Source organism: Caballeronia sp. TF1N1 (assembly GCF_022878925.1).
GTDB lineage: Bacteria > Pseudomonadota > Gammaproteobacteria > Burkholderiales > Burkholderiaceae > Caballeronia.
The window spans coordinates 114,993-340,556 of sequence record NZ_CP084626.1; the positions used below are offsets into that span (position 1 = coordinate 114,993).

219 protein-coding genes, 1 tRNA gene, 1 other RNA gene and 1 pseudogene (2 of these 222 running past the window's edge) are annotated in these 225,564 nt (G+C 61.9%); 137 read left to right on the plus strand and 85 right to left on the minus strand.

The features are described from left to right. On the minus strand, positions 1-305 hold the start of the coding sequence (locus LDZ28_RS00535; RefSeq protein WP_244826805.1) for a DNA-3-methyladenine glycosylase I. It extends 307 nt beyond the left edge of the window; the window shows 305 of its 612 coding nt (coding positions 1-305); its start codon is at positions 303-305; its stop codon lies off the left edge, out of view. Positions 306-414: 109 nt separating this feature from the next. On the opposite strand from LDZ28_RS00535, the gene LDZ28_RS00540 reads away from it, so the two are divergent. Both LDZ28_RS00540 and LDZ28_RS00545 read left to right on the plus strand, forming a co-directional pair. Further along, positions 415-1,311 carry a BadF/BadG/BcrA/BcrD ATPase family protein gene (locus LDZ28_RS00540; RefSeq protein ID WP_244826806.1) on the plus strand — a complete coding sequence of 299 codons (897 nt, stop codon included), beginning with the start codon at positions 415-417 and terminating at the stop codon, positions 1,309-1,311. Between the two features lie 47 nt (positions 1,312-1,358). Beyond that, positions 1,359-2,183 carry a Cof-type HAD-IIB family hydrolase gene (locus LDZ28_RS00545; protein ID WP_244826807.1) on the plus strand — a complete coding sequence of 275 codons (825 nt, stop codon included), beginning with the start codon at positions 1,359-1,361 and terminating at the stop codon, positions 2,181-2,183. Positions 2,184-2,593: 410 nt separating this feature from the next. Here the strand turns inward: LDZ28_RS00545 and LDZ28_RS00550 are convergent, their stop codons facing one another. The 3 genes from LDZ28_RS00550 to LDZ28_RS00560 all read right to left on the minus strand — a co-directional run bounded on the left by LDZ28_RS00550 (position 2,594) and on the right by LDZ28_RS00560 (position 5,212). Continuing rightward, positions 2,594-2,878, minus strand: a complete 285-nt coding sequence (locus LDZ28_RS00550; protein WP_244826808.1) for a PXPV repeat protein — start codon at positions 2,876-2,878, stop codon at positions 2,594-2,596. Between the two features lie 298 nt (positions 2,879-3,176). Continuing rightward, positions 3,177-3,896, minus strand: coding sequence for an aquaporin Z (aqpZ, locus tag LDZ28_RS00555; protein ID WP_244826809.1), 720 nt, complete (start codon positions 3,894-3,896; stop codon positions 3,177-3,179). A 251-nt stretch (positions 3,897-4,147) separates the two neighbouring features. Then, entirely contained in the window at positions 4,148-5,212 is a 1,065-nt protein-coding gene (locus LDZ28_RS00560) for a glycosyltransferase family 4 protein (RefSeq protein ID WP_244826810.1), read from the minus strand. Positions 5,213-5,861: 649 nt separating this feature from the next. On the opposite strand from LDZ28_RS00560, the gene flhD reads away from it, so the two are divergent. From flhD to LDZ28_RS00630, 14 genes are all read left to right on the plus strand, one after another. Next, entirely contained in the window at positions 5,862-6,185 is a 324-nt protein-coding gene (gene flhD / locus LDZ28_RS00565) for a flagellar transcriptional regulator FlhD (RefSeq protein ID WP_244826811.1), read from the plus strand. Between the two features lie 449 nt (positions 6,186-6,634). Beyond that, positions 6,635-7,495, plus strand: coding sequence for a flagellar motor stator protein MotA (gene motA / locus LDZ28_RS00570; RefSeq protein WP_244826812.1), 861 nt, complete (start codon positions 6,635-6,637; stop codon positions 7,493-7,495). A 16-nt stretch (positions 7,496-7,511) separates the two neighbouring features. Next, the gene (motB, locus tag LDZ28_RS00575) at positions 7,512-8,495 is read left to right on the plus strand and encodes a flagellar motor protein MotB (RefSeq protein WP_244826813.1); all 984 of its coding nucleotides are present in this window, start codon (positions 7,512-7,514) and stop codon (positions 8,493-8,495) included. Between the two features lie 77 nt (positions 8,496-8,572). Beyond that, the gene (locus tag LDZ28_RS00580) at positions 8,573-8,953 is read left to right on the plus strand and encodes a response regulator (protein WP_244826814.1); all 381 of its coding nucleotides are present in this window, start codon (positions 8,573-8,575) and stop codon (positions 8,951-8,953) included. A 63-nt stretch (positions 8,954-9,016) separates the two neighbouring features. After that, positions 9,017-11,278 carry a chemotaxis protein CheA gene (gene cheA / locus LDZ28_RS00585; RefSeq protein ID WP_244826815.1) on the plus strand — a complete coding sequence of 754 codons (2,262 nt, stop codon included), beginning with the start codon at positions 9,017-9,019 and terminating at the stop codon, positions 11,276-11,278. A gap of 22 nt (positions 11,279-11,300) precedes the next feature. Further along, entirely contained in the window at positions 11,301-11,819 is a 519-nt protein-coding gene (gene cheW / locus LDZ28_RS00590) for a chemotaxis protein CheW (protein WP_244826816.1), read from the plus strand. A gap of 46 nt (positions 11,820-11,865) precedes the next feature. Further along, complete coding sequence (locus LDZ28_RS00595; protein WP_244826817.1) at positions 11,866-13,683, plus strand: methyl-accepting chemotaxis protein; 1,818 nt, start codon at positions 11,866-11,868, stop codon at positions 13,681-13,683. A 147-nt stretch (positions 13,684-13,830) separates the two neighbouring features. After that, positions 13,831-14,760: a CheR family methyltransferase gene (locus tag LDZ28_RS00600; protein ID WP_244826818.1), complete on the plus strand. Its 930-nt coding sequence runs from the start codon at positions 13,831-13,833 to the stop codon at positions 14,758-14,760. Continuing rightward, complete coding sequence (gene cheD / locus LDZ28_RS00605) at positions 14,757-15,524, plus strand: chemoreceptor glutamine deamidase CheD (protein ID WP_244826819.1); 768 nt, start codon at positions 14,757-14,759, stop codon at positions 15,522-15,524. The genes LDZ28_RS00600 and cheD overlap by 4 nt, the downstream gene beginning before the upstream one ends. Then, on the plus strand, positions 15,521-16,645 hold the full coding sequence (locus LDZ28_RS00610; protein WP_244826820.1) for a chemotaxis response regulator protein-glutamate methylesterase: 1,125 nt from the start codon (positions 15,521-15,523) through the stop codon (positions 16,643-16,645). Before cheD ends, LDZ28_RS00610 begins: the two co-directional genes overlap by 4 nt. Positions 16,646-16,699: 54 nt before the next feature. Continuing rightward, positions 16,700-17,095 (plus strand): chemotaxis response regulator CheY, encoded by a 396-nt coding sequence (gene cheY / locus LDZ28_RS00615; RefSeq protein WP_244826821.1) that lies wholly within the window; start codon positions 16,700-16,702, stop codon positions 17,093-17,095. Positions 17,096-17,133: 38 nt separating this feature from the next. After that, positions 17,134-17,805 (plus strand): protein phosphatase CheZ, encoded by a 672-nt coding sequence (cheZ, locus tag LDZ28_RS00620; RefSeq protein ID WP_244827944.1) that lies wholly within the window; start codon positions 17,134-17,136, stop codon positions 17,803-17,805. A gap of 320 nt (positions 17,806-18,125) precedes the next feature. After that, positions 18,126-18,635 (plus strand): DUF2844 domain-containing protein, encoded by a 510-nt coding sequence (locus LDZ28_RS00625; RefSeq protein WP_370652116.1) that lies wholly within the window; start codon positions 18,126-18,128, stop codon positions 18,633-18,635. Positions 18,636-18,653: 18 nt separating this feature from the next. Further along, on the plus strand, positions 18,654-19,961 hold the full coding sequence (locus LDZ28_RS00630) for a DUF3443 domain-containing protein (protein WP_244826823.1): 1,308 nt from the start codon (positions 18,654-18,656) through the stop codon (positions 19,959-19,961). Positions 19,962-20,019: 58 nt separating this feature from the next. Here LDZ28_RS00630 and LDZ28_RS00635 read toward each other — a convergent pair whose 3' ends face one another. The 4 genes from LDZ28_RS00635 to argS all read right to left on the minus strand — a co-directional run bounded on the left by LDZ28_RS00635 (position 20,020) and on the right by argS (position 24,221). Next, on the minus strand, positions 20,020-20,793 hold the full coding sequence (locus LDZ28_RS00635; RefSeq protein WP_244826824.1) for an SDR family oxidoreductase: 774 nt from the start codon (positions 20,791-20,793) through the stop codon (positions 20,020-20,022). A 15-nt stretch (positions 20,794-20,808) separates the two neighbouring features. Next, the gene (locus LDZ28_RS00640) at positions 20,809-21,456 is read right to left on the minus strand and encodes a thiol:disulfide interchange protein DsbA/DsbL (protein WP_244826825.1); all 648 of its coding nucleotides are present in this window, start codon (positions 21,454-21,456) and stop codon (positions 20,809-20,811) included. A 103-nt stretch (positions 21,457-21,559) separates the two neighbouring features. Beyond that, positions 21,560-22,303 carry an SPOR domain-containing protein gene (locus LDZ28_RS00645; protein ID WP_244826826.1) on the minus strand — a complete coding sequence of 248 codons (744 nt, stop codon included), beginning with the start codon at positions 22,301-22,303 and terminating at the stop codon, positions 21,560-21,562. Between the two features lie 133 nt (positions 22,304-22,436). Continuing rightward, positions 22,437-24,221, minus strand: coding sequence for an arginine--tRNA ligase (argS, locus tag LDZ28_RS00650; protein WP_244826827.1), 1,785 nt, complete (start codon positions 24,219-24,221; stop codon positions 22,437-22,439). A 254-nt stretch (positions 24,222-24,475) separates the two neighbouring features. Between argS and LDZ28_RS00655 the strand changes: the two genes are divergently transcribed. Next, the gene (locus LDZ28_RS00655; protein ID WP_244826828.1) at positions 24,476-24,802 is read left to right on the plus strand and encodes a DUF1840 domain-containing protein; all 327 of its coding nucleotides are present in this window, start codon (positions 24,476-24,478) and stop codon (positions 24,800-24,802) included. Positions 24,803-24,906: 104 nt separating this feature from the next. On the opposite strand, the gene LDZ28_RS00660 is transcribed toward LDZ28_RS00655, so the two are convergent. The 7 genes from LDZ28_RS00660 to LDZ28_RS00690 all read right to left on the minus strand — a co-directional run bounded on the left by LDZ28_RS00660 (position 24,907) and on the right by LDZ28_RS00690 (position 32,698). Further along, entirely contained in the window at positions 24,907-25,113 is a 207-nt protein-coding gene (locus tag LDZ28_RS00660; RefSeq protein WP_244826829.1) for a hypothetical protein, read from the minus strand. Positions 25,114-25,256: 143 nt separating this feature from the next. Next, complete coding sequence (gene metH / locus LDZ28_RS00665) at positions 25,257-27,974, minus strand: methionine synthase (RefSeq protein WP_244827945.1); 2,718 nt, start codon at positions 27,972-27,974, stop codon at positions 25,257-25,259. Between the two features lie 41 nt (positions 27,975-28,015). Continuing rightward, entirely contained in the window at positions 28,016-29,077 is a 1,062-nt protein-coding gene (locus LDZ28_RS00670) for a homocysteine S-methyltransferase family protein (protein WP_244826830.1), read from the minus strand. Positions 29,078-29,290: 213 nt separating this feature from the next. Continuing rightward, positions 29,291-29,548, minus strand: coding sequence for a DUF3567 domain-containing protein (locus LDZ28_RS00675; protein WP_244826831.1), 258 nt, complete (start codon positions 29,546-29,548; stop codon positions 29,291-29,293). 135 nt (positions 29,549-29,683) lie between these two features. Then, the gene (locus LDZ28_RS00680; protein WP_244826832.1) at positions 29,684-30,475 is read right to left on the minus strand and encodes an alpha/beta fold hydrolase; all 792 of its coding nucleotides are present in this window, start codon (positions 30,473-30,475) and stop codon (positions 29,684-29,686) included. Positions 30,476-30,613: 138 nt separating this feature from the next. Next, positions 30,614-31,774, minus strand: a complete 1,161-nt coding sequence (locus tag LDZ28_RS00685; RefSeq protein ID WP_244826833.1) for a DUF3108 domain-containing protein — start codon at positions 31,772-31,774, stop codon at positions 30,614-30,616. 114 nt (positions 31,775-31,888) lie between these two features. Further along, complete coding sequence (locus tag LDZ28_RS00690) at positions 31,889-32,698, minus strand: IclR family transcriptional regulator (protein ID WP_244826834.1); 810 nt, start codon at positions 32,696-32,698, stop codon at positions 31,889-31,891. Between the two features lie 106 nt (positions 32,699-32,804). Here LDZ28_RS00690 and LDZ28_RS00695 point away from each other — a divergent pair, with 106 nt between their 5' ends. The 7 genes from LDZ28_RS00695 (at position 32,805) to rfaE2 (ending at position 39,931) form a co-directional block, all read left to right on the plus strand. Continuing rightward, positions 32,805-33,791, plus strand: coding sequence for a fumarylacetoacetate hydrolase family protein (locus LDZ28_RS00695; RefSeq protein WP_244826835.1), 987 nt, complete (start codon positions 32,805-32,807; stop codon positions 33,789-33,791). 126 nt (positions 33,792-33,917) lie between these two features. Further along, positions 33,918-35,087, plus strand: a complete 1,170-nt coding sequence (locus LDZ28_RS00700; RefSeq protein ID WP_310394674.1) for an ABC transporter substrate-binding protein — start codon at positions 33,918-33,920, stop codon at positions 35,085-35,087. 18 nt (positions 35,088-35,105) lie between these two features. Beyond that, on the plus strand, positions 35,106-35,933 hold the full coding sequence (locus LDZ28_RS00705) for an enoyl-CoA hydratase/isomerase family protein (protein ID WP_244826836.1): 828 nt from the start codon (positions 35,106-35,108) through the stop codon (positions 35,931-35,933). Positions 35,934-35,969: 36 nt separating this feature from the next. Continuing rightward, complete coding sequence (locus tag LDZ28_RS00710; RefSeq protein ID WP_244826837.1) at positions 35,970-36,704, plus strand: PhaM family polyhydroxyalkanoate granule multifunctional regulatory protein; 735 nt, start codon at positions 35,970-35,972, stop codon at positions 36,702-36,704. A gap of 173 nt (positions 36,705-36,877) precedes the next feature. After that, positions 36,878-38,032 carry a MerR family transcriptional regulator gene (locus LDZ28_RS00715; protein ID WP_244826838.1) on the plus strand — a complete coding sequence of 385 codons (1,155 nt, stop codon included), beginning with the start codon at positions 36,878-36,880 and terminating at the stop codon, positions 38,030-38,032. 393 nt (positions 38,033-38,425) lie between these two features. Further along, positions 38,426-39,301 (plus strand): ferritin-like domain-containing protein, encoded by an 876-nt coding sequence (locus LDZ28_RS00720; protein WP_244826839.1) that lies wholly within the window; start codon positions 38,426-38,428, stop codon positions 39,299-39,301. 147 nt (positions 39,302-39,448) lie between these two features. Next, complete coding sequence (gene rfaE2 / locus LDZ28_RS00725; protein WP_244826840.1) at positions 39,449-39,931, plus strand: D-glycero-beta-D-manno-heptose 1-phosphate adenylyltransferase; 483 nt, start codon at positions 39,449-39,451, stop codon at positions 39,929-39,931. A 322-nt stretch (positions 39,932-40,253) separates the two neighbouring features. Here rfaE2 and LDZ28_RS00730 read toward each other — a convergent pair whose 3' ends face one another. The 6 genes and pseudogenes from LDZ28_RS00730 to LDZ28_RS00755 form a co-directional block, all read right to left on the minus strand. Next, the gene (locus tag LDZ28_RS00730; RefSeq protein ID WP_244826841.1) at positions 40,254-40,493 is read right to left on the minus strand and encodes a hypothetical protein; all 240 of its coding nucleotides are present in this window, start codon (positions 40,491-40,493) and stop codon (positions 40,254-40,256) included. Between the two features lie 16 nt (positions 40,494-40,509). Continuing rightward, positions 40,510-41,337: a type III pantothenate kinase gene (locus LDZ28_RS00735; RefSeq protein ID WP_244827947.1), complete on the minus strand. Its 828-nt coding sequence runs from the start codon at positions 41,335-41,337 to the stop codon at positions 40,510-40,512. Between the two features lie 153 nt (positions 41,338-41,490). Beyond that, positions 41,491-41,604: pseudogene (locus LDZ28_RS00740) on the minus strand (pantothenate kinase); the annotation flags it as partial. Then, positions 41,601-42,503, minus strand: a complete 903-nt coding sequence (locus LDZ28_RS00745) for a biotin--[acetyl-CoA-carboxylase] ligase (RefSeq protein ID WP_244826842.1) — start codon at positions 42,501-42,503, stop codon at positions 41,601-41,603. The pseudogene LDZ28_RS00740 and the gene LDZ28_RS00745, both read right to left, overlap by 4 nt. A gap of 49 nt (positions 42,504-42,552) precedes the next feature. After that, on the minus strand, positions 42,553-42,885 hold the full coding sequence (locus LDZ28_RS00750) for a helix-turn-helix domain-containing protein (RefSeq protein ID WP_244826843.1): 333 nt from the start codon (positions 42,883-42,885) through the stop codon (positions 42,553-42,555). After that, complete coding sequence (locus LDZ28_RS00755; RefSeq protein ID WP_244826844.1) at positions 42,878-43,225, minus strand: type II toxin-antitoxin system RelE/ParE family toxin; 348 nt, start codon at positions 43,223-43,225, stop codon at positions 42,878-42,880. Before LDZ28_RS00755 ends, LDZ28_RS00750 begins: the two co-directional genes overlap by 8 nt. 177 nt (positions 43,226-43,402) lie before the next feature. Here LDZ28_RS00755 and LDZ28_RS00760 point away from each other — a divergent pair, with 177 nt between their 5' ends. The 10 genes from LDZ28_RS00760 to LDZ28_RS00805 all read left to right on the plus strand — a co-directional run bounded on the left by LDZ28_RS00760 (position 43,403) and on the right by LDZ28_RS00805 (position 52,320). Next, the gene (locus LDZ28_RS00760) at positions 43,403-44,530 is read left to right on the plus strand and encodes an ABC transporter permease (RefSeq protein WP_244826845.1); all 1,128 of its coding nucleotides are present in this window, start codon (positions 43,403-43,405) and stop codon (positions 44,528-44,530) included. Positions 44,531-44,536: 6 nt separating this feature from the next. Beyond that, complete coding sequence (locus LDZ28_RS00765) at positions 44,537-45,415, plus strand: ABC transporter ATP-binding protein (protein WP_244826846.1); 879 nt, start codon at positions 44,537-44,539, stop codon at positions 45,413-45,415. A gap of 64 nt (positions 45,416-45,479) precedes the next feature. Next, on the plus strand, positions 45,480-46,448 hold the full coding sequence (locus LDZ28_RS00770) for an MlaD family protein (protein WP_244826847.1): 969 nt from the start codon (positions 45,480-45,482) through the stop codon (positions 46,446-46,448). Positions 46,449-46,467: 19 nt separating this feature from the next. Continuing rightward, entirely contained in the window at positions 46,468-47,115 is a 648-nt protein-coding gene (locus LDZ28_RS00775; RefSeq protein ID WP_244826848.1) for an ABC-type transport auxiliary lipoprotein family protein, read from the plus strand. A 16-nt stretch (positions 47,116-47,131) separates the two neighbouring features. After that, positions 47,132-48,292, plus strand: a complete 1,161-nt coding sequence (locus tag LDZ28_RS00780; protein ID WP_244826849.1) for a VanZ family protein — start codon at positions 47,132-47,134, stop codon at positions 48,290-48,292. Between the two features lie 52 nt (positions 48,293-48,344). Then, a complete protein-coding gene (locus tag LDZ28_RS00785) occupies positions 48,345-48,674 on the plus strand; it encodes a ferredoxin (RefSeq protein ID WP_244826850.1) in 330 nt (109 codons plus the stop codon). A 28-nt stretch (positions 48,675-48,702) separates the two neighbouring features. After that, the gene (locus LDZ28_RS00790; RefSeq protein ID WP_244826851.1) at positions 48,703-49,338 is read left to right on the plus strand and encodes an alpha/beta hydrolase; all 636 of its coding nucleotides are present in this window, start codon (positions 48,703-48,705) and stop codon (positions 49,336-49,338) included. A gap of 535 nt (positions 49,339-49,873) precedes the next feature. After that, complete coding sequence (locus LDZ28_RS00795; RefSeq protein ID WP_370652117.1) at positions 49,874-51,088, plus strand: D-alanyl-D-alanine carboxypeptidase family protein; 1,215 nt, start codon at positions 49,874-49,876, stop codon at positions 51,086-51,088. Positions 51,089-51,100: 12 nt separating this feature from the next. After that, on the plus strand, positions 51,101-51,994 hold the full coding sequence (locus tag LDZ28_RS00800) for a D-amino acid aminotransferase (RefSeq protein WP_244826852.1): 894 nt from the start codon (positions 51,101-51,103) through the stop codon (positions 51,992-51,994). A 29-nt stretch (positions 51,995-52,023) separates the two neighbouring features. Next, on the plus strand, positions 52,024-52,320 hold the full coding sequence (locus tag LDZ28_RS00805) for a DUF493 family protein (RefSeq protein ID WP_244826853.1): 297 nt from the start codon (positions 52,024-52,026) through the stop codon (positions 52,318-52,320). Here the strand turns inward: LDZ28_RS00805 and LDZ28_RS00810 are convergent. Beyond that, positions 52,304-53,263 carry a transcriptional regulator GcvA gene (locus LDZ28_RS00810; protein ID WP_244827949.1) on the minus strand — a complete coding sequence of 320 codons (960 nt, stop codon included), beginning with the start codon at positions 53,261-53,263 and terminating at the stop codon, positions 52,304-52,306. The genes LDZ28_RS00805 and LDZ28_RS00810 overlap by 17 nt on opposite strands. Before the next feature lie 117 nt (positions 53,264-53,380). Between LDZ28_RS00810 and LDZ28_RS00815 the strand changes: the two genes are divergently transcribed. The 6 genes from LDZ28_RS00815 (at position 53,381) to LDZ28_RS00840 (ending at position 60,720) form a co-directional block, all read left to right on the plus strand. Then, positions 53,381-53,707 carry a DUF2917 domain-containing protein gene (locus tag LDZ28_RS00815; RefSeq protein WP_244826854.1) on the plus strand — a complete coding sequence of 109 codons (327 nt, stop codon included), beginning with the start codon at positions 53,381-53,383 and terminating at the stop codon, positions 53,705-53,707. A 73-nt stretch (positions 53,708-53,780) separates the two neighbouring features. Further along, positions 53,781-54,599 carry a lipoyl(octanoyl) transferase LipB gene (lipB, locus tag LDZ28_RS00820; RefSeq protein WP_309841196.1) on the plus strand — a complete coding sequence of 273 codons (819 nt, stop codon included), beginning with the start codon at positions 53,781-53,783 and terminating at the stop codon, positions 54,597-54,599. Continuing rightward, entirely contained in the window at positions 54,596-55,600 is a 1,005-nt protein-coding gene (gene lipA, locus LDZ28_RS00825) for a lipoyl synthase (RefSeq protein ID WP_244826855.1), read from the plus strand. The genes lipB and lipA overlap by 4 nt, the downstream gene beginning before the upstream one ends. 478 nt (positions 55,601-56,078) lie before the next feature. Beyond that, positions 56,079-57,362, plus strand: a complete 1,284-nt coding sequence (locus LDZ28_RS00830) for a dicarboxylate/amino acid:cation symporter (protein WP_244826856.1) — start codon at positions 56,079-56,081, stop codon at positions 57,360-57,362. Between the two features lie 21 nt (positions 57,363-57,383). Continuing rightward, positions 57,384-59,354, plus strand: a complete 1,971-nt coding sequence (locus tag LDZ28_RS00835) for an ATP-binding protein (RefSeq protein WP_244826857.1) — start codon at positions 57,384-57,386, stop codon at positions 59,352-59,354. Positions 59,355-59,391: 37 nt separating this feature from the next. Beyond that, positions 59,392-60,720: a sigma-54 dependent transcriptional regulator gene (locus LDZ28_RS00840; protein ID WP_244826858.1), complete on the plus strand. Its 1,329-nt coding sequence runs from the start codon at positions 59,392-59,394 to the stop codon at positions 60,718-60,720. A 229-nt stretch (positions 60,721-60,949) separates the two neighbouring features. Here LDZ28_RS00840 and LDZ28_RS00845 read toward each other — a convergent pair whose 3' ends face one another. After that, positions 60,950-61,486 (minus strand): peroxiredoxin, encoded by a 537-nt coding sequence (locus LDZ28_RS00845; protein WP_244826859.1) that lies wholly within the window; start codon positions 61,484-61,486, stop codon positions 60,950-60,952. Positions 61,487-61,660: 174 nt separating this feature from the next. Here LDZ28_RS00845 and LDZ28_RS00850 point away from each other — a divergent pair, with 174 nt between their 5' ends. Continuing rightward, positions 61,661-62,275, plus strand: coding sequence for a hypothetical protein (locus tag LDZ28_RS00850; protein ID WP_370652063.1), 615 nt, complete (start codon positions 61,661-61,663; stop codon positions 62,273-62,275). A 362-nt stretch (positions 62,276-62,637) separates the two neighbouring features. On the opposite strand, the gene LDZ28_RS00855 is transcribed toward LDZ28_RS00850, so the two are convergent. Beyond that, the gene (locus LDZ28_RS00855) at positions 62,638-64,188 is read right to left on the minus strand and encodes a YifB family Mg chelatase-like AAA ATPase (protein WP_244826860.1); all 1,551 of its coding nucleotides are present in this window, start codon (positions 64,186-64,188) and stop codon (positions 62,638-62,640) included. Between the two features lie 95 nt (positions 64,189-64,283). Then, positions 64,284-64,544, minus strand: coding sequence for an accessory factor UbiK family protein (locus LDZ28_RS00860; protein ID WP_244826861.1), 261 nt, complete (start codon positions 64,542-64,544; stop codon positions 64,284-64,286). A 434-nt stretch (positions 64,545-64,978) separates the two neighbouring features. Between LDZ28_RS00860 and LDZ28_RS00865 the strand changes: the two genes are divergently transcribed. The 7 genes from LDZ28_RS00865 (at position 64,979) to ptsP (LDZ28_RS00895) (ending at position 72,558) form a co-directional block, all read left to right on the plus strand. Next, positions 64,979-65,317 (plus strand): P-II family nitrogen regulator, encoded by a 339-nt coding sequence (locus LDZ28_RS00865; protein ID WP_014190273.1) that lies wholly within the window; start codon positions 64,979-64,981, stop codon positions 65,315-65,317. A gap of 33 nt (positions 65,318-65,350) precedes the next feature. Next, positions 65,351-66,823, plus strand: a complete 1,473-nt coding sequence (locus LDZ28_RS00870) for an ammonium transporter (protein WP_244826862.1) — start codon at positions 65,351-65,353, stop codon at positions 66,821-66,823. A gap of 352 nt (positions 66,824-67,175) precedes the next feature. After that, positions 67,176-68,465 (plus strand): glutamate--cysteine ligase, encoded by a 1,290-nt coding sequence (gshA, locus tag LDZ28_RS00875; protein ID WP_244826863.1) that lies wholly within the window; start codon positions 67,176-67,178, stop codon positions 68,463-68,465. Between the two features lie 65 nt (positions 68,466-68,530). Beyond that, positions 68,531-69,487, plus strand: coding sequence for a glutathione synthase (gene gshB, locus LDZ28_RS00880; protein ID WP_244826864.1), 957 nt, complete (start codon positions 68,531-68,533; stop codon positions 69,485-69,487). A gap of 306 nt (positions 69,488-69,793) precedes the next feature. Then, positions 69,794-70,282, plus strand: coding sequence for a PTS sugar transporter subunit IIA (locus LDZ28_RS00885; RefSeq protein ID WP_244826865.1), 489 nt, complete (start codon positions 69,794-69,796; stop codon positions 70,280-70,282). Positions 70,283-70,317: 35 nt separating this feature from the next. Continuing rightward, positions 70,318-70,587, plus strand: a complete 270-nt coding sequence (locus LDZ28_RS00890) for an HPr family phosphocarrier protein (RefSeq protein ID WP_244826866.1) — start codon at positions 70,318-70,320, stop codon at positions 70,585-70,587. 210 nt (positions 70,588-70,797) lie between these two features. Further along, positions 70,798-72,558 (plus strand): phosphoenolpyruvate--protein phosphotransferase, encoded by a 1,761-nt coding sequence (gene ptsP, locus LDZ28_RS00895; protein ID WP_244826867.1) that lies wholly within the window; start codon positions 70,798-70,800, stop codon positions 72,556-72,558. A gap of 3 nt (positions 72,559-72,561) precedes the next feature. Here the strand turns inward: ptsP (LDZ28_RS00895) and LDZ28_RS00900 are convergent, their stop codons facing one another. The 3 genes from LDZ28_RS00900 to gpmA all read right to left on the minus strand — a co-directional run bounded on the left by LDZ28_RS00900 (position 72,562) and on the right by gpmA (position 76,024). Then, positions 72,562-73,326: a molybdopterin-synthase adenylyltransferase MoeB gene (locus LDZ28_RS00900; RefSeq protein ID WP_244826868.1), complete on the minus strand. Its 765-nt coding sequence runs from the start codon at positions 73,324-73,326 to the stop codon at positions 72,562-72,564. 148 nt (positions 73,327-73,474) lie between these two features. Then, positions 73,475-75,055 carry a S41 family peptidase gene (locus tag LDZ28_RS00905; protein WP_244826869.1) on the minus strand — a complete coding sequence of 527 codons (1,581 nt, stop codon included), beginning with the start codon at positions 75,053-75,055 and terminating at the stop codon, positions 73,475-73,477. Positions 75,056-75,277: 222 nt separating this feature from the next. Continuing rightward, complete coding sequence (gpmA, locus tag LDZ28_RS00910) at positions 75,278-76,024, minus strand: 2,3-diphosphoglycerate-dependent phosphoglycerate mutase (protein ID WP_244826870.1); 747 nt, start codon at positions 76,022-76,024, stop codon at positions 75,278-75,280. Positions 76,025-76,207: 183 nt separating this feature from the next. Here gpmA and LDZ28_RS00915 point away from each other — a divergent pair, with 183 nt between their 5' ends. The 4 genes from LDZ28_RS00915 (at position 76,208) to LDZ28_RS00930 (ending at position 78,506) form a co-directional block, all read left to right on the plus strand. Further along, positions 76,208-76,633 carry a rhodanese-like domain-containing protein gene (locus tag LDZ28_RS00915; protein WP_244826871.1) on the plus strand — a complete coding sequence of 142 codons (426 nt, stop codon included), beginning with the start codon at positions 76,208-76,210 and terminating at the stop codon, positions 76,631-76,633. Next, on the plus strand, positions 76,630-76,890 hold the full coding sequence (grxC, locus tag LDZ28_RS00920) for a glutaredoxin 3 (RefSeq protein ID WP_244826872.1): 261 nt from the start codon (positions 76,630-76,632) through the stop codon (positions 76,888-76,890). Before LDZ28_RS00915 ends, grxC begins: the two co-directional genes overlap by 4 nt. A gap of 95 nt (positions 76,891-76,985) precedes the next feature. Continuing rightward, positions 76,986-77,456: a protein-export chaperone SecB gene (secB, locus tag LDZ28_RS00925; RefSeq protein ID WP_244826873.1), complete on the plus strand. Its 471-nt coding sequence runs from the start codon at positions 76,986-76,988 to the stop codon at positions 77,454-77,456. A 51-nt stretch (positions 77,457-77,507) separates the two neighbouring features. Further along, complete coding sequence (locus LDZ28_RS00930) at positions 77,508-78,506, plus strand: NAD(P)H-dependent glycerol-3-phosphate dehydrogenase (protein ID WP_244826874.1); 999 nt, start codon at positions 77,508-77,510, stop codon at positions 78,504-78,506. A gap of 44 nt (positions 78,507-78,550) precedes the next feature. On the opposite strand, the gene trmL is transcribed toward LDZ28_RS00930, so the two are convergent. Continuing rightward, the gene (trmL, locus tag LDZ28_RS00935) at positions 78,551-79,021 is read right to left on the minus strand and encodes a tRNA (uridine(34)/cytosine(34)/5-carboxymethylaminomethyluridine(34)-2'-O)-methyltransferase TrmL (protein WP_244826875.1); all 471 of its coding nucleotides are present in this window, start codon (positions 79,019-79,021) and stop codon (positions 78,551-78,553) included. Between the two features lie 20 nt (positions 79,022-79,041). Continuing rightward, positions 79,042-79,818 (minus strand): phosphoribosyltransferase family protein, encoded by a 777-nt coding sequence (locus tag LDZ28_RS00940; protein ID WP_370652065.1) that lies wholly within the window; start codon positions 79,816-79,818, stop codon positions 79,042-79,044. A gap of 158 nt (positions 79,819-79,976) precedes the next feature. Between LDZ28_RS00940 and LDZ28_RS00945 the strand changes: the two genes are divergently transcribed. The 8 genes from LDZ28_RS00945 to LDZ28_RS00980 all read left to right on the plus strand — a co-directional run bounded on the left by LDZ28_RS00945 (position 79,977) and on the right by LDZ28_RS00980 (position 86,995). Then, complete coding sequence (locus LDZ28_RS00945; RefSeq protein WP_244826876.1) at positions 79,977-80,960, plus strand: methyltransferase domain-containing protein; 984 nt, start codon at positions 79,977-79,979, stop codon at positions 80,958-80,960. A 233-nt stretch (positions 80,961-81,193) separates the two neighbouring features. Beyond that, complete coding sequence (locus tag LDZ28_RS00950) at positions 81,194-81,670, plus strand: DUF2244 domain-containing protein (RefSeq protein WP_244827953.1); 477 nt, start codon at positions 81,194-81,196, stop codon at positions 81,668-81,670. Between the two features lie 56 nt (positions 81,671-81,726). After that, positions 81,727-83,325, plus strand: coding sequence for a cytochrome c oxidase subunit II (coxB, locus tag LDZ28_RS00955; protein ID WP_244826877.1), 1,599 nt, complete (start codon positions 81,727-81,729; stop codon positions 83,323-83,325). Between the two features lie 100 nt (positions 83,326-83,425). Next, the gene (gene ctaD, locus LDZ28_RS00960; protein ID WP_244826878.1) at positions 83,426-85,039 is read left to right on the plus strand and encodes a cytochrome c oxidase subunit I; all 1,614 of its coding nucleotides are present in this window, start codon (positions 83,426-83,428) and stop codon (positions 85,037-85,039) included. Between the two features lie 66 nt (positions 85,040-85,105). Continuing rightward, positions 85,106-85,246, plus strand: coding sequence for a cytochrome oxidase small assembly protein (locus LDZ28_RS00965; RefSeq protein WP_244826879.1), 141 nt, complete (start codon positions 85,106-85,108; stop codon positions 85,244-85,246). 9 nt (positions 85,247-85,255) lie between these two features. After that, positions 85,256-85,825, plus strand: a complete 570-nt coding sequence (locus tag LDZ28_RS00970) for a cytochrome c oxidase assembly protein (protein WP_244826880.1) — start codon at positions 85,256-85,258, stop codon at positions 85,823-85,825. 5 nt (positions 85,826-85,830) lie between these two features. Then, positions 85,831-86,061 (plus strand): DUF2970 domain-containing protein, encoded by a 231-nt coding sequence (locus tag LDZ28_RS00975; RefSeq protein WP_244826881.1) that lies wholly within the window; start codon positions 85,831-85,833, stop codon positions 86,059-86,061. A gap of 76 nt (positions 86,062-86,137) precedes the next feature. Continuing rightward, the gene (locus LDZ28_RS00980; protein ID WP_244826882.1) at positions 86,138-86,995 is read left to right on the plus strand and encodes a cytochrome c oxidase subunit 3; all 858 of its coding nucleotides are present in this window, start codon (positions 86,138-86,140) and stop codon (positions 86,993-86,995) included. Between the two features lie 170 nt (positions 86,996-87,165). On the opposite strand, the gene LDZ28_RS00985 is transcribed toward LDZ28_RS00980, so the two are convergent. Further along, positions 87,166-87,375: a twin transmembrane helix small protein gene (locus tag LDZ28_RS00985; protein ID WP_244826883.1), complete on the minus strand. Its 210-nt coding sequence runs from the start codon at positions 87,373-87,375 to the stop codon at positions 87,166-87,168. Between the two features lie 123 nt (positions 87,376-87,498). Here LDZ28_RS00985 and LDZ28_RS00990 point away from each other — a divergent pair, with 123 nt between their 5' ends. The 5 genes from LDZ28_RS00990 to LDZ28_RS01010 are packed head-to-tail and all read left to right on the plus strand — an operon-like array spanning position 87,499 to position 91,598. Further along, entirely contained in the window at positions 87,499-88,254 is a 756-nt protein-coding gene (locus LDZ28_RS00990) for an SURF1 family protein (protein ID WP_244826884.1), read from the plus strand. 50 nt (positions 88,255-88,304) lie between these two features. After that, a complete protein-coding gene (locus LDZ28_RS00995) occupies positions 88,305-88,937 on the plus strand; it encodes a cytochrome C oxidase subunit I (RefSeq protein ID WP_244826885.1) in 633 nt (210 codons plus the stop codon). A 37-nt stretch (positions 88,938-88,974) separates the two neighbouring features. Then, positions 88,975-90,084, plus strand: coding sequence for a heme A synthase (locus LDZ28_RS01000; RefSeq protein WP_244826886.1), 1,110 nt, complete (start codon positions 88,975-88,977; stop codon positions 90,082-90,084). A gap of 9 nt (positions 90,085-90,093) precedes the next feature. After that, a complete protein-coding gene (gene cyoE / locus LDZ28_RS01005) occupies positions 90,094-90,999 on the plus strand; it encodes a heme o synthase (RefSeq protein WP_244826887.1) in 906 nt (301 codons plus the stop codon). Further along, on the plus strand, positions 90,996-91,598 hold the full coding sequence (locus LDZ28_RS01010) for an SCO family protein (protein WP_244826888.1): 603 nt from the start codon (positions 90,996-90,998) through the stop codon (positions 91,596-91,598). Before cyoE ends, LDZ28_RS01010 begins: the two co-directional genes overlap by 4 nt. Before the next feature lie 48 nt (positions 91,599-91,646). Here the strand turns inward: LDZ28_RS01010 and LDZ28_RS01015 are convergent, their stop codons facing one another. Next, the gene (locus LDZ28_RS01015; protein WP_244826889.1) at positions 91,647-91,943 is read right to left on the minus strand and encodes a YciI family protein; all 297 of its coding nucleotides are present in this window, start codon (positions 91,941-91,943) and stop codon (positions 91,647-91,649) included. Between the two features lie 200 nt (positions 91,944-92,143). On the opposite strand from LDZ28_RS01015, the gene LDZ28_RS01020 reads away from it, so the two are divergent. Then, the gene (locus LDZ28_RS01020; RefSeq protein WP_244826890.1) at positions 92,144-92,956 is read left to right on the plus strand and encodes a MetQ/NlpA family ABC transporter substrate-binding protein; all 813 of its coding nucleotides are present in this window, start codon (positions 92,144-92,146) and stop codon (positions 92,954-92,956) included. Between the two features lie 224 nt (positions 92,957-93,180). Here the strand turns inward: LDZ28_RS01020 and LDZ28_RS01025 are convergent, their stop codons facing one another. Next, positions 93,181-93,990 carry a bifunctional helix-turn-helix transcriptional regulator/GNAT family N-acetyltransferase gene (locus LDZ28_RS01025; protein WP_244826891.1) on the minus strand — a complete coding sequence of 270 codons (810 nt, stop codon included), beginning with the start codon at positions 93,988-93,990 and terminating at the stop codon, positions 93,181-93,183. A gap of 450 nt (positions 93,991-94,440) precedes the next feature. Between LDZ28_RS01025 and LDZ28_RS01030 the strand changes: the two genes are divergently transcribed. The 5 genes from LDZ28_RS01030 (at position 94,441) to nagE (ending at position 101,879) form a co-directional block, all read left to right on the plus strand. Further along, on the plus strand, positions 94,441-95,175 hold the full coding sequence (locus LDZ28_RS01030) for a GntR family transcriptional regulator (protein WP_244826892.1): 735 nt from the start codon (positions 94,441-94,443) through the stop codon (positions 95,173-95,175). A 157-nt stretch (positions 95,176-95,332) separates the two neighbouring features. Then, complete coding sequence (gene nagA, locus LDZ28_RS01035; RefSeq protein WP_244826893.1) at positions 95,333-96,436, plus strand: N-acetylglucosamine-6-phosphate deacetylase; 1,104 nt, start codon at positions 95,333-95,335, stop codon at positions 96,434-96,436. Beyond that, positions 96,429-97,436, plus strand: coding sequence for an SIS domain-containing protein (locus LDZ28_RS01040; RefSeq protein ID WP_244827954.1), 1,008 nt, complete (start codon positions 96,429-96,431; stop codon positions 97,434-97,436). Before nagA ends, LDZ28_RS01040 begins: the two co-directional genes overlap by 8 nt. Before the next feature lie 12 nt (positions 97,437-97,448). Then, the gene (ptsP, locus tag LDZ28_RS01045) at positions 97,449-100,037 is read left to right on the plus strand and encodes a phosphoenolpyruvate--protein phosphotransferase (protein ID WP_244826894.1); all 2,589 of its coding nucleotides are present in this window, start codon (positions 97,449-97,451) and stop codon (positions 100,035-100,037) included. 57 nt (positions 100,038-100,094) lie between these two features. Further along, on the plus strand, positions 100,095-101,879 hold the full coding sequence (gene nagE / locus LDZ28_RS01050; protein WP_244826895.1) for an N-acetylglucosamine-specific PTS transporter subunit IIBC: 1,785 nt from the start codon (positions 100,095-100,097) through the stop codon (positions 101,877-101,879). A 415-nt stretch (positions 101,880-102,294) separates the two neighbouring features. On the opposite strand, the gene rpoH is transcribed toward nagE, so the two are convergent. Further along, the gene (rpoH, locus tag LDZ28_RS01055; RefSeq protein WP_244827955.1) at positions 102,295-103,230 is read right to left on the minus strand and encodes an RNA polymerase sigma factor RpoH; all 936 of its coding nucleotides are present in this window, start codon (positions 103,228-103,230) and stop codon (positions 102,295-102,297) included. A gap of 353 nt (positions 103,231-103,583) precedes the next feature. On the opposite strand from rpoH, the gene LDZ28_RS01060 reads away from it, so the two are divergent. Continuing rightward, on the plus strand, positions 103,584-104,150 hold the full coding sequence (locus LDZ28_RS01060; protein ID WP_284502949.1) for an acyloxyacyl hydrolase: 567 nt from the start codon (positions 103,584-103,586) through the stop codon (positions 104,148-104,150). Between the two features lie 45 nt (positions 104,151-104,195). Continuing rightward, positions 104,196-104,579, plus strand: coding sequence for a nuclear transport factor 2 family protein (locus LDZ28_RS01065; RefSeq protein WP_244826897.1), 384 nt, complete (start codon positions 104,196-104,198; stop codon positions 104,577-104,579). 23 nt (positions 104,580-104,602) lie between these two features. Here LDZ28_RS01065 and leuA read toward each other — a convergent pair whose 3' ends face one another. Further along, complete coding sequence (leuA, locus tag LDZ28_RS01070) at positions 104,603-106,258, minus strand: 2-isopropylmalate synthase (RefSeq protein WP_244826898.1); 1,656 nt, start codon at positions 106,256-106,258, stop codon at positions 104,603-104,605. A gap of 467 nt (positions 106,259-106,725) precedes the next feature. Next, complete coding sequence (gene ybiB / locus LDZ28_RS01075) at positions 106,726-107,703, minus strand: DNA-binding protein YbiB (protein WP_244826899.1); 978 nt, start codon at positions 107,701-107,703, stop codon at positions 106,726-106,728. A 297-nt stretch (positions 107,704-108,000) separates the two neighbouring features. On the opposite strand from ybiB, the gene LDZ28_RS01080 reads away from it, so the two are divergent. The 3 genes from LDZ28_RS01080 to LDZ28_RS01090 are packed head-to-tail and all read left to right on the plus strand — an operon-like array spanning position 108,001 to position 109,982. Next, on the plus strand, positions 108,001-108,699 hold the full coding sequence (locus LDZ28_RS01080) for a fumarylacetoacetate hydrolase family protein (protein WP_244826900.1): 699 nt from the start codon (positions 108,001-108,003) through the stop codon (positions 108,697-108,699). Between the two features lie 9 nt (positions 108,700-108,708). Beyond that, positions 108,709-109,353, plus strand: a complete 645-nt coding sequence (maiA, locus tag LDZ28_RS01085; RefSeq protein ID WP_244826901.1) for a maleylacetoacetate isomerase — start codon at positions 108,709-108,711, stop codon at positions 109,351-109,353. Continuing rightward, complete coding sequence (locus LDZ28_RS01090; RefSeq protein WP_244826902.1) at positions 109,350-109,982, plus strand: LysE/ArgO family amino acid transporter; 633 nt, start codon at positions 109,350-109,352, stop codon at positions 109,980-109,982. Before maiA ends, LDZ28_RS01090 begins: the two co-directional genes overlap by 4 nt. A 31-nt stretch (positions 109,983-110,013) precedes the next feature. On the opposite strand, the gene LDZ28_RS01095 is transcribed toward LDZ28_RS01090, so the two are convergent. Next, positions 110,014-111,381, minus strand: a complete 1,368-nt coding sequence (locus tag LDZ28_RS01095; protein ID WP_244826903.1) for a Fic family protein — start codon at positions 111,379-111,381, stop codon at positions 110,014-110,016. Positions 111,382-111,478: 97 nt separating this feature from the next. Next, positions 111,479-112,768 (minus strand): signal recognition particle-docking protein FtsY, encoded by a 1,290-nt coding sequence (gene ftsY / locus LDZ28_RS01100; protein WP_244826904.1) that lies wholly within the window; start codon positions 112,766-112,768, stop codon positions 111,479-111,481. 244 nt (positions 112,769-113,012) lie between these two features. Here ftsY and rsmD point away from each other — a divergent pair, with 244 nt between their 5' ends. The 3 genes from rsmD to LDZ28_RS01115 all read left to right on the plus strand — a co-directional run bounded on the left by rsmD (position 113,013) and on the right by LDZ28_RS01115 (position 114,608). Beyond that, positions 113,013-113,660, plus strand: coding sequence for a 16S rRNA (guanine(966)-N(2))-methyltransferase RsmD (gene rsmD, locus LDZ28_RS01105; RefSeq protein ID WP_244826905.1), 648 nt, complete (start codon positions 113,013-113,015; stop codon positions 113,658-113,660). A gap of 103 nt (positions 113,661-113,763) precedes the next feature. Further along, positions 113,764-114,270 carry a pantetheine-phosphate adenylyltransferase gene (gene coaD, locus LDZ28_RS01110; protein WP_244826906.1) on the plus strand — a complete coding sequence of 169 codons (507 nt, stop codon included), beginning with the start codon at positions 113,764-113,766 and terminating at the stop codon, positions 114,268-114,270. An 80-nt stretch (positions 114,271-114,350) separates the two neighbouring features. Further along, entirely contained in the window at positions 114,351-114,608 is a 258-nt protein-coding gene (locus tag LDZ28_RS01115; protein WP_244826907.1) for a YfhL family 4Fe-4S dicluster ferredoxin, read from the plus strand. 17 nt (positions 114,609-114,625) lie between these two features. Here LDZ28_RS01115 and hisC read toward each other — a convergent pair whose 3' ends face one another. The 8 genes from hisC to LDZ28_RS01155 all read right to left on the minus strand — a co-directional run bounded on the left by hisC (position 114,626) and on the right by LDZ28_RS01155 (position 121,771). Next, complete coding sequence (gene hisC / locus LDZ28_RS01120; protein ID WP_244826908.1) at positions 114,626-115,696, minus strand: histidinol-phosphate transaminase; 1,071 nt, start codon at positions 115,694-115,696, stop codon at positions 114,626-114,628. Positions 115,697-115,714: 18 nt separating this feature from the next. After that, positions 115,715-116,317, minus strand: a complete 603-nt coding sequence (pth, locus tag LDZ28_RS01125) for an aminoacyl-tRNA hydrolase (RefSeq protein WP_244826909.1) — start codon at positions 116,315-116,317, stop codon at positions 115,715-115,717. Positions 116,318-116,465: 148 nt separating this feature from the next. Then, positions 116,466-117,083 (minus strand): 50S ribosomal protein L25/general stress protein Ctc, encoded by a 618-nt coding sequence (locus LDZ28_RS01130; protein WP_244826910.1) that lies wholly within the window; start codon positions 117,081-117,083, stop codon positions 116,466-116,468. Positions 117,084-117,235: 152 nt separating this feature from the next. Next, positions 117,236-118,189: a ribose-phosphate pyrophosphokinase gene (locus LDZ28_RS01135; RefSeq protein ID WP_244826911.1), complete on the minus strand. Its 954-nt coding sequence runs from the start codon at positions 118,187-118,189 to the stop codon at positions 117,236-117,238. Between the two features lie 50 nt (positions 118,190-118,239). Further along, positions 118,240-118,316: transfer RNA gene (locus tag LDZ28_RS01140), tRNA-Gln, on the minus strand. Positions 118,317-118,369: 53 nt separating this feature from the next. Further along, on the minus strand, positions 118,370-119,251 hold the full coding sequence (ispE, locus tag LDZ28_RS01145; RefSeq protein WP_244826912.1) for a 4-(cytidine 5'-diphospho)-2-C-methyl-D-erythritol kinase: 882 nt from the start codon (positions 119,249-119,251) through the stop codon (positions 118,370-118,372). Positions 119,252-119,267: 16 nt separating this feature from the next. Continuing rightward, entirely contained in the window at positions 119,268-119,903 is a 636-nt protein-coding gene (gene lolB, locus LDZ28_RS01150; RefSeq protein WP_244826913.1) for a lipoprotein insertase outer membrane protein LolB, read from the minus strand. Beyond that, positions 119,903-121,771, minus strand: a complete 1,869-nt coding sequence (locus LDZ28_RS01155; RefSeq protein WP_244826914.1) for a tetratricopeptide repeat protein — start codon at positions 121,769-121,771, stop codon at positions 119,903-119,905. Before LDZ28_RS01155 ends, lolB begins: the two co-directional genes overlap by 1 nt. A gap of 86 nt (positions 121,772-121,857) precedes the next feature. Between LDZ28_RS01155 and mutM the strand changes: the two genes are divergently transcribed. After that, positions 121,858-122,688, plus strand: coding sequence for a bifunctional DNA-formamidopyrimidine glycosylase/DNA-(apurinic or apyrimidinic site) lyase (mutM, locus tag LDZ28_RS01160; RefSeq protein WP_244826915.1), 831 nt, complete (start codon positions 121,858-121,860; stop codon positions 122,686-122,688). Between the two features lie 5 nt (positions 122,689-122,693). Then, positions 122,694-123,755: an A/G-specific adenine glycosylase gene (gene mutY / locus LDZ28_RS01165; protein WP_244826916.1), complete on the plus strand. Its 1,062-nt coding sequence runs from the start codon at positions 122,694-122,696 to the stop codon at positions 123,753-123,755. A gap of 4 nt (positions 123,756-123,759) precedes the next feature. Here the strand turns inward: mutY and LDZ28_RS01170 are convergent, their stop codons facing one another. From LDZ28_RS01170 to kdsD, 12 genes are all read right to left on the minus strand, one after another. After that, complete coding sequence (locus LDZ28_RS01170) at positions 123,760-124,392, minus strand: LON peptidase substrate-binding domain-containing protein (RefSeq protein ID WP_244826917.1); 633 nt, start codon at positions 124,390-124,392, stop codon at positions 123,760-123,762. Positions 124,393-124,427: 35 nt separating this feature from the next. Further along, positions 124,428-125,324: an RNase adapter RapZ gene (rapZ, locus tag LDZ28_RS01175; protein ID WP_244826918.1), complete on the minus strand. Its 897-nt coding sequence runs from the start codon at positions 125,322-125,324 to the stop codon at positions 124,428-124,430. Positions 125,325-125,405: 81 nt separating this feature from the next. Continuing rightward, positions 125,406-126,374: an HPr(Ser) kinase/phosphatase gene (hprK, locus tag LDZ28_RS01180; protein ID WP_061172712.1), complete on the minus strand. Its 969-nt coding sequence runs from the start codon at positions 126,372-126,374 to the stop codon at positions 125,406-125,408. A gap of 222 nt (positions 126,375-126,596) precedes the next feature. After that, on the minus strand, positions 126,597-127,052 hold the full coding sequence (gene ptsN, locus LDZ28_RS01185) for a PTS IIA-like nitrogen regulatory protein PtsN (RefSeq protein ID WP_244826919.1): 456 nt from the start codon (positions 127,050-127,052) through the stop codon (positions 126,597-126,599). A gap of 41 nt (positions 127,053-127,093) precedes the next feature. Further along, positions 127,094-127,366, minus strand: a complete 273-nt coding sequence (locus LDZ28_RS01190) for a hypothetical protein (RefSeq protein ID WP_244826920.1) — start codon at positions 127,364-127,366, stop codon at positions 127,094-127,096. 83 nt (positions 127,367-127,449) lie between these two features. Continuing rightward, positions 127,450-127,809, minus strand: a complete 360-nt coding sequence (gene hpf, locus LDZ28_RS01195) for a ribosome hibernation-promoting factor, HPF/YfiA family (protein ID WP_244826921.1) — start codon at positions 127,807-127,809, stop codon at positions 127,450-127,452. Between the two features lie 179 nt (positions 127,810-127,988). Beyond that, the gene (locus LDZ28_RS01200) at positions 127,989-129,506 is read right to left on the minus strand and encodes an RNA polymerase factor sigma-54 (RefSeq protein WP_244826922.1); all 1,518 of its coding nucleotides are present in this window, start codon (positions 129,504-129,506) and stop codon (positions 127,989-127,991) included. 149 nt (positions 129,507-129,655) lie between these two features. Then, positions 129,656-130,423 (minus strand): LPS export ABC transporter ATP-binding protein, encoded by a 768-nt coding sequence (gene lptB, locus LDZ28_RS01205; RefSeq protein WP_244826923.1) that lies wholly within the window; start codon positions 130,421-130,423, stop codon positions 129,656-129,658. Positions 130,424-130,434: 11 nt separating this feature from the next. Beyond that, positions 130,435-131,136: a lipopolysaccharide transport periplasmic protein LptA gene (gene lptA / locus LDZ28_RS01210; protein WP_244826924.1), complete on the minus strand. Its 702-nt coding sequence runs from the start codon at positions 131,134-131,136 to the stop codon at positions 130,435-130,437. A 40-nt stretch (positions 131,137-131,176) separates the two neighbouring features. Then, positions 131,177-131,779 (minus strand): LPS export ABC transporter periplasmic protein LptC, encoded by a 603-nt coding sequence (lptC, locus tag LDZ28_RS01215; RefSeq protein ID WP_244826925.1) that lies wholly within the window; start codon positions 131,777-131,779, stop codon positions 131,177-131,179. Between the two features lie 4 nt (positions 131,780-131,783). Then, entirely contained in the window at positions 131,784-132,350 is a 567-nt protein-coding gene (locus tag LDZ28_RS01220; RefSeq protein ID WP_244826926.1) for an HAD family hydrolase, read from the minus strand. Next, the gene (gene kdsD, locus LDZ28_RS01225; RefSeq protein ID WP_244826927.1) at positions 132,350-133,333 is read right to left on the minus strand and encodes an arabinose 5-phosphate isomerase KdsD; all 984 of its coding nucleotides are present in this window, start codon (positions 133,331-133,333) and stop codon (positions 132,350-132,352) included. The genes LDZ28_RS01220 and kdsD overlap by 1 nt, the downstream gene beginning before the upstream one ends. A 161-nt stretch (positions 133,334-133,494) precedes the next feature. On the opposite strand from kdsD, the gene LDZ28_RS01230 reads away from it, so the two are divergent. From LDZ28_RS01230 to purU, 5 genes are all read left to right on the plus strand, one after another. After that, positions 133,495-135,489, plus strand: a complete 1,995-nt coding sequence (locus LDZ28_RS01230) for a monovalent cation:proton antiporter family protein (protein WP_244826928.1) — start codon at positions 133,495-133,497, stop codon at positions 135,487-135,489. Positions 135,490-135,546: 57 nt separating this feature from the next. After that, positions 135,547-136,113, plus strand: coding sequence for an adenine phosphoribosyltransferase (locus LDZ28_RS01235; RefSeq protein ID WP_244826929.1), 567 nt, complete (start codon positions 135,547-135,549; stop codon positions 136,111-136,113). Between the two features lies 1 nt (position 136,114). Beyond that, entirely contained in the window at positions 136,115-136,729 is a 615-nt protein-coding gene (locus LDZ28_RS01240; protein WP_244826930.1) for a LysE family translocator, read from the plus strand. Between the two features lie 192 nt (positions 136,730-136,921). Beyond that, positions 136,922-137,767, plus strand: coding sequence for an NUDIX hydrolase family protein (locus tag LDZ28_RS01245; RefSeq protein WP_244826931.1), 846 nt, complete (start codon positions 136,922-136,924; stop codon positions 137,765-137,767). Positions 137,768-137,791: 24 nt separating this feature from the next. Next, complete coding sequence (purU, locus tag LDZ28_RS01250) at positions 137,792-138,661, plus strand: formyltetrahydrofolate deformylase (RefSeq protein ID WP_244826932.1); 870 nt, start codon at positions 137,792-137,794, stop codon at positions 138,659-138,661. 72 nt (positions 138,662-138,733) lie between these two features. On the opposite strand, the gene LDZ28_RS01255 is transcribed toward purU, so the two are convergent. Both LDZ28_RS01255 and uvrA read right to left on the minus strand, forming a co-directional pair. Continuing rightward, entirely contained in the window at positions 138,734-139,822 is a 1,089-nt protein-coding gene (locus LDZ28_RS01255; protein ID WP_244826933.1) for an AI-2E family transporter, read from the minus strand. A gap of 103 nt (positions 139,823-139,925) precedes the next feature. Beyond that, positions 139,926-142,799: an excinuclease ABC subunit UvrA gene (gene uvrA / locus LDZ28_RS01260; protein WP_244826934.1), complete on the minus strand. Its 2,874-nt coding sequence runs from the start codon at positions 142,797-142,799 to the stop codon at positions 139,926-139,928. Positions 142,800-143,157: 358 nt separating this feature from the next. Between uvrA and LDZ28_RS01265 the strand changes: the two genes are divergently transcribed. From LDZ28_RS01265 to LDZ28_RS01290, 6 genes are all read left to right on the plus strand, one after another. Then, the gene (locus LDZ28_RS01265; protein ID WP_244826935.1) at positions 143,158-144,360 is read left to right on the plus strand and encodes an MFS transporter; all 1,203 of its coding nucleotides are present in this window, start codon (positions 143,158-143,160) and stop codon (positions 144,358-144,360) included. 117 nt (positions 144,361-144,477) lie between these two features. Next, a complete protein-coding gene (locus LDZ28_RS01270) occupies positions 144,478-145,005 on the plus strand; it encodes a single-stranded DNA-binding protein (protein ID WP_244826936.1) in 528 nt (175 codons plus the stop codon). A 375-nt stretch (positions 145,006-145,380) separates the two neighbouring features. Then, positions 145,381-146,079, plus strand: a complete 699-nt coding sequence (locus LDZ28_RS01275) for a response regulator transcription factor (protein ID WP_244826937.1) — start codon at positions 145,381-145,383, stop codon at positions 146,077-146,079. Positions 146,080-146,199: 120 nt separating this feature from the next. Beyond that, positions 146,200-146,880, plus strand: a complete 681-nt coding sequence (locus LDZ28_RS01280) for a response regulator transcription factor (protein ID WP_244826938.1) — start codon at positions 146,200-146,202, stop codon at positions 146,878-146,880. Between the two features lie 90 nt (positions 146,881-146,970). Continuing rightward, positions 146,971-147,621, plus strand: coding sequence for a response regulator transcription factor (locus LDZ28_RS01285; protein ID WP_244826939.1), 651 nt, complete (start codon positions 146,971-146,973; stop codon positions 147,619-147,621). 179 nt (positions 147,622-147,800) lie between these two features. Next, a complete protein-coding gene (locus tag LDZ28_RS01290; protein WP_370652068.1) occupies positions 147,801-150,857 on the plus strand; it encodes an ATP-binding protein in 3,057 nt (1,018 codons plus the stop codon). Between the two features lie 55 nt (positions 150,858-150,912). Here the strand turns inward: LDZ28_RS01290 and LDZ28_RS01295 are convergent, their stop codons facing one another. Continuing rightward, on the minus strand, positions 150,913-151,848 hold the full coding sequence (locus LDZ28_RS01295) for a LysR family transcriptional regulator (RefSeq protein WP_244826940.1): 936 nt from the start codon (positions 151,846-151,848) through the stop codon (positions 150,913-150,915). A 437-nt stretch (positions 151,849-152,285) separates the two neighbouring features. On the opposite strand from LDZ28_RS01295, the gene LDZ28_RS01300 reads away from it, so the two are divergent. The 3 genes from LDZ28_RS01300 to LDZ28_RS01310 all read left to right on the plus strand — a co-directional run bounded on the left by LDZ28_RS01300 (position 152,286) and on the right by LDZ28_RS01310 (position 155,072). Further along, positions 152,286-153,470, plus strand: coding sequence for a porin (locus tag LDZ28_RS01300; RefSeq protein ID WP_244826941.1), 1,185 nt, complete (start codon positions 152,286-152,288; stop codon positions 153,468-153,470). A 236-nt stretch (positions 153,471-153,706) separates the two neighbouring features. Beyond that, complete coding sequence (locus LDZ28_RS01305; RefSeq protein ID WP_244826942.1) at positions 153,707-154,111, plus strand: CHRD domain-containing protein; 405 nt, start codon at positions 153,707-153,709, stop codon at positions 154,109-154,111. A gap of 31 nt (positions 154,112-154,142) precedes the next feature. Then, positions 154,143-155,072, plus strand: a complete 930-nt coding sequence (locus LDZ28_RS01310; RefSeq protein ID WP_244826943.1) for an alpha/beta hydrolase — start codon at positions 154,143-154,145, stop codon at positions 155,070-155,072. Here the strand turns inward: LDZ28_RS01310 and LDZ28_RS01315 are convergent. Beyond that, entirely contained in the window at positions 155,042-155,890 is an 849-nt protein-coding gene (locus LDZ28_RS01315) for an EcsC family protein (RefSeq protein ID WP_244826944.1), read from the minus strand. The genes LDZ28_RS01310 and LDZ28_RS01315 overlap by 31 nt on opposite strands. 113 nt (positions 155,891-156,003) lie before the next feature. Here LDZ28_RS01315 and LDZ28_RS01320 point away from each other — a divergent pair, with 113 nt between their 5' ends. Beyond that, positions 156,004-157,599 (plus strand): MDR family MFS transporter, encoded by a 1,596-nt coding sequence (locus LDZ28_RS01320; RefSeq protein ID WP_244826945.1) that lies wholly within the window; start codon positions 156,004-156,006, stop codon positions 157,597-157,599. Between the two features lie 20 nt (positions 157,600-157,619). Further along, complete coding sequence (locus LDZ28_RS01325) at positions 157,620-158,099, plus strand: MarR family winged helix-turn-helix transcriptional regulator (protein ID WP_244826946.1); 480 nt, start codon at positions 157,620-157,622, stop codon at positions 158,097-158,099. A 4-nt stretch (positions 158,100-158,103) separates the two neighbouring features. On the opposite strand, the gene LDZ28_RS01330 is transcribed toward LDZ28_RS01325, so the two are convergent. After that, positions 158,104-159,378: an amino acid deaminase gene (locus tag LDZ28_RS01330; protein WP_244826947.1), complete on the minus strand. Its 1,275-nt coding sequence runs from the start codon at positions 159,376-159,378 to the stop codon at positions 158,104-158,106. Positions 159,379-159,522: 144 nt separating this feature from the next. On the opposite strand from LDZ28_RS01330, the gene LDZ28_RS01335 reads away from it, so the two are divergent. Genes LDZ28_RS01335 through LDZ28_RS01345 form a run of 3 tightly spaced genes read left to right on the plus strand, consistent with a single transcriptional unit; the run spans position 159,523 to position 162,323 of the window. Then, on the plus strand, positions 159,523-160,410 hold the full coding sequence (locus tag LDZ28_RS01335) for a MurR/RpiR family transcriptional regulator (RefSeq protein ID WP_244826948.1): 888 nt from the start codon (positions 159,523-159,525) through the stop codon (positions 160,408-160,410). 1 nt (position 160,411) lies between these two features. Beyond that, a complete protein-coding gene (locus LDZ28_RS01340; RefSeq protein ID WP_244826949.1) occupies positions 160,412-161,905 on the plus strand; it encodes an amidohydrolase family protein in 1,494 nt (497 codons plus the stop codon). Positions 161,906-161,936: 31 nt separating this feature from the next. Beyond that, positions 161,937-162,323 (plus strand): RidA family protein, encoded by a 387-nt coding sequence (locus tag LDZ28_RS01345; protein ID WP_244826950.1) that lies wholly within the window; start codon positions 161,937-161,939, stop codon positions 162,321-162,323. 53 nt (positions 162,324-162,376) lie between these two features. On the opposite strand, the gene LDZ28_RS01350 is transcribed toward LDZ28_RS01345, so the two are convergent. The 4 genes from LDZ28_RS01350 to ilvA form a co-directional block, all read right to left on the minus strand. Beyond that, a complete protein-coding gene (locus LDZ28_RS01350) occupies positions 162,377-162,877 on the minus strand; it encodes an NADAR family protein (RefSeq protein WP_244826951.1) in 501 nt (166 codons plus the stop codon). Positions 162,878-162,970: 93 nt separating this feature from the next. After that, positions 162,971-163,795: an NADPH-dependent 7-cyano-7-deazaguanine reductase QueF gene (queF, locus tag LDZ28_RS01355; RefSeq protein WP_244826952.1), complete on the minus strand. Its 825-nt coding sequence runs from the start codon at positions 163,793-163,795 to the stop codon at positions 162,971-162,973. Beyond that, on the minus strand, positions 163,792-164,709 hold the full coding sequence (locus tag LDZ28_RS01360; RefSeq protein ID WP_244826953.1) for a 5'-nucleotidase: 918 nt from the start codon (positions 164,707-164,709) through the stop codon (positions 163,792-163,794). Before LDZ28_RS01360 ends, queF begins: the two co-directional genes overlap by 4 nt. Positions 164,710-164,720: 11 nt before the next feature. Beyond that, complete coding sequence (gene ilvA, locus LDZ28_RS01365) at positions 164,721-166,244, minus strand: threonine ammonia-lyase, biosynthetic (protein WP_244826954.1); 1,524 nt, start codon at positions 166,242-166,244, stop codon at positions 164,721-164,723. 531 nt (positions 166,245-166,775) lie between these two features. On the opposite strand from ilvA, the gene LDZ28_RS01370 reads away from it, so the two are divergent. From LDZ28_RS01370 to LDZ28_RS01455, 18 genes are all read left to right on the plus strand, one after another. Next, on the plus strand, positions 166,776-170,873 hold the full coding sequence (locus LDZ28_RS01370) for an FAD/FMN-binding oxidoreductase (RefSeq protein ID WP_244826955.1): 4,098 nt from the start codon (positions 166,776-166,778) through the stop codon (positions 170,871-170,873). 36 nt (positions 170,874-170,909) lie between these two features. Then, a complete protein-coding gene (locus LDZ28_RS01375; protein WP_244826956.1) occupies positions 170,910-171,344 on the plus strand; it encodes an HIT family protein in 435 nt (144 codons plus the stop codon). Between the two features lie 29 nt (positions 171,345-171,373). Next, complete coding sequence (locus tag LDZ28_RS01380; RefSeq protein ID WP_244826957.1) at positions 171,374-171,784, plus strand: gamma-butyrobetaine hydroxylase-like domain-containing protein; 411 nt, start codon at positions 171,374-171,376, stop codon at positions 171,782-171,784. Between the two features lie 94 nt (positions 171,785-171,878). After that, positions 171,879-172,610 (plus strand): bifunctional demethylmenaquinone methyltransferase/2-methoxy-6-polyprenyl-1,4-benzoquinol methylase UbiE, encoded by a 732-nt coding sequence (gene ubiE / locus LDZ28_RS01385; protein ID WP_244826958.1) that lies wholly within the window; start codon positions 171,879-171,881, stop codon positions 172,608-172,610. Between the two features lie 25 nt (positions 172,611-172,635). After that, entirely contained in the window at positions 172,636-173,640 is a 1,005-nt protein-coding gene (locus tag LDZ28_RS01390) for a Tim44 domain-containing protein (protein ID WP_244826959.1), read from the plus strand. A 124-nt stretch (positions 173,641-173,764) separates the two neighbouring features. Further along, positions 173,765-174,457, plus strand: a complete 693-nt coding sequence (locus LDZ28_RS01395; protein WP_244826960.1) for an SCP2 domain-containing protein — start codon at positions 173,765-173,767, stop codon at positions 174,455-174,457. Between the two features lie 21 nt (positions 174,458-174,478). Then, a complete protein-coding gene (ubiB, locus tag LDZ28_RS01400) occupies positions 174,479-176,056 on the plus strand; it encodes a ubiquinone biosynthesis regulatory protein kinase UbiB (RefSeq protein ID WP_244826961.1) in 1,578 nt (525 codons plus the stop codon). After that, a complete protein-coding gene (locus LDZ28_RS01405) occupies positions 176,053-176,661 on the plus strand; it encodes a methyltransferase domain-containing protein (protein WP_244826962.1) in 609 nt (202 codons plus the stop codon). The genes ubiB and LDZ28_RS01405 overlap by 4 nt, the downstream gene beginning before the upstream one ends. Positions 176,662-176,795: 134 nt before the next feature. Beyond that, positions 176,796-177,185, plus strand: coding sequence for an FmdB family zinc ribbon protein (locus tag LDZ28_RS01410; protein ID WP_244826963.1), 390 nt, complete (start codon positions 176,796-176,798; stop codon positions 177,183-177,185). 153 nt (positions 177,186-177,338) lie between these two features. After that, on the plus strand, positions 177,339-178,001 hold the full coding sequence (locus LDZ28_RS01415) for a DUF502 domain-containing protein (RefSeq protein ID WP_244826964.1): 663 nt from the start codon (positions 177,339-177,341) through the stop codon (positions 177,999-178,001). A gap of 97 nt (positions 178,002-178,098) precedes the next feature. Further along, positions 178,099-179,901, plus strand: a complete 1,803-nt coding sequence (gene aspS, locus LDZ28_RS01420; protein WP_244826965.1) for an aspartate--tRNA ligase — start codon at positions 178,099-178,101, stop codon at positions 179,899-179,901. A 110-nt stretch (positions 179,902-180,011) separates the two neighbouring features. Beyond that, a complete protein-coding gene (gene nudB, locus LDZ28_RS01425) occupies positions 180,012-180,488 on the plus strand; it encodes a dihydroneopterin triphosphate diphosphatase (RefSeq protein ID WP_244826966.1) in 477 nt (158 codons plus the stop codon). Continuing rightward, a complete protein-coding gene (locus LDZ28_RS01430) occupies positions 180,488-181,765 on the plus strand; it encodes a phosphatidylserine/phosphatidylglycerophosphate/cardiolipin synthase family protein (RefSeq protein WP_244827956.1) in 1,278 nt (425 codons plus the stop codon). Before nudB ends, LDZ28_RS01430 begins: the two co-directional genes overlap by 1 nt. A 293-nt stretch (positions 181,766-182,058) precedes the next feature. Next, positions 182,059-182,736 (plus strand): TetR/AcrR family transcriptional regulator, encoded by a 678-nt coding sequence (locus LDZ28_RS01435; protein WP_244826967.1) that lies wholly within the window; start codon positions 182,059-182,061, stop codon positions 182,734-182,736. Between the two features lie 69 nt (positions 182,737-182,805). Then, on the plus strand, positions 182,806-184,593 hold the full coding sequence (locus LDZ28_RS01440; RefSeq protein WP_244826968.1) for an acyl-CoA dehydrogenase C-terminal domain-containing protein: 1,788 nt from the start codon (positions 182,806-182,808) through the stop codon (positions 184,591-184,593). A gap of 373 nt (positions 184,594-184,966) precedes the next feature. After that, positions 184,967-187,396 carry a 3-hydroxyacyl-CoA dehydrogenase/enoyl-CoA hydratase family protein gene (locus LDZ28_RS01445; protein WP_244826969.1) on the plus strand — a complete coding sequence of 810 codons (2,430 nt, stop codon included), beginning with the start codon at positions 184,967-184,969 and terminating at the stop codon, positions 187,394-187,396. A gap of 27 nt (positions 187,397-187,423) precedes the next feature. Beyond that, the gene (locus LDZ28_RS01450) at positions 187,424-188,623 is read left to right on the plus strand and encodes an acetyl-CoA C-acyltransferase (protein WP_244826970.1); all 1,200 of its coding nucleotides are present in this window, start codon (positions 187,424-187,426) and stop codon (positions 188,621-188,623) included. 57 nt (positions 188,624-188,680) lie between these two features. Beyond that, complete coding sequence (locus LDZ28_RS01455) at positions 188,681-189,445, plus strand: enoyl-CoA hydratase (RefSeq protein WP_244826971.1); 765 nt, start codon at positions 188,681-188,683, stop codon at positions 189,443-189,445. 27 nt (positions 189,446-189,472) lie between these two features. Here LDZ28_RS01455 and fdhD read toward each other — a convergent pair whose 3' ends face one another. Continuing rightward, entirely contained in the window at positions 189,473-190,300 is an 828-nt protein-coding gene (gene fdhD / locus LDZ28_RS01460; RefSeq protein ID WP_244826972.1) for a formate dehydrogenase accessory sulfurtransferase FdhD, read from the minus strand. Positions 190,301-190,503: 203 nt separating this feature from the next. On the opposite strand from fdhD, the gene LDZ28_RS01465 reads away from it, so the two are divergent. Continuing rightward, positions 190,504-190,983: a nitrate reductase associated protein gene (locus tag LDZ28_RS01465; protein ID WP_244826973.1), complete on the plus strand. Its 480-nt coding sequence runs from the start codon at positions 190,504-190,506 to the stop codon at positions 190,981-190,983. 15 nt (positions 190,984-190,998) lie between these two features. Here the strand turns inward: LDZ28_RS01465 and LDZ28_RS01470 are convergent, their stop codons facing one another. After that, positions 190,999-191,394: an acyl-CoA thioesterase gene (locus LDZ28_RS01470; protein WP_244826974.1), complete on the minus strand. Its 396-nt coding sequence runs from the start codon at positions 191,392-191,394 to the stop codon at positions 190,999-191,001. Between the two features lie 214 nt (positions 191,395-191,608). On the opposite strand from LDZ28_RS01470, the gene LDZ28_RS01475 reads away from it, so the two are divergent. Continuing rightward, on the plus strand, positions 191,609-193,492 hold the full coding sequence (locus LDZ28_RS01475) for an ABC transporter ATP-binding protein/permease (RefSeq protein WP_244826975.1): 1,884 nt from the start codon (positions 191,609-191,611) through the stop codon (positions 193,490-193,492). Positions 193,493-193,847: 355 nt separating this feature from the next. On the opposite strand, the gene LDZ28_RS01485 is transcribed toward LDZ28_RS01475, so the two are convergent. After that, entirely contained in the window at positions 193,848-195,236 is a 1,389-nt protein-coding gene (locus tag LDZ28_RS01485; RefSeq protein WP_244826977.1) for an MFS transporter, read from the minus strand. Positions 195,237-195,609: 373 nt separating this feature from the next. Between LDZ28_RS01485 and LDZ28_RS01490 the strand changes: the two genes are divergently transcribed. The 6 genes from LDZ28_RS01490 (at position 195,610) to LDZ28_RS01515 (ending at position 201,417) form a co-directional block, all read left to right on the plus strand. After that, positions 195,610-196,581, plus strand: coding sequence for a LysR family transcriptional regulator (locus LDZ28_RS01490; RefSeq protein ID WP_244826978.1), 972 nt, complete (start codon positions 195,610-195,612; stop codon positions 196,579-196,581). 109 nt (positions 196,582-196,690) lie between these two features. Further along, positions 196,691-198,004 (plus strand): Glu/Leu/Phe/Val dehydrogenase, encoded by a 1,314-nt coding sequence (locus LDZ28_RS01495; protein WP_244826979.1) that lies wholly within the window; start codon positions 196,691-196,693, stop codon positions 198,002-198,004. 310 nt (positions 198,005-198,314) lie between these two features. Next, the gene (locus LDZ28_RS01500; protein WP_244826980.1) at positions 198,315-199,208 is read left to right on the plus strand and encodes a glutamate/aspartate ABC transporter substrate-binding protein; all 894 of its coding nucleotides are present in this window, start codon (positions 198,315-198,317) and stop codon (positions 199,206-199,208) included. A gap of 69 nt (positions 199,209-199,277) precedes the next feature. Further along, positions 199,278-200,018 carry an amino acid ABC transporter permease gene (locus LDZ28_RS01505; protein ID WP_244826981.1) on the plus strand — a complete coding sequence of 247 codons (741 nt, stop codon included), beginning with the start codon at positions 199,278-199,280 and terminating at the stop codon, positions 200,016-200,018. Then, positions 200,018-200,695 (plus strand): glutamate/aspartate ABC transporter permease GltK, encoded by a 678-nt coding sequence (gene gltK / locus LDZ28_RS01510; protein ID WP_244826982.1) that lies wholly within the window; start codon positions 200,018-200,020, stop codon positions 200,693-200,695. Before LDZ28_RS01505 ends, gltK begins: the two co-directional genes overlap by 1 nt. Beyond that, positions 200,692-201,417: an amino acid ABC transporter ATP-binding protein gene (locus LDZ28_RS01515; protein WP_244826983.1), complete on the plus strand. Its 726-nt coding sequence runs from the start codon at positions 200,692-200,694 to the stop codon at positions 201,415-201,417. The genes gltK and LDZ28_RS01515 overlap by 4 nt, the downstream gene beginning before the upstream one ends. A gap of 73 nt (positions 201,418-201,490) precedes the next feature. On the opposite strand, the gene LDZ28_RS01520 is transcribed toward LDZ28_RS01515, so the two are convergent. Then, a complete protein-coding gene (locus tag LDZ28_RS01520; RefSeq protein WP_244826984.1) occupies positions 201,491-202,393 on the minus strand; it encodes a class II glutamine amidotransferase in 903 nt (300 codons plus the stop codon). 188 nt (positions 202,394-202,581) lie between these two features. Here LDZ28_RS01520 and pyrC point away from each other — a divergent pair, with 188 nt between their 5' ends. From pyrC to rnpB, 3 genes are all read left to right on the plus strand, one after another. After that, positions 202,582-203,667: a dihydroorotase gene (gene pyrC / locus LDZ28_RS01525; protein WP_244826985.1), complete on the plus strand. Its 1,086-nt coding sequence runs from the start codon at positions 202,582-202,584 to the stop codon at positions 203,665-203,667. Further along, positions 203,668-204,507: a DUF3025 domain-containing protein gene (locus tag LDZ28_RS01530; RefSeq protein ID WP_244826986.1), complete on the plus strand. Its 840-nt coding sequence runs from the start codon at positions 203,668-203,670 to the stop codon at positions 204,505-204,507. A gap of 90 nt (positions 204,508-204,597) precedes the next feature. Beyond that, an RNA gene (gene rnpB / locus LDZ28_RS01535) (RNase P RNA component class A) lies at positions 204,598-205,012 on the plus strand. Between the two features lie 64 nt (positions 205,013-205,076). Here the strand turns inward: rnpB and LDZ28_RS01540 are convergent. Next, positions 205,077-205,499: an OsmC family protein gene (locus tag LDZ28_RS01540; RefSeq protein ID WP_244826987.1), complete on the minus strand. Its 423-nt coding sequence runs from the start codon at positions 205,497-205,499 to the stop codon at positions 205,077-205,079. 638 nt (positions 205,500-206,137) lie between these two features. Between LDZ28_RS01540 and rplM the strand changes: the two genes are divergently transcribed. The 3 genes from rplM (at position 206,138) to erpA (ending at position 207,545) form a co-directional block, all read left to right on the plus strand. Further along, complete coding sequence (gene rplM / locus LDZ28_RS01545; protein WP_244826988.1) at positions 206,138-206,566, plus strand: 50S ribosomal protein L13; 429 nt, start codon at positions 206,138-206,140, stop codon at positions 206,564-206,566. Positions 206,567-206,577: 11 nt separating this feature from the next. Beyond that, on the plus strand, positions 206,578-206,970 hold the full coding sequence (gene rpsI, locus LDZ28_RS01550; protein WP_244826989.1) for a 30S ribosomal protein S9: 393 nt from the start codon (positions 206,578-206,580) through the stop codon (positions 206,968-206,970). Between the two features lie 209 nt (positions 206,971-207,179). Beyond that, complete coding sequence (erpA, locus tag LDZ28_RS01555) at positions 207,180-207,545, plus strand: iron-sulfur cluster insertion protein ErpA (protein WP_244826990.1); 366 nt, start codon at positions 207,180-207,182, stop codon at positions 207,543-207,545. A 68-nt stretch (positions 207,546-207,613) separates the two neighbouring features. Here erpA and LDZ28_RS01560 read toward each other — a convergent pair whose 3' ends face one another. Beyond that, positions 207,614-208,705: an anhydro-N-acetylmuramic acid kinase gene (locus LDZ28_RS01560; RefSeq protein ID WP_244827957.1), complete on the minus strand. Its 1,092-nt coding sequence runs from the start codon at positions 208,703-208,705 to the stop codon at positions 207,614-207,616. Between the two features lie 330 nt (positions 208,706-209,035). On the opposite strand from LDZ28_RS01560, the gene tyrS reads away from it, so the two are divergent. The 3 genes from tyrS to LDZ28_RS01575 are packed head-to-tail and all read left to right on the plus strand — an operon-like array spanning position 209,036 to position 211,397. Then, entirely contained in the window at positions 209,036-210,283 is a 1,248-nt protein-coding gene (gene tyrS, locus LDZ28_RS01565) for a tyrosine--tRNA ligase (RefSeq protein ID WP_244826991.1), read from the plus strand. Next, positions 210,280-210,753, plus strand: a complete 474-nt coding sequence (gene dtd, locus LDZ28_RS01570) for a D-aminoacyl-tRNA deacylase (RefSeq protein WP_244826992.1) — start codon at positions 210,280-210,282, stop codon at positions 210,751-210,753. Before tyrS ends, dtd begins: the two co-directional genes overlap by 4 nt. Next, positions 210,750-211,397, plus strand: coding sequence for a histidine phosphatase family protein (locus tag LDZ28_RS01575; RefSeq protein WP_244826993.1), 648 nt, complete (start codon positions 210,750-210,752; stop codon positions 211,395-211,397). The genes dtd and LDZ28_RS01575 overlap by 4 nt, the downstream gene beginning before the upstream one ends. Before the next feature lie 3 nt (positions 211,398-211,400). Here the strand turns inward: LDZ28_RS01575 and ruvB are convergent, their stop codons facing one another. The 12 genes from ruvB to LDZ28_RS01635 all read right to left on the minus strand — a co-directional run bounded on the left by ruvB (position 211,401) and on the right by LDZ28_RS01635 (position 224,344). Next, on the minus strand, positions 211,401-212,459 hold the full coding sequence (gene ruvB / locus LDZ28_RS01580) for a Holliday junction branch migration DNA helicase RuvB (protein ID WP_244826994.1): 1,059 nt from the start codon (positions 212,457-212,459) through the stop codon (positions 211,401-211,403). A gap of 80 nt (positions 212,460-212,539) precedes the next feature. Further along, entirely contained in the window at positions 212,540-213,121 is a 582-nt protein-coding gene (gene ruvA, locus LDZ28_RS01585) for a Holliday junction branch migration protein RuvA (RefSeq protein ID WP_244826995.1), read from the minus strand. Between the two features lie 24 nt (positions 213,122-213,145). Continuing rightward, positions 213,146-213,688, minus strand: coding sequence for a crossover junction endodeoxyribonuclease RuvC (gene ruvC / locus LDZ28_RS01590; protein ID WP_244826996.1), 543 nt, complete (start codon positions 213,686-213,688; stop codon positions 213,146-213,148). Positions 213,689-213,799: 111 nt separating this feature from the next. Continuing rightward, positions 213,800-215,365, minus strand: a complete 1,566-nt coding sequence (gene purH, locus LDZ28_RS01595) for a bifunctional phosphoribosylaminoimidazolecarboxamide formyltransferase/IMP cyclohydrolase (protein WP_244826997.1) — start codon at positions 215,363-215,365, stop codon at positions 213,800-213,802. Positions 215,366-215,429: 64 nt separating this feature from the next. After that, positions 215,430-215,663, minus strand: a complete 234-nt coding sequence (locus tag LDZ28_RS01600; RefSeq protein WP_040052966.1) for a Fis family transcriptional regulator — start codon at positions 215,661-215,663, stop codon at positions 215,430-215,432. Next, a complete protein-coding gene (gene dusB / locus LDZ28_RS01605) occupies positions 215,660-216,751 on the minus strand; it encodes a tRNA dihydrouridine synthase DusB (protein WP_244826998.1) in 1,092 nt (363 codons plus the stop codon). Before dusB ends, LDZ28_RS01600 begins: the two co-directional genes overlap by 4 nt. 257 nt (positions 216,752-217,008) lie before the next feature. Further along, positions 217,009-218,220 carry a UbiH/UbiF/VisC/COQ6 family ubiquinone biosynthesis hydroxylase gene (locus tag LDZ28_RS01610; RefSeq protein WP_244826999.1) on the minus strand — a complete coding sequence of 404 codons (1,212 nt, stop codon included), beginning with the start codon at positions 218,218-218,220 and terminating at the stop codon, positions 217,009-217,011. Position 218,221: 1 nt separating this feature from the next. Continuing rightward, entirely contained in the window at positions 218,222-219,619 is a 1,398-nt protein-coding gene (locus LDZ28_RS01615; protein ID WP_244827000.1) for an aminopeptidase P N-terminal domain-containing protein, read from the minus strand. 327 nt (positions 219,620-219,946) lie between these two features. Beyond that, a complete protein-coding gene (locus LDZ28_RS01620; protein ID WP_244827001.1) occupies positions 219,947-221,260 on the minus strand; it encodes a class I SAM-dependent RNA methyltransferase in 1,314 nt (437 codons plus the stop codon). 156 nt (positions 221,261-221,416) lie between these two features. Continuing rightward, entirely contained in the window at positions 221,417-222,859 is a 1,443-nt protein-coding gene (locus LDZ28_RS01625) for an NAD(P)(+) transhydrogenase (Re/Si-specific) subunit beta (RefSeq protein WP_244827002.1), read from the minus strand. Then, positions 222,860-223,180 (minus strand): NAD(P) transhydrogenase subunit alpha, encoded by a 321-nt coding sequence (locus tag LDZ28_RS01630; protein WP_244827003.1) that lies wholly within the window; start codon positions 223,178-223,180, stop codon positions 222,860-222,862. It lies immediately after the preceding gene. 18 nt (positions 223,181-223,198) lie between these two features. Beyond that, a complete protein-coding gene (locus tag LDZ28_RS01635; protein ID WP_244827004.1) occupies positions 223,199-224,344 on the minus strand; it encodes a Re/Si-specific NAD(P)(+) transhydrogenase subunit alpha in 1,146 nt (381 codons plus the stop codon). A 221-nt stretch (positions 224,345-224,565) separates the two neighbouring features. Between LDZ28_RS01635 and LDZ28_RS01640 the strand changes: the two genes are divergently transcribed. Both LDZ28_RS01640 and mnmA read left to right on the plus strand, forming a co-directional pair. Further along, on the plus strand, positions 224,566-225,057 hold the full coding sequence (locus tag LDZ28_RS01640; protein ID WP_244827005.1) for an NUDIX hydrolase: 492 nt from the start codon (positions 224,566-224,568) through the stop codon (positions 225,055-225,057). 14 nt (positions 225,058-225,071) lie between these two features. Further along, positions 225,072-225,564, plus strand: partial view of a tRNA 2-thiouridine(34) synthase MnmA gene (gene mnmA / locus LDZ28_RS01645; protein WP_244827006.1) — the beginning only. The gene runs 644 nt beyond the window's last position; only the first 493 of its 1,137 coding nucleotides appear in the window; the start codon lies at positions 225,072-225,074; its stop codon lies beyond the right edge, outside the window.

Consider the following 225,564-nt stretch of genomic DNA (forward strand, 5'->3'; position numbering starts at 1 on the left):
ACCGCCGATTCGATCTTCATGCGGTTACGCACCACGCGCGCGTCGCCGACGATCCGCTCGATGTCCTTCGCAGTGAAGCGCGCGACTTTCTCGATATCGAAGTCCGCGAACAGCGCGCGGTAGCCCTCCCGTTTGTTGAGAATGGTCGACCACGAAAGCCCGGCTTGCGCGCCTTCGAGCACCAGCATTTCGAAGAGGTGACGATCGTCGCGGGAGGGCACGCCCCATTCGGTGTCGTGATAGTGGACCATTGCGTCCGTCGTGGCGGTCGCCCAGGAGCAGCGGGTTGCGTCGGTATCGGCCATTGCGTTTCTCGGTTTTCGGATCGCGTCAGGATAGCCGAAGGGCCGCTTTCCGCCACCTCGGCCATTCGGCCAATTGGCGCGCGCCGCCAGCACCGGTAAGCTTGCGGCCATGACTACCTCGACTCTTATTTCTTCTGACGGCTTTCTGCTGGGCATCGACGGCGGCGGCAGCGGCACGCGCGTGATTCTTGCCGATGCTGGCGGCGCCGAACTAGCGCGCGCGAGCGGCGGTCCCTCGGCGCTCGCGCTCGGCGTGGAGCGCGCGTGGCAGGCTATCGGCGATGCCTGCCGGCGCGCCTTCGAAAGCGCCGGTCTGCCGTTCGACTGGAACGCATGCTCGCTCGGCTGCGGTCTGGCTGGCGTCAATAACGCGGACTGGCTCGCGGGCTTTCTTGCTCACGCGCCACGCGTGCGCGCGTTGAGCGTCGAGAGCGACGCCTACACCACGGTTCTGGGCGCGCATGGAGGCGACGCGGGCGTGATCGTCGCGCTCGGTACGGGCAGCATCGCGGCATCGCTCGATGAAGCCGGTGTATGCCGAATCGCCGGCGGTTATGGCTTTCCGAGCGGCGACGAAGCCAGCGGCGCGTGGCTCGGCCTGCGCGCGGTCGTGCATCTTCAGCGCGTTCTCGACGGTCGCGCGGATGCCGACGGCTGGTCGCGCGCACTGCTCGAACGCACCGGCGCAAGCGATCGCGACAGCCTTGTCGTGTGGCTCTGCGCCGCCAATCAGACGGTGTACGCCACGCTCGCGCCGCTCGTCTTCGAGTTCCGCGATCATCCGGCGGCGGCGCGTTTGCTCGCGCAGGCCGCACGGGAGATCGAGACGCTCGTTGGCGCGCTCGATCCCGCGGGCAAGCTGCCCGTTGCGTTGTGCGGCGGACTAGCCGCGCTTTACGAGCCGTTCGTGCCTGCCGCCTTGCGCGAACGCGTGCGATCCCCGCGCGTCGATTCGGCCGCTGGCGCGTTGGAACTGGCGAGACGTGCGCATCGTCGGGCGCGATAAAATAGCCCGCTTCGCGGCAGCTTCGATCCGCTCACACAGGGCAGTTCATGTACTCGGCCATTGCAACCGATCTCGACGGCACGCTTCTCAACAGCGACCACCAGCTCGACCCCTTCACCGCGACCACCGTTCGCACGCTCGCGTCGCGCGGCGTGCCTATCGTGATCGCGACGGGGCGGCATTATCGCGACGTCGCGGGTATCCGCGATGTGCTCGGCGTCGACGCCTATCTGATCACGTCGAACGGCGCACGCGTGCACGCGCCGGGCGACGAACGCATCTACTCGCGCGATCTCGATCCCGCCGCCGTTCGCCGTCTGGTGCAACCGGATCTCGCGGGCGGCAATGGGCGCGTGATCGTCAACCTCTTCGCCGACGACGCGTGGCTGATCGACCGCCACGCGCCGCAATTGCTCGTTTTCCATCAGGATTCGGGCTTCAAGTACGAGGTGATGGATCTGCGCGAGCACGACGGCGAGAACATCGCGAAGGTGCTGTATATCGGCGAGCCGGCCGATCTGAAAGAGACAGCGGCTAATTTGGAGCGCGAATTCGGCGACTCGCTGTACGTCACCTATTCGCTGCCCGACTGTCTCGAGGTGATGACTTCGGATGTGTCGAAGGGACGCGCGCTGCGCTACGTTTTGCAGCGACTGGATATCGATCCCGCGCAATGCGTCGCGTTTGGCGACAACATGAACGACATCGATCTGCTCGAAACGGCGGGGCATCCGTTCATGATGAACAACGCGAATCCCGATCTCATCAAACGGCTGCCGGATGTACCGCGTATTGGCAACAATTTCGAGGCGGGTGTCGCGCATCAGTTGCGTAAGCTTTTCGGGATTCGCGACGAAATTGCGGGTGCCTGACCTGTTGATGGAGCGTGCGGGGCGGCGGTGGCTCGTGCTGTGACTTCAACTGCCATCGCAACTGCGGAGGCAACGGCGACCGCGAGTGCCATCGCAATTGCGAAGGCGACTGCCACCGTAAGTGCGACTGCGACTGCGACTCCAACTGCCAACGCAACTGCGACGGCAATGGCGACCGCGAGTGCCATCGCAACTGCGAAGGCAACTGCCACCGTAAGTGCGACTGCGACTCCAACTGCCAACGCAACTGTGACGGGCAACGGCGACCGCGAGTGCCATCGCAACTGCGAAGGCGACTGCCACCGTAAGTACGACTGCGACTGCCACCGTAAATGCCACCGCGACTGCCGCCGTAAATGCCACCGCGACCGCCACCGCAGCTCCGGCAGCCGCAACCGACTGCGCCATTCTTATCCGCGACGTCCCCAGCCATTGTGATTGCCGTTGTCATGCCAGCCGGCGCGATTCCATCGGCCATTGTCGTGGCCGTAGTTGCCATGCCAGCGCGGTTCCTCATGACGATAATAAGGTCCGCCATACACCGGCGCCGGGCGCACATAAACCGGAGCCGGCGCCACATACGCGGGTGCGCCGAGCGAAACGCCGATGTGAAGATCACTGTGGGCCTGAGCCGCTCCAACCGCACCGATCGCGAGGCCGGCAGCTACGAGCATGTGGGTGACGATGCGCTTCATGGTGTTCTCCTTTAGAGCGACGCGTGTCGCATGAGTCCAATGTAAGCGCCGCGCGTCTTACAAGCCTCGACGAGTTGTTACGGTATGAAAGCGCGTCGTAAAGACAATGAAGCAAGCCGGAGCCTTGTCCAGCAAGGCTTTCAAGCAAGGGAACGGCGCGCCGAACGAAGATAGTAAGCATGCTTCGTAATTGTCCATTACATTTGTCTCGCCGCTTTAATCTAAGAGCACAGAATTCGCGCTGGAAAAGCAAAACGGGCGCACGAGGCGCCCGTCTTTGAAGCATGATCAAACGTACTTAGGCAGTGATCAGTGCCTTTCTGCGTTCGCTCGTCAGGATCGGGTACACCACGCCTGCGACGATTGCACCGGCCAACGGCGCGATCCAGAACAGCCACAACTGGTCGAGTGCCCAGCCGCCGACGAACAATGCCGGGCCAGTCGAACGCGCCGGATTCACCGACGTGTTGGTGACGGGAATCGAGATCAAATGGATGAGCGTGAGGCACAGGCCGATGGCGATTGGCGCGAAGCCCTTCGGTGCGCGGTCGTCGGTGGCGCCGAGAATGACGAACAGGAAGAAGAACGTCATTACGCCTTCGCAAACCAGTGCCGCGAGCATCGAATAGTTGCCCGGCGAGTGCTCGCCGAAACCGTTCGCCGCGAAGCCGCTGGCAACCAGATTGAAGTCGGGATTGCCCGTGGCGATCAGCGACAAAACCCATGCGCCGAGCGTCGCGCCGATCACCTGAGCGATGATGTACGGACCGAGATCGCGTACCGGGAAGCGGCCCGCAACCGCGAGACCGATGCTGACCGCGGGGTTCAGATGGCAACCCGACACATGGCCGATGGCATAAGCCATGGTGAGCACGGTGAGACCGAACGCCAGCGAAACGCCAGCCAGGCCAATGCCGACATGAGGAAAGGCCGCGGCAAGCACGGCGCTTCCGCAACCGCCCAGCACAAGCCAGAAAGTACCGAAAATTTCAGCGCCGAGACGCTTCGACAATTGCATGATCCTGCCTTCGTGAAAAATATGAACAACCGTTGACAAAATGCAAGAAAGCTCAACTCCTCTTGCGCAGCGGAGTTTAAGCGCGATTCTTTGGCAAAACTGTCAAAAATGGTTGATTTGCAGTCAATTCACGCGATAACGGCAGAATCTTCGGAATATCCTTAGCGGGTTGAATTGGGCTCACACAATGAAAAACCGCCCGTTGTCGGGCGGTTGTTTTAAACGATACCTAAGGTCTAGCGCGTTGCATATCAGCCCACTGCGACCTGACGAAGCACCGGACGCTTGGCCGCCTGAAGCATGGCCGTGTAGCTATCGACGTAATTTTGCGCCATGGTCTTCGCGCTAAAACGGCGCTCGAACTGCGCGCGGATTTCCGTGCGCGATAGCTCATCTATCCGATGCAGCGCGCCCACTGCGCCTTGCACGTCTTCGCAGATAAAGCCGGTCACGCCATGATCGATCACTTCCGGCACTGAGCCGCGATTGAACGCGATCACCGGCGTGCCGCATGCCATCGCTTCGATCATCACGAGGCCAAAAGGCTCGTTCCAGTCGATCGGGAACAGCAGCGCCTTCGCGCCCGACAAGAATTCCGGCTTCTGCGCTTCATTGATCTCGCCGATGAACTCGACATGCGCCTGCGACAAGAGCGGCTCGATGGTCGACTTGAAATATTCCTGGTCGACCTTGTCCACTTTCGCAGCGATCTTCAGCGGCAAACCGCTTTGCGCCGCGATCTTGATGGCCAGATCGGCGCGCTTTTCCGGGCAGATACGGCCGAGGAACGCCAGGTATTCCGGCTTCTTGTGCGGCTGCGGCGTGAGCAAATCTTCAGGTAGACCGTGATAGACCGTGTTCAGCCAGTTCGCTTGCGGCAGCGGCGTGCGCTGATTGTCCGAGATCGAGATCACGTTCGCCTTCGTGAACGTGTTGAAGATCGGCTGGAGTTCAGGCAGGTCGAGACGGCCGTGCAGCGTCGTCACGAAAGGCGTGTCCATCTGCGTGAACAGCGGGAACGGCATGTAGTCGAGGTGGAAGTGCAGCACGTCGAATTCATGCGCGCGGCGGCGGACGGTTTCGAGCAGGAGCATGTGCGGCGCGAGCGCGTCGCGCACGGTCGGGTCGAGGCGCAGCGCGCGCGGCCAGGCCGCATCGAGAGTCGCCTTGGTTTGCGAATCGCCGCTGGCGAACAGAGTTACATCGTGGCCGAGGTCGACGAGTGCGTCGGTCAGATACGACACGACGCGCTCGGTGCCGCCGTAAAACTTCGGGGGAACTGCTTCGTGCAACGGTGCAATTTGTGCGATTCGCATAACGTGACTCTCCTGTTATTTAAGGCATTGCAGTCACGCTCCGGTCGAGCGCTCGACGCATGCCGTTCGGGCGGGCCGCGTTCGTGTAGAAGACGCCGCCCGAGACTGGCCCGGACAAGAAACTGTTCAACCGGGTTATCCCTTACTGCTCATTATCGGGATCGAGCGCGGCATTACACTTCATTTTTCAAACGCTTAACCTTGTTACAGCGCGAAACAACGGCTGTTACGAAGTCAAAAAGCGCATCGATATCAATGACGTAGACGAATTCGACGCACGCAGGGCATTGCCGCGAGGCATTGAAGTAGCACGAATCGGGCCTAAGGCATATGGGCCGGTTCTGCGCATGGCACGGAGCGAATCGTGCTCGGGGCATTTCAAGTCAGATGAGAAGCAGCCGATAGTTGAGTTTTGTGCTCCCGATTCGCTCAGACAGCCGTTCAACTATTTCGCGTAGGAATTTTTCTTACACGACGTCGCGGGCTTTTCCGTCCGTAAATCGGTCGATTTATCCGATTGGCGCGCGCTCGAAGCCTCATCGACAATCGAATCCACACCATGAGCGGGGCCGAATCGCCGCAATCCGGAGCGATCCGAGCAAACGTTTCCCGCACGGCCTGACGAGCCGGGTACCGATTCGGGGAAAAGATGACGGCCAGCACAACCACCACGCTCACGGAGATTCGCGAGCTTAATCTCGCGTACTTGCTTCTGGCGCAGCAGCTATTGCTTGCGGACCGCGCTTCGGCCATGGCTCGGCTGGCGCTTTCGGACGACGTGGCGCAGTTACTGGCTTCGCTTTCGCCCGCGCAGGCGGTGAGGGTGGCGTCGTCGAGCCATTTGCTGTGCCGCTTTCGCTTCGACGATCACGCCATCCTTTCTTCCCTCGACGAAAAGGACAAAAGCGCCGCGCCGGACGCGACCCTCCTCGCGGATGCATTGGCGATAGAAGCCGGCTCATCTGCGCGTTGATTCGAGCTGATCACGGCGGCGTTTGCGTTCCACGCTCACAGCGCTGACCGAACGCAACGGCGCGCAGCCGGCATGAACCGATCAGACGAGCGGCCGCCGTGCCAACACCTCGTAAGTTGGTCGGCATACGTCTGCGGCCCATGACAGGCGACCCATGCAGTGAGCCGCCTCGCTGCCAGATCGACGCACGTCTCGCGGTCAACTCGCCTTCTACCACGAACAACTGGCTTATCGCGAAGAGCTATACGCCGCCGTTGCGCGCACGAAAAGGCACTCGCACCGTAGCTTCCCCGCGCGCCATGCGCCATTGCGCCGCATGTCGTCAGAGCCCCATCCCACGCGGGTTCTAGCGTTTGCCTCACCTCCCGGTCATGCACCAAAGTTTTCCCTTGCCGTGCCGTAAACCCACATAACGGCGGTCATCCCGCAACTACCTTGAGGACTCGACTGTGCTGATTTTCGTTGGAACGCTCGTGACATTGCTGTCCGTATTCGGCGGTTACGCGCTCGAAGGCGGCCACCTTGGCGCGCTCGTGCAACCGGTCGAAATCTTGATGATCGCGGGCGCGGGTGTCGGCGCATTCATCCTCGGTAACGGCATCAAGACGATCAAGTCGACGCTGCGCGTCATTCCCACGCTGTTCAAGGGCTCCAAGTACAACAAGGATGTGTACATGGAACTGATGGGTCTGCTCTACGTCCTGCTCGCCAAGGCGCGCAAAGAAGGCACGCTCACCCTCGAAAGCGATATCGACGATCCCCATAAAAGCCCGATCTTCGGTCAGTACCCGAAGATTCTCGCGGACGAGCACATCGTCGAATTCCTGACGGATTATCTGCGGCTGATGGTCGGCGGCAACATGAACGCGTTCGAGATCGAAAGCCTCATGGACGAGGAAATCGAGACGCATCACGCCGAAGGCGAAGCGCCCGCACAAGCGCTGCACAAAGTGGGCGACGCCATGCCCGCGTTCGGTATCGTCGCGGCCGTCATGGGCGTCGTGCACACGATGGCTTCCGCCGATCAGCCGCCCGCGATTCTCGGCGAGATGATCGCGCAGGCGCTCGTCGGCACCTTCCTCGGCATTCTGCTTTCGTATGGCTTCATCGGCCCGCTCGCGGGCGTGGCGGAGCAGCGCGTGGCCGAGCAGACCAAGATGTTTCAGTGCATCAAGGTGACGATCCTTGCGAGTCTGAACGGCTATGCGCCCGCCATCTCGGTGGAGTTCGGCCGCAAGGTGCTGTTCTCGACCGAGCGCCCGTCGTTCTCCGAACTGGAAGAACACGTGCGCCGCGTCCGCGCGAAGTGAAGCGAGGAACGACGCCATGAGCTCACCCGACAAAGACCGGCCAATTTTCATCAAGCGTATCGTCGCGGGCCGCAAGGGACATCACGGCGGCGCGTGGAAGCTCGCCTACGCGGACTTCATGACCGCGATGATGGCGTTCTTCCTGCTCATGTGGCTTCTGAGTTCGACTTCGCCGGTGCAACGACGCGGTATCGCCGAATACTTCAACACGCCGCTCAAGGCCGCGATGGTCGGCGGCAAGACCGTCGGCATGGACTCCAGCATCATCATGGGCGGCGGGCGCGATCTGTCGAGCCCCGAGCCCGGCACGGTGCGCACCACCGAAGGCAATACGCCGTTCGCGGTGCGTTCGTCGGCAAGACCCGATGAAGCCGCGTTGAGACAAGCCGAAGGCGAGATCGAACGCCGCGAGCAAGAGCGCCTGCACGACCTCCAGGTGAAGCTCATGTCGGCCGTCGAGGCCAACCCGACCTTGCGCCAGTTCAGGCAGCAGATACGCATCGATTCGACCCAGCAGGGCTTGCGCATCGAGATTGTCGATACCCAGAAGCGGCCCATGTTCGCGCTCTCCAGCGACTCAGTGCAGCCGTACATGCGCGACATTTTGCGCGAGATAGGCAAGACGCTGAACGACGTGCCCAATCGAATAGTCGTGCAAGGACATACGGATGCCGTGAAGTACGCCGGCGGCGACAAGGGCTACAGCAACTGGGAACTGTCGGCGGACCGCGCGAACGCGTCGCGGCGCGAGCTGATCTACGGCGGCATGGACGAAGCGAAGGTGCTGCGCGTGCTCGGGCTTGCATCGACGCAGAACCTGAATCGCAAGGACGCGATGGACCCGGAAAACCGGCGCATCAGCATCATCGTGCTCAACCGGCGCGCGGAGAGCGCCATGTTGCGCGACGACGGCGCGCCGCCCGCGACATTCGACAACGCGGCGGGCGCGGCTCCCGTGCTGGACAAACTCGCGCCCGTATTCCAAGCGCGACCGCAATAAAAGCGAAATCCGCGCGAAAGACTCTCAAGACTCCACACGTTTTAGCCGTCAACCCGGCAAGACCGCAAGAGACACACATGATCAAGAACATTCTGGCAATCGACGATTCCGCCGCCATGCGGCAGATTCTCTCCGCCACGCTGACGACGGCGGGCTACGAAGTGACCGTCGCGTCGGACGGCAACGAAGGGCTCGAATGGGCGCTCGCCGAGCGTTTCGATCTCGTCCTGACGGACCAGCACATGCCCGGCAAGAGCGGGCTCGATTTGATCGCGGAGTTGCGGGTGAATCACGCCTACCAGGCAACGCCGGTGCTCGTGCTGACGACCGAGGACAGCGAAGCGTTCAAGGACGCGGCGCGCGCGGCGGGAGCGACCGGCTGGATTCAGAAGCCGCTCGATCCCGAGCTCTTGACCGAGTTGGTGGCGGCACTGTCGGAACCCGAAGAGCAGCACTGAGCAAGACGAAGCAAACCTCGACCGAATAACGCGACTGAACAGCATTTCTGCGGTGACTCAAGCATGACACTCGACATTACCCAGTTCTATCAGACCTTCTTCGACGAAGCAGACGAACTGCTCGCGCAGATGGAGCAGCTGCTGCTCGTTCTGGACATTGCGAATCCCGATCCGGAAGACCTCGCGGCGATCTTTCGCGCGGCGCATTCGATCAAGGGCGGCGCGGCGACCTTCGGCTTCACGGCGCTCACGGAAACGACGCACATCCTCGAATCGCTTCTGGACCGCGCGCGCAACAACGAACTCGTTCTGCGCCGCGACATGATCGATACCTTCCTCGCGACGAAGGACGTGCTCTCGGACCAGCTCGCCGCGTATCGCGCGAGCGCCGAGCCGGATGCGGCCGCGGCGGCCGCGATCTGCGCGAAGCTCGAGCGTCTGAAGCACGAAGACCCGGAAGCGCCGGCGGCACCGGTGATAGAAGAAGCCGCCGCCGTCATCGAGAAGGCGCAACAACACGAACCCGCCTACGAAGGCCCGAACGCTCCGCCCGCGCATGTCATCGCGCAGGCTGCGGAAGCGATCGAGGACGACGGCACGTGGGACGGCGCGTTCGAAGTCACGGACGGCGCACCGATTGCAGGAACCGCTGCGGCAGCATCGGCAGCGGAAGCAGGACCCCACCTGAAAATTACGCTACGGGGGGTGGGCGAGAAGGACCTGGCGACTTTGACCGAGGAGCTGGGTAACCTGGGAAGTATCGTCGGAGAAAAGAAGACTGACGCCGAACTCGTGCTTTGGCTCGAGTCGGACGTGAGCGCCGACGACATCGTGGCCGTGTGCTGCTTCGTGATCGATGAATCGCAGATCGGAATCGGCCGTGGCAATGCGGCGGATCAGTCGGCGCAGTCGCCGGCCGCATCCGTCGAAGTACCGCCGGCAACGGCGGCGCATCACGCGCTACAGCAACAGCCGGACGCATCGCAGGCGCTCGACGCGTCTGCATCCACGGCGCAACAAAAACAACAAGCGGCGACGGCGGCGGTCCCGGAGACTGCCGCCCAACCGTCACAGAAACCGGCCAACGCCAATACGCACGATGCCGATAAAAAGGCGCGTCCGGCAGCGGCCGCATCGGCGGAAGGCAGCTCGATTCGCGTCGGCGTGGAGAAGGTCGATCAGCTCATCAACCTGGTGGGCGAACTGGTCATCACGCAGGCGATGCTCGCGGAAACGACGAGCACGTTCGATCCCGCATTGCACGACCGTCTTTTCAACGGCATGGCGCAGCTCGAACGCAACGCGCGCGATCTGCAAGAAGCCGTCATGTCCATCCGCATGATGCCGATGGATTACGTATTCAGCCGCTTCCCCCGGCTCGTGCGCGATATCGCGGGCAAGCTCGGCAAGGACGTGGAACTCGTCACGTTCGGTCAGGCGACCGAACTGGACAAGAGCCTGATCGAACGCATCATCGATCCGCTCACGCACCTCGTGCGCAACTCGCTCGACCACGGCATCGAAACCGTGGAAGCGCGTCGCGCGGCGGGCAAGTCGACGACCGGCCAGCTCGTGTTGTCGGCGGCGCATCACGGCGGCAACATCGTGATCGAAGTCAGCGACGACGGCGCGGGCCTGCGCCGCGACAAGATTCTCGCGAAGGCGCAGAAGCAGGGCATGCAGGTTTCCGAGTCGATGAGCGACGAGGAAGTGTGGCAGCTCATCTTCATGCCGGGCTTCTCGACCGCCGAACAGGTGACGGACATTTCCGGCCGCGGCGTGGGCATGGACGTGGTCAAGCGCAACATCCAGTCGATGGGCGGCCACGTCGAAATCAAGTCGCGTGAAGGCGCGGGCACGACCACCAAGATCGTGCTGCCGCTCACGCTCGCGATTCTCGACGGCATGTCGGTGAAGGTCGGCAGCGAAATCTTCATTCTGCCGCTCAACTTCGTGATGGAGTCGCTCCAGCCGGTGGCCGAAGACATCTACACGGTCGCCAACGGCGAGCGCGTGGTGCGCGTGCGCGGTGAGTATCTGCCGCTCGTGGCGCTGCATGCCGTGTTCGACGTGGAGAACGCGCGCACCGAGCCCACGCAAGGCATCGTCACCATCATGCAGACCGAAGGCCGGCGCTTCGCCATGCTGATCGACGAACTCGTCGGCCAGCAGCAAGTGGTCGTGAAGAATCTCGAAACCAATTATCGCAAGGTGCACGGCATTTCAGCCGCGACCATTCTGGGCGATGGCAGCGTCGCGCTGATCGTCGACGTGGCCGCGCTCAACCGCGAATCGCGTGTGCAGCACAGCGCGCACGCTCATTAACACCCGCATCGAAGGAGTTACCGTGGCAGACATTCAAAACATCCATTCCGCGACGTCTTCGCGTCGCGACGCGCAACACGCGGAAGCCGCCGGACAAGAGTTTCTGGTGTTCACGCTCGGCGCCGAAGAGTACGGCATCGACATCCTGAAGGTGCAGGAGATTCGCGGTTACGACAACGTGACGCGCATTGCCAATGCGCCTTCGTTCATCAAGGGCGTGATCAATCTGCGCGGCATCATCGTGCCGATCGTGGACATGCGCATCAAGTTCAATCTGGGTCGCGTCGAGTACGACAACCAGACGGTCGTGATCATTCTGAACGTCGCGCATCGCGTGGTCGGCATGGTGGTCGACGGCGTCTCGGACGTCCTCACGCTCACGCAAGAGCAAGTGATGCCCGCGCCCGAATTCGGCGCGACGCTGACCTCCGAATATCTGACGGGCTTAGGCACCGTGGATGGCCGCATGCTGATTCTGATGGACATCGAGAAGCTCATGACGAGCCGCGAGATGGAATTGATCGACTCGGTTGCCGCTTAAAACAACCGCGTTCGTGTACCGAAGCGCGGGCTCAGGGAAGAAAGACATGTTCAAGAAGTTGTCGATCCGCACGATGCTCACGCTCGTCGGACTGCTATTCGTCAGTTGCGCGGCCGTGATCGGCGCGCTGTCGCTCGTCGGCCTGAACTCGGCGAGCCATTCGCTCACGTCGCTCGCGCAGGAAGACATGGTCGCGATGCGCGCGCTCGCGGAGACCTCGTCGTATCTGCTGCGCTCGCGCATCACGCTCGACCGCGTGCGTTCGCTCGCCGAAGCGGGCAACGACGCGGAAGCGAAGAAAGCGCTGGACCGCGGCCAGTATCTGCTCGACAAGAGCAACGAGAACTGGAAGCTCTATCTCGACACCCATAAGCCGATGCTGCCGAAGACCACGCTCGATGAGCTCGTGGCGCAGCACGACACGCTCGTGAAGACGGGCGTCGAGCCGGAATTCACCGCGATCCGCGCGAACGACATGGCCGCGTATCACGCCATCGCGGATACGAAGATCAGCCCGATGTTCGTGTCCTTCGATCAAGCGGTAGTCGCGGCGGTGGCGTTCCAGCAGAAGCACGCGGAAGAATCGCGCTCGAACACGGCGTCGCACATCTCGACGCTTAGCCTGACCATCGGCGCGCTGCTCGCGTTGTCCGTGCTCATTCTCATCGGGACGCGCATCGCGTTGCGCGGCCTTATCGTGCAGCCGATCAACGACGCCGTCGATCACTTCGACCGCATCTCGCGCGGCGATCTCACGAAGTCGGCGCATACCGACAGCACGAACGAAATCGGGCGTCTGTTCGCGGGCATCGAACGCATGCGAACGGACCTGACGCATATGGTCGGTGCGGTGCATCGCGGCGCGGAATCGATCGATGTCGGCGCGCATGAAATTTCGAGCGGCAACACGGACCTCTCGCAACGCACGGAAGAACAGGCGGCGTCGCTGCAGGAAACGGCGTCGAGCATGGAAGAGTTGACGAGCACGGTCAAACAGAACGCGGACAACGCGCGTCAGGCGAGCCAGCTTGCGGTGAACGCGTCGGATATCGCGTCGCGCGGCGGCCAGGTCGTCGAGCAGGTCGTCGATACGATGAACGCGATTGCATCGAGTTCGAGCAAGGTCGTGGACATCATCGGCGTGATCGAAGGCATCGCGTTCCAGACCAACATTCTCGCGTTGAACGCGGCCGTGGAAGCGGCGCGTGCAGGCGAGGAAGGACGCGGCTTCGCGGTCGTGGCGGGCGAAGTGCGCTCGCTTGCACAACGCAGCGCGGCGGCGGCGAAGGAAATCAAGGCGCTGATCGGCGATTCGGCCGGCAAGGTGCAAAGCGGCTCCGAGCTCGTCACGCGCGCCGGTGAAACCATGGGCGAGATCGTGCAGGCGGTGCGCCGCGTGACCGACATCATGGGCGAGATCAGCGCGGCATCGGAAGAGCAGTCCGATGGCATCGAGCAGGTGAATCGCGCCGTCACGCAGATGGACAGCGTCACGCAACAGAACGCGGCCCTCGTCGAGGAAGCGGCGGCAGCCGCGGCATCGCTCGAAGAGCAGACGCGGCAACTGAAGGACGTGGTCGGCCAATGGCGCATCGAAGCAGGCACCAAGATGGTTGCCGCGCCCGCTGCACGCGTGGCGCCGAAGGCTGACGTCTCGAAGGCGAAGACGTTCAAGCGCGCCGAACCCACAAAAGTTTCGCCCGAGGCTAACGTCGCGCGCGAACCGGCCGTTATCAAGGTAACGGCAAGCGAATCGCAACAGCCAGCGAAGAAGCCCGCGCCGCGTATGGCAGCGAAAGCCGCCGTGAGCGCACCGCGCGCCAAGGCGACGACCGCGGACGACGGCGACTGGGAAACCTTCTAAGCCGGGTTTGCAAACAGCAGCGACCATGCAGGCTTTCGACATGAGCTCCGTTCGCGGGGAACAGCAACGACAAAGCCACGCAAGATCGCATTCAACGACACAACGGCGCGCGTCGCCGAAGAAGACGCCAGGGAAGCACGAAGCATCATGACGGCAACGCGCAACGCACGCATCGACCCGGCCGCCGGCACGCGCGGCTCCGAAGTCGAACGCGACTTCGAATTCACGGCAGCGGACTTCGCTCGCATTCGCGGACTGATCCATCGCCGCGCGGGCATTTCGCTCTCCGACCACAAGCGCGACATGGCGTACAGCCGTCTCGCCCGCCGTCTGCGCGCATGCGGCATCGACACGTTCAAGCTGTATCTGGACCGGCTGGAAGCCAACGAAGACAGCAACGAATGGGAAGCCTTCGTCAATGCGCTGACCACGAACCTCACCGCGTTTTTCCGCGAGTCGCATCACTTTCCGATTCTCGCGGACTTCGCCAAGCGCCGGCAGCAACCCGTGTCGGTGTGGTGCTCGGCGGCATCGACGGGTGAAGAGCCTTACTCGATCGCGATGACGCTCGTCGAAGCGCTCGGCGATCACGCCGCGCGCCAGTGCACGGTGTTCGCAAGCGATATCGACAGCCAGGTGCTCGCCAAGGCCGACGCCGGCGTGTATTCGCTCGATCAGGTGAAGACGCTGCCGGCGGACCGCCTCAAGCGTTTCTTCCTGAAGGGCACGGGCGCGCATGCGGGCCTCGTGAAGGTTCGTCCCGAGCTGCGCGCGATGGTGAACTTCGGCCGCGTGAATCTGACGGATGCGCGCTACGACATCAAGGGTCCGTTCGACGCGATCTTCTGCCGCAACGTGATGATCTATTTCGACAAGCCGACGCAATCGCACGTGCTGTCGCGCTTCGATCCGCTGATGAAGCCGGGCGGCCTGCTGTTCGCGGGACACTCGGAAAACTTCACGTACGTGTCGCAGGCGTTCCGTCTGCGCGGCCAGACCGTGTACGAACTGACGCGCGACATGAAGAACGCGGGCGCGGCGAAACAGACGAAGGCGCTGGCGGGAGAAGTGGCATGAGCGGCCTGCCGATCGCGTCGAATCTGTATTTCGACAATCACTTTCAGAAGCCGGGCGTGAAGCTCCTGCCGAACGAGTTTTACATGACGAGCGAAGACATGGTGCTCGTGACCGTGCTCGGCTCGTGCGTGGCGGCGTGCATCAACGATCGCACGGCGGGCATTGGCGGGATGAATCATTTCATGTTGCCCGACGACGGTTCGGATGCGTCGGCGGCGGCGTCCGATTCGATGCGCTACGGCGCCTATGCGATGGAAGTGCTGATCAACGAACTCATCAAGCGCGGTGGACGGCGTGAGCGTTTCGAAGCGAAGGTGTTCGGCGGCGGCGCGGTGCTCGCGGGCATGACGACCATCAATATCGGCGATCGTAATTCGGAGTTCGTGCGGCGTTATCTCGCGCTGGAAAAGATTCGTATCGTCGCCGAGGATTTGCAGGGCATGCATCCGCGCAAGGTGGCGTTCATGCCGCGCTCGGGACAAGTGATGGTCAAGAAACTGAAGGCCGCGCACGAGCCGGTGGTGGTGGAACGCGAGCAGGCGCTCGTGCAGCGCACGCCGGAAGAACGCGCGGAGCGGCTCGCAAAGGCACGCTCGCGGGTCGAGTTATTCAACACGAAGCCGGGTGCGGCGGGCGCCACGGGCAAGCCGCGCGTGGAACTGTTCGGCGCATCGAGTGCGGCGGGCGCAAAGCCCCGGGCCGAGCTTTTCAGCAGCGGCCTGGCGCGTGCGCCGCGCAGCACCAGAGCGGCGGAGGAAGCATGAGTATCGTCAACGCGAACAACAAGCCGGCGACGCCGAAGATCAACGTACTGTGCGTCGACGATTCGGCGCTGGTGCGCAGCCTGATGACCGAGATCATCAACTCGCAGCCCGACATGCACGTGTGCGCGACCGCGCCCGATCCGCTCGTCGCACGTGAGCTCATCAAGCTGCATAACCCGGACGTACTGACGCTGGATGTCGAAATGCCGCGCATGGACGGCCTCGACTTCCTGGAAAAGCTGATGCGCCTGCGGCCGATGCCGGTCGTGATGGTGTCGTCGCTGACCGAGCGCGGCAACGAAATTACGTTGCGCGCGCTGGAACTCGGCGCGGTGGATTTCGTGACGAAGCCGAAAGTCGGCATCCGCGACGGCATGCTCGATTACGCGGAGAAGCTCGCCGACAAGATTCGCGCGGCGTCGCGCGCTCGCGTGCGGCAGACCACGCATGCGGCAAGCGCGCCCGCCAGCGCGGGGTCGGCTGCGGCCGTGCGGCCCGCGCCGCATTTGAACAACCCGTTGGTATCGACGGAAAAGCTGGTGATCGTCGGGGCATCGACGGGCGGAACGGAAGCGATCCGCGAAGTGCTCGTGCCGCTGCCGCCCGATGCGCCCGCCGTGCTGATCGCGCAACACATGCCGCCCGGCTTCACGAAGTCGTTCGCGCAGCGTCTGAACGGACTGTGCCGTATCACGGTGAAAGAAGCCGAACACGGCGAGCGTGTCTTGCCGGGCCACGCGTATATCGCGCCGGGCCACGCGCATCTGGTGCTCGCGCGCAGCGGAGCGAACTACGTGGCGCATCTGTCGGACGCGCCGCCGGTCAACCGGCATCGTCCCTCGGTGGATGTGCTGTTCCGCTCGGCCGCGCAGCACGCGGGCAAGAACGCGATCGGCGTGATCCTGACCGGCATGGGCCGCGACGGCGCGGCCGGCCTGCTCGACATGCAGCAGGCGGGCGCTTACACGCTTGCGCAGGATGAAGCGAGTTGCGTGGTGTTCGGCATGCCGCGCGAAGCAATTGCAATGGGCGGTGCGAGCGAAATCGCGCCGCTCAACGAAATGAGCCGGCGCGTCATGGCGCGGCTTGCCTCGATGGGCGAACGCGTGCAGCGCGTCTGATTTTTCACTTTGGATTCGCGGCGTCGCGCCGCATTGAAACAACCGGGAGTAGTGATGGACAAGAACATGAAGATCCTCGTCGTCGACGATTTTCCGACGATGCGCCGTATCGTGCGCAATCTGCTGAAAGAGCTCGGCTATTCGAACGTCGATGAAGCCGAAGATGGCGCCGCCGGTCTCGCGCGACTGCGCGGCGGCGGCTTCGACTTCGTCATCTCCGACTGGAACATGCCGAACCTCGACGGCCTCGCCATGCTGCAGCAGATTCGCGCGGACGCCAACCTCTCGCATTTGCCGGTACTCATGGTGACGGCGGAATCGAAGAAGGAAAACATCATCGCGGCGGCGCAAGCCGGTGCGAATGGTTACGTCGTTAAGCCGTTCACGGCCGCCACGCTCGACGAGAAGCTCAGCAAGATTCTCGAGAAGATGGCCAAAGCGGGGAGCTGATCGTGAACGATCTGACTACTGATTTTGCCGCCCCGCTCATGCAGGCGGAGATCGAGAACGATCAGTCCACTGACCGGATTCTCGCCCGCATCGGGCAACTGACGCGCACGCTGCGCGACTCGATGCGCGAACTCGGCCTCGACAAGCAGGTGGAAGCGGCAGCCGTTGCCGTTCCGGACGCACGCGATCGCCTGAAGTACGTCGCCACGATGACCGAGCAGGCTGCCGAGCGCGCGCTCAACGCGATCGAACTCGCGAAGCCGATGCAAGAAGCGATGCAGCACGAAGCGCAGGCGCTCGATGCACGCTGGGAGCAATGGTACGGCGCGCCGCTCGGACAGGGCGAAGCGGGCGAATTGCTCGCGGATACGCGCACGTTTCTGCAAAGCGTTCCGGCGAAGACGCAGGCGACCAATGCGCAACTGCTCGAAATCATGCTCGCGCAGGATTTCCAGGATTTGACCGGACAGGTCATCAACAAGATCACGGATGTCGTGTATCTCATCGAACAGCAATTGCTTGGCGTGCTGCTCGAAAACATCGCACCGGAGCGGCGCGAGCAGTTCGCGGCATCGGCGGCGGCGCTCGTCTCTTCGAGCGGCAGCCCGGAGGCCTTGCTCAACGGTCCGCAGATCAATCCGCAAGGCCGCAGCGATGTCGTGCAGGATCAGTCGCAAGTGGACGACCTGCTGGCGAGCCTGGGTTTTTAAGCTCCTGCATCGGCGGCTTTCCCGCCCGCGAATGACGCGGCGCGCACGAAGAGTGCGCGTCGCGTTTTTTCGCGCGCGTCGTAAATTCGTGTGAATGAATCGCACTGTTTCCGGTCCAATCGCCAAAACGCAAACGGCGCGTGCTGGCGAACGTTCGGACAATTCCGAGGACTTTGGCATACTGACGGCTGTGCGGCACCCTGGCGGTGCGCAAATCGGCGGTCCTTGCGTCACCGGAACGTCATGAGCCGGCCGCTTGCGAGTGCGCCGGCGGCGTCAAACATCATGGACAGCGAATATCAGGAGGCCCAGTGAAGGCACTGAAGCAACCCCGTCTTGGGCATCTGCAAAGACACTTCGTTCTGCTAGCGGGAGCGTTCGGCATCTGCGCCGCGGCACCGGCATTGGCCGCGCTTGGCGGCGATCCGCTCACCGCACCACCGGGCGCCACGGCGACGAATGCGGTCGTGCGCGCAGCCGTGGCCGCCTCGGGCGCGTCGTCTGCCAGCGCTTCGAGTTATACGGTCCGGTCGACCACGCTTGCGAGCGGCACCATCGTCAACGAGTATTTGTCCACGGAAGGCACGGTGTTCGGCATCGCCTGGCGCGGACCGCGTGTGCCCGACCTGGCCACGCTGCTCGGCAGCTATTTCCCGCAGTATCAGCAAGGCCTGCTCGCGCAACGCGCCGAGCGCGGCGCACGCGGTCAGGTGAGCGTGCAGGATTCGGGTCTCGTCGTGCGCTCGGGCGGACACATGGGTGCATTTGCCGGCAGCGCCTATCTGCCGCAATCCTTGCCCGCCGGCGTATCCGCCAGCGACATTCAGTAAGCGACGGGAGAACCCAGTATGCGTAGAACTACACTCGGCCTCGGCGCTTCCTCTTCGAGCGCACGCACCTGCGTGCGCTGGCTCGGCGCGCTGTTCCTCGCGTTCGCGCTCGCCGCATGCGGCGGTGGCGGCGACGACAACAAATCCAGCTCGAACGGCGGTTCGAACGGCGGCTCATCCGGCGGCTCGGTTGGCGGCGGCGGTTCCACCAGCACGGCGAACGCGCAGCCCGTTGCGGCCAACGGCACCAATGCCGTGCCGATCAGCGTCAACGCGGGTGTGGCGGGCTTCGTCAATATTCCGAACGTGTCGGTGACGGTATGCGCGCCGGGCACGAACGTATGTCAGACCATCGACAACATTCAGCTCGATACCGCTTCCTACGGCCTGCGTATCCTGAACACGGCGGCGCAGTCGGTACTGGGCAGCCTGCCTGTCACGAGCGCGGGGAACGGCGGTCAGCTCGCCGAATGCGCCGGTTTCGCGGATGGCTACACGTGGGGCACGGTGCGTCAGGCGGATGTGCGTATCGGTACCGAAGTCGCGAGCAACGTGCCGTTGCAGATCATCGGCGATCTGGCTTCGACCTCGGCGCCGTCCGGCATGAACGGCTGCCCGTCCGGCAATGACGAAGCGACGACCGCTGATATCGGCGCGAACGGCATTCTCGGCGTCGGTCCCGCGACCTACGACTGCGGCACGTCCTGCGTGAGTTCCGCGCTCAACGCGACTTACTTCTCCTGCCAGAACGGCACGAACTGCACGGGCACGGCAGTGCCGCTCGCGCAGCAGGTCGTCAACCCGGTCATGCGCTTTCCGACCGACAACAACGGCGTGATCGTGCAGTTGCCGCCCATTCCAGACAACGGCGCGGCGAGTGCTGCCGGCACGCTGGTATTCGGCATTGGCACGCAGAGCAATAACTCGCTTTCGGGCGTCACGAAGTACGGCACGGACCAATTCGGCGATCTGACGGGCTCCTACAAGGGCACGACGTATCAGACCTTCTTCGATACCGGCTCGAACGGCAACTTCTTCCAGGACAGCTTCACGCTCTGTTCGAGCACGAGTTCGTTCTATTGCCCGAGTTCCGAGCAACAGTTGTCGGCCACGATCACCGGCAGCGAGGGCAATACCGCCACCGTGCCGTTCAGTCTCGTAAGCGCGCGCACGCTGACCTCGGGCGGCGGGAAGTACGCATTCGACAGTCTCGGCGGTCAGTTGGGCATGACGGGCTTCTTCGACTTCGGCATGCCGTTCTTCTACGGACGGCACGTGTATGTCGGCTACGATCCGCAGGGAAGCTCGCCTTACGTGGCGTTCTGATCGGCCAGTAAATTCGAAGCAAAAAAATCCGGCAGCGTTGAGCGCGTTGCCGGATTTTTTATTGGCCGTCGCGCGGCTTGCGTGGCGCGCGTTCGAAGATGAAGTCGTAAAGCCAGCGCGGCATGACATGCAGCAGCATGCCTGCAATGCGCATTTGCCATGGAAAGGTCGCGTAGCGCACCTTGCGCGCGATGGCGTCGGCGGTCTTGGCGGCGAAGCGGTCCGCGTCCATGAGAAAGGGCATGGGATAGGGATTGTGCGCGGTCATTTCCGAGCGCACGTAGCCCGGCGCGATGGTCACGACCGCGACGCCTTGTGGCCGCATCTCCACACGCAACGCTTCCAGATACTTCGCCGCCGCCGATTTCGACGCACTGTAGGCGCCCGATCCCGGCAGCCCGCGCACGCCTGCGACGCTCGCGATACCGACGAGCGTTCCGCTTCGCGCCGCCGTCATCGACGCGATGAACGGCTCGAACGTGGCCACCATGCCGAAGTAGTTGGTGTCCATGACGGCGCGGAAGGCTTCGAGATCGCCGTGGCCGGTGAGGGCGCCACGGCTTACGCCTGCATTGGCGATCACGATATCGGCGGGACCGTGTTCTTCGATGAAAAGGCGCGCGGCATCGGCAAGCGCGTTCGCGTTGCGCACGTCGGCGGGGTAGATCGAGATGGAGGCTTGCGGATGGCGGGCGGCGAATGCCGCGAGGGAATCGACGCGACGGGCGACGAGGCCGAGTACGGCCCCGCGCTTGACATACTCTTCGGCTAAAGCGAGGCCGATGCCACTCGACGCGCCGGTCAGGAAAACCTTGAGACGAACTGCGTTCATGCCGGCCCGTGTCGATTACATCTTCTTGTCGCGAACTTGCTGAACGAGAAAGTCCATCACGTCGGTCGTGCCTTGCAGACTGTTGGTCGCGGCCGGGCCCGTGACGTACTTGCCCTGCACGATGACGGTAGGCACGCCGTCGATCTTGTAGTCCTGCAGCAACTTGGCGTCGCGCTTGATGTCGCTTTGCGTCGAGAACGAGTTATACGCGTCCATGTACTTCTTCTTGTCGATGCCCTGAGTCGCAAGGAAGGTCGCCTGCGCCTCGGGCGTCAGCAGATAGTTCTTCTTCACGTGGATCTCGTTGAACACGGCCGGCGTGACCTTCTCCGCGACGCCCAGCGCGACGAGCGCGTGATACATCTTCGAGTGCGGGATGAAGTCGTCGCGGAAGGCAACCGGCACGCGCTTGAACACGACGTCCGGTCCTTGCTTCTTTTCCCACGTCTCGATGTACGGCTCGAATTCGTTGCAATGCGGGCAGCCGTACCAGAAGAATTCGATGACTTCGACCTTGCCCGCGGGCGCGCCGACCGGTTGAGGCGCCGAAAGCACCGTATAGTCCTTGCCCGAAACGGGCGCCGCCGATGCGACATTGGCCGCACTCAGCGAAAGAGCCGCGATGCCGAAAGAAAGAGCGAGGGCGCTAAGCAGTTTTTTCATGATTTGAGAGGAAGCACAGAAGGTCCATAAGTGGGACATACGACGCTTAAGCCGAGCTTAAAGTCGGCCCGCATCGCGTTGATTACGACGCGGGCCACGCCCGTCATTGCTTCGAGAATCGGATGACGGCGGTATCGACGCCTGCATCGGATAGACGCTGGCGTGCCGTGTTCATGTCCTCGAACTTCGCGAACGGGCCGACGCGCACGCGATAGTACGTCACGCCGCCCGCGTCGCGCTGCGTCACCTTCGATTCGAAACCCTGGAAGCCGAGCCGCGCGCGCTGCTGTTCCGCGTCGGCCTGAGTCTTGTACGCGCCGACCTGCAGGAAGTAACCCGTGTTGACGTCGCCAGGAGCGGGCGGCGTGGTCTTGGCCGTGCCCGTCGTCGAGCTCGGCTTGGGCGTAGCGGCGGCGGAACTCGTCGCGTTGTCGGGCGTCTTCGGATTCGCGGCGTTGCCGTTCCTCGGCGTGGACGCGGCCGAACCGGAAGGCGGCACTTCGACGATCTGCGGTTCGTCCAGCATGCCCGACGATTGCGTCTGATTGGTGCTCTGGCCCGGCGCGGTATTGGGCGGCGTGGGTTGCGCGGCTTGCGGCACGGCCTGCCCAGGCGTCTTGCCTTGCAGCGGACGGTTCGGATCGTAAGGCTGCGCGGCGGGCGCGGAACTGGTGTCGGAGGGCGGCGGCGCAACCTTCGCCACGAACGGCGTGGGCGCGCGGGTGATATATAGCGCGACGATCACGGCGATCGCGAGCCCGACGATCAGGCCCAGCACGATGCCGAGAAAAGTACCCCCGGTTTGCTTCGACTGCGACTGCTTCGACGTGCGACGTGGTTTTGCCATCGTATGAATCACCTGCAAAAAGTCTTCGAGTTGGCCGACGATTATAACGGTGGCTTAAAGCCAAGTCCGCGCCAGGCAGCCGTCCGCGCGCGTCGAAAGTCGTGTTTTCGGCGCGACGGACGTCTTCTGACCATTACATCTTTTCGGGAGCCGACACGCCGATGGTCGCGAGACCGTTGGCGAGCACCTGACGCGTTGCGGCAAGCAGCGCGATGCGCGCGTCGCGTTCCTTTTGTTCGTCCACGAGCACGCGCTCCGCATTGTAGAACGAGTGAAATTCGCCAGCGAGGTCGCGCAAATAGAAAGCGACGGCATGCGGCGCCAGTTCTTCGGCGGCGTGCGCGAGCATTTCCGGATACTCGGCAAGCTTGTTGAGCAACGCCATGGCGCGCGGACTCGACAGCGGCTCGAGATCGGCGTGCGCGGTTTGAGCCAGATCGCCGCCGTAGCGCTCCTTCCAGTCGTTGAGAATCGTGCTGATACGCGCGTGGGCGTACTGCACGTAATAGACCGGATTTTCGTCGTTCTGCTTGAGCGCGAGGTCGATATCGAAGACGAATTCGGTATCTGCCTTGCGCGAAATGAGGAAGAAGCGCACGGCGTCGCGGCCGCGGCGGATGGTGTCTTCGTCCAGTTGATCGGGCGCGGCTTCGTTGCCGGGCGTCATGCCGCCCGACCATTCGATCAGATCGCGCACGGTCACGTAGCTTCCGGCGCGCTTGCTGATCTTGACTTCCTGGCCGTCGCGCATGACGGTGACCATCTTGTGCAGCACGTAGTCGGGGTAGCCTTTCGGAATACCGATGCCGAGCCCTTGCAGCCCAGCGCGAACCCGCGCGATGGTGCCGTGGTGGTCCGAGCCCTGCACGTTGATGACCTTGGTGAAGCCGCGCTGCCACTTGGCAACGTGATACGCCACGTCCGGCACGAAGTAGGTGTAGGTGCCGTCGGTCTTGCGCATGACGCGGTCTTTGTCGTCGCCGTCGTCGGTGGTGCGCAGCCACAATGCGCCCTCTTGCTCATAGGTCTTGCCGGCAGCCACGAGCGCCTCGACGGTCTGCTCGACGCGTCCTTCCTTGTACAGCGACGACTCCAGATAGAACTGATCGAACTTCACGCCGAACGCGGTCAGATCCATGTCCTGCTCGTGACGCAGATAAGCGACCGCGAAGCTGCGGATGGCTTCGAGATTCTCGACATCGCCCACGCCCTTGACCGGCTCGCCGTCTTTCGCCGCGACGGTTGCGCCCGCCAGGTAATCACGCGCGATATCGGCAATGTATTCGCCGTTGTACGCCGCTTCCGGCCACTCGGCGTCGCCTGGCTTGAAGCCGCGCGCACGCGCTTGTGTCGATATGGCGAGGTTGCCGATCTGCACGCCCGCGTCGTTGTAATAGAACTCGCGATGCACCGCGTAACCTTGCGTGCCGAGCAGGTTCGAGAGCGCGTCGCCGAGCGCGGCCTGACGGCCATGACCGACGTGCAGCGGTCCGGTCGGGTTCGCGGAGACGAATTCGATCAACACTTGCTTGCCTGCATCGCGCTGCGAGTCGCCGTATGCGGCGCCTTCGGACAGCACTGCCGGGATCACGGCTTGCTTCGCCGTTGCCGCGAGTCGCAGATTGATAAAGCCCGGACCCGCGACTTCCGCGCCTTCGACGAGCCCCTTGGCTGCTGCGTTGCCGAGTAGCGCATCGACGATTTGTTGCGCAAGCTGACGCGGATTGGCGCGCAGCGGCTTGGCGAGTTGCATCGCCACGTTCGAGGCGACATCGCCATGCGCCGCGACCTTCGGTCGTTCGAGCACGATGGTCGGCGCGACGAAGGCCGCTTCAGTCGCGCCCTGCGTGGCTTGCGCGACCTGCTTGACCGCGTCGGTGAGGAGCGTTTCTAGGGTTTCTTTGTGTGCGGGCAGCATGCTGAAAATGATCCAGTGGAGCGAGTCCGATGTGGTGTGGCGTAGGCGAGGGCGGTGCGCGCGGATGCGCGACGCGATGCTGGTCCGGCCGTAAGAGGCCTCGACAGGCCGCGGGAATCAAACTACGCGTAAAGCGGGATTTTAGCAGGTGCTAATATGTCGAATCAGGGTGCATACCGGGCAGTCGGCGCGACTCGCGGCAACATCGTGCAGCCTTCAAAGCTGCATATCAACATAAAGAAAAGGACCTAACCATGCTGATCACTTTCAAAACCAGCGCGGCTCCGGACGTCATGATGCTGCAAAACCTCGCCGAGTATCTGCTTGGCATCATTGGTAAACAGCTGAACGAACGGGGCGTCATCACTCACGACGAACTGCCTGCGGCTATTGAAAAACTCGAAGCCGCCGTGTCGACCGACAAGAAAGAGCGCGCCGAGCACGACGGCCACTTCCACGAAGGTGAGGACGGTCACGAACCGCACGAGATTCCCATCGGGCTGGCGCAACGCGCTTATCCGTTTCTCGACATGCTGCGTCTTGCGCAGAAAGAACATACGGACATTCTCTGGGGCGTCTGAACGTTCGTTTGCATTGGCGAATAAAAAAACCCGCATCGGCGACGATGCGGGTTTTTACTTTGCAGCGGACATAACGTCAGACGGCTGAGTCGCGATGCTGCCGCTTACTGCGACTGACCGCCTTCCGCCGGAGCAGGTTTGGCGGACGCTCTCGGCTTCTTGGGCTTCTTCGGCTTCTTCTTGTGCTCGGTAACGGGCGGCGAGTACGAAGACGCCGTGGTGGTGCTGGCCTGCGCGAACGCAGCCGAACTCGATGCTGCAAGTACGGCTGCCGCAAGCGCTACGATTACGGCGGACGTCATCTTCTTCATGCGACTTTCTCCGTGACGAAAAGAAATGCGTGGCCGTCGTGGTGACGACCTATCGCGGCTACAAGTCTACGGAAATCAAAATTTTCCCGCCGATAGCGTGCATTTTTTTCGTTATCACAGATTGCATATGTTGTTTTGCAGCATTAGCGCTGCGGCGCGAGGGCGCGTTCCGCATCCGCGTTCGAGATCGCCATGCGTTCGGCGAAGCTCGCAAGTTGGTCGTCGCCGATCTTGCCCACCGAAAAATATGTGCTCTCCGGGTGCGCGAGATAGAAACCCGACACGCTCGCGGCCGGCAACATGGCAAGCGACTCCGTCACGCTCATGCCGATTTCGCCTGCCTGAAGTACTTCGAACATATCGCGCTTGACGAGGTGATCCGGGCACGCCGGATAACCCGGCGCCGGGCGAATGCCGGCGTACTTTTCCGCGATGAGCGATTCGTTGTCCAGCGTTTCGTTTGCCGCATAGCCCCACAGATCGCGACGCACGCGCGCGTGCAGTGCTTCGGCGAATGCTTCGGCGAAACGGTCGGCCAGCGCCTTCAGCATGATTGCGCTGTAGTCGTCGTGATCGGCTTCGAACTGCTTTTCCTTCTTGTCGACGCCAAGGCCCGCCGTCACCGCGAACATGCCGATGTAGTCCGCCACGCCGGAATCTTTCGGCGCGATGAAGTCGGCAAGCGAGCGGTTCGGCCGCTGCACGCCATCGACAATCGGACGCACGCTTTGTTGACGCAGATTGCGCCATGTCATTGCGACTTGCGAGCGTGAGTCGTCCGTGTAGATTTCGATGTCGTCGTCGTTCACGGTGTTCGCGGGCAGCAGCATGACGACGCCGTTCGCCTGAAGCCAGCGGCCCTGGATGATGCGCGAGAGCATGGACTTGCCGTCCGAGAACACGCGCCGCGCCGATTCGCCGACGATTTCATCGTTGAGAATCGCGGGATAGGGGCCCGCGAGATCCCATGTCTGAAAGAACGGCGCCCAGTCGATATAAGTCGCCAACTCGGCCAGATCGTAATTCTTGAACACGCGCCGCCCGATGAAGCCCGGCTTCTTCGGCCGATACGCGCTCCAGTCGATCTTCGTTTTGTTGGCCCGCGCCTGGTCGTAAGTGACCATGGGCAGCGCCTTCTTGTTCGCGTGTTGCGTGCGGATGCGGTCGTAGTCGGTCTTCAGGTCGTCGAGATACTTCGCCGCACCCTCGTCCGACAGCAGGCTCGATGCCACCGAGACCGAACGCGACGCATCCGGCACATACACCACCGGCCCTTCGTAATGCGGCGCGATCTTCACGGCGGTGTGCACGCGCGAAGTCGTCGCGCCGCCGATCAGAAGCGGCGTCTGCTTGCCACGGAAGTAGTCGTCGCGCTGCATTTCGGACGCGACGTACGCCATCTCCTCGAGACTCGGCGTAATGAGTCCCGAGAGCCCGATGATATCCGCGCCTTCTTCCTTCGCCTTTTGCAGGATGGTCGCGCAGGGCACCATCACGCCCATGTTGACCACTTCGAAGTTGTTGCACTGGAGCACGACCGAGACGATGTTCTTGCCGATGTCGTGCACGTCGCCCTTCACGGTCGCGATGACGATCTTGCCCTTCGGCCGCACGTCGGCGCCTGCATCGGCGAGACGCTTCTTCTCTTCTTCGATGAACGGAATTAGATGCGCAACCGCCTGCTTCATCACGCGAGCGGACTTGACCACTTGCGGCAGGAACATCTTGCCCGCGCCGAACAGGTCGCCGACGACATTCATGCCGTCCATGAGCGGCCCTTCGATCACGTTGATCGGCCGGCCGCCTGCCTTCTCGATCTTCGCGCGCACTTCTTCCGTATCTTCGACGATGAAGTTCGTGATGCCGTGCACGAGCGCATGCGACAGACGCGCTTCGACCGGCTGATTACGCCATTCGAGGTTCTCCTCCTTTTTTGCCGCGCCGGTCTTGAACTTGTCGGCGACTTCGAGCAGACGGTCGGTGCCGTCGTCGCGACGATTGAGCACGACGTCTTCCACGCGTTCGCGCAACTCGGCGTCGAGATCGGCATAAACGCCGAGCTGGCCCGCGTTGACGATGCCCATGTCCATGCCCGCCTGAATGGCGTGGTAGAGGAACACGGTATGGATGGCTTCGCGCACGGGGTCGTTGCCGCGAAACGAGAACGACACGTTCGACACGCCGCCGCTCACCTTGGCATGCGGCAGATTCTGTTTGATCCAGCGCGTGGCGTTGATGAAATCGACCGCGTAGTTGTTGTGCTCTTCGATGCCCGTCGCGATAGCGAAGATGTTCGGATCGAAGATGATGTCCTCGGGCTCGAAGCCCACTTCGTTCACGAGGATGTCGTAGGAGCGCTTGCAGATTTGCGTCTTGCGCTCGAAGGTATCGGCTTGCCCTTGCTCGTCGAAGGCCATGACCACGGATGCCGCGCCGTAGCGACGGATCAGGTTCGCGTGATGACGGAACGCGTCCTCGCCTTCCTTGAGCGAGATCGAGTTGACGATAGCCTTGCCTTGCACGCATTTGAGACCGGCTTCGATCACCTCGAACTTCGACGAGTCGATCATGATCGGCACGCGCGCGATATCCGGCTCCGAGGCGATCAGATTCAGAAAGCGCACCATGGCGGCTTTCGAATCGAGCATGGCCTCGTCCATGTTGATGTCGATGACCTGCGCGCCGTTCTCGACCTGCTGACGCGCGACGGCGAGCGCTTCATCGAACTGGCCGTTCAGGATCATGCGCGCGAACGCCTTCGAGCCGGTCACGTTCGTGCGCTCGCCGACGTTGATGAAGAGCGAGCTGTCGGTGACGTTGAATGGCTCGAGGCCGGAGAGGCGCATGGTGTGGTCGGTCATGGTGTCTTTTATCTTGTCGTCGGTCGATGTCGGTATCGTCGTCAAGCAGCGTCGCGATACTGCGAGGGAAACGCGCGCGGCTTCACCTCGGCAAGCGCCTTCGCGATCTCCGCAATATGCTCCGGCGTCGTCCCGCAGCAACCGCCCGCAAGGTTCACGAGCCCCGCCTGCGCAAACTCCTTCAGCAAGCCCGAGGTCACATCCGGTGTCTCGTCGAAGCCCGTATCGCTCATCGGATTCGGCAGGCCCGCGTTCGGATAGCACGAAACGTAGGTATCGCAGAGCTTCGCCAATTCGGCGATATACGGACGCATTAGCGCCGCGCCCAGTGCGCAGTTGAGGCCGAAAGTCAGCGGCTTCGCATGACGCAGCGAGTTCCAGAACGCTTCAACCGTCTGTCCCGACAAGATGCGGCCCGACGCATCCGTTACCGTGCCCGAGATCATGATCGGCAGGAGTTCGCCCGTGTCCTCGAACAGCTCGTCGAGCGCGAAGAGCGCGGCTTTCGCGTTCAAGGTGTCGAAGATGGTCTCGACAAGGAACAGATCGCAGCCCGCGTCGAGCAACGCCTTCGCCTGATCGTAATAAGCCTCGCGCAATTCGTCGAAGGTCACGTTGCGCGCGCCGGGATCGTTCACGTCGGGCGAGATGCTTGCGGTCTTGGGCGTCGGTCCGATCGCGCCCGCCACGAAGCGCGGCTTGTCGGGCGTGGAGAAGGCATCGCAGGCGGCACGCGCGAGCTTCGCCGACTCGACGTTCATCTCGATAGCCAGGTCTTCCATGCCGTAGTCGGCCTGCGCCACGCGTGTCGCGCCAAACGTATTCGTCTCGATTATGTCCGCGCCCGCCGCCAGATACTTGTCGTGAATCTCGCGGATGATCTGCGGCTGCGTGATCGAAAGCAGTTCGTTGTTGCCCTTGATGTCGCGTGCGTAGTCCTTGAAGCGCTCGCCACGGTACGCGGCTTCGTCGAGCTTGTAGCGCTGGATCATCGTGCCCATCGCGCCATCCAGGATGAGGATGCGTTTCTGCAAGAGCGCGGGGAGCGCGGCGCCGCGCGTGTAGACGCGCGAAGGAGCTTTGGATATGGCGTTCTGGTTCATGACGGACGGGCCCTGCACCAATGTGAAATAGTCTGCATTGTAGCCGCAGCGCGGCTCGATCGCCGTGTGCGGGAGCGCTCGCGGACATGGCGCCGATGCAAAAAAAGAACCCCGCCTGGTTGCCCGGACGGGGTCTTTCGTGTCGCATGCTGCCGTGATCACCGCTGCTGGAGCGGGCGCGACGCGGCACTCAACCGCGCGCGCAGTCGAGTTTCAGTGGAGCACCACCGGCTGATTCATCAAGATATCGAACTGACCGAGGAATTCATCGACGTCTTCGAGCGACGGTTCTTCTTCGATCAGTTTCTGCACGTGCTCGCGAAACTTGGCGGCAAGCGCACCGTCGATGAAGATTTCCCGCTGCGTATTTTTGTCGACGATCTCATAGCCGCCCGACATCATCGCAAGATGATTGTCCTGCGGCGGGAACTCAACGACGCAATAGTTAGGGCTGTTGTAGATCATTTGCATGGCGACACTCCTTATTCCTGTTGCTCCTGGCAATCCTGCACCGTAATTGGAGCGCTCGGGTGGGAATTCAAGGGGTGGCCTCGACGTGATGCCGGTTTATCGAGGCTTTCTTGTGAAGCTTTTGACGCGAAAAGCTTATGACGCGGACGTGCGCAAGAAGTCATTCAACAATGCGCAAAACCGTTGCGACTCCTCGACCGGGCTTAGGTGCGCTGCGTTGAGTAGTTCGAATCGCGCGCCTGGTACGGTATCGGCAATCACCTGAGATGCAGCATGTGGCGTGCCACTGTCGTGCTCGCCGGCAATTACCAGCGTGGGTTTCTCGATGGCTGCGAGCTTGTCCCGGACGTTGAAACGGCTGACTGCTTCAGCCGCGCGGGCGAAACCTTCGACGGGCGTTTGCGCAATCGTTTCGCCAATTTGCTCGACCACTTCCGGATGCGCCTTGCGAAATTGCGGCGTCAGCCAGCGTTCGAGCGTTGCATCCACCATACTCGCTACGCCGTTTTCGCGCACGGAAGCTGCCCGTTGACGAAAGGTAGGCTGCGCTTCTTCTGGAATAAACGCCGGCGCACCGACGACCGTCAGCGAATCCACTTTATCCGCATGGTTGATCGCAAACGTCTGCGCGACCATGCCGCCAATGGATAAGCCCACAAGGTGCGTGGTCTTTGCGCCGAGCTCGTCGAGCAATTCGGCCAAGTCATCGGCCAGGTCCCCGATACTGAACGCGTCCTGCGATACCGCAGTCCTTCCATGTCCGCGCAGGTCATAACGCAACACGTTGTAGCCATGACGGAAGTATCCCGCCATCTGGTCCCACACCGAGAGATCGCCTCCAAGTTGGTGGATGAAGGTGAGCGTCGGGCCGCCTCCTTCGTTGTCGAGAACATACCGTGTGTCGATGCCATTGATCGTCAACTGCATATCGGCTCCGTGGAGAATGCGGTTTGCGCTGCTGTCTCCGTTTTTTCGTGCGCACAGCGGTGTCAGTTCGAGGTCCGGGCCACTGCATTGCCGTGACGCGGATTCTTCATACGCATCCGGCGTGCCTGAATCGTCGTCTTAGCGCGCTTCGGGAGCTATTCCCAACTTGTCCGCCCACAGCATTTCGATCTGCATGCCATTCGGTTCGGTTTGCAGAATACGCACAGGCAGCCAGCCGAGCGCGGGCGCGAGCCAGATGTCGAGCTTGCGTTTGTCCCCTTCGCGGCGCGGCAGGCGCGTGAAGTGGCGCGCTGTGGTGAATCCGCCGCGCGACTGCACGTTTTCGTCGCCGACGGTTTCGAGTGCCCAGACTTCGTTGCTGTCGTTATCGGCGACGCTGAACTGGCGCGTCACGCCAGGCTTGTATTGATCGGGCGATCCGCGCACCAGACTGGACAATTGCATGACCACGCTAAAGCGGTCCTGCGCACCATCGGCGAGCGGCTGGCTATTGGGCGTACGCGTATAGACGATCTGTCTGGTCTCGCGATTGAACACGGCGATATCGGCGGCGCGGCGGCCGCGTTGTTCGGAATACTGGTCCGGCGCGATGCCGAAGGTATCGATGTGACCTTTGCTCGAATAGACGTATGGACCGACGAAGGGCAGCGGAATGGAAACGACCATCTCGTAATGCTGTCCATCGTTCGTCCAGTGAATGGTGCCGGTCTGATTCATGACGCCGTTCACGAGCGTGTCGTAACGAAGCTCGCCGGATGGCGGCACGCTGAACTTGTCGCCGGATGCGACGACTGGCTGCGATGCAGGCACGGCAGCTTGCGCGGATGCAGAAGCGGCAGAAGCGGCTGCAATCGCGGCGGCTTGTGCTTGGGCGGTGTCGTCATCGGCAACGACTGGGGTGACAGGCGGCGCGGGCGTTGTTGACGGTGTGGGCGTTGGCGCCGGTGCGGCTGGCTTCGGTTGGGGTGTGGGCTTCGGTGGTTCGACAGCCTTCGTCGGTGCAGGTTTGACGGGCGTCTGTGCAGGCGTGCGAGGCTGTGGTGCAGGCAGCGCAACCGGTTTCTGTGTCAACAGTTCGACCTGCACGGGTGGGTTTTCCGGCGGCGGATTAACCGGCCGTTGCGCACGGCCAACCCAGCGCATCGCGCCCAAGTGCAGACACACGACGATCAGAATGACCAGCGCCCAGCGGCCCCAGCGGCGCGGAGGGTTTTCGGCATCGGATGGCTCGCCGGATGCGAAAGCAGTACTTCGACGGCGAAACGGGAAAAGTGGCATTGAACGAAGCGACGGAAAGGCGCGTGTTACGGAACACGAGGAACGTTTTCGACACATTTGAACGAAACGATGTTCCTTGAATGCGCCTCGCACGCGAAGCTTTTACAAAACGCGTCAAAGCGAGCGCTCGTCTTCCGCATAACCCAGCTCATACGACAAACCGCGCGCGCACTCACGCAGCGCGGAATCGATTTCACCGTCCCAGCGCGTGTCGAACGCGCCTTCGTGACCCAGTGCGATCAAACCTAGTGCGAGTTCGCCCGTCGAATCGAAAACCGGCGTGCAGAATGCATGAATCGATGGCAACAGCATGCCTTCCACGCGCGCCGCGCCATGTTCGCGCACATCGGCGAGAAGCGGCTCGACATCCGCGAGCGTTTTCTTCGTGGTGGCGAGTTCACGCGCGAGCATCGCCTGCGTCTTGCTGCGCGGCAGGTAAGCCGCGAACAGCAGACCAGTTGCCGACGAAAGCAGCGGCATGACATCGCCGAGCTTGAGCGATGCCTTCGCCGGATAGCTCGATTCCATCCAGTGCACGACGGTCGGCCCCTGATTGCCCCACACGGCGATGCCGACCGTCTGATCCAGCCTGTCGCGCAATTGCGCAAGCGCCAGACGCGCGAGCTTTACGCCATCGACGCGTGCAAGGCGTGCCAGTCCCATCTGCAAGGCGAAGCCGCCGAGCTCGTAGCGCCCCGACAAAGGATCTTGCGATGCCAGCCCAAGCCGCACGAAGCTCACCAGATAGCGATGGGCCTTCGCCGGGCTCATGCCGGCCCGCTGCGCAAGATCGCGCAACATCATGGCACGCGGTTCGTTGGTGAGCACGTCGAGCAGACGAAAGCCGACTTCGATCGATTGGATGCCCGAGCGGGTTTTTTCTGAAGCGGTGTCGACGAGGTCGTCGTCCTGGGATTCATCCATCTGGAGCGTGTAAAAGGGCTTATGCCGAATGGCCGACTCATCGACCGGCGATTCACCATCGTAAAATAGATTTTCCTTAACGTCATCACGGCTTACCCTTCGCTCTATGAAACTCGCCACGCTGAAAGACGGCACGCGCGACGGCCAACTCGTCGTCGTCTCGCGCGACTTGCGCACCGCGGCCATCGCCGATGGAATCGTCTCGACGCTGCAACGCGCGCTCGACGACTGGGCCTTCTATGCGCCGCAACTCATGGACGTCTACGAAGCGCTGAATCAATCGCGCGCACGCAATAGCTTCACGTTCGAACCCAAAGCCTGCATGGCGCCGTTGCCGCGCGCCTTCCAGTGGGCGGACGGCTCGGCCTACGTGAATCACGTCGAACTCGTGCGGCGCGCGCGCGGCGCGGAAATGCCGCCCGAGTTCTGGACCGATCCGTTGATGTATCAGGGCGGTAGCGACGATTTCATCGGGCCGACGGACGATATCGTGTGCGCGTCCGAATCGTTCGGCATCGACTTCGAAGCGGAAGTGGCGGTCATCACGTCGGATGTCCCGATGGCGCCCACGCCCGATGAAGCGTTGAAGAGCGTGCGCTTGCTGATGCTCGTCAACGATGTGTCGTTGCGCAATCTGATTCCGCCCGAACTGGCGAAAGGCTTCGGCTTCTTTCAGAGCAAGCCCGCGAGCGCGTTCGCGCCCGTGGCCGTCACGCCCGACGAACTCGGCGACGCCTGGAGCGAAGGCCGCGTGCATCGCCCGATGATCGTGCACTGGAACGGCAAGAAGGTCGGTCAGCCGGAATGCGGCGTCGATATGGTCTTCCACTTCGGCCAGTTGATCGCGCACGCGGCAAAGACGCGCAACCTGCGCGCGGGGTCCATCGTCGGCTCGGGCACCATCTCCAACAAGGACGCGCGGCGCGGCTACTGCTGTATCGCGGAGAAGCGCTGCCTCGAAGTCATCGAGCACGGCGCGGCAGAGACGGAGTTCATGAAGTTCGGCGACAGCGTGAAGATCGAGATGTTCGACGAGCGCGGCAAGTCCATCTTCGGCGCGATCGATCAAGCCGTGACGCAACTGGAGCACTAAGGCACCGAGCGCGCGGCGGGGTTTAGCCCGATGCGTCGCGAGTCTTTGCCGTCTTACACTTGCCGGGCGCTGCGGCGTGAATGAAGTTCGAACTAAAGCGCGAATAAAACAACAAGGAGACGTTCCATGCGCAAAGGCAAGTGGAGGATGGCGGCGGCGCTGGCATTCGCCTCGGTGTTCATGACGACTGGGGCCATCGCGCAGACGCCGCACGTGAAGATCGGTCTCGTGCTCTCGCTGACGGGGCCGGCTGCATCGCTCGGCATTCCGGCTCGCGAAACCGTCGCGCTTCTGCCCAAGGAAATGGGCGGCCGAGCGGTCGACTACATCGTGCTCGACGACGCATCCGACACCACGCAAGCGGTGCAGACCACGAAGAAGCTAATCAGCGAAGATCAGGTCGACGCGATCATCGGTTCGTCGATCACGCCGAACTCGCTCGCCATGATCGATGTCGTGTCGCAAGGTCAGACGCCCATGATCTCGCTCGCTTCGTCGGCGAAGATCATCGAGCCCGTGGACGATAAACGGCGCTGGGTCTTCAAGACGCCGCAGACCGACGCGATGATGGCATCGGCCATTGCGGAACACGCGAGCAATCACGGCGTGAAGACGATTGCGTTCATCGGCCAGGCAGACGCGCTCGGCGAAACCTTCTACGCGGAAGTCGCGAAGTTCGCGCAGATCCACAAGATCGAAGTCGTGGCCAACGAGCGGTTCAATCGCACCGACCCGAGCGTGACCGGCCAGATTCTCAAGATTCTTGCGGCGAAGCCTGATGCCGTGGTCGTCGGCGCGGCCGGCACGCCTGCCGCCTTGCCACCCAAGACGCTCGCGCAGCGCGGCTTCAAGGGCAAGGTCTATCACAACCACGGCGTGGGTAATCGCGATTTCCTGCGCGTGTGCGGCACGGACTGCAACGGCACCTTTCTGCCTGCGAGCCCGGTGCTCGTTGCCGCCCAGTTGCCCGACGATCATCCGGCGAAGCGCCTCGCGCTCGACTACATCAAACTGTACGAAACGAAGCAGGGCGCGGGCTCGGTCTCCGCGTTCGGCTCGTATGCGTGGGATGCGGGCATGCTGCTCGATCGCGCCGTGCCCATCGCGTTGAAAGCGGGCGCGCCCGGCACGCCCGCGTTTCGCGCCGCGCTGCGCGACGCGCTCGAAAGCACGAAGCAGTTCGCCGATACCAACGGGCAGGTCAACATGACGCCCAACGATCACATCGGTCTCGATCAACGCGCGCGCGTGATGGTCGAGATTCGCGACGGCAATTGGATCTATCAGCCGCGCTGAACGCAACCTGACATCGACATGACCGACCTTGCCCTGTACTCGAATTACCGCTCGCTCGAACTGCGCCGCCATGCGGATGGCGTGCTCGAAGTCGTGATGCCCGGCGCGGGCGCGAACAAAAGCGGCCTCTCTACCGCCGATGCCAACATGCATCGCGAACTCGCGGAAATCTGGCGCGATATCGACCGCGATCCCGACACGCGCGTCGCGCTGATTCGCGGCGAAGGCAAGGGCTTTTCGGCGGGCGGCGATCTCGGGCTCGTCGAGGAAATGGCCAACGACTTCGACGTGCGCGCCCGCGTGTGGCGCGAGGCGCGCGATCTCGTGTACAACGTGATCAACTGCAGCAAGCCTATCGTTTCCGCCATGCATGGTCCGGCCGTCGGCGCGGGACTCGTCGCGGGTTTGCTCGCGGATATTTCGATCGCATCGAAGACGGCGCGCATCATCGACGGCCATACGCGCCTGGGCGTTGCAGCGGGCGATCACGCGGCCATCGTCTGGCCGCTGCTGTGCGGCATGGCCAAGGCCAAGTACTATTTGTTGCTGTGCGAGCCGGTGAGCGGCGAGGAAGCGGAACGCATCGGGCTCGTGTCGCTCGCGGTCGAGGAAAGCGACTTGATGCCGAAGGCGCTCGAAGTCGCGAACCGTCTCGCGCATGGCTCGCAGACCGCGATCCGCTGGACCAAGTACGCGCTGAACAACTGGCTGCGCTCGGCGGGACCCACATTCGATACGTCCCTCGCGCTCGAATTCATGGGTTTTGCAGGACCAGACGTGCACGAAGGCATGCGCTCGTTGCGAGAGCGTCGCGCGCCGGACTTCCCCGGCGGCGCGCCGTTCTGAATCGGGGCACCCGAACACCTTGCTGAGGAGAGAACAATGACCGACAACGCCGGCGGCAACTCGCCATTCACGATGCCCGGTTTTCCCGGATTCGGCCAGGCCGACATGATGGGCAAGATGTGGGAGCTGATGCGCCTGAATCCGTTCGCCGCCGCGATGCAGGGCGGCGGTCAGGGCATGGGTCCGTCGCTCTCGGCGATGTCCGACATGATGGCGCCGCTCACCAACATCGAGGAACTCGACAAGCGCGTGACCGACATGCGCGCGGTCGAGCAGTGGCTGAAGCTCAACCTCAGCATGCTGCAATCGGCGATTCAGGCGCTAGAAGTGCAGCGGGCGACACTCGCCACGTTGCGTGCGTTCGGCGCGTACGCGCAGACGTCGATGGAAGGCAAGCAAACGCCTGCCGAGAAGCCGAAATCTGCAGCCGGCTGGCCGATGACCGGCGCGGCGAAGGAAACGCCTCCGCCACAAGCGGCGGCGCAACCGGCGGCGTCGAGCGAGGAGTCGGACGAAGCCAATGCGGATGCCGCGCTGCCGCCCGGGTTCGATCCGAGCGGCTGGTGGAACGTGCTGCAATCGCAATTCAACCAATTGGCGCATCTCGCCATGATGCAGCCCGGCATGACGGGCGCGCCGGGTGTACAGCCGGAATCCGGTGACGCCGCGGCGTCCTCGACATCCGACTCCGATAACGGCGACAAGGCGTCCGATACCGCCGCGAAGAAAGCGCCCGCAAGGAAAGCCGCGCCGCGCAAGAAAGCAGAGTAGTCGAGCTAGCTGCCGGGGGCACACACATTCCTCCGGCTTATTTTTGCTTTCGGGCAAGTTCCTCGTATGCTCTGCCCGATTCCACTTTTAACGCTCGGCGTGCGTCCAAACGCCGACTCTCTCCGTATATCCAATAACGCAACAGTCCGCCCGGACGTATCGCGGGCGGTTCGTTGTATGGCAATCGTTCGTTCCCCGCAATCGCGACGCCGCTGATCAGACTAGTTTTTGTCTATGATTGGATGGTTGTTCGGAAGGTTTTGTCCAACCGCGTTGCCGGGAACGCCCTGTGCGAGTGTACGTGTGTTCGCTTTCAATCCGAATTGTCCATGACAAATCAATCTGAGCAAGAATTTGAACGGGTGTCCGACGGGACGGCGTCATCCGAAAGATCGTCCTACAGCCATTCGGCTGAATTCGCGGTATCCGGCGTTGGTATTGGTGCAATCGCGCAGGAAATAGGTCTGACAAAAGACACCTTGCGCGTTTGGGAGCGCCGCTACGGCTTTCCGCAACCCATGCGTTCAGCCGGCGGCGAACGCCTGTATCCGCAAGAGCAGGTGTCCAAGCTGCGGCTCGTCAAACGTCTGCTGGATGCGGGGCATCGGCCGAGCAAGGTTCTCGTGCAGCCAGTCGAAGCACTGCAGGAACTGGCGCAGTCGTCGGGTGTGGGACAGGATGCGCCGGACGTCGAACTCGATCACATGGTTTCGCTGCTGCGCTCGGGCGCCTACGACGAGTTCCGTTTTCTGCTCCTGAAGCGCGCGACCCGCGACGGTTTGGAACGTTTCGTCGTGGACGTGGCGGCGCCGCTCGCGGCTCGCGTCGGCAATGCGTGGGCGGCGGGTACGCTGCAGGTGTACCACGAGCATCTCTTTAGCGAGGCGATTCAAAGCACTCTGCGTTCCCTGATTCGACCGCTCTCCGATGCGCTGCGCGGACGTGGCGGACGGCCGCGCGTGCTGCTCACCACTTTGTCGGGCGAAGGTCACGGGCTTGGCATTCTGATGGCAGAGGCCATGTTTACTCTGTCTGAATGCGACTGCATGCAGCTCGGCCTGCAGACACCGCTCACCGATATCGTCGAAGCGGTGAAGATGCATGACATCGATATCGTGGCGCTGTCGTTTTCGGCCGTGCTTCCGGCGCAGTCCATCGCCAATGGCGTAACGGACCTGCGCAACATGCTTCCACCACACGTGCGCATTTGGGTCGGCGGTAGCAGTCCTGCATTGCGTCGCAAGTTTCAGGAAGGCGTCGACCACCTCCCTGGACTTGGACCTATCGACGAAACTGTGGCCGAGTGGCGTCATTCCGCCGTGCTATGATCGGCGAACGCCGCTGACGCAGGGCTCGGCGCAATTGCGCCGAGCCTCGACCATGTCACATGACAGTCGGCAGCGGCAGGCATCATCGGCGGAACAACGCCTCGGGCAGCACACGCGGCTGCCGATCGAACATACCTCAGGCACAGGACTCGCTCCTCACCCACGGTAGAAAAGACGCTGACAACGCAACATTGCACGTAAGTGCAGTGTTTACGCGGAGCGCAACGCGTACCGCGCGCCATTATCTGGCGCTTCATTGTCGGTTTTCGTCTTTGGCCGTCGCAATCCCGCGTAAAATTGAAAGCTTGGCTGCTTGCGTGCAGCAATTCGCGCCGCACGCTCGTGCCGAAGATCTTAGATATAACGTCGCATAAGTGGCATCAGGGGTGGACAATGAACACCATGCTTTATCCGGAACTGTACAAATCGCTGGAATCCGTCCGTTGGGACATGGAGAAGGACATTCCATGGGACAAGTTCGACGCGTCTCTGCTCACCGACGAGCAGGCCAAGACGATCAAGATGAACGCGATCACCGAATGGTCCGCTCTTCCTGCAACCGAGATGTTCCTGCGTGACAATCACAACGACAGTGACTTCTCGGCTTTCATCAGCGTGTGGTTTTTCGAAGAACAGAAGCACTCGCTCGTCCTGATGGAATATCTGCGGCGCTTCAAACCCGAGTTCGTGCCGAGCGAAGAAGAACTGCACGAAGTGCGCTTCGAATTCGATCCCGCGCCGCCGCTCGAAACGCTCATGCTGCATTTCTGCGGCGAGATTCGCCTGAATCACTGGTATCGCCGTGCGGCCGAATGGCATACCGAGCCTGTCATCAAGCATATCTACGAAACCATTTCGCGCGACGAAGCGCGTCACGGTGGCGCGTATCTTCGCTACATGAAGAAGGCGCTCGTGCAAGCGGGCGACACTGCGCGCGCCGCCTTCGCCAAGATTGGCGTGTTGATGGCGTCGGCGCGTCGCACGGAAAAGCCGCTGCATCCCACGAATCTGCATGTGAATCAGGCGCTCTTTCCGCGTGATACGGTGCAGTCGCGTCTGCCGGACCCCGAATGGCTCGAGCGCTGGCTCGACGACCAGATCCGCTTCGACGACAGTTGGGAAAAGAAGGTCGTGGAGCGCATTCTGCACAACCTCTCGATTCTTTTCGAGCGCTCGTTCGTGACCGCGCAGGAGTTGAACCGCTATCGCAAAGAAGTGGTGCAGCGTCTGCAAGCGGCATCGGGCGGTGCGGCGGAACAGCCTGCCTGAGTTCTGGCTGGCGTCGGTCGCAATGGGTGAAACGGCTCGCCGGAGCAATCCGGCGGGCCGTTTTGCTTATGACCTCTGGATGACGTTCGGAGGAACGTACTGGCGTGGCACAATCGCGCTTCGAGTTCTACTGCACTGAGCGCCGCCATGCCCGCCACTTTCGAACGCAAGATCACCACGCGCGATGCGCTCGCCGCGCTTCGCTTAAACCTCGCCGGACCGGTCGTTTTCACCAACGGCGTCTTCGACATTCTTCATCGCGGTCACGTCAGTTATCTCGCGGATGCGAAAGCGCTTGGCGCGACGCTCATCGTCGGCGTGAACAGCGATGCCTCCGTGCGCACGCTCGGCAAGGGCGACGATCGGCCGATCAATCGCGAAGACGATCGCATGGCGTTGCTGGCAGCGCTCGAGAGCGTGGACTGGGTGGTGAAGTTCGAAGAGACGACGCCGCTGCAACTCATCGATGCAGTGCATCCCGATGTGCTCGTGAAGGGCGGCGATTACGACATGGACAAGCTCGCGGAATCGGCGCTCGTGCGAGGTTGGGGCGGCACGGCGCTGGCCATTCCGTTCGAGCATGACCGGTCGACGACTGCGTTGCTCAGGAAGGTTCGCGCGCAGGGTTGAGGTGCTTACCGGGCATAGGCGCAAGGCACGGGAATCGCCCGTCAGGGCTGCGCGCATTCATTCGCCAAGGCACACATAAAAGTTTGCACGCCGAGCAGTACATGCACTCCACGCCGAATCGCAGACTGACAAACACGATGACACCGCCGGCGCGGATGCGAGCCCACGCATTGAATCACCGGCCGAATATCAGGCTGGGCCGCACGGTGAGACATTCACGAACAGCGACGAACTCACACGTTATGTGCACCCACCGACCAAGTGAGCGCACCTGAATTCGCGACAGGCACGGAATCGAAAACGAAGCGCGCGCCGTACGCAGTCACTGGCCAAGCGGCCGCTCCTGCACATTTGCAGCAGGCGCGGGCGCGCCGACTTGCGGCTGATCCGCCGCCTCTTCGGGATGCAGCGCCCGCGTTACCAGCGTTTCCGGATGCACCTGTTCCAGCAGATGATGCGGCTCGCGCGCGCCGGCCGCGGGCAGCGGTCCGAAAGTGCTGCGCACGATCGCGAACATCAGCAGATTGGCCAGAATGAGTAGGGCGATCAGCCAGCGCAGCATGCTTGGGCTCCGTCAATCAGTCAGAGAGTTTGCGAGATATCGGCGCAGTCGCGTCGCGCGCGATGAGCGCCAGGCCGGACAGCACGAGTGAATCATGGCGAGTATGCGGCACGGACAGCGCGCCCGCGATTTCATTTGCCGCGCCGCCGCCCAGCACGAGACGCACTTCGGCTTGCCATTGCGCGCGCAGATCGTGCCACGCGCGCTCGATGAGACTCGCTTGCGCGAGCAGGCAGCCGGCGGAAAGCGCGGCGGCGGTATCGGTGGCGAAGCGACTCGCGGTTCGGTCGAGCGCGGCGCGTGCCGATGCGGCATCGAGCGTCGGCAACTGCGCCGTGTTGCTGCCGAGCGATTGCATCATCAACGACCAGCCCGGCGCGATCAGGCCGCCGATGAACGTGCCATCCGCGCGCAAGGCTTCGAGCGTCGTCGCCGTGCCGAAGGTGGCAATCAGCAGATGTTCGCCCGGAAACGCTGCCCGCGCGCCGATCATGCCTGACCAGCGGTCGCTGCCGAGGCGATCCGGTGCCGTGTAGCAATTGACGACGCCGCATTGCCGCGCTTTCGCCCGGACGACCGTTCGCCGCAGATTGGGCCAGCGTGCATCCAGCATACGTTCGATGCGCGCTTGCACCGAGGCGCCCGCCACGTTGGAAATCCACGCGCTCGATGGCGTGGGTAACGCGGACCAGGCGGCTTCGGTCGATGGCGTCGCTGGCGCTGTTGCTTCGGACGTTATGGACGCGTCATCGCCGTTGGGTGCTTTATTCGTGTGCGTGTGCGCCGACGAATCGCGTGCCTCGAATGCGTCATGAAGCGGCTTCGGCGCCGGGTCAGCTTGCACGGTCGCTTGTGAGAACGCGAAGCCGCGTGCATCGGCCGCGTCATGAGGCGACTTCGGCGCTAAGTCACTTTGCGCGGGCGTTTGCGAGAGCGCGGAGCCGCGTGCATCGAGCGCACCATGAAGCGGCTTCACGACGTCGCCAAGACCCGTCTCATCACGCTCATGCTCGAACGCCCCGTTCGCCATCCACTCGCCGCGCGAATCCACGAGCGCCCATTTGATTCGGCTATTGCCCGCGTCGATCAGCAAACACGGCGCCTCGCTCACGGACGCTCCTTCGCCAGGCGCAAACTCAGTTCGCCCGTTGCGACGACGCGCGGTCCTTCGGGCGCGTCGATCAGCAGATGGCCTCCGTCATCCACACCCGCCGCAATGCCACGCGTCACTTCCAGACCCTGATCGATCAACACGACTTCGCGCCCGGCGTAGGCATGTGCGTCCATCCAGCGCTGCCGAAACGGGCGGAAGCCTTCGGCTTCGAAGCGCGGCAGCGCGGCGTCGAGCGCGTTCAATAGCGCAGCGAGCGTCTCGGTAAGGTTCGCATCCGGCCAGGCGCGCGCAAGCGCGGCCGGGGTCGCGCCCGGTGCGGCGACGTTTGCTTGGCGGTGCACGTCGTCGACCTGAGCGGCGAGCCGTTCGACGCCATGCAAGTTGATGCCGATGCCGATCACCACCGCCGTCGCTTGCGGCGTGCTCCATGCCGTTTCGATGAGGATGCCGGCGAGCTTGCCGTCGTCGAGCAGAACGTCGTTGGGCCACTTGAGCGCCGGACGCGCGGACGGCGTGAGCGGTAGGCGCGCGAGCGCGTCGAGCACGGCGGTGCCGATGGCGAGACTTAGACCCGAAAGGCCCTCGATGGGCCGCTTCAGCACATAACCGACCGACATCAGAAGCGCGTTGCCCGGCTCCGCGAGCCACGCGCGGCCACGTCTTCCGCGTCCCGCTGTCTGCAAATAAGCGATGCGCGCAAGCGGCGCGCTCGCTTCCTCGTGCGATTTGTCGCGCGGCTGGGCGCGAAATTTCGCGAGCAGGTCGGCATTCGTGGAGCCCGTTTCATCGACGATTTCGATGGTCCACTCGCGGGCAGGCCGCTCGGCCAGCGTCGCGAGCCGGTTACGGTCGATGCGCCACGGCGCGTCCGGGGCGAAGGAAGAGGGTGGGTTCATGGCGGGTATTGTAGCGGCGCGCCCTTACGCCGGATGCCTTCACCTCACGCTAAACGAGCGAGATCTTTAGCCGCTTGCCGCAAGCCGCAGCGTACTTGCGCAAAGTCGATACCGATGGCGAATGTTTTTCGCTGGCAAGCGATGCTTCGAGCCGCGCGACGGCGGACGCGGTCGTTCCCATGCGTTCGGCGACTTGCGCTTGTGTCAGGCCCGCTGCCACGCGCGCGTCGAGAAAGGCTTCGAGCGGCGCATATTTGCTTTCGAGTGCATCGTAAGCGGCCTTGAATTCCGGGTCCGCCATCATGCGCTCAGTGTCTTCGCGCGTGTGGGGAACCGGAGCGTAGCGCTCTTCCAGTTCGCGTTGCAGCCGGGTTTTAGCCATTGCGTTTCGTCTCCATCATGCGCTTGCGGGCAATGCGTAATTCGTCGTCGGGCGTCTGCTGCGTCTTCTTGACGAAGGAGTGCAACATGACGATCCGCTGGCCGAGCAGCGTGCAATAAAACACCCGCCCGATACCTTCTTCGCCGTGCAGTCGAAGTTCGAACAGACCATCGCCGAGCGCCCGCGAATGCGGCAGCCGCAACGCAGGGCCGTGCTTCATCAGGATTCGCAGCAGTCTCAAGTAGTCTGAACGGATGCCTGTCGGCAGCGAAAAGATCTCGCGCTTCACGCGGGCGTTGTAGTACGCAATCGTCCAGTCGCCAGTTTCTGAGGTTAGCATATTTGATAACAAGAGGCCGGATTTCCAATTGCCAGTTTTTCGTGACCGGCGCCTCGTGTAAATTCAGCCAGTCGGTCTAAGCCATCCCACAACCCCCGCGCCATAACAGCGCCGCCTCATTAACCTTCGTTACAATGTCCTCTCCCCTTCACGCCGCGTTCTGACGCGCATCGTTCCTTGAACTTCGACACGCCGCCCCGCCTCAGTGTGGAAGCTGGTCAGCAAGGCAAGGTGGTTCGGCTCTCGGGCCAGTGGACCGCGCTTGCGCTCGCGCGCGACCGGGCCAAGAGCGGTGTGACGCGGCGGCTGCGCGCGGTCGGGCGCGAAGCCATCAGCCAATGGGATCTGCTGTCGGTCGAGCGGCTCGATCACGTCGGCGGACAAGCGCTCTGGCGCGTGTGGGGCCGCCGCATGCCGGCGACCATCGCGTTGTCGGACACGCAACGCGAAATCTTCGAACGCGTCGCGCTGCTCGACGCCGAACGCGAAGAGCCCGAAGTCGTCACGCGCACCAATCCGGTCACGCGGCTCGGGGAACTGATCTTCGGCTTCTTCGACCATCTGCAAGGCGGCCTGTCGATGTTCGGCGGCTTCGTCCTCGATCTCTTCGGGCTCGTGCGGCGGCCGAGGCGCATTCCCTGGGTCGAAATCTCCGCGAACATCTACAGCGCCGGCGCGCAGGCGCTCGCCATCACCGCGCTGGTCGCGTTCCTGATCGGCATCGTGCTCAGTTATCTGTCGGCGCAGCAGTTGCGCGTGTTCGGCGCGAATCAGTACATCGTGAATATTCTCGGGCTCTCGGTGATCCGCGAACTCGGGCCGGTGCTCTCCGCGATTCTCGTCGCCGGACGCTCGGGTTCGGCCATCACCGCGCAAATCGGCGTCATGCGCGTGACGGAAGAACTCGATGCCATGCAGGTCATGGGTATCCCGCACGGTCTGCGGCTCGTCTTGCCGCGCGTGATCGCGCTCGGCATCGCCATGCCGCTGCTCGTCATGTGGACCAACATCATCGCGCTGACGGGCGGCGCGGTCGCGGCGAAGCTCGTGTTGTCCATCGACATCTCGTTCTTCATCCGCTCGCTGCCTTCGGTCGTGCCTATCGCCAATTTGTGGATCGGACTCGGCAAAGGCGTGGTGTTCGGCATGCTGATCGCGCTTGCCGCGTGTCACTTCGGCTTTCGCATCAAGGCGAATTCGCAGAGTCTCGGCGAAGGCACGACGACTTCCGTGGTCAGTTCCATCACCATCGTGATTCTCGCGGATGCCGTCTTCGCCATCCTGTTTCAGAACGTGGGGCTATAGGCGCATATGTCGACGACCCTTGCCACTGCCGTTCGTCATCAGCCGCCGCCCGTCATTGCCGAGCCGGTGATCGAAGTGCGCGACGTCACCAAGCGCTATGGCCGAACGGTGATTCACGAGCATCTGAATCTGGATGTGCGGCGCGGCGAGATCGTCGCGTTGCTGGGCGGCTCGGGCTCGGGCAAGACCACGCTCGTGCGGCAGATTCTCGGCCTCGAATCGCCGACTTCGGGCAGTATCCGCGTGCTCGGCGAGGAATGGGCGCACATGGACGACGAAACCGCGAAAATGATGCGCACGCGTTCCGGCATGATGTTTCAGCAAGGCGCGCTGTTCTCGTCGCTTTCGGTGTACGACAACATCGCGCAGCCGTTTCGCGAACTCGGCAAGATTCCCGAAGACCTGATCCGCGAATTCGTCATGCTCAAGCTGGAAATGGTCGGGCTGTCGTGCAAGCACGCGAGCAAGATGCCGTCGGCGTTATCGGGCGGAATGGTGAAGCGCGTGGGCATTGCGCGGGCCATTGCGCTGGAACCGGAACTGCTGTTTCTCGACGAACCCACCGCCGGTCTCGATCCGAAGGCCTCCGATGAATTCGTCGATCTCATCGCGACCCTGCATCGCGCGCTCGGGCTGACTGTCGTGCTCGTCACACACGATCTCGATACCATGGTCGCGCTGTCCACCCGTGTCGCCGTGCTGGCGGACCGGCGCGTACTGGTCGCGGCCCCCGTGGAAGAAGCGTGCGCGGTGGATCATCCGTTCATCCGCGAATATTTCCTGGGGCGGCGGGGCCGGCGCGCATTGCAGGCGCTGCCGCCCGAACGCCGCGCAAAGCTGCCCGCCGCCGCGCTGGAGGACGCGACCATCAGCGTCAACAAATGAGCACCTCCCGCCAACGACGCGAAGGCCACCGCACGCGCGAGCCAGCAAGCAAAGGAACATGACGATGGAAAACAAATCACATGCGTTCTGGACCGGACTGTTCACCATCGTTCTCGTGCTCGCCATTGCGTTCGCGGTGTTCTTCTTCAACGTGGACCGCACGGTGCGCGTGCCTTACGACCTCATCGCCCGCACCAACGTGACCGGGCTTTTTACGGACGCCTCCGTGCGTTATCGCGGTCTCGGCGTCGGCAAGGTGCAGTCCATTCGCTTCGATAAAGCGCATCCGGGGCAGATCCGCATTCGCATTCTCGTCGACCAGAACGCGCCGATGACGCATTCCACCTTCGCCACGCTCGGCTTTCAGGGCGTGACGGGCATCGCGTTCGTGCAGCTCGACGACACGGGGAAAGACCCGAGCGCGTTGCCATCGTCGGCGCAGAACGTGGCCGAAGTGCCGATGCGTCCCGGTCTCTTCGAACAATTGCAGGAGCGCGGCGACGTTATTCTGAAGCGCTTCGAACGCCTCTCCGAAGATGCCGACAAGTTCCTCTCCGACGATGTGCGCGTCCAGTTGCTCGACACGACGAAGAGCCTGAAAAATGCCGCCGACGGCATTGCGACACTTACCAATCAGGTGTCGCCCGCGACCGAGCATTTGCCGCAGACGCTCAAGCAACTCGACCGCACGCTGGCATCGACCAATACGCTGATTCAAAACCTGAACCGGCCCGACGGCCCGTTCGTCACCAATCTGAACAAGGCAGGCAACGCGGCCGACCAGGCGGCTGCGGCGCTCACCGACATGAACGAGTCGCTGCGCAACGTGACGGCGCGCGTGGGCTTCGAAGCGTTGCCGCGCCTTTACTCGTTCACCGACGACGTCGGCAGCGCCGCGCGTTCCGTCGACCGCGCCGCCGATGCATTCAGCACCAATCCGCGCAGCGTGTTGTTCGGCGCGCCGCAGAAGTCGCCGGGGCCGGGGGAACCGGGTTTCGCGTGGCCCGCAAGCCCGACGCCGACGGCGCATTGACGTGATTCGAAGGAACGCTATGCATAACGACCACCGCAACATGACGATGACCGCCGCGCTCGCGCTCGCCTGCATGACGATGCTCGCGGCGTGCGCGTCCACGCCATCGGCGATGCCGAACGTGCGCTACGACCTGGGCGTCGCGCCCGCCATCGACCAGAGCGCGAACAGCACGTCGGCTACCACGCCGGCCACCACGCCGCCGGTCAAGGTGCTGGCCGTGAGCGCGCCGCGCAATCTCGAAACGGACGACTTCATCTACCGGCTCAGTTATGTCGATGCACAACGCACCGGCAACTATTCGAACAGTCACTGGACGATGCCGCCCGCGCAACTCCTGACGCAACGTCTGCGCGACAGCTTGTCGGCGCGCGGTCCGGTTCTTACGGGCGCCGATCCGGTGCGCGCGGCCTTGCTCGAAGTCGAACTCACGCGCTTCGAGCAAGTCTTCGATGCGCCCGAGCGCAGCCACGGTCTGGTCGCGGTGCGCGCGACGCTCACGCAGCAAGGACGCGTCGTCGCACAACGCAGCTTCAGCACCGAAGCGAGCGCGCCCACCGGCGACGCGGCGGGCGGCGCACGCGCGCTTGCCGCCGCGTCCGACGAGATGATTTCGCAACTCAGCGTGTGGCTCGACAAGCAGCCGCTCACCGCCGCCGCACAATGAGGCATTCGCGCGGCTCATGACGATCAAGCAATGGCAGCGCCGCCCGTCGGCGTTTTCCCGGCAGGCGCTCGCCGCCTACGCGACGCTCGTGGTTTATGCGTCGCTGTATCCGTTTTCGGGCTGGCGCACGCTCGGCATCGGGCCGTTTGCTTTCATCGCCGATCCCTTGCCGCAGTATCTGACCGCGTTCGATGTCATCACCAACGTGCTCGGCTACATGCCGCTCGGCGCGTTGATCGTGCTGGCGCTTTATCCGCGCTTCAGGGGATCGGTGGCGGTGTGTCTCGCGCTCTTCGGCGGCGCGCTTCTGTCGGGCGCGATGGAAGCCATCCAGACTTACTTGCCGACGCGCGTCGCCTCCAATCTCGATCTCGCCGCCAATGCGTTCGGCGCGCTTGTCGGCGGCGTGCTGATCGCGCCCGCGACGAGTGCGCTGCTCGATCGCGGCTGGCTCAGGCGCATCCGCTTCACCTGGTTCGAGCGGCACGCGGCGTATGTGATGGGATTGACGGCGCTGTGGCCGTTCGCCGGCATGTTCCCCGCGCCTTATCTGTTCGGCGGTGGCGACCTGCCGCGCGCGCTTTGGGACGGGCTCGATCCCGCGATGCAGGACGCGATCCTCGCCTGGGCACCCGCCTCGTGGGACCTCGAAACCTGGTCGGACCGGCTCGGCGCGCTCCTGCCCGACGACGCATGGGAAGCGATCATCACGTCGTGCAATCTGTATGCTGCGCTCGTACTTGCAACCTTGCTCACGCGCGAGCGCGCGCCCCGCATCCGGCTGATGCTCGGCCTGATCGTCGCGACCTTGTTCGCCAAGGCGGCCGCGACGTTTCTGCAATCGCGCGCGGGACTTTTTTACGACTGGGCAACGGATGGCGCGCTCGAAGGCATCGCGATCGGCGCGCTGGCGGCCGTGCTGTCGGTTGCATTGCCACGCTCGTTGCGCGCCGTGCTTGCCGGCGCGGCGCTCGTCGCGGGGCTTGCGCTCGTCAATCTGCTGCCGCTGAATCCGTACTTCGACATCGTGCTGGCCGACTGGCGGCAAGGGCGCTATCTGCACTTCAACGGCCTTCTGCACTGGCTCGCGTGGGTGTGGCCTTACGCGGCGCTCGGCTGGCTCGCGTCGGCGGCGGAGCGCGCGTGGCTCGCGCGGCGGCGGGCGCGGGCCGGGTAGGCATGAACATCGCTCGCTATAATCGATCCGAACACACTCAAGGCCCCACGCCATGGACTCTTTCTACAAGTACCACGTGTTCTTCTGCCTCAATCAGCGCGATGCCGACGCCGCGCGCCCGAGCTGCGCCAATTGCAACGCGCAGCAAATGCAGGAACACGCGAAGAAGCGCGTGAAGAAACTCGGCCTCGCGGGCGAGGGCAACGTGCGCATCAACAAGGCTGGCTGTCTCGACCGATGCGAACTTGGCCCCGTGCTCGTCGTGTATCCGGAAGGCACGTGGTACACGTATATCGACGAAACCGACATCGACGAGATCGTCGATTCGCATCTTGCGAACGGCAAGATCGTTGAGCGCCTTCTGATCGATCAACCCGCGTGACCGCTTGTGACCCAGACTCAGTAACCCGATGAACGCGCAAACCGAAAAATTCCTGATCGACGGTCCAGTGGGCAAGATCGAAGTCGCGCTCGACCGGACCGATGCCGCCGATAAAGCGCCGCGCGGAATCGCGCTCGTCGCGCATCCGCATCCGCTTTTCGGCGGCACGATGGACAACAAGGTCGCGCAGACGCTCGCGCGTACCTTCGTGCAACTCGGCTACACGACGTATCGCTCGAACTTTCGAGGCGTCGGCCAGACGGCGGGCGAGCACGACAACGGTATCGGCGAACAGGACGACTTGCTCGCGCTCATCGACCACATGCGCGCGCAGCCGGGTCAGGAAGACGTGCCGCTCGTGCTCGCGGGCTTTTCGTTCGGCACCTTCGTGCTGTCGCACGTCGCGAAGCGGCTCGTCGAAAGCGGCAAGAGCATCGAGCGCATGGTCTTTGCGGGCACCGCTGCGAGCCGCTGGGAAGTCGCGCCCGTGCCCGAAAGCACGCTCGTGATCCACGGCGAAGTGGACGAGACCGTGCCCATTTCCTCCGTCTACGACTGGGCGCGCCCGCAGGAATTGCCGGTTGTCGTGATACCGGGCGGCGAGCATTTCTTCCATCGCAAGCTGCATGTTTTGAAACGCATCATCGTCGATGCCTGGCGCTGAAAGAGCGTTTCAATCTCGTCGTCATCGAGCGTTTCGCCGCGCGAATCGGCGCTCGAATGGCTATCGGCGTATTCCCTCGAATTGCGGCGCGGCAAACGTGAAAACACGCGTCTTGTCCGTAGATTCATCGGAAACCGCGCCCTCGGCGCGCGTATAATGACGCAGAATTTTTTGCTGCGAACATGAGCAAACGTCCTGCCGAATGGCCTTTCATGTTGCGTGACGCAGTGAAGACCCGGCGCCCGAGCGCGCAAGCTTTCATGCGGGCTCACGCGATATTCGAATACCTGCGTTTCGTACCCATGTTGCCCGGGCGTCGGAACGCTCACGGTTTTCTCCGCGTGCGCGGCGATAGACTTCGATGGCGCGTCCGTCTGTCGAGTAAGCGCGAGTTCGCATGACCAGTCGAAGACCATTGGCTGGCAACACGAGCGACTAGCGCGACCGGTATCGACGGTCCACCTGTTCAACCCGCGTTTCGCCAACGCCGATCACACCCGGCGAAACGCCGATGCTTCTTCTTCCGACCGATCCTATGCGCTTTTTCCCTTCCGGCTTGTCTGTTTCTCCCCTTTCAGCAGTCGAGCGTCGCACGTTGCAAGCCGCTATCGTGATGCCCGCCGTGCTCGCCGCCGCGAGCGCCTTTGCGCAAGTCCCGCCGCCGGACGTCACCGCGCATTCGTGGGTGCTCGTCGACGCCACCAGCAACCAGGTGCTCGCATCGGGCAATCCGGATGAGCGTGTGGAACCGGCATCGCTCACCAAGCTGATGACCGCATACCTCGTCTTCGACGCGTTGAAGTCGAAGAAGATCAACATGGACCAGACGGTGATGCCGACCGAGGCCGTGCGCCGCGTGAAGACGGACGAGTCGCGCATGTTCATCGAGGCGAACAAGCCGGTAACCGTGCATGACCTGGTCTACGGCATGATCATCCAGTCGGGCAACGACGCGGCCATCGCGCTTGCCGAACTCGTCGGCGGCAGCGAAGGCAACTTCGTCACGCTGATGAACGCCGGCGCCAAGCGCATTGGCATGAAGCACACCAATTTCGCCGATGTGAACGGCATGCCCGACCCGCAGCACTACACGACGGCGGGCGACCTGGCGGTGCTGTCCACGCGCCTCATCCGCGACTTCCCCGAGTACTACAGCATCTTCTCGGTACGCGACTTCACGTACAACAAGATCAAGCAGCCGAATCGCAATCGTCTTCTGTGGCTCGATCCTTCCGTCGACGGTCTCAAGACCGGTCACACCAAGGCGGCGGGATATTGCCTGATCGCGACGGCCAAGCGCCCGCTCGTCGGCACGCCCGACGCGAGCCGCCGTCTGGTCGCCGTGATGATGGGCGAGCCTAAGGAATCCGCGCGCGTTCAAGACAGCCTGAAGATGCTGAACTACGGTTACACGGCCTATGACGCGGTGCGTCTCTTCAAGGCGAATCAGGTGATCGAATCGCCGCGCGTCTATAAGGGCGCGTCCGACAACGTGCAGGCGGGCGTCGAGACGGATCAGTACATCACGGTGCCTAAGGGTCTCGGCGAAAAGGTCAAGCCCACGGTCACGCGTAACGATTTGCTGATCGCGCCGATCAAGAAGGGCCAGCAAATCGGCACCGTCAAGATGGTCGCGGACGGCAAGGACGTCGCGCAGTTCCCGCTGGTCGCGCTGCAGGACGTGCCGGAAGCCGGCATCTTCGGCCGCTTGTGGGATTCGGCTTTGTTGATGTGGCAAAAGCGTAAGTAAGGAGCAGGTTCGATGAGCATCGCCGAAGACTTCGACCCGACGGTCTATCTGAACGGAGAGTGGGGCCCGCTTTCCGAAGCGCGCATTCCGGTGCTGGACCGGGGCTTCATTTTCGGCGATGGCATCTACGAAGTCGTGCCGCTCTACGCGCAGGCAAACGGCGAGCGTCTGCCGTTTCGCCTGACTCAGCATCTCGCGCGACTCGAACGCAGTCTCGGCAAGATCAGCATCGCCAATCCTTTCGACGATGCCGGCTGGCGCGCGTTGATCGCCCGTGCGATCGAAGCGAACGCCGGCGCCGGCGATGCGCTCGTCTACATCCAGGTCACGCGCGGCGTGGCGAAGCGGCGCGGCCACGCCTTTCCGGCGGGCATCACGCCGACCGTGTTCGTCATGGTCGGACAACTCGTGTTTCCGAGCGTCGAGGCGCGGGCTCGCGGCGCGGCCGCCGTTACCGCCGAAGACAAGCGCTGGCTGCATTGCGATATCAAATCGACCTCGCTTCTCGGCAATGTGCTCATGGCGCAGCACGCCGCCGAACACGACGCGCTGGAAACCATCCAGTTGCGCGACGGCTTGCTAACCGAAGGTTCGTCCTCAAATGTCTGGGTAGTGAAAGGCGGCACGCTCCTCGGCGCGCCGCGTGGACCGCGCATTTTGGAAGGCATTCGCTACAGCCTCATCGAAGAGTTGGCGAAGGAAGCGGGAATCGTGTTCGAGGAACGCGACATCACCGAAGCCGAACTGCGCGCGGCCGATGAACTCATGATCAGTTCGGCGACCAAAGAGGTCATGCCGATTACGACGCTCGACGGTCAGCGCGTTGGCGACGGCCGGCCCGGCGCGGTCTATGCTGCGCTGTATGGCGCGTATCAGCGAGCCAAGACGCGCGAGTTCGGCCTGTGAGCGAACCGCGCCATGCGAAGGAGAAAGCCATGTCCGAATCCAAACCCCAAACCGCCGCAAACCCCGACATCGACGCGTTGTTCAACTTTCCGTGCGACTTTCCGATCAAGGTGATGGGCAAGACGCATCCGGAGTTTCAGGACGCGATCGTCAACGTACTGCGTGAATACGACAACGAATTTCACGACGGGCGCGTCGAAGCGCGGCCTTCGTCGGGCGGCAATTACACCGGCCTGACTTGCACCGTGCGCGCGCAGAACCGCGCGCATCTGGACGACATCTATCGCGCGCTCACCGGCCATCCCATGGTCAAGGTAGTGCTTTGAGCGTGCTTTCGGGTGCGTCGCAGACTGCGGGCGTGCGTTCGTAAAGTTGCCGGAACTGCTCGGCTTCGTCGAAAATCCAGTTGCGAAATGCCTGCACGCGCGCGGTTTGCATCGCCGCGGGCGGGCAGACGAAGAAATAGGTCCACGGGCTCGGACCATCCACGTTGAATAGCCGCACGAGCCTTCCCGCGATGATTTCCTGCATCGCCAGCGACCTTCGCACCAGCGCGACTCCCTGACAGTCGATCGCCGCCTGCAGCAGATTCGACGAATCCTCATACAGAACGCCGCGCTTCGGCTCCGGCGTTTCCGTCAGGCCGGCTGCGTCGAACCACGGGCGCCACAACTCGTCGTTCGAACGCAGCAGCGGCAGGCTCGCCAGATCGGCCGGCGTGCGCGGCAGATTGCCGCCGTTGAAGCGCGGCGAACACGCGGGGAAGAACACTTCGTCGAGCAACTCTTCTGTATGCAGACCGGCGTATTTGCCGTAGCCAAAGCGAATCGCGAGGTCCACGTCGTCGCGATTGAAGTCGATGAGCGCGTTCGTCGAGTGCAGTTCCAGATCCACTTCCGGATGCTTCTCGATGAATTTGCCCACGCGCGGCGTCAGCCAGCGCGCCGAGAACGACGAAAGCATCGACACGATCAAGCGGCGGTCTCGGTCGCCGGAACGAATTCGTCGTGTGGATTCGGCCAGCGAAAGGAGCGAGGCCCGCACTTCGACGGCGTACTGGCGGCCGCGATCGGTCAGGCGCACGCGCTTGCCGTCGCGCGCGAAAAGCGGCACGCCCAGTTCGGCTTCGAGTGCGCGAATCTGATGACTCACCGCACCGTGCGTCACGAAAAGCTCGTCGGCGGCGCGCGAAAAACTCTCATGACGCGCGGCGGCTTCGAACGCTCGAAGCGCATTCAGAGCGGGCAATTGGCGCAAATCTGTATGGATAGTCTGAGGGTCGGTTGTCAATCTGGCTCACATAGCAGTGAAAATTGATCGTTTGGTTCAACGCCTTGCCACGCCTAGGATTGTAGTCATCGAAACGTTCCTTTGGCGGAGTGGATCATGCGAGAAATATCAACAAGCGTCATGTTCGAAATCAAGCCGGGCGAAACGGTGCCGATGCGCATCGTGCGTGGCACGCGGCTTTCGGTGCAAGGCAGCACGGTCTGGGCGACGCGCAGCAACGACACCGAAGACTATTGGCTCGTGCCCGGCGACCAGCTCAAGTTGCGCGAACGCGAACGCCTATGGCTTTCGGTGGACGGCGACCGCCCCGCGCAAGTCGTCTTCACCATTGTGCCGCGCTGCGACGAGCGCGCGATCCACTGGGTATCGACGAGCATCGAACGTCTCGCGCAGCGGTTGCGTTCGGGCTGGCGCACGGTCTGAAGCGCGGTCCGGCGCATTATCTTCGGGTTCAGCGTCGGCGGGCATCGAGCGATTTCGGTAAACTATCGGAATCATGTCCGCCATTTCCACCGCTTTCGCGCCGGAACGCTCCACTCCCGCCGAACCGTCCAGCGTCTTCCGCTTCGGCGACCATCCGGTCACTTTGCGCTGGCGCGGCTTAGAGCCTTATCAGGAAAGCTTCGACGCGATGCGCGCCTTCACCGACGCGCGCACGCCCGAGACGCAAGACGAAATCTGGCTCGTCGAGCATCCGCGCGTGTTCACGCTCGGACTTGCCGGCAACCCGGCGCATCTGCTCCTGGCCGACAGCGGCATTCCGCTCATCAAGGTGGATCGCGGCGGACAAATCACCTATCACGGGCCCGGTCAGATCGTGGCCTATCTGCTGCTCGATCTGCGGCGTCGCAAGCTGATGGTGCGTGAACTGGTGCGCCGGATCGAAGAGGCCGTGATCGAAACCCTTGCATCGTATAATCTTGTCACGGATCGTAAGGTCGGCGCGCCTGGCATTTATGTCGCGAAGCCTTCCGCGCGGCACACGGAACTGGGCGCCAACGCCGGTTCGCACGCGTTGCACGAAGGCGCGAAGATCGCCGCGCTGGGACTCAAGATTCGCAACGGCTGCAGTTATCACGGCGTGAGTCTCAATGTGAGGATGGACCTGCAGCCCTTCCTCGCGATCAACCCGTGTGGCTACGCGGGACTCGAAACGGTCGACATGGCGACGCTCGGCGTCGAAGCCGACTGGCGCGACGTAGCCGCGACGCTCGCCGAACGGCTGGCGCATCAGATCGACGGCGTTCCTGCTGCCGCCGCACAATTGCACGACGGCGCCGCCGTCCAAGCAGACTCAAACGGATCAAGCGAATGACTGACGCAACCGCAAATCTTGCTGGATCGACCGACGGCAACACCGCCGTTCCGCCCGCCGCCTACGACGCCACCGCGAAGCAGAAGGCGCAGGCGAAAACCGCGCGCATCCCGATCAAGATCATCCCGATCGAAAAGCTCAAGAAGCCCGAATGGATTCGCGTACGCACGGCCACCGGCAGTTCGCGTTTCAACGAGATCAAGCAAATTCTGCGCGAACACAATCTGCATACGGTTTGCGAAGAAGCGAGCTGCCCGAATATCGGCGAGTGCTTCGGCAAGGGCACGGCCACGTTCATGATCATGGGCGACAAATGCACGCGCCGTTGCCCGTTCTGCGACGTGGGCCACGGCCGTCCAGACCCGCTCGATGCGGAAGAGCCGTTGAATCTCGCGCGCACCATCGGCGCGCTGAAGCTGAAGTACGTGGTGATCACGAGCGTGGATCGCGACGATCTGCGTGACGGCGGGGCGGCGCACTTCGTCGAGTGCATTCGGCAGGTGCGCGAGCATTCGCCGGAAACGCGCATCGAAATCTTGACGCCGGACTTCCGTGGCCGGCTGGATCGCGCGATCGGCATTTTGACCGCCGCGCCTCCCGACGTGATGAACCACAATCTGGAAACCGTGCCGCGTCTCTACAAGGAAGCGCGTCCGGGCTCGGATTATCATCATTCGCTCAAGCTCTTGAAGGACTTCAAGGCGCTGCATCCGGAAGTCGCGACCAAGTCCGGGCTGATGGTCGGCCTTGGCGAAACCGAGGAAGAAATTCTTCAGGTGATGCGCGATTTGCGCGCGCACGACGTCGACATGCTGACGATCGGCCAGTACCTGCAACCGTCGGAGCATCATCTGCCGGTGCGGGCTTACGTGCATCCGGACACGTTCAAGATGTACGAGGAAGAAGCGTACAAGATGGGCTTCACGCACGCGGCAGTCGGCGCGATGGTCCGTTCGAGCTATCACGCGGATTTGCAGGCGCATGGCGCTGGCGTGGTTTAAAGCTGCTTACTGCCTTTCCTGCATTTCGCACGAAGAAGAAAACCCACGGAGACCGTGGGTTTTTTTTTTGGCGACAGCGCGCAGATGGCGTGAACTTCGCCCACACGAAGACGTCATGCCAAACGGCAACGAATAGTCCGAACTCCCGGACAAGCATTTTCCGGATTTCCGGAAAGCTGGATTGGCAATCGCCAAGGTCCTAAAAATATTCAGCTAAATCAGCAGGTTACGTAGCAAAAAGTCTGGCATTGCCCTTGCAATAGAAGAGTTACGGCCCGCGAAGCCGTCTATAAAAGTCAAGGAGACAAGCTGATGAATCCCTTCGCATCCATCCGTTCCTGAATCCGTCGACGTAGCGGCTCTCGCTCGAACGACGCGTTTCCGATGCTCGTCGCCAACACAACCGACACGCATCAAGCGTCAAAGCCCGCCGCTGGCTCTTTTTTCGCCAACTGCCTGACCTTTGCCTGGAACTATCGTGAAGAAACCTTTCTATAAAGTCCTGTACGTGCAGGTGCTCTTGGCCATCGCCATCGGTATCGCGCTCGGGCATTTCTATCCCGCTCTCGCCACCGACATGAAGCCGCTCGGCGATGGCTTCATCAAACTCATCAAGATGGTGATCGGGCCGATCATCTTTTGTACCGTCGTGACCGGTATTGCCGGCATGGAGGACATGAAGAAGGTCGGACGCGTCGGCGGCAAGGCGCTGCTGTATTTCGAAGTCGTCTCGACCTTCGCGCTCGTCCTCGGCCTCATCGCCACGCACGTGCTCAAGCCCGGCGTCGGCTTCAACGTCGATCCCGCGACGCTCGACCACAAGGCCGTCGAGTCGTTCGCGACCAAGGCGCACGGCCAGAGCACTGTCGATTTCTTCCTGCATATCATCCCCGACACGCTGATCTCCGCGTTCGCGCAAGGTGAAATCCTGCAGATTCTATTGATCGCGCTTCTGTTCGGCTCGGTGCTCGCGCATCTCGGCGAACGCGGCCGCGTGGTGACGAGCTTCATCGAAGGGCTGTCGAGCGTGCTGTTCGGCATGGTCGGCATCATCACGAAACTCGCGCCCATCGGTGCGTTCGGCGCGATGGCGTTCACCATCGGCAAGTACGGGATCGGCTCGCTGCTGCCGATGCTCAAGCTGATCGGCACGTTCTATCTGACGTCGATCGTCTTCGTGCTCGTGGTGCTCGGCACCATCGCGCGGATGGTGGGCTTCTCGATCCTGCGCTTCGTCGCTTACATCAAGGAAGAGATGCTGATCGTGCTCGGCACGAGTTCGTCCGAAGCCGCGTTGCCGCAACTGATGCTCAAGCTCGAAAAGCTCGGCTGCTCGCGCTCGGTCGTGGGTCTCGTCGTGCCGACGGGCTACTCGTTCAATCTCGACGGCACCAACATCTACATGACGATGGCGGTGCTGTTTATCGCGCAGGCAACCAACACGGACTTAAGCTGGGGCCAGCAGTTGACGCTGCTCGCGGTGACCATGCTCACGTCCAAGGGCGCAAGCGGCGTGACCGGCGCGGGCTTCATCACGCTGGCGGCAACCCTTGCAGTCGTGCCGACCATTCCGCTCGCGGGCATGGTGCTGATTCTCGGCATCGACCGCTTCATGAGCGAATGCCGCGCGCTGACGAATATCGTCGGCAACGGCGTGGCGACGGTGGTGGTGTCGGCGTGGGAGAACGAGCTCGATCGCAACAAGCTGCGCGACGCGCTCAAGCACGGCGCGGCCGAGCACGAACCCGAAACCGTCGCTTAAAGCCGCGGAAAGCAGGCAGCCATGCACGCGGCGAAGCATCAGCCAACCGGCGCTTCGCCGCGGCCTTACATCGAAGGCGCGTATGCCACAATGGCAGATACTCATTTGCGGGAATCTGCTCACGTGTCGCGCCGCATCCTCGTGTTCTTCGCGCTCGCCGCTCTGCTTGCGGCGTGTTGCGCGCTCACCTGGCAGATCGCGTGGCGGCGGGGTATCGACGAGCTTCGGCTCAATGCCGCGGTGCGCGTGGATCGCACCACGAACACGCTCAAAAGCACGCTCGACCGCTACGAATATCTGCCGTATCTGCTGTCGCGCCATCCGCTCGTGCAGAACGTGCTCGACACGCCCGACCGCAACAACGTCGATCGCGCGAACCAGTATCTCGAAGACCTCAACCAGCGCGCGCACGCCACCGCGACTTATCTGATCCGCAAGGACGGCTTCTGCGTCGCCGCCAGCAACTGGCGCGGACCGGACAGTTTTGTCGGCGTCGAATATCTTTTCAGACCTTATTTCGTCGATGCCGCGAAGGGCGGCGTCGGACGCTTTTTCGGGCTCGGCACCGTTTCGCTGGAACCGGGCTATTACATCTCGCAGCCGGTGTTCAAGGAAGGCACGCGCGAACTGATCGGCGTGGCGGTCGTGAAGCTCAATCTCGAATGGCTGCAAGGCGCGGATGCCACGGAGCCGCTACTCGTCACCGACGACCACGGCGTGATCTTTCTTTCCTCGGTGCCTTCGTGGAAATATCACACCGTGAGGCCGTTGCCGCAAAGCGTCGAGGCGTCCGTCTACCAGACGCGCCAGTACGCGCAACAGCCCATCACGCCCTTGCCGATGACCATCGCAAAGACGCTCGAAGGCGGCGCGCAGATCGTGCGCGTCGGCGGCGGGCGCAATGCGCCGAGCTTTTTGGCAACGCGGCGTTCTATCGGCGAACCCGACTGGCAGTTGATCACGATGGCGCCGCTCGATCCGGTCGAGAGCGCCGCGCAAAACGCGGTGGTCGTGACGGCCCTCGTATTCGTGTCGCTGTGTCTGCTGGCGTTTTACTGGCGCATGCGGCGCGCGCGCGTGCGCGAGATGATCCGCAGCCGCGAGATGCTGCAGACCGCGTATGCCGAACTGAATCAACGCGTCGCGGAACGCACGGCGGATCTGTCGGAGGCCAACGAGCAACTGACGAAGGAAGTCAACGAACGCACGCGCGCCGAACAGGACCTGCGCGCGGCGCACGACGAACTCATCCAGGCAAGCAAGCTCGCCGCGCTCGGGCAAATGGCGGCCGGCATCACGCATGAATTGAATCAGCCGCTTGCGGCTCTGCGCAGCTTTTCGGACAACACGCGCGTGTTGATCGAGCGCGGCGATCAGGCGGCGGCGCGCGAGAATCTCGAAGCGATTGCGTCGCTCACCGAGCGCATGGGCAAGATCACGAATCAGCTCAAGCTCTTCGTCGCGAAGGCGCGGCCGAAGAACGCGCGCACTGACGTCGCACGCGCTCTGCACAACACGCTCGCCATGCTGCGGCCGCGCATGAAGAACGTCGCGCTCGATATCGCACCGGAGATCGAAGGCGAATGCGCGTCGGTCTTCGTGCGTTGCGAGGACTTGCGGCTGGAGCAAGTGCTCATCAACCTGATCGGCAACGCGCTCGATGCCGTCGCGTCATGCGATGCCCCGCGCATCGTCATGGAACTCGACGCGCGCGAAACCGTGGTCGAGATCGTGGTGCGCGACAACGGCCCCGGCATTCCCGCCGACGTGCTCCCGCGCCTTTTCGAGCCGTTCTTCACGACGAAGGAAACGGGTCACGGGCTCGGTTTGGGACTCGCCATTTCGTCGGCGATCGCGCGAGATTATGGCGGTACGCTGATCGCGCGCAATCGCGTGGCGCCAATCGTCGCGGCCGGTCCCGAAGGCGGCACGCAAGCCGACGCCGACGGTTCCTACGGCGCCGAATTCGTACTGACGTTGCGCCGCGCCTGAAGGCCGGCGTGCATGAGGCAACACAAGGGGCAAGACCATGAGCACCGGTTCGCAGGTGATCTATATCGAAGACGACGAACTCGTGCGGCGCGCGAGCGTGCAGAGCTTGCAGCTCGCGGGCTTCGACGTGATTGGCCACGGCAGCGTCGAAGCGGCGGCGCGCGCCATCGACGCGAGTTATACGGGCGTGATCGTGAGCGATATCCGTTTGCCGGGCGCGAGCGGTCTCGACCTGCTCGCGCAATGCCGCGAGCGCGCGCCCGAAGTGCCGGTAATACTCGTCACCGGTCACGGCGACATTTCGATGGCCGTGCAGGCCATGCGCGACGGCGCGTACGACTTCATCGAGAAGCCGTTTGCCTCCGAGCGGCTGATCGAAGCGGTACGCCGCGCGCTGGAGCGACGCACGCTGGTGCTCGAGAACCAGGCGCTGCGGCGCGAACTGGCGGGGCAGAGCCGCATCATCGGGCGCAGTCCGGCTATCGAACAGGTGCGGCGGCTGATCGCCAACGTGGCGCCGACGGATGCGTCCGTGCTCATCAACGGCGATACCGGCGCGGGCAAGGAACTGATCGCGCGCAGTCTGCACGATCTTTCGGCGCGCCGCGACAAGCCGTTCATCGCGGTGAATTGCGGCGCGTTGCCGGAGCAGATGTTCGAATCGGAGATGTTCGGCTACGAGGCCGGCGCCTTCACCGGCGCGCAGAAACGGCGCATCGGCAGGCTGGAGGCGGCATCGGGCGGCACGCTGTTCCTCGATGAAATCGAGAGCATGCCGCTCTCGCTTCAAGTGAAACTGCTGCGGGTGCTGCAGGACGGCGTGCTGGAGCGGCTCGGCTCGAATCAGCCGGTACGCGCGAATCTGCGCGTGGTGGCCGCCGCGAAAGGCGACATGAACGAACACGTCGCGGACGGCACGTTTCGCCGCGACTTGCTGTACCGGCTCAACGTCGTAACCATTTCACTGCCGCCGCTCAACGAGCGTCGCGAGGACATCGTGCCGCTTTTCGAACACTTTTTGCTCGATGCCGCCGTGCGCTACGAACGGCCTGCGCCGCTCATCACGGATCGTCAGCGCGCCGAACTCATGCAGCGCGAATGGCCTGGCAACGTGCGCGAGCTGCGCAATGCGGCGGATCGCATGGTGCTCGGTGTCATCGACGATACGGGAGCCGCGCTCGATACGTCCACGCAGCCGCTCAAGGAACGCACGGAGCAATTCGAGCGCGCGGTGATTGCACAGACGCTGGAACAGTGCGGCGGGGCGGTGGCGGTGGCGGCTGATCGCCTGCAGCTAGGCAAGGCGACGCTCTACGAGAAGATCAAGCGATACGGGATTGCGGTGAAGGGGGATGCTGAGCGGTAGGGTGCTGGCGCGTATTGGCTGGCTGGTTTGGGCTGGTCTTTAAGCCGGGCGAAAGTCGAATGGCGGATGAACGGTTCAACGCCCGTTCCTTGAATCGCTTTTTGCGCCGCGTTATTACCTAGATCCACCGTTGAGCGCTGCTAGCCACCCTGAGCGCCTCGGTATGCCGCACGCTCAAGCCAGTCGTAAGTTGTTCCCCAACCCGACGCTGCTCAACGCGCCCGTTCCTTCAAGCCGCTCCAAGCGCCTTATTGAGCAATGCATCCAGCTCGGCAAAAGTCGGTTCGCCAACATAGCGCTTGAGAATCTTGCCGTCCTTGTCGACCACGAACGTCGTCGGCGTCAGTTGGACGTTGCCGAACTGTTTGGCGGCGCTGCCGTCGTCCATGGCGACCTTGAACGGCAGATTGCGCGTCTGCGCATAATTGCTGACGTACATCGGCGCGTCGTAATTCATGGCGACGGCCACGAATTCGAGCCCGCGACCCTTGAACTTGTTGTACGTGTCGATCATCTGGGGCATTTCCTTCATGCAGGTCTCGCAACTCGTCGCCCAGAAGTTGATGAGATAGACCTTGCCCTTGAGATCGTTCGATGTCGAAATCTTCTGCCCTGAAAGCAGCGTGAAGGTTGCATCGGGCACCTTCTGTTGTCCGCCGAACGCGAAATACCCCGTGCACGCGATCACACCGGCGACGAGCGCCACTACAACGTAGCGCAACGGACTCTTGGCACGAGTCTGAGTATTTTGAGTGGCTTGGGACATGGCAACCTCGAACGGCTCGTAGTCGAGCGAAGCGCCTTGTAAGGCGCAACTGCAATGGGAAAGTGCTGGTTATTTTAGCGCCAAACGTGCGGCGCAGTCGTGACACGTCCGGTCGGCCGAACGAAATCCGGGTATCGCGGCGCGATAATGATGCTTTTCACGCAACGGTCAGCCATGAAGCGAGTTCTTTCTGCGAATACGGCCAGTCTGCGCCGGTTTCTCGTGCGCAATATTCCGAATCGTTCCATGCGCGCACGTTCATTGAGCGCGATGGTGTGCGCATGTGTCGCATGCGGCGCGTTGATCGCGTGCACGCCGTCGTATGACTGGCGCACGATCATGAACAACGACGACGGCTACGAAGTCACGCTGCCCGCCAAGCCGCACGCCGAGGAGCGCAAGATTCAGATTGCCGGCCAGCCGATGACCATGCGCATGCAGACCGCCGAAGCCAATGACGCGGTGTTCGCAATCGGCACGGTTGTCCTGCCCAGCGCCGATCCCGCGTTGCAACGCGCCGCGCTCGATTTCCTCCAGCAAGGCCTCGCCCGTAACGTGAATGCCCAGCCGGCCGCGCGCGCGACGCAGATCGACCTTGCTGTCGGCGGTCGAGTGCTCGGCAGCGAGATGGAAGTCAAGGGACAAGGCGGGAATCAGCGCGAGAGCCGGACGATTCACGCGCGCTTCGTGGCGCATGGCATGCATGTCTACCAAGTCGCGATTGTCTCGGACAAAGCGCCGCCCTCTGAACAGTCCGATCAATTCTTTTCTTCCTTCAAACTGTTTTAGAGGTAAACCTCGGTTTTCTGCGACTGCTCACTTAAGAGTGCTGCTCGTGAGGTTTACAAAGCCGAAGTTCATTCACAGCTTTGGCGTCTAATACTCGGATTTGTCAGGACTTTTTTCGCTATCCACAGGGTCTGTGGATAACTTTGTGGAAAACAGTGTCGGTGAGTCGCTTGAAGCCCGCTTCGTGCGGTCGGGCTTACTTTGCTTCCCTTCATGGCAAGTTAAATAGTTCAATAAAATCAATGGTCTGTGCAATGCGTTCTGTCATGTAGGTTGATAGTAGGAAAAAGAAGGGCGGATCGGCTTGGTGTGCATAAGTCAAGTCTTGACAGGCAATATTTCGCGCCCGATGACCTTGAGGCTCATGCCGCAGGAAACGCGCGACGGTATTGCACGGCTTCCGCGACATGCGCCGCGGTCGGAATGTTCGCCCCGGATAGATCGGCAATGGTCCGTGTGACTTTCAAAACGCGGTAATAGCCGCGCGCCGACCAACCGAAGCGCTCGCTCGCGGCGCGCAGGAGCGCGGCGCCTTCGGCATCAGGTCGGCAGAGCGTGTCGGCATCGCGGCCATCGAGTTCGCGATTGGTCTTGCCTTGCCTCGCGAGCTGGACGGCGCGCGCCGCCTCGACGCGTGAAGCCACCGTTGCGCTGGATTCGCCATGCTTGGCGCCGCGCGCCGAGAGTTCAGCGGGCGAGAGCGCAGGCAACTCGATCTGAATATCGATGCGATCGAGCAGCGGTCCCGACAACTTGCGCAGATAGCGCGCGGCGACGTCGGGTGAGCATCGGCAGCGTCCGCCTGGATCGCCACGCCATCCACACGGACACGGATTCATCGCGGCGACGAGCTGACACGCGGCAGGAAACTCCGCCTGTTGCGCCGCCCGGGACACGGTGATGCAACCCGCTTCGAGCGGCTCACGCAGCGTTTCGAGTACCTTGCGATCGAATTCGGGCAACTCGTCGAGAAAAAGCACGCCCAGGTGCGCAAGCGTGATCTCGCCCGGCTGCGGCGGATTCCTGCCGCCAACCAGCGCCACCGCGCTCGATGAATGATGTGGCGCGCGAAACGGCCGCCGCCTCCATTGCGCGGGCGTAAATCCGAGCGAGCTTGCCGACAGAATGGCGGCGGAGGCGAGCGCTTCGTCGTCGGTCATTGGCGGAAGCAGGCCTGGCAAGCGCGCGGCGAGCATGGATTTGCCCGCGCCGGGCGGCCCGACCATCAGCAGATGATGACCACCCGCCGCCGCAACCTCCAGCGCGCGACGCGCAGCCGGATGCCCGATGACATCCGCGAGATCGGGCGCGGCCGGCCGCGATGACGCATTCAATTGCGCGGAAGCCTGCGCGGGACGAAGCCGCGCATCCGGAACGCCGTTCAGATGCGCGCAGAGCGTCGGCAAATCCGCCGCGCCGAACACTTCGATGCCGGGCACCAGCGCGGCTTCGGAAGCACTTGCGAGCGGCACATAGATTTCCGGCGCACGCCCGCTCTCCGAACCGTTCGATGCATGGTGCCGCGCCGCTCCGCACACCATCGCGAATGCTCCGCGCATGGGCCGCAGCGCGCCGGTCAGCGACAGCTCCCCAGCGAACTCACGATTTTCGAGCGATGCAGCCGGAATCTGTCCGCTCGCCGCCAGAATGCCGAGCGCGATAGGCAAGTCGAAACGTCCCGACTCCTTTGGCAAATCTGCCGGAGCGAGATTGACGGTGATGCGGTTGACGGGGAATTCCAGTCCGCAATTCTGCAGCGCGGCGCGCACGCGCTCGCGGCTTTCGCGAACTTCGAGATCGGGTAAGCCGACGATGGAGAACGACGGCAATCCGTTTGCGAGATGAACTTCGACGACCACTTCCGGCGCGCGCCCAGGGGCGGGCGCGCGGCTCTTGACCACGGCAAGCGACATGATTTCACCTGAAACGGCGCGCGCTCGAAGGCGGCGCCGGCAATGAGACTAGGACTTCACGGCTCGCCGGCCGAGGTCGACAGTAGTTGAAGCCGTCAGTCCTGCGACGAGGAGCCGCCCGGCTGGTGCTGCTCCAGTTGCGCGACGCGTTTTTCTAGCTCTTCCAGCCGGGCGCGCGTACGCACGAGCACCTGAGTCTGCGTGTCGAATTCTTCGCGGGTCACGAGATCGAGCTTCGAGAAGCCCTGCGAAAGCATGGCTTTCACATTTTTCTCGACGTCTTTAGCAGGCGAATTCTTGAAGAGCTCGCTCATCTTCTGCTGCAGGTCATTGAAAACGTCGTTGGGCTGCTTCATCGTTTCTCCCTTTGCACAAAAAAAGTGCATTCATTGTTAGGTCAGTGCCCCGGCCGGTTGCATGATCGATTTTGGTGCATTCGTCACGCACTGCCGGGCACATTCGAGGCGCCGCGATTTTAGCGCTCCCGCGCTCCCGCGTCTTCCGCCTTTGCCCCTTTTAACGGGACCTTCCGAGCACTCTAGCAACGAACCCACCCCGGCGCCAGCAGGTACGGCGCGCGTTAGCCATTCGGCAGATCCCTTGCGCGCGCCTTTCGTGAAATCGTGCAAAGCCCCGTGAGCACTCGATTGGCATACGAGTTGCATAAGTGGCGCGGACCTTTTCTGCACGCTTCTTTCAGCGGCCCGACAGGACGGACGTGGGCTTGCAACCGAGGCATCCCGCTTTAGAAGGCATCGAAGGATCAGAGGCACACCACAGCGAGGGATACATGAAGCTCATTACCGCAATCATCAAGCCGTTCAAGCTCGACGAAGCGCGCGAAGCGCTCTCGGCGATCGGCGTCTCGGGCATCACGGTGACCGAGGTAAAAGGCTTCGGCCGCCAGAAAGGTCACACCGAACTTTATCGGGGCGCGGAATACGTCGTCGATTTCCTGCCGAAGGTGAAGATCGAAGCGGCCGTGTCGGACGACATCGTCGATCAGGCGATCGAAGCGGTCGAACGCGCGGCGCGCACGGGAAAAATCGGCGACGGCAAGATCTTCGTCACGGCAATCGAACAGGTCATTCGTATTCGTACCGGTGAGACCGGCGCGGACGCGCTCTAAGAAAAGAAATCGGCGATAAGAGGAAACCGAAGAATGCGTAACTTTTTGATGTCATTGCTGGTGGCGGGCGCCCTGGTCGGCGCCAATGTCGGCACCGCACTCGCCCAGGACGCGTCCGCTCCGGCCGCTGCCTCGGCACCCGCGGCCGACGCCGCATCGGCGCCTGCAAGCGCACCGGCCAGCGCCAACACGGCGATGGCTTCGTCGGCGGAAGGCGCTTCCGCAGCGGCGGCAGCTTCCGACGCCGCTCCCGCCGCGCCGACCGAACCATTCTCGGTCGATTCGTCGAAGATCAGCTCGGGTGACACCGCGTGGATGCTCACCTCGACCGCACTCGTGCTGTTCATGACGGTTCCGGGCCTCGCGCTGTTCTACGCAGGCATGGTTCGCAAGAAGAACGTGCTGGCAACGGTAATGCAGAGCTTCGCGATCTGCTGTCTCGTCACGATCATCTGGACGGTCGTGGGCTACAGCATCGCGTTCACGCCGGGCAATTCGTTCCTGGGTGGCTTCTCGCGCGTGTTCCTGCACGGCATGAACTACATCAAGGGCGACAAGGCCACGACGCTGACCGTCAGCCATCTGGCATCGACGATTCCGGAATCGGTCTACTTCGTCTACCAGATGACGTTCGCGATCATCACCCCGGCGCTCATCACCGGCGCGTTCGCCGACCGGATGAAGTTTTCCGCGATGCTCGTGTTCATGACGCTGTGGTCGATCATCGTCTACTCGCCGATCGCGCACATGGTCTGGGAACCGACCGGCTGGCTGGCAGGCGCAGGCGTGCTCGACTTCGCGGGCGGCACGGTGGTTCACATCAACGCCGGTATCGCGGGCCTGATGTGCTGTCTGGTGCTTGGCAAGCGCGTCGGCTACGGCCGTGAAGTGATGGCGCCGCACAACCTCGTGCTCTCGCTGATCGGTGCATCGATGCTGTGGGTGGGCTGGTTCGGCTTCAACGCGGGTTCGGCAGTCGCGGCTGACGGCCGTGCCGGCTTCGCCATGCTCACGACGCAGATCGCCACCGCATTCGCCGCCTTCGGCTGGATGTTCGCGGAATGGATTTCGAAGGGTAAGCCTTCGGTGCTCGGCATCATCTCGGGCGCGGTTGCAGGTCTCGTTGCAGTGACGCCGGCTTCGGGCTTCGTGGGCGTGACGGGCGCTATCGTGATCGGCATCGTGGCGGGCGTGGTCTGCTTCTGGTCGGCGACGTGGCTCAAGCACAAGTTCGGTTACGACGATTCGCTCGATGCGTTCGGCGTGCACGGCGTGGGCGGGATCATCGGCGCATTGCTGACTGGCGTGTTCGCGGTGAAGGACATCGGCGGCTTCGATGGCAATGTCATCGTGCAGGCGAAGGGCGTGCTGGTCACGCTGGTCTATAGCGGCGTCGTCAGCTTCGTGCTGCTCAAGATCATTGACATGGTCATGGGCCTGCGCGTGACGGAAGAAGAGGAACGCGAAGGTCTCGACGTCACGCTGCATGGCGAGCACGTCGAATAAGGGATTTGAGCCGCGATCCGGCGTGCCGCGAGAGGGCGCGCCGGATCTCATCCGCTCGGCGCATGTCGCCGGGGCGACGGCAAACGAACGAGCGCAGCGACTTGGCCCGCCTTCATGGCGGGTTTTTTTTCGTCCGCGCGATACGTCGGGTTTTCGTCCAGCGCCGCTCGCGCCGCAAATGGCCCGGATTGCCTGTGCAGATTGCCGCGATGGGCCGCAAAGCCTTGCTAAATGGCGGTCCATACCCAGTTAGGCAGGGCAATTGCTCTACAATCTTTCGTCCCTGTATCGGCTGGAACGATCGCCTTGGCGGTTGCCCAGTCCCACGCAAAACGCTGTCCACGAGAAATCAATGGTTCCGCACTTAGTTACGGCGTTAAGTGGCCCGCTGCTCGACCTCGAGCGGAAAATTCTCGAGGCTACGCCTTCCATCGAACGGTGGTTCCGTCTCGAATGGCAGGAGCACACGCCGCCGTTTTACTGTTCCGTCGACCTGCGTAACGCCGGTTTCAAGCTCGCGCCCGTCGACACCAATCTCTTTCCCGGCGGCTTCAACAATCTGCCGCACGAAGTGCTTCCGCTTGCCGTGCAGGCGGCGATGGCGTCCATCGAAAAAATTTGTCCAGACGCGAAGAATCTGCTCGTGATTCCGGAGCGGCACACGCGTAACGCGTTTTATCTGGAGAACGTTGCGCGGCTCGCGACCATCATGCGTCAGGCGGGACTCAACGTCCGCTTCGGCACGCTCGACGAAAACATCCACGGGCCCGTGACCATTCCGCTCGCCGATGGCCAAAAGGTCGTGCTCGAACCGCTCGAACGCACGCCGCGCCGTCTCGGCCTGAAAAATTTCGATCCGTGCTCGATCCTGCTCAACAACGATCTTTCCGCCGGCATTCCGCCCGTGCTCGAAAATCTGCACGAGCAATACATCCTGCCGCCGTTGCATGCGGGCTGGGCGGTGCGCCGCAAGTCGACGCACTTCTCCTGCTATGACGATGTCGCGAAAAAGTTCGCGAAGCTCGTCGAGATCGATCCGTGGATGGTGAACCCGTACTTCGCGCACGTCGAAGGCGTGGATTACGAGGCGCGCACGGGCGAGGAAGCGCTGGCCGAGGCAATCGACGGCGTCATCAAGAAGATCGCGAAGAAGTACCGCGAGTACGGCATCAGCGAGAAGCCGTATGTCGTCATCAAGGCCGATGCCGGCACGTACGGCAAGGGCGTGATGACCGTGCACGACGCAAGCGAGGTCGCCGCATTGACCAAGCGCGAGCGCACGCGTATGAACGACGCGAAGGAAGGCCTGCAGGTGCACGATGTGATCGTGCAGGAAGGCGTGCACACATTCGAGCGCGTGGAGAATGCGGTGGCGGAGCCGGTCGTTTATATGATCGACCGGTACGTGGTCGGCGGGTTTTATCGCGTGCACGACTCGCGCGAACGCGACCAGAACCTCAACGCGCCCGGCATGCATTTCGTGCCGCTTGGCTTCGAGCACACCGCGCTGCCGGATGCGCATGCGAAGCCCGGCGCCGCGCCGCCGAACCGCTTTTACATGTATGGCGTGGTGGCCAGGCTTGGGTTGCTGGCGGCATCGGTGGAACTCGAGAAGACCGACCCGGAAGCGATTCAGGTCTGAGTGCATAATGCCCTGCTCTCGTGGCCAATACTCATGGCCACGGTCACTAGCCCAAGCGAATACACATGGACATTCTCTTCATCGCCGATCCGCTCGATCGTTTCAAGATCTATAAAGACACGACCTACGCGATGATGGCCGAAGCCGCGCGGCGCGGTCACGTGTTGTACGCATGCGAGCCGCAGCATCTGGCGTGGACAGGCACGTCGGTCGACGCGAGCGTGCGACGCATTGCAATTGTCGGCGACGAAGCGAACAGCGACCGCTGGCCGTGGTTCGCGGCGGAACAGGCGGAGCATTTGCCGCTCACGCGTTTCGGCGCGGTGCTGATGCGCAAAGACCCGCCGTTCGATCTCGAATATGTCAACGCAACCTGGCTGCTCGAAATCGCGGAACGCGCCGGCGCGCGCGTTTTCAACAAGCCACAAGCCATTCGCGATCATTCGGAGAAGCTGGCTATTGCCGAATGGCCGCAGTACGTGGCGCCCACGCTCGTGACGCGCGATGCGGCTCGCCTGCGCGGCTTTCACGCGGAACATGGCGACGTCATTCTGAAACCGCTCGATGGCATGGGCGGCATGGGCGTGTTCCGCGTGAAAGCGGACGGCATGAACCTCGGGTCCATCATCGAGATGTTGAGCGAGGACGGCGCGCGTACGGTGATGGCGCAGAAGTTCATCCCGCAGATCACGGACGGCGACAAGCGCATTCTGGTGATCGGCGGTCAGCCGGTGCCGTATTCGCTGGCGCGTATTCCCCAGGGCAACGAGGTGCGCGGCAATCTGGCGGCGGGCGGTCTTGGCCGTGCGCAACCGCTGTCGGCGCGCGACCGCGAGATTGCCGAAACGCTCGGGCCAATTCTTGAAGCACGCGGGCTTTTGCTGGCCGGCCTCGATGCCATCGGCGATTACCTGACGGAAGTCAACGTGACGAGCCCGACATGCTTCCGCGAAATCATGGATCAGACAGGCTTCGACGTTGCTGGAATGTTCATCGACGCGCTCGAACGCGCGGTCGGCTGAACGGCCTTTCGAGCGCTAGCCAACGCTCGAATTGGCGCACTGCAAAAACATAATCGCCGACGCTGTTACAATTATTTCCCGGTTGCTTGCAAGTTTTAGGGTTGGAACGTGCTTTTTCCGGTCTTAAACTGTGTTTGAGAGTGCAAGCGTAAGCTGTGGTAATGGTGGAACGGTGTCTGGCGTAAGGCGGTTGATTTTCGGCCCGCGTGCGACCAAATAGGCATCGATCCCGCGCCGCTCGCGCGTTTTCGAGCGATCTCTAGACGCCGGCAACCCTGGCGTCGTTACAGAGGCAGCAATCCTGACATGGCTGGCATTCTGATCATCGCGCATGCTCCGTTCGCTACCGCGCTACGCGAGTGTGTCGCGCACATTTACGGCGGCTTGCCCGCACGTATCGGCGTTGTCGACGTAACGCCCGACTGCGATCCCGTCGAAGTCCGCGCGTTTGCGCGCTCGGAACTCGACCGTCTGCGAGAAGACAATGGCGCCATCGTGCTCACCGACGTCTTCGGCGCGACGCCCGCGAACATCGCGGCGAGTCTCGCGGAAACGGACGTGCGCGTGCTCGCAGGCGTCAATTTGCCGATGCTCGTGCGCGCCGTGTGTTATCGCGCGACTCCCATCGACACGCTTACCGAAAAAATTCTGCAAGGCGGCTCGAAAGGCATCCAGGAACTGGATTCCTCCACGCCGCTGAATCCTTGCGCGCTCGCGACGAAGGCTGCCGGTTCGCAAGATCCGGCGTGCTCCGCGAGTGCCGATCTCGTCGCCGCGAAGGCCGCGAGTCACTGACGCCGCTCAATTCATCCACTAGCGCCCGGAGCATCATGCTGCAACAGGAAACAACGATCGTAAACAAGCTGGGACTCCACGCGCGGGCATCGGCGAAGCTCACGCAACTAGCCGGCAGCTATCAGTCGGAAATCTGGATGAGCCGTAACGGTCGCCGGATCAACGCCAAGAGCATCATGGGCGTGATGATGCTGGCAGCGGGTATCGGCAGCACGGTGACCATCGAAACCGAAGGCGCCGACGAAGCCGATGCGATGAAAGCGATCCTCGCGCTTATCGCCGACAAGTTCGGGGAAGGGCAGTAAGCGCTTCATCCCGCATCGGAAGTAGCCAACAAAAAGCCGCGCTTCGACGCGGCTTTTTTGCGTCCGCGTTCTTTGCAGGACAAACGGCCGCGCCTCGCTGCGACGGCCGTTCGGCGACCGCAGCCTCATTCGAACTTATAATGCTAGCGCGGTCCTAAGCGCCTGCCGCAGGCCCCGAGAGACCGCGCAGAAACTACAGAGGAGGTGCGCGTGTCCTTCACGCTGCATGGAATTCCCGTCTCACGAGGCATCGCCATTGGGCGAGCGTATCTGATCGCGCCTGCGGCGCTCGATGTCGCTCACTATCTTATCGATCCGGACCAGATCGACGCTGAAATCGCGCGGTTTTATGCTGCGCAAGCGGGCGTGCTCGCCGAACTCGAAACGCTTCGCAACGACCTGGCAGCGGACGCGCCTGGCGAAATGACAGCGTTCATCAACGTTCACATGATGATCCTGAACGACGCCATGCTCGTGCAGGAAGTCATCGATCTGATTCGCACGCGGCGCTACAACGTCGAATGGGCGCTCACCGAACAACTCGAAATCCTGAGCCGCTATTTCGACGAAATCGAAGACGAGTATCTGCGCGAACGGAAGGCGGATATCGAGCAAGTGGTGGAACGGCTGCTCAAGGCGCTTGCAGGCGCGCCGACCACTGCATCGATGGTGGCGCATACGGTTGCGAGCAACGGCCACAACGAGATGATCGTCGTGGCGCACGACATCGCGCCGGCCGACATGCTGCAGTTCAAGACGCAAGCATTCAAAGGTTTTGTCACCGATCTCGGCGGCCGCACGTCGCATACGGCGATCGTCGCGCGTAGTCTCGGCATTCCCGCGTCGGTCGGGGTGCAGCAGGCGAGCGTGCTGATTCGTCAGAACGATCTCATCATCGTGGACGGCGATCACGGCATTGTCATCGTCGATCCCGCGCCGATCGTGCTCGAAGAGTATTCGTACCGGCAAAGCGAAAAGGTGCTGGAGCAGCGCAAGCTGCAGCGCCTCAAGTTTTCGCCGACGCAAACCTTATGCGGCACGAAGATCGAGCTGTGCGCGAACATCGAACTTCCCGAGGATGCGAAGGTCGCGGTGGAAGCGGGCGCGATGGGCGTCGGCCTCTTTCGCACCGAGTTTCTCTTCATGAATCATAAGAACCAGTTGCCGGAGGAAGAGGAGCAGTTCGAGGCCTACAAGCGCGCGATCGAACTGATGAACGGCAAGCCGGTGACCATTCGCACGATCGATGTCGGCGCGGACAAGCCACTCGATTCGATGAGCGCCGGCGACGGCTACGAAGTCGCGCCGAACCCGGCGCTCGGGCTGCGCGCCATTCGCTGGAGTCTGTCCGAGCCGCAAATGTTCATGACGCAACTGCGCGCCATCTTGCGCGCGTCCGCGTTCGGTCCGACCAAGATTCTGATTCCAATGCTCGCGCACGCGCAGGAGATCGATCAGACGCTCGATCTGATCCGCGAGGCGAAGCGTCAACTCGACGACGCGGGCATCGCCTACGACCGCCAGATTCAGGTCGGCGCGATGATCGAGATTCCCGCCGCCGCGATCGCCGTGCGGCTCTTCCTGAGCCGGCTGGATTTTCTGTCGATCGGCACCAACGATCTGATTCAATACACGCTCGCCATCGACCGCGCGGATAACGCGGTCGCGCATCTGTACGATCCGCTGCATCCGGCCGTGCTGAATCTGATCGCGTTCACGCTGCGCGAAGCGAAGCGCGCCGGCGTGCCGGTTTCGGTATGCGGTGAGATGGCGGGCGACCCGACGGTCACGCGCTTGTTGCTCGGGCTCGGTCTGACCGAGTTTTCGATGCATCCGAGCCAGTTGCTTGTCGTGAAGCAGGAAATCTTGCGCTCGAATCTCAAGGCATTCGATAAGCCCGTAGCGGACGTGCTCGCGGCTTACGAGCCGGATGAATTGCAAGCAGCGTTGGCGCGGCTTCAGAAGATTTGAGGCTTACGAAGCACGCGCATGCCGCTCGCCGCAGACCACGCAATCGGCCTGGCGCGCGATCTTCATCGTGTTCCACTCCATGCGCAGTGAATCCAGCATCATCAGCCGGCCGGCGAGCGTTTCGCCGAAGCCGCCGATCACGCGTAGCGCCTCCGCCGCTTGCATTGCGCCAATGATGCCCACGGTCGGCGAGAACACGCCCATCGTCGAACACGCGACTTCCTCGAACGCCTGATCCGGCGGAAACACGCACGCATAACACGGCGATTGCTCCGAGCGGAAATCGAATGTGCTGATCTGCCCGTCGAAACGCAAGGCCGCGCCCGACACGAGCGGGACGCCATGCGCGACGCACGCGGCGTTGATTGCGTGACGCGTGGCGAAGTTGTCGCTGCAATCCAGCACGACCGACGCGCCCGGCACGTTGGCATCGAGCCAGGCCGCGTCGGCACGCGCGTTGACTGCTTCGATCTCGACATCCGGATTCAGCGCGTTGAGCGTCGCGCGCGCGGATTCCACTTTGGCCTCTCCGACCGAACGCGTCGCGTGCACGATCTGCCGTTGCAGATTCGTGAGGTCGACGGTATCGGCATCGACGAGGGTCAGCTTGCCAATTCCCGCTGCCGTGAGATACATCGCGGCAGGCGCGCCTAGGCCGCCCGCGCCGACGATGATCGCGTGAGCATCGAGAAAGCGCTGCTGCGCTTCGATGCCGATTTCATCGACGAGAATATGGCGGGAATAGCGGAGAAGTTGGTCGTCGTTCATCGAGCGGGCGCGTGGCAACGCGCTGTCTGTGCTGCGAAGGGAACGCCGTGGAAGCGGCGCGCTTGAGGCGGATATTCTAAGCGCGCGCGGGAGGAAAGGCTTCGCGGCGCGTGACCGCGAAGCCGTACTGCTGATGTTGCACTGCCTCTTACTTCGACTGAGCCGTGGGCGATGAAGCCGGTTCCGCGCCCGATGCCGGCGCCGAACCCGGCGTGGCCGGCAGCGCGGGCGCCGCAACCACCGGCGCCGAAGCCGAACGTCCCGGCTTGTTCTGTGCGAGCTTGCGTTCGCTGTACGACTTCGATTCGACGACCGTCTTGCCTTCCAGCTTGTTCAACGCCTGCGCAAGCATGAAGTCGTCCGAACTGCCGAACTCCACCGGCTTGCGTTCGCGATCCTTGCGACGCTGCTCCGGCGTTTTCTTGTCGTTCTGCTCTTCGAGAATGCGCAGTTGTTCCAGGCGGTCCTGCTCGCGCTGTTCGGATTCCTTCTTCTCGTTCGGGTCTTGCGTGTTGGCGAGGTGATTCGAATAATCGACTTCGCGCGTGACGAGCGCGTCGTCGGGGTCGCCATCCGCGTATTGATCCACCGGCACATCGGGGCGCACGCCCTGGTTCTGGATCGACTTGCCGCTCGGCGTGTAGTAGTACGCCGTTGTCAGACGCAGCGCGGTGTCCGCGGTCATCGGGCGAACCGTCTGCACCGAGCCCTTGCCGAAGGTCGTCTTACCGACGATCAGCGCGCGGTGATGATCCTGCAACGCGCCCGCCACGATTTCCGATGCCGACGCCGAGTAGGCGTTGGTCAGCACGACCATCGGCACCTTCTTGAAGATGTCCGGCACGCTCTTCAGCGGATCGGAATCGAAGGAGGGCAAACGATAGTTGTCGTAGGTGTCGCGGAAAGTCTGCTTCGCGTCCGCGATCTGGCCGTTGGTCGACACGACCACCGAGTTGTCCGGCAGGAATGCGCCCGCCACGCCGACCGCGCTCTGCAACAGACCGCCGCCGTTATTGCGCAGGTCGAGCACGAGGCCCTTCAGGTTCGGTTGTTGACGCGCGAGATCCTGCAGCTTGGCCGCGAGGTCCGGCACCGTGCGTTCCTGGAAGCTCGTGATGCGGATATAGCCATAGCCCGGCTCAGGCACCTTCATCTTGACCGACTGCACGCGGATGAGCGCACGCGTGACGGTGAGCGGGAACGTGCGGTCGTCGCTCTTGCGGAAGATGGTGAGCGTGACCTTGGTGCCCGGTTCGCCGCGCATTTGCTTGACGGCCTTGTCGAGCGTCATGCCGCGCACCGGCTTGTCGTTGATGCGCGTGATGAGGTCGCCCGGACGAATGCCGGCACGGAACGCAGGCGTGTCTTCGATAGGCGAGATGACCTTGATGAGACCGTCTTCCGAGGAAATCTCGATGCCGAGGCCCGCGAAACGGCCCTTGGTCTGTTCCTGAAGCTCTTCGTAATCGGTCTTGTCGAGATACGACGAGTGCGGATCGAGGCTCGACACCATGCCCTTGATGGCGGCGGTGAGGAGCTTCTTGTCATCGACGGGTTCGACGTATTCGTGCTTGATCTGCCCGAAGACTTCGGCGAAGAGCCGCAATTGATCGAGCGGCAGCGGCGATGAGGCCGCTTGCTGGGCGGACGCGGAAATCTGCAGAGTTGCAAGTGCGCCGGCAGCAACGCCCGCGGCTATGAGACCGAAGTTTTTCAGGTTCTTTCGCATAGAGGAGTGCGTTTGGAAAACGAATGGGCTGCATCGTGGGTGACGGGCCAGTATACCCGCTCACCTTCAATGACGACTTAAACGCAACTTAAATGCCCGGGCACGCAGCGCTTGAAACAGCGGGCCCTGCGACGAATGTGTCGGGCGCGACGGAAGACTGTCAGCGAGCGGACATCGGCGCGCGGACCGCCGTGGTCCGCGCATGCAAAGCGCTTGTCGTGCTTATCCCGCCTTGCCCTGCTTGGCGACAGCCGCCTGCGCCGCCGCGATGGCGTCCGGATCGCCCAGGTAGTAATGCTGGATGGGCTTCAGGTTCTCGTCCAGTTCATATACGAGCGGGACGCCGTTCGGGATGTTCAGTCCGACGATGTCGTCGTCCGAAATATTGTCCAGATACTTCACGAGCGCACGGATGGAATTGCCATGCGCCGAGATCACGACCTGTTTGCCCGACTTGATGGCCGGCGCGATTGACTCGTTCCACATGGGCAGCACGCGCGCGACCGTGTCTTTCAGGCACTCGGTAAGCGGCAGTTGTTCACGCGGCACGCGGGCATAGCGCGGGTCGTTGAAGGACGCGCGTTCGTCGTCCGGATTCAGCGCGGGCGGCGGCGTGTCGTAGCTGCGGCGCCAGACGAGCACCTGGTCGTCGCCGTACTTCTTCGCGGTCTCGGCCTTGTTCAGCCCGGCAAGCGCGCCATAGTGACGCTCGTTCAGACGCCACGAATGAACGACCGGAATGTACATCTGGTCCATTTCGTCCTGCACGTGCCAGAGCGTGCGAATGGCGCGCTTGAGCACGGAGGTATAAGCGATGTCGAAGGTATAGCCCGCTTCCTTCAGCAGCACGCCTGCCTGGCGTGCCTCGCGATTGCCCTGCTCGGTCAGGTCGACATCCACCCAGCCGGTAAAGCGGTTTTCCTTGTTCCACGTCGATTCGCCGTGGCGGATGAGCACTAGCTTGTACATGTTTGTAGGTCGGTCAGTTAGGAAGCGGTGCGCCGATCGCACCCCCGATATCCTGCCCACGCGCGCGGGGTGCCGCCATCGGCCGGATGGACAAGGCCATCGCGGTAGACGGTTATTTTATAATGTTCGGATTGCCCTCATTTCCCTTTCTTCCTTCATTACTACCTTTCGGCGGCCCTCGACGTGAAGTTTTTCACTGATTACACGAATCTCGCACTCATCGCGATTGCGCTCATCTCCGGCGCGCTGCTGCTTTGGCCCGTCCTCATGCGGCGCGGCCGTGGCGGCATTTCGGCCGCTGAAGCCGTCACGCTCATCAACCGGCGCAACGCCGTGGTTGTCGATTTGCGGCCCGCGTCCGAGTTCGCGCAGGGCCATTTGCCGTCGGCCCGCAATATCGAGCAGACGGAGCTCCAAGCAAAAATTGGCCAGATCGCCAAAAATAAAGGCAATCCGGTCGTGCTCGTGTGCCAGACCGGTCAACAATCGCAGCGTGCCAGCCGCGCCGTTTCGGAGGCTGGCTACGCTGAGGTCCATGTTTTGCAAGGCGGTGTGGATGCCTGGCAAAAGGCCGGAATGCCGGTCGTGAAACAAGGAGCAGTCAAGTGAACAAAGTCCTCATGTACAGCACCCAAGTGTGCCCGTATTGCCAGATGGCCGAACGTCTTTTAAAGTCCCGCGGGGTCGAAAACATCGAGAAGGTGCTGATCGACCGTGAGCCGGGCCGTCGCGAGGAAATGATGACGCGCACCGGCCGCCGGACCGTGCCGCAGGTTTATATCGGCGACACGCACGTCGGCGGTTATGACGATCTTTCGGCGCTGGACCGCAAGGGCGGTCTCGTGCCGCTTCTCGAGTCGGCCTGACACCACCGCGCGCCGCTCGCGCATTGCGCCGAGCGGCGAAGGCGCGCACGCCGAGAGACAGGCGCGCCGAACTTCGAATCATCTAGGAAACCATTATGTCCGACGAGAATAACCAACCGTTTTTCAACATCCAGCGCATTTATCTGAAGGATATGTCGCTCGAGCAGCCGAACTCGCCCGCCATCTTCCTCGAACAGGACATGCCCGCGGTTGAGGTCGAAGTCGATGTCAAGGCCGACCGTCTGGCGGAAAGTGTCTTCGAAGTGCTGGTAACAGGCACGGTTACGGCCAAAGTCACGGACAAGGTGGCATTCCTGATTGAAGCAAAGCAGGCAGGTATCTTTGACATTCGCAATATCCCGGCTGAACAGATCGACCCGCTCGTCGGCATTGCGTGCCCGACCATCCTGTTCCCGTATCTGCGCTCGAATATCGCCGATGCGATCACCCGCGCCGGTTTTCCGCCGATCCACCTCGCCGAAATCAACTTCCAGGCCTTGTACGAGCAGCGCCTGTCGCAACTTGCGGGCTCGCAGGAAGGCGCAGCGAACGGCGCGACGCACTGACGCTTAACGTATCAACCAGTCTGGTCTCACTCTGCCTAACCGGAGCCGAGCATGAAAGTAGCCGTCCTCGGCGCCGGCGCGTGGGGCACCGCATTAGCGGGCCACCTCGCGGCACGGCACGACACGTTGCTCTGGGCGCGCGATGGCGCGCTCATCGAATCGCTTACCCAAACGCATGAAAACGCGCGTTATCTCGGGGGCGTAGGCCTGCCAGAAGCGCTGGCGTATTCCGCCGATTTCAACGCGGCCCTCGCACACGCCGCCGCTGACGACGCGTTGTGCGTCGTCGCGACGCCCGTCGCGGGCCTGCGCGCCATGTGCCGCTCGATGCGCCAGGCGGGCATCGTTCCCGCGCATATTCTCTGGCTATGCAAGGGCTTCGAAGCGGATACGCAGTGCCTTCCGAACGAGGTCGTCGCGGCCGAATTGCCTGACCATGTCAGTAACGGCACGCTGTCGGGGCCGAGTTTCGCGCGCGAAGTCGGACGTGGTTTGCCAGTTGCGCTGACGGTCGCGAGCGCATCGGCGACCTTGGGCACGCGCACGGTGACCGCGTTTCATCATGGCGCCATGCGCATCTATACCGGCGACGATATCGTCGGCGTCGAAGTGGGCGGCGCGGTGAAAAACGTGCTCGCCATCGCGACCGGCATCTCCGATGGCCTCGGCCTCGGCCTCAACGCGCGGGCGGCGCTCATCACACGCGGTCTCGCGGAAATGTCGCGGCTCGGCGTCGCATTGGGCGGGCGCGCGGAGACTTTCACCGGTCTCACGGGCCTCGGCGATCTGATTCTTACCGCAACCGGCGACCTTTCGCGCAACCGCACGGTCGGCGTGCAACTGGCGAGCGGCCGCACGCTCGACGAGATTCTCGCGGCGCTCGGGCATGTAGCTGAAGGCGTGCGCTGCGCGCGCGCGGTTCTTTCGCTTGCGCAGTCGCGTGGCATCGACATGCCTATTACACAGGCGGTATGCCGCGTACTTTTCGATAACGTCACGCCGCGCCACGCGGTGCAGGCGCTGCTCAGCCGGGACGCGAAGGCCGAGTAGCTTTTAGTCTGCGTCGCGACGCGGACCGAAGCGGTTCACGACGCTCACTCGCCGCCGTCGAATCCTGCCTGACGCCACGCCTCGAACGTGACGATTGCCACCGTGTTCGACAAATTCAGGCTGCGGTTGCCCGGACGCATGGGCAGGCGCACGCGTTGTTGCGTCGGAAAACCATCCAGCAAGTCGGCCGCAAGACCGCGTGTTTCCGCGCCGAACACAAACCAGTCGCCGGGCTGGAACGCGTGATCGAAAAAGGGCGTCGAGCCGCGCGTGGTAAAGGCAAACATGCGCGCCGGGTCGGGCGTTTCCTTCGCGAGGAAGGCGCTCCAGTTGGCGTGCACGTTCATCTCCGCGTACTCGTGATAATCGAGACCGGCGCGGCGCATTTTGGCGTCGTCGAGCGGAAAGCCGAGCGGCTCGATCAGATGCAGACGCGCGCCCGTGTTGGCGCACAGGCGGATCACATTGCCGGTGTTCGGCGGAATTTCGGGCTCGACGAGTACGACGTTGAACATGGATTGCAGTGGTGGATTGGTTAATCTTTGGGCGTGCGCAGCGCCACGAAATTGCTGACGCGCCGCGCGCCCGCCAGCTTCAACGTGCGCGCGAGGGCATCGAGCGTGGCGCCGGAGGTCATCACGTCATCGACCACGCCGACATGCTTGCCGCGCACGTCGCCCTTTACTTCGAACGCGGATGCAACGTTGCGGCGGCGCGTATCGAGATCGAGTTTGGATTGCTGCGCAGTGTCGATTCTGCGCACGACGAGCGCGGCGTCACCGTGAACGCGCATGCGACGCGCGAGCGGATGCGCAATCGCCCACGCCTGGTTGTAGCCGCGCGCGGCAAGGCGCTGGCGCGATAGCGGCACCGGCACGATCACGTCGGGTAAAGGCAGATTGCTGTCATCGAACAACGCAGCGAGATGCCGCGCGAATGTCGCGCCTGTCGCCAGCCGCGCGCGAAACTTCAGTTCGACGGCCAGTGTGTCAAGTGGCGCGCGATAGTCGGCACGCGCGATCGTGTCATTGAACGCAGGCGGATTGTCGAGGCACGCCGCGCAGTGCATCCGCGTATCTTCGCGTTCTCTGTCCAGCGCAAACGCCGCCAGCGGAAGCGCGCAGGTCGCGCATCTCAGGCGCGACTCGTTCCAGTACTGGCCGTCACAATCGCTGCACACCACGTCTTGCGACAAATTGCCGCATAACGCGCATTGGCTGGGCAGCGCGGCATCGAGCAGCCGTTTCCCAAGTCCGCGCGCGGTCATCGCGACGCGTGCGGATGACGGGAAGAAATTGCTGAAGACATTCATGGCGGCGCGGACGAATGGTAGGCAACAGGCAACGAACTCGAACGAGCGCATGCACGTGCGGAGAAACAATCGGAACGGTTATGCCCCGTATCGGCCCTAAGCACGGGCTGATTTCAAGACGACCGAGTATACTTCGCACTCTTCGCGAATAGATCGTCATGTCCCAAACGCCCCCTCAAACTAGCCGACCGGCCTATGATTCGCGCCGTTTGCGCGCGATCTTCGACCGTCGCGCCGCGACTTTCGACGAAGTCGCGTTCCTGCCTCGCGAGATTGCCGGCCGGATGCGCGAGCGCCTCGAATACATCAAGGTCGCGCCGACGCGCGTGCTGGATGCGGCGTGCGGCATGGGCGCGGATCTGCCCGCGCTGCGCGAGCGCTTTGCGGAGGCATCGGTACTGGGTGTCGATATTTCTTCCGCGATGCTCGCGCGCGCCCGCGATGCGGAATCGGCGGAAGCCGAAGCCGGCGCGGGCTGGCGGCGGTTCCTGCCGGCCACGCTCGCCAAGGCCTTCGGCGCGCGCGGACCGCAACTCGCGCAGGCGGATTTCTCCGAGCTGCCGTTCGCACCGGGCGCGTTCGAGATGCTCTGGTCGAACCTCGCGCTGCACTGGCACTCGCGGCCCGACCTCGTTTTCCCTGAGTGGCAACGCGTGCTGAAGGTCAACGGCCTTCTCATGTTCAGCACTTTCGGCCCAGACACGCTGCGTGAGCTCGCCGCGGCGTATCGCGAGGCCGAGCGCACGCTGGGCTTGCCGCCGCAGCCGCATACGATCGATTTCGTCGACATGCACGACTTGGGCGACATGCTGGTGGAAAGCGGCTTCGAGATTCCCGTGATGGATCAGGAGGTGCTCACCATCACTTACCGTTCGCCGGAATCCTTGCTTGCCGATGTCACGCGCTGGGGTGCTTATCCGTTCGAACGAAGCGCGGCCGCAGACTCGCAAATCGACGTGAAAGCCAGACGCAGCGCGGTTCACAGCGCGCTCGAAGCCTTGCGTCGCGACGACGGAACGATCCCGCTCACGTTCGAAGTGATCTACGGTCACGCATGGAAAGCGGTGCCGCGCACGACCGCCGAAGGTCACGGAATCATTCGGCTGGAAGATATAGGACGAGGCCCAAAACGGAATCGGTGACGGGGTAAAGAGGGCGTCAGTTATGTCTGAAATTTGCGGGCAAAAGCAGCGCCAAAAGGTGCGTCAAAAGGGCGCAGAAGCTTGTGGCGCTTGGGTTTCAGACGTTACGACCCTTGCTTGTGGATACTACCCGACGCGCCTATAATGCGTCAGTTTGTCGCCCGGGCTGTGACAAATTTGGGCGAAATCCGAGCAAAAGTATGTGATTGCATGCGGATGGGAAGGAGGCGGCGATGCAAGCAAGCCACGCGCTGACAGACGACGAGCCAGTCATCAAAGACTGGCTGATGAAACGGAACTGCTCCGCTTCGCCGCGTCAGTTCGTGGTCTTTTATCTGTCGCTGGCGCTGTTTTCCTTTCTCATCGCAACGCTCTTGTTTCTGAACGGCGCCTGGCTGGTGCTGCCGTTCACCGGGATCGAGCTGACCGTGGTCGGCGTCGCGTTTCTTATCTACGCGCGGCACGCAGTCGACTACGAACGAATCCGGTTGTTTGAAAACCGCTTGTTGATCGAGCAGATGAACGCCGAGGAACTGACGCAGTTCGAATTCAATCCGCGCTGGGTGCGGGTCGAAACGGGCGCGACGCCGAGAGAGCCGCTCACGATCGTGTCGCGCGGTCAATCGGTGAAAATCGGACAACACCTTGCACAGCATCGTCGCAAACAATTTGCTGCCGAGTTGCGAGCGTCGCTGAGACGCTCTGCTTAAGAGGCATGATGTGGCCTGACGGCTCGGCGCGATGCCCACGGGGGTCGAGGGTTTGAATGGAAATTTTGGGTAAGGATGCTATGAAAACAATCAAGCGAGCCCTCTCGGGCGTGCTGGCGGCAGGCGCACTGCTGAACGCCGGCGTAGCCCTGGCGGTCAACGACAGTCCTGGCGGCCCAGCTGTAAACGAGCTGAACTTTCAGCCGCCAGTGACGAAGATCGCCGAGGAGCTCTACGGCCTCCATACGTTCATGCTCATCATCTGTCTCGTCATTTTTCTTGGCGTGTTCGGGGTGATGTTCTATTCGCTCATTGCGCACCGCAAGTCCAAAGGCCACAAGCCCGCTAATTTCCACGAAAGCACCACGGTCGAAATCATCTGGACGATCGTGCCGTTCGTCATCGTCGTGTTGATGGCGCTGCCGGCCACCAAGGCCGTCGTCGCAATGAAGGACACCAGCAACGCCGACCTCACCGTCAAAGTCACCGGCTACCAATGGAAATGGGGCTACGACTACGTGAAGGGTCCGGGCGAGGGCATCAGCTTCCTCTCCACGCTCACCACGCCGCGTAGCGAAGTGAACGGCCAGAAGCCGATCTCCGAGTTGTACCTGCAGGAAGTGGACAATCCGCTCGTCGTGCCGGTCGACAAGAAAATTCGCATCATCACCACCGCAAACGACGTCGTTCACTCGTGGTACGTGCCGGCCTTCGGCGTGAAGCAGGACGCCATTCCCGGCTTCGTGCGCGACACCTGGTTCAAGGCCGAGAAAATCGGCACTTTCCGTGGCTTCTGTACCGAACTCTGCGGCAAGGAACACGCGTACATGCCGGTGGTCGTCGAAGTGCTTTCCGCCGACGACTACGCGAAGTGGGTCGACACGCAAAAGAAGAAACTGGCCGCATCCGCCGACGATCCCAACAAGACCTACACGATGGACGAGCTGAAGACGCGCGGCGCGGCAGTCTACGCGTCGAACTGCGCGGTCTGCCACCAGCCGACCGGCAAGGGCGGCGGTCCGTTCCCGGCGCTCGACGGCAGCAAGGTTGCCAACGGCCCGATCGCGGACCACGTGAGCATCGTGCTGCACGGCAAGGGCGCCATGCCGCCGTGGCAGAGTACGCTCAACGATGTCGAGATCGCATCGGTCATCACTTACGAGCGCAATACCTGGGGCAACCATACGGGCGACATTCTGCAGCCGAAGCAAGTTGCCGACGCGCGCAATGGCAAGATGCCCGAAGGCGGCGGTCAAAAGACAGCGGCTGCGGCAACGCCCGAAGCCGCAAGCGCGGCGCCGGCTGCGGCGGCGTCCGGTGCCGAGGCAACGGCGAGCGCCAATCTGCCCGCGAGCATCTATTTCGAAACGGGCAAGAGCACGCTGCCCGCGGAAGCCAACGACGCGGTTCAGGCCGCAGCGGCCTATGCCAAGGCGCATCCCGAAGCGAAGCTCGCTATTTCCGGCTTCACGGATGCCTCCGGCGGCGCAGACCTGAACGCGGAACTCGCCAAGCAACGCGCGCAAGCCGTGCGCGACGCGTTGAAGGCAGCAGGTGTATCGGAAGATCGTATCGTGTTGAAGAAGCCCGAATCCGTTACGGGCGGCACGGATGCGAAGGAAGCCCGTCGCGTAGAAATCAGTCCGGCTGCTTGACCTGACGAGCGCACCTTTCCCTCATCGCAACACTGCGAGCCACGGAAAGGTCCGCTTCATAGCCAAGTGCCCCAAGTATTTGCTTTAGGAGATGATTGTCATGTCTAGCATCGGACACGATGTAGCCGCGGGTCACGACCACGCGCACGACGACCATGCGCACGAGTTGCCGCATGGCTGGCGCCGGTGGCTTTTCGCCACCAACCACAAGGACATCGGGACGCTGTACCTGTTGTTCTCCTTCATCATGTTCCTCTCCGGAGGCGTGATGGCGCTTGGCATTCGTGCCGAGCTGTTCGAGCCGGGACTGCAGATCATGCGTCCCGAGTTCTTCAACCAGTTGACCACCATGCACGGCCTCATCATGGTGTTCGGCGCGATCATGCCGGCGTTCGTCGGCTTCGCGAACTGGATGGTGCCGCTGCAGATCGGCGCGTCGGACATGGCGTTCGCGCGCATGAACAACTTCAGCTTCTGGCTCCTGCCGGTCGCTGCGGTTCTGCTGGTCGGCTCGTTCTTCGTGCCGGGCGGCGCGACCGCAGCGGGCTGGACGCTTTACGCGCCGCTTTCCACGCAGATGGGCCCGGGCATGGACTTCGCCATTTTCGCGGTCCACATTATGGGTGCGTCGTCGATCATGGGCGGCATCAACATCGTCGTGACGATCCTGAACATGCGCGCGCCCGGCATGACGCTCATGAAGATGCCGATGTTCGCATGGACGTGGCTCATCACCGCGTACCTGCTGATCGCCGTGATGCCGGTTCTGGCAGGCGCCATCACCATGGTGCTGTTCGACCGTCACTTCGGCACGTCGTTCTTCAATGCGGCAGGCGGCGGCGATCCGGTCATGTACCAGCATATCTTCTGGTTCTTCGGACACCCCGAGGTCTACATCATGATCTTGCCGGCGTTCGGGATCGTCTCGCAGGTGATTCCGGCGTTTTCGCGCAAGCCGCTTTTCGGCTATAGCTCGATGGTGTACGCCACGTCGTCGATCGCGATTCTCTCGTTCATGGTCTGGGCGCACCACATGTTCGCCACGGGCATGCCGGTGACGGGCCAGCTGTTCTTCATGTATGCGACCATGCTGATCGCCGTTCCGACGGGCGTGAAGGTGTTCAACTGGGTCGCGACGATGTGGCGCGGCGCGCTGACGTTCGAGACGCCGATGCTCTTTGCAATCGGCTTCCTGTTCGTGTTCACGATGGGCGGCTTCACGGGCCTGATCCTCTCCATGGCCCCGCTCGACATCCAGATGCACGGCACTTACTACGTGGTGGCGCACTTCCACTACGTGCTGGTGGCGGGTTCGCTCTTCGCGCTGTTCGCGGGCTGGTACTACTGGGCGCCTAAGTGGACTGGCTGGATGTATAACGAGATGCGCGGCAAGATCCACTTCTGGGCGTCGCTGATCTTCTTCAACATCACCTTCTTCCCGATGCACTTCCTGGGTCTCGCGGGCATGCCGCGTCGCTATGCGGATTACCCGGCGCAGTTCACGGACTTCAACCAGGTTGCGACCATCGGTGCGTTCGGATTCGGTCTCGCGCAGGTGTACTTCCTGTTCGCGGTGGCGCTGCCGACGTATCGCGGCGGTGGTGAGCTGGAAAAGGCAGGCGACAAGCCGTGGGATGGCGCGGAAGGACTGGAATGGACCGTACCGAGCCCGGCGCCGTTCCATACCTTCGAGCAACCGCCGACGGTCGAATAATAGTCTGGTTTCGAAGGCTGCAAGGCTTCGCTCCGAAGCCTTGCAGCCACAAAGATCAAAGGAAGCATGGCCCCGAATCCACAAAAAAGACGTTCGCCCGAAGAAATCCGCGCGGGCAACAAGCGGCTCGGTTTGATCATGATGTTGATTGCCGCCGTCTTCTTTCTGGGTATCGTCGTCAGGCAATACCTGTTGTCGCGAGGGTAGGAAAGCCAAGTGTCCACTCAGGATGATTCTCAAGTCGACCGGTCGTTCAATCGGTCGATGCTGGTGAAGCTCTTCGTCGTGGCCGCGATGATGTTCGGCTTCGGCTTCGCCCTGGTGCCGATGTATAAGGCAATCTGCCAGATCACCGGCATCAACAATCTCGTGCAGCGCGATGCGAGCGCGCGCGAGGCGAAGAACACGCAGGTCGATGCGAGCCGCACGATTTCCATCGAGTTCGATGCGAACGCGCGCGGTCCGCTGCAGTTCAAGCCGGAGCAGAACAGTCTCGACATTCACCCCGGCGAAGTGATGACGGTGATGTACCAGGTGACCAACGAGCAGGGCCGCACCGTGAAGGCGCAGGCCATTCCGAGCTATGCGCCGAAGCAGGCCACCGAGTACTTCAAGAAGATCGAATGCTTCTGCTTCACGCAGCAGACGCTCGGGCCCAACGAGACGAAGCGCATGCCGGTGGTGTTCGTCGTGGACCCGAAGCTGCCGAAGGACGTCAAGACGATCACGCTGTCGTACACGTTCTTCGAACTCGACACACCGAAACCCGCGGCCAAGGGAACGTGATGATCATGAACCCAGAAGCACGAAATGGACGCAATGGACGTGACGGACGCAATGGCGGCGGTTTCCTGAAGCTCGTGAAGGCGGTGTTCTGGTCGTTCTTCGGCGTGCGCCGCCGGGCGGATCTGGAAAACGACGCCGCGCAGTTGAAGCCGCTGCATCTGATCGCGGCGGGGGTGATCGGCGCGGTGGTGTTCATCGTCGTATTGCTGCTGGTGGTGCGCGCGGTAGTCGGATAGACAAAACGTCGGGCGAGCGGTCGAACGCGCGGCGATACAAGAAAACTCAAGCAACTGGATCGAAGTGGAGAATCAAATGAGCGGTCAAAACGAGAGCCCGTACTATTTCGTGCCGCATCCGTCACGCCATCCGATCATGGCTGCGTGCGGTTTGCTGGTGATGCTGTCCTCGTTGGCGGCGTGGGTGAACGGTCATTCGTGGGCGCCTGCCACCACGTTCGTCGGCCTGCTGTTTCTGCTGTTCGTGCTGTGGCACTGGTTCGGCGACGCCATCTCCGAATCCGAAGGCGGCATGTACGGCAAGAACGTCGACGTGTCGTATCGCTGGAGCATGAGCTGGTTCATCTTCTCCGAAGTCATGTTCTTCGCGGCGTTTTTCGGCGCGCTGTTTTATGCGCGCGCCATTGCCATGCACGAACTCGGCAGCCTCGATTACAAGCTGATCTGGCCGGACTTCACCGCCGTGTGGCCGAACAACGGCCCCGCCGCGCTGGTGCCGCATTTCCGTTCGATGGTGCCGTGGCCGCTGCCGACCATCAACACGGCGCTCTTGCTTTCCTCGGGCGCGACGCTCACGGTGGCTCACCATGCGCTGCGTGAAGATCATCGCCGAAAGGCCATCATCTGGCTGGCTGCGACAGTCGCGCTGGGCGTGATCTTCCTGTTTTGCCAGGGCTACGAATACTTCCACGCCTACAACGAACTGAACCTGACGCTTTCGTCGGGTGTGTACGGCTCGACGTTTTTCCTGCTCACCGGCTTCCACGGTTTTCACGTGTTCCTCGGCGGCACCATGCTCGCGGTCGTATGCGTGCGCCTGATTCGCGGCCACTTCACGGCGGAACACCACTTCGCCTTCGAGGGCGCCGCGTGGTACTGGCACTTCGTCGACGTCGTGTGGCTCGGGCTGTACGTCGTCGTCTACTGGCTGTAAGCGTTTGCTTCGAGCGAGGGCGCGCCGTTTCGGCGCGCACGCTGTCACGCAAGACATGCCACGCCGCCCTCGACCTTCGCGGGCGGCGTTTTGTTTTGGGAAGTGAGTGAATGCGCGCGATTGTGTCGCGCCGCGACAATCGGTCCCGCGTGGGAAACCTTCGAGACGCGTTATCGTCCGAGCGGAATGCCGGTCGATTGAATCCAGCCCATCCAGTGCGCAAACAGGATGAACAGGAAGAGCGAAATGGACAGCCCGACGCGCGTGGCGAGCGACCACACCATGCGCTTCGTCTGACCTTTATCGGTCATCATGAAGTACAGGGCCGAGCCCAGGCTGCCAATGATGAGGATGAATGCAATAGCAACGATGATGTGCATGAAACCAGCCTGCGATAGTTGCATCGACCGCTCGCGAAACGCCGTGAGCAATATGAAAACGAGTCATCTCATTATCGCACTCGATGAATCGGTGCGTGCGGCGTCGGTTCCGGAGCCTGCGGCATGAAAATCCGCCTCTGGCCCACGGTGCTGATCCTGATCGTCGTCGCAATCACTCTGCGGCTCGGCTTCTGGCAGCGCGACCGCGCGCACCAGAAGGAAGCGCTGAACGCGCAGATCGTCGCGTTCGAGAATGCGCCCGCACGACGCGTGAGTGTCGATCCGTTGCCGCTCAAGTCGATCGAATTCCATCGCGTCGAGGCGCGCGGCGAGTTCATGCCAGAGCGCGTCGTCTATTTGGACAATCGTCCGTATAACGACCAGCCGGGCTTTTATGTCGTGATGCCGCTTAAACTCGAGGGCGGCGGCTACGTGCTCGTGAATCGCGGATGGCTGCCGCGCAACATGGCGGACCGTACGGGCATCGAGCCCTATGAGACGCCGAAAGGCATCGTGGACGTGAAGGGCATCGCGCGCTCGAATGCATCGGAGGCGTTCGAGCTCGGCAGCGGCGGCTCCGCTGCGCGTCAGCAGATCCGGCAAAACCTGAACGTCGCCTCGTATGCCGCGGAAACCGGGCTCGCGTTTCAGCCGTTCGTGATCCAACAGACGAGCGCCACCGCCGACAAGCTCGTGCGCGACTGGCCGGCGGCCACGCTTGGCGTCGATCGCAACTACGGCTACATGTTCCAGTGGTGGGGCATGGCGGCAGCGGCCATCGCCTTCGGCTTGTATGCCGCACGGCGCGCCGCGAGGAAAGACAGCGACCCGGCCGCCGCCGACGAAGCCGCCGACGACGAGGCCGCGAAAGAAGCATGAACCCATGATGCCGCGTCCAATGGAAGTGGCATCGACCGAACAGAGAATCCATGCAAGCTCAACGCACCACTACAACCCGACCGCCCGCGAAAAAAGGCTCCTGGATCAGCGGCCGGTGGATGCTGGTACTGCTCGCGCTGGTCTGCGCGGCGCCGGTGATCGCCTCGTATCTGATGTACTACGTCGTCAAGCCCGCGGGCGGCACGACGAGCTACGGCACGTTGATCGAACCGCAACGGCCGATTCCGGAACAGATCGTCGTCACCGATGAAAAAGGTCAGCTGGTGCCACTCAAGTCGCTCGAAGGCAAGTGGCTGATGATCACCGTCAACGGCAGCGATTGCGACGAAGCGTGCGTGAAGCGCCTCTATTTCATGCGGCAGGTGCGCGCGCTACAGTCGGGCGAGCGCGAGCGCGTGCTGAACGTCTGGCTGCGCACGGACGACAAGCCCGTCGCGAATGTCATCAAAACCGCGTATCCGCAACCGGACACACGCATGCTCGTGACGAACGAACAAGCCCTCTCGGGATGGCTGCCGGTGGACGCCGGCACGAAGCTTTCGGATCACATTTATCTCGTCGATCCGAACGGCAACCTGATGATGCGCTTCCCGAAGGACCCCGATCCCAAGAAGATCAACACGGACGTGGCGAAGCTATTGAAGTGGTCGCGCATCGGCTGATACGCCGGGACGCCACGACCAAAACGAAGGTGAAAGTATGTTTGTATTAGAACTCGGTCTAATCGGCCTATGCATTGCGCTGCTGCCGCTCTCGTTCGTCTGGGTCAAGGCCGATGACAACAAGTTCAGGAAGCTCGTCTGGCTAACCACTTTTCTGACGCTCGATCTGATCATGTTCGGTGGCTTCACGCGCCTGACCGATTCCGGCCTTGGCTGTCCTGACTGGCCGGGCTGTTATGGCACGGCGTCGCCGTTCATCGCGCACGCGCAGATCGCGGCCGCGCATCAGGCCATGCCCACCGGTCCGGTCAGCCCGATGAAGGCGTGGATCGAGATGCTGCATCGCTACTTTGCGATGGCGATCGGCGTGCTGATCATCGCGCAGGTCGTCATTGCGTGGACCGCGCGCATCAGACGAAAGGCGCTGCATGTTTCGCCGTGGTGGCCGACGGGCATCCTCGCGCTCATTCTGCTGCAAGGCGCTTTTGGCGCGTGGACCGTCACGCTCAAGTTGCAGCCGGTCATCGTCACGACGCATCTCTTGCTCGGGCTTGCGTTGCTGGCCGCGCTCGGCTGGCTCGCCGCGCGGCAAACGCCGATTCCCTCGCTCGACCCGGCCGCCGCGCGATGGATGCCGGCCGCGATCGTCGGCATCGTGTTGCTCGTCGTGCAGATTGCGCTGGGTGGCTGGGTCAGTACGAACTACGCGGTGCTCGCCTGCACGGACTTTCCGCTCTGCAATGGCCAATGGATTCCGCCGATGAACTTTGAACACGGTTTCCACTTGTGGCGCGCGCTCGGCATGACCGGCGACGGCGACGTCATCTCGCAGGACGCGCTGGTGGCAATCCACTGGACGCATCGCACGTTTGCGATAGTGGTCGTGCTTTATCTGCTCTGGCTCGCCGCGATGCTGCGCCGTTTCGAGTCCCTACGCACGCCCGCGACCGCCGTGCTCGTCGTCATCCTGATTCAATTTTTTACAGGTTTGTCCAATATCGTGTTGCAGTGGCCGCTGCCTATCGCAGTGGCGCACAATGGCGGGGCTGCCATCCTGTTGCTACTACTCGTTATGCTAAACTTTCGAATCTCTTCCAGCCGTCCCGGCCGCGCCGCAGTTCCCGCGCGCGACATCGTTTCAGCGTGACTCCACATCATGGATAGCACGACACTTCACTCCCCGCTTGGCAGCCGCGTATCGCAATACATTGCGCTGACCAAGCCGCGCGTCACGCAGCTTGCCGTGTTCTGCGCCGTCATCGGCATGTTCCTCGCCACGCCCGGCATGGTGCCGTGGACCGTTTTGATTGGTGGCGCGGTCGGCATCTGGCTGCTGGCGGGCGCTGCATTCGCCATCAACTGCCTCGTCGAACAGAAGATCGATGCCAAGATGCGTCGCACCGCGTGGCGTCCTTCGGCGCGCGGGCAAATCACGAGCGCGCAGATTCTTACGTTCTCGGCGGTGCTCGGCGGTATCGGCATGTGGACGCTTTATACGTTCACCAATCCGCTCACGATGTGGCTGACGGTTGCCACGTTCGTGGGATACGCCGTCATCTATACGTTGCTGCTCAAGCCTTACACGCCGCAGAACATCGTCATTGGTGGCGCTTCGGGTGCCATGCCGCCGGCGCTCGGTTGGGCGGCCGTCACGGGTGCGGTTCCCGGCGACGCGTGGATTCTCGTGCTCATCATCTTCGTCTGGACGCCGCCGCATTTCTGGGCGCTCGCGCTGTATCGCAAGAAGGATTACGAAAACGCCGGTCTGCCCATGCTGCCTATCACGCACGGCGAGCAGTACACGCGTCTGCATATCTTCCTGTACACGGTCATCCTGTTCGCGGTCACGCTGATGCCGTTCATCTCGGGCATGAGCGGCGTGATCTATCTGGCGAGCGCGGTTGCGCTGGGCGCGGTGTTTCTCGGTTACGCGTGGAAGATTTATCGCGATTACTCGGACGCGCTGGCGCGCAAGACCTTTCGTTATTCGATCGTGTATCTGTCGCTCTTGTTCGGCGCTCTTCTGGTCGATCATTACGTTCGCACGGTGATCGGTGCATGAGGGCTTTCTTTCGCAAGATGCTCGCTCCGCTTTTGCTCGCGCTGGCGAGCATGGCGTTGCTCTCTGCATGCGAGAAGGCGCCCGATTTCAAGAACCTCGACATCACGGGCAACAAGCAGTTTGGCAGCGACTTCTCGTTGCCCGACACCAGCGGCAAGACGCGCACGCTCGGTGACTTCAAAGGCAAGGCCGTGGTTTTGTTTTTCGGCTATACGCATTGCCCGGATGTCTGCCCGACCACGCTCGCCGAACTCACGCAAGCATTGCAGCAACTCGGCGGTAAAGCGAAGGACGTGCAGGTGCTCATGGTCACGGTCGATCCCGCGCGCGACACGCCCGATCTTCTCGGTCAATACGTGACGGCGTTCAACCCGGCGTATGTCGGCTTGCGGCCGGCAAACGACGCCGAGCTTGCCAAAGTCGCGAAGGATTTCCGCGTGTACTACGCGAAGTCCAACGGCAAGACGGCGGACGACTACACGATGGATCACACCGCCGCGAGCTACGTGTTCGACAAGGACGGCAAGCTGCGTCTTTTCGCGCGCGACGGTCAGGGCGTCGAGCCGTGGGTGCATGACTTGAAGCTGCTGATCGACTGAGATCGGCGCATCGTTGGTTTGGAGAAAGCGGCCTGCGGGCCGCTTTCTTCATTCCGCGGCAGGCTCCGGCAACTTCAGTCCGGGCGCAAGACGTGTCGCCTTGAACTCGGTGACATCGTAGTGAGCCAAGTTCTGCTGCGCGAACGGATCTTCCGCGATGATCGCGTCGAGCCGCTCACGCTCGATAGCCGACGCCAGAATGATGCCGCCTTCGCGCGGCACTTTCGGACCCGCGATCACGAAGACACCAGCGGCGAAGTAGCGCTGCAGATACTCGCGATGGGCTTCGAGCGCATCGTCGATTTCCGCAAGAGCGCCGGTATAACGCAGATTGATCATGTACATGATGGTGTCTCAGAAATCGGTCTGTAGCGATTCTAGACGTCAAAGCGCGAGCCGGATATCGACATGAACATTCTGTCTTTTCCGTCGCACCAAAGCCGTGCGAACATTCGTTTCCCGTTGGCATCGACCGAGGGCGATGAATCCATCGCGGGCACTCAAGCGGCAATTTTGCAGCAACCTCGCATTGAAACAGGAACACCATGCAGCGCAGAAATTTGCTTAAAGCTCTTACCGTCGTCGCGGCGTCTGCCGCTTATTTCATTAGCGTCACCGCGCATGCCGATGACAAGGTCATCAAGGTCGGCACCATCAGCGGACCCGACGCGCAAATCTGGCAAGTCGTGCAGAAGGTCGCGAAGCGCGAAGGCCTCAACGTCAAGGTGATCGAGTTCAACGATTACGTTCAGCCGAACGCCGCACTCGATGCTGGCGACCTCGACGCCAACAGCTTCCAGCATCAGCCGTATCTCGACAGTCAGGTGAAGCAGCGCGGCTACAAGATCGTGAATGCGGGACTGACCTATATCTCGCCGCTTGGCGTGTATTCGAAGAAGCTGAAGTCGCTGAAGGATCTGCCGCAAGGCGCGAAGGTCGCGGTGCCGAACGATCCGTCGAACGAAAACCGAGCGCTACTTTTGCTGCAAGCGCAGGGCGTGATCAAGCTCAAGGCCGGTGCTGGCGTGAACGGAAACAGCGCGACGCCGCTGGATGTCGCCGAGAACCCGAAGAAGGTCAAGCTACTCGAACTCGACGCCGCGCAACTGCCGCGCACGCTCGCAGACGTCGATGCCGCCGCCATCAATACGAACTTCGCGCTGGCGGCGGGCTTGCAGCCGACCAAGGACGCTATCGCGCTAGAGGACGTGCACAGCCCTTACGCGAACTTGATTGCCGTGCGCGCCAAGGACAAAGACCAGCCGTGGGTGAAGAAGCTGGTCGCGGCGTATCAGTCCGAAGACGTGCGCCAGTTCATGAAGAGCGAGTTCGAAGGCTCGGTTGTCCCTTCGTTCTGATCGAGAACGCACGGTTTGCCAACGGCGTCCCCTGGGACGCCGTTTTGCTGTCCGACGCCTTTGGGACCGAGGGCTATGTCAGCACTCGGTCCACGCAAACATCTCGAAGCATTACCACGCCGATAACGTACGTATCGCCTTCTTTCACATGGCGCGACGTGACTGAATGCTCGCTGCCGTCTCTCTTCATCTGAAGCGACACGACGAGCGAGCGAAATCAGCCCTCAGTCCGCATAAACACGCCGAAGCTCGCGATGCCAGATCACACCCGAATCGCCATCCTGCTTCGCCGTGAAGCCAGTGCGTTTGAATAGCGCGCACAGGTCCTCATGCACCATTGGCATCCGGCAGATCACGTTATCGTAGCCCGCGCCATGCGCGAAGTTCGTACAGGCAGATACGAGTTGCACGCCCAAGCCCCGCCGACGCGCGCCCGGTTCGACGAACAACAACTCGATGCGCGCCTCTTTCTCCGATTGCGCGCTCAAGAGCGCCGCGCCGACGCGCGCGGCGCCTTCACGTTCCGCCACCCAGCAAGCGATGCGTGGCGTTCCACTCTGCACGGCGCCGAGAAAACGCGCGACGACTTTCGCCGAATAGGCTTCGTTGGCATGGGCCGCACGGTCGGATGATTCCAGATGCGCGTGACGCTCGACGATCCAGCCGAAGTCGCCACGACGAGGGCTGCGCAAACGCGTGTCGTGGCCTTCGCCATGATGAGGACTGAGCAGCCGCTCGATGTCGATCATTGCATTGGATAACTGCTCGATCTCGCCGGGCGTGAGCCGACTGAGCAGCGCGGCAGCTTCGGCCGAGACATGCAGGTCGATCTCGTCGACCTTGGCTCGCGCATCCGCTGTAATGGTAAGCAAATGCGCGCGGCCGTCGGATTCGTTCCTGCCGCGCACAATAAGCCCAAGCTTCTGGAAGTTGGTGAGCAGCCTGCTCAGGTAGCCTGTGTCCAGGCCCAGATTGCGCGATAAATCGGCTGCGGTGCGTGCGCGATCATGCGCAAGTTCGTGGAGGATGCGCACCTCCGTTAGGGAAAAGTGGCTTTTGTGAAGCCGCTCGTGCAAGGCGCCCGCATGGCGAGCGAAGAAGCGATTAAAGCGTCTGACGACGTCTACCGCTCGACTCGGATCTGAAGAGCCCATCGACTTTTATCTCTCTCAATAATCAGTTTTATTATTTAATTAGTTGCGATTCCGAACCAATTGCACCATTGTGCCAAAGAAAGAACGATCGTGCTATTGCCAATTGGTCTGTTTTTTAAACGTTCACGGATAAGTGGACCATTTTGTAGTTTTGGGCTTGACATGAGGGTAAATCCCGATCGCAGTCGACGCGCCTTTATTCAGTTAAAGTTGATCCAAGCCATTGAATTCCTTATGTTATTGCCTGTTGGCATCAAGTGAGGCAGAAGGTTTGACTGGTATTATGTTGGTTATATAATGGGCTCCAATTCGAGCCCTGCAGAGACCTCCATGAATGGACGCTTGCGGGAGTTGGCGCCCGACGCTTCGAGTCCCACACCGCTGTATCTGCAGCTCGCCACGCGTCTTGCTGCAGCTATTCAGCGCGGCGCCTGGAATGCAGGTGAGGCGTTGCCAGCAGAACGCACGTTGTCGGAAGCGGTCGGGGTTTCGCGTATCACCGCGCGCAAGGCGTTGGCTTTGCTCGTCGAGTGCGGGCTCATTCGGCGAGTACGCGGCGCAGGCAGTTTCATCACGCCGCGCACGCAAGATCCACTGTCGGTGCTGACGGGCTTCACGAAGAAGATGGAACAGCGCGGTTTCGCGCCTGACTCGGTGTGGCTCCAGCGTGACGTGCGCGTAGCGAGTCGCGATGAAACCGTCCGTCTCGGGCTCGCGCCGGGCGCATCGGTCGCGAGTCTCGGCAGACTTCGCCGCGCGAACGGCATCGTCATGGCGGTCGAACATTCGGCGTTACCGGTGTCCGTCGTTCCGGAGCCGTTCGAGATCGGCGCGTCGCTGTATTGCTATCTCGAAGCGCGCGGGCAGTCGGTGGTGCGCGCGTTGCAGCACTTTCGCGCGGTCAACGCCGGAGCCGAGATTGCGCGGCTGATGGGCATCGCGCCACGCGCGGCGCTGCTCGTGATCACCCGTATCGGCTACTCGGCGGAGCAGCGCGCCATCGAACTGACGGACACGTATTGCCGCGACGACTACTACGACTTCGTCGCGGAATTGCATCGATAAAAAGCGGGAAAGCAGAAGCAGCAAGATCAGAACGAGAGGACCCAAAAGCCGCCACCGCACGTTCGCCGGTCACACGGGGCCAGCGAACAGGCCTGCTCGCAGCAAGGCGCGGATGGCACTGAACCTCATCATGCATAGCGCACTTCCAGAGAACTTCATGCTGAAAGGAAACATACTCACGACCGATGGCTGGATCAACGGTTCGCTTCGCTTCGAAAACGGTCGGGTGACGGCGCTGGAAGGTCATATCGCCGATCCCTCCACGAACGACGCGCCGTATATCCTGCCCGGCTTCATCGACCTGCACGTGCATGGCGGCGGCGGGCGCGACATCATGGAAGGCGGCGACGCAGCCGATACCGTCGCGCGGCAACACGCTCAACACGGCACCACGGGCCTGCTCGCCACCACGATGACCGCGCCGCGCGACGAACTCCTGCAAGTTCTCGCGGGCTTGGGCGAGCAGGCGAAGCGCCGTGCCGCAAGCGGCGCGCGCGTGCTCGGCGTGCATCTCGAAGGGCCGTATATCAATCCCGGCAAGCTCGGCGCGCAGCCGGACGCGGCGGCCGTCGCGGTGCGCGACGAAGTGCTCGAATATCTGTCGCTCGCGCCCATTCGCGTCGTGACCATCGCGCCGGAAATCTCCGGGCATCTAGAGATCATTTCCGAACTCGCCTCGCGCGGCGTGCGCGTGCAGCTCGGTCATTCACTCGGCACTTACGATGACGCCGTCAATGCGCTCAAGCACGGCGCGCGCGGCTTCACGCATCTCTTCAACGCGATGTCGCCGCTGCATCATCGCGATCCGGGCATGGTCGGCGCCGCGCTCGCGCACGCCGAGTACGCGGAACTGATCCCGGATTTGCTGCACGTTCATCCGGGCGCGATTCGCGCCGCGATGCGCGCAATTCCGCGCCTTTACGTCGTTACCGACAGCACCTCGGCGGCCGGCATGCCGGACGGCGAATACCGCCTTGGCAGCCAGCACGTCACCAAGTGCATGGGCGGCGTGCGTCTCGCGGACGGCACGCTCGCCGGCAGCACGCTGACCATGGATCAGGCGCTGCGCAATCTCGTCTCGCTGGGCATTCCGCTCGCGGACGTCTCGAACCGTTTGTCACGCTTTCCCGCCGATTACCTCGGACTCGAAGATCGCGGCCGCATCGCGCGTGGCGCATGGGCCGATCTCGTCGTGCTCGACCGGGAACTCGCGCTGAGCGCCACGTATGTCGAAGGAGAATCAATTGTCGAATATGCTTAACGAGGCCCTGGAGTCCGCCGACGTCGTCGCGGCCCAGCTCGCCGATACCTCGCGCATCGAAGCGCTCGCGGTCAAGCTCGCCGAGCAGCCGCGCCATGTCGCGCTCACCGTTGCGCGCGGCAGTTCGGACCACGCCGCCAGCTATTTTGCAAGCCTGACGATGAGCCGCATCGGCGTGCCGGTTGCTTCGCTGCCCATGTCCGTGGCGACGCTTCAACAAGCACCGCTGCGCGTGTCGGGCCAGCTCGCGGTCGCGTTCTCGCAGTCGGGCAAGAGCCCCGATCTCGTCGGCACGATGCAGGCGTTGCGCGATGCGGGCGCGTTCACCGTTGCTGCCGTCAATGTCGCGAACTCCCCGCTGGAAAAGGCGTGCGAGTGGTATCTGCCGCTTTTCGCCGGGCCGGAATTGTCGGTGGCGGCGACCAAGAGCTATATCGCCATGCTGTCGCTCTCGGCCATCGTCGTCGCGCATGTTCAACGCGATACCGAACTGCTCGACGCGCTCGAGTCGTTGCCGGACGCCTTGCGCGCGGCGGGCAAGCTCGACTGGACGCGTGCCGTGAACGAACTCACGAACGTCGATCGCATGATCGTGATCGGCCGTGGTCTCGGTCTCGCTATCGCGCAGGAAGCGGCGCTCAAGCTCAAGGAAACCTCCGGCATCCAGGCGGAAGCGTTCTCCAGCGCCGAAGTGCGTCATGGTCCGATGGAGATCATCGACAAGGACTATCCGCTGCTCGTGTTCGCCCCGCGCGGGCCGGAGCAGGCAGGCTTGATTCAACTGGCGGCCGACATGCGCGCACGCGGCGCACGCGTGCTGCTCGCGGCGCCTGCCGACGTGCCCGGCGCGGAATTGCCGCTCGTCGCCACTAATCACCCGGCGCTCGATCCGATCGCCGCAATCCTTTCGTTCTATGTGATGGCCGCGGGTCTGGCCGCCGCGCGCGGGCGCAATCCCGACGCGCCGCGCCACCTGAACAAGGTCACCGAAACCCACTAAGCGAGTAAGCCGATGCGTCGCGCCGAGGAGTCACTGTTGAATCATCCCATCGATAACCCGAACGACGTCGTGTTGCTCGCGCCGTTCACCGGCCCCGTCGTCCCGCTCGCCGACGTGCCGGACCCTGTGTTCGCGGAAGGCATGTTCGGCGACGGCATCGGCATCGATCCGCTCGATGGCGTGCTCGTCGCGCCTTGCGACGGGACGGTGACGCATCTGGCGCGCACGCATCACGCGGTCACGTTGCGCACGCCGCACGGGGCGGAAATTCTCGTGCATATCGGCATCGATACGGTCGAATTGGGCGGCCAGGGCTTCGCGCCGATGATCGAGCAGGGCGCAACCGTGCGCGCGGGTCAGCCGCTCATCGAGTTCAATGCGGATTTCGTCGCGCAGCACGCGCCGAGTCTCGTCTCCGTTATTGCCGTCGCCAATGGCGATGCCTTCGAAGTCATCGAGCGTGCCGGTCGCGGCATGTTGAAGGCTGGCGCACGCATGCTCGTGCTGCGCGCGAAAGACGGCGCCAGGGCCGAAAGCGCGCGTTCGAGCGCGAACGTGACGGAAGAAGCGCGCCGCACGTTGACGCTCGGTCACGCGGGCGGTTTGCATGCGCGTCCGGCGGCGCGCGCGCGCGAAGCCGCACGCGGTTTCGATGCAAAGGTCGAGATCCGTTATCAAGGCCGCAAGGCGCCGGTGGAAAGCGTCGTCGGGTTGCTGGGTCTCGGCGCGGGCGAAGGCGCGACCGTCGAGCTGCTGGGTATCGGCGCGCAGGCGAAGGAAGCCGTCGAAGCCGTCGCGGCGGAGTTGCTGCGCGCGGGTCAGGGCGAAGTCGAAGAGTCACCGGCACGCGCGAAATCGCCCGCGCCGGTTGTCGCTGCGAGCGCGGTCGCGCAACCGCTCGCGCCGAACACGCTTGCGGGCGTGTGCGCGGCGCCGGGCATCGCGGTCGGCAAACTGGTGCGCTGGGACGACAAGGAAATCGTGCCGCCTGAAGCGGCCACGCAATCGTCGGCGGCGGAAAGCCGTGCACTCGACCGCGCCATCTCGCAAGTCGATGCCGAACTCGACGAAACCGTACGCACCGCATCGCAACGCGGCGCGGTCGGCGAGGCGGGAATCTTCGCGGTGCATCGCGTGTTGTTGGAAGACCCGACGCTCGTCGATGCCGCGCGCGATCTCATCAGCCTCGGCAAGAGCGCGGGCTTCGCGTGGCGCGAGGCGATCCGCGCGCAAATCGCGCTCTTGAACAACGTGAAGGACGAACTGCTCGCCGAACGCGCTGCCGATCTGCGCGATATCGAGAAACGCGTGCTGCGCGCGCTCGGCCACACGAACACCGCCGCGCGCGAATTGCCCGCTGAAGCCGTGCTCGCGGCTGTCGAATTCACGCCTTCCGATTTGTCTTCGCTCGACCGCACGCGCGTGACCGCGCTCGTGATGTCGCGCGGCGGCGCCACGTCGCATGCGGCGATCATCGCGCGACAGGTGGGCATTCCGGCGCTCGTCGCCATCGGCGATGCACTGCACGCGATTCCCGAAGGCACGCAAGTGGTCGTGGACGCGTCGGCGGGACGTATCGAACATGCGCCGACCGAACTCGATGTCGAACGCGCGCGCAACGAACGCGATCGTCTTTTGAACGTGCGCGAGGCGAATCGCAAGATGTCGGGACAGGCCGCGACGACCCGCGACGGCCACGCCGTCGAAATCGCCGCGAACATCGCCACGCTCGAAGACGCGCAAGCCGCTGTCGAAAATGGCGCGGACGCGGTCGGCCTCCTGCGTACCGAATTGCTGTTCATTCATCGTCAGTCGGCGCCGACGCCCGGCGAACATGCGTCGAGCTATCAGGGAATCGTGGATGCGCTGCAGGGCCGCACCGCGATCATTCGCACGCTGGATGTCGGCGCGGATAAGGAAGTCGATTATCTGACGCTGCCGCCCGAGGAAAATCCGGCGCTCGGTCTGCGCGGCATTCGCCTCGCACAAGTGCGGCCCGATCTGCTCGACGATCAACTGCGTGGTCTGCTCGCCGTGAAGCCGCTCGGCGCTGTGCGCATTCTTCTGCCGATGGTCACCGACTCCGGCGAACTGCAACGCCTGCGGGTACGGATCGACGAACTGGCGCGCGAAGCGGGCCGCACGGAACCGATCGAAGTGGGCGTGATGATCGAAGTGCCGTCAGCGGCGCTGCTTGCCGATCAGCTCGCGAAATACGCGGATTTTCTGTCCATCGGCACCAACGACCTCACGCAGTACACGCTCGCGATGGACCGTTGCCAGCCCGATCTCGCCGCACAGTCCGACGGCCTGCATCCGGCCGTGCTGCGGCTCATCAAGACGGCCGTGCAAGGCGCGCAAAAGCACGGCAAGTGGGTCGGCGTGTGCGGTGCGCTCGGCGGCGATCCGCTCGCGGTGCCGTTGCTGATCGGCCTCGGCGTGACGGAATTGTCGGTCGATCCGGTGGCGGTGCCGGGCATCAAGGCGCGCGTGCGTAATCTCGATTACCAGCTTTGCCGGCAGCGCGCGGAAGACGTGCTCGCGCTCGAATCCGCGCAGGCAGTAAGAGCGGCCAGCCTTGAAATCTGGCCGCAAGACTGACGAACGCAGTAATCCCCAAGCAGCAAAGACAAGACCTATATCTTTTGGAGAACCCCGATGGACGCTAACCCGTTTGCAAAGATGCAGCGCCTGGGCCGAGCCCTGATGCTGCCGATTGCCGTACTACCGGTAGCCGGCCTGCTATTGCGTCTAGGCCAGCCCGATGTCTTCAACATCAAGATGATCGCCGACGCGGGCGACGCCATCTTCACGAACCTGCCGCTTCTGTTCGCCATCGGCGTGGCGGTCGGTTTCGCGAAGGACAACAACGGCACGGCGGGTCTTGCCGGTGCCATCGGCTATCTCATCGAGATCGCCGTGATGAAGGACATCAACGACAAGCTCAACATGGGCGTGTTGTCGGGGATCGTCGCGGGCGTGGTCGCGGGCTATCTGTACAACCGCTACAAGGACATCAAGCTGCCGGAATATCTGGCGTTCTTCGGCGGCAAGCGTTTCGTGCCTATCGTCACGGGGGTCGCGTGTCTCGCGCTCGGCATCATATTCGGCTACATCTGGCAGCCGGTGCAGGCGGCTATCGACCTGGCCGGAACGTGGCTCACCACGGCGGGCGCGCTCGGCACTTTCGTCTTCGGCGTGCTGAACCGCATTCTGCTGGTGACGGGTCTGCATCACATCATCAACTCGCTCGCGTGGTTCGTGTTCGGCTCGTTTACGCCGCCGGATGGTGGCGCGGTCGTTCATGGCGATCTGCACCGCTTCTTTGCCGGCGATAAAACCGCGGGCGGCTTCATGACGGGCTTCTTCCCGATCATGATGTTCGGCCTTCCGGCCGCGTGTCTGGCGATGTTCCACGAAGCGCCGAAGGAGCGCCGCGCGGTCGTCGGCGGCCTGCTGTTCTCGATGGCGCTCACCGCGTTCCTGACGGGCGTGACCGAGCCGATCGAATACAGCTTCATGTTTCTGGCTCCGGTGCTTTACGCGATCCATGCGGTACTTACCGGCGTGTCGCTCGCTATCTGCTCGGCGCTCGGCATTCATCTTGGCTTCACGTTCTCGGCGGGTGCAATCGACTACGTGCTGAACTACGGACTGTCGCAACGCGGCTGGATGGCGATTCCGCTCGGGCTCGTCTACGGCGTGATCTATTACGGCCTGTTCCGCTTCTTCATCCGCAAGTTCAACATGGCAACGCCGGGCCGCGAGCCGGCCACGACCGATGCCGAAACGTCCGCCACGCCGGTTGCAGGCGGCTACGGCACGCCGCTGCCGGGTGCAGCGAACACGCGCGCCGCGAAGTACATTGCGGCGCTGGGCGGCGCGTCGAACCTGACGCTGGTCGATGCCTGCACGACGCGTCTGCGTCTGTCGGTGGCGGATACGGAGAAGGTGTCGGAATCGCAGTTGAAGAGCATCGGCGCGCGTGGCGTGCTCAAGCGCGGCGCGACGAACGTGCAGGTGATCATCGGACCGGAAGCGGACATCATCGCCGATGAAATTCGCGGTGAACTCGAACATTCGTCGACGCGCGGAGCGACGCCGGCTTCGTCCGCTCCGGCCGCTGCTTCGGTGGCTTCCGCGAACGTTGGCGCCTTCGATCAGACTGCCGGCCCGCTCGATCCCGATCCGCTGCGCTGGCTGGCGGTGTTCGGCGGCGCGACCAATGTCGTCACGCTCGATGCCGTTGCGCAAACGCGACTGCGCGTGGTCGTGCGCGATCCTTCGGCGGTGGATCGTCAGCGCCTGTCGACGCTGGATGTCGCGTGGGTTTCGGCGGATACGTTCCACATCGTCGTGGGCGCGGCCGCGCAGCGTTACGCGGCACAACTCGCGACGCGCGTGCCGGGAAGTGGCGGCGGGGCATCGCCGTTGCCGGCTTGATGCGAGATTCGGTCTGGTTTGATGAACGGCGCTTTCGGGCGCCGTTTTTTATGCCTGGCGAGTTTTGCGTGACAGGCGGGGTTCTTTGTTCGGGAGATTGAGCGGCTGAGTCACCGAGAGCCAAGAACCACGAACCACGAAGCACGAAGCACGAAGCACGAAGCCAAGAAGCCAAGAAGCCAAGAAGCCAAGAAGCCAAGAAGCCAACGCCCAAGCCGATTCACTTGTATTTCAAGTCCTGCCGCACAGCCCTTTGCGCCGATGCCAACAAGCGTCGTGGACAGAAAAAAACGCCAAGCACTACATTGCTCCGCGCCGCCATCGATAGACGAAAACAAAAACCCGCTGTCCTTTCGGAACAGCGGGCTTCGAACTTACTTCAGCACCGAACTACGGTCATCGAGCTGCCGCGATATCACGCGTACTCGGCCAGCGCGGAACGCATCTTCTTCATCGCGCTCGCTTCGATCTGACGGATACGCTCAGCCGATACGCCGAATTCGTCCGCCAGTTCGTGAAGCGTCATGCCGCCCGAGCCGTCGTCCTGCACTTCGAGCCAGCGCGCTTCGACGATACGGCGGCTACGCGCATCCAGCGATTCCAGCGCGGAAGCCAGACCGTCGCTTTGCAACTTGTCGAACTGACGCGCGGCGATGACATTCGTCGGCTCGCTATGCGAGTCAGCCAGATAGGCGATCGGCGCATAGGCTTCCTCGCCATCTTCGACCTGGCCTTCGAGCGCGATATCTCCGCCCGACAGACGCGTTTCCATCTCGGCCACTTCCTCGCGCTTCACGTTCAACTGGCTTGCCAGACCTTCGATTTCCTCCGGCGTGAACGCCGAAGTGCCGGTTTTGTGGCTGCGCAGGTTGAAGAACAGCTTGCGTTGCGCCTTGGTCGTCGCGACCTTCACCATGCGCCAGTTGCGCAGGATGTATTCGTGAATCTCCGCCTTGATCCAGTGCATGGCGTACGACACGAGGCGTACGTTTTGTTCCGGATCGAAGCGCTTGACGGCCTTCATCAGACCGATATTGCCTTCTTGGATCAGGTCCGCGTGCGGCAGACCATAACCCAGGTAATTCCGGGCGATGGACACGACGAGGCGCAGGTGCGAAAGCACCAGTTGCCGCGCCGCGTTTAGGTTGCCCTGTTCGCGAAACTCGGTGGCGTACTGACGCTCCTCTGCTTGCGAAAGCATTGGAATGCGGTTCACCGCTTGTATGTATGAATCGATGTTGCCGATCTGGCCGGTCAACATGGACGATTGTGCGTACGTCAGCGCGCCTGCCGAAGTTGCCTTGGCAGGTGCCGAGCTAAGAACATTCGGAAGGGTCATCGCATTGGACACGCTCATAAGCTCCTTATCAACAAATGCCTGTTGCCGCAAAGGCGCGGCAAGTCAGACATGATATTAGCACTCCGCTTCAACGAGTGCTAAGTGTTAGAGGGGAAACGAATGTGAGAGTTCCCACAAAGCTATCAACTTTGTGGATTCATAGCCGAGCACTGTATTCGAATCGTACCATTATTACCGATTCGTCACGTGCGATAGAATTAGTTACCTTACTTTGGCGTAAGGATGACAGGATATTCAAGCAAATAGGCTAATGGCAATCATTCGTGCAATTATGAGACGATGAATCTACAATGCGCGAAGCCCGCTTGGCGGCTCGACTCGTCAATCCCACAGATGGGGTGTCCATGCAGAAAAATAAAGGCCCTTGGCGTCATCTGTTGTCCCATGGCGCAATTGCCCTGTTGCTAGGAGTCACGTCGGCGGCAGCGCATGCCGACCGCTTTGGTTTGCAAATCGCGGGCGGCGTGGCCGATCGCGACATCAAAAAGGCGGATCTCGGCTTCGTATGGGACCCGAATCTGACCTGGTGGGAAATCGGCGGCTTTCACTTCACCTTGCTCGGCGAAGGTCACGTCGCCTACTGGCACTCGCAGGAAAGCAACGCCGTGCACCCGAACATCTGGGAATTCGGTGTGACGCCGGTTCTGCGCTTCGTGAAGAGTTCGGGATATATCCGGCCGTTCATTGAAGCGGGCGTCGGCGTGCGGCTTCTGTCGCATACGCGAATCACGACGGATTTCACGGTGTCGTCCGCGTTCCAGTTCGCGGATATGGTCGGCGTCGGTGCGATCTTCGGCGAGAAGCAGAACTATCAGGCGGGCTTCCGGTTTCAGCATCTGTCGAACGCCAGTATCAAAGAGCCGAATCCTGGTATAAATTTCAGCCAGCTATATCTGCAATACAACTTCTGACGGGGCGCCGGCGCATCGGTTTCTCGACACAAGGGGAACCGACAGATGCCGGCAAAATCCATGGAGGCCATTCGAGGCCTCGAGCGCGATCGCTTCCGGGCGATGGTCGACAGCGACGGCCCGGCTCTGGATGCGCTTCTAGCCGAGAACGTCAGCTACGTTCACACGAACGGCAAGCGCGAGACGAAGCGCCAGTTCATCGACGCGATCACCGCTGGTCGACGCCGCTATCGGCAGATCGAGATCCAGTCGCAGGACGTGATCGTCGCCGGCAAGGACACGTGCCTCGTCTCGGGACGGGTGCTGATCGAGATGGAATCGAAAAACGGCGCGCTGCTGTTTCCCATTGCCTACACCGCGGTTCACGTTCAGACCGACGGACAATGGCTGCTGCTAGCCTTGCAGGCGACGCGCGTGGCGCTGGAGTAGCCGCCGCGCGCGACGTCGAGGCCTCAAGCCTCGACCGCTTCGTCTTGCCGCTCTGCCTGACGGCCCAAGGGTTTCGACCGATTCACCGCACTGACGACCGCATCCACGACAGCCAACGCCGGATTCGCGTGCACCGCGACGCCGAAGCGCAACGGCTCGTCGCCGACGCGGCAGCCTACGAAGACGGCCGTATCGCCGCTCGCCGTTACCGCCGTTTCGAACCAGCTCACGTTTGCCGATACATCGAAACACGCCGCCACGGCTTGCGCGTAGACATCGCCGCTCGTCGCGCCTGACGCCGGCGGCACCGCGACGTTGCGCCCGAACACGGAGAGCGTCGCCGCATCGACGCGCGCGACCACGCCGCCCGCGTCGAAATATTCCTGCTTGAAGAGTGTGCAGATTGCGTCACCGGTGACTTCCTCGCCTGAGGTGTCCGCGAGTCTTTGCACGGCGTGGCTGAACTCGATCTGCACGCGGCGCGGCGGCGTGAAGCCGAGCCCGCGTTCGAGCAGATAAGTCGCGCCACCCTTGCCGGACTGGCTGTTCACGCGGATCACGGCGTCGTAGCTGCGACCGAGATCGGCGGGATCGATCGGCAAATACGGCACTTCCCAGACCGTGCCCGGCTGACGCTGCGCAAAACCCTTGCGGATGGCGTCCTGATGCGAGCCCGAAAACGCCGTGAAAACAAGATCGCCCGCATACGGATGACGCGGATGCACCGGCAACTGATTGCAGCGCTCGACGACGCGACGCACCGAGTCGATATCGGAGAAATCGAGGCCCGGATCGACGCCCTGCGTGTAGAGATTGAGCGCAAGCGTGACGAGATCGACGTTGCCCGTGCGCTCGCCGTTGCCGAAAAGACAACCTTCGACGCGTTCCGCGCCCGCGAGCACCGCGAGCTCCGCGGCCGCGACCGCCGTCCCGCGATCGTTATGCGGATGCACCGAAAGCACGATGCTGTCGCGATAACCGAGATTGCGGTCCATCCATTCGACCTGATCGGCGAATACGTTCGGCGTCGCGGCTTCCACGGTGGCCGGCAAATTGACGATCATCTTGTGATCGGGCGTCGGACGCCACATTTGCGCGACGGCGTCGCAGACTTCACGCGCGAACGGCAACTCCGTCATGCTGAAGGTCTCGGGCGAGTACTGGTAGGTCCAGCGCGTCTGCGGCCGTGCATCGGCGCATTCCTTGATGATGCGCGTGCCTTCCACCGCCAGCGCCTTCACTTCTTCCTGCGACTGATTGAACACGATGCGCCGGAACGACGGCGCGATCGCGTTGTACAAGTGCACGATCACCTTGCTCGCGCCCTCCGCTGCCTCGAACGTGCGCTCGATCAATTCGCGGCGCGATTGCACCAGCACTTCGATCGTCACGTCGTCCGGGATGCGCTTTTCGTCGATCAACTTGCGCACGAAATCGAAATCCGTCTGCGATGCCGACGGAAACCCCACCTCGATTTCCTTAAAGCCCGTTGCCACCAGCATCTCGAAGAATTCGAGCTTCGCGGCGATGCTCATCGGCTCGATGAGCGACTGGTTGCCGTCGCGCAGATCGGTGCTCATCCAGATGGGCGCTTTTTCGATCGTGCGGTTCGGCCAGCGGCGGCCATTCAGGCGGACTTGCGGAAACGGGCGGTATTTCTCGGCGGGGTTCGGCATCATGATCGTCGATCTCTCTTCGGACAGTTTGCGTAGCGTCTGCAAGAGATGCCTTGACCGGCGGCTGGCCGGCAATGGCGCGATGCACGTGAGACAGCGCCTGGCGAGCGTACACGTTGCGTCCCGGCGATGGTGACGCCTGCGACCAACGTGAACGTGCGCGAAGCAGCGTGCATTTGACCCTCGCGTTTTCAGTTCGCGGGATGAGCGAGCCGAAAAGCTGACGACTACAAGTGGTAAGGAAGGAACTACGAGAACTACTGGCAGGACCGCGCGTCTTGACGACGCGAGGCGCTACGCCTGGCGATTTACGCTAGACGTAGCGATAGGGGCCGCGCTAGGCGGCCCGAAATAATTCGGAGGGAGGAAGACTGGGTGAGACGCATATTTGCACTCTAAACCACTGCTTAAGATCGTGTCAAATACGTGCTGAATCTTTTTGCAATCGGCACAAGCCGAATCCGGCGCACTCAGACCGGCTTTCGCACGATCCCGGCGATGACTTCCACCTGACGCGCGATGGCGGGCGGCACGGGCACGTCGCCGCGCATCACGCTTTCGATCCAGCGCGCGGTAATCGCGGCATCGAGCGATTCGGGCAAATCGATGGGCGGCGCATCCGGTTGCGAATGTTCGGGCGAAATCAGCGTTTCCGCGTGGCCGTCGTGGAACCAGTCGACCTGGACTTGCCGGCGCGTGTCTGCCACCGCTTCGCCTTCCGTGCCGCGCGCGAGCAGCGCACCGCCGGCAGCGGCGTCCGGATGCTCGGTGAAAAGCCCGGTCAGGCTTTCGCGATATTCCGGATGCGTGTAGTTCACGAGCCGCAAGCCCGGATCGGCGAACGGCTGAAGAATCTTCACGAGCGTGTGCGTCGAATTGCGCACGCCCATCACGCGGCGCAGTTTCAAAAGCCGCGCGAGCTTCGGCGCGAGCGAGGCGATCGGCGCGAACGCGAGCCGGCGGGACGCGAGACTATCCTCGATTTCGTCGCGGGAAGCCGCGTGCGGAATGCCGAGTTCGCCGAAAATCGCGGCGCTCGTCACGCGGCCGGGATCGTCGACGACACCATGCACCAGCACCGGCACGCCTTCGCGCGCGAGCAAAAGCGACAGGAGCGGCGTGAGATTGGGCTGCTTGCGCGCGCCGTTGTAACTTGGAATCGACACGGGCCGCGCATGCTCGCGGCCTTCCTGCACGTGCAGCGGCTCGAACGAGCGATGCGCGGCGGCAAGCATCGCGGCGAGTTCGGCTGATGTCTCGCCCTTCACGCGATAAGCGAGCAGCACGGCGCCGAGTTCGATATCGGACACGCGGCCGTCGAGCATGGCTTCGTAGAGCGCGTAGGTGTCGTCGCGGGACAATGCGCGCGCGCCGTTCGGCCCGCGGCCGATTTCCTTGATGTAGCGTGCGCAGGCAAAATGGTTGGCGGGGGTTTCTGTCTCTGTCATTGGCGGCTTGCGCGGGCCGCAGGCTCGATGTTCAAGTTCGTGAGCGATGCGGCACGCGAGTTCGAAGGAGCGGGATAGACCTTCAGTATCGCATTTAAGCGATGCTGGCAAGTTGCCAACGCCGAATCCGTTCGCGCCGGTAAGCCCGCTGTCGGCTCGGCGAAAGCACGCGAATGCCCGCGAAAGCCCGCCGGACAAGCGCCGCCACGATTCGGCCTCGCGCGTTACACTCGCTCTCTCGCCGCGCGTTCCCACCGAACGAGGCGGCAACCCAGAAAACAGCAAAAGGAGAGCGGAATGAGTTACGTGTTTCCTCCGGCGCCCGCAGCGGCGGTGCCAGTCGACGGTTCGAGCGTGCAATTCCCGGTGCGCCGCATTTACTGCGTCGGCCGCAATTACGAAGCGCACGCGCGTGAAATGGGCCACGACCCAGACCGCGAACCGCCGTTCTTCTTCAGCAAGCCCGCCGATGCCGTGCTGTATGTCGCGCCGGGAGCCACGGGCGAGTTTCCGTATCCGTCGCAGACGAAAAACCTGCACTTCGAGATGGAACTCGTCGCCGCTATCGGCAAGCAGGGCAAGGACATTCCCGCCGACGAGGCGCTCGATTACGTCTACGGTTACGCGCTCGGCCTCGACATGACGCGTCGCGACTTGCAAGCCGAAGCAAAGAAAATGGGGCGCCCGTGGGATACCGCGAAGGGTTTCGACCGCTCCGCGCCCATCGGTCCGATTCATCCGGTATCGAAAGTCGGGCATCTGGAAAAAAGCGCGATCTGGCTGACCGTCAACGGCGAGGAAAAGCAGCGCTCCGACATCTCGCAGCTGATCTGGTCGGTCGGCGAGACGGTGGCTTACCTTTCCACGCTTTTCGAACTCTTCCCTGGCGATCTCATTTTCACCGGCACGCCCGAAGGCGTCGGCGCGGTGGTGAAGGGCGATCTGCTCAAGGGTGGCGTGGAAGGTATCGGCGATTTCTCCGTGCGCGTGGTTTGAGGCTCGCCCGTGAAGCTCTATAGCTACTTTCGCAGCTCGGCGGCGTATCGGGTGCGTATCGCGTTGAATCTGAAGGGGCTCGGCTACGAGTACGAGGGCGTTCATCTGCTGCGCGAAGGCGGTCAGCAACTGAAGCCCGAATACCGCGCGCTCAATCCGGACGGCATCGTGCCGACGCTCGTCGATGGCGCTGACGTGCTCACGCAGTCGCTCTCGATCATCGAGTATCTGGAGGAGACGCATCCGCAGCCGCCGCTGTTGCCCGAGCGCCCGGTGGATCGCGCGTTCGTGCGTTCGGTCGCGCTGCAGGTCGCGTGCGAGATTCATCCGCTCGACAATCTGCGCGTGCTCAAATACCTCAAGCACGAAGTGAAGACGCCTGATGACGTGAAGGACGCCTGGTACCGGCACTGGGTGGAGGCGGGGTTCGAGTCGCTTGAGAAGCGGCTGGCGCGCGACGAGCGCGTCGGCGCGCTCACTTTCGGCGATACCCCGACCGTCGCCGATTTGTGCATCGTGCCGCAGGTGTTCAATGCGCGACGCTTCGGTATCGATCTGAATGCGTATCCGACGATCACGCGCATTGCCGATCACGCCGGCCAGATCGACGCCTTTGCGCGCGCCGCGCCTGGCCAGCAACCGGACGCCGAATGACGGCAGTGATTCCGGCGGGTGCGCTGTCGAGTTATCTGTCGGGCGCGGGTTTGGGCGCGAGTCTGATCGTCGCGATCGGCGCGCAGAACGCGTTCGTGTTGCGGCAGGGGCTGAAACGCCAGCACGTGGGAATTGTCGTGGCGATCTGCGCGGCTATCGACGTCATGTTGATCGGGCTTGGCATTGGCGGAATGGGCGCGCTGATCCAGCGCGCACCGGTTCTACTCGACGTGATTCGCTGGGCGGGCGCGGCTTTCGTCTTTCTCTACGGCGTGCGGGCGTTTCTCGCGGCGTGGCGCGGGCCGGGACATTTGAATGCCTCGGAGCGCGATTCGCAGACGGCGGCTGGCGCGGCGGCAACGGTTTTTGCGTTGTCGCTGCTCAATCCGCATGTTTATTTGGATACCGTGGTGCTGCTGGGCGGAATCGGGGCGCGCTATGCGTGGCCGGGAAACGCGTGGTTCGCGGCGGGCGCGATGTGTTCGTCGGTCGTCTGGTTCACGGCGCTGGGGTACGGCGCGCGGTTGCTAAAACCGTGGTTCGAGAAAGACGTGTCGTGGCGCGTGCTGGATGTGATCGTCGGCTGCGTGATGTGGTGGATTGCGGGGACGTTGGTGGTGGCGCGGTGAAGAGTCCAGCGCGCCATGAAGCAAGCCGACGCTAGAAGCGGCGTCCTTTGTCTATCCATTCCTGTGTCTTGATCATCGGGAGACGATATCTTGCACAGTTGAACGCTTCGAGGTGCTCGAGTTCTGTCCTGAGCATTCCGTTGAAAGCGGCCATATCGGTTTCGGATAAGCCTGCGCCTTCGACTGCCTGATTCAAGGTAGAACCGAAAAACACGATCTGTCGAATCGCTTCACCAAGCTGCTCACGATAGCGGGCTCTCAACGGGTCTGGGCCGCTCATGGACTCGACGATGACCTGATATTTATCGATCGAGCGGCGGTAGGTCCACTCGAACAAATCGATTGCCAAAGTGACGTCGAGTCGCTCGTAGACGCCTATCATCGCCAGCGCGTAATCGCTTTGCTCGACGTCGAGGAAGGACAAGGGTGCGCAATTCGACAACATGAGCGGCATATTTGCGCTCAGGCGACTAGTGCGCTTGTTCCCTTCGACGAAAGGCTGCAGATACACGAGATTCACCCAAACGAAAAACGCTGCTTCCACAGGATTATGGATTCGAGTCGCTTTATCGATGATTTGCGAAAGCATCTCTTCGAGCAGCTTCGGCACCTGACTCGGCATGTACACCGACCCATGAATGCTAACGATCTTGCTTCGGATAGCACCGAGATCGGCTGCATCCGGCAGAAGATCGCGCATGAGCAGACTCTGCAAATTTCGAACGACAGGCACCGTCATGCCTTCGGTGGGAACCGCATCGACCATGAATTCGATCGCTTCCTTGTGATTCAAAAGCATGGTCGCGTCGCGGTCATCGGTTTCCGTTCGTCCCCTTTCGAACAGTTCTCGCGTATCTAGCAGGGTCTTCTGATTGCCTTCGAGTCGCGATGACGACCATGACAAGTCGATGAGCAGTTGTTCCAAAACTTTTCGCGCATATGTTCCGGCAGGCTGTTGATCCTGCGACTTGCCTTTTGAATACAGATCTTCGGCTAGAGCGGCGGGCAGTAGACCGCCGAAATTCGGCCGATAAGCATCGACAAATGAGCGTTGATAGGAGACAGGTTGTCGCATTCCCAGCGGAGCCGACAGCGCGGCAATCAGATTCCGCGCTTCGTCATCCAACGCACGATAGCGTGTACCGGCAGGCCCGCGGAGCTCCTCTTGCACCTCGACCAACGACGAAGAATTGGTCGTTCGATAGATGGTCGACCTTCCCGCGCCTTGTCGCTCCAGTGAGCCTTTCGCGACCAGCCGGGCCAGAGCGCGGTTGACTGTCGGTCTGGACCACGGCCCGATGCTTGCCTCGATGACGCCAGCAGAAACACCGGGATCACCCGCCTCGATGCGTTGCGCTACGCACTGGACGATGGCTAGAAGAAGCGATTGGTCGATCATAACGGCGCCGATGATAAGAATAGCTTAATCTTATCATCGGCTTGATAAGATTGATAAGATTAACGCCGATCTCATCGAATCTCATCTGCGCCACACCTCACCCCAACAACGCGTCCGCGAACTCCTCCGCGCTGAACGGCTGCAAATCCTCGACCTTTTCTCCAACGCCGATGAAATACACCGGAATCGGCCGCTGACGCGCGATAGCCGCGAGAATGCCACCTTTCGCCGTGCCGTCCAGCTTGGTCACGATAAGACCCGTCAAGCCGAGCGCATCGTCGAAAGCCTTCACTTGCGCGAGGGCGTTCTGTCCCGTGTTGGCATCGATCACGAGCAGCACTTCGTGGGGCGCGTCGGGCATCGCCTTGGCGATCACTCGGCGCACCTTGCGCAGTTCTTCCATCAAATGCAACTGCGTCGGCAGGCGGCCGGCGGTGTCGGCCATCATCACGTCGATCTTGCGCGCGCGGGCAGCGCCCACGGCGTCGAAGATGACGGCGGCCGCGTCGCCGCTTTCCTGCGCGATCACCATCACGTTGTTGCGCTCGCCCCAGACCGTGAGCTGTTCGCGCGCGGCGGCGCGGAACGTGTCCCCGGCGGCGAGCAGCACCGACTGATTGAAATGCTGCAGATGCTTCGCCAGCTTGCCGATGCTCGTCGTCTTGCCGACGCCGTTCACACCCGCGATCATCATCACGAGCGGTTGGGCGCGGCCGAGCATCAGCGACTTTTCGAGCGGACGCAGCAAGTCGATCAAGAGCACGCGCAGTGCGGCCTTCACTTGCGTGGCGTCCGTCAAACGCTCGGCGCGCACTTTTTCGCGCAAGGATTCAAGCAGATATTCGGTGGCATCGACGCCCGCGTCGGACATCATAAGCGCGGCTTCGAGCTCCTCGTAGAGATCTTCGTCGATCTTCGCGCCGACGAAGATTCCCGTGAGGCTCGTGCTCGTCTTCGATAACCCATTGCGCAGACGCGCGAGCCAGGACTTGCGCGCGGCCGGATCGGGCTCGGGCGGCGGCATGATTTCCTCGCTCGCCTGATCGGTCTCGGGCGCGCGCAGCCATTGAGATTCAGTGCGGCCTTGCCAGTATTGCGTAGGTTCGGCGGCCGAAGGCGCCGGTGCTCGATGTGATGAAGTGTTTGCAGCTTCAGCCTGATGCGGCTTCGCGTTGCCGCCATGAACATGTTCGGCAGACGCCGCCGCGTCGCCGCGAATAGCTTGCGTGTTCGAGGCCGCCGCGTCTTCACCATGAACATGCTCGCCCGACGCCTCGTCCTCTAATGCAACCGAGGATCCATCGTCGTCCGCTTCGAGGTTGTCCTCTTCCGGCGTGTCGAGCGGCTCGTCAGCCGGCTTTTTGAATCGTTTGAAGAAGCTGAACATGGTATGTGAGGAGAGCGCGCGTGCTTGCCGGTTCGCGTCTACGCGCCGATGCGCTCGCGTGTGCGCGGCTCGCGCTGAGATGTGTAAGCCGCGTATTTTATCAGGCGCGGCCCGACGCGCCTGTGCGCCTCCCGGCACGACGCCGCGCTGTGGTAACGTGGGCGCTCACGGCCCGCGCCAGTCGCCGGGAACAGTCAAAACGCCCATCGGCCGGGCCGCGCGCCAGTCTCACTCAATCTCTTTTATGTCCCGTTCGTCCGACACTCGTCCGCATACTCCGGCCCGTTCCTCGGCCTCTTCGAGCCGCGCGTCATCGCGCAGCGGCAAGCCGCACACCATTCGCATCATCGGCGGGAACTGGAAGCGCACGCCGCTGCCCGTCCTAGATCTCGACGGTCTGAGGCCCACGCCCGACCGTGTTCGCGAAACGCTCTTCAACTGGCTAGGCCAGGACCTGGATGGCCAGCGCTGTCTCGACCTGTTCGCCGGCAGCGGCGCGCTCGGTTTCGAAGCCGCGTCGCGCGGCGCGGCACGCGTGCTCATGGTCGAGCGTAGCGGCCGAGCGGTCGCGCAACTCAAAGCGAATCAGGCGCGGCTGGATGCGCGCAACATCGAGATCGCCGAAGCCGACGCGCTGCGTCTGGCTCGCAGTCTCGCGCCAGGCTCGTTCGATGTCGTGTTCCTCGATCCCCCTTTCGGCGATCAGGCTTTGCTCTTGCGCGCGCTTGAAATCGCCGCGCCGCTCGTCGCCGCGGATGGCGCGCTCTACGTCGAATGCGGCGATCCGCTGGAACCGGCGAGCATCGACGCTCTGGCGGGCTGGGAAATCACGCGCGAAGGGAAGGCGGGCATGGTTCGCTATCATTTGCTGCGCCGCCAAAATGATGAATAATGCGCGTTCCCCGATCTGGCGCGCCCGGCGCGTTCGGACGGGGGCGGGGAAAATGGGCCATCGCTGTCACGCGGTCCAAGGTAAATAAAAGAGGAGAAAGCTCATGGTTGTCGCCGTGTACCCGGGAACGTTCGACCCGCTGACGCGCGGGCATGAAGACATCGTCCGGCGCGCATCGAGCATTTTCGATACGCTGGTAGTCGGCGTGGCCGACAGTCGCGCGAAAAAGCCGTTTTTTTCGCTGCAGGAACGGCTGGATATCGCCCACGACGTGCTCGGGCATTATCCAAACGTCCAGGTAAGCAGTTTCACCGGGCTACTAAAAGATTTCGTGCGCAAGAACAACGCGCGCGTGATTGTGAGGGGCCTGCGCGCCGTATCGGATTTCGAGTACGAGTTTCAGATGGCCGGCATGAATCGCTATCTTTTGCCCGACGTCGAAACCATGTTCATGACGCCGTCGGACCAGTACCAGTTCATTTCGGGCACCATCGTGCGCGAGATCGCCCAGCTTGGCGGCGATGTGAGCAAGTTCGTGTTTCCATCGGTGGAGAAGCGGCTGACTGACAAGGTCGGCGTGGCCGCCCAGAAAGATCCTTCGGCGCCTTGAGCGCCGGGTCCGCGTATCAGCGCTCGCGCGATGCGCGGACTCCATGCCGGAACATCGCCGGCGCAAGAGAGTGAAGCATCATGTCTTTGATCATTACCGACGAGTGCATCAACTGCGACGTGTGCGAGCCCGAGTGCCCGAACGACGCCATTTCGATGGGTACGGAGATCTACGTGATCGATCCGAACAAGTGCACGGAATGCGTCGGCCACTTCGATGAGCCGCAGTGTCAACAGGTGTGCCCCGTCGAATGCATTCCGCGCGACCCGGCGCACGTCGAGTCGCCGGAGCAGTTGATGGACAAATACCGCGCGTTGATGGCGACGAAAGGCGAGTAACCGCCTTATCTCTGTTCTTACGCGCCGGCGAGTTCGGCCAGTGCAGCGACGAGCGCATCGCATTCGTCTGGCGTGCCGACCGTTATCCGCAAATGCTGGTCGATGCGCGGCAGCTTGAAATGCCGCACGAAGATTTCCTTCGTTCGAAGCGCGGCGGCGAGCGCGAGCGCGTCGTGCGCGGGGTGTTTCGCAAAGACGAAATTCGCCGCCGACGGCACCACTTCAAATCCCAGCGCGCTCAATTGCGCGGTCAACTTGTCGCGACTCGCGACGACTTTGCCGCAGCTCTCCTCGAACCACGCGCGGTCTTCATACGAAGCGAGCGCCGCTACTTGCGCGAGCCGGTCGAGCGGATACGAGTTGAAGCTGTCCTTCACACGCGTTAGCGCTTCGATCAGGCTTGCATCGCCGAATGCGAAACCCACGCGCATGCCCGCAAGCGAACGCGCCTTCGAAGTCGTGTGCACGACGAGCAGATTGGGATAAGCATCGACCAGATTCACGGCCGATTCCGCGCCGAAATCCACGTACGCTTCGTCGATGATGACTGGGGCATCCGGATTCGCCTTCAGCAGCACCTCGATTTCGGAGAGCGGCAGGGCGCGGCCCGTCGGCGCATTCGGGTTTGGCAACAGCACGCCGCCGCCTGGCGCGCGGTAATCGTCGGTATCGATACTGAAATCCGCGTTCAGCGGGATCGCCTCGTATTCCACACCGTACAACTGGGCATAAACCGGATAGAAGCTGTACGTGATGTCGGGAAAACGAATCGGCTTTTCGTGTTTCAAGAGCGCCTGAAACGCGTGCGCGAGCACTTCGTCCGAACCGTTCCCCGCGAACACCTGCTCCACGCGCAAACCGTGATGCTTCGCCACCGCCTCACGCAACGCGCGCGCGGTCGGATCGGGATACTTGCGCAGCGACGCGCCGTCCTTGCCGAGTTCGCGCGTAATCGCCTCGACCACGCGCGGCGACGGCGGATACGGATTCTCGTTGGTGTTGAGCTTGATGGGATGCGCCAGCGCGGGCTGTTCGCCCGGCACATAAGGCGTCAGTCGATGGACGATATCGCTCCAGAAACGGCTCACGGTCTGCTCCAGTGGAAGTCAGGGATTGCGATGCAGGTTCATCATCGCGCGTTCGTTTTCGCCCGCGACGACGAAGGGCATGACGGCGAGCGCGCGCTCGATCGACTGATCGATCACGTCCTGCTCTTCGCGGCGCGGCGGCTTCAGCACGAAGTTGGCGACGTCCGGCTTCGCGCCCGCACGCGCGCCTTCGGGAATCAGATCACGCGGATGCCCGATGCCAATGCGCAGCCGCCAATATTGCTGCGACGACAGATGCGCGGAAATATCCTTGAGCCCGTTGTGGCCTCCGCTGCCGCCGCCGAGCTTCATCTTGACGGTGCCGGGCGGAAGATCGAGTTCGTCGTGTGCGACGAGAATCTCATCGGGAAGAATCTTGAAGAACTGCGCGACCGCAACCACCGATTGTCCCGAGCGGTTCATGAACGTCTGCGGTTCCAGCAAATGGATTTCATGCCCGTTCAGACGTCCGCGCCCATAGTGACCGTGAAAGCGGCGCTCGTCGCGCAGACTTGCGCCGGCGTCGCGCGCCAATTGGTCGACTAGCCAGAAGCCCGCGTTATGGCGCGTCGCGGTGTATTCGGCGCCCGGATTTCCCAGGCCAACGATCAGCTTGATCATGTCGAATCATCGCAGGCTAAGAAGCCTGCTCGTATCGTTTGGTGTTGATGCGAAAAAAAACCCGCCGAGGCTTGCGCGCCGGCGGGTCACGTCGACCGTCCTTGCGAACGGATCGAGAGGATAGCGATACTTCGCTAGCTGATGCGTTTTACTCAGCAGCCGGCGTTTCACCCGTGGCTTCGTCCGTCGAATCCGACACGACAGCAGCCGGAATGGTCGCCGATGCAACCACCGGGTTTTCCGCTTCGATCGCGATCGTCAGGCTCACGCCCTTCGGCAGCGGGATGTCCTTTGCGTGCATCGTCTGGCCGGCTTCGATGGTCGCCAGATCGATTTCCAGGAACTCGGGCAGGTCTGCCGGCAGGCATTCCACTTCCAGTTCCGTCACGACGTGCGAGATCACCGCGCCCGCGAGCTTCACGGCCGGGTTGGTCTCTTGATTCATGAAGTGCAGCGGCACCTTGGTGTGCAGCTTCTTGTTCGCGTCGACACGCTGGAAATCCACGTGCAGCACCAGTTGCTTGAACGGGTGATATTGCACGTCGCGCAGCAGAACTTGTTGCGAACCGCCAGCGACTTCCAGTTCCAAAATCGACGAATGGAACACTTCCTTCTTCAGCGCGTGCCACAGGGCGTTGTGGTCCAGTTCGACCAGTTGAACGTCCTTGTCCGCACCGTACACAATAGCCGGGGTCTTGCCCGAATTGCGCAGGCGGCGGCTCGCACCCGTACCTTGCTTGCTACGCTCGAAAGCGACGACTTTCATTTGAAACTCCTATATCTGCCCGCGACCAGGCAGTGAAAATCGGGATCAACGAAAATGCGCTGATCCCACAACAACGGCAAGAACCTTCGTTCGTTCCTGCCGATCATGCAAAAACGCGAAGCTCGTGCTCCGCGTTCCTTGCTAATTCTTGCTCAACCTTCCGCGAAAAGCGACATGACCGAGTCGCCGCGCCGGATTCGGGAGAACGTCTCCGCGAGCAAACCCGCGCTCGACAGCGGACGAATCTTCGGGCACGCGAGCGACTCCGCCGACAACGGAATGGTGTCCGTCACCACGAGTTCGTCCAGTTGCGACGCCGCGATACGCTCCGCTGCGCCACCCGACAACACCGGATGCGTGGCATAAGCGAAAACCTGAGTCGCGCCGCGATCTTTCAGCACTTGCGCTGCCTTGCAGAGCGTGCCGGCGGTGTCGACCATGTCGTCCATGATGACGCAGGTACGGCCTTCCACTTCGCCGATCACGTTCATCACTTCGGCGACATTCGCTTTCGGACGACGTTTGTCGATGATCGCGAGATCCGTATTCAACTGCTTGGCGAGTGCACGTGCGCGCACCACGCCGCCGACGTCCGGCGATACAACCAGCAGATGATCGTGATTTTGCTTACGCAGATCGCCGAGCAAAACGGGCGTGGCGTAAATGTTGTCGACGGGGATGTCGAAGAAACCTTGAATCTGGTCGGCGTGAAGGTCCATGGTGATCACGCGATCGACGCCGGCAATTTCCAGCATGTTCGCGACGACCTTCGCCGAGATGGCCACTCGCGCGGAACGCGGACGGCGGTCCTGACGCGCATAGCCGAAGTAGGGGATGGCTGCGGTGATCCGGCCTGCTGATGCGCGCTTGAGCGCATCGACCATGATCATGAGTTCCATCAGGGTGTCGTTCGTCGGTGCACAGGTGGACTGCAGAACGAATACGTCTTTACCTCGAACGTTTTCCTGAATCTCGACCATGATTTCGCCGTCGGAGAAACGGCTGACCATCGCTTTGCCGAGAGGAATTCCAAGGATCTTGACGACTTCCTGTGCAAGCGCGGGATTTGCGTTGCCAGTAAATACCATCAGGCCGTCACTGCTCATCGTGCACCTGTCTGCGGCTGGAGGCGAGAGGAAAAACGCGAGAAAAGGAATGGCAGGGGAGGAAGGACTCGAACCCTCGCATGCCGGAATCAAAATCCGGTGCCTTGACCAACTTGGCGACTCCCCTACACAACTTTGAGTCTCGCCGGGAAGTGTAGGACATACCCGGCAAAACGAAACCTATGACGCGAAAGCAAAGAGAGGATGACGTTCCAGACTGCTTGTCACCACGCTCTTCCAGCTTGCCGGGAGTTTGGCTTGCGCCATCTCTGCTTCGGCTCGGCTCGGGAAAGCGGCGAACACGCTTGCTCCAGATCCGGTCATTCGCGCGGGTGCGAGATTGGAAAACCACTCGAGCACCTGTGCAACTTCCGCGTACTTTCTTGCGACTACAGCCTGCATGTCATTTCGACCGAAGCTGTCTGGCCAGTTAGTGTCTGACTTTTGCGCTGCAAGAAAGTCCGTCATTGTGGCGACCTTCGTATCCCTTGTCAAGGCCTTTTCCGAAAAAATCGCCGCGGTCGGGACGTGAACTGAAGGAGTAACTACCAGGAAAAAACGCTTGGGCAGAACGACTGCCTGCAGCGCTTCGCCAACACCTTCTGCAAAAGCATTTTGCCCGAAGACAAAAAACGGCACGTCCGCGCCGAGTTGCAGGGCGAGATTCTGCAGAATCTCACGCGAAAGATCAACACCCCAGAGACGATTCAACGCTAAAAGAGTCGTTGCCGCGTCAGAACTTCCTCCGCCCAGCCCCGCGCCCATCGGCAGATGCTTGTCGATCTCGATCTCGACGCCAAAACGACTGCCGGTGTGCTTCTGCAGCAGGCGCGCCGCGCGCACGACGAGATCGTCCGCTTCGGGTACGCCCGGCACGAGCGTCTTGCGCGTAACGATGCCGTCATCGCGTCGCTTGAAGTGCAGCATGTCGCCCCAGTCGAGCAACTGGAAGACAGTCTGCAGCGAGTGATAGCCATCCGGACGACGGCCCGTGATGTGCAGAAAGAGGTTCAGCTTCGCGGGCGCGAGGCAATTGCGAAGCGAGTCGTGAGTCGATGACATTTCTGATGCGAAGGCGTTATTGATCGAGCACCAGCTTGATATCGAGCGGCGGTTCCGAGCGGACCAGGTTCACGCGCTTGACGCCCGTCGCGGGCGCGTCGGCATAGGCGAGATAGTCGATGGTCCAGCCGTCCTGTTTGATCTCTTTGGGGCGGCCGTTGTTGGCTTCGGGGTCGAGCGTGGTCTGCGCGCGCGAGGTTGGCGCCGCGGACGGCTGCAGCCAGTAGCGCAAGCCCTCGACCGGCAGCGCGAAGCCGAGCGTGTTCTGCATCAGCTCCGACACGTTCTCGGCGTTCACTGGCGGCCGGTTCGGCAATTCGAGCGTCGCGAGCGACGGCGACGAAGTGACGATCGCCATGGTCTGGCCGAGCGGGTTGCGCAACTGGAGCGTCACGGTGTCCCCGGTTTCCTGCCAGTCGAAGTTGCCGTAGGCGTTGCGCGTCGTGCCGTTCTGGTCGTTGTACTGCACGGCGAAGCGTCCGTGATACGCGCGGCTCGTCTGCGTGGTGAGCGAAGTCGTCTTATCCGATGTGGTCGGCAAACGCGGCTGCAATGCGCAACCGGCAAGCATCAACACGGTCGCGGCCGTGAAACCGAGCGCGCCTTTGCGCATGAAACCGCGCGACGCGCCGGCAATGAAATCGAAAGCCATCAAAGATCGTTTACCTGAAGTCGTTTGAGCGTTTTGACGAGCGTGTCGTTGTCGGGTTCGAGCTTCTGCGCCTGACGCCACGTGGCGCGCGCCTGATCCTGCTCCCCGGACTTCCACTGCACCTCACCGAGATGCGCGCCGATCTCCGCGTTCGGCTGAATCTTGTAGGCGTCCGAGAGAATTTTTTCGGCTTCGGCCGCGTTGCCCTGGCGAAAGCGGGCCCAGCCGAGGCTGTCCATGATGAAGGCGTCGTTCGGCGCGAGCGATACCGCCTTCTCGATCAGCTTCACCGCTTCGTCGACGCGCTGGTTGCGATCCACGAGCGAGTAGCCGAGTGCGTTATATGCCTGCGGATTGCTCGGGTCCACGCGCATGAGCTTGCGCAACTGCGTTTCCATTACGTCGTAGTGACCGTTCTTTTCGGCGGCCATGGCGTAGTCGTAGGCGAGATCCGGATCGTCCGGGAACGCGGCCACGGCCTTCGCGAGATTCGCTTCCGCTTCGTCGTAGCGATGCGCCTCGAAAAGAATCGCCGAGTCGGTGCGCGCGAGCAGTGCGAGGTCGCGCGGATCGGAACTTTGCAGGCCATTGAGAAGCGATCGCGCTTCATCCACCTTGCCTTGCTTCGCGAGCAGTTGCGCGCGCGTGATCTGCGCGGGCAAATACTGTTGGCTCGTGCGCGGAATCTTGTCGAGCCACTGGCTCGCTTGCGCCTCGTCCTTTTGTTCGAGCGACAGTTGTGCGAGGTAGATGTAAGCCTGTCCCGGATCGCCGTTGGGCGACGCCTCCGCAGCCTGCGCGTACTGCTTGAGCAGGTCCTGCGCCTTGTCGAACTGCTTCTTCTGAATGTCGATGAGCGCGAGCGCCATGAGCGGCGTCAGATCTTTCGAGTCGTTCTTGCGCATGATCTCGAACTGCTTCTGCGCGTCGTCGAGCCGGTCCGACGACAGATACAACTGCGCCAGCGCGAGCCGCGCGTCATGCGACTTCGGATTCTTGTCGAGATACTTCTCGAACGAAGCGATGCCTTCCTTGCGCTCTTCCGGGCCCATGCGCGCGAGCGTGAGCGCCGCGGGCAGGTAATCCGGGCGCAGCTTCAACGCCTTTTCCAGCGATGCCTTCGCGCCCGGCTGGTCGTCCGCGAGCAACTGCTGACGGGCAAGCGCGAGTTGCGTTTCGGGCAGATCCAAGTCGTTCGCGGAGAGATCCTTCAGGACATTCAGGCCGCCTACGCGATTCGGTCCGCGTGCAAGCAGCGTCTGCAACGAAAGAATGGCTTCGCCGCGTTGCTCGGCCGGAACCTTGGCGAGTTCGTTTTGCAGCGTGGGCTTCGCGTCGTCGGGCTTGCCGGACACGATCAACAACGAAGCGCTCAACTGCGCGGCGCGCTCGGAATGCGGCGCAAATTGCTGCCAAAGCTGCGCGGAGGTCATTGCGTCGGTGGGGCTCTGCGCGGCAATGGCGATTTCCGTGGCGCGCTGAGCGAAGCGTGGATCATGCGTGTCACGCGCGAGCGAGAGGTAAGTCTGGTAGGCGGGCGCGGCCTGGCCGCGCTGCAAGGCGACTTCCGCCGCCAGAACCTGAAAGACGATCTGGCTGGATGCCGCCACGTTCGGCAAGTCCTGCGACTCCGCGTTATTGACAGGCGCGGTCAGAAGATCAGACGCGTTTTGCGCCGCGGCCTGATCGTCGGTGCTCGGCACGGGTGTCGCGTTCGGTACCTGAGCGTGCGCGGGCGTGAAGGCGATCGCGGACAATGCAACTGCAATCGCGCCGGCCATGCGCGTGAACCGCGCCCTTGACCGTGCATGCGATCGGATGAGGCCGGCCTGACGCAACGTATTCAGTTTGATTTCGAACGGGTTCATGGAAATCCAGACGATGTTTCGGTCGATTGTAACGCGGTGGCTAAAATACCGGCACACTCGTCCCAGCAAGACGCTCTCCAGGAAATATGCCAGAACTGCCGGAAGTAGAAGTCACCCGTCGCGGAATCGAACCTTATGTCGCCGGAAGGCGCGTCGAGCATGTCGATGTGCGTACGCCCGCGCTGCGCTGGCCCATTCCGGCGCATCTCGCAAAGACGCTCGCGCGCCTGAAAATAGAGAAGGTCGAAAGGCGCGGCAAATATCTGCTGTTCGAGACGGCCGAAGGCTGGCTTATCGTGCATCTCGGCATGACAGGCACGTTGCGCGTCTTGCGTAACGTGCCGCGCCCACCGGATGCCGCCAAGCACGATCACGTCGATATCGTGTTCGATGACTTCATCCTGCGCTTTCGCGATCCGCGTCGCTTCGGCGCGATTCTGTGGCAAGCACGCGCCGATGGCGACGTTCTCGCTCATCCCTTGCTCGCGAGTCTCGGCGTCGAACCGTTCTCGCCGGAATTCTCGGGCGCGCTGCTGTTTCGCGCGACGCGCGGGCGCAAGGTGTCGGTGAAGCAGGCGCTGCTTGCAGGTGGAATCGTCGTGGGCGTGGGCAATATCTACGCGTCGGAGAGCTTGTTTCGCGCGGGCATTCGTCCGACGACTGCCGCCGGGCGCATCTCGCTCGTGCGCTACGATCTGCTCGCCGATGCCGTGCGCGTGACGCTCGCGGCGGCGATCGAAAAGGGCGGCAGCACGCTGCGCGACTTTGTCGGCAGCAATGGCGAATCGGGCTACTTCCAGCTCGACTATTTCGTCTATGATCGCGCCGGATTGCCCTGCCATGTTTGCGGCACCGCCATCAAGCAAATCGTCCAGGGGCAACGCTCGACGTACTTCTGCCCGCGCTGCCAACGTTGAACTCAATGCTCGCTCTTACAGACTTTTCCGCGCGCCTGATCGCGTGGCAACGCATTCACGGCCGTCACGACCTGCCTTGGCAGAACACGCGCGATGCTTACCGCATCTGGCTCTCGGAGATTATGCTGCAGCAGACGCAGGTCAGCACGGTCATTCCGTACTACGCGCGTTTTCTCGAACGTTTCCCGACCGTGACTGCGCTCGCGGACGCCCCGATCGACGACGTGATGGCGCTCTGGGCCGGGCTCGGCTACTACTCGCGCGCGCGCAATCTGCATCGCTGCGCGCAGGTCGTGGCGTTCGAACACGGCGGCGCGTTTCCGCGGACAGTCGAAGCGCTCGCGGAATTGCCGGGCATCGGCCGATCGACGGCGGCGGCGATTGCATCGTTCGCGTTCGCTGCGCGCGCGACGATCCTCGATGGCAACGTGAAGCGTGTGCTTGCGCGCGTGTTCGGCGTCGAAGGTTTTCCGGGCGAAAAGCGTGTGGAGAACGCGATGTGGACGCTCGCCGAATCGCTCTTGCCCGATGCCGCCAACAAGGATGAAGTCACCGCCTACACGCAAGGCCTGATGGACCTCGGCGCGACGCTGTGCGTGCGCGGCAAGCCCGATTGCGCGCGCTGTCCGTTCGCGCCGGATTGCGTGGCGAACGTGGAAGGACGTCAGCGCGAGTTGCCGGCGGCGCGTCCGAAAAAAGCGGTGCCGACGCGCAAGACGTGGATGCTGGTGCTGAAAGACGGCGATTCGATCCTGCTAGAAAAGCGTCCGCCGACGGGAATCTGGGGCGGTCTCTGGAGCTTGCCCGAAGCCGCCGACGAAGCCGCGCTCGCGGCCGTGGCGCACAGTTTTGGCGGCGACGCGCACTTGCAGCGGCTTGCGCCGCTTTCGCATACGTTCACGCATTTCAAACTGGAAATCGAGCCGCGTCTCGGCGAAACCCGTGGCACGCCGCGCGAACTGAACGACGCGCAAACCGTCTGGGCGCCGCTTTCGCGGCTCGATGCGTTCGGCGTTCCCGCGCCCGTTCGCAAGCTGCTCGACGGGCTCACCGGCTCGCTCATCTGAAGCGCTAAAGCAGTTGATGATGCTGCATGTAGTGATGCACGACGTCGATACGCGCGCCGGCATCCATCAGTTCCATGAGCTTCTGGCGCGCGCGCATGGGAATCGGCAGGATTTCGGCAAGACGGTTCGACACCCACGTGGGGTCGTCAAAGAGATAGGGCTCGACGAACGGAAGGTTCTGCGGCTCGCGCGTTTTGATGGTCTCGATGATGCGCTCCAGCACCTCCGCGCACGCGCCGAACTTGGCGAGCGTTTCGGCGCCATGCAGCGGCTGATCCTCACCCAGCACTTCCGCCGTTCCAACCAGCAGATTGCTCGGGTCGACGCGATGCGTCACGAGCCGAAAGCGTTCCGTGCCGCGCGCCTGCACGAGCAGGAGGCCGAAGGTATCGACATCGCATTCCGTGATTTCGGCAAGACAGCCGATGCTTTCCGGCACCGACGGATCTCCCGGCGACGCGATCTCATGACCGCTCTTCAACAGGCACACGCCGAACGGCGACTTCTCGCGCAGACACGAACGCGCCATGTCGAGATAACGCGCCTCGAAAATCTTGAGCGGCAGCAGGCCGCCGGGAAAGAGGACAGTGTGAAGCGGAAACAGCGGCAAGTCGGCTAGAACGGGGTTCGAGGACATTGCGCGCCTCCAGTTTGCGACCGCCGACGCGGCGATCAGGTTCGCGTGTGGATTGCGCTGTCATCCACGGGGATGGGCGCGTCACGATGCCGCACGATCACATTGGCGTCGCCGCGAAAGTGCGCGGCCAGCGCCTGTGCGATGTACACCGAGCGATGTTGCCCGCCTGTGCAGCCGATCGCAACCGTGAGATAGCTGCGGTTATCGTCGCGAAAGCGCGGCAGCCATTTGCCGACGAATTCGCCAATGTCGTCGATCATCTCGCCGACCATGGGCTGCGCCGAAAGATAGTCGATGATCGGCTGATCGAGGCCCGTGAACGGGCGCAACTCGCGGTCGTAATACGGATTCGGCAGTGTGCGCACGTCGAAAACAAGATCGGCGTCGAGCGGCACGCCGCGCTTGAAGCCAAACGATTCGAACATGAGGGTGAGGTCGGCGGCATCGGTTTCGACGAAGCGCTTGACCCACGCGCGCAGGACGTTCGCGCGCAGATTGCTGGTGTCGATCTGATGGCCGTACTCGGCCAGGTCGGCCACGAGTTCGCGTTCCCGCTCGATGGCTTCCGCGAGCGAGTTGAGCACGCCGACATCGGCCTCGTGCATGGGTGAACCGGAAAGCGGGTGACGGCGACGCGTCTCGGAGAAGCGCTGAATGAGCGACTGCGTGCTTGCGTTGAGGAACAACACGCGCAGGTCGTACTTGCTAGATAGTGTGTGGATGATGCCGGGGACATCGTCCAGGGAATGGCTCGAACGCGCGTCGATGGCGACGGCGAGACGCTGCTGTCCTTCGCTCGACAGGTAATCGGCCAGCTCGGGCAAGAAGCGCGGCGGCAGATTGTCGACGCAGTAGTAGCCGCCGTCCGCGAGAGCGTTCAGCGCAACCGATTTGCCAGAGCCGGAGATGCCGGTGATCAGGATGATACGCATGGGCTTCGCTTCAATTGCCTTATCTTAGCACTGGCTTCGGGTCCGTTTTTTCGCGCTTCGAGCGTGAACTCGGGCGGGAAATCAGATCAGTTTGCCGGGGAACTGGCTATCCGGGTCCTGCATGGCGAGCCGCTGACGGTCCATGAAGTCCCGCAACGTGTCGATGCCGCGCAATTGCAGGATCGTATTGCGTACCGCCGCTTCTACCAGCACAGCAAGGTTTCGGCCCGCGGCGACTTGAATCGTCACTTTGCTGATCGGCAGACCGAGGACATCCACGGTCTGACTTTCCAGCGGAAGCCGTTGAAACTCGCCATCCGGCCGACGGACCAATTGCACGATCAGCTTGAGTTTCATTTTGCGGCGCACGGCGGTCTCGCCGAAAATCGTCTTGATGTCCAGCAGACCGAGACCGCGCACTTCGAGCAGATTTTGCAGCAGGGGCGGGCAGCGCCCTTCGACGAAATCAGGACCAAGGCGCACGAAATCCACGGCGTCATCGGCCACCAGACCGTGACCACGGCTGATCAACTCCAGCCCGAGTTCGCTTTTGCCGAGGCCGGAGTCGCCGGTCAGAAGCACTCCCATGCCCAGAATGTCGATGAACACGCCATGCAGCGTGGCGCGTGGCGCGAGAATGCGTGACATGTAAGCGCGCAGACTGTCGATGACCGCGGCCGCGGACATGCGCGTCGTGAAAAGCGGTGTGGACGATCGCGTGCAGCGCAGCACGAGTTCCGGCGGCGCGCCGACTTCGCCGGCCACCACCAGAAACGGCGGTTCCAGCGCGATCAGTTCGGCCATGTGGCGCGAACGGTCTTCATCGGACTGGCGCTGGTAGTAGTTGATCTCGGCGTCGCCGAGCACCTGGATACGGTTGGGGTGAATCAGATTCAGGTGGCCGACCAGGTCCGCGCTGGAGGTCGCGTTGGCAACGGTTTCACTCGAAAACCCGCGTTCCCAGCCTTCGTGCCCAGTCAGCCAACTGAGCTTCAAAGTGGCGGCGTTGTCGTCGAAAATGCTTTGGGCGTTGATGCTGGACGTATCCATGAGGCCGGAACTCCGTTGGAAGCCGGGAGCAGCCAACGCGCGCCGAAGCGAATTGCTTCAATCAGCCGCATGGTGCTGCATTTCACTGCGTTTGACCCGCGTTCAGATCGCGTTTGAAACGATTGTGCCGCAGAAGCACCGCATAAGCGAGACGCCCCAAAAAGCCAGGGAAGGGCGGCTGGCCTGCTGCAAATGCGGCTCTCGGCAGTGCGAGCGCGCCGCTTACGGCTGCCACTGCGTGAGGACCTGATACAGGGCCTCGCGATTTTCTTCCTTGTGCAAACGCTCGCGCGCTTCGCTGTCGGAGAGTAATTGCGCGATCTCCGAGAGAATTTCAAGATGCTGCTGGGTCGCCTGCTCGGGCACGAGCAGGAAGATCAGGAGCGAAACCGGCTGCCCGTCGGGCGATTCGAACGCGACAGGCTCCGCCAGGCGCACGAAGGCGGCGAGCGGTTGCTTCAGCCCCTTGATGCGGCCATGCGGAATGGCGACGCCTTCGCCAAGGCCAGTCGAGCCGAGACGCTCACGAGCGAAAAGATTGTCGGTGACGATGCTGCGGGCGATGCCGTTCTGGTTCTCGAAAATCAGACCCGCCTGCTCGAATACACGCTTCTTGCTGGTAACGGCCAGTCCGAGAACCACGTTCTCGATGGGAAGAAATTTAGCTAAACGATTCATGTTGGCAGGCTGATGCGTGGCCTGATAGCTCCTCATCGTGGCTACTGTAAGCGCGCACGGCGACGATCGGACGGAAAATGCGCTTGGGCTTCCTGCAGCGTATCTGTTTGGTTAACCCCTGTAACAACCGGGCCATTATAGAACAGGGTAATGCGTGATGGTGCGGCGCGCCATTGCCCTATTTGCAACTCAATGTGCAGTACAAAACCCGGGAAATCAATGGCTTGTGCTGACTCGTAACCGATTCCCAACAAAAAAGCCGCCAAGGCGGGCGGCTTTGCTCTGGTCTGTGCTCTCGATGACTGTTCGGCCAAGGTTGGAGGATTCCCTCCAAACCCGCCCACCGGCTGGCGGCGGGCACGTGCAAAACGACCTCGGATCACGCGACGCGCCGCATTCAGGGCGACGGCGCTTCCAGTTCTTGCGCTTCGGCGCGGTACTTGATGGCCTCGTGAGCGTGGCCCTGGATCTTGTCCTTGTGCTTGATGACCTGACGATCCAGCTTGTCCACCATCAGATCGATGGCCGCGTACATATCAACGTCACAACTCTCGATGAAAATGTCCTTGCCCTTCACGTGCAAATTGATTTCACACTTTTGCCGCTTGTCCTTTTCCCTATGATTGTCGACCGAGAGGACAACGCTGCCGTCGATCACTTGATCGAAGTGACGCAGCACCCTGTCCAGTTTCGTGATCACGTACTCGCGCAACGCAGGCGTCAATTCGAGGTGGTGTCCACTGATCTTCAAGTTCATAGTTGCTCTCCAAGCTGATGGCCGCCAGGCCAAGGCTCGTCCGATACCGGTCGGCGATGCGACTCCAGAGCGCATGAGCTACGAGCGCGTGAGGAAGGGCGCACCGGCCGGCTCGTCCGCGCATTTGCGCTGCGGCCGGTAAACGTCCGTCGCGACATGCGACAGACTATAGAGACGGGTCAAAGAGACTTGCGCAGATTCACTGCGGGAATTCTCAGTGCCTCGCGATACTTGGCGACAGTGCGCCGCGCGACCACGAAGCCTTGTTCCGCCAGCAGTTCGGCGATGCGGCTGTCTGAAAGAGGAGTTTTAGGGTCTTCCGCTCCTATCAGTTGCTTGATGAGGGCCCGGATCGCCGTGGACGATGCCGCGCCTCCAGTGTCAGTCGAAACATGCGATCCGAAGAAGTACTTAAATTCAAGCGTCCCGAATGGGGTGAGCATGTACTTTCCGGTCGTCACGCGTGAAACCGTCGACTCGTGTAAACCCAGCGTATCAGCAATTTCCCTCAAAACCAAGGGCCGCATGGCGATTTCGCCATGAGCGAAGAAGTTCTTCTGACGCTCGACAATGGCCTGCGCGACGCGAAGAATCGTCTCGAATCTCTGCTGAATATTCTTGATGAGCCAGCGCGCTTCCTGAAGTTGTTGCCGCAACGAACCGCTGCCCGGATCACCACGGTTGTTGCGCAAAATGTTCGCGTACAAGTGGTTGATACGCAGCTTCGGCACAATCTCCGGATTCAACTCGGCGGTCCACCCGCCAGACATCTTGCGCACGAGAATGTCCGGTACGACGTAATCGGCTTCGCTCTTGCCATAGGCAGCTCCTGGAAACGGCTCCAATGACTTGATCAGCAAATGCGCGTCCCGGAGCGAATCGTCGCTCGCCTTCAGATGCTTGCGCAGACGCGTGAAATCTCGCGCGGCAAGCAATTCCAGATGATTGTTGACGATGTCCAGCGCGAGCGTGCGCGTGGGCGAACCATCCAGTCGCAGCAATTGCAGCTTCAAACATTCGGATGCCGAGCGGCCGCCCACACCGGGCGGATCGAAACTCTGCAGCAAGGCGAGTGCCGCGCTAAGTTCGTCGACATCGACTTCAAGTTCGTCGGGCAGATCGGCCTGGACTTCTTCGAGCGTAGCCGTGAGATAACCGTCTTCGTCCAATGACTCGATCAGGAACGTGATCAGCGCGCGATCGCGCTGGTTCGCCGACGTCATGCGCAACTGCGCGGTCAGATGGTCGCGCAGCGTCGTGGTCGATTCGTGGATTTGCAGCGGCGGGAGATCGTCGTCGTCGGAGGCATTGTTCGAACGGCCATAGTCTTCGAGGTTCCACGAACTCGAGTCCGCACCGTTGTCGGAGCCCATGCCGTTGTATTCGTCGACACCTTGCGGCTCGCCGTTCTCCGAGCGATCGGAACTCGACGTGCTCGATGACGAGCCGTTGCTCATCATGGGTTCGGGCGCCGAATTGTTCGAAGCGGGAGACGAGATCAGCGAGCCGTCTGCCGCGACGCGCAGCGGGCTCGCGATCCAGTCGTCCTCGTTCTCGAGCAGCGGATTTTGCGCGATGGCCATTGCCACTTCCTGCTGCAATTCGAGCGTCGACAACTGCAGCAGCCGAATGGACTGCTGCAGTTGTGGGGTCAGCGCAAGATGCTGCGATAGTCGGAGTTGGAGGCTGGCTTTCATGGCAAATTTTTATTCATTGTAGAGAGTTTGCCACGCGCGCGAAACCTCGCGGCGAATCCAAAAAAGCGTGTGCCGCCTCGGTGGGCGGCACGTAAAAATTGCACTTGCGACTTGATGCGGCGCGGTACACGCGCCTTTCGTCCTACGCGTTACATGCGGAAATGCTCACCCAGATAAACGCGCCGCACGTTTTCATTCTCGATGATCTCGCTCGGCGCACCCGCTGCCAGCACGCTGCCATCGCTGATGATGTACGCGTGGTCGCAAATGCCGAGCGTCTCGCGCACGTTGTGGTCCGTGATCAGCACGCCGATGTTGCGCTGCTTCAGAAACTTCACGATTTTCTGGATTTCCAGCACCGCGATAGGATCGACGCCCGCGAACGGCTCGTCGAGCAGGATGAAGCTCGGGTTAGTTGCAAGCGCGCGCGCAATTTCAACGCGCCGGCGCTCGCCGCCCGACAGCGACAATGCCGGATTCTCACGCAGATGCGCAATCTGCAGTTCATCGAGCAGGGCTTCGGCGCGCTGTGTAATGGCGTCTTTGGACAGGCGTTTGCCCGTTTCGTCCGTCTGCAGTTCGAGCACCGCGCGAATGTTCTGCTCGACGGTGAGCTTGCGAAACACCGAGGCTTCCTGCGGAAGATACGACAAACCGAGATGCGCGCGCTGGTGAATGGGCAGAAGGCTGATCGAGGTATCGTCGAGCACGATTTCGCCTGCGTCGAGCGGCACGAGGCCGACGATCATATAAAACGACGTAGTCTTGCCTGCGCCGTTCGGCCCAAGCAGACCGACGACTTCGCCGCTCTTCACATCGAGCGACACGTCTTTCACCACGGTGCGCGAGCCGTAACGCTTCTTCAGATTGCGCACGACCAGCGAGCTCGACTGGCCTTCCGGCTTACGGTGGGGCATGGCTGGCGAGTTCACTGCTGCGGCGTTCCCTTTAGAGTGTTCGACGGTGCAAGCGTGGCGGGCGGGCCATCCAGCGACGCCGCGTTGCCGCTGCGCGGCGCGAGCATGGCGCGCACGCGGCCGGTCGGATTGCCTGGTGAGGCCACGTCCTTGCCAGCGGTTGCCGTGTAGAAGTCTTTCTGACCGTCGTAGGTGATGACGCTGCCGTGCACTTCGTCCTGCACCTTGGTCAGGCCTTGCAGGCGGCGCACGGTGGCGCGCGTCGTGAGTTTGGTGAAGTCGTTCTTGCCGTCGTAGTCGATACGAACCGCGTTGCCGTCGATGTACTCATCGAGACCATCGCGCTTTTGACGGAAGTACGAGAGATTGTTGCCGGTCGAGGTGCCGGTCGCGTACTGATAGCCCTGTGGATCTTGCGTGACATCGACGCGATCCGCCTTGATGACGATCGTGCCTTTGGTCGCGACGACGTGACCGGTGAACACGTTCTTCTGGTTCAGGTCGTCGTAGGACATGTTGTCCGCTTCGATGTTGAGCGGCTTGTCGCGGTCGGCCTTTTCGGCGTGCGCCGCAGTTGGCAGCGCCAGCATCGCGGTAAGCGAAGTCAGCGAGACCAGGGCGGCCGCGAGCCCGGCCCGCACGGCGTGCGCGGTGCGGCGCGCGAACATTGCGCGCGTGTGGCCGCCATCGGGACGAGGGAAGCTTTGGTTCATGCAGTCACAAAATTCGGAAGGATTTGCCGGGATAACTAGGTTACTTTGACGAGCCGCCATTGATGTCCGACGCGGCTATCGCGCCGCGCACGTTACCAAAGAGCTTCATTTCCCGGGTCACGTTGTTGTAGTTCATGCCGTTGGCCGTCATCACGGACGGGCCGCGCTGAAGTCTAACCGGTTTTTCCGTCTCGATGACATCGTCGTTCACCAGCACGCGAAAATGCTGCGAATCCGCTTGCATCTGCGGATCGCCGAAACCGGCTGCGCGCAGGATGCGGGCGTTGTCGTAGAGATCGACGATGGACACGTCGCCGTTCACCGTGCCGCGCTGCGCCGTCGCCGTGACGGTGGGCTTTTGCGGCTGGAACATGCGCATGGCGGGCAGCGTCAGGTCGCTGTTTTCGTCGTCTTCGTAATGCACCATGGACTTGGCCGTAAGGCGATACTGCGTCGTGCCCGAGGTATCGAGTTCGGAGACGGAAAAATTCTCGGCGAAGTAATCGGCGGTATGACGCTTTGGCTGCTCGGGCGCGGGCGCGCCGGACGGCAGCGTGCTCTGCAGAAGCCAATAGGTGATGCCCGCGAGCGCCGCCATGGCGACGAGCGGCAGCAAGGAGGAGAAACGGCCGGGACGAGGCATTGGCTTATTCTCCGAGCGCCGCGGCTAGCAGCGCGTCGTAGCGGTTCTGCGCGCGCAAGATGACGTCGCAGACTTCGCGCACCGCGCCTTGACCGCCACGCGCTTCGGCCACGAAATGCACGCGTTGGATCACCTCCGGATGCGCGTTCGCCGGCGCGGCCGCGAAACCGCAGCGGCGCATCACGGCGAGGTCGGGCCAGTCGTCGCCCATGTAGCCGGCTTCGTCGGCTGCTATTTTGGTCGCGGCGAGCAACTCGGCGAGGGCAACGGTCTTGTCCGCGACGCCCTGATAAAGATGCGTGACGCCCAGTTCCTTCGCGCGCGCCGCGACGATGCCCGACTTGCGGCCCGTGATGATCGCCGTCTGCACGCCGACCGACTGAAGCATCTTCACGCCGTGGCCGTCGAGCGAGTTGAACGATTTCATCGCGTCGCCTTCGGCGGTGAAGAAGAGGCTGCCGTCGGTGAAGACTCCGTCGACATCGAAAATCATGAGCTTCACGCGGCTCGCGCGTTCGATAGCGGACGCGGCGGATGCGTCAGAAGCGGCGGAAGAAGGCGTTTGCGCCATCAGATCACCTTCTTGGAAAAGAGGTCGTGCATGTTCAGCGCGCCGATCAGTGTCGCGTCGGCGTCCACGACCAGCATCTGATTGATACGAAAGCGCTCCATCAGTTCCACGGCTTCGACGGCAAGATGGTCCGGACCGATCGTGCGCGGATTACGCGTCATGACATCGGCGAGTTTCAGCGCGCGGAAATCGCCGTCGCGCTGCAGGATGCGACGCAGGTCGCCGTCCGTGAAGATGCCTTCCACGTGACGATCGCCATTGATGACCGCCGTCATGCCCATGCGCTTGGCTGTGATCTGAAAGAGCGCGTCCGATACCGTGGCGTCGAGCGAGACGACCGGCACTTCGTCGCCCACGCGCATTACGTCGCGCACATAAGTCAGGAGGCGCCGGCCGAGCGCGCCGCCCGGATGCGAACGCGCGAAATCCTCGGGACCGAAGCCGCGCGCATCGAGCACGGCGACGGCGAGGGCATCGCCCATGGCAAGCGCGGCCGTGGTGCTGGCCGTGGGCGCGAGATTCATGGGACACGCTTCCTTTTCGACGCGCACGTTCAGATGCATGTCCGCAAGTTGCGCGAGGCTGGATTCGGGCCGTCCCGTAATGGCGATGAGTTTTGCGCCAAGACGCTTGATGAGCGGCAAAATAGCGACGAGTTCCTCGGTTTCGCCCGAGTTGGACAACGCGATGAAAATGTCGTCGGCCGTGACCATGCCCAGGTCGCCGTGGCTCGCCTCGGCCGGATGCACGAAGAACGCCGGCGTGCCCGTGCTTGCGAGCGTGGCGGCGAACTTGCGCGCCACGTGTCCCGACTTGCCAATGCCGGACACGACCACGCGCCCGCGGCAGGCAAGCAGCGTTTCGACTGCGTTCGTGAAGTTTTCGTCGAGAAGTTCTGAAAGCCCGCGAACGGCGTCGGCTTCGATCTGGATCACGTCGCGAGCGAGTCCCAGTGCCCGGTCGCCATTGATTTTCGCTATCATGCGCGGAGTATAGCAAAGGCGTTTCTTCGCCGCGCCGCTCGAGGGCGTGACGCGCCGCCGCCTATCCGCCCCCGCAGGCCCCGGCGTCAGGGGCCTTTCCACGACACCGTCGCGCGACCTTCGCGCGTGCCGGAACGCCGACGAACGAGGACGCTGGACGGATGATTTCTCCGCTCGAAATGACGCTGTTGTTGCTGCTCTGCTCAGTGGCAGGCGTCGTCGTATTTCGCTTTTTCAATTTGCCGCCGATGCTCGGTTATCTGACCGTCGGCATTATCGTGGGTCCGCATGCGGCCGGCATCGCGCCGGATAGCGACCGCGCCCAGCATCTCGCCGAATTCGGCGTGGTGTTCCTGATGTTTTCCATCGGACTCGAATTCTCGCTGTCGAAGCTGCGCTCGATGCGGCGCATCGTGTTCGGACTCGGCGCGAGCCAGGTCGGGGCGACCATCGTGCTTGCGCTGCTGTTCGGCTGGATCGCCAATTTCTGGATTTCGATGTCCTGGCAGGCGAGCTTCGCGCTCGGCGGCGCGTTGTCGATGTCCTCGACCGCGATCGTCAGCAAGCTGCTCGCGGAACGGCTCGAACTCGAATCGGAGCACGGTCGCAACATCTTCGGCGTGTTGCTGTTTCAGGATCTGGCGGTGGTGCCGCTGCTCATCATCATCGCGGCGTTCGGCAACGGCAATTCGTCGCAACTCGCGATGTGGCTCGGCATCGCGGCAATCAAGATCGTGGTCGCGTTGACGGTGCTGCTGTTCATCGGCCAGAAGTTCATGACGCGCTGGTTCGATCTGGTCGCGCGCCGGCGCTCGCAAGAGCTCTTCATGCTGAACCTGTTGCTGGTGACGCTCGGCGCCGCGTTCATCACCGACAAGTTCGGGCTGTCGCTTGCGCTCGGCGCATTCATCGCGGGCATGTTGATCGCCGAGACACCTTACCGGCATCAGGTGGAAGAGGACATCAAGCCGTTTCGCGACGTGCTGCTCGGGCTTTTCTTCGTGACGACCGGCATGCTCCTGAACCCGCGCGTGATCTGGGAGCATCCGTTCCTCGTGCTCGGCTTTCTGATCCTGCCGATTCTGCTCAAGGCCGTGATGATCACCGGGCTCTCGCGCCTGTTCGGCGCGACGCCGGGCGTCGCCATGCGCACGGGTCTCGGGCTTGCGCAGGCGGGCGAATTCGGCTTCGTGCTGCTGAATCTGATTCTGGATTCGCATCTCGTCGATCCGACCATCCTGCAGGCCATTCTTTCCGCGATGCTGCTGTCCATGCTCGCCGCGCCGTTCATCATCCAGAACGCCGACCGGATCGTGCTGCGGCTGTCGTCGACGGAATGGATGCTGCAATCGCTGCAAATGACGAAGATCGCGACGCAAAGTCTCAAGCAAAGCGGTCACGTGATCATTTGCGGATACGGCCGCGCCGGGCAGAATCTCGCGCGCATGCTGGAGCAGGAAGGCATTTCCTACGTGGCGCTCGACCTCGACCCGGATCGCGTGGCGGCAGCGGCGGCGGCCGGCGAATCGGTCGTGTTCGGCGATGCCGGGCGCCGCGAATCGCTGCTCGCGGCGGGTCTGCATCGCGCGGCGACGGTCGCGATCACCTACGCGAATACGCCATCCGCGATGCGCGTGCTCCACAACATCCACGAACTCGCGCCCACCTTGCCGGTGATCGTGCGTACCGTCGACGACGCCGATCTCGAAAAGCTCACGGCAGCGGGCGCGACGGAAGTGATTCCGGAGATCGTCGAAGGCAGCCTGATGCTGGCGTCGCACACGCTCGTGCTGATGGGCGTGCCGATGCGCCGCGTCGTGCGGCGCGTCGAGGAAATGCGCGACGCGCGCTACAGCATGCTGCGCGGCTACTTCCACGGCGCCGATGACGATGACGACGACGATGGCCACGAGCAGGTGCGGCTACAATCCGTACCGATCGACGAGAAATCGGACGCGGTCGGGCATTCGCTCGACGATCTGGGGCTCGTCGGCAACGGTGTCGAGGTCACCGCGATCCGGCGCCACGGCATCCGGGGCGTCGAACCCGCCCCCGACACCAAGCTGCGCGCGAACGACATCGTCGTCTTGCGCGGCATGCCCGAAGGGCTCGCGCAAGCCGAAGAGCGGCTTTCGCGCAGCCGCCGGGCAGCGTAACTTTTTCTCTTCATCGTCAAGGCGGGCGCGGCCTCACAGCGCGGACTTGGAGAAGTCATGTCCTTTACCCCTACGAACGTCACGCCGGACGCCGCGCGTTTCATCAAGGAGCGCGTGCGCACCGTCGAAAACTGGCCGCAGGCCGGCGTGCAGTTTCGCGACATCACGCCCGTCTTGCAGGACCGGCGCGCGCTACGCACGTTGATCGACCTGTTCGTGCAGCGTTATATCGATGCAAAACTCGATTCGATCGCCGGTCTCGATGCGCGCGGTTTCATCATCGGGCCGATTCTCGCGTACGAACTGAGCCTTGGTTTCGTGCCGATCCGCAAGAAAGGCAAGCTCCCGTACAAGACGCTCTCACAGTCCTACGAGCTCGAATATGGCAGCGCGACCGTCGAGATTCACGAAGACGCGTGCAAACCGGGCGATCGCATCGTGCTCGTCGACGATCTGGTCGCGACCGGCGGCACCATGATGGCAGGCAAGATTCTGCTGGACCGGCTCGGTGCGGAAGTGGTGGAAGCGGCGGCGATCATCGACTTGCCAGATCTGGGCGGCTCGAAACTGCTGCGTGAAAGCGGCGTGCCGCTTTACACCGTTTGTGAATTCGCGGGGCATTGAGATGCCGAATTTCCTCCTCTTTCTTGCCGCATCGGTGGCGATTACCGTCGCGCCGGGGCCGGACAATCTGCAAGTGCTTGCGCGCGGCATCTCGCAAGGACGGCTTGCGGGCGTCGTGGCGGCGCTCGGCTTTGCGTGCGGCGTGATCTTTCACACGACACTCGCGGCGCTCGGCATTGCGGCGCTCTTGCGCTCGTCGCCGATGGCGTTCGAGGCCGTGAAGCTCGCGGGCGCGGCTTATCTCGTGTGGATCGGCATTAAGGCTTTGCGCAGCCGTGGCATCGCGACCGCGCATGAACGCGCGAGCCAACCGCTTTCGACCGTGTTCCGGCAGAGCGTGATCGGCAACATGCTCAATCCGAAGGTCACGTTGTTCTTTATCGTGTTTCTGCCGCAATTCGTCGATCCGCACGGCGCGCAAAGCGTGATGCTGCAGATGTTCGAACTCGGCGGCGCGTTCATGCTGCAAACGGTCGTGGTGTTCTCGCTCTTCGGCATCGGCGCGGGCATGATCGGTTCGTGGCTCAAGCGCCGTCCGCGCGTGGGCTTGTGGCTGGATCGTGTGGCTGGCGTGACGTTCATCGCGCTCGGGATTCGCGTCGCGTTGAAGGATTGAGGCGGGCGCTTTCGAACGCTCACGAACGCCACGAACACTCACCAGCGCTCACCAGCGCTCACCGAACGCTTACCAGCGCTCACGAGCGCTCACCAACGCTCAAGCCGCGAGCGCGGGAGCCCAGCCTTCGATTCAATTGGCCGCGCTACAATTTCCGGCCTTTCACGGGCCGCTGAGCCTGCCGGAGCATTCATGTCCCTGCCTTCGATCGCCGCTGCCCGCCATTTCGACGCCACCCTGCATGTGCCTTTTCTGATCGGCGAGGAGCGCGTCGGCTGGATCCGCGCTTTCGATGTCGCATCGCTCACGCGCTGGCCGAACATCTTCGTAGTCGATGAAACCGCGGTGCGGCTGCATCCATCGCTGGACGACGTCGATGCGCGCACGGCCGCGCTTCACGATGTCATCGACACGCTCGCTCAGCAGGGCAAGATTCCCGGCTGGCGCAACGAAACCTACGCGATTCGCAACGACTTCCAAGCAGCGCCGCTCGCGTACATCGAACGCGCGGCCTCGCGCTTCTTCGGCACGATGACTTACGCAGTGCATCTGAACGGCATCGTAAAATATCGCGATGGCGCGCCGCGGTTGTGGATCGCGCGCCGCAGCGATACCAAGTCCGTCGATCCCGGCAGGCTCGACAACGTGGTCGCGGGCGGCATCGGCTGGGGTATGGATATCGAGCCGACGCTCGTGAAGGAATGCTGGGAAGAAGCGGGCATGCCGGCCGAACTCGCGTCGACGGCCACGCCCGGCGGCACGCTCCACGTGCTGCAGATGATTCCCGAAGGCACGCAGGCCGAGCAGCTTTTCGTCTACGACATCGAGCTTCCGGACGACTTCACGCCGCAAAATCAGGACGGCGAAGTCGGCGAACATCGCCTGGCGCGCATCGAGGATGTCGCGCGCTGGATCGAGGAAGGCGAATTCACCGTCGATGCGACGCTCGCCACCCTCGATTGCCTGCTGCGCCACCGCTGGATCGACGAGGAAGCGTGCGAAGGCATCGCCGCGCTCTACACGCCGCCATCGCTCTAACAATGATTAAGGAGTAACCGGGTCATGTCGACCGAACATAGTTTCATCCTGAAGTTGTCGTGCCCGGACCGTCCGGGAATCGTGCATGCCGTTTCCGGGTTTCTGTTCAATCTCGGCGCGAACATTCTGGACTCGGCGCAGTTCGGCGACAGCCACACCGGCGAGTTCTTCATGCGCGTGCATTTTCAGGAAGTCGGCGGCGATCCCGGCCTCGATGCGCTGCGCACGTCGTTCGGCGAACTGGCCGACACGTTCGGCATGCGCTGGGAGTTGCACGATGCATCGGTGAAGCCGCGCGTGGTCATCATGGTGTCGAAGATCGGCCACTGTCTGAACGATCTGCTGTTCCGGTATCGCACGGGCCAGTTGCAGATCGACATTGCGGCTATCGTGTCGAATCACAAGGATTTTTATCAGCTCGCCGCGAGCTACGACATTCCGTTCCATCATCTGCCGCTTCTCAACGGCACGCCGCAGGCGAAGGCCGCGCAGGAAGCGCGCGTGATGGAGATCATCGACCAGAACGATACCGACCTCGTCGTGCTCGCGCGCTACATGCAGATTCTCTCCACCGAAATGTGTGACAAGCTCGCGGGCCGCGCGATCAACATTCATCACTCGTTCCTGCCGAGCTTCAAGGGCGCGAAGCCGTACTATCAGGCGTTCGATCGCGGCGTGAAGCTGATCGGCGCGACCGCCCATTACGTGACGTCCGACCTCGACGAAGGGCCGATCATCGAGCAGGAAGTAGAGCGCGTCGATCACAACATGACGCCGGATCAACTGACCGCCATTGGCCGCGATGTCGAATGCGTGACGCTCGCGCGCGCGGTGAAGTGGCATGTGGAGCATCGCGTCGTGCTGAATGGGAGCAAGACGGTGGTGTTCCGGTAAGCATCGCCGTCAAAACGAGAAACCCCGCTGAATTCAAAGATTCAGCGGGGTTTTTTTATGTCGATGCACGCTTCAGACGAGCCGCAAATAAATCAGTTCGCGCTTGATATACGCGTAGAAAATCGGCGCGGCGATTACGCCCGGAAGACCGAACGCGGCTTCCATCGCGAGCATGGCGAGCAGCAGTTCCCACGCGCGCGCCTCGATCTGCCCGCCGATGATGCGCGCGTTCAGGAAATACTCGAGCTTGTGAATGACGATGAGAAAGCCGAGCGACGCCACCGCCGTGCCGAACGAAACCGACAACGAAATCCCGACAATGATGGTGTTGGAAATGAGATTGCCGATTACCGGCAGCAGACCGACGATGAACGTGATCAGCACGAGCGTCTTCGACAGCGGCAAACGCTCGTGAAAGAGCGGCAACGCGACCAGCAAATACAGCGCGGTGAAAACCGCGTTGATCGCCGAAATCTTGATCTGCGCGAAGACGATGCGGCGGAAGGCATCCGAAAAACGCGACACGCGCGTGACGAGCGCGGTGGATAACGGCAACCGATGCGCCTGCTTCGGCGCTCCGACCGCGATGATCGCGCCAATGATCATGCCGATCAGAATATGCCCGAAGCCGCGCGCCATTTCCTTGCCGCCTTGCTGCAATTGCTCGGCGTGCTTGTGCATGAGGTCGGCGGCGCGGTCTTTCATCTGATCGGCATCGACCGGGAGGTAATTGGCGATCCAATCCGGCACGCGCAGCCTTGCGTGCGACGTGATGCTCATCAACTGATCCAGCAATTTTTGCAGGCTCGGCACGTCTTGCTGGAAGTGCTCGATGATGGCTATCGTCGCGAACGTGAGCCCGCCGATGATGATCGTGGAGATGATGACGACGGACACCAGCCGCGCGCCGCGGCTCATGACGTGCCGCTCGATCACGGGCGCGATCATGTGAACCAGTTGGAACACCAGCATGCCGGCGAGCAGTCCGCCCAACAACTTGAGCTGCAAAACCAGGTACATACCCGCGAACGCCGCCAGATAGCTGCCGATCTCCACGGCGGACAACTTCGGCATGCTCATGTCGCTCGTCAGCCTGACGGGGCGCGCGGGAAGATCCCGTATGCGTCGCTCCTCGTTGGCCGCTTCGTTGCGCTTCGCCATGACTGCGTTCCTTTTCCCTGCTTGCGACGGTTATTCGTGCCGCGTATCGCGGCGCATTTCGAACGGCTATGGCGCGCGGCGCAAGTGACGCGCCGCAACCATGCTACGCCGCCGACTTGGGCCGTTGCAGCAAGGGTGCCAGATATCTGCCCGTAAAGCTCGCTTTCGATTTCGCGACCTGCTCGGGTGTTCCCTGAGCGATGATCTGGCCGCCACCCGCGCCGCCTTCCGGACCGAGGTCGATGACCCAATCCGCCGTTTTGATCACGTCGAGATTATGCTCGATGATCACGACCGTGTTGCCCTGATCTCGCAGACGGTGGATCACTTCGAGCAGAAGCGCGATGTCGTGGAAGTGCAGACCGGTCGTCGGTTCATCGAGGATATAAAGAGTCCGACCGGTGTCGCGCTTGCTCAGTTCCAGCGAAAGCTTGACGCGCTGTGCCTCGCCACCTGAAAGCGTGGTCGCCGACTGGCCGAGCCGGATATAACCGAGGCCCACTTCCAGCAGCGTCTTCAGCTTGCGCGCGACGACCGGCACCGGCTTGAAGAACTCGTGCGCGGCTTCCACCGTGAGGTTGAGCACTTCGCTGATGTTCTTGCCCTTGTACTGAATGTCGAGCGTTTCGCGGTTGTAGCGCTTGCCGTGGCATACGTCGCAGGGCACATAGACATCCGGCAGGAAGTGCATTTCGACCTTGATGACGCCATCGCCCTGACACGCCTCGCAGCGTCCGCCCTTCACGTTGAACGAAAAACGGCCGGGATCGTAACCGCGCTCTTTCGCGGCCGGCACGCCGGCGAAGAGTTCGCGGATGGGCGTGAACAGTCCGGTATAAGTGGCCGGGTTCGAGCGCGGCGTGCGGCCGATCGGTGATTGATCGACGGCGATCACTTTGTCGAAGTGTTCGAGACCTTCGATGGATTCATACGGCGCGGGCTCGGTCGATGATCCGTACAAATGTTGGGCGACCGCGTGTTGCAACGTGTCGTTGATGAGCGTGGACTTGCCCGAACCCGAGACGCCGGTCACGCAAGTCAGAAGCCCGACGGGCAAATCGAGCGTCACGCGCTTCAGATTATTGCCATACGCCTCGACAATACGAAGCTGCCGCTCGTCCGGCGCGGTCCGCTCGGACGAATAACCGATAGTCCGCTTGCCCGACAAATACTGTCCCGTGATCGAATTCGGGTCTTTCTGCACCTGATTCGGCGTGCCTTGCGCGACGATCACGCCGCCATGCACGCCCGCGCCCGGCCCCATGTCGACGACGTAATCGGCCATGCGGATCATGTCTTCGTCATGCTCGACCACGATCACCGAGTTGCCGATATCGCGCAGATGCTTGAGCGTGGCGATGAGCCGGTCGTTGTCGCGCTGATGCAGGCCGATGGACGGCTCATCGAGCACGTACATCACGCCGGTCAAGCCCGAGCCGATCTGCGACGCGAGCCGGATGCGCTGCGCCTCGCCGCCCGAGAGCGTTTCGGCGCTGCGTTCGAGCGACAGGTAATCGAGCCCGACGTTATTCAGGAACGACAGCCGCGCGACGATTTCCTTGACCACCTTGTCCGCGATCTCACCTTTCGCGCCGTCGAGCCGCAGCGTCTGGAAGTAGCCGAGCGTATCGCGCAACGGCCAGCCGCTGACTTCGTAGATGCCGCGAGCGTCATCGCCGGAACCGACTTTGACGAAACGCGCCTCGCGGCGCAGACGCGTGCCCTCGCAGGCCGGGCACGCCTGATTGTTCTGATACTTCGCCAGTTCCTCGCGCACGGCGGCCGAGTCCGTTTCGCGATAACGACGCTCCAGATTCGGCAGAATGCCTTCGAACGCGTGCTCTCTCACCGAAGCGCGCCCGCGCTCGTTGATGTACGAGAACGGAATGACCTGCTTGCCCGAACCGTACAAAAGCGTCTTGCGCACCTTTTCCGGCAGTTCCTCGAACGGCGCGTCGATGTCGTATTCGTAGAACGCCGCGAGACTTTGCAGCATCTGAAAATAGAACTGATTGCGCCGGTCCCAGCCCTTCACCGCGCCCGCCGCGAGCGAGAGCGAAGGATGCGCGACCACGCGCTTCGGATCGAAAAACGTGATCTGGCCCAAGCCGTCGCATTCCGGGCATGCGCCCATCGGATTGTTGAACGAGAAAAGGCGCGGCTCCAGTTCCGGCAGCGAGTACGAACAGATCGGGCACGCGAACTTCGAGCTGAAGAGCTTTTCGTTCTCGGTATCCATTTCGAGCGCGATCGCGCGGCCATCGGCGAGACGCAGCGCGGTCTCGAACGATTCCGCCAGGCGCTGCTTCATGTCCGGGCGCACTTTAAGCCGGTCGATCACCACGTCGATGGTGTGCTTGTCGTTCTTCTTGAGCTTCGGCAGCGAGTCGACTTCATAGATTTTCGCGACGCCTTCGTTCGCCGTGCCGCCGCCCGAACGAATGCGAAAGCGGATAAAGCCCTGCGCCTGCATCTCTTCGAATAATTCGACGTGCTCGCCCTTGCGATCCACGACGACGGGCGCGAGGATCATCAGCTTGGTTTCCTCGGGCAGCGCGAGCGCGGCATCGACCATCTGCGAGACGCTTTGCGCTTCGAGCGGAATCAGATGATCGGGGCAATAAGGTGTGCCGACGCGCGCAAACAGCAGTCGCAGATAATCGTGAATCTCGGTGACGGTGCCGACCGTCGAACGCGGATTATGCGAGGTGGCTTTTTGTTCGATCGAAATGGCCGGTGAGAGGCCTTCGATCAAATCGACATCCGGCTTTTCCATCAGCTGCAGAAATTGCCGCGCGTACGCCGAGAGGCTCTCGACATAGCGGCGCTGACCTTCGGCGTAAAGCGTATCGAATGCGAGCGACGACTTGCCCGACCCGGACAACCCCGTAATCACAATCAGCTTGTGACGCGGCAAGTCGAGATTGACGTTCTTCAAATTGTGGGTGCGAGCCCCACGAATACGAATTTCTTCCACGAGTCTCTTCCGGGTTCTTTCGGGGGTCTTTCGGGCGTCTTTTAGGTCGTGGCGCGGGGTTTCCTGCGACTACCGGACGACAAAGTAAGGGGGCTAAACCTGCTACTATAACGACTTTTGCAGGGTGCGGCGCCCGTGCCAAAAGGCTCTCGGGGGCTCTCAGGGGCTCTCAAGGCTTCTCGGCGGCTTTCCAACGGCTTTTCCGTTTCCCAGGCGCCTTCGCGTTAATGGCCGCAGGTCGTGCGGCGCGCGAGCAGCCGTGTGTCGCATATAGTGCCGTTTCGAGCCAGAACAAGGCGGCCGCGCCGCGCTCCCCACGCGTCAGGCCAGTCGCGACCCTCACCCATTTCCGTTCCTGATGTCCAATCCGTCTGCCACGTCCACACGTTTGTCCGCGCCGGAATTGCGCGCAACCGTGTCGCTCGCCGCGATCTTCGCGCTGCGCATGCTCGGCCTCTTCATGATCATGCCGGTGTTTTCCATTTACGCGAAAACCATCCCTGGCGGCGATGACGTGTTTCTCGTCGGCATAGCGCTCGGCGCTTACGGCGTCACGCAGTCCATGCTCTACATCTTCTATGGCTGGATTTCGGACAAGCTGGGCCGCAAACCCGTGATCGCATTCGGCCTGCTCGTGTTCGCGCTCGGCAGCTTCGTGGCGGCGGCAGGGCACTCCATGGCGTGGATCATCGCCGGACGTGTGATTCAGGGCATGGGCGCGGTGTCGTCGGCGGTGATCGCGTTCATCGCCGATCTAACTGAAGAAGAAAATCGCACCAAGGCCATGGCGATGGTCGGCGCGAGCATCGGCGTCTCGTTCGCGGTCGCTATCGTTGGCGCACCGATCCTGTTCCACTGGATCGGCATGAGCGGCTTGTTCACGGTGATCGGCGTGCTGTCGATCGTCGCGGTCGGCGTGGTCCTGTGGGTCGTGCCGGACCCGCCCGTGCCGCCGGTTCACGTCAAGGCACCATTCGCCGAGGTGCTGCACAACGTCGAGTTGCTGCGTCTGAACTTCGGCGTGCTGGTGCTGCACGCAACCCAAACTGCGCTCTTTCTCGTCGTGCCGCGCATTCTCGAAGCGGGCGGATTACCGGTCGCCTCGCACTGGAAGATTTATCTTCCGGTGATGGGCCTCGCTTTCGTGATGATGGTTCCGGCAATCATCGCCGCCGAGAAGCGCGGCAAGATGAAAGCGGTCATGTTGAGTGCGATTTTTCTTATCCTGATCGGCCAGTTGTTATTAGGCGCGGCTCCCCATACGCTATGGTCTGTGGCCGCGATCCTGTTTGTGTACTTCTTGGGCTTCAACGTGCTGGAGGCGTCGCAACCTTCGCTTGTGTCCAAACTGGCGCCAGGCACCCGCAAGGGCGCGGCCGCCGGGGTGTACAACACGACGCAGTCTATCGGGCTCGCGCTTGGTGGCGTGATCGGCGGCTGGCTGCTCAAGCTGGATGGCCCGAGTGCGGTGTTCTTCTCGTGTTCGGCGCTGGTGCTGGCATGGTTGATCGTCGCGTCGAAAATGAAGGCGCCGCCGCGCAGGGTCGAGCGCGCGGCGTAGCGAATCTGTATTAATCATATTGAGGCAGTGCGATGTTTCCCGTCCTCTTCCGTGGAAGAGGGTTGAACTGATAACGTCGCATGATTGCTAGTGGGCAAGGAATTTACCGGAGAAATCATGGCATCTGTCAACAAGGTCATTCTCGTAGGCAATCTGGGCGCCGACCCGGAAACGCGCTACCTTCCGAGCGGCGACGCCGTGGCCAACATTCGTCTCGCGACGACCGACCGTTACAAGGAAAAGTCGTCCGGCGAGATGAAGGAACTCACGGAGTGGCATCGCGTGGCGTTCTTCGGGCGTCTTGCCGAGATCGTGAACGAGTATTTGAAGAAGGGCTCGTCGGTGTATATCGAAGGGCGCATTCGCACGCGCAAGTGGACCGATCAGGCGGGGCAAGAGCGCTATTCGACCGAGATCGTTGCCGATCAGATGCAAATGCTCGGTGGCCGCGGCGGAGCAGGCGGCGGCGATGACGGCGGCTACAGCCGCAGCGCGCCGATGGAGCGCTCAGGCGGCGGCGGTGGTGGCGGCCGCGCGCCGGCAGGCGGGCGCGCTGCGGGCGGTGGAGCGGGTGGCGGATCGAGCCGTCCGAGCCAACCTGCGGGCGGCGGTTTTGAAGACATGGACGACGATATCCCGTTCTGACGAGTCGCAACAAATTCGTTTAAACACTGAGCCTCCGGCATTAATTGTCGGAGGCTTTTTTTTGTACCAAAATCGGCAAGGCGCTTTCCGAAATATCACTTCGAGGCTCTCCGCGATTCCCGCAGCCGTATTACGCTTCTAATTAACCGCGAATATGAGGCTTTATACGGACCAACGAAGAGTCATGGCAGTCTAATCGGAGTAATCCTATGGTGCGCGGATTGTTTGCGTCCTACTTTGACTCATCGAATTTTTAACGTTTAGTTACTTGCTGCTTTTTGGCATTCTTTTATTGAGTTCAGATGTTTACTCGATCTTTATCGAGTTCAAGCAACGTAGCAGAAGAGAGACTTCGTTGGTTGCATAAAGCAATAAATGCGTTCTGACCAAAATCTAAAATCAACAACATCAATGAGGGGGGCGACTTTGAAACTTCGCATAGTGCTGGCCGACGATCATCCTTTCGTGGTCCTTGGGGTAAAGGCGCTTTTGAAGGCCGACGAGGGGATTGATGTCGTCGGTGAGGCGAATAATGCGAGCAGTCTCGTGGTCGAACTCACGAAGACGCCATGTGACGTGCTTGTCACGGATTTCGCCATGCCTGAGCCGGGGCCGGACGCGCTAGACGGATTACGGCTGATTCGTAGAGTCAGGCAAGAGTGGCCAAGCATCAAAATCGTCGTGCTGACGAGCGTCAGTAATGTCGCGATTCTTCGTTCTATTCTGAATGCCGGTGCCATCGGACTCGTGAATAAGGCGGAGGCTATTGAACTCGTGGCGACTGCCGTGCGCCATGCGGGAATCGATCGCCGTTATGTCAGTGGGTCTTTTGTTACCGCGTTAGCGGAAGCGGGCGCGGAAACCGAATCATCACCAGAGGAACCGCGGCTTTCGCCCCGGGAAGAAGAAGTCGTTCGTTTGTTCGCCAAGGGTCGCACGATCACCGAAATCGCCAAAGCGTTGAACCGCGATGTACGCACTATCAGTCGACAGAAGCGAGATGCGATGAACAAGCTTGGAATCAGAAACGATCCAGGTTTGTTCGCTTTTGTACGCGCTCAAGGACTCGGCTGAGTTATCGGCGTGGTGAGTTCGAATTCGGATGCATCTTATGTTTTTTAATGTTTCGGTATCCGATTCTTATCGGTGTCAAGAATGAATTTGAGTTCGCTCAACGCGTGAAGGTTTTAAGTGATGGAATCATTGAATGAAAGTCAAGTGTTCTCGCATGCCAGGAGAATTCGGTTAGCAATAGCGGACGATCATCCGCTCGTTATTCTTGCTATCGAACGGCTGGCTGGGAATTTTCCCAATGTAGAAGTGGTGAGTCGAAGCATCGATTCCACGCAGCTCGACGAGTGTCTGGCACGCGGCGAATGCGACGTGGCCATCGTCGACTTCTTCATGCCTGGGGGACGCCACGGTGACGGCGTTCAACTCGTACAGCATATTTCTGCGACTTATCCGAATGTGCACATTGTCGTGCTATCGCGCACCGATAACGCGACGCTCATCAAGCAGGCGCTGGACGCGGGCGCGCACGCGTTCCTCAGCAAAGAGGACCGGCTTGACCTCATCTACGTCGCGATCGTCTCGGTCATTGCCAACGAGACCTATCTCGGACCTGCAATTCGCCGAGCTTTGGCCATTGCGAATACGGAAAGTCACGCTCTGTTCATTCGGCAGAGACTGACTAGCCGGGAGATGGAAGTCATTGAAAACTATGCGCGCGGTGCCAACGTGACTGAGATCGCAAGGAAGCTGGGCCGTAGCGTAAAGACCATCAGCGCTCAGAAATGCGCCGCCATGCGCAAGCTGGATCTGTCCACGGACGCAGATTTGTATCGCTTCGTTGCGGACACGGACCTGATCTGACGCGCGCTTACAAGCAGCTTTGACCGGCCGGCGTAGAGACGAACTGCCCTCGTTAGAAGGGCATGCCGGCTCTTAAAATAAAAGAGACCAATGAAAACACGAATGCCGCTGAGGGCAATCATCGCCGATGATCACCCAATTGTCGTGAAGGGTATTAAGACCTATCTCGAACGGGACGGCGCCATCGAAGTAGTGGCGACGGCGCACGACACCCAAGAGCTGGCCGAAGCGCTGGATTCGACTGCTTGTGACTTTGTCTTTTCTGACATTGGAATGCAGGGGATGGAAGGTGAGAGCAGTTCCATCACATTTCTGAGGCGTTTTTCGAGTCGGATCGAGCGGCCGAGGCTGGTCGTCATCACCATGCTTTCACAAGCTCGAATGCTAGCGGGACTCATACGAATGGGCGTCGACGGTGTGGTCGACAAGCGCGACGGACTGGAGTCTCTCGAAACCGCAATTGCGGCCATCAGCGCAGGCAGACGGTTCGCCTCGCCGCTTGCCATAGATGCGTTGAGCAGCCTTCCAGAAACCATGCCCGCATGCGTCGGCGTATTGAGCCGGCGCGAGTGGGAAGTGTTTCGGCTGTATGCCAGTGGCATGGTGGTGCACGAGATTGCAAGCCGATTTGGACGAAGCAGTAAAACCATTGCTACTCAGAAACGCAGTGGCATGCGGAAGCTGGGCCTAAGTTCGGAGGCCGATCTCGTCGAGTATTTCAGGCAGGTGGGCCTCGTCTGACTGAAGTGAACGGTTGGCGTCATCAGAATTATTTAAGACGGTTCCGATGTCTGCGCCAACGGATGCGTATCAGACTTTACTGTTCGACGGCGCCTGCGACGACGTGTGTTGCGGCGTACGCAAGATTTCCAATGCGGTGTCCTTTCAACGACGCCGACTTTTACCTTGAGAGATTCGATTTGAGTTCCGTCGTCGTGCGTTGCTGGTTCCTGCTCGTCGTGCTCCTGTCACCGTATTGCACGGAGGTGCACGCGGATAGTGTCGCGCCTGACGCGCGCGCGACTGCGGCTGAAATCTCGCCCGCCAGGGAAAGCATTCCGCCTATCGATGCGGATGCCTTCATGTTTCGCGCTAACGACGCGCTCTCGAACGTTTATGTCTCGGCAGCGCCGTCCCGTGTTCTGAGCGTTACCGCACTGCGCCTGCTGCCTGCACTCATTGGCGTGCTGGCCGTTTTGATCGTCACGCTTCGTGCGTTCGTCCTGTTGCAGCGGGAAATGCGAAAGCGTCTCACCATCGAACAGCAACTCGCGACGCAGTTGAGCTTCCAGCAGACCATGATGGAAGTCGTGCCGTATCCGCTTGTCGCGAAGGACATGGACAATCGCTACGTCGCGGTCAACCGTGCATTCGAGGAGGCCCTGGGCGTTCGCAGGACGGATATCGTCGGACAGACGGCGCTCGAAGTGGGCGCGTGGGGAGCAAAGCACAGCCGTTTGCTGCACGATCTCTCCGGTTGCACGCTCGCCACGGGCAAGCGTCAGGAAGTCGAGGCCGAGTTCTTCGACGAGTTCGGCAGGTCGCGTTACGGCCTCTTCTGGACCGGTGCGTTTCTGGCACCGGGCGGCGAGCGAGCAGGCGTGGTCGGCACGATGATCGACATTACCGATATTCGCGACGCCGAGATGCACGCCCGTCGCACGGAACGGCGCCTGCACGATGTTACACGCTCGCTTCCCGCTGTCGTCTTCCAACTGCGGCGTGCGCGCGATGGCGCTTACAGCCTTCCGTATATCGACGGTGACACGCGGCAACTGCTTGGCCTCGATCTTGGAGCGTTGGCTAACGATCCGCTCAAGGTATTGCGTCAAGTCAATTCCGAGGACGGCGTGCGCCTGCTGGCGGAAATCGAGCGGTCATCGCTCACGCTCGAACCCTTGCATACGGAATTTCGAGCCGTCGTCGGGGGCGTGACGCGCTGGTTTCGCGCAGACCTCGTCGCTCATTGCGAAGACGACGGCGCCGTGGTCTGGAGCGGATATTGGGTGGATGCGAGCGTCGAGCACGCGCGCGCTGAAGAGCTTGCGCGGGCGAGAGATATCGCGGAAGCCGCATCGAGAGCGAAGGACGATTTTCTCGCCATGATGAGCCACGAAATCCGCACGCCTATGAACGGCGTTCTGGGTCTCGTCGAAGTGTTCGAAAATACGCCGCTCAATCCGGATCAGTCGCAAATGCTCGGCATGATTCAGGATTCAGCCAGCGCCTTGCTTCAGATTCTCGACGATCTCCTGGACTATTCGAAGATCGAAGCAGGCCGCCTGACGATCGAGCCGACCGCGATCGATTTACGCGAACTCGTCGATAGCGCCGTCGGCTTGCTGGCGGGCAGGGCACACGAAAAGGGCTTGCGCGTGCGAGTCAATGTCGCGCCGGAAGTGGCGGCTACCGTGCAGGGCGACAGCGTGCGTCTGAGGCAGATCATCTTCAACCTGCTGAGCAACGCGATCAAGTTCACCAGCGCTGGTGAAGTCGCCGTGCACGTACGGGAAGTGGGATCGACGGAGTCCACTCAACTGCTCGAACTCTGCGTGAAGGACACGGGCATTGGTATCGCGTCCGAGGCGCAGGCGAGTCTCTTCGAGCCGTTCGTGCAAGCGGAAAAGTCCACTACCCGACGCTTCGGCGGTACGGGCCTCGGACTGACTATCGTCAATCGGCTCGTGGACTTGATGGGTGGCACACTAACGTTGCAGAGCGAAGTAGGCGTCGGCACATCCATGACGCTTCGCCTCGAACTGCCGGTCGAGACTTTGCAGTATCAGATCGACGGCTTGCGCGGCCGGAGGGGCATCGTGGCGATCGACGAAGATCGCGTCGCCGACGCGTTGGTGAACTACGGACAGGCGCTCGGTCTGGTGCTTCAGCGCATTCCGTCGGATAGCCCGAGCCTAATGCTTCTGGAGACGTTCGAAGGCGTCGATATCGTATTTCTAAGCGATACGCACAAGGACAAGCTGCCGTTCAGCTCCCGCGTCATTCACGCGACGGAAAAGCCGAAGCCAACGGGTTATCGAATTCTTGAAGACGATATTCGCGTCAGCATCAATCCGATCTCCTGGCGAGGGCTTGGCGCTGCCTGCGTCGCGGCCTTGACCGGCATGCCGCAGATTGCGGCGCGCGCGACGATGGGCCTCGAACCGAAGAAGGAAGCGCCCGACCGCGCGGATGCTTTGCGCAACGGCAGGCTCGTGCTCGTGGCGGAGGATCATCCCGTTAATCAGGAGTTGATTCGCCACCAGCTTTCGTTGCTCGGGTTCGCCTGCGATGTTGTGCAGGATGGCGTCGAGGCGCTCGCGGCGCTCGAACAAACGCATTACGGCTTTCTGATCACGGACTGCCATATGCCGAACATGACCGGCTACGAACTGACGAGACGCGTGCGCGCCAACGAAGCGGGAACAGCGGTCCGCCTGCCGATTCTCGGCATCACCGCTAGCACGGCGGCCGAGGAGCGCACCATGTGCCGCGACGCGGGTATGGACGATTGCCTCATCAAACCCACTCGGCTCGCGACGCTGCGCGAGCATCTTAACCGGTGGTGGTTGAAGGACACGGTCGCGCCTGAGCCGGAAGGACGGGCAGTCGGCGACGCCGAAGCAAGGCACGCGGAAGAAGACGAAATCGACCTTGGCGCGATGGCGCAACTTTGGGGCAGCGAGGCGACCGTCAAGGCGCTTCTCGATGCCTTCGTGTCCTCGTTCCGCGACGATCTCGCCGCGCTCGAACCACTGCTCGCACGCGGCACGGTGGAACACTTGCGCGAATGGCATCATCGCGTGTCTGGGGCGGCGAGCGTCTTGCAGTATCGGCCGCTGCTGGACGCGCTGGAAACATTCAGGCGTGACTTGTCGAGTAAGCCACTTGCAATGCGTCGACGGGACGGAAATCTGTTGATCGTTCGCTGCAGGCAATTGCTCGAGCGCATAGAGGCGCAAGGCGCCGAGCTCGTTTAAGCGGTCGGATCACTCAAAGCGCGACGCGAATCAAATCGCGTCGCGCTTTTTTCTTTTAGTCGGAAAGACCGGCCGCGCCGAAATCGGACGTCGCACGGTCCCGGAAATGCGTCAGCGCAAAGTCGACGAATGAACGCGTCTTAGCCGATACGTGTCTGCGTCCCGGATAAACGATCGACACTTCCTTGTCCGCGTCGTTGAGCGTGTAGGCCGGCAGCAGGCGCACGAGCGCGCCCGCTTCGACGTCCTGCCGGACATAGCTCTCGGGCAATACGGCAATGCCCATTCCCAATATCGCCGCCTGCCGCAACATGGGTGAACTGTTCACCGTGTACGACGGGTCGATCGACACTTCCTCGCGCGAACCCGTCGGACTGGTGAATGACCACTTCGATCCGTGAATATCCGTGGACGGCGCGAGAAACTCGTGTTTGACGAGAGCGGCGGGCCGCGCCGGTATGCCGCGGCGGGCGAGATAGTCGGGCGATGCGACGAGTGCCGCGGCGACCTTGAAAAGTGGCCGATTGATGAGCGTGCCGCTATTGACGAGATGCGGCACGACGATGCCGACATCGAAGCCTTCATCGACGAGATCGACCGGCCGATGGAGCAGCGTAAGACTGAGCTTCACGCTCGGATAGCGATCGCGATAAGCGCGCAGCATGGGCGTGAGTTCGAGCAAGGAAAACGATGCCGATGCAACGAGCTTGAGTGTTCCGGATGGATCGACTGAACTGTTCGCTACTGATGCCTCGATATTCTCGACGTGTTCGATCACTGTTCGGCAGCCATCGGCGTATTCCTTGCCCGCTTCGGTCAGCGACACGCTTCGTGTCGTGCGATTCAGCAAGCGGGTATTGAGATGCGCTTCGAGTAGCGAGACATAGCGTGTGACCACGGCGTTCGAAAGATCGAGCGCTGCGGCCGCGCGGCCAAAAGAAGATGTCTCCGCGACTTTGAGGAAGACGCGCATCGCCTGTAATTGGTTCATGAGCGGATGGCCTGGCGAAAGCGTGAACGGCGGGTGATCGGTGCGAAGTCAGCGAGGGCAGGAGTGCCGCCTCGCGTGCGCGATGTTACGTAGCCCGATACATCTTGTGAATAGGATGACTCCGATGTCTTCTCGCTGTCGCTCGTCAGCCACTGTCGCATGTGTGCAACGATGCTGCGCCTGGTCCATCTCGTTAAAGAAAAAGCATTCGGGTAAGTACCAGATGCGTAAGCGTTAAGTCATATTGAAATTCCATTTTTCGATTTATTCGAAAGACCTTTTGCTCGTTCCTTGGTGGTCTCTGCAAAAAGCTGCGCCATACACTTTGGGCTGCCGAATATCGGTGTGAGGCTTTCTCCGGGGCTTCGATCCCAGATGTGCCGCGCCGCGGCCTTAAGCAACTCATCGAGTCTCGTGACTCAATCAAAGGAATTCGCATGAAAAAGAATCTTATCGGAGCCGCAGTGGCCGCTCTGGCTGCATCGTTCGCCACGGCTGCAAGCGCACAAAGCAGCGTCACGCTGTACGGCACGGTAGACGCAGGTTTCACGTTCGTGAACAACGTGCGTTCGGCACAGGGTTCGGACTACAACAAGGCAAGCGCATGGGGCGTTACGGGTAACAACGTGCAAGACAGCCGTTGGGGCCTGACGGGCGCTGAAGATCTGGGCAACGGCATGAAGGCAGTCTTCAGGCTGGAAAGCGGCTTCAACCCGGCAGACGGTAGCGGCGCCGGTGCTGCCCGTCAGTCGTATGTCGGCATCTCGACGAACCAAGGCACGGTAACGTTGGGTCGTCAGAACGACTCCGTGGCTGACTACCTCGGTCCTTTGAGCGCAACTGGCACGTTCGGCGGCACGTACTTCGCGCATCCGGACAATCTGGATAACCTGGACGGCAACAACTTCCGTCTCAGCAACTCGGTCAAGTTCCAGAGCGCCAACTATGCTGGTCTGACGTTCGGCGGCGAGTACGGCTTCTCGAACTCGGCAGGCAGCTTCGCGGCGAATCGCGCGTACAGCCTGGGTGCTGGCTACGCTAACGGCCCGATCAAGGCTGGCATTGCATACACGCAAGCAAATGGCATCAACAGCAACAACGCTGGCGCCATCAACGGTGCTACGGTCGTTCCGCATGTCGTCGGTGACGCGCTTGTAGCAGCCGGTCAGCCGGCAGAGGCCGCAGAAGCCGCGTTCGGCACGATCCGTCAACGTACGTTCGGCGCAGGCGCCAGCTACTCGACGAATGCTATGCAATTCGGCCTGCTGTGGACGCAAGTTCGTCAAGACGGCAGCAACTTCGACGCTACGGCCGTCACGAACAACTACGAAGCAAACGCTCGTTACGCTCTGACGCCGGCGCTGTCGCTGGGTGCGGCCTACACGTTCACCAACCAGAAGCTCGGTGCCGTAGGCGAATCCACGCGCGTTCGCTATCACCAGTTCGGCTTGCAGACCGACTACGCGTTGTCCAAGCGTACGGACGTCTACGCTGAAGGCGTGATGCAAATTGCAAGCGGTCTGCCGGAAAACGAATACCCGTCGGCTCAAATCAGCGGTGCAGCAGCATCGTCGAGCAGCCGTCAGGTTCTCGTGACGGCTGGTATCCGTCACCGCTTCTAAAGCGGGCTGAGTTGTAAGCAGTAGCTAGCTAGCAGTAAAAAGAAAAGGGCGCCGCGCGGCGCCCTTTTTGCATTCGCGCGCGTGAACGGCGCACACTGAAAAACATCGATCATCCGAATGCTCTACCATGGCGATGCCTAAGCGCATCAACGATATGAAAGCGAAGCGCTTGGCCGTCACCAAGGAGAGCCAGAATGATCCCGACATGCAGACCACATGTCCGCTGCATCGCAGCCATGATGTTCACGTTGCTCGCATCCTCGGCGGCATTCGCCGATACCATCGCGCTGAAGGCAAATCTGCAGCCATCGAGCGAAGTTCCGCCGCGCGTCAGCAAAGGCCACGGCATGCTCGACGCCACGTTCGACACCGACACCAAAGTCATCACCTGGACCGCGACTTACGCCGAGCTTTCCGGCCCGGTCACGATGGCCCACTTCCACGGTCCCGCGCCCGTCGGTCAGAACGCGAAGCCGCAAGTACCCGCCGACAAACATGCGCTCGCCAGTCCGATGAAAGGTCGGGCCACGCTCACCGAGCAGCAGGTCACGGACCTCATGGCCGGGCAATGGTATTTCAACATTCACACACAGGAAAACCCGACCGGCGAGCTTCGCGGTCAGGTGATGCCATCGAACTGATCGGCTCGACTCAAAGCCTGAGCCCGCTACGATGAGTTGGCAAAGCGCGTTCGCATGCTGGCTGCTCAAGCGGCAAATGCGGCCGGAAACGGCGAAGCCGACACTCGATGTCGAGCGCGCGCGGACCTACGCATCGCGTCGAATCTGGTTGCCGCGTGTACCGAAGGGATGGCGACTCGATATCGAGCCGGATGGCGAATGGTTGCGCCGCGAGAGCGCCGCGCATGATCGACGAACGGTGTTTTATCTCCACGGCGGCGGCTATTACTTTTGCTCGCCGCGCAGTCATCGAGCGATCACGTTCGGTCTTGCGACGCGTGCGGATGCCGACGTGTTTTCGCTCGATTACCGGCTGGCTCCCGAGCATCGCTTTCCGGCCGCGCTCGACGACGCCGTTGCCGCTTACCGCCGCCTGCTCGCGTCGGGCATCGATGCAAAATCGATCGTCATTGCGGGCGATTCGGCCGGCGGTGGCCTCGCGCTCGCCACATTGCTCGCGCTTCGCGATGCACGGGTTCCATTGCCCGCCGGCGCGGTGCTGTTTTCGCCGTGGACCGACCTGACCTGCGGCGGCGCGTCGATGCAAGCAAACGAAGGCCGTGACCCGATGTTCCACGCATCGGTCTTCCCGCGCGTGGCCGCGCTCTATCTCGGCGATGCCGATTCGCGTGATCCCTACGCGTCACCGCTTTTCGGCGATTATCGAGGCCTGCCGCCGCTCCTGATTCAAGCAGGCGACACGGAATTGCTTCTCGACGATGCCACGCGCGTCGCGAAAATAGCGCGCGAAACCGACGTGGACGTGCAATTGCAAATCTGGCGCAACGTCCCGCATATTTTCCAGATCTGGGCGCCATTCATGCCCGAAGCGCGCGATGCGCTCACGCAAGCCGCGCGTTTCATATCGACCACGACGAGCGCCGACAACACTCAGCGCCCGCCGATCACCTCGATGGTCTGATACGCGCGCTCGACCGCCGCCGTTCCGTATTGCCGTTCGAGTCTGCGCACAGTGAAGTGTCCGAGCGCCATCTGCTGAAAATGGTCGATGAACACGGTGTTGACCATGGCGCCGAGAACCGCGCCGATGGCCGGAATCGACTTGGCCGCGACCTGCTCGCTGACCTGCACCGAGAAGCGCGACGCAATGGTCTGCAAGAATTTGAGCAACGCGGTCGAGCCATGACTGCTCAATCCCTTGGCCGCGATTTCGTTGGTCGCGCGCGAGATGGACTGCGCGAGCGCGCCGCGAACGATGAAATAGCCGATGTCGGCGTTATCGTCGTCTTTGTGGGTGCCGCCCATGCCGAGCACCATCATGCATTGCAACTGCGTCTCCACGCGATGCACGTCCTCGCCTTCGCTGCGCGCGATGTCGCAAATCGAGCGAAACATCAACGTGGTCGTGACGGGCAACTCGACGGGCAACGCAAACAAGCCGAATGCGCCGCCCGCCGCGCCCGTCGTCGCGACGGCGAGTTTGTGCATCAGATTGCGCGGTTTGTCCGGCGGCGGCGCGAGCAGCGAGTCGGACGGCGCGCTGTTGCCGAGCGTGCGCAGCGCAAGCTGCAGGCATTTCTTGAGCGCGACTTGCGTGGCTTCGTCGACTTTCCCCTGGGCCGAGGCTGGAAGCCGTCCCATGAGTTTTTCGATCGGCGCGCCGACCACGCTCGCTAGTTTCATCGTGAGCGAAGGGCTTTCGAGCGCCTCCTTCGCGCGGGACAGAGCGGTGAAATCTTCGGCAGTAAGCGGCGAAGTGATGATGGGCGTCGGTTGCATACGAAAAATGTCCGGGAACGTGCATGAAGAGAGCGGTGGGCCACACGGCTTAGAGCACGCGAGCGTGCTATGATTCCCCATTCTTTGACTCGTCAATAATTGCGTCCACAAAAATGGCCGTTCACACAGCCGCGCATCACTCCAGCGGACAGGTCTTGCCCTTCCGCGAATCGCTCATGGCGATGTTGGGCATCTCTTTCGTCACCATGCTCGTCGCGCTGGACCAGACCGTCGTGGGCACCGCGCTGCCTACTATCGTGGCCGAACTCAAAGGCTTCGATCTCTACGCCTGGGTCGCGACCTCCTATCTGCTGACCTCCGTCATCACCGTGCCTATTTTCGGGCGGCTCGGTGACTACTACGGTCGCAAACCCTTCGTGATCGCTTCGATTATCGTGTTCACGGTGGCGTCCGTGTTGTGCGGACTCGCCAACAGCATGATGTTTTTGGTGCTCGCGCGCGGTTTGCAGGGCATCGGCGGCGGGATGCTGGTTGGCACCGCGTTCGCGTGCATCGCGGATCTGTTCCCGGATTCGGTCGTGCGCCTGCGCTGGCAGGTGCTGATGAGTTCCGCTTTCGGCATCGCCAATGCGGTCGGCCCTTCGCTCGGCGGGATTCTCACGCAGTATTACGGCTGGCGTTCGGTGTTCTACGTGAATCTGCCCGTCGGCGTGCTGTCGCTGTTCTTCGTCTGGCGCTTTTTGCCGCATCTGCGGCATGTGGCGCACGAAGGCAAGATGCGGCTCGACTGGCCCGGCGCCGCGCTGATCGCGGTTGCGCTCGGCGCGCTGCAATTGTTCGTCGAGATGTTGCCGAAGCACGGCATCAGTGTCGAGACGGCGATGCTTTTGGCGGTGGCCATCGTGGCGTCCTACAGCCTGTGGAAGTGGGAACTGCGTTGCAGCTACGCGATTCTTCCCGTCGATATGTTCCGCAACAAGAGCCTCGCCGCGCTGTTCACGCTGGCGATTCTCGGCGGCTTCACCATGTTCTCGCTGCTGTTCTATGCGCCGCTGCTGTTCCAGGGCGGCTTCGGCATGTCGCCGAAAGACGCGGGCATGATGATCACGCCGCTCGTCGTGTTCATTACCATTGGCAGTATCGTGAACGGACGAATCGTGACGCGTTTGAAGAACGCGAATCTCATGCTGTACGTGGGTTTCGCGTTTCTCGCCGCGTCGTGTTTCGGCGTGGTGATCGCCACGCATACGATGCCGCGTTCCATGCTGCTCGTCGTCATGCTGATGGGCGGGCTCGGCCTGGGCTTCGTCATGCCGAACCTCACCGTGTTCGCGCAACAGACCGCGGGACGTCAGCATCTGGGAATTGCGACGGCATTGTTGCAATCGCTACGCATGATCGGCGGGATGATCGGCACGGCATTGACCGGCACGCTCGTGAGCCATCTGTACGCGAGCGGCGTGAGCCTCGCGCTTGAACGAGATCACGCAATGCACTGGCTCGGCGATCTTTCCGATCCGCAAATCCTCATCAATCGCGAAGGACAGGACACGCTGCTCGCGCAGCTTGCGGCTGCGGGTCATAACGGCGCGATGCTGCTCGAATCCGCGCGCGAATCGCTGGTGGCGGCAATCCATATCGGCCTGGCGGTCGCGGCCGTCGTCGCGGTCGTTTCGCTCTGGCAGTCGCGCCGCGTGCCGCCCGTGCGCTTGAAACGAACGCACGAACCGGTCATCCTCGCCGAATGAATTACAACGGAATCGAGAGCATGTACGAACAGGAACGTATCGCGGTGGTGCAGCAGTTTGGGCGGACGTATCGCGCTTTCATGTCGGCGTTCGAAGCAGCCGTCGGCCAGCCAATGCCGCGCTGGCGCATTCTGTTCGCCTTGCATGAGCACGAGGGCGAGGTGTCGCAGAAGAAACTCGTCGAACGCCTGCGCGTGGACCCGGGCGCGCTGACTCGTCAGTTGAAGACGCTGGAAGGTCTCGGCTGGGTCGTGCGCAGCGTGGATGTCCGCGACAATCGCGTGTCGAATGTCGCGCTGACAGCGCAAGGCCGCGCGGCGGCGGAAGAGGGCATGCCGCGCCGCACGGCGTTTCTGCACGACACCATGGCATCGTTGCCGGACGACGCCATCGAGGCGCTGTCGGGCGCGCTTCATATGCTCGAAGCGCGCATTCAGGAAGTCGCGGTGCAAAACGCGGCGAACGCCGCACTCGTCGATACCGCCGCCGAAAAAGCCTGACGCGTCAAAAGAACGTTTCGATCACTTCGGTGACGCGGTATTTAGGATCGACCACGAGCACCTGACGCCACTTGTCAAACGTGAGACACGGGTGCGAGATGTCGAAGGCGATCATGTCGCCGACCTTGAGATCATCGCCGGGCTTGATGCGCAAGTAAGCGTGCTGGTCCATCAGGCCAAAAATTTCCCAGCCTTCATCCGTCGAGATATCGCGTGGCGCTTCCATGCCCGGACGAAAATGCTTCGCCGCTTCCGGCAAGCCCGCGTCGAATGCGGAATCGCGCTTGCCGAGCCCGATGATCGCGCGGTCCGGCTCGGGAATGGACTGCACGTACGCCCACAATTGCAGCGCGGGTTTAAGCCCTTGCCCCATCTTCTTCGCGATGGGATTGCGCGCGAAGATTTCGTTCTGCGCTTTCTTGTAGATGCCGACGTCGTGCGTCAGATAGCAGCCGGGACGCAGTACGACTTCAATGGCGTCGCTGTTCGCCTTGGCGAATTCGTCGGCGACGACGTCGTACCATGCCGATCCCGCGCCCGAGAGAATCGCCGGCTTGCGCGCGATCTTGCCAGCATCGATCAGAGCGCGGGTGGTGTCGACGGCGCTCTTCAAAAAGTCGCGTACCTTCGATTCGTCCTGCAAGACGCCTTCGTATAGTTCGATTCCCGCCAGTTCGATCGTGCCCGGCCAGCGCGCGATGGCCGCGAGCACGGCTTCGCGCTGCGCGTCGTCGCGCACGCCCGTGCGTCCGCCCGGCACGCCAAGTTCGATCAGCACATTCAGCTTCTTGTGCACGTCGCTGAAGAATGCGCCTAGTTGATCGACGCCATCCGCTGAATCGACGAGACAGAAGAACTCGAAGTTCGGGTCCGTCAGCAGCTCGGCGATCATGCCCATGTTGCGTTTGCCGACGAGCTGATTCGCCAGCAGGATGCGATACACGCCGCCGCGATACGCCGCGCGCACCTGATGCGCCGTGGCGAGCGTGATGCCCCACGCGCCGGTGTTGAGTTGGCGGCGAAAGAGTTGCGGCGCCATGGTGGTCTTGCCGTGCGGCGCGAGCTTCACGCCGTACTCTTCGACGAACGCTTGCATCCACTTCAAATTGTGTTCGATGCGCTCTGCATACAGCACGGCGGCAGGCAAGCTCACGTCCTCTTCGAGCAGGTTCCATTGCAGACGCGCCGCGTCCGTCAGATTGATGCCCGTGCCCGGCACCATGCCGAGACCCTTGCCAAACGGGTCGATTGTCGCGTTCTGATAGTTTGTAACTTTCATGTGCTGCTACTCCATCGTCCGGATGAATAGATTCTGTCGGTACTTAAAATGGCGTCGCGGTTGACGGCATCATGTTACCCAAAGTAGCATTCTCGTTGAAATGTTATTTAGTAACATGCACCGTGGGTTAACCCTGTCAGCACTATGAACGGCCACGCCGATTCGCTCACCTTCGATATCGTCGCGCGCATCGCGCAACGCGCGCCCGAATTGCGCAGTGCCGAGCGCAAGGTTGCCGCGCTGATCCTCGACGATCTCACGGGCGCGTCGCGGGCAAGCATCGGCGCGCTTGCGGACAAGGCGGAAGTAAGTATCGCCACGGTCACGCGCTTTGCGAAAGCGGTCGGCTGTCAGGACGTGCGCGAACTCAAGCTGCGGCTCGCGCAGGCGGCGGGCGTCGGGCAACGCTTTCTGAAGCCCGAACCGGACGCCGTGCCTGAAACACTCGCCGCGCGCATCTTCGAGGAAGTGCAGGCCACGCTCGCACAGAATCAGGGTGCGTTGCGTGCCGCGCCCATCGCGCAAGCCGCCGATGCACTCGCGGCTGCGTCGATGATCTACGTGTTCGGCATGGGCGGCGGCTCGACCGCGCTCGCCGACGAGATGCGCTTTCGTCTCGTGCGGCTCGGGCGGCCGGTGGCGTCGTATCAGGACGGACTGCTGCAGCGCATGGTGGCATCGACGTTATCGAGCGAAGACGTCGTTGTCGCGCTGTCCGTGACGGGGCAGACGCCGGAGATGCTCGAAAGCTGTCGGATCGCGCGTGAATACGGCGCGTGCGTGATCGCGTTGACCGCGCCGGCGTCGCCGCTGGCGAAGCTCGCGGACTGGCTCATTCCGGTCATCGCGATAGAAACGGATTTCATCTACAAGCCGTCGTCGTCGCGTTACGCAATGATGATGGCGCTCGATCTGCTCGTCACCGAACTCGCGGTGAAGCAGGCCGATCACAGCCGTGAACTGCTGCGCCGCATGAAGCACGCGCTCGATGCGCATCGTGGCGGCGGCGAGCGGCAACCTTTGGGAGACTGACATGGAATCGCCCTCGAAGCAGAAGGCCGATACGTTGATCATCGGTGCGCGTGTGATCGACGGCACGGGTGCGCCCGCCGTCGAGCGCGATGTCGCGGTGCGCGATGGCCGCATCGTCGCCATCGTGGCGCCCGGCGCACTCGCCAACTGGAACGCCGATGAAGTGTTCGACGCGCAGGGCAAGGTGCTGGCGCCCGGTTTCATCGACGTCCATACGCACGACGACACGCACGTGATCCGCTCGCCGCAGATGATGCCGAAGATCACGCAAGGCGTGACCACGGTGATCGTCGGCAATTGCGGGATCAGCGCGTCGCCGGTGACGTTGAAGGGCAACCCGCCCGATCCGATGAATCTGCTCGGCGACGCCGACGCGTTCAAATATCCGACCTTCGCCGCTTATGTCGATGCCGTCAACGAAGCGCGTCCCGCCGTGAATGTCGGCGCGCTGATCGGCCATACGGCGCTGCGCAACAATCACATGGACCGGCTGGATCGCGCGGCGAACGGCGCTGAAGTGGATGGCATGCGAGCGCAACTCGAAGAAGCGCTGGATAACGGCGCGCTGGGGTTATCGAGCGGGCTGGCTTACGGTTCGGCGTTCAACGCGCCGCCAGAGGAAGTGGAGGCGCTTGCCGAGCCGCTTGCCAAGGCAGGCGCGCTTTACACGACGCACATGCGCACCGAGTTCGATGCAATTCTCGATGCAATGGAAGAGGCGTATCGCGTCGGTCGCCATGCGCGTGTGCCGGTGGTGATTTCGCATTTGAAGTGCGCGGGACCGTCGAACTGGGGACGCAGCGTGGAAGTGCTGAAGTCGCTCGAAACGGTGCGCGAGGGTCAGCCGCTCGGTTGCGATTGTTATCCGTATAACCGCAGTTCGTCGACGCTGGATCTGAAGCAGGTGACGGGGGATATCGACATCACCATCACGTGGTCGGAGCCGCATCCGGAGATGGCGGGCAAGCTGATTCGCGAGGTGGCGGCCGAGTGGAACGTGAGCCAGCAGGATGCGGCGAAACGCTTGCAACCGGCGGGCGCGGTGTATCACAACATGTCGGAAGACGATGTGCGGCGCATTCTCGCGCATCCCGCGACGATGGTTGGCTCGGATGGCTTGCCGAACGATCCGCTGCCGCATCCGCGCTTGTGGGGCGCGTTTCCGCGCGTGCTTGGCCACTACGCGCGCGATACGGCGCTGATGCCGCTCGAAGAAGCGGTGCGCAAGATGACGAGCCTGACGGCGCGGCGTTTCAGCCTGCCCGAGCGTGGCGAAGTGAACGTGGGTTATCACGCCGATCTGGTCGTGTTCGATCCCGAGCGTGTGCGCGATGCCGCGACCTTCGCGAAGCCGCAGCAGGCGGCGGACGGCATCGACGCGGTGTGGGTGAATGGGGTTTTGACGTATCGCGATGCCGCCGTGACCGGTGCGCGCGCGGGACGTTTCGTGGCGCGCGGCGCGGCATCCAAGCTGGATGCGCAGGGCGCGTTTTGAATTCTTTACGATTGAATCAAGGAGTTGAACGATGAAGCGATATGGCGTTGAGGGCGGCAAGGGACAAGGCGGCGCGCATATGCCGTTTGCACGCGCGGTGGAGGCCGATGGCTGGCTCTTCGTGTCGGGCCAGACGCCGATGGAGAACGGCGAAGTGATCAACGGCGGAATCGTCGAGCAGACGCACAAGGCAATTCAAAACGTGATCGCCATTCTGACGGAAGCGGGATATGGCACGGAGCATGTCGTGCGCTGCGGCGTCTGGCTGGACGATCCGCGCGATTTCGCTTCTTTCAACAAGATCTTCAAGGAGTACTTCGGCGCGAATCCGCCGGCGAGAGCTTGCGTGGTGTCGTCAATGGTGATCGATTGCAAGGTCGAGGTGGATTGCGTGGCTTATAAGAAGGCGTCGGCTTAATTTTGCTGAATGCGTTCGGTTGTCTGGCGATCGAGCGCATTCAAATGCGATGCTTAGTGCACGTTTACAACTTGGTCGAGCAAGAGTCGGCGGACTTCCATCAGCGCTTGTCCGAGCAGATTGCGACCCTGCCATAGCGCTGGGTCTAGGGCTCGTGGATCGTCCTCTGCAAGACCGATTCCCCAAATCGCGTCGACAGGACTCGCTTCGACCAGCATGCGGGTTCCCGTTGCGAGAAGTTCCGCGCGCATCGCGGGATTCTGCGAGAACTTAAGGTAGCAGCCGCGAATCATCATGGACATTCGCTCGCCTTCCCAGACGCTTTCCTCATAGCCCTCTACTCTACGTCCCATTGACTTTAGTTTTCCCGGATTCGTTTGGGTCAGCATTTGCGCTGCGAGCGCCTCGTTTCCGAACTGCGTGGCTTTGCGCCACATCATGTATTGCTCCGTGCTCGAAAACTGCACGCCGTTTTCAACGAAAGCAGCCGGATGCCAATTCGAATAGATTTCTGCTGTACTCCAAAACAATACCATCGTCTCGGTCGTTTTCATTTGCTCCGTTCTCCTCGCTTCTGACTCTCGATTGGCGTCTGGTCGGGCAAAGCATTTGGAGAGACTTGCCCAATCCGTATCCACCCTTGACGATTACTGCCGCGCCAACCGCGCATTATCCGGCATCGGCAAATTGAAATTCGTCCGGAACGGATTGATATCCAGCCCGCCGCGCCGCGTGTAACGCGCGTACACCGCGAGCCTTTCCGGCTGACATTCCCGCATCACGTCCATGAAAATGCGCTCGACGCATTGCTCGTGAAAACCGGTATGTCCGCGAAACGAAATCAGATAGCGCAGCAAACCCGCGTGATCGATCTGCCCGCCGTAGTAGCGAATCTGCACGCTGCCCCAATCCGGCTGTCCCGTCACCGGGCAATTCGACTTCAGCAGATTCGAATACAGCGTCTCGTCGACGGGTGCTTCGCCATGCGTCGCGCTCAACAGTGAAGGATCGGGCATATAGATGTCCGTATCCAGATCGAGCCTGTCGAGCGACAAGCCATCGAACTCTTCCATCGCGAGCTTGCCGAAATCTGCCGGCGCGGCAAGTTGCACCGATACGGTCGCTCCGCAGATCGCCGATACGTCGCGCTTGATGGCCGCGCGCACGTCGTCGATGGAATCGAACTTCGTCTGCGCGAACGAGCCAAGGTAAAGCTTGAACGACTTCGATTCGACGATATTCGGCGAATCCGCCGGCACGAAGAACGTCGCCACCGCGATCTGCGGCTTGCCGCGCGCGTTCAGCCACGAAAGCTCGTAAGCGTTCCAGATGTCGGTGCCGAAGAACGGCAGCCGCGCGCCGACGCCGATGGCATCGCGCGCGCTCTTGCGCTCTATCGGAAACAGCAGCGACGCATCGTACTGTTCGGTGTAGTGGACAGGCTTGCCGAGCGGAGATTGTTCGGGTGTCATGTTGCGTTCGCTATGCCGCTGAGAACATGCCCGGTCGGACTCACGCCGCGGGCCGATTCGCAATGGCGAATTTGATCGTCGAAGAAAAAGTCGGGCTCGAATTCACGCAGGAATTCGCCCTTGTCCAGACCGCCCAGGAACATCGCTTCGTCGATTTCGATGTCCCACGCCATCAACGTCCGGATCGCGCGCTCGTGCGCGGGAGCGGAACGCGCGGTGACGAGCGCGGTGCGGATATGCATGGCCGCCTGCTCGCCTTCATTCGCGGCGGCAATGCGTTGCAGCTTGTTCAGCGCTTCGAGCAGCGGCTTCAACGGTCCGCCCGGCAGCGGCAGATCTTTCTTGTTCGTTTCATGGCCGACGAAGGCGAGCAAACCGTCGGCCTGAAACACGCGCTCGGCTTCATCGGAGAAGAGAACGGCGTCGCCATCGAACGCAATGCGAATTTCATCCGCGTAACGGCTCGCTGCGCGCGGCGTTTCCGGCAGCACGCGCGCGGCGGGAAAACCGGCGGCGAGCGCGTCGCGTACATCGTCGGGATTCGCCGATAAAAATAGCGACGCACGCAGCGGTTTCAAGTAGCTGAAGGGCGAACGGCCGCGCGTGAACACGCCGCGTTCGATCGCCAGCCCATGCTCACGGCACGAATGGAACGCGCGCAGGCCGCTGATAGGATCGCTGCGCGAAAGAATCACTACTTCCACGCGCTGCTCGCCCGCATTGAGCGCGAGCAGTTTGCGAATGAGCCCGAACGCCACGCCCGGTTTCGCGGATTTGTCCAGCCGCGAACGTTGCAGCGCTTCGTAACGTGCGAGATCGCCCGCCTCGAACACGCTGTTTTCTTGCTCGAAGTCGAAGAGCGCGCGCGACGAAATCGCGACGACGAGTTTGTCTTCGAGCGTGAACTTGGACATGAAGTCTCGACTTACGCCAGGAACAGCTTGTAGACGGGGTTCTGCTGCTCGTCCCACCACGGATAACCGAGCGTCGCGAGAAAGCGCTCGAACTCGGCGTTATCCGCCCGCGGCACCTGAATGCCAACGAGAATCGAGCTGTAGTCCGCGCCTTGATTCCGATAGTGGAAGAGGCTGATGTTCCAGTCCGGCGCCATCGACGAAAGGAAGCGCATGAGCGCGCCCGGCCGCTCGGGGAATTCGAAACGCAGCAGGCGTTCGTCATGCGCGAGCGGCGAATGGCCGCCGACCATGTAGCGGATGTGCTGCTTCGAGAGTTCATCGTGCGACAGATCGACCGTCGCGAACCCGTGCTCGATGAACGCCGAGCGCATCTGCACCGTCTCGTTGCGCGACTTGATCTGCACGCCGACGAAGATATGCGCGGCGGCCGCATCCGCGATACGGTAGTTGAACTCGGTCACGCTGCGATCGCCGACGAGTTCGCAAAAGCGTTTGAAGCTGCCGCGTTCCTCGGGAATCGTCACCGCGAACACGGCCTCGCGCGCCTCGCCCACTTCCGCGCGTTCCGCCACGAAGCGCATGCGGTCGAAATTCATGTTCGCGCCGGAAGTCACCGCGATCAACGTCTTTCCTTCGATACCTTCGCGTTCCGCATAGACCTTCGCGCCCGCCACCGCGAGCGAGCCCGCCGGTTCGAGCACGCTGCGCGTGTCCTGGAAGACGTCCTTGATGGCGGCGCAAAGCGCGTCGGTATCGACGGTGATGACTTCATCGAGCAACTCGCTGCACAGGCGGAAGGTTTCCTCGCCGACGAGCTTCACCGCCGTGCCGTCCGAAAACAGGCCGACTTCGCTCAAGGTAACGCGCTCGCCCGCCTCGATGGATTGCGCCATCGCGCAGGAATCCTCGGTCTGCACGCCGATGACCTTGATCTCCGGCCTGATCGCCTTGACGTACGCCGACACGCCCGCCGCCAAGCCGCCGCCGCCGATCGGCACGAAGATCGCGTGAATCGGACCTTGATGCTGGCGCAGGATTTCCATGGCGACGGTGCCTTGTCCGGCGATCACGTCGGGATCGTCGAACGGATGGACGAAGGTGAGGCCGCGTTCTTCCTGAAGTTGCACGGCGCGCGCGTAGGCGTCGCTATACGATTCGCCCGCCAGCACCACTTCGACAGTCGAGCCGCCATGCGCGCGGATCGCGTCGATTTTCACTTGCGGCGTGGTCGTGGGCACGGCGATCACCGCGCGACAGCCGAGCCGCGCCGCCGACAAAGCCACGCCCTGCGCATGATTGCCCGCCGACGCTGTAATGACCCCGCGCGCCAGAACGTCGGCGGGCAGGTTGGCCATCTTGTTGTAGGCGCCCCGAATCTTGAAGGAGAACACCGGCTGGTTGTCCTCGCGCTTGAGGTAGACGGCGTTATGCAGGCGCGCGGACAGACTGCGCGCGGGTTCGAGCTCGCTCTCGCGCGCGACGTCATAGACTCGCGCGGTCAGCACTTTCTTCAGGTAGTCGGGATGTGTCATGCGTCGAAATCGTCGCGCAGGCCGGCTGCGCGCTGCTTTTTTGAGGGCGAAAGCATGAATGATAGCGCGGAAGAAGCAGCATTCCGGCTACGACGCCTTATCGCCGACCGACCGGCCGGGAGTAAAAGCGCGGAAAATGCCCGAAACATGTCGCGAACGGGCACGCAAATGCCCCTTCTGCCTGCTAGCCGTCACGAACGGCCTTTTTCGCGATGGGTTAGAATTTCGTTTTACAAATCAGGATCGGCAGATGCACTGGCAGCTTCGGATCGATTTACTGGCGTATGTCCCCCGCGAGCTTCACGCTGCGGCGGAGCGGCATGCGCGCCATGCGCGATCGTGGCGTTGATCCGGGCACATTGAAGGCGCCGTGTCGCATCTGGCTCGTCATTACATCCGTGTCATTGCCGGATTTGCGCGATGCGGCGGCCTTCCTACAGAACAGTCTCATCCAAAAATCTGCGCCCCCACGCGCATCGCCGGTGACTTTGCGCTTCCTGACGCGCTCGCCGGCTCACCGAACCGTCGAACATGAACGCACCTCAAGCCTTCGATCCGAACGGCGCCCATGCCGCCTTGCCGCTCGACGTCGAGCCCCGTCTGCGCGAAATTCCCTATAACTACACGTCGTTTTCCGATCGCGAGATCGTCATGCGGCTGCTCGGCGACGAAGCCTGGGCCGCACTCGACGAACTGCGCGGCGAAAGACGCACCGGCCGCTCGGCGCGCATGCTGTACGAAGTGCTCGGCGACATCTGGGTCGTACGCCGCAATCCGTATCTGCAGGACGATTTGCTCGACAACCCGAAGCGTCGCGTATTGCTCGTCGAAGCGCTGAATCATCGACTGGCTGAAATCGAAAAGCGCCGTAACGCCGATCTATCGCAACACGGCGACGACGCAGGCCAGGAACGCGCCGCACGCGTGCAACTACTGGTCGCGGCCGCGCGCCGCGCCGTGGACGACTTCTCCGCCGAATTCGGCCGCATGGCCGAATTGCGCCGCCGCGCGTCGCGCGTGCTGGGCAAACAGACGCAGAAGGACAACATCAAGTTCGACGGTCTGTCGCGCGTTTCGCACGTCACCGACGCCACCGACTGGCGTGTCGAATATCCGTTCGTCGTGCTCACGCCGGACACCGAGGCGGAGATCGCGGGTCTCATCAAGGCGTGTTTCGAGCTCGGCCTCACCGTGATTCCGCGTGGAGGCGGCACGGGCTATACCGGCGGCGCGATTCCGCTCACGCCGTTTTCCGCGGTCATCAACACGGAAAAGCTCGAACAACTCGGGCCGGTGGAGATGACCGATCTTCCGGGCGTCGATCACAAGGTCGCGACCATTTTCTCCGGCGCGGGCGTGGTCACGCGACGCGTCACGGAAGCGGCGGAGCAGGCGGGCTTCGTGTTCGCCGTCGATCCGACATCGCTCGATGCATCGTGCGTCGGCGGCAATGTCGCGATGAACGCGGGCGGCAAGAAGGCAGTGCTGTGGGGCACGGCGCTCGACAATCTCGCCTGGTGGCGCATGGTGGACCCGGAAGGCAACTGGCTCGAAGTCACTCGCCTCGAACATAACTGCGGCAAGATCCACGACATTCCGGTGGCGCGCTTCCGGCTCGACTGGTTCGACGGCACGCGCGCACCCGGCGAAAAGCTCCTGAAAACCGAGGCGCTCGATATCGCCGGCCGCACGTTCCGCAAGGAAGGGCTCGGCAAGGACGTCACCGACAAGTTCCTCGCGGGCTTGCCGGGCGTGCAGAAGGAAGGTTGCGACGGGCTCATCACGTCGGCGCGCTGGATTCTGCACAAGATGCCCGCGCACACGCGCACCGTCTGCCTCGAATTTTTCGGCCAGGCGCGCGACGCCATTCCGAGCATCGTCGAGATCAAGGATTATCTGTTCGAGACGTCGAAGGAGGGCGGCGCGATTCTCGCGGGACTCGAACATCTGGACGAGCGCTATCTGCGCGCGGTCGGCTATGCGACCAAGAGCAAGCGCAACGCGTTTCCGAAGATGGTGCTGATCGGCGATATCGTCGGCAACGACGCCAATGCCGTCGCGCAAGCCGCCTCCGAAGTCGTCCGCATGGCGAATGGCAAGAGCGGCGAAGGCTTCGTCGCGGTGAACGCCGAGGCGCGCAAGCGCTTCTGGCTCGACCGTTCGCGCACGGCCGCCATCGCGAAGCACACCAACGCGTTCAAGATCAACGAAGACGTGGTGATCCCGCTCAATCGCATGGGCGAGTACACGGACGGCATCGAGCGCATCAATATCGAGCTGTCGATCAAGAACAAGCTGCAACTGGTCGACGCGCTCGAGGCGTTCTTCAAGACCGGCAAGCTGCCGCTCGGAAAGAGCGACGACGCGAACGAGATTCCGTCCGCCGAATTGCTCGAAGATCGCGTGCAACAGGCGCTCGATTTGATGAAGCGCGTGCGTGAGCGCTGGACTTTCGTCGGCGACAGGCTCGACATGTCCTTGCGCGAGGCGCAGCACTATCTCGTGAATCTCGGCTACGAAGGGCTCGCCGAGAAGTTCGCGGATCGCGTCGATACCCAGCCGGATGCGAGCGTGTTCCACGTCGCGCAAGACCGCACCGTGCGCATCTCATGGAAGACGGAGATTCGCGGCGAATTGCGCCAAATCTTCAACGGCGGCGAATTCAAGCCGATCCTCGACGAAGCGCAGGCCATCCACAAGCAAGTGCTGCGCGGCCGCGTGTTCGTCGCGTTGCACATGCACGCGGGCGACGGCAACGTACACACCAACATTCCGGTCAACTCCGACAACTACGCGATGCTGCAGGACGCGCATCACGCGGTGGCGCGCATCATGAAGCTCGCGCGTTCATTGGACGGCGTGATCTCGGGCGAGCACGGCATCGGCATCACGAAGCTGGAGTACCTGACCGATGACGAAATCCGCGATTTCCGCGATTACAAGAAGCGCGTCGATCCGCAGGGGCGCTTCAACGCGGGCAAATTGCTCGAAGGCGCGGACTTGCGCAACGCGTACACGCCGAGCTTCGGCCTGATGGGCTATGAGTCGCTCATCATGCAGCAGTCGGATATCGGCGCGATTTCCGAATCGATCAAGGACTGCCTGCGCTGCGGCAAGTGCAAGCCCGTGTGCGCGACGCACGTGCCGCGCGCGAACCTGCTCTACAGCCCGCGCAACAAGATTCTCGCGACTTCGCTGCTCATCGAGGCGTTCCTGTACGAAGAGCAGACGCGCCGCGGCGTGTCGATCAAGCATTGGGACGAATTCAACGATGTCGCCGATCACTGCACGGTCTGCCATAAGTGCGTGACGCCGTGCCCGGTGAAGATCGATTTCGGCGATGTCACCATGAACATGCGCAATCTGCTGCGCAAGATGGGCAAAAAGAAGTTCAACGCGGGCAACGCGGCGGGCATGTTCTTCCTCAACGCGACGAATCCGCAGACGATCAACGTCGCGCGCACCGCGATGATGGGCGTGGGCTACAAGGCGCAGCGTCTGGGCAACGACATCCTCAAGAAGTTCGCGAAGAAGCAGACGGCCAAACCGCCCGCGACGGTCGGCAAGCCGCCGGTGGTCACGCAAGTGATCCACTTCATGAACAAGAAGATGCCGGGTAATCTGCCTAAAAAGACGGCGCGCGCGCTGCTGGATATCGAGGACAACAAGATCGTTCCGATCATCCGCAATCCGCAGAAAACCACGGTGGATTCGGAAGCCGTGTTCTATTTCCCCGGTTGCGGTTCCGAGCGTCTGTTCTCGCAGGTCGGGCTCGCCACGCAAGCCATGTTGTGGGAAGCGGGCGTGCAGACCGTGCTGCCGCCGGGCTATCTGTGCTGCGGCTATCCGCAGCGCGGCGCGGGACAGTTCGACAAGGCCGAGAAGATCGTCACGGACAACCGCGTGTTGTTCCATCGCGTGGCCAATACGCTGAACTATCTGGATATCAAGACCGTGGTCGTGTCGTGCGGCACCTGTTACGACCAGCTCGCGGGCTATGAATTCGAGAAGATCTTCCCGGGATGCAGGATCATCGACATCCACGAGTTCCTGCTCGAAAAGAACATCAAGCTCGATGGCGTGAAGGGCACGCGCTACATGTATCACGACCCGTGTCATTCGCCGATCAAGACGATGGATCCGGTCAAACTCGTCAACGAGCTGATGGGTTCGCAGCAGGACGGCTACAAGATCGAAAAAAATGATCGCTGCTGCGGCGAGTCGGGCACGCTCGCGGTGACGCGGCCGGACATCTCCACGCAAGTGCGCTTTCGCAAGGAAGAGGAAATGCGCAAGGGCGCGGCGAAGTTGCGCGGCATTCCGCTCGTCGCGGAGGCGGGCGCGAACGCCATCAACATGGCGAACGCCTCGGCCGGTGCGGCGGGCGCGCAGCCGGGTTCAGTGCTGAAAGCGGGCGATGGTCCGCAGCCGGACAATGCCGTCACCGACGTCAAGATCCTCACGAGCTGCCCGTCCTGCCTGCAGGGTTTGTCGCGCTACAACGAGGACGCCAACACCGAGGCGGATTACATCGTCGTGGAAATGGCGCGCAAGGTGCTCGGCGAGAACTGGATGGAACAGTACGTCGAGCGCGCGAACAATGGCGGTATCGAGCGCGTACTGGTGTAATAGCGAAATCGGGTTTCGATTCGCTAGAGGTTTGAGATGGACTGTGTGTTTTGCCGTGAAGACGGCGGCGAGGTACTGTGGGCGGACGACGCATTGCGCGTCGTCCTCGCCGATGAGGCCGACTGGCCCGGCTTGTGCCGCGTGATCTGGAGCGCGCATATCGCCGAGATGTCGGATCTGCAAGACGCCGACCGCGCGCGCTTGATGACCGCCGTCAACTGCGTCGAGCGCGCCATGCGGCGCATTCTCGTGCCGGAGAAGGTCAATCTGGCGAGTCTCGGCAATCAGGTGCCCCACGTGCATTGGCACGTCATTCCGCGCTTTTCCAACGATTCCCGCTTTCCTCTGCCCATTTGGGCGCCGCGTCAGCGCACCGTTTCCGAAGCGCAGCTTTCGAAGCGCCGAGCGCAGGCCACCTTACTGCGCGAAGCCGTGCGCCATGAGCTGAATCAGGTCTTCGGCTCTCCATAAGACAACATCATCAAAAGCCAGGGCTTCCCATGAGCGGACTCACTTCCACGACGCCGATTCCCACCGGCGTCGTCGTGCATTCGAAATCCCGCGTGCTCGAACTGCAATATGCGGACGACACGTCGTATCGCGTGCCATTCGAACTGCTGCGCGTTTATTCGCCTTCCGCCGAGGTTCAGGGCCACGGTCCCGGCCAGGAAACGCTACAGACCGGCAAGCGCGATGTCACGCTGATCGGCGTCGATGCGGTCGGTCACTACGCGCTGCAGCTGAACTTTTCGGACGGGCACAATACCGGTATCTATTCCTGGGACATTCTTCACAAGCTGGCGACGCGGCAGGACGATTTGTGGCGCGAGTATCTGGCGAAACTGGAAGCTGCCGGCCTCGACCGCGACGCGCCCATGACGGCGAAGGCGTCCGGCGGGCATTGCCACTAAACTCGAACTCAATCCAAATACGCGGCATAACGCCGCGGACCCGGCGCGATGCTTGCGCGGGTACACGACAAACGACAGGCGAGGAATCAGCGCGATGAGCAAGACCCACTTCGGATACGAAACGGTCGACGAGCAGGACAAGGCGAAGAAAGTGGCGGGCGTGTTCCACTCCGTCGCGGGCAACTACGACTTGATGAACGACCTGATGTCCGGCGGACTGCATCGGATCTGGAAGCATTTCACGATCGGGCAGGCGCGAGTGCGGCCGGGCTACAAGGTGCTGGATCTGGCAGGCGGCACGGGCGATCTGGCGATGGCTTTCGCAAGGCAAGCGGGCGAAAGCGGCGAAGTCTGGCACACGGACATCAATGAATCGATGTTGCGCGTCGGGCGCGACCGGTTGGTCGACAAAGGCGTGATTACGCCCGCGCTCCTGTGCGACGCCGAGAAGATTCCTTTCCCGGACAATTATTTCAATGTGGTTACAGTCGCCTTCGGTCTACGCAACATGACCCACAAAGAGCGCGCGCTTGCCGAAATGCAGCGTGTGCTGAAGCCCGGTGGCCGTTTGCTCGTTCTGGAGTTTTCGAAGGTTTGGGAGCCGCTGAAGAAGCCGTACGATATCTACAGTTTCAAGATTTTGCCGTGGCTTGGCGAGAAAGTTGCGAAGGATGCGGACAGCTATCGCTACCTTGCAGAATCCATCCGCATGCATCCCGACCAGGAAACTTTAAAAACAATGATGGAACAAGCTGGCTTGGATCGAGTCGAATATTACAATTTGTCAGGTGGCGTGGTAGCGTTACACGTCGGGACCAAATTTTAGTGTTCCACTCTTAATAGGATTCGAAATGTCCGATTCGCGCATACCCCAATCCCGGGGTTTCCTGAGCAGCATGTTCAGGAAGGCCGGAATCTTGGCGCTCGCTGGCGTTATCACGGTTGGCGCAATCTACACTGAAGATGCAGATGCCCGTCGCATGGGCGGCGGCCGCAGCATGGGCCGTCAGTCGGCAACTGCCACCCAGCAGCATCAGGCGACGCCGCCGTCACAGTCCATGCAGCAAGGCCAGGCCGCGCAGGCTCAGCGCGCACCGGCCGCGCCCGCCGCGGCGGCGGCCGCGCAACCGGCACGCAACCGCTGGCTCGGACCGCTCGCAGGTTTGGCGGCGGGTCTCGGTATCGCGGCGCTGTTGTCGCACTTCGGCTTGGGCGAAGCCTTCGCCGGCGCCATGGCCAATATGATCATCATCGGCTTGATCGTGCTCGCGGCCGTCATGTTGTTCCGCTTCTTCATGCGCCGCCGTCAAGCGAATCAGGGCAACACGCCCGCATACGCTGGCGCTTCGGGCGCGGCGTCGCCTTACGGCGCAATGGCGCGTACGGACTTGAACCAGGAGCCGCCGCAAACGCCGCGTTCCACGAGCCTCGGTGCAACTTATATCGATTCGCCGAACCAGCCGCCGGTGACAAACCCGAACGTGCCGGCCGGCTTTGATACGGAAGCGTTCGTGCGCAACGCAAAGGTCTACTTCGTGCGCCTGCAGGACGCGTGGGATCGCGGCAATGTCAACGACATCCGTGAGTTCACGACGCCCGAAATGTTCGCCGAAGTGAAACTCGACGTCGATGCGCGCGGTAGCACGCCAAACCGTACAGACGTCGTGCAACTCAATGCCGATCTGCTCGGCGTCGAAGACCGCGCGAACGAGTATCTGGCAAGCGTGCGTTTCCACGGCCTCATTCGCGAGTCCGAGGGTTCAGCGGCCGAACCGTTCGTCGAAGTGTGGAATCTCTCGAAGCAGAAGACGGGCAACGAAGGCTGGCTGCTGGCAGGTATTCAGCAAGTCAGTTGAGTTGTTGATCCAATTGCGCCCGGTCGAAAGACCGGGGGCGGCGGCCGGTATCACGCCGGTTGCGAAGGTAGAATAGAAACCCGCGCCGGTCACCGCTGGCGCGGGTTTTTTCATCTCAGAGCCGATGACGAACGCAGACGAATCCGCCCGTTTCGCAGTAAATCCTGCCTTCAAGACCGCATCCGGTGCCTTCTCGGCCGTGGTGAACCATCTGCTCGTGCGCGAGCCGTGGGCGCTCGAACGCGTCAAGCCTTACGCCGGCAAGTGCGTCAAGCTGACTTGCGGACCTGTTCCCATCGCGCTCGTGGTGCAACCGGGCGGTCTCTTTGCCGCGACGAGCGAAGGTGAAGCCGGGCGTTTCGACGTCACCATCGCGGTTCCGCTCGACGCGTTGCCCGCGTTCCTGCAAGGCGGCCAGGCGGCCGTGATGAAGCACGTTCGAATCGAAGGCGATGCCGAGTTCGCCACGACGCTCGCCAAACTCGCCGAAAACTTGCGCTGGGACCCGGAAGAGGATCTGGCGCGCGTGATAGGCGACGCGCCCGCGCATCGCGTCGGGCGAATCGCGCGGACGGTTCAGGAGCAGGCGCAACGCACCGGCCGCAATCTGCTGGATACGGTCGCCGAATATCTGCTCGACGAACGTCCGCAACTCGTACGCAAAAGCGCGCTCGACGGTTTCAACGCCGAGCTTTCCGCGACGCGCGACGCCCTGGCGCGCCTCGAAAAGCGTATCGAAAGACTGGAAAGACGACAACCGGAACGCGGCGCCTCAGCGCGGCCCGGTGGCGAGTCCGTGCGCGACTCGCGCGAATAACGAGCTGAAGCGAAACCGAATATGCGTTTTCTGCGTTTCCTCAAAATATTCTTCACGATTGTCCGCTTCGGGCTCGACGAGCTGGTGATGAGCGGCATCAACGATCGTCGCGTGCGCTATCTCATGCGCATCACGACGTTCGGCCGCAAATTCGAAGTGGCGCGCGGCATCCGGCTGCGCCTCGCACTGGAAAGTCTCGGCCCCATCTTCGTCAAGTTCGGTCAGGTGTTGTCGACGCGGCGCGATCTGCTGCCCGTCGATATCGCGGATGAACTCGCCAAGCTGCAGGATCAGGTTCCGCCCTTCGATTCGGCGGTGGCAATGGAGATCATCGAAAAATCGCTGGGCGCGCCTATCGACGTGTTGTTCGACGATTTCGAGCGCGTGCCGGTGGCGTCGGCTTCCATCGCGCAAGTGCATTTCGCGAAAATCAAGCACGGCGAGCACGCGGGCAAGTCGGTCGCCGTGAAGGTGTTGCGCCCCGGCATGCTGCCGGTGATCGATTCGGATCTCGGCTTGCTGCGCGATGCCGCGACTTGGGCCGAACGCCTGTGGCCAGACGGACGGCGGCTGAAGCCGCGCGAAGTCGTCGCCGAATTCGACAAGTATCTGCACGACGAACTCGACCTCATGCGCGAAGCCGCCAACGGCAGTCAGTTGCGGCGCAATTTCGCGGGGCTCGATCTGCTGCTCGTGCCGGAAATGTACTGGGATTTGTCCGCGCCCACGGTGCTCGTGATGGAGCGCATGGTCGGCGTGCCGATCAGCCAGGTTGAAACGCTGCGCGCGGCGGGCGTCGATATTCCGAAGCTGGCGCGCGAAGGCGTGGAGATTTTCTTCACGCAAGTGTTCCGCGATGGCTTCTTTCACGCCGACATGCACCCCGGCAATATCCAGGTGAGTCTTGATCCGGCAACCTTCGGGCGCTATATCGCGCTGGACTTCGGCATCGTCGGGGCGCTGTCGGACTTCGACAAGAACTATCTCGCGCAGAACTTTCTGGCGTTCTTCAAGCGCGACTATCATCGCGTCGCCACGCTGCATCTGGAATCCGGCTGGGTGCCACCGAGCACGCGCGTCGAGGAACTGGAAAGCGCGATCCGCGCCGTGTGCGAGCCGTACTTCGATCGCGCGCTCAAGGATATTTCCCTCGGTCAGGTGTTGATGCGGCTTTTCTCGACGTCGCGTCGTTTCAACGTCGAGATTCAGCCGCAACTCGTGCTCTTGCAGAAGACGATGCTGAACGTCGAAGGCCTGGGTCGTTCGCTCGATCCTGAACTCGATCTCTGGAAGACCGCGAAGCCGTATCTCGAACGCTGGATGAACGAACAGATCGGCTGGCGCGGCTGGTACGAACGTCTGCAGTTAGAAGCGCCGCAATGGAGCAAGACCATTCCGCAGTTGCCGCGCCTGATTCATCACCTTCTGGCCGAGCATCACGACGCGCCCAAAGGCAGCAGCGACGAAACCATGCGCCTCTTGCTCGCGGAGCAAAAGCGCACGAACCGCTTGCTGATTACGCTGCTCGTGGTCGGACTCGTTGCCATGGCGGGTGCGGGCGTGGTTATCGCCCAGTTGTGGCTGGGGCACGGCGGATGAGCGATCCCAACGTCCCAACTTTCGATCATCGCGATCCCAATTCGCCTGATTTCTGGGACGAACGCTTCGACCGGCGTTTCATGCCGTGGGATCAGGCGGGCGTTCAGGAGGCGTTCAAGGCGTTTGCGGCGTCGCGCGCTTTGCACAATGTGCTGATTCCCGGTTGCGGCAGCGCGTATGAAGCGCTTTATCTGGCCGAGCGAAGCTGGACGGTGCGCGCGATCGACTTCTCGCCGGTCGCCGTCGCGACGGCACGCGCGCAACTGGGCGCGTATGGGAAAAACGTCGAAGAGGCGGATTTCTTCGCTTATCAGCCGCCGTTTTCGCCCGCGTGGATCTACGAGCGCGCGTTTCTTTGCGCGCTGCCGAAAATCCGCCGGGCCGATTACGCGCAGCGCATGGCCGATTTGCTCGAACCCGGCGCGCTTCTCGCGGGCTTCTATTTCCTCAGCGCGACGCCGAAAGGTCCGCCGTTCGGCATCGAACGCGATGAACTTCACGCGCTTCTTACGCCGCACTTCGAACTCATCGACGAGCGGGAAGTTCGAGACTCCATTCCCGTATTTGCCGGACGCGAACGCTGGATGACCTGGCGGCGCGCTTGAAATTCGGCATCGACGCCTCCATTTAGCGGCAGGAAGTCGTGGCCGGAAACCCCCGAAAATCGCGGGTCAAAATCCGTTTGCGGCTATAATTCAAGGCTTTGCAAGCGTCGACAGATCATTGTAGGGATAGCACCATGCCGATTTACGCGTACCGCTGCGCCTCCTGCGGCCACGAAAAAGACGTGCTTCAGAAAATGAGCGACGCACCGCTCACGCAATGTCCCGCTTGCGGACAGGCCACGTTTTCGAAACAGGTCACTGCCGCCGGATTCCAGTTGAAGGGTTCGGGCTGGTATGTCACCGATTTTCGCGGCGGCAATAACGGCGGCAAGGCCAAGGACGCGGCGGCGCCCGCCAAATCGGAGAACGGCTCTTCGGATGCGCCCGCGGCTTCGTCGGAAGCTGGCAGTTCAGGCAATGCAAACGCCTCGAATGACACCGGCGCGAAGGCGTCGTCCTCGGAAGCGTCGAAGCCTGCAAGCAGTACGCCTTCTTCCGGCACATCCACGTCGGGCGCGGCCTGAGCGGCTGAACGCAAGAGCGCGGCCATTGCGCGATATGCATGCCGTCCGGCATCTCCGGGCGAATATCGCTGTCGCGCTCGTCGATTCGGGCATCCGCCAGCCGTTTCGAACTGAAACGGTGCAACCTTCGGCTAAGACCTTAGCGACTACAACGTGACGACAAAAAAGACTACGCTGAAATCCGTGTTTCTGACTGGCCTGCTCGTGCTGGTGCCTTTGGCCATCACGCTGTGGGTGCTCGGCCTCGTCATCGGAACCATGGATCAGACGCTGCTCCTGCTGCCCGAATCATGGCAGCCCGAGCGCATCTTCGGTTTCCATTTGCCTGGACTGGGCGCGGTACTGACCATCGCGTTCATTTTTATCGTCGGCTTGCTGACGCAGAACTTCATCGGGCAGAAACTCGTATTGTGGTGGGACGCCATCGTGCGCCACATTCCGGTGGTTGGGCCGCTGTACACGAGCGTGAAGCAAGTGTCGGACACGCTGCTTTCGTCGAGCGGCAATGCGTTTCGCAAGGCGTTGCTCATCGAATATCCGCGCAAGGGCTCCTACACCATCGGGTTCCTGACGGGCATTCCGGGTGGCGACGTCCTGAATCATCTGGAGGGCGATCACGTGAGCGTCTATGTGCCGACCACGCCGAATCCGACCTCCGGCTTTTTTCTGATGATGCCGAAAAGCGAAGTCGTCGAACTGGATATGACCGTCGACGCCGCACTGAAGTACATCGTCTCGATGGGCGTGGTAGCCCCGGCGCCGAGCGCACCGATCCCGGTCGCGCCTGCCCGCCGCCCCACCGAGCCGCCGATGTAATGCCGGCACGCGCGCCAAACGTGAGTCAGTCAGTCATCAAGAACATGACCACAGCGCGCGAGCCGTTGATCAACGAACAACGAAAGACACAAACATCATGTCGATGCGATCTGAATACTGCGGTCTGGTGACCGAGGCCCTGCTGGGCCAAACCGTTTCGCTGTGTGGCTGGGTGCATCGCCGCCGCGATCACGGCGGCGTTATCTTCATCGACTTGCGCGATCGCGAAGGGCTCGTTCAGGTCGTCTGCGACCCGGACCGCGCCGATATGTTCAAGGTGGCCGAAGGCGTGCGCAACGAGTTCTGTGTGCGCGTTCAGGGCGTGGTACGCAACCGTCCGGAAGGCACGATCAATACCAATCTGACGAGCGGCAAGATCGAAGTGCTGTGCCACGAGCTGACCGTGCTGAACGCATCGGTCACGCCGCCGTTCCAGCTCGACGACGACAACCTCTCCGAAACCACGCGCCTCACGCATCGCGTGCTCGACCTGCGTCGTCCGCAGATGCAGAAGAACCTGCGTTTGCGTTATCGCGTGGCGATCGAAGTGCGCAAGTATCTCGACGCGCAAGGTTTCATCGACATCGAAACGCCGATGTTGACCAAGAGCACGCCCGAAGGCGCGCGCGATTACCTGGTGCCGTCGCGCGTGAACGCGGGCCAGTTCTTCGCGCTGCCGCAATCGCCGCAATTGTTCAAGCAATTGCTGATGGTCGCGAACTTCGACCGTTACTACCAGATCACCAAGTGTTTCCGCGACGAAGACCTGCGCGCCGACCGTCAGCCGGAATTCACGCAGATCGACTGTGAAACCTCGTTCCTGACGGAACAGGAAATTCGCGATCTGTTCGAGAACATGATCCGCCACGTCTTCAAGGAGACGATGGACGTCGCGTTGCCCGAGGAATTCCCGGTCATGCTGTACTCGGAAGCCATGCGTCGTTTCGGCTCCGACAAGCCCGACCTGCGCGTGAAGCTGGAATTCGCGGATCTCACCGACGCGGTGAAGGACGTCGACTTCAAGGTGTTCAGCATGCCCGCCAACTCGAAAGACGGCCGCGTGGCCGCCTTGCGCGTGCCGAAGGGCAGCGAACTTTCGCGTGGCGATATCGACGGCTACACGGAATTCGTGCGTATCTACGGCGCGAAGGGTCTTGCGTGGATCAAGGTCAACGACAAGGCGCGTGGTCGTGACGGCCTGCAGAGCCCGATCGTCAAGAACCTGCATGACGCAGCGCTCGCAGCCATTCTCGAGCGTACCGGCGCGCAAGACGGCGACATCGTTTTCTTCGCGGCGGATCGCGCGAAGGTCGTGAACGACAGCCTCGGCGCGCTGCGCCTGAAGATCGGTCATTCGGAATTCGGCAAGTCCACGGGTCTGCTGGAAACAGGCTGGAAGCCGCTGTGGGTGATCGACTTCCCGATGTTCGAATACGACGAAGGCGAGAACCGTTACGTGGCCGCGCATCATCCGTTCACGAGCCCGAAGGACGAGCATCTCGAATATCTCGAAACCGATCCGGGCCGCTGTCTCGCGAAGGCGTACGACATGGTTCTGAACGGCTGGGAAATCGGCGGCGGCTCGGTGCGGATCTTCCAGGAAGACGTGCAGAGCAAGGTGTTCCGCGCGCTCAAGATCGGCGCTGAAGAAGCGCGCCTGAAGTTCGGCTTCCTGCTCGACGCGTTGCAGTACGGCGCGCCGCCGCATGGTGGCATTGCGTTCGGTCTGGATCGCATCGTCACGCTGATGTCCGGCGCCGATTCCATCCGCGACGTAATTGCGTTCCCGAAGACGCAGCGTGCGCAGGACTTGCTCACGCAAGCGCCCAGCGAAGTGGACGAGCGCCAGTTGCGCGAGTTGCATATTCGCTTGCGTCAGCCGGAGCAGAAGGCGCAGTAACGCGCGTTCGCTACAGCACGATGAAGAAGGCGCCAAGTGCGCCTTTTTCCGTTTTTGCGTTACAGTCATTCGCCATAGAGGCACACAATGAAACGCGCGCATAAACCGTCATGCTCAAGCCGCCGAAAATCCCTGAATCCGTACTCGTCGTCATTCACACGCCAATGCTCGATGTGCTCATCATCGAACGCGCGGATCACGAGGGCTTCTGGCAGTCCGTGACGGGTTCGAAGGACCGTATCGACGAGCCGCTTGCCGAGACCGCCGCGCGCGAAGTGCAAGAGGAAACGGGGATCGTGATCGGCAGTCCGCTCGTGCCGGAGAACGCGTTGCTCGACTGGAATCACAGCATTCAGTACGAGATCTATCCGCGGTGGCGGCATCGCTATGCCGAAGGCGTCACGCACAATACCGAACACCAGTTCAGCCTGCTCGTGCCGCACTGTCTCGAAGTGACACTCGCGCCGCGCGAACACACTTCACACTTGTGGCTGCCTCTGCGCGAAGCCGCGGATCGCTGCTTCTCGTGGTCGAACCGCGAAGCCATTTTGCAATTGCCCGAGCGCCTCGCGGCGCATAGCCGGTGATGGACATTCGCCCGCGACGCAAATTCAAGCGGCTGCGCGAGGCGCTTTTCTCGGGCCGTCGGCCGTCGCGTCTGTGCTTCACGTCGGGCAATCACGTTCGTATCTTCAAGTGCGGCGTGCAGTTCTTCCCGGCGTTGATAGAGCGCATCGACAATGCGCGCACGTCGGTGTCGCTGGAAACGTATATCTTCGCCAACGACGACATCGGCCGCGCTGTCTCCGATGCGCTCGTGCGCGCGGCCCAACGCGGCGTGACGGTGCGCGTGATCACCGATGGCATCGGCACCGACAGCAAACTGCCGATGTTCACGCTCTGGAAGGAAAGCGGCGTCGAGCATCGCATTTACAATCCGCATCTTTTGTTCGGGCCGCAAGGATGGTCGCGCACGCATCGCAAGCTCGCGATCGTCGACGAGACCTACGCGTTTTGCGGCGGCATCAATATCGTCGACGATTACGATCAGAACGGCACGCGCCTCGAACAACCACGCTGGGACTTCGCGATGGAAGCGCAAGGTCCGGTAGTGAAGGACGTAGGCGAAGCGATCGATTTGCAATGGCAACGTATTCGTCTTGGCGTGAAACCGCGTCAGCCGCGCCAGCCGGGATGCGAGCCCGAGCCGCAGCAAAGCCGCTGGAGCGCGCGCCGTTCGATGCGCGCGCGCAAACGCGCCCAGCTCGGCGAAATCCACGCCGTCGATCAGCCGTGCGTCGCTTTCGTCGCGCGCGATAATCTGTTGAACCGGCGAGCCATCGAGAAGGCGTATCTGCGTGCCATCTCGCATGCGGAAAGCGAAGTGCTGCTCGCGAATCCTTACTTCATGCCTGGACGGAAACTGCGGCGTGCGCTCGTGTATGCGGCACGGCGCGGCGTGCGCGTTTCACTGCTGATTGGCCGCAAGGAATTCGTGGCGCTCGACTACGCCACGCCGTTTCTCTATGGCAACCTGCTCAAGCACGGCGTGCGTATCGCCGAATATGAGAAAACCATGCTTCACGGCAAGGTCGCCGTCGTGGATTCCGACTGGGCAACCATCGGCTCCTCCAATTTAGACGCGCTCAGTCTCGTCTTGAATAACGAGGCCAACATGGTGCTCGTGAATCACCCGGAAATCGCCGGTTTGCACGACGCCATCCTCAACGCCTTCGACGAAGGCCGTCCTATCGACCAGAAGCATTACGCCGCGCGCCCCGTCACCGAGCGCATGCTGAGCTGGTTCGCCTACAACACTTATCGTCTGATGATGAAAGTCATCACGATCGGTCAATACGACTGATCACTACGATTTTGGCTCTCGATTCGTGTAGATTGCTGCTGACCAGCAGCAAATTGTTCCTTCATGCACCGCAGCATGCCCGGTTCAGAAAATGGGAACTCGGGCAGTCACTAGCATGCAGTTATCAATTAAAAAGGGACAATCGAGCGGCTAATGTTGAGACTTATCCTATTGACGTTGGCGGCGGGTTAGAAACGGTTTTCTAATAATTTTCTTGTTTCATTGGCGACTGGCCATAATAATAGAACGGCCGTTCGTTTTAAATCGGGTCACGAGAGGACGGTAGAGACATCATGCGAAAAGGCGAACAGACGCGGGCCGCGATTCTCGACGCAGCGCTTGAATTGGCGAGCCGGGACGGGCTGGAAGGGCTGACCATCGGGTTGCTGGCCGAGCGGATGCAAATGAGCAAGAGCGGAGTGTTTGCGCATTTCGGATCGCGCGAAGATTTGCAGGTCGAAGTGGTACGCGAGTACCACCGCCGCTTCGAGGACGAAGTGTTCTTCCCGAGCCTGCGAGAGCCGCGCGGATTGCCGAGGCTGCGCGCCATGATGGATCGCTGGATGGAAAAGCGTATCCAGGAGGTGACCACGGGCTGCATCTATATCAGCGGCGCGGTGGAGTACGACGACCGCGCGGCGAGCGCCGTGCGAGAGCAACTGGTAAGCAGCGTGACGACGTGGCGAGAGGCGCTCTTGCGCGCAATACGCCAGTCGAAGGACGAGGGGCATTTGAAGCCGGATACCGATCCGCAACTGATGCTCTTCGAGTTGTACAGTTTCACGCTCGGCCTGCATCACGACGCGCGCTTCCTTCACTTGCCGGAAGCCGTGCAACTGACGCGGGATGCGCTGGAAAAAACGATCGATTCGTATCAGTCGCCGGAATCGACCGCGCGCGTGCACAGCAGTATCGCGGCAAGCGTGGGCGCCACGGCGACTTTAGCTTCACCACAACCCGATAGCCGTTAGCGGCGCCGCACGAATCGCACAACGGTTTGGCGGCGCCTGACGAGAAGCCCGAAGAAACTGGAGAGACTCATGGGACAGTACGCCGCCCCGTTGCGCGACATGCAGTTCGTGCTGCACGAATTGCTCGATGTCGAAGCAGAACTGAAGAACATGCCGAAGCACGCCGATCTCGACGCGGACACCATCAATCAGGTGCTCGAAGAAGCCGGCAAGTTCTGCGCCGAAGTCGTCTTTCCGCTCAACCAGAGTGGCGACCGCGAAGGCTGCACGTATGAAGGCGATGGCGTCGTGCGCACGCCCGCCGGTTTCAAGGAGGCGTATCGCCAGTATGTCGAGGCGGGCTGGCCCGCGCTCGGCTGCGATCCCGAGTTTGGCGGACAGGGCTTGCCCGCGTTCGTGAACAACGCGCTCTACGAAATGCTCAACTCCGCGAATCAGGCCTGGACGATGTACCCCGGCCTCTCGCATGGCGCGTATGAATGTCTGCACGCGCATGGCACGCCGGAGCAAAAGAGCACGTATCTGTCGAAGCTCGTTTCGGGCGAATGGACCGGGACGATGTGTCTGACCGAGCCGCATTGCGGCACCGACCTCGGCATTCTGCGCACGAAGGCCGAGCCGAACGGCGACGGTTCCTTTGCGCTCACCGGCACGAAGATCTTCATTTCGAGCGGCGAGCACGACATGGCCGAGAACATCGTCCATCTCGTGTTGGCGCGTCTACCGGGCGCACCTGCCGGCACCAAGGGCATTTCGCTTTTCATCGTGCCGAAGTTCGTGCCGGATTCGAACGGCGCACTGGGCGAGCGCAATGGCGTCAAGTGTGGATCGATCGAACACAAGATGGGCATCCACGGCAACGCCACCTGCGTGATCAATCTCGATGGCGCGAAGGGCTGGCTCGTCGGCGAAGAGAGCAAGGGCTTGAACGCCATGTTCGTGATGATGAACGCGGCACGCCTGGGTGTCGGCATGCAGGGTCTTGGTCTCACCGAAGTCGCGTATCAGAACTCGCTCGTCTATGCAAAAGAGCGCTTGCAGATGCGCTCGCTCACCGGTCCGAAGGCGCCGGAGAAGGCGGCCGATCCGATCATCGTGCATCCGGACGTGCGGCGCATGCTGCTCACGCAAAAAGCCTATGCCGAAGCGGGGCGCGCGTTTGCTTATTGGGCGGCGCTCAATATCGACAAGGAACTTTCGCATGCGGATGAAGCGGCGCGTCGCGAGGCGGCGGATTTCGTCGCGTTGCTCACGCCCGTCATCAAGGCATTTCTCACCGATAACGCGTTCGAAGGCACGAACATGGCCATGCAGATTTACGGCGGTCATGGCTTCATCTCCGAATGGGGCATGGAGCAGTACGTGCGCGATGCGCGCATCAACATGATCTACGAAGGCACGAATTCCATTCAGGCGCTCGATCTGCTCGGCCGCAAGATTCTCGGCGACATGGGCGCGAAATTGAAGCGCTTCGGCAAGCTGGTCGCGGATTTCGTCGAGGAAGAGGGCGTTAAGCCGGAGATGCAGGAGTTCATCAATCCGCTCGCGGATATCGGCGACAAGGTGCAGAAGCTCACCATGGAGATCGGCATGAAAGCCATGCAGAATCCCGATGAAGTGGGCGCGGCTGCGGTGCCATATCTGCGTACGGTCGGGCATTTGGTGTTTTCTTATTTTTGGGCGCGGATGGCTCGGGTGGCGCTCGATAACGCTTCTTCTGACGATGCTTTTTATAAGGCCAAGCTCGCTACTGCGCGGTTTTACTTCGCCAAGCTGCTGCCCGAGACAGCCTCTACTATTCGTGCTGCTCGCGCGGGGGCCAAGCCTATGATGGATTACGACGAGGCTTTGTTTTGATTTTTTTTTAGGGGAGCCTGTGCTGCTTTCGTGCGGTTACATGCAGTAGCCGCCTCCCCGGCGGAGGGGTAACTTTCTTTGCTGCTGCAAAGAAAGTCACCAAAGAAAGCAGCTTCTGAACCCGCTTCTGAAGCACAACTGGTTCCCCGCTATTCACCACAAACCCTTTGAGCGCTCCAAATGTCCAACGCCTCAGGTTCATCTCAGGGCGAGCCCGCCTTCTGAAGAACAACCGGTTTCCCGCTATTTATCACAGGCCCATTGAGCACTTCCAATGACTAACGTGTTTTGCTCATTAGTTTTGGTGCTCATTGGGTAGCGCGCAGCCATTCGATACAAGTCGCGCACAACCCCTTTTTTTGGAGGCTTATTCGTGGGCACTCTCAACATTCGCAAAGTCGCCGTGCTCGGCGCCGGCGTAATGGGCGCGCAAATCGCCGCGCATCTGATCAACGCTCGCGTACCCGTGCTGCTATTCGATCTGCCAGCCAAGGAAGGTCCCAAGAACGGCATCGCGCTCAAAGCCATCGACAATCTCAAGAAGCTCTCGCCCGCGCCGCTCGGTATCAAGGACGACGCGAACTTCATCGAGCCGGCTAACTACGAAGACGATATCGCCAAACTCGCCGAGTGCGATCTCGTCATCGAAGCCATCGCCGAACGCATGGACTGGAAGCACGATCTCTACAAGAAGGTCTCGCCGCACATCGCGCCGCACGCCATCTTCGCAAGCAATACGTCCGGCCTCTCGATCACGGAACTGTCGAACGGCTTTTCGGATGAACTCAAGGCGCGCTTCTGCGGCGTGCATTTCTTCAATCCGCCGCGCTACATGCATCTGGTCGAACTCATTCCGACCGCAACCACGCAACCGCATATCCTCGATCAACTCGAAACGTTCCTGACGAGCGTGGTCGGCAAGGGCGTGGTACGCGCGAAAGACACGCCGAACTTCATCGCGAATCGTGTCGGCGTGTTCTCGATTCTCGCCGTGATCGCCGAAGCGGAAAAGTTCGGTCTGCGCTTCGATCAGGTCGATGACCTCACGGGTTCGCGTCTCGGTCGCGCCAAGTCCGCCACCTTCCGCACCGCGGATGTCGTCGGTCTCGACACGATGGCGCATGTCATCAAGACGATGCAGGACAACCTGCCGGACGATCCCTTCCTGCCCATCTACGCCACGCCGCCCGTGCTCGCGAAACTGGTGGAAAGCGGCGCACTCGGCCAGAAGACGGGCGCCGGTTTCTATCGCAAGGAAGGGCGCGCGATCAAGGTGCTCGATCCGAAGACCGCGCAATACGTCGATGGCGGCGCGAAGGCCGATGAACTCGTCGGCCGCATTCTGAAGCGTCCGCCCGCCGAGCGCTTCAAGCTGTTGCGCGAGACGGACGATCCGCAGGCACAGTTCCTCTGGGCCATTTTCCGTGACGTGTTCCACTACATCGCGGTGCATCTCGAATCGATCGCGGATAACGCGCGCGACGTCGATCTCGCCATTCGCTGGGGCTTCGGCTGGAATCAAGGGCCGTTCGAAAGCTGGCAAGCGGCGGGCTGGCAGCAGATCGCGAAGTGGGTGCAGGAAGATATCGATGCAGGCAAGGCGCTCTCGAAAGCGCCGCTGCCCGCGTGGGTGCTCGACGGTCCCGTCGCGGAAAAAGGCGGCGTGCATACGAGCGGGGGTTCGTGGTCGCCGCGGGAACGCCGCTTCGTGCCGCGCTCGAGCTTGTCCGTGTACGAGAAGCAAGTATTTCGCGCGCCGCTCGTCGGCGAGACGGGCGCCGATCCCAAGACCTTCGGCAAGACGCTCTTCGAAACCGAAAGCGTGCGCGCCTGGCTCGATGACGAGCAAAGCGATGTCGTCATCGTGTCGTTCAAGACGAAGCTGAACACCATTGGCCCGGGCGTGATCGACGGTCTCACGCAAGCCATCGAACTCGCCGAGAAAGCGTATCGCGGCGTGGTGATCTGGCAGCCGACTTCGCTTGCGCTCGGCGCGCCGGGCGGTCCGTTCTCGGCGGGGGCGAATCTCGAGGAAGCCATGCCCGCGTTCATGATGGGCGGCGCGAAGGGCATCGACCCGTTCGTGAAGAAGTTCCAGCAAGGCATGTTGCGCGTGAAGTACGCGAATGTGCCGGTCATCGCGGCCGTGTCGGGCATCGCGCTTGGCGGCGGTTGCGAGTTGCTGCTGCATTCGGCCAAGCGCGTCGCGCACGTCGAAAGCTATATCGGTCTCGTCGAAGTAGGCGTGGGTCTCGTGCCTGCGGGCGGTGGTCTGAAGGAAGCCGCGTTGCGCGCCGCCGATGCCGCGAACGCCGTCAACGCAACGACCGATCTGCTCAAGTTCCTGCAGAAGTCGTTCGAGAACGCCGCGATGGCGAAGGTTTCCACCTCCGCTTTCGACGCCCGCGCGATGGGTTATCTCAAGCCCACGGACACCATCGTCTTCAACGTGCACGAGTTGCTCGACATCGCGAAGAAGGAAGCGCGCGCGCTCGCCGATACCGGCTACCGTCCGCCCTTGCGCGTGAAACAGGTGCCGGTGGCGGGCCGCTCGGCGATTTCGACCATCAAGGCGTCGCTCGTCAACATGCGCGATGGCCGCTTCATCAGCGAGCACGACTATCTGATCGCGAGCCGCATAGCGGAAGCCATGTGCGGCGGCGATGTCGAAGCCGGCAGTCTCGTCGATGAAGAATGGCTGCTCGCGCTCGAACGCCGCGCGTTCGTCGAGTTGCTCGGCACGCAGAAAACGCAGGAACGGATCATGGGCATGCTGCAGACCGGCAAGCCGGTGCGCAACTGAACACGCGACCTATTGGAGCTGCAAATAATGAGCAAGCAATTGCAAGACGCATACATTGTCGCCGCGAGCCGCACGCCTATTGGTAAGGCGCCGCGCGGCGTGTTCAAGAACACGCGCCCGGATGAACTGCTGGTCCACGCCATCCGCTCGGCTGTGGCGCAAGTGCCCGGACTCGACACGAGCGTGATCGAAGACGCGATCGTCGGCTGCGCCATTCCCGAAGCCGAGCAAGGGCTGAACGTCGCGCGCATGGGCGCCTTGCTCGCGGGTCTGCCGAACACGGTCGGCGGCGTGACGGTGAACCGCTTCTGCGCATCGGGTCTGACGGCGCTCGCGATGGCCGCGGACCGCATCCGCGTGGGCGAATCCGACGCGATGATCGCAGGCGGCTGCGAGTCCATGAGCATGGTGCCGATGATGGGCAACAAGCCGTCGCTGTCGCCGCATATCTTCGATCGCAATGAGGACGTCGGCATTGCGTACGGCATGGGGCTGACCGCCGAGCGCGTGGCCGAGCGCTGGAAGGTGAGCCGCGAGGCGCAGGACGCGTTCGCGGCGCAGTCGCATCGGCGTGCGTTGGCGGCGCAAAAGGCGGGCGAATTCGCCGATGAAATCGCGGCTTACACGCTCAACGAACGCTTCCCCGATCTCGCTTCGGGCGAAGTGCGCGTGAATGCCCGTGAGATCGCGCTCGACGAAGGTCCGCGCGCCGATACGAGCGTCGAAGGTCTCGCGAAGCTGCGCGCGGTGTTCGCGAACAAGGGCTCGGTGACGGCGGGCAACAGTTCGCAAACTTCCGATGGCGCGGGCGCGTTGATCGTCGTGTCGGAGAAAGTGTTGAAGCAATTCAACCTCACGCCGCTCGCGCGCTTCGTGAGCTTTGCAGTGCGCGGCGTGCCGCCGGAGATCATGGGCATCGGGCCGAAGGAAGCGATTCCCGCTGCATTGAAGGCCGCCGGTCTCAAGCAGGATGACATCGACTGGATCGAACTCAACGAGGCATTCGCGGCGCAGTCGCTCGCGGTGATTCAGGACCTCGGGCTCGATCCTTCGAAGGTCAATCCGCTCGGCGGTGCGATTGCGCTCGGGCATCCGCTCGGCGCGACCGGCGCGATTCGCGCGGCGACCGTCGTACATGGCCTGCGCCGCCGCAATCTGAAGTACGGCATGGTGACGATGTGCGTCGGCACCGGAATGGGCGCTGCCGGCATCATCGAGCGGCTGTGATGACGTGGTCCGCCAGCGCGTCGAGCGTTAGCGGACCATCACGACAGGAGACGGAAGATGGAGATTCTCATCGAACGCGCGGATGGCGTGCTCTGCATCGTGCTGAATCGCCCCGAGAAGAAGAACGCGATCACGGCTGCGATGTATCAGGAGATGGCCGACGGTCTTTACGAAGCCGAGAAAGATCCTTCCGTGCGCGCCGTGCTGATTCGCGGCAACGGCGGCGCTTTTAGCGCGGGCAACGACCTCGAAGACTTTCTCAACGATCCGCCCAAAGACCAGGACGCGCCCGTGTTTCAATTCCTGCGCCGCCTGAGCGCGATGCCGAAGCCGGTGGTTGCGGCGGTATCGGGTGTGGCGGTGGGTATCGGCACGACGATGCTTCTGCATTGCGATCTCGTCTACGCGGCCGAGGGCGCGAAGTTCTCGCTGCCGTTCGTGCAGCTCGGCTTGTGTCCGGAAGCGGCATCGAGTCTATTGTTGCCGCGTATCGCCGGATACCAGCGTGCGGCGGAAAAGCTGCTGCTCGGCGAAGCATTCGATGTCAAGGAAGCCACCGAAATGGGCTTTGTCAACGGCGTGCTCGCTGCCACCGAACTCGATGCCTACGCTCTTGGCAAGGCGAGGAAGCTGGCCGCGTTGCCGGCGTCGTCGCTGCGCACCACCAAGTCCTTGCTGAAGGGCGCACAGGCGGCGGAAGTCACCGCGCGCATGGGCGAGGAAGCGGGGCACTTTGCGCGCATGCTCGCCGCGCCGGAAGCGCGTGAGGCGTTTCAGGCGTTCTTCGAGAAACGCAAACCGAACTTCAGCGCGTTCGAATAAAGCCTGCGCAAAACGCCTGAAGCGCGCTCAATCCGCGTCGTACTCGACGAAGCTGTTTTCGCGCGCGAAGCTGACGAGCCTCAGGCTCGCTTTCTTCGCGATGGCGATGGCAAGCGAAGTCGGCGCGGAGATAGTCGCGATCATCGGCACGCCGACGCGCGCCGACTTGCGCACGAGTTCGTAGCTTGCGCGGCTCGACAGAAACACGAAGCCTTGCGTCGTGTCCACACGCTGCAGCACGAGATGGCCGATGAGTTTGTCGAGCGCGTTATGGCGGCCGACATCCTCGAACGCGTGCAGCACCGCGCCTGTTTCGTCGCACCATGCAGCGGCGTGCAGGCCGCCGGTGAGCTTCGTCAGCCGCTGATGCGCGGGCAGATCGCGCGCGGCGCGTTCGATGGCATCGGGCGCGAGCTTCGCGAGAAAGCCGGTATCCGGCACGGCTTCGGGCTGCAAATCCAGCAAGTCGATACTCTCGATCCCGCACACGCCGCAACCCGTGCGGCCCGTCAATGCGCGCCGCTTGTCCTTCAGCGAAACGAACGCCTGCTGCACGACTTGCAAGTGCACTTCGGCATGAGGCAGCGCGTCTGCTTCATCACGGTAATAGACTTCGATGTCGTGAATGTCGCTGCCCCGCTCGACAATACCTTCCGTCAGCGAGAAGCCCACCGCGAAGGCTTCGAGATCGCGCGGCGTGCACATCATGACCGCGTGCGAGATGCCGTTGTAGACGAGCGCAACGGGCCATTCCTGGCCCACGTTATCCGTGACGATCGCGCTCTCGCCCTTGCGATGTCTGCGCACGTTGCGTTCGACATAGCCGGGTTGATCGTCGGTATCGAGTCGACTCACTTGCTGCTCCTTCTTTACCGCATGGCCGCCGCGTTCAAGTAAAGTGTGGGTATGACACTTGCTGCCATGTCATGCTGTCCGCGTTTTCAAAAGCGCGCGCCAGCGGTTCATTTGCAACGGTTCCAGCCAGATTCAGAGCCCTACAATAACTTAAGCGGGCGATGCGCGCCGCGCGCGCCCCTCAATCCAACGAGGCTAACGTCATGGGACTTTACGACGCCGCTCGTCTCTTCGGCTTCGAGGTTGAATCCTCGGACAACTTGCGTTTCATTCCGCTTGCCGTGCGCTTCAATCTGGATCGCTTTGGCATGCGTATCGCGCTCGAGGAATGGCAACAGCTTCCGTATGAAGATCGCGCGTTGCTTGCACGCTTTCCCGTGGAAGACGATGCGGAACTCGAAAAGAACTTCGATCTCGCGCTCGAAGAGATGCTGAAAACACATGCCAATGCCACGCCGGAACAAATCGAGCGCGACACCGATCCCGTCTGGGCACATGCCGATGCCGTGCCAGAATCCGTGATTCGTCAGAGCAGTCTAGCTGGTGTGAGCGCGCCGAGCTTGTCGCGCTGGGGCAAGCTCGATCGCTTCCAGCGTTATGCGCTAGCCAAGCTCTCGCGCAACGCAGACAAACTCAATCACGACTTCTTGCCGGCGATGCGCGAATTCGGCCTGACCGAATAAACGTCTGCGAGATTTTCAATCGAGCGCGGGCAACACGCGCGGGCGACGATCGCGATCCGTGGCGACATAGGTCAGTGTCGCCTCCGTCACCTTGACCACTTCTTCCGCGAGACTCATGCGCTGCGCATAGACCTCGACGGATATCGTCACCGACGTGTTGCCCGTCTTGACGATGTCCGCGTAGAAGCTCAGCAGATCGCCGACGAATACCGGATGCTTGAACAGGAACGAGTTCACGGCGACGGTCGCCACGCGTCCGTTCGCGCGCCGGCTCGCGGGAATGGAACCCGCGATATCCACCTGCGCCATGATCCAGCCGCCGAAGACATCGCCGTGTACGTTGGCGTCGGCGGGCTGCGGAACGACACGCAGGGCGACCGGCTTTTGGGGAAGACTGGATTCTTGGGGCATGGAAAGGGTCCGGTGTTGCGTCGCAGTGGCCATGAGCGGGGCCTTGAACCTTCTGCGACAATGCATATGTATAGATGACTCGCGAGCAGCAAGCCAGCGAGTCTCGCGAATTGTACCGGGATAGCACGCGTAGATCGCGCTCCCGCAAGAACCCCAAGCGTCTGAAACGCCGCCCCCGCGCAACGTGCCCGAAGGCGCCCGAAAAATACGACTCATGCGCCGCATCCCCACGAGAGAGACGGGCGCGCCCGCCAAGGGCTCGCGCCGCGACTGGCAGACGATCCGCTCGCTGTTGCCTTACCTCGCCACGTACAAGGTGCGCGTGGCGTTCGCGCTTGCGTGTCTCATCGGTGCGAAGGTGACGAACCTCGGCGTGCCTATCGTGATGAAGCATATCGTCGATAGCCTCTCGTCCGTGCAGCATCTCACCGCGCTTGGCCGCGCGCAGGACGCGCCGGGGCTCGTGCTGATCGGCGGAATCGGGTTGCTGGTAATCGCTTATGCGCTCGTGCGGCTGTCGACTTCGATCTTCACCGAACTGCGCGAACTGCTCTTTGCGAAGGTCACGGAGAGCGCGGTGCGCCAGCTTGCGCTCAAGGTGTTTCGGCATCTGCACGCGCTGTCGCTGCGCTTTCATCTGGAGCGGCAAACGGGCGGCATGTCGCGCGATATCGAACGCGGCACGCGCGGCATTCAGCAACTCGTGTCGTATTCGCTCTACAGCATTCTGCCGACGCTCGTCGAAGTGGGGCTCGTGCTCACCTTCTTCGCGACGAAGTACGAAGCGTATTACGCCATCGTCACGTTCATCGCGTTAGTGACGTATATCGTGTTCACTGTGAAGGTGACGGAATGGCGAACGCATTTTCGCCGCACGATGAACGATCTCGATTCGAAGGCGAACGCCCGCGCGATAGATTCCCTGCTCAACTACGAGACGGTGAAGTACTTCGGCAACGAAGAGTGGGAAGCGCGCCGCTACGACGAGAACCTGCAGCGCTATAGAACGGCGGCGATCCAGTCGCAGCGTTCCTTGTCGATGCTCAACTTCGGGCAGCAGACGATCATCGGCACGGGGCTCGTGTTCATTCTCTGGCGCGCGACACAGGGCGTCATGGCCGGACGGCTCACGCTCGGCGACCTCGTGCTCATCAACACCTTCATGCTGCAGTTGTATATTCCGCTGAACTTTCTCGGCGTGGTGTATAGGGAATTGAAGCAGGCTTTGACCGATACCGATCGCATGTTCACGCTGCTCGGCGCGGGCCGCGAAGTGCCGGACGCGCCCGATGCGCGGCCGCTTGCGGTGAAGGGCGCGGCGGTGCGCTTCGACAACGTGAACTTCGCCTACGAGGCGGCGCGGCCCATCCTGCATGGCATCGACTTCGCCATTCCCGCTGGCACGACGACGGCGGTGGTGGGTCATAGCGGCTCCGGTAAATCGACGCTGGGACGGCTGCTGTTTCGCTTCTACGATCTCGACCGCGCGGCGGGCGGCCGCATTCTGATCAATGGTCAGGACATTCGCGACGTGACGCAGGATTCGTTGCGCGCGGCAATTGGAATCGTGCCGCAAGACACCGTGCTTTTCAACGACTCGATCTACTACAACATTGCTTACGGAAAGCCCACTGCATCGCGCGACGAAGTGATCGCGGCGGCGCGCGCGGCGCATATCCATGACTTCATCGAAACGCTGCCCGCGGGTTACGACACGCCGGTCGGCGAACGCGGCCTCAAGTTGTCGGGCGGCGAGAAGCAGCGCGTGGCCATCGCGCGCACGCTTTTGAAAAATCCGCCGATCCTCATCTTCGACGAAGCCACTTCCGCGCTCGATTCGAAGTCGGAGCGCGCGATTCAGCATGAACTCGATAACATCGCTCGCGAGCGGACCACGCTCATCATCGCGCACCGGCTTTCGACGGTGGTGCATGCGCAGCAGATCATCGTGATGGATCACGGGCGCATCGTGGAGCGCGGCACGCACGCGGAGCTGCTGCGTGCGGGTGGTCTCTTCGCGCAAATGTGGGCCCTTCAGCAGCAGCGCGGCAGCGATGATGTCGCCGCGATGGGGCAGCGGGATACGGCGGGGGTTTGATACTTTCAATCGGAAATGGAAGTGATATACTCCGCCCCCGATTTAATTAGTTACGCGGATTAAATCACACCGATGCGCTGACGATTGAACCGAAGCGCATCGACCATGGCAACTAAAAAAGAAGTTCCGAGGAAAAATGAGTAGTCTCAGCACCTGGTCTTGTCTAGCCGTATTAGTCATCTGCATTGTCATGCTTTACCCCTACGTACGGATCGTTCAGCGCACCGGGTATTCGGGATGGTGGCTGATCACCTTATGCATCCCCGGCGTGAACCTGATCATGCCTTGGGTCTTCGCGATGGCGCGCTGGCCCGCACTCGACGGCGAGCGTCGAGCCTAAGTAATGAACGGCACGCTACTCCATCGCATGCGCGCCGTTCATCGCCATGCCTTCGGCCCCGAGCGCCGCCGTCGATGACCAGCGCAGCCACTGCGCGCGCAGCACGAACAGCGCACCGAACGCGCACGTAGCGATCACGCCGAAAGTCGCGAAGCCCATCTGATAGCTGCCGGTGCTTTCCTTCGCCATGCCCATCACCACCGGCAGATAGAATCCGCCGATACCGCCCGCCGCGCCTACGATCCCCGACAGCAAGCCCGTCTTGCCCTTCCAGCGATGCGGCACGAGCTGAAACGTCGAGCCGTTGCCAAGCCCGAACGCGATATACAGGCAAATCAGCAATGCCAGACCGCCGGCGACAGGCGGCATCCAGATGGCGAAGGCAAAGTCGCCCACGGCGATCACGGCAAGCAGCACGAGCAGCGCACGCACACCAGTCACGCGATCCGCGACATAGCCGCCAAAGGGCCGCACGATCGCGCCGAGGAACGCGAGCAGCGACATGAAAAGCCCGGCTTCGAGCTTGGGCATCTGATAGAGCGAAGTAAGCAGCAGCGTCACATACGACGACATGCCGACGAAGCCGCCGAACGTGATGCTGTAGATGAGCATGATGACCCACGTATCGCGCTCGCGCAGCACGGTGCGATACCGGCCCGGCAACACCGCGATGGCGATGATCGCGCCCATCACCGGCAGCAGCAACACGCCTGTGCGTCCTGCACCGAAGACGCCGCCGCTCACCGCCAGCACCAGCACGATGAGGCTCACGAGCGTCACCGCGAAACTCGACAGCGCGCGCCCTGTGCTGCCGCTTTTCTCGCCGAGATCCGATGCCCACGCGTACAGCGCGATGGCGGTCAGCGCGAGCAACGGCAGCGCTGCTGCGGTGGCGAGCTGCCAGCCGAAGGCATCGGCGAGATGCGGGAACAGGAAGCCGTCGAGCACCGCGCCGATGTTGCCCGCAGCCGCGAGACCCAGCACCAGCCCCTGGACCTTCGGCGGATAATTGCTGCCGGCCATCGGCAACGCGACGGCGAAGCTCGCGCCGCCCATGCCGAGGAACACGCCGAGCACGAGCAAGAGCGCATACGACGGCGCGCCGGGCAACAACGGCAGCACGATCGACGGAATCGACGAGAGCACGACGCCCATCAGCGCGACGCGACGGCCATCGGTCGATTGATAGAGGTTGCCGAGCGTCACGCGCAGAATCGCCGCCGCGAGCACCGGCACCGCGACGAGAAAGCCCTGCTGCGCCGCTGTCATCGCGATGTCCCGGCCGATGAACGGCGCGAGCGGTCCATACAGCACCCAGACGGTGAAGCCCGTATCGAAGTACAGGAAACAGGCGAGTAGCGAGCGCCAGTTGCCGCTCTTGAGCGATGCGATCAGATTGGACATTGCGAATTCCAGATGTAGGCGTGTGGCGAAGTGCTTCTGCCTGGTTGACCGATCAGCAGGCAGCGCGGAGGCGAGCAATCGGCTTGAGCGGGACCAGGAGAATTTGCAAGCACCATGCCAAAGAAATGTGTGCGCAATCGGCTGGCTGCGCGACGCCCTTATCGGCGAGGCTTGAGGGCATGTGCCGCTTACGCTTGCGAGCCGCTTGCCCGCCTTATGTCCACGCGACGAGGCGCGCGCTGCGGCACCGCGTTCGTGCGCGAGCCGCATGGGTATGGTGCGTCGCGCTTGCGTGAGGTTCATGGGGCGTGCAGGGCGCATCCCTATAAAATGCTTTCTTCGCCGCATAGCGCGCGCATGGCGCTCATCCACGATGGAACTCAAATGGCTCGAAGACTTCGTCTCGCTCGCGGAGACGCGCAGCTTTAGCCGCTCGGCAGAACTTCGGCATATCACGCAGCCCGCGTTTTCGCGGCGCATCCAGGCGCTCGAAGCGTGGCTCGGCACCGAGCTCATCGACCGTTCGGTGTATCCGACGCGTCTGACGCAAGCCGGTCAGGTCTTCTACGAGCAAGCGCTCGCCATGCTTTCGCAGTTTCACGAAGCCCGCATGCTGCTGCGCGGTCAAGGTGGCGTGCCCGCGGCGACCATCGAGTTCGCGGTGCCGCACACGTTGTCGCTGACTTATTTTCCGCGCTGGCTCGAACACGTCGAAGCGCGGCTCGGGCGCATCCGCACACGCTTGCGCGCGCTCAACGTGCACGACGCGGTGCTGTCGCTCGTCGAAGGCGGCTGCGATCTCGTGATGGGCTATCACCATCCGAGTCATCCCGTCGCGCTCGATCCCGCGCGTTACGACATGCTCACGCTCGGTAGCGAGCCAATCAGTCCGTTCTCCGCGCCCAACAAGGGCGGACGCGCGCGCTACACGCTGCCCGCAAGCGCGGATGCGCCCGCGCCGTATCTGTCCTACACGCAGAACGCGTATCTCGGCCGCATGACGGAGGTGATCATCGCGACGGCGCCCACGCGCCTCTATCTCGACAAGGTCTACGAGACCGACATGGCCGAAGGCCTCAAGGCAATGGCGCTTGCCGGTCACGGTGTCGCGTTCCTGCCGCACAGCGCGGTCGAAGACGCAGTGGAAGAAGGCAAGCTGATCCGGCTCGACAGGGGAACACGCGGCACGAGCGCCGGTCAGTTCACGCTGACGATGGAGATCCGCCTCTACCGCGACAAACTGGCCGCTCAAGGAGAGGAACCGCGTCAGGCGTTGATCCGCGCGCTTTGGGATGCAGTAGGCGAAGAAGTGCTCGATGCATCGGCGCAAAAGCCCGGTGGATAAGCGTTTGCGACGTTATGCAAGAAACGCATGATCGAATGAGCAAACGGCATTGGCATTGCGCACGCTGTTTTTCGACAATGGGCGCATTCCTTCACCGCTGGAGCATCAATTGTCCTCTTCGAAGCACTCGCTGCAAGCGCCGGACGCCAAACACGCGATCCCGTCGTACCTCCATGCCGACGATCTCGGCCCCTGGGGCAACTACTTGCAGCAGGTCGATCGCGTCGCACCGTATCTCGGTTCTCTCTCCCGTTGGCTTGAAACCCTCAAGCGCCCGAAGCGCATTCTCATAGTCGATTGCCCGATCGAACTCGACAACGGCACCGTCGCGCATTTCGAAGGCTATCGCGTGCAGCACAACACGTCGCGCGGTCCCGGCAAGGGCGGCGTGCGTTATCACCAGGACGTGACGCTTTCCGAAGTGATGGCTTTGTCCGCGTGGATGTCGGTAAAGAACGCGGCAGTGAACGTGCCGTACGGCGGCGCGAAAGGCGGTATTCGCGTCGATCCGCGCATGCTCTCGCGTGGCGAGCTCGAACGCCTGACGCGCCGGTACACGAGCGAGATCGGCATCATCATCGGGCCGAACACGGACATTCCCGCGCCGGACGTGAACACGAACGAGCAGATCATGGCTTGGATGATGGACACGTACTCCATGAACCAGGGGCAAACGGCTACGGGGGTCGTGACCGGCAAGCCGATCGCGCTTGGCGGCTCGCTCGGCCGCAAGGAAGCGACAGGGCGCGGAGTGTTCGTCGTCGGCTCGGAAGCGGCGCGTCGCATGGGGCTCGAGATCGAAGGCGCGCGTATCGCGGTGCAGGGCTTCGGCAACGTCGGCGGAATCGCGGCGCGGCTGTTCCAGGAAGCGGGCGCGCGGGTCATCGCGGTGCAGGATCACACGGGCACGCTTTACAACTCGAAGGGTATCGACACGCTCGCGCTCGCCGAGCACGTCGCGCAGAACGGCGGCGTTGGCGGCTTTGCTGGCGCCGATCCGGTATCGGCGGACGAGTTCTGGACCATCGAGACCGACATCCTCATTCCGGCCGCGCTGGAAGGCCAGATTACCGAGAAGAACGCGCCGAAGATCAGAACGAAGATCGTCGTGGAAGGCGCGAACGGCCCGACCACGACGGCCGCCGACGACATCCTCCACGACAAGGGCGTGCTCGTGATCCCCGACGTGGTGGCGAATGCGGGCGGCGTGACGGTGTCATATTTCGAATGGGTGCAGGACTTCTCCAGCTTCTTCTGGACCGAGGACGAGATCAACCAGCGGCTCGAACGCGTCATGCGTGAAGCGTTTGCGGCGGTTTGGCAAGTGGCGAGCGAGCATAAGGTTTCGGTGCGCACGGCGGCGTTCATCGTGGCCTGTACGCGCATTCTCATGGCGCGTGAAATGCGCGGCCTGTATCCCTGATCGCATGGCCACGCGCTCGTGTCGGATGTGGCATGAGGCAAGCGGTTCGCATGACGCGTGCCGCATGAACGATTGATGAAATTTTGCGGGCGACGCTCCTTCGGGACGTCGCCCGCATTTGCATGAGGATTGCTATAACATCGCGGTTTTCTGTCGCGACACGGCTCGACTGAAGTAAGTGCTCAAGCGCCAATGCCGGTGACCTTTCCGCCGACATCCCGAAAATAAGACAGAGTGGGTTAACAATCATTCTTTCAGAATAATTACCCTGCTAAACTTGCCCCGATTTTTGCCACAGGAGATCGAACACATGAAGATTAAAAAAGCTGCGCTGCTTATCGCCGCGCTCGGATTCATCGCGGCGAGCGCTCACGCGCAAGACGCCGGCACGCTCAAGAAAATCAAGGACACGGGTGTGATCTCGCTGGGGCATCGCGAGTCGTCCATTCCTTTCTCGTACTACGACGACAAGCAGAACGTCGTCGGCTATTCGCATGAGTTCGCGCTGCAGGTCGTGGAAGCGGTCAAGCAGAAGCTCAACATGCCGAATCTGAAGGTGAAGCTCACGCCGGTCACGTCGCAAAACCGCATTCCGCTCGTGCAGAACGGCACGGTGGACCTCGAGTGCGGCTCGACCACGAACAACGCGGAACGTCAGCAGCAAGTGGCCTTCTCGAACACGATTTTCGTGATCGGCACGCGCCTCATGACCAAGAAGGATTCCGGCGTGAAGGACTGGGCGGACCTGAAGGGCAAGACGGTCGTGACGACCGCCGGCACGACTTCGGAACGCCTGCTTCGCAAGATGAATCAGGACAAGAGCATGGGCATGAACATCATCAGCGCGAAGGATCACGGCGAGTCGTTCCTCACGCTGTCGACCGGCCGCGCCGTCGCGTTCATGATGGACGATGCGCTGCTCGCGGGCGAACGCGCCAAGTCCAACACGCCGAACGATTTCGTGATCGTCGGCGCGCCGCAATCGCATGAAGCGTACGGCTGCATGATGCGCAAGAACGACCCCGAGTTCAAGAAGGTCGTGGACGACGCCATCGCCAAGGTGGAAACCTCGGGCGACGCCGACAAGATCTACAAGAAGTGGTTCGAAAGCCCGATTCCGCCGAAGGGCCTCAACCTCAACTTCCCGGAAAGCGACGACATCAAGGCTCTCTTCAAGAGCCCGAATGACAAAGTAATCGACTAACCGGTTCGACTATCGAGCGAACGAGACGGAAGGAGCTTGCTTCTTCCGTTTCTTTTTGGAGTGAGGTCCATGTCTTACCACTGGAACTGGGGCATTCTGCTGAGTCCGGTTTCGACCGGCGAGCCCACCACGTATCTCGGCTGGCTGATTTCCGGCTTCTGGGTGACGATTACCGTGTCGCTCGCGGCTTGGGTGATCGCGCTTGTGGTCGGCTCGTTGTTCGGCATCTTGCGCACGGTCCCGAATCGCTTCCTGGCGGCCATCGGCACTGTCTATGTCGCGATCTTCCGTAATGTTCCATTGATCGTGCAGTTCTTCGTCTGGTATCTGGTGATACCCGAGTTGCTGCCGCCTTCCATCGGCAACTGGTTCAAGCAACTGCCGCCATCGGCGCAGTTCTTTTCCTCGTCGATCATCTGTCTCGGACTCTTCACCGGCGCGCGCGTGTGCGAACAGGTGCGCTCGGGCATCAGCGCGCTGCCGCCTGGTCAACGCAACGCGGGTCTCGCGATGGGCTTCACGCAATGGCAGACGTATCGCTATGTGTTGATGCCGGTCGCTTATCGCATCATCGTGCCGCCGCTCACGTCGGAATTCCTCAACGTGTTCAAGAATTCGGCGGTCGCGTCGACCATCGGTCTGCTCGACCTTTCGGCACAGGCGCGGCAACTCGTCGACTACACGGCGCAGACGTATGAGTCGTTCATCGCGGTGACGCTCGCTTACATGCTCATCAACCTCGTCGTGATGAACCTGATGCGCTGGGTCGAAGCGAAGACCCGGTTGCCTGGCTACATCGGAGGCAAGTAATGCATCAATTCAACTGGAGCGGCATTGTGGGCGCGTGGCCCACGCTGTGGACGGGCGCCATCATCACGCTGCAGATCACGGTGCTCGCCATCGTGATCGGCATTGTCTGGGGCACGGTGCTCGCGCTGTTTCGTCTGTCGGGCGTGAAGCCCTTGCAGTGGTTCGCGAGCGCTTACGTCACGGTGTTCCGCTCGATTCCGCTCGTGATGGTGTTGCTGTGGTTCTTCCTGATCGTGCCGCAGTTGCTGCAGAATGTGCTCGGCTTATCCGCCGATATCGACATTCGCCTCGCTTCCGCGATGGTCGCGTTCTCGCTCTTCGAAGCTGCGTACTATTCGGAGATCATTCGCGCGGGCATTCAGGCAGTGGCGCGCGGTCAGGTGAACGCGGCGTTCGCACTCGGCATGACCTACGGCCAGGCGATGAAACTCGTCGTGCTGCCGCAGGCTTTCCGCGCAATGGTGCCGCTGTTGCTCACGCAGGCAATCGTCCTGTTCCAGGATACGTCGCTCGTCTACGTGATCAGTCTCGCGGACTTCTTCCGCACGGCGACGAACATCGGCGACCGCGACGGCACGACCGTCGAGATGGTGCTGTTCGCCGGCGCGTGCTATTTCGTGGTTTGCGTGTTGGCATCGGCACTCGTAAAAAGTCTTCAGAAAAAGGTCGCAAGATGATCTCTATCAAGAATGTTTCCAAGTGGTACGGGCAGTTCCAGGTGCTGACGGACTGCACGACCGAAGTGAAGAAAGGCGAGGTCGTCGTGGTGTGCGGCCCGTCGGGTTCGGGGAAGTCGACGCTCATCAAGACCGTGAACGGTCTCGAACCGTTTCAGAAGGGCGAGATCACCATCAACGGTCAATCGCTCACGGACAAGAAGACCAATCTCTCGAAGCTGCGTTCGAAGGTCGGCATGGTGTTCCAGCATTTCGAGTTGTTTCCGCATCTGTCGATCGTGCAGAACCTGACGCTCGCGCAGATCAAGGTGCTGGGCCGATCGAACGACGAAGCGACGACGAAGGGTCTCAAACTGCTCGATCGCGTGGGCCTGCGCGCGCACGCGGACAAGTTTCCGGGCCAGTTGTCGGGCGGTCAGCAGCAACGCGTGGCGATTGCCCGCGCGCTGTCCATGGACCCGATCGCCATGCTCTTCGACGAACCGACCTCCGCGCTCGATCCCGAGATGATCAACGAAGTGCTCGACGTGATGGTCGAACTCGCGCAGGAAGGCATGACCATGATGTGCGTGACGCACGAAATGGGCTTCGCGAAGAAGGTCGCGCATCGCGTGATCTTCATGGACAAGGGATTGATCGTCGAGGACGACCAGAAGGAAGCGTTCTTTGCGAATCCGAAGTCGGATCGCGCGAAGGACTTTCTGGCGAAAATCCTGCACTGACGCGTTTTCGCGGCGTCATGCAAAACGGCCTTCCGTGAGGAAGGCCGTTTTTATTTAGCGTTCGATTCTGTTTTTATTCGATCCCGAGTTCGGTTTCCACCGACGCCGTCGACTGAATTTGCTCGATCTTCAGCGCCGATCCCACGCACGCTTTGGCAAGCGGCTCGGCGGCCTTCTTCGCGACTTCATCCGGCACCGGAATGTTCACCGTGCGCGAGAGCGCGCCTTTCTGGAACATGGCGAGATCGCCGGGCGCAAAACGCGTCCAGACTTCGTTATCGGTGAGCGGCGAGGTGGCGATGACCGCCACGCGATCTTCCGGCGTCGTGTACTTGGCGAAATCGATCGACATGTCCGCGTCGATCAGATGCGCGGTCGAAAACGGCCAACTGCGAACCAGATAGTACAAATGCGTCGAGCAGTGCGAGAAGAGCGCTTGGCCGTTGGACATCAGGAAATTGAACACGCCGTGCTTCGTGATCTCGCCTGTAAGTGAGGCGAGCGCGTCGAACAATTCTTCCAGCGGCGGCTGCGAGCGCGGAAACGCCTTGCGCAAACCTTCCAGCAGCGTGCAAAAGGCAAGCTCGCTGTCCGTGTTGCCGACGGGTTGATACAGGCCGTTCAGTTCGGGCGCGTAGTCTTTGAGATCGCCGTTGTGCGCGAAGATCCAGTGCCGTCCCCACAACTCACGCAGGAACGGATGGCAGTTTTCCAACAGGATATGCCCTTGCGTCGCCTTGCGAATATGCGCGATGGTGTTCTTCGATTTGATCGGATAGCGCTTCACCATCTCCGCGAGCGGCGACTTGGCGGACGATTCATGGTCGATGAAAAGCCGGCACGCCTTGTCCTCGAAGAACGCGATACCCCAGCCGTCCGCGTGGTGATCCGTGACCCCGCCACGCGCGGCGAACCCGGTGAACGAGAACGTCACATCGGTCGGTTCGGCGCAATTCATTCCGAGAAGTTGGCACATGTTGCTGAAAGCGAGAGCCGGTAAGGGCATTGAGCCCGTTGTTACAATACGTCCGACAAGCATATCACCGGGGCAGTCATCCAAAATTCGAACGGCGTCGGGCAAAACGCGGCGTTGTCAATTTTCCACGGATGTTTTTGCCAGGTCTTTAGATCTCCCGACTCCAACGTTTCCGCCGCCATCACGCCATGTCCAATTCCGCCTCGCCCGATTCGCTCACGACACTCACGATTGCGCGTCCCGACGACTGGCATCTGCACGTGCGCGACGGCGCAATGCTCGCCGCCGTCCTGCCGCATACGGCGCGCCAGTTCGGTCGCGCGATCATCATGCCGAATCTGAAGCCGCCTGTGACGACCACGGAAATGGCTGCGGCTTATCGCGAGCGCATTCTGGCCGCGCTGCCGAAAGACGGCGCCGCCGCGCGTTTCGAGCCGCTGATGACGCTCTATCTCACCGACAACACGCCGCCTGACGAGATCCGCCGGGCGCGCGAAAGCGGCTTCGTGCACGGTGTGAAGCTTTATCCGGCGGGCGCGACGACCAATTCGGACGCGGGCGTGACGAGCCTCGGCAAATGCGCGAAGACGCTCGAAGTCATGCAGGAAACGGGCATGCCGCTGCTCATCCACGGCGAAGTGACCGATGGCGATATCGATATCTTCGATCGCGAGAAGGTGTTCATCGACCGCGTGCTGCTGCCGCTGCGCCGCGATTTCCCCGCGCTCAAGGTCGTGTTCGAGCACATTACGACGAAAGACGCCGCCGGCTACGTGCGCGACGCCGAAGGTCCGGATGGCACGATCGGCGCGACCATCACCGCGCATCACCTGCTGTTCAACCGTAATGCCATTCTCGTGGGCGGCATCCGGCCGCATTACTACTGCCTGCCGGTGTTGAAGCGCGAGACGCATCGCGTGGCGCTGGTCGAGGCGGCGACTTCCGGCAACGCGCGCTTTTTCCTCGGCACGGACAGCGCGCCGCATCCGAAAGGCTTGAAAGAGCACGCGTGCGGTTGCGCGGGCTGTTACACGGCGCTCCACGCGCTCGAACTCTATACGGAAGCCTTCGATAAAGCCGGCGCGCTCGACAAACTGGAAGGTTTCGCGAGCTTTCATGGCGCGGATTTCTACGGCCTGCCGCGCAGCGCGGAGAAAGTGACGCTCGAGCGCGCATCGTGGACGCTGCCCGCCGAGTTTTCCGTCGGCGACGAAGAGGTCGTGCCGCTGCGTGGCGGGGAATCGATCGGATGGCGCTTCGTGGAGGCAAGTTGAGTGAGCGGCGCGTCGGGGGCGGCGGCTGAAGACGGCGTTGGCCGTTTCGCGGCAATAGACTGGACGCGCCCGTGGTTACCATCGATCGAAACGCGCGGCAGGCGCTGGCAAGCCGCCGCGCTCGATAGCCCGGCGCGCTATTTGTCCGTCCTGAACGACGACGCCCAAGCCGCCGCGCATGTCACGGGGCGCGCTCGGCCGCTCGCGTTTATCGCGCAGGAAGCCTTGCCGGACGGGGCGTCGTATGAAGGGCATATCGCCGAAACGGGATGCGTGCCCACGCGCCATAACCTCCACGATTTTTTCAACGGCCTGATGTGGTTTGCGTATCCGCGCGTCAAGGCGGCGCTCAATGCGCGACAGGCCGAGCAGATCGAGACGCGCGGTATCGGTCCGACGCGCGGCGGCGTGCGCGACGCGCTTACGCTTTTCGACGAAAACGCGGTGTTTTTCGCGTACTCGGACGCAATGCTCGCCGATGCCTTGCGCCGCTTCGACTGGCGTGCGCTTTTCATCGAAGGCCGTCCGGCGTGGGGTACGCGTTGTGAGGCGCGCATCTTCGGACACGCGTTGCTGGAGAAACTCGTTGCGCCGTACAAGGCGTGCACGGGTCACGCGTGGCTCGTGCCGGTGCCCGCTGACTACTTCTCTCTTGACGATACCGCCCGCCGCGCCTTGCTCGATGAACGCGTAACGGCAAGCCTTAATGCCGGGACGATCGAAAGCCGCGCTTTCTCGCCGATACCTGTGCTTGGCGTGCCGGGCTGGTGGCAAGCAAACGAATCCCCCGAGTTTTACGACGATACGACAGTGTTTCGTCCGGGCAGACGCAGCGCGTGAGACGTCGCGGCGAACGCAGCGCGCACGATTCGCAAGCAAAAAGCTATTCCTCGAGATGCAGTAGATACCCGATGCTAGAATCGACCCCGCAAAGCAGGCCAGGCAGTCGCGGCTTCGACGTTTCGTGCGTCGAGGGCGAGGAAAGTCCGGACTCCACAGGGCAGGGTGATGGCTAACGGCCATCCGTGGCAACACGCGGAACAGGGCAACAGAAAGCAAACCGCCGATGGCTCCTGGCGCAAGTCGGGAGATCAGGTAAGGGTGAAACGGTGCGGTAAGAGCGCACCGCGGCCATCGTGAGACTGGCCGGCACGGTAACCTCCACCCGGAGCAATTCCAAATAGGCAGGCGCGCATCTTCGAGATGCAGGACGGTGCCCCCGTTCGTCTGCGGGTAGGAAGCTTGAGCGCGTCAGCAATGGCGCGCCTAGAGGAATGACTGCCACGCGCGATTGCTTTCGGGCGTATTGCGTGCACAGAATCCGGCTTATCGGCCCGCTTTGTCGTATTCCAAAAGAAAGAGCCGGCGTCACGCGCGTGACGCCGGCTCTTTTTTGCTTGCGCGCTCGCTCAGACTTCGACGATATCGAACGAATGCGTCAGTTCGGCGGTCTTCGCCAGCATGATCGACGCCGAGCAATACTTGTCATGCGACAGGTTGATCGCGCGCTCGACGGTCGCCGGGTTCAGATTCTTGCCCGTGACCGTAAAGTGAAAGTGAATCTTCGTGAAGACCTTGGGATCTTCGCTCGCGCGATCGGCCTTGAGCGTGACGGAGCAGCCTTGAATCTCCTGGCGGCTCTTTTTCAAGATCATCACCACGTCGTAGGCGGTGCAGCCGCCGGTGCCAAGCAGCACCATTTCCATCGGACGCGGCGCGAGATTGCGTCCGCCGCCTTCGGGCGCTCCGTCCATCGTGACGATATGACCGCTGCCCGTTTCGGCCGCGAACGCCATGCCGTCCGGTCCCATCCAGCTCACTTTGCTTTCCATGCTCAGGCTCCAGCGTTCTACGTTTACAGGGGTTTCATTGTAGCGGCTCGCGGTCGTCGGGATGGCTGCGCATGCGCGCATCTACCGGTTGACGAGCAAACCTTTACGTGAGGGTATTGCTGTCGGATAACAGATTCGCGAAGTGGAGGGAGGACTCTAGCGGGTTGGATCGCTCTGGATGACCGCTGAATCCGTTCTATCGCGATGTTTTATAAGGGGAAGTCGCGCGCACTGCACCTTTATGGAAATTCCACATTATGAACTCATCTTTCACGATGCAAATCTTCTTGCCTCCCCGCATGACCGTGCCTATACTCGTTTCATTGGTTGTCGCAGTTAGACACATCTACCGCGTCTCCTCCACCTCCTCCTTTGGTGGATTAAGCCCGAGCCCTCAGCGCTCGGGCTTTTTTTCGCCCACAGCGCCCATGCGGCGGGCCAATAGCGTCATTCTTTTGACCTCCGCGACTATTTCCCTTTATAATTCAAAGTTCTCTTCGTTCCACGCCCGCGAAGAGAAGTCAGGGAGAGCCTGCCGCGCGTCCTGAACGCAAGTTCTTGAACGCTCATATAAGCAGGACCGAACAAAGGTAAAGGCTGAAAACAGCCAAGGGCAGATTTAAATTTTTGGATCGATCATGAAGACGTTTTCCGCAAAAGCCCATGAGGTGACGCGTGAATGGTACGTGATTGACGCGACGGATAAGGTTCTCGGCCGTGTCGCCAGCGAAGTGGCACGCCGTCTTCGCGGCAAGCACAAGCCTGAATTCACCCCGCACGTCGACACTGGTGATTTCATCATCATCATCAACGCCGGCAAGCTGAAGGTCACGGGCAATAAAGCTACGGACAAGAAGTACTATCGTCACTCGGGCTACCCGGGCGGCATCTATGAAACGACGTTTGGCAAAATGCAAGAGCGTTTCCCGGGCCGCGCGCTCGAGAAGGCCGTGAAGGGCATGCTGCCGAAGGGTCCGCTCGGCTACGCAATGATCAAGAAGCTGAAGGTCTACGCCGAAGCAACGCATCCGCATACGGCTCAACAGCCTAAAGCGCTCGAGATCTAAGGGGAGCCCACATGATCGGTAACTGGAACTACGGTACGGGCCGCCGCAAGAGCGCCGTCGCTCGCGTCTTCATCAAGTCGGGCAAGGGCGATATCGTCGTCAATGGCAAGCCCATCGCCGACTACTTCTCGCGCGAAACCTCGCTGATGATCGTGCGTCAGCCGCTGGAACTCACGAATCACGCAAGCACGTTCGACATCAAGGTCAACGTGTCGGGCGGCGGTGAAACGGGTCAGGCAGGCGCGGTTCGCCACGGCATCACCCGCGCGCTGATGGACTACGACGCAACGCTCAAGTCGCAACTGTCGAACGCTGGCTTCGTCACCCGCGACGCGCGTGAAGTGGAACGTAAGAAGGTCGGTTTCCACAAGGCACGCCGCCGGAAGCAGTTCTCGAAGCGTTAAGCGCTTTGGCGCTCCGCCTCCGTCTTACTGGACGCGAAGCTGCCCGAAAAAGCCGCCCGCACCGCACGTGCCGGCGGCTTTTTTTTGTTCTGACGCGCGCTGCGCCAAATTGTGTCGAATTTGCTTTAGCCCATTGATTTCATGGACATCGAGCACGATGTTAGGAAGAGCCCTACAATAGCGGTTAGAAGCTTAATTGGAGAATTCGAATGAGCACTGTGAGCGACACCCCCACGACCGAGATGCCTTTGCCCTTCGTCTTCACCGACGCGGCCGCGGACAAGGTCAAGCAATTGATCGATGAAGAAGGCAATCCGGAACTGAAGCTGCGCGTGTTCGTGCAGGGCGGCGGATGCTCGGGCTTCCAGTATGGTTTTACGTTCGACGAAGCCGTCAACGAAGACGATACCGTGATGGACAAGGCGGGCGTGCAATTGCTCGTCGATTCGATGAGCTATCAATATCTCGTCGGCGCGGAGATCGACTATAAGGACGACCTCAACGGCGCGCAGTTCGTGATCAAGAATCCGAACGCCACGACCACTTGCGGTTGCGGATCGTCGTTCTCGGTCTGAGTTCGGTTTAGCGGTCGAATGAAAAACGGAGCCTTCGGGCTCCGTTTTCGTTTCAGGCTTTAGTGGGCTCAGTGCGGATAGATTGCGCCGAGCACGCGTTCGCCCGCTGCGCCCGTCACGGCTGCCAGATTGCCGGGCTTGCGCGCGACGCAGCGCATTGCGAGCCACGCGAAGGCAAAAGCCTCGACCTGTTGCGGCGGCACGCCGAGCGCGTCGGTCGTCATGACGGGAACGCCCGCCACGCCGCTTTCTTCCAGCGCCTGTTGAAGCATCCTGAGCAACACCGGATTACGCGCGCCGCCGCCGCAAACGTAGACCGCGCGGGCGTCGGATGCGTGACGTTCGATCTCGCGCGCCACCGAAGTCGCCGTCAGCGCGGCGAGCGTGGCTTGTACATCGGCGGGAGCGAGGCCCGTGAACGCCGCGCGTTTGGCGTCGAGCCATGCGGGATTGAACAAGTCGCGCCCGGTACTCTTGGGCGGTGCTTCCTGAAAGAACGGTTCATCGAGAAACGCGTTCAAGAGCGCCTGATTGACTTGACCCGATGCCGCGAATTGTCCGCCATCGTCATAGGGTCTTTGCAGATGACGAAGCGCCCATTCGTCGAGCAGCGCATTTGCCGGGCCGCAGTCGAAGCCGCGTACCGCGCCGCTCGCCGAGAGAATCGTGATGTTGCTGATACCGCCGAGATTGCAGACCACGCGCGTTTCGTTTTTCGCGCCGAAGAGCGTCGCGTGAAACGCCGGCACGAGCGGCGCGCCCTGGCCGCCGGCGGCGACATCGCGGCTGCGGAAATCTGCTATTACGTCGATGTTCGTCATTTCCGCCAGCAACGCGGGATTGTTGATCTGGCGCGTGTAACCCTTTTCCGGCCGATGCCGCACCGTCTGGCCATGCACGCCGATTGCGCGCACCTTTGTGGACGAATAGCCGCTCATGCTCTGCAATTCGTGGCAGCAAACGGCGTAGCGCGTGGCGAGCGCGTTGGCGGCGAGCGCCTCGCGTTCAAGCTCGTTGGCGCCGGGCGCTTGCAGTTCGAAAAGCGCGTCGCGCAAACCCTTCGAGAACGAGACGTGAGCCTCGCCAAGAACAACGGGCGTCTTGCCGGTCGCGAACTGCACCGCGACGCCATCGACGCCATCCATGCTCGTGCCGGACATCAAACCGAAGTACACGCCGTCCGCCGCGCCGCTTTCGATTACCTCGGTCTTTTTACCCACGCTGCTCTCCTTCGATTCGCTCGAGTCCGCTAAGCCGCGATTATCCGCGTAACTGGCCGAATCGTTAAGCGGCGTCAAAAGCCTCGTTCTGCAATTCGGGCGTGATTGCTGGCCGAAAGGGCGCGAAAGGGCACGTCATCGCGTAAAATCGTCGGCTCGAACCTGCAATTGCACTCATTTTCGCGAATGTCGCCGCGTTGTTCGGACGGCTTCGTCATCGGCGTTAGTGCCGCCCGCGACCGCTCATTTTGACCTCACAAGCCGCAAAGCATGACCACTGAATCCAACGCACCTGCCGCGCAAGCCTTTCCGATTACCGACGAAGTGCGCAACGCGCTCGCCATCGCCAAGCGCGGTTGCGACGAACTGCTGATCGAAGACGAATTCGCGCAGAAGCTCGCCAAAAGCGCGGCCACGGGCAAGCCGCTGCGCATCAAGCTCGGCCTCGATCCGACGGCGCCGGACATTCATATCGGCCATACGGTCGTGCTGAACAAGATGCGCCAGTTGCAGGACCTCGGGCATCAGGTCATTTTTCTGATCGGCGATTTCACTTCGCTGATCGGCGATCCCTCCGGCCGCAACGCCACCCGCCCGCCGCTCACACGCGAGCAGATCGAAAACAACGCAAAGACGTATTTCGAACAGGCCGCGCTCGTGCTCGACCGCGAGAAGACCGAGATTCGCTACAACAGCGAATGGTCGATGCCGCTCGGCGCCGACGGCATGATCAAGCTGGCATCGCGCTACACGGTCGCGCGCATTCTGGAACGCGAGGATTTCACCAAGCGCTTTCAGGGCGGCGTGCCCATTTCCATCCACGAGTTGCTTTACCCGCTGATGCAAGGCTACGACTCCGTCGCGCTGAACGCGGACCTCGAACTCGGCGGCACGGACCAAAAATTCAATCTGCTTGTCGGCCGCGAATTGCAAAAGCAATACGGTCAAGAGCAGCAATGTATTCTGACGATGCCGTTGCTCGAAGGTCTCGATGGCGTCGAGAAGATGTCGAAGTCGAAACACAATTACGTTGGCATCAGCGAGAAGCCGACGGAGATGTTCGGCAAGCTGATGAGCATCTCCGACGTGCTCATGTGGCGATATTTCGAACTGCTGTCTTTCCGCGGCATCGAGGAAATCGCGGGCTTCAAGAAGGAAGCGGAAGGCGGCCGCAATCCGCGCGACTTCAAGGTGTTGCTGGCGCAGGAGATCGTCACGCGCTTTCATTCGGCGCCGGATGCCGAGCGCGCGCTCGAAGACTTCAATCATCGCGCGAAGGGCGGCGTGCCGGACGATATCCCGAGCGTCACGCTCGCGGGTGCGCCGCTCGCGATCGGTCAGTTGCTCAAGCAGGCGAGACTCGCGCCATCGACGAGCGAAGCGCTGCGTAACATCGAGCAGAACGGCGTGAAGATCGATGGCGTGACCATCACCGACAAAGGCTTGAAGGTCGAGGCGGGCGAGTTCGTCGTGCAAGTCGGCAAGCGCCGTTTTGCGCGGATCACGTTGACCGCATGATTGCGCTCATCCAGCGTGTGGCGCGCGCCGACGTGCGCGTGGGCGAGCGTGTCACGGGCGCCATCGGCGCAGGCTTGCTCGCGCTGGTCTGCGCCGAGCGCGGCGACAACGAAGCAACCGCCGACAAGCTGCTGGCGAAGATGCTTGCGTATCGAGTCTTCAGCGACGCTGCCGGCAAGATGAATCTTTCCGTGCAGAACATGGATGGCGCGGGGCGCGCGGGCGGCGTCTTGTTGGTGTCGCAATTCACGCTTGCCGCCGATACGTCGAGCGGCTTGCGTCCGAGCTTCACGCCCGCCGCGCCGCCCGACGAAGGCAAGCGCCTCTTCGACCACTTCGTGCGCGAGGCGCGCAAGAAGCATCCGGTGGTCGAGACCGGCGAATTCGGTGCGGACATGCAGGTATCGCTCGTGAACGACGGGCCGGTCACATTCTGGCTGCAAGTGCGGCCGCAACCGGAAACGCCATGACCACTCAGGTCCTTTTCATTCGCCACGGCGAAACCGACTGGAATCGCATCAAGCGCATACAAGGGCATATCGACATTCCGCTCTCCGAGCACGGGCGTCTGCAGGCCGAGCAACTGGGCCGGCGCATGGCGCGCGAGGGCGGGCTCGATGCGGTCTATTCGAGTGACCTGCAACGCGCGCAGCAAACGGCGCGTCCTTTCGCGGATGCGCTCGGGCTCGAACTGTGTCTTTCGAAGGGACTGCGCGAGCGCTTGTACGGCGCGTTTCAAGGTCACGACAGCGACGAGATCAGCGAGAAGTTTCCTGCGGAGTTCGTCGAGTGGCAAACGCGGGACCCGGGTTTTACGCCGCCGGGTGGCGAATCACAGCGGGTGTTTTATCACCGTGTCGTGCATGCAATGGAGCCTATCCTAGCCGCGCATCCGGGCGGGCGCATTGCGTGCGTGGCGCATGGCGGCGTGCTGGACTGCATCTATCGGTTTGCTAAGCAGCTGTCGTTGCAGGACGCTCGCGACTGGCCGTTGTTGAATTGCAGCGTCAATGTCGTGGATTACGACGGGGATGCGGCGAGGGTGGTTTCGTGGGGCGACGTTTCGCATCTGGCGACAGATACGGACGACGATGGGTTGCGAAAGCAAGCCTAACCCTCACCCCTTCGCATCCCAAAGCTCCCGAATCGGCCCTGCATCGGGCGCAGCCAGCCCGAAGTGCCGATACGTCAGCAACGTCGCCACGCGCCCGCGCGGCGTGCGTTGCAAATACCCTTGCTGAATTAGATACGGCTCCAGCACGTCTTCGATGGTATCGCGCTCTTCGCCGATAGCCGCCGCGAGATTGTCCACGCCCACCGGGCCGCCATCGAACTTCTGCAGGATGGCTTCGAGCAGCTTGCGGTCCATCAGGTCGAAGCCGACGGGATCGACATCGAGCATCTTCAGCGCGGCATCCGCGACTTCGGCGGTAATGTTGCCGTCCGCTTTCACCTCGGCGAAATCGCGCACGCGGCGCAGCAGCCGGTTCGCGATACGCGGCGTGCCACGCGAACGCCGCGCAATCTCGAGCGCGCCCTCGGGCACGATCTCCGCCTTCAACAACGAAGCCGAACGCGACACAATACGCGCCAGTTCGCTCGCGTTATAAAACTCGAGCCGCGACACAATGCCGAAGCGGTCGCGCAGAGGATTGGTCAACATGCCCGCGCGCGTGGTCGCGCCGACGAGCGTGAACGGCTGCAGATCCAGTTTCACGCTACGCGCGGCCGGGCCTTCGCCGATCATGATGTCGATCTGATAATCCTCCAGCGCCGGATAAAGAATTTCCTCGACGACCGGCGAGAGCCGATGGATCTCGTCGATGAACAACACGTCATTCGCTTCGAGATTGGTGAGGAGGGCAGCGAGGTCGCCCGCGCGTTCCAGCACCGGCCCCGAGGTCTGTCGCAAATTAACGCCCATTTCCCGCGCGATGATGTGCGCGAGTGTCGTCTTGCCGAGACCCGGCGGCCCGAACAGCAGTACATGATCGAGCGCTTCCGAACGGCGCTTGGCCGCCTCGATGAAAATCTCGAGCTGGCCGCGCACCTTTTCCTGGCCGACGTATTCGTCGAGCTGGCGCGGTCGCAACGCGCGCTCGAAGGCTTCTTCGTTCGGCGAGACGGGCGTGGCCGCGATGATGCGCTCAGCGGCGAGTTTGTCGGTTTCGATCATCCGTCGATTGTACAGTGAGCTTTCCCGCGATGAACCTGGCCGAACGGCCTAATGGCGCAACACGCGAAACGCCCGCAGAATCAGCCTTTCGAGAGCGCCTTGAGCGCGAGCTTGATGCCCTCGGAGACGCCGGTTCCGGCAGGCACGTTCTTAATCGCGGTGAGCGCTTCTTTCTCGGAATAGCCGAGCGCAAGCAGGGCATTGAGGATGTCGGAGGCGTGATCGGACTGCGAAGCCGCGCTTGCCATCGCGCCGAGATCGGCGCCGAGCTTGCCCTTGAGTTCGAGCAGCAGACGCTCGGCCGTCTTCTTGCCGATGCCCGGCACGCGCGTGAGGCGCGCGGCGTCCTGCGTCGTCACCGTTTGCGAGAGCTCCTGCACGCTCATGCCGGAGAGCACGGCCAGCGCCATGCGCGCGCCGATGCCGCTGATCTTTAACAACTCGCGAAACGTCGAACGCTCCTGCGCGGTGAGAAATCCGTACAGCAGATGCGCGTCCTCACGCACGATCATCTGCGTGAGCAGGACGACCTTCTCGCCGGCATGCGGCAGGTTGTAGAAGGTGCTCATCGGCACGTCGATTTCGTAGCCGACGCCGCCACAATCGACGAGCAGATGCGGCGGATTTTTTTCCAGCAGAACGCCGGCAATGCGACCGATCATATGTGCAGTAAGTATCGAGGTTGATTAGCCGATGAGACGACCGCGCCTGACGCGCAAGCCTTTTTTCGCCAGCGACGGCGCGATGGTGCCGAGCGCCGCGAGGCCGGTGCCGCCATGCGCATGGCAGATCGCCATGCCGAGCGCATCCGCTGCGTCGGTGCTGGGTACGCCTGTCAGGCCGAGCAGACGCACGACCATCTGCTGCATTTGCTCCTTGGTCGCGCGGCCATAGCCGACCACGGCTTGCTTCAATTGCAGCGCGGTGTATTCGGCGACCGGCAGGCCGCTCGCCACCATGCCGCAGATGGCCGCGCCGCGCGCCTGGCCAAGCAGCAGCGTGGACTGCGGATTCACGTTCACGAAGACTTTTTCGATCGCCGCCTGATCTGGATTGTGCTGCCCGATGAGCGTGGAAATGCCCTCGAAGATGGTGTTCAGACGCGAAGGCAAGTCTGCGTCGGCTGTCTTGATCACGCCGCTCGTCACGTAGGTGAGCGAGTGCCCGGACTTGTCGATGATGCCGAAGCCGGTCACGCGCAAGCCCGGATCGATGCCTAGAATTCTCATGTTTGCGGAAATGCGCTCCGGCGTGGCAGTCGTTCGAAATGAAATTGGCCTGTTTGTGCCGCCAATTAGCAGGCAGCGCAAACAGGCCAATAATAAAGGATGCTGCAGCGATTAATGGCGGAAATGACGCGTGCCGGTGAGAATCATCGCAACATTGTGCTCGTCGGCAGCGGCGACCACTTCGTCGTCGCGCATGGAGCCGCCTGGCTGGATCACGCAGGTCGCGCCTGCATTGACCACGACGTCAAGCCCGTCGCGGAACGGGAAGAACGCGTCCGAAGCCACGGCCGAGCCGGTCAGCGTGAGACCCGCGTTCTGCGCTTTGATGCCCGCAATGCGCGCCGAATCCACGCGGCTCATCTGCCCCGCGCCGACGCCAAGCGTCATGCCGCCGCCGCAGAACACGATGGCGTTCGACTTCACGAACTTCGCCACGCGCCACGCAAACATGAGGTCGTCCATTTCCTTGGGCGTGGGGTGACGCTTCGTCACCACGCGCAGTTCATGCGGCTGCACGTTCTTCGAATCGAGCGATTGAACCAGCAGCCCGCCGCCCACGCGCTTCAGGTCGAACGCGTTATGACCGTCGCCGAGCGCGATCTGCAAGAGACGCACGTTCTGCTTGGCCGCGAACACCGCACGCGCGGCATCGCTGAACGAAGGCGCGATCAGCACTTCGACGAACTGCTTGGCTACGGCCTGCGCCGCCGCTTCGTCCACTTCGCGATTGAACGCGATGATGCCGCCGAACGCCGACGTAGGATCGGTCTTGAACGCCTTCGAGTAGGCTTCGTGCGCGTTTGCGCCGAGCGCCACGCCACACGGATTCGCATGCTTGATGATGACGCAGGCGGGCGCGTCGAAGGTCTTCACGCATTCCCATGCCGCGTCGGAATCGGCGATGTTGTTGTACGAGAGTTCCTTGCCCTGCAACTGCTCGTAGTTAGCGAGCGCGCCAGCGGGCACCGCGAGATCGCGATAGAACGCCGCGCTCTGATGCGGATTCTCGCCGTAACGCAGATCCTGCACCTTCTCGAAAGCGACGTTGAAGGTTGCCGGATACGTATTGCGAGTTGCGTGCTGAAGCTCTTCGGTCAGACTCGTCAGATAGTTCGTGATCGCACCGTCGTATTGCGCGGTATGCGCGAACACTTTGGTGGCGAGACGGAAGTTCGTCTTGTAGGCCACGCTGTTGTGATTCGCGCGCATTTCGTCGAGCACGGTGGCGTAATCGGCCGGATCGACGATCACGGTGACATCGCGATGATTCTTCGCCGCCGAGCGCAGCATGGTCGGCCCGCCGATATCGATGTTCTCGATGGCGTCTTCCAGCGAGCACTCTTCCTTCGCCACGGTCTGCACGAACGGATACAGATTCACCACCAGCAGATCGATGGTCGGAATGTCGTGCTTCTCCAGCGCCGCCATATGCTCCGGCAGATCGCGGCGCGCGAGAATGCCGCCGTGAACCTTGGGATGCAGCGTCTTCACGCGCCCATCGAGCATTTCCGGAAAGCCGGTGTAGTCGGCGACCTCCGTGACGGGCAAGCCCGCGTCGGCCAGCAGTTTCGCCGTGCCGCCGGTCGAGAGTAGCTTGACGCCAAGCTCCGCCAGCGATTTGGCGAAGTCGATGATGCCGGATTTGTCGGAAACGGAAATGAGCGCTTGCTTGATCATGGTGAACACTGAAACCAAAAAGGATAGCCAGGCCAGACCAGGGCGGACGCCCCGGTCCGATGAATCAAATCAATCCGTGCTGCTGAAGCTTCTTGCGTAAGGTGTTGCGGTTGATGCCGAGATACTCGGCCGCAAGCGACTGGTTGCCGCCTGCCTGCTCGAGCACCACTTCGAGCAGCGGTTTTTCCACGCACGAAATCACCATGTCGTAGACGTCGTGCGGGTTGGAGCCGTCCAGATCCTGAAAATAATTGTCCAGGCTCTGGCGGACGCATTGTTCGATGTTATGTCTGCTCATGCGGCTTTTTGTCGGTCTATGTCGTGATGCCCGCCGCACGATTCTTCGGCAGCCGCGTCGCAGTCGTCGCCGCTCTCGTCGACATAGACCAGACGGTCGGACAACGCTTTTTGCGCGTCGAAGAATTCGTTGACCGCGAGCAATTGTTCTTTGGTCGTGTCCAGCGTATTCATCCGGTGCCGGAAGGTGTTGGCGCCGGAAAGGCCGCGAGTGTACCAGCCGATGTGCTTGCGCGCAGTCCGTACGCCCGTGAATTCCCCGTAGAAAGCGTAGTGATCTTCGAGGTGCTCGTTCATCACCTGCTGGATCTCTTCGATGAGCGGCGGCGGCAGCCGTTCGCCCGTCGTCAGAAAATGTTCGATCTCGCGAAAGAGCCACGGTCGACCCTGCGCCGCGCGGCCAATCATGATCGCGTCCGCGCCTGTCACCGTCAGCACGTGCCGCGCCTTCTCGGGCGTCGTGATGTCGCCGTTCGCGACCACCGGAATCTTCACCGCGTTCTTGACGGCCGCGATGGTCTCGTATTCGGCGTCGCCCTTATAGAGGTCCGCGCGCGTGCGGCCATGCACGGTGAGCATGGAGATGCCGGCATCTTCCGCGATCCGCGCGATATTTAGCGCGTTCTTGTTCTCGCGATTCCACCCCGTGCGAATCTTGAGCGTGACGGGCACGGCATCCGGCCCTACGCCGACGGCCTGAACCACCGTCTCGACGATACGCGCCACGAGTTCTTCGTTCTGCAGGAGCGCGGAACCCGCCGCGACGTTGCAAACCTTCTTGGCGGGACATCCCATGTTGATGTCGATGACCTGCGCGCCGTTCGCGACGTTGTGGCGCGCGGCTTCGGCCAGCATCCGCGGGTCGGCGCCCGCGATCTGAACGGAGATCGGCTCGACTTCGCCCGCGTGGTTGGCGCGCCGCATGGTCTTTTCGCTCTTCCACAACTGCGCGTTCGAAGCGACCATCTCCGACACCGCGTAGCCCGCGCCCATGCGCTTGCAGAGCTGACGGAACGGACGGTCGGTGACGCCTGCCATCGGGGCGACGAACAGGTTGTTGCGCAGAACGTGTGAACCAATGCTTGGCATGAAGGCTTGGGCGTGGCGCCGACGACATAAAGCAAGGCGCCATGAAAAGCGCCGCGCTGCGTCGAGCGTTTGCTAGTGCTGAAGGGAAACGCGTATTTTAACGCGAAGCGGGTGCTGAAATTAAGAGCAATCGCGCGCAAGTCTTTAAATCTTCTATGAAAGCGGACGAGCTCATAGAGGATAAGTCGGGCTTTGTGCTGACGAATGAGGCGGCGTCGCGTCGTGCGACGGGCCGCCGAATACAGATAGAAAGCGGATCAGCGTCTTTGCCCGAACATCATCTGACGGGCGAGCGCCGTCTTCAATGGCGGCAGGAACTCGAGCGCCGTCAAAGCAAGCCCGCGCATCGCGGCAAGCGGAGCGAAGTCCACCGTGAAGATGCGCGCGAGCGTATCGGTGGCGCCGATCGTCAGACGCCGGTCGAGCGCGCGGCGTTGAGCGAAGCGCAGAAGCGCAAGCGGACGCGCGCCATCGGCGGACAAGGCATCCGACAGCGCGCGTGCATCGCGCAAGCCCAAGTTCAGTCCTTGACCCGCGACCGGGTGCAAGGTCTGCGCCGCGTTGCCGATTGCGACCGTGCGGCGATCCACCAGCGCGTGGAGCGCGGTGAGCCCGAGCGGAAACGCCGCCCGCGACGCGATGCGCGTGAAGCGGCCCATGCGCGTACCGAAGGCATCGCCGAGTTCGGCGAGAAACGCCGAGTCGTCGAGCTGCATGCGCCGCGCGGCTTCGTCGGGCGAACCGCACCAGACGAGCGAATAGTCCGCGTGACGCGCGCCGCCGCAGGGCAGCAACGCAATCGGACCTTCGCGCGTGAAGCGCTCCCATGCCACGTTCGCCTGAGGCTCCGATACGCTCACCGTACCGACGATCGCCGTTTGCCCATAATCGCGCGCGTGCCGTTCGTTCGAGACGGCGCTCTCGCCCGAAGTCTGCTGATACAGCCCGCCTTCCGCGTTCACCAGCACGCGCACGCGGATCGTGCGTTCGCCCGCCGAAGACTTGAGCGGCAAGGTGACGCCCTCGTTGTCCTGCAGCGGCGGCAGCGCGGAGGTCTCCGTGAGCCAGTCCACGTTCGTTGCGCGCACCCCGCTGGCAAGCGCACTGACGAGCGAACCGTAGCGCACCACGTAGCCCAGCTCGGGCAACTCGTGTTCGTCGTGCTCGATCAGCGTGCGGCCGAAGTGCCCGCGCTGCGACACGTGGATGCGGCGGATCGGCGTGGCATCGGCGGGAAAGCCGAGCGGCTGAAGCATCACGCGGCTGCCATGCGAGAGCGCGAGCGAACGCGGATCGCTCGCGGCGGCTTCAGGCGTGCGTGCGTCGATCAACGCGATCGACAAGCGTTGCGTGGCGCTGCGCCGCGCAAGCCAGCCCGCGAGCGCGAGCCCGACCGGCCCCGCGCCGACAATGGCGATGTCATGGTCGAAATGCCCTTCGTCGTGCACGGGCCTGGTCGTGTCGTTCATATCAGTCTTGGTTCGATTCGCGCATCAGCGCTTCGATTTCGTCGGCATCGACGGGCACTTCGCGGGTGAGTAGCTCGCAGCCATCGGGCGTGACGATGGCGTCGTCCTCGATACGAATGCCGATGTTCCAGTAGCGCTCGGGCACGTCTTCGGCGGCGCGCACGTAAAGGCCTGGTTCGATGGTGAGCGCGTTGCCCGCGGCGAGCGTGCGCCACTCGCGCGCGCCCTGCGCATCGCGCGGGCCGTCGGCGTTGCGATAGTCGCCCGCGTCATGCACGTCCATGCCGAGCCAGTGCCCCGTGCGATGCATGTAGAAGCGCGCGAAGGCGCGTTCGCCGATCACGTCATCGACATTGCCGAACTTCGCTTTATCGAGGATGCCGGTATCGAGCAAACCTTGCGACAGCACTTTCACCGCGGCCTGATGCGGCGCGTCGAAACTGACGCCGGCGCGGGTCGCTTCGATGGCGGCGCTTTGCGCGGCCAGCACGATGTCGTAAAGCTCGCGCTGCGGCGGCGTGAACAGACCGCTTGCCGGGAAAGTGCGTGTGATGTCGGAGGCGTAGCCGTCGAGTTCGCAGGCGGCGTCGATGAGGATCAGGTCGCCATCCCGCGCGATGGCATTGCCCGCCGGATAGTGCAGCACGCAGGCATTCGCCCCCGCCGCGACGATGGAACCGTAAGCGGGCGCCTGCGCGCCGCGTCGGCGGAACGTATAGAGCAGTTCGGCTTCGATCTCGTATTCGTGCATGCCGGGACGACACGCACGCATGGCGCGCCGATGCGCTTCGGCTGAAATCGACCCGGCGCGTCGCATGATCGCGATTTCGTGCGCGTCTTTCACGAGCCGCATCTCGTCGAGCAGCGGCAGGAGATTGCGTGCCTCTTCCGGCGCGCGAACACCGCTGCGGCCTTGCGCGCGCACGGCGGCGAGCCAGCCGCGCACTTGCGCGTCCACTTCCGCCGATGCCCCGAGCGCGTAGTACAACGCGGGTCTGTCCGCGATGAGACGCGGCATCTCCTCGTCGAGCGAATCGATGGCGAAGGTGGCATCGAAACCGAAGGCATCGCGCGCGGCTTCGGGGCCAAACCGAAAGCCTTCCCAGGTTTCGCGCTCGGCGTTCTTTTCGCGGCAAAAGAGGATGGATGCAGGCTCGCCGTCTTGCGCGCTCGCGTTCAGCACGAGCGTTGCCTCGGGCTCGGTGAAGCCTGTCAGATAGTAGAAATAGCTGTCGTGGCGAAAGGGGTAGTCGGCGTCGCGGTTACGCAAGACTTCCGGCGCGGTAGCCACGACGGCGATGCCCCCGCCTTGGGCGCGCATCGCGGCGAGCACGCGTTCGCGGCGGCCGCGATAGACGTCGACGGCGATGGGGCTGGCGAGTTCGGTGAGTGAGTTCATTCGCCGATTGTAGCGCCGGGTTTCGATGCAGGGGGACTCGGCCATTCGGCCTGGTGGTTAGTGCGGTGAGTACGGTGAGGGTAGGGCGGAATTTGCGGTCGAGTGGAGCGCGCGGGGCGTATGTGCTTGCATCGCGGGCGAATCGGCGCGCGGAATGTCGATTTGCGGCGATGCGTAGGGTCTCAGGCCCGATGGATCTACGCAGCATTACGGATTGATTCGTCGCATGTCTTCGACTTCCGTGATGCATGCTGTCGGCAGTCGAGTCACCGAAGCGAAGCGGCGAACGCCGCACTACGACGTGTCGCCTACTCGCAACCAAGCTGCTTACTCTTCGCTCGCTCGATTCCGCACGCTGCCCGCGATCAGATCGAAGCGGAACAAACGGCATTCGAGCGCGCCATTGAAGAGCGGCGTCTTGGTCGATTCGCGCAACCGCAACATGCCCGGCAGCTTGCGGTCCGAAGTCAGCACGTAAGCGCGCCAGCCCGGGAAGCGTTGCTTGAGCGCGTTGCCCAAGGAAATGAAGAATTCGGTATCGGCGGGATCGGGTTGAGCGCGCGCGAAGGCTTCTTCGTCGTCACGATCGTCGCGACGCGAACGCGGCGTGTCGCGAATCTCGCCGCGTGGGCCGCGTCCACGCACTTCGATCCGCTCGCCATACGGCGGATTCGCCACGAGAATGCCGGGCGCTTCCGTGGGCGGCATCATGTTGCGGGCATCGACCTGTTTGAGCTGCAGGTTCGATACACCGGCGCGGCTCAGATTGGCGCGCGCCTTTTCCAGCATGTCGCCGGAGATGTCGCTGCCGAAGATGTTCAACTCCGAGCGCGCCGAGCGCGCGGCGCGCTTCGCTTCGCCAGCGGCCGACTTGAGCTTCTGCCACATGCCCGGATGAAACGGCTTGAGCTTCTCGAAGCCAAAGCGCCGTTCACTACCCGGCGCGATATCGAGCGCGGTCTGCGCGGCTTCGGCGAGGAAGGTGCCGCTGCCGCACATCGGATCGAAGAGCGGCGTGCCGGGCGTCCATCCCGTGAGACGCAGGATGCCGGCTGCAAGATTTTCGCGCAGGGGCGCCGCGCCCTTGTCCAGACGCCAGCCGCGCTTGAAGAGCGGCTCGCCGGAGGTATCGAGATAGAGCGTGCATTCGTTCACCGTGAGGAACGCGAACACGCGCACGTCCGGCTGCGCGGTGTCGATGCTCGGGCGCGCGCCGGCAACATCGCGCAGGCGGTCGCAGACGGCGTCCTTTACACGCAGCGTCGTGAATTCGAGGCTCTTCACCGGCGACTTGATGGCGGTGAGATCGACGCGCATTGTCTGGCTCGGCGTGAACCATTGCTCCCAGCGCTGCTGGTGCGTGAGTTCGTAGATATCGTGTTCGTTGCGATACGGGCCCTGCGCGATCTTCAAGAGCACGCGGCTCGCAATACGCGAATGCAGATTCGCCGCCATGCCCGCGACCCAGCCGCCCCGGAAGTGCACGCCACCGGGAACCTGTGCGCCGACGGCAAGCGTTCCGCCGCCGGATAACGGCGCGCTTGCGACATGGCGCTCCCCGATCTCGGCGAGCTCGGCGGCAAGCGGCGCTTCGAGACCGCGCGGGCAGGGGACAAACCAGTCGAAGAGGGGGGAGGACATGAGGCGGATTCTGGATGGCGTAAAGGCGGTATTGTACGCGGGGCCATCCGAAGGTCGCGCACCGTTGGTGGGCGTGAACCCGTAAAGCCGGCTGCGCCAGCGTTCTTCGATTGAAGCTGGCGCGTTTATCGCTGTCGTCGCGGCGGCTTCATGCGATCAATCCACCGCCTTCATCATATCCTCCACCACCTTCTTCGCGTCCCCGAAAACCATCATCGTCTTGTCCATATAGAACAGTTCGTTATCGAGCCCGGCGTAGCCCGCCGCCATTGACCGCTTGTTCACGATGATCGTGCGCGCCTTGTACGCTTCAAGAATCGGCATGCCCGCAATCGCCGATTTCGGGTCGGTCTTCGCCGCAGGATTCACCACGTCGTTGGCGCCGAGCACGAGCACCACATCCACCTGCCCGAACTCGCTGTTGATGTCGTCCATCTCCTGCACCATTTCGTAGGGCACTTCCGCTTCGGCGAGCAGTACGTTCATGTGCCCCGGCATGCGCCCGGCGACCGGATGAATCGCATAGCGCACGTCGATGCCTTTCTCCACGAGCTTGTCCGTCAATTCCTTCAGCGCATGCTGCGCGCGCGCCACCGCAAGCCCGTAACCCGGCACGATCACCACGCTTTCCGCATTGCCGAGCATGAAGGCCGCGTCATCGGCGGAACCGGATTTCACCGGGCGCTGTTCCTGCGCGCCGCCCACCGCCGGGCCGCCCGCTTCGCCGCCGAAGCCGCCGAGAATCACGTTGAAGAAGGAGCGGTTCATCGCCCGGCACATGATGTAGGACAGAATCGCGCCCGACGATCCCACCAGCGAACCCGCGATGATCAGCATCGGATTGTTGAGCGAGAAACCAATGCCCGCCGCCGCCCAGCCCGAATACGAATTGAGCATGGACACGACCACCGGCATATCCGCGCCGCCAATCGGAATGATGATGAGCACGCCCAGCGCGAACGCGATCAACGTCATCACGATGAACGGCAACCATGATTGCGTCAGCATGAAGATCACGCCGAAGCCGATCATCGCCACGGCAAGGAGCAAGTTGATGAGATGCTGTCCCGAATACGTGACGGGCGCGCCCTGAAAGAGCCGGAACTTGTACTTGCCCGACAGCTTGCCGAACGCGATCACCGAACCTGAAAACGTGATCGCCCCGACGAACGTGCCGATGAACAACTCGACGCGATTGCCATACGGCATGTAATAGCCCGGCGGCGCAAGGCCGAACGCCGAAGGTTCGGACACCACCGCATACGCAATGCAGACCGCCGCGAGCCCGATCAGCGAGTGCATCGCGGCGACGAGTTCGGGCATCTTCGTCATCTCGACTTTCGCCGCGATATAGGCGCCCGCCGCGCCGCCGATCAGAAGCGCCGCGAACAAGAGCGTGAGTCCGAGCGAGAGATTGGAACCGAGATAGGAAGCCTGCTTCGCAATGAGCGCGAGCGTGGTGACGATGGCAATCGCCATCCCCGCCATGCCGAACGTATTGCCGATGCGCGCGGTCTTCGGATTGGACAAGCCCTTCAGCGCCTGAATGAAGCATACCGAAGCGACGAGATAAAGAAGAGTGACGACGTTCATGCTCATTTACGCGCCCTCTTTCTTGATGAGTTTTCTCGGCTCTTTGCGCTTGAACATTTCAAGCATTCGCCGGGTCACGAGAAAGCCGCCGAACACGTTCACCGCCGCAAGCAGCACCGCGAGCGTGCCGAAGAACTTGCCAGCGCCGCCGATTGTCAGACCGACCGCAAGCATCGCGCCAACGATGACGATTGCCGAGATTGCATTCGTCACCGCCATCAAGGGTGTGTGCAGCGCGGGCGTGACGTTCCAGACCACGTGGTAGCCGACGTAAATCGCCAGCACGAAGATGATGAGATTGATCACCGTGTGATTGATGACGTCCATGTTGATCTCCGTGTGCTTTTAAGCCGCCGGGCGCGTGACTTGCCCGTCGCGGCACTGAAGCGTGGCCGCGACGATATCGTCCGCAAGGTCGATGTTGAGCGTGCCTTCCTTCGTGATGATCAGCTTCAGGAAGTCGAGCAGGTTGCGCGCGTAGAGCGCGGAGGCGTCGGTGGCGACCATCGACGCCAGATTCGTGAAGCCTACGATATGCACGTCATGCTTCATCACCACCTGATCGACTTCGGTGAGCGGACAGTTGCCGCCTTTACGGCCGTCGAATTCGGGTCCGCGTCCCGCCGCGAGATCGACGATCACCGAGCCCGGTTTCATATGCTTGACCGTTTCCACGGACAGCAAGGTGGGCGCGGGACGGCCGGGAATCAGCGCGGTCGAGATGACGATATCCGCCGCCTTTGCGCGTTCATGCACCTGCGCCGACTGACGCGCGAGCCAGCTCGGCGGCATGGGCCGCGCGTAGCCGCCCACGCCTTCCGCCGCCGCGCGTTCCTCGTCGGTTTCGAAGGGGACATCGACGAACTTCGCGCCCAGGGATTCGATCTGCTCTTTCACGGCTGGCCGCACATCCGACGCTTCGACCACGGCGCCCAAGCGCTTGGCAGTCGCAATCGCCTGCAGTCCCGCGACGCCCGCGCCCAGCACGAGCACGCGCGCGGCTTTCACGGTGCCGGCGGCGGTCATCAGCATCGGCATGAAGCGCTGGTAATACTGGCAGGCGACGAGCACCGCCTTGTATCCCGCGATGTTCGCCTGCGACGACAGCACGTCGAGACTCTGCGCGCGCGTCGTGCGCGGCGCGGCTTCGAGCGCGAACGCGGTCACGCCGGTGGCGGCGAGCCGCGCGGTGTTTTCGGTATTGAATGGATCGAGCATGCCGATGACCACGGCGCTCGGCGTGAGCCACGCGAGTTCGTCGATGCCCGGAGACTGAACTTTCAGAACGAGTTCGGCGGAAAAAGCGGTGGCGGCATCGACGAGATCGGCGCCCGATTGCGCGAAGGCGTCGTCGACATAACTCGCTCGCAAGCCCGCGCCGCTTTGCACCGAAACACGATGCCCCTGAGTGACGAGTTTCTTGACCGTTTCGGGCGTGGCGGCGACACGCGCCTCGTTCGCCCCCGTTTCAGCAGGCACTCCGATGTGCATATTCGAATCCTCCTGTCTTCTCGCTTCCGCGCCGGGGCTGGCGTCAGGAAACTCGGGGCTGAGTTTCGTTTCAAATGCTGGAATCAACGGCTGTCTCCACTGTAACCGAAGAATGAGCCGATCCGGCACTCGTTCTTTCCCGCCGAGGGTTGTCACTCGTTTCACGAGCGAGCTTCGAAGGCGCCGGGCGCGATGAGCGTCGGCACGATAAAATATCGAACATGAAATCAGATACTTGGGCTCCTCACGTCACGGTGGCTTCGGTCATCGAAGCCGATGGACGCTTCCTCGTCGTCGAGGAGCACACATCCAGCGGCCTGAAAATCAACCAGCCTGCCGGTCATCTGGAAGCAGGCGAATCGCTGGTTCAGGCAGCTATCCGCGAGACGCTGGAGGAAACGGCGCATCGCTTCGAACCCGAGGCCCTCGTCGGCGCCTACATGACGCACTTCACGCGGGCGAGCGGCGATGTCACGTATCTGAGCTTTACGTTTTGCGGCAAGTCGCTCGGCGAGACGGCGAGGCGGGCGTTGGACGAAGGCATTGTCCGCGCGATGTGGTTGACCGCCAACGAGCTCCGCGCGATCAGCGAGCGGCATCGGACGCCGCTCGTCATGCAGCGGGTTGACGATTATTTATCCGGGCGGCGCGTGCCGCTCGATTTCATTCATACGCATTCGGTCGCGCCGGTCGCGCCTCTTAAGCAGACTTGAGCCGCGGTATTCCTATGAGCAAGCGCAGAGTAGTGGTGGGCATGTCGGGCGGCGTGGATTCGTCGGTCACGGCATGGCTTCTGAAAGAGCAGGGTTACGACGTCGTCGGCCTCTTCATGAAGAACTGGGAAGACGACGACGACGGCGAATATTGCTCGACGCGTCAGGACTGGATCGACGTGGTGTCGGTGGCGGATCTGCTCGGCATCGACGTGGAAGCCGTGAACTTCGCCGCCGAATACAAGGACCGCGTCTTCGCGGAGTTCTTGCGCGAGTACTCGGCCGGCCGCACGCCGAATCCGGACGTGCTGTGCAATGCCGAGATCAAGTTCAAGGCGTTCCTGGATCACGCGATGTCGCTCGGCGCGCAAACCATCGCGACCGGGCACTACGCGCGCGTGCGCGAGCAGGACGGCCTGTTCCAGTTGCTCAAGGCGACCGACTCCACGAAAGATCAGTCGTACTTTCTGCATCGGTTGAATCAGCAGCAGTTATCGAAGACGCTGT

What these genes read in the sequence shown, in the direction of transcription:
- LDZ28_RS00835 (WP_244826857.1), top strand. Translation starts at nt 57,384, where the DNA reads ATGCACGCGGCGAAGCATCAGCCAACCGGCGCTTCGCCGCGGCCTTAC.
- LDZ28_RS00755 (WP_244826844.1), bottom strand. Translation starts at nt 43,225, where the DNA reads ATGCTAACCTCAGAAACTGGCGACTGGACGATTGCGTACTACAACGCC.
- LDZ28_RS00720 (WP_244826839.1), top strand. Translation starts at nt 38,426, where the DNA reads ATGAACACCATGCTTTATCCGGAACTGTACAAATCGCTGGAATCCGTC.
- LDZ28_RS00660 (WP_244826829.1), bottom strand. Translation starts at nt 25,113, where the DNA reads ATGAAGAAGATGACGTCCGCCGTAATCGTAGCGCTTGCGGCAGCCGTA.
- LDZ28_RS00840 (WP_244826858.1), top strand. Translation starts at nt 59,392, where the DNA reads ATGAGCACCGGTTCGCAGGTGATCTATATCGAAGACGACGAACTCGTG.
- LDZ28_RS00900 (WP_244826868.1), bottom strand. Translation starts at nt 73,326, where the DNA reads ATGAACGACGACCAACTTCTCCGCTATTCCCGCCATATTCTCGTCGAT.
- ftsY (WP_244826904.1), bottom strand. Translation starts at nt 112,768, where the DNA reads ATGTTCAGCTTCTTCAAACGATTCAAAAAGCCGGCTGACGAGCCGCTC.
- lipA (WP_244826855.1), top strand. Translation starts at nt 54,596, where the DNA reads ATGACTGACGCAACCGCAAATCTTGCTGGATCGACCGACGGCAACACC.
- LDZ28_RS00995 (WP_244826885.1), top strand. Translation starts at nt 88,305, where the DNA reads ATGCAAGCTCAACGCACCACTACAACCCGACCGCCCGCGAAAAAAGGC.
- ubiB (WP_244826961.1), top strand. Translation starts at nt 174,479, where the DNA reads ATGCGTTTTCTGCGTTTCCTCAAAATATTCTTCACGATTGTCCGCTTC.
- LDZ28_RS00775 (WP_244826848.1), top strand. Translation starts at nt 46,468, where the DNA reads ATGCATAACGACCACCGCAACATGACGATGACCGCCGCGCTCGCGCTC.
- LDZ28_RS01505 (WP_244826981.1), top strand. Translation starts at nt 199,278, where the DNA reads ATGTCTTACCACTGGAACTGGGGCATTCTGCTGAGTCCGGTTTCGACC.
- LDZ28_RS01305 (WP_244826942.1), top strand. Translation starts at nt 153,707, where the DNA reads ATGATGTTCACGTTGCTCGCATCCTCGGCGGCATTCGCCGATACCATC.
- LDZ28_RS01095 (WP_244826903.1), bottom strand. Translation starts at nt 111,381, where the DNA reads ATGATCGACCAATCGCTTCTTCTAGCCATCGTCCAGTGCGTAGCGCAA.
- LDZ28_RS01065 (WP_244826897.1), top strand. Translation starts at nt 104,196, where the DNA reads ATGCCGGCAAAATCCATGGAGGCCATTCGAGGCCTCGAGCGCGATCGC.
- LDZ28_RS00630 (WP_244826823.1), top strand. Translation starts at nt 18,654, where the DNA reads ATGCGTAGAACTACACTCGGCCTCGGCGCTTCCTCTTCGAGCGCACGC.
- ispE (WP_244826912.1), bottom strand. Translation starts at nt 119,251, where the DNA reads ATGTCATCGACTCACGACTCGCTTCGCAATTGCCTCGCGCCCGCGAAG.
- LDZ28_RS00685 (WP_244826833.1), bottom strand. Translation starts at nt 31,774, where the DNA reads ATGCCACTTTTCCCGTTTCGCCGTCGAAGTACTGCTTTCGCATCCGGC.
- LDZ28_RS01560 (WP_244827957.1), bottom strand. Translation starts at nt 208,705, where the DNA reads ATGTCCGGCACGAGCATGGATGGCGTCGATGGCGTCGCGGTGCAGTTC.
- LDZ28_RS01320 (WP_244826945.1), top strand. Translation starts at nt 156,004, where the DNA reads ATGGCCGTTCACACAGCCGCGCATCACTCCAGCGGACAGGTCTTGCCC.
- hprK (WP_061172712.1), bottom strand. Translation starts at nt 126,374, where the DNA reads ATGGATACGTCCAGCATCAACGCCCAAAGCATTTTCGACGACAACGCC.
- LDZ28_RS00815 (WP_244826854.1), top strand. Translation starts at nt 53,381, where the DNA reads ATGCGAGAAATATCAACAAGCGTCATGTTCGAAATCAAGCCGGGCGAA.
- LDZ28_RS00700 (WP_310394674.1), top strand. Translation starts at nt 33,918, where the DNA reads ATGCGCAAAGGCAAGTGGAGGATGGCGGCGGCGCTGGCATTCGCCTCG.
- LDZ28_RS01380 (WP_244826957.1), top strand. Translation starts at nt 171,374, where the DNA reads ATGAGCGGACTCACTTCCACGACGCCGATTCCCACCGGCGTCGTCGTG.
- LDZ28_RS00610 (WP_244826820.1), top strand. Translation starts at nt 15,521, where the DNA reads ATGAGTATCGTCAACGCGAACAACAAGCCGGCGACGCCGAAGATCAAC.
- LDZ28_RS00845 (WP_244826859.1), bottom strand. Translation starts at nt 61,486, where the DNA reads ATGTCCCAAGCCACTCAAAATACTCAGACTCGTGCCAAGAGTCCGTTG.
- motB (WP_244826813.1), top strand. Translation starts at nt 7,512, where the DNA reads ATGAGCTCACCCGACAAAGACCGGCCAATTTTCATCAAGCGTATCGTC.
- LDZ28_RS01615 (WP_244827000.1), bottom strand. Translation starts at nt 219,619, where the DNA reads ATGAACTCACTCACCGAACTCGCCAGCCCCATCGCCGTCGACGTCTAT.
- LDZ28_RS00670 (WP_244826830.1), bottom strand. Translation starts at nt 29,077, where the DNA reads ATGAACCAGAACGCCATATCCAAAGCTCCTTCGCGCGTCTACACGCGC.
- LDZ28_RS01630 (WP_244827003.1), bottom strand. Translation starts at nt 223,180, where the DNA reads ATGGACGTCATCAATCACACGGTGATCAATCTCATCATCTTCGTGCTG.
- LDZ28_RS01245 (WP_244826931.1), top strand. Translation starts at nt 136,922, where the DNA reads ATGTCCCTGCCTTCGATCGCCGCTGCCCGCCATTTCGACGCCACCCTG.
- ruvA (WP_244826995.1), bottom strand. Translation starts at nt 213,121, where the DNA reads ATGATCGGTCGCATTGCCGGCGTTCTGCTGGAAAAAAATCCGCCGCAT.
- LDZ28_RS00770 (WP_244826847.1), top strand. Translation starts at nt 45,480, where the DNA reads ATGGAAAACAAATCACATGCGTTCTGGACCGGACTGTTCACCATCGTT.
- LDZ28_RS01270 (WP_244826936.1), top strand. Translation starts at nt 144,478, where the DNA reads ATGGCATCTGTCAACAAGGTCATTCTCGTAGGCAATCTGGGCGCCGAC.
- lipB (WP_309841196.1), top strand. Translation starts at nt 53,781, where the DNA reads ATGTCCGCCATTTCCACCGCTTTCGCGCCGGAACGCTCCACTCCCGCC.
- cheY (WP_244826821.1), top strand. Translation starts at nt 16,700, where the DNA reads ATGGACAAGAACATGAAGATCCTCGTCGTCGACGATTTTCCGACGATG.
- LDZ28_RS01490 (WP_244826978.1), top strand. Translation starts at nt 195,610, where the DNA reads ATGGAACTCAAATGGCTCGAAGACTTCGTCTCGCTCGCGGAGACGCGC.
- cyoE (WP_244826887.1), top strand. Translation starts at nt 90,094, where the DNA reads ATGGATAGCACGACACTTCACTCCCCGCTTGGCAGCCGCGTATCGCAA.
- LDZ28_RS00905 (WP_244826869.1), bottom strand. Translation starts at nt 75,055, where the DNA reads ATGCGAAAGAACCTGAAAAACTTCGGTCTCATAGCCGCGGGCGTTGCT.
- LDZ28_RS01450 (WP_244826970.1), top strand. Translation starts at nt 187,424, where the DNA reads ATGAGCAAGCAATTGCAAGACGCATACATTGTCGCCGCGAGCCGCACG.
- LDZ28_RS01280 (WP_244826938.1), top strand. Translation starts at nt 146,200, where the DNA reads ATGGAATCATTGAATGAAAGTCAAGTGTTCTCGCATGCCAGGAGAATT.
- LDZ28_RS00750 (WP_244826843.1), bottom strand. Translation starts at nt 42,885, where the DNA reads ATGGCTAAAACCCGGCTGCAACGCGAACTGGAAGAGCGCTACGCTCCG.
- leuA (WP_244826898.1), bottom strand. Translation starts at nt 106,258, where the DNA reads ATGATGCCGAACCCCGCCGAGAAATACCGCCCGTTTCCGCAAGTCCGC.
- LDZ28_RS01030 (WP_244826892.1), top strand. Translation starts at nt 94,441, where the DNA reads ATGAATGGACGCTTGCGGGAGTTGGCGCCCGACGCTTCGAGTCCCACA.
- LDZ28_RS00860 (WP_244826861.1), bottom strand. Translation starts at nt 64,544, where the DNA reads ATGAAGCAGCCCAACGACGTTTTCAATGACCTGCAGCAGAAGATGAGC.
- flhD (WP_244826811.1), top strand. Translation starts at nt 5,862, where the DNA reads ATGACGGCCAGCACAACCACCACGCTCACGGAGATTCGCGAGCTTAAT.
- LDZ28_RS01255 (WP_244826933.1), bottom strand. Translation starts at nt 139,822, where the DNA reads ATGGCGAAGCGCAACGAAGCGGCCAACGAGGAGCGACGCATACGGGAT.
- LDZ28_RS00705 (WP_244826836.1), top strand. Translation starts at nt 35,106, where the DNA reads ATGACCGACCTTGCCCTGTACTCGAATTACCGCTCGCTCGAACTGCGC.
- ybiB (WP_244826899.1), bottom strand. Translation starts at nt 107,703, where the DNA reads ATGACAGAGACAGAAACCCCCGCCAACCATTTTGCCTGCGCACGCTAC.
- LDZ28_RS00690 (WP_244826834.1), bottom strand. Translation starts at nt 32,698, where the DNA reads ATGGATGAATCCCAGGACGACGACCTCGTCGACACCGCTTCAGAAAAA.
- LDZ28_RS01015 (WP_244826889.1), bottom strand. Translation starts at nt 91,943, where the DNA reads ATGTACATGATCAATCTGCGTTATACCGGCGCTCTTGCGGAAATCGAC.
- LDZ28_RS00580 (WP_244826814.1), top strand. Translation starts at nt 8,573, where the DNA reads ATGATCAAGAACATTCTGGCAATCGACGATTCCGCCGCCATGCGGCAG.
- LDZ28_RS00890 (WP_244826866.1), top strand. Translation starts at nt 70,318, where the DNA reads ATGCTGCAACAGGAAACAACGATCGTAAACAAGCTGGGACTCCACGCG.
- LDZ28_RS01435 (WP_244826967.1), top strand. Translation starts at nt 182,059, where the DNA reads ATGCGAAAAGGCGAACAGACGCGGGCCGCGATTCTCGACGCAGCGCTT.
- queF (WP_244826952.1), bottom strand. Translation starts at nt 163,795, where the DNA reads ATGACACCCGAACAATCTCCGCTCGGCAAGCCTGTCCACTACACCGAA.
- LDZ28_RS01300 (WP_244826941.1), top strand. Translation starts at nt 152,286, where the DNA reads ATGAAAAAGAATCTTATCGGAGCCGCAGTGGCCGCTCTGGCTGCATCG.
- LDZ28_RS01395 (WP_244826960.1), top strand. Translation starts at nt 173,765, where the DNA reads ATGACGAACGCAGACGAATCCGCCCGTTTCGCAGTAAATCCTGCCTTC.
- lptA (WP_244826924.1), bottom strand. Translation starts at nt 131,136, where the DNA reads ATGAACCAAAGCTTCCCTCGTCCCGATGGCGGCCACACGCGCGCAATG.
- lolB (WP_244826913.1), bottom strand. Translation starts at nt 119,903, where the DNA reads ATGGCTTTCGATTTCATTGCCGGCGCGTCGCGCGGTTTCATGCGCAAA.
- LDZ28_RS00540 (WP_244826806.1), top strand. Translation starts at nt 415, where the DNA reads ATGACTACCTCGACTCTTATTTCTTCTGACGGCTTTCTGCTGGGCATC.
- nudB (WP_244826966.1), top strand. Translation starts at nt 180,012, where the DNA reads ATGCTCAAGCCGCCGAAAATCCCTGAATCCGTACTCGTCGTCATTCAC.
- pyrC (WP_244826985.1), top strand. Translation starts at nt 202,582, where the DNA reads ATGTCCAATTCCGCCTCGCCCGATTCGCTCACGACACTCACGATTGCG.
- LDZ28_RS00865 (WP_014190273.1), top strand. Translation starts at nt 64,979, where the DNA reads ATGAAGCTCATTACCGCAATCATCAAGCCGTTCAAGCTCGACGAAGCG.
- LDZ28_RS00800 (WP_244826852.1), top strand. Translation starts at nt 51,101, where the DNA reads ATGAGCATCGCCGAAGACTTCGACCCGACGGTCTATCTGAACGGAGAG.
- LDZ28_RS01020 (WP_244826890.1), top strand. Translation starts at nt 92,144, where the DNA reads ATGCAGCGCAGAAATTTGCTTAAAGCTCTTACCGTCGTCGCGGCGTCT.
- nagA (WP_244826893.1), top strand. Translation starts at nt 95,333, where the DNA reads ATGCTGAAAGGAAACATACTCACGACCGATGGCTGGATCAACGGTTCG.
- LDZ28_RS00990 (WP_244826884.1), top strand. Translation starts at nt 87,499, where the DNA reads ATGAAAATCCGCCTCTGGCCCACGGTGCTGATCCTGATCGTCGTCGCA.
- LDZ28_RS00680 (WP_244826832.1), bottom strand. Translation starts at nt 30,475, where the DNA reads ATGCAGTTGACGATCAATGGCATCGACACACGGTATGTTCTCGACAAC.
- LDZ28_RS01335 (WP_244826948.1), top strand. Translation starts at nt 159,523, where the DNA reads ATGAACGGCCACGCCGATTCGCTCACCTTCGATATCGTCGCGCGCATC.
- LDZ28_RS00600 (WP_244826818.1), top strand. Translation starts at nt 13,831, where the DNA reads ATGACGGCAACGCGCAACGCACGCATCGACCCGGCCGCCGGCACGCGC.
- LDZ28_RS01010 (WP_244826888.1), top strand. Translation starts at nt 90,996, where the DNA reads ATGAGGGCTTTCTTTCGCAAGATGCTCGCTCCGCTTTTGCTCGCGCTG.
- LDZ28_RS00645 (WP_244826826.1), bottom strand. Translation starts at nt 22,303, where the DNA reads ATGGCAAAACCACGTCGCACGTCGAAGCAGTCGCAGTCGAAGCAAACC.
- LDZ28_RS01475 (WP_244826975.1), top strand. Translation starts at nt 191,609, where the DNA reads ATGCGCCGCATCCCCACGAGAGAGACGGGCGCGCCCGCCAAGGGCTCG.
- LDZ28_RS01315 (WP_244826944.1), bottom strand. Translation starts at nt 155,890, where the DNA reads ATGCAACCGACGCCCATCATCACTTCGCCGCTTACTGCCGAAGATTTC.
- LDZ28_RS01155 (WP_244826914.1), bottom strand. Translation starts at nt 121,771, where the DNA reads ATGAACCCGTTCGAAATCAAACTGAATACGTTGCGTCAGGCCGGCCTC.
- ruvC (WP_244826996.1), bottom strand. Translation starts at nt 213,688, where the DNA reads ATGAGAATTCTAGGCATCGATCCGGGCTTGCGCGTGACCGGCTTCGGC.
- LDZ28_RS00595 (WP_244826817.1), top strand. Translation starts at nt 11,866, where the DNA reads ATGTTCAAGAAGTTGTCGATCCGCACGATGCTCACGCTCGTCGGACTG.
- LDZ28_RS00855 (WP_244826860.1), bottom strand. Translation starts at nt 64,188, where the DNA reads ATGTCGCTTGCCGTGGTCAAGAGCCGCGCGCCCGCCCCTGGGCGCGCG.
- aqpZ (WP_244826809.1), bottom strand. Translation starts at nt 3,896, where the DNA reads ATGCAATTGTCGAAGCGTCTCGGCGCTGAAATTTTCGGTACTTTCTGG.
- LDZ28_RS00950 (WP_244827953.1), top strand. Translation starts at nt 81,194, where the DNA reads ATGCAAGCAAGCCACGCGCTGACAGACGACGAGCCAGTCATCAAAGAC.
- LDZ28_RS01500 (WP_244826980.1), top strand. Translation starts at nt 198,315, where the DNA reads ATGAAGATTAAAAAAGCTGCGCTGCTTATCGCCGCGCTCGGATTCATC.
- LDZ28_RS01575 (WP_244826993.1), top strand. Translation starts at nt 210,750, where the DNA reads ATGACCACTCAGGTCCTTTTCATTCGCCACGGCGAAACCGACTGGAAT.
- hpf (WP_244826921.1), bottom strand. Translation starts at nt 127,809, where the DNA reads ATGAACTTGAAGATCAGTGGACACCACCTCGAATTGACGCCTGCGTTG.
- LDZ28_RS01220 (WP_244826926.1), bottom strand. Translation starts at nt 132,350, where the DNA reads ATGGCGCAAACGCCTTCTTCCGCCGCTTCTGACGCATCCGCCGCGTCC.
- LDZ28_RS01470 (WP_244826974.1), bottom strand. Translation starts at nt 191,394, where the DNA reads ATGCCCCAAGAATCCAGTCTTCCCCAAAAGCCGGTCGCCCTGCGTGTC.
- LDZ28_RS00940 (WP_370652065.1), bottom strand. Translation starts at nt 79,818, where the DNA reads ATGAATGTCTTCAGCAATTTCTTCCCGTCATCCGCACGCGTCGCGATG.
- LDZ28_RS01610 (WP_244826999.1), bottom strand. Translation starts at nt 218,220, where the DNA reads ATGAACGACACGACCAGGCCCGTGCACGACGAAGGGCATTTCGACCAT.
- purU (WP_244826932.1), top strand. Translation starts at nt 137,792, where the DNA reads ATGTCGACCGAACATAGTTTCATCCTGAAGTTGTCGTGCCCGGACCGT.
- secB (WP_244826873.1), top strand. Translation starts at nt 76,986, where the DNA reads ATGTCCGACGAGAATAACCAACCGTTTTTCAACATCCAGCGCATTTAT.
- LDZ28_RS00550 (WP_244826808.1), bottom strand. Translation starts at nt 2,878, where the DNA reads ATGAAGCGCATCGTCACCCACATGCTCGTAGCTGCCGGCCTCGCGATC.
- LDZ28_RS01625 (WP_244827002.1), bottom strand. Translation starts at nt 222,859, where the DNA reads ATGAGCATGAACGTCGTCACTCTTCTTTATCTCGTCGCTTCGGTATGC.
- LDZ28_RS01440 (WP_244826968.1), top strand. Translation starts at nt 182,806, where the DNA reads ATGGGACAGTACGCCGCCCCGTTGCGCGACATGCAGTTCGTGCTGCAC.
- lptC (WP_244826925.1), bottom strand. Translation starts at nt 131,779, where the DNA reads ATGCCTCGTCCCGGCCGTTTCTCCTCCTTGCTGCCGCTCGTCGCCATG.
- LDZ28_RS00710 (WP_244826837.1), top strand. Translation starts at nt 35,970, where the DNA reads ATGACCGACAACGCCGGCGGCAACTCGCCATTCACGATGCCCGGTTTT.
- LDZ28_RS01515 (WP_244826983.1), top strand. Translation starts at nt 200,692, where the DNA reads ATGATCTCTATCAAGAATGTTTCCAAGTGGTACGGGCAGTTCCAGGTG.
- LDZ28_RS00635 (WP_244826824.1), bottom strand. Translation starts at nt 20,793, where the DNA reads ATGAACGCAGTTCGTCTCAAGGTTTTCCTGACCGGCGCGTCGAGTGGC.
- mutY (WP_244826916.1), top strand. Translation starts at nt 122,694, where the DNA reads ATGCTCGCTCTTACAGACTTTTCCGCGCGCCTGATCGCGTGGCAACGC.
- gltK (WP_244826982.1), top strand. Translation starts at nt 200,018, where the DNA reads ATGCATCAATTCAACTGGAGCGGCATTGTGGGCGCGTGGCCCACGCTG.
- coaD (WP_244826906.1), top strand. Translation starts at nt 113,764, where the DNA reads ATGGTTGTCGCCGTGTACCCGGGAACGTTCGACCCGCTGACGCGCGGG.
- LDZ28_RS00785 (WP_244826850.1), top strand. Translation starts at nt 48,345, where the DNA reads ATGGACTCTTTCTACAAGTACCACGTGTTCTTCTGCCTCAATCAGCGC.
- ptsN (WP_244826919.1), bottom strand. Translation starts at nt 127,052, where the DNA reads ATGAATCGTTTAGCTAAATTTCTTCCCATCGAGAACGTGGTTCTCGGA.
- gshB (WP_244826864.1), top strand. Translation starts at nt 68,531, where the DNA reads ATGGACATTCTCTTCATCGCCGATCCGCTCGATCGTTTCAAGATCTAT.
- LDZ28_RS00640 (WP_244826825.1), bottom strand. Translation starts at nt 21,456, where the DNA reads ATGAAAAAACTGCTTAGCGCCCTCGCTCTTTCTTTCGGCATCGCGGCT.
- LDZ28_RS00975 (WP_244826881.1), top strand. Translation starts at nt 85,831, where the DNA reads ATGAACCCAGAAGCACGAAATGGACGCAATGGACGTGACGGACGCAAT.
- metH (WP_244827945.1), bottom strand. Translation starts at nt 27,974, where the DNA reads ATGACCGACCACACCATGCGCCTCTCCGGCCTCGAGCCATTCAACGTC.
- tyrS (WP_244826991.1), top strand. Translation starts at nt 209,036, where the DNA reads ATGACCACTGAATCCAACGCACCTGCCGCGCAAGCCTTTCCGATTACC.
- LDZ28_RS01200 (WP_244826922.1), bottom strand. Translation starts at nt 129,506, where the DNA reads ATGAAAGCCAGCCTCCAACTCCGACTATCGCAGCATCTTGCGCTGACC.
- LDZ28_RS01135 (WP_244826911.1), bottom strand. Translation starts at nt 118,189, where the DNA reads ATGAGCAGTGACGGCCTGATGGTATTTACTGGCAACGCAAATCCCGCG.
- LDZ28_RS01360 (WP_244826953.1), bottom strand. Translation starts at nt 164,709, where the DNA reads ATGTCCAAGTTCACGCTCGAAGACAAACTCGTCGTCGCGATTTCGTCG.
- LDZ28_RS00870 (WP_244826862.1), top strand. Translation starts at nt 65,351, where the DNA reads ATGCGTAACTTTTTGATGTCATTGCTGGTGGCGGGCGCCCTGGTCGGC.
- LDZ28_RS00850 (WP_370652063.1), top strand. Translation starts at nt 61,661, where the DNA reads ATGAAGCGAGTTCTTTCTGCGAATACGGCCAGTCTGCGCCGGTTTCTC.
- LDZ28_RS01410 (WP_244826963.1), top strand. Translation starts at nt 176,796, where the DNA reads ATGCCGATTTACGCGTACCGCTGCGCCTCCTGCGGCCACGAAAAAGAC.
- LDZ28_RS00695 (WP_244826835.1), top strand. Translation starts at nt 32,805, where the DNA reads ATGAAACTCGCCACGCTGAAAGACGGCACGCGCGACGGCCAACTCGTC.
- LDZ28_RS01330 (WP_244826947.1), bottom strand. Translation starts at nt 159,378, where the DNA reads ATGAAAGTTACAAACTATCAGAACGCGACAATCGACCCGTTTGGCAAG.
- argS (WP_244826827.1), bottom strand. Translation starts at nt 24,221, where the DNA reads ATGCTGCCCGCACACAAAGAAACCCTAGAAACGCTCCTCACCGACGCG.
- LDZ28_RS01430 (WP_244827956.1), top strand. Translation starts at nt 180,488, where the DNA reads ATGGACATTCGCCCGCGACGCAAATTCAAGCGGCTGCGCGAGGCGCTT.
- LDZ28_RS00945 (WP_244826876.1), top strand. Translation starts at nt 79,977, where the DNA reads ATGTCCCAAACGCCCCCTCAAACTAGCCGACCGGCCTATGATTCGCGC.
- erpA (WP_244826990.1), top strand. Translation starts at nt 207,180, where the DNA reads ATGAGCACTGTGAGCGACACCCCCACGACCGAGATGCCTTTGCCCTTC.
- LDZ28_RS00780 (WP_244826849.1), top strand. Translation starts at nt 47,132, where the DNA reads ATGACGATCAAGCAATGGCAGCGCCGCCCGTCGGCGTTTTCCCGGCAG.
- LDZ28_RS01275 (WP_244826937.1), top strand. Translation starts at nt 145,381, where the DNA reads ATGCGTTCTGACCAAAATCTAAAATCAACAACATCAATGAGGGGGGCG.
- LDZ28_RS01310 (WP_244826943.1), top strand. Translation starts at nt 154,143, where the DNA reads ATGAGTTGGCAAAGCGCGTTCGCATGCTGGCTGCTCAAGCGGCAAATG.
- LDZ28_RS01265 (WP_244826935.1), top strand. Translation starts at nt 143,158, where the DNA reads ATGTCCAATCCGTCTGCCACGTCCACACGTTTGTCCGCGCCGGAATTG.
- ubiE (WP_244826958.1), top strand. Translation starts at nt 171,879, where the DNA reads ATGAGCAAGACCCACTTCGGATACGAAACGGTCGACGAGCAGGACAAG.
- LDZ28_RS01060 (WP_284502949.1), top strand. Translation starts at nt 103,584, where the DNA reads ATGCAGAAAAATAAAGGCCCTTGGCGTCATCTGTTGTCCCATGGCGCA.
- LDZ28_RS01620 (WP_244827001.1), bottom strand. Translation starts at nt 221,260, where the DNA reads ATGTCCTCCCCCCTCTTCGACTGGTTTGTCCCCTGCCCGCGCGGTCTC.
- LDZ28_RS01235 (WP_244826929.1), top strand. Translation starts at nt 135,547, where the DNA reads ATGTCCTTTACCCCTACGAACGTCACGCCGGACGCCGCGCGTTTCATC.
- rfaE2 (WP_244826840.1), top strand. Translation starts at nt 39,449, where the DNA reads ATGCCCGCCACTTTCGAACGCAAGATCACCACGCGCGATGCGCTCGCC.
- LDZ28_RS01230 (WP_244826928.1), top strand. Translation starts at nt 133,495, where the DNA reads ATGATTTCTCCGCTCGAAATGACGCTGTTGTTGCTGCTCTGCTCAGTG.
- dusB (WP_244826998.1), bottom strand. Translation starts at nt 216,751, where the DNA reads ATGCCAAGCATTGGTTCACACGTTCTGCGCAACAACCTGTTCGTCGCC.
- LDZ28_RS01465 (WP_244826973.1), top strand. Translation starts at nt 190,504, where the DNA reads ATGGGACTTTACGACGCCGCTCGTCTCTTCGGCTTCGAGGTTGAATCC.
- LDZ28_RS00790 (WP_244826851.1), top strand. Translation starts at nt 48,703, where the DNA reads ATGAACGCGCAAACCGAAAAATTCCTGATCGACGGTCCAGTGGGCAAG.
- LDZ28_RS01390 (WP_244826959.1), top strand. Translation starts at nt 172,636, where the DNA reads ATGTCCGATTCGCGCATACCCCAATCCCGGGGTTTCCTGAGCAGCATG.
- coxB (WP_244826877.1), top strand. Translation starts at nt 81,727, where the DNA reads ATGGAAATTTTGGGTAAGGATGCTATGAAAACAATCAAGCGAGCCCTC.
- LDZ28_RS01640 (WP_244827005.1), top strand. Translation starts at nt 224,566, where the DNA reads ATGAAATCAGATACTTGGGCTCCTCACGTCACGGTGGCTTCGGTCATC.
- LDZ28_RS01520 (WP_244826984.1), bottom strand. Translation starts at nt 202,393, where the DNA reads ATGTGCCAACTTCTCGGAATGAATTGCGCCGAACCGACCGATGTGACG.
- kdsD (WP_244826927.1), bottom strand. Translation starts at nt 133,333, where the DNA reads ATGATAGCGAAAATCAATGGCGACCGGGCACTGGGACTCGCTCGCGAC.
- gshA (WP_244826863.1), top strand. Translation starts at nt 67,176, where the DNA reads ATGGTTCCGCACTTAGTTACGGCGTTAAGTGGCCCGCTGCTCGACCTC.
- LDZ28_RS01240 (WP_244826930.1), top strand. Translation starts at nt 136,115, where the DNA reads ATGCCGAATTTCCTCCTCTTTCTTGCCGCATCGGTGGCGATTACCGTC.
- gpmA (WP_244826870.1), bottom strand. Translation starts at nt 76,024, where the DNA reads ATGTACAAGCTAGTGCTCATCCGCCACGGCGAATCGACGTGGAACAAG.
- LDZ28_RS00545 (WP_244826807.1), top strand. Translation starts at nt 1,359, where the DNA reads ATGTACTCGGCCATTGCAACCGATCTCGACGGCACGCTTCTCAACAGC.
- nagE (WP_244826895.1), top strand. Translation starts at nt 100,095, where the DNA reads ATGGACGCTAACCCGTTTGCAAAGATGCAGCGCCTGGGCCGAGCCCTG.
- LDZ28_RS01485 (WP_244826977.1), bottom strand. Translation starts at nt 195,236, where the DNA reads ATGTCCAATCTGATCGCATCGCTCAAGAGCGGCAACTGGCGCTCGCTA.
- LDZ28_RS00795 (WP_370652117.1), top strand. Translation starts at nt 49,874, where the DNA reads ATGCGCTTTTTCCCTTCCGGCTTGTCTGTTTCTCCCCTTTCAGCAGTC.
- LDZ28_RS00985 (WP_244826883.1), bottom strand. Translation starts at nt 87,375, where the DNA reads ATGCACATCATCGTTGCTATTGCATTCATCCTCATCATTGGCAGCCTG.
- LDZ28_RS01340 (WP_244826949.1), top strand. Translation starts at nt 160,412, where the DNA reads ATGGAATCGCCCTCGAAGCAGAAGGCCGATACGTTGATCATCGGTGCG.
- LDZ28_RS01540 (WP_244826987.1), bottom strand. Translation starts at nt 205,499, where the DNA reads ATGGAAAGCAAAGTGAGCTGGATGGGACCGGACGGCATGGCGTTCGCG.
- LDZ28_RS01600 (WP_040052966.1), bottom strand. Translation starts at nt 215,663, where the DNA reads ATGAGCAGACATAACATCGAACAATGCGTCCGCCAGAGCCTGGACAAT.
- LDZ28_RS00885 (WP_244826865.1), top strand. Translation starts at nt 69,794, where the DNA reads ATGGCTGGCATTCTGATCATCGCGCATGCTCCGTTCGCTACCGCGCTA.
- rsmD (WP_244826905.1), top strand. Translation starts at nt 113,013, where the DNA reads ATGTCCCGTTCGTCCGACACTCGTCCGCATACTCCGGCCCGTTCCTCG.
- rpsI (WP_244826989.1), top strand. Translation starts at nt 206,578, where the DNA reads ATGATCGGTAACTGGAACTACGGTACGGGCCGCCGCAAGAGCGCCGTC.
- dtd (WP_244826992.1), top strand. Translation starts at nt 210,280, where the DNA reads ATGATTGCGCTCATCCAGCGTGTGGCGCGCGCCGACGTGCGCGTGGGC.
- mutM (WP_244826915.1), top strand. Translation starts at nt 121,858, where the DNA reads ATGCCAGAACTGCCGGAAGTAGAAGTCACCCGTCGCGGAATCGAACCT.
- ptsP (WP_244826894.1), top strand. Translation starts at nt 97,449, where the DNA reads ATGCGTCGCGCCGAGGAGTCACTGTTGAATCATCCCATCGATAACCCG.
- LDZ28_RS00965 (WP_244826879.1), top strand. Translation starts at nt 85,106, where the DNA reads ATGGCCCCGAATCCACAAAAAAGACGTTCGCCCGAAGAAATCCGCGCG.
- LDZ28_RS00980 (WP_244826882.1), top strand. Translation starts at nt 86,138, where the DNA reads ATGAGCGGTCAAAACGAGAGCCCGTACTATTTCGTGCCGCATCCGTCA.
- LDZ28_RS00675 (WP_244826831.1), bottom strand. Translation starts at nt 29,548, where the DNA reads ATGCAAATGATCTACAACAGCCCTAACTATTGCGTCGTTGAGTTCCCG.
- LDZ28_RS01080 (WP_244826900.1), top strand. Translation starts at nt 108,001, where the DNA reads ATGAGTTACGTGTTTCCTCCGGCGCCCGCAGCGGCGGTGCCAGTCGAC.
- LDZ28_RS00745 (WP_244826842.1), bottom strand. Translation starts at nt 42,503, where the DNA reads ATGAACCCACCCTCTTCCTTCGCCCCGGACGCGCCGTGGCGCATCGAC.
- lptB (WP_244826923.1), bottom strand. Translation starts at nt 130,423, where the DNA reads ATGCCCCACCGTAAGCCGGAAGGCCAGTCGAGCTCGCTGGTCGTGCGC.
- LDZ28_RS01405 (WP_244826962.1), top strand. Translation starts at nt 176,053, where the DNA reads ATGAGCGATCCCAACGTCCCAACTTTCGATCATCGCGATCCCAATTCG.
- LDZ28_RS01370 (WP_244826955.1), top strand. Translation starts at nt 166,776, where the DNA reads ATGAACGCACCTCAAGCCTTCGATCCGAACGGCGCCCATGCCGCCTTG.
- LDZ28_RS00805 (WP_244826853.1), top strand. Translation starts at nt 52,024, where the DNA reads ATGTCCGAATCCAAACCCCAAACCGCCGCAAACCCCGACATCGACGCG.
- cheZ (WP_244827944.1), top strand. Translation starts at nt 17,134, where the DNA reads ATGCAGGCGGAGATCGAGAACGATCAGTCCACTGACCGGATTCTCGCC.
- aspS (WP_244826965.1), top strand. Translation starts at nt 178,099, where the DNA reads ATGTCGATGCGATCTGAATACTGCGGTCTGGTGACCGAGGCCCTGCTG.
- pth (WP_244826909.1), bottom strand. Translation starts at nt 116,317, where the DNA reads ATGATCAAGCTGATCGTTGGCCTGGGAAATCCGGGCGCCGAATACACC.
- cheD (WP_244826819.1), top strand. Translation starts at nt 14,757, where the DNA reads ATGAGCGGCCTGCCGATCGCGTCGAATCTGTATTTCGACAATCACTTT.
- purH (WP_244826997.1), bottom strand. Translation starts at nt 215,365, where the DNA reads ATGATCAAGCAAGCGCTCATTTCCGTTTCCGACAAATCCGGCATCATC.
- ctaD (WP_244826878.1), top strand. Translation starts at nt 83,426, where the DNA reads ATGTCTAGCATCGGACACGATGTAGCCGCGGGTCACGACCACGCGCAC.
- LDZ28_RS00765 (WP_244826846.1), top strand. Translation starts at nt 44,537, where the DNA reads ATGTCGACGACCCTTGCCACTGCCGTTCGTCATCAGCCGCCGCCCGTC.
- LDZ28_RS01000 (WP_244826886.1), top strand. Translation starts at nt 88,975, where the DNA reads ATGTTTGTATTAGAACTCGGTCTAATCGGCCTATGCATTGCGCTGCTG.
- LDZ28_RS01635 (WP_244827004.1), bottom strand. Translation starts at nt 224,344, where the DNA reads ATGCACATCGGAGTGCCTGCTGAAACGGGGGCGAACGAGGCGCGTGTC.
- trmL (WP_244826875.1), bottom strand. Translation starts at nt 79,021, where the DNA reads ATGTTCAACGTCGTACTCGTCGAGCCCGAAATTCCGCCGAACACCGGC.
- LDZ28_RS00655 (WP_244826828.1), top strand. Translation starts at nt 24,476, where the DNA reads ATGCTGATCACTTTCAAAACCAGCGCGGCTCCGGACGTCATGATGCTG.
- LDZ28_RS01455 (WP_244826971.1), top strand. Translation starts at nt 188,681, where the DNA reads ATGGAGATTCTCATCGAACGCGCGGATGGCGTGCTCTGCATCGTGCTG.
- rplM (WP_244826988.1), top strand. Translation starts at nt 206,138, where the DNA reads ATGAAGACGTTTTCCGCAAAAGCCCATGAGGTGACGCGTGAATGGTAC.
- ruvB (WP_244826994.1), bottom strand. Translation starts at nt 212,459, where the DNA reads ATGATCGAAACCGACAAACTCGCCGCTGAGCGCATCATCGCGGCCACG.
- LDZ28_RS01285 (WP_244826939.1), top strand. Translation starts at nt 146,971, where the DNA reads ATGAAAACACGAATGCCGCTGAGGGCAATCATCGCCGATGATCACCCA.
- LDZ28_RS01350 (WP_244826951.1), bottom strand. Translation starts at nt 162,877, where the DNA reads ATGAAAACGACCGAGACGATGGTATTGTTTTGGAGTACAGCAGAAATC.
- LDZ28_RS00930 (WP_244826874.1), top strand. Translation starts at nt 77,508, where the DNA reads ATGAAAGTAGCCGTCCTCGGCGCCGGCGCGTGGGGCACCGCATTAGCG.
- LDZ28_RS00730 (WP_244826841.1), bottom strand. Translation starts at nt 40,493, where the DNA reads ATGCTGCGCTGGCTGATCGCCCTACTCATTCTGGCCAATCTGCTGATG.
- LDZ28_RS01040 (WP_244827954.1), top strand. Translation starts at nt 96,429, where the DNA reads ATGCTTAACGAGGCCCTGGAGTCCGCCGACGTCGTCGCGGCCCAGCTC.
- LDZ28_RS01130 (WP_244826910.1), bottom strand. Translation starts at nt 117,083, where the DNA reads ATGAAAGTCGTCGCTTTCGAGCGTAGCAAGCAAGGTACGGGTGCGAGC.
- cheA (WP_244826815.1), top strand. Translation starts at nt 9,017, where the DNA reads ATGACACTCGACATTACCCAGTTCTATCAGACCTTCTTCGACGAAGCA.
- LDZ28_RS01090 (WP_244826902.1), top strand. Translation starts at nt 109,350, where the DNA reads ATGACGGCAGTGATTCCGGCGGGTGCGCTGTCGAGTTATCTGTCGGGC.
- LDZ28_RS01115 (WP_244826907.1), top strand. Translation starts at nt 114,351, where the DNA reads ATGTCTTTGATCATTACCGACGAGTGCATCAACTGCGACGTGTGCGAG.
- LDZ28_RS01325 (WP_244826946.1), top strand. Translation starts at nt 157,620, where the DNA reads ATGTACGAACAGGAACGTATCGCGGTGGTGCAGCAGTTTGGGCGGACG.
- rapZ (WP_244826918.1), bottom strand. Translation starts at nt 125,324, where the DNA reads ATGCGTATCATCCTGATCACCGGCATCTCCGGCTCTGGCAAATCGGTT.
- LDZ28_RS00560 (WP_244826810.1), bottom strand. Translation starts at nt 5,212, where the DNA reads ATGCGAATCGCACAAATTGCACCGTTGCACGAAGCAGTTCCCCCGAAG.
- LDZ28_RS01375 (WP_244826956.1), top strand. Translation starts at nt 170,910, where the DNA reads ATGGACTGTGTGTTTTGCCGTGAAGACGGCGGCGAGGTACTGTGGGCG.
- ilvA (WP_244826954.1), bottom strand. Translation starts at nt 166,244, where the DNA reads ATGACACATCCCGACTACCTGAAGAAAGTGCTGACCGCGCGAGTCTAT.
- LDZ28_RS01345 (WP_244826950.1), top strand. Translation starts at nt 161,937, where the DNA reads ATGAAGCGATATGGCGTTGAGGGCGGCAAGGGACAAGGCGGCGCGCAT.
- LDZ28_RS01170 (WP_244826917.1), bottom strand. Translation starts at nt 124,392, where the DNA reads ATGTCCTCGAACCCCGTTCTAGCCGACTTGCCGCTGTTTCCGCTTCAC.
- LDZ28_RS01295 (WP_244826940.1), bottom strand. Translation starts at nt 151,848, where the DNA reads ATGAACCAATTACAGGCGATGCGCGTCTTCCTCAAAGTCGCGGAGACA.